At 46.5% G+C, this 230,686-nt stretch carries 201 protein-coding genes, 1 tRNA gene and 1 other RNA gene (2 of these 203 running past the window's edge); 91 read left to right on the top strand and 112 right to left on the bottom strand.

From position 1 onward, the window contains the following. Positions 1-576, bottom strand: partial view of an extracellular solute-binding protein gene (locus M2387_RS09015; protein WP_259048823.1) — the 5' portion only. 759 nt of this gene lie to the left of the window's left edge; the window shows 576 of its 1,335 coding nt (coding positions 1-576); its start codon is at positions 574-576; its stop codon lies beyond the left edge, outside the window. Between the two features lie 316 nt (positions 577-892). Between M2387_RS09015 and M2387_RS09010 the strand changes: the two genes are divergently transcribed. Continuing rightward, positions 893-1,765, top strand: coding sequence for an aldose epimerase family protein (locus M2387_RS09010; RefSeq protein ID WP_259048822.1), 873 nt, complete (start codon positions 893-895; stop codon positions 1,763-1,765). Positions 1,766-1,827: 62 nt separating this feature from the next. Here M2387_RS09010 and M2387_RS09005 read toward each other — a convergent pair whose 3' ends face one another. After that, the gene (locus M2387_RS09005; protein WP_259048821.1) at positions 1,828-3,318 is read right to left on the bottom strand and encodes a UxaA family hydrolase; all 1,491 of its coding nucleotides are present in this window, start codon (positions 3,316-3,318) and stop codon (positions 1,828-1,830) included. Positions 3,319-3,541: 223 nt separating this feature from the next. Here M2387_RS09005 and exuR point away from each other — a divergent pair, with 223 nt between their 5' ends. Together exuR and M2387_RS25895 are read left to right on the top strand one after the other, a co-directional pair. Beyond that, positions 3,542-4,315: a transcriptional regulator ExuR gene (gene exuR / locus M2387_RS09000; protein WP_259048820.1), complete on the top strand. Its 774-nt coding sequence runs from the start codon at positions 3,542-3,544 to the stop codon at positions 4,313-4,315. A 289-nt stretch (positions 4,316-4,604) separates the two neighbouring features. Then, complete coding sequence (locus M2387_RS25895; RefSeq protein ID WP_409039659.1) at positions 4,605-4,865, top strand: 2Fe-2S iron-sulfur cluster-binding protein; 261 nt, start codon at positions 4,605-4,607, stop codon at positions 4,863-4,865. Between the two features lie 51 nt (positions 4,866-4,916). Here M2387_RS25895 and M2387_RS08990 read toward each other — a convergent pair whose 3' ends face one another. The 8 genes from M2387_RS08990 to M2387_RS08955 form a co-directional block, all read right to left on the bottom strand. Then, positions 4,917-5,714, bottom strand: coding sequence for a transporter substrate-binding domain-containing protein (locus M2387_RS08990; protein ID WP_259048819.1), 798 nt, complete (start codon positions 5,712-5,714; stop codon positions 4,917-4,919). Between the two features lie 43 nt (positions 5,715-5,757). Further along, positions 5,758-6,483 carry an amino acid ABC transporter ATP-binding protein gene (locus M2387_RS08985; protein ID WP_259048818.1) on the bottom strand — a complete coding sequence of 242 codons (726 nt, stop codon included), beginning with the start codon at positions 6,481-6,483 and terminating at the stop codon, positions 5,758-5,760. Positions 6,484-6,501: 18 nt separating this feature from the next. Then, complete coding sequence (locus M2387_RS08980) at positions 6,502-7,191, bottom strand: amino acid ABC transporter permease (RefSeq protein ID WP_259048817.1); 690 nt, start codon at positions 7,189-7,191, stop codon at positions 6,502-6,504. A gap of 13 nt (positions 7,192-7,204) precedes the next feature. Continuing rightward, entirely contained in the window at positions 7,205-7,882 is a 678-nt protein-coding gene (locus tag M2387_RS08975; RefSeq protein WP_259048816.1) for an amino acid ABC transporter permease, read from the bottom strand. A gap of 19 nt (positions 7,883-7,901) precedes the next feature. Next, positions 7,902-8,804 carry an NAD(P)-dependent oxidoreductase gene (locus tag M2387_RS08970; protein WP_259048815.1) on the bottom strand — a complete coding sequence of 301 codons (903 nt, stop codon included), beginning with the start codon at positions 8,802-8,804 and terminating at the stop codon, positions 7,902-7,904. A 27-nt stretch (positions 8,805-8,831) separates the two neighbouring features. Next, positions 8,832-9,278 (bottom strand): ribose 5-phosphate isomerase B, encoded by a 447-nt coding sequence (gene rpiB / locus M2387_RS08965; protein ID WP_259048814.1) that lies wholly within the window; start codon positions 9,276-9,278, stop codon positions 8,832-8,834. Positions 9,279-9,313: 35 nt separating this feature from the next. Beyond that, on the bottom strand, positions 9,314-10,042 hold the full coding sequence (locus M2387_RS08960) for a FadR/GntR family transcriptional regulator (protein WP_259048813.1): 729 nt from the start codon (positions 10,040-10,042) through the stop codon (positions 9,314-9,316). A gap of 290 nt (positions 10,043-10,332) precedes the next feature. After that, on the bottom strand, positions 10,333-10,854 hold the full coding sequence (locus tag M2387_RS08955) for a phosphoribosyltransferase (protein ID WP_259048812.1): 522 nt from the start codon (positions 10,852-10,854) through the stop codon (positions 10,333-10,335). A gap of 429 nt (positions 10,855-11,283) precedes the next feature. On the opposite strand from M2387_RS08955, the gene M2387_RS08950 reads away from it, so the two are divergent. Next, positions 11,284-11,589, top strand: coding sequence for a hypothetical protein (locus tag M2387_RS08950; RefSeq protein ID WP_259048811.1), 306 nt, complete (start codon positions 11,284-11,286; stop codon positions 11,587-11,589). Between the two features lie 52 nt (positions 11,590-11,641). Here the strand turns inward: M2387_RS08950 and bcsC are convergent, their stop codons facing one another. From bcsC to bcsR, 5 genes are all read right to left on the bottom strand, one after another. Then, complete coding sequence (gene bcsC, locus M2387_RS08945) at positions 11,642-15,106, bottom strand: cellulose synthase complex outer membrane protein BcsC (RefSeq protein ID WP_259048810.1); 3,465 nt, start codon at positions 15,104-15,106, stop codon at positions 11,642-11,644. Positions 15,107-15,272: 166 nt separating this feature from the next. Then, positions 15,273-17,579 carry a cellulose biosynthesis cyclic di-GMP-binding regulatory protein BcsB gene (gene bcsB, locus M2387_RS08940; RefSeq protein ID WP_259048809.1) on the bottom strand — a complete coding sequence of 769 codons (2,307 nt, stop codon included), beginning with the start codon at positions 17,577-17,579 and terminating at the stop codon, positions 15,273-15,275. Positions 17,580-17,589: 10 nt separating this feature from the next. Continuing rightward, positions 17,590-20,211 (bottom strand): UDP-forming cellulose synthase catalytic subunit, encoded by a 2,622-nt coding sequence (bcsA, locus tag M2387_RS08935; RefSeq protein ID WP_259048808.1) that lies wholly within the window; start codon positions 20,209-20,211, stop codon positions 17,590-17,592. Further along, the gene (gene bcsQ / locus M2387_RS08930) at positions 20,208-20,942 is read right to left on the bottom strand and encodes a cellulose biosynthesis protein BcsQ (RefSeq protein WP_259048807.1); all 735 of its coding nucleotides are present in this window, start codon (positions 20,940-20,942) and stop codon (positions 20,208-20,210) included. The genes bcsA and bcsQ overlap by 4 nt, the downstream gene beginning before the upstream one ends. Before the next feature lie 3 nt (positions 20,943-20,945). After that, complete coding sequence (gene bcsR, locus M2387_RS08925) at positions 20,946-21,140, bottom strand: cellulose biosynthesis protein BcsR (RefSeq protein ID WP_259048806.1); 195 nt, start codon at positions 21,138-21,140, stop codon at positions 20,946-20,948. A gap of 342 nt (positions 21,141-21,482) precedes the next feature. Here bcsR and bcsE point away from each other — a divergent pair, with 342 nt between their 5' ends. The 3 genes from bcsE to bcsG are packed head-to-tail and all read left to right on the top strand — an operon-like array spanning position 21,483 to position 24,914. Continuing rightward, positions 21,483-23,093: a cellulose biosynthesis protein BcsE gene (gene bcsE / locus M2387_RS08920; RefSeq protein WP_259048805.1), complete on the top strand. Its 1,611-nt coding sequence runs from the start codon at positions 21,483-21,485 to the stop codon at positions 23,091-23,093. Then, complete coding sequence (bcsF, locus tag M2387_RS08915) at positions 23,090-23,287, top strand: cellulose biosynthesis protein BcsF (RefSeq protein ID WP_259048804.1); 198 nt, start codon at positions 23,090-23,092, stop codon at positions 23,285-23,287. The genes bcsE and bcsF overlap by 4 nt, the downstream gene beginning before the upstream one ends. Beyond that, positions 23,277-24,914: a cellulose biosynthesis protein BcsG gene (gene bcsG, locus M2387_RS08910; protein ID WP_259048803.1), complete on the top strand. Its 1,638-nt coding sequence runs from the start codon at positions 23,277-23,279 to the stop codon at positions 24,912-24,914. The genes bcsF and bcsG overlap by 11 nt, the downstream gene beginning before the upstream one ends. Before the next feature lie 57 nt (positions 24,915-24,971). Here the strand turns inward: bcsG and M2387_RS08905 are convergent, their stop codons facing one another. The 6 genes from M2387_RS08905 to M2387_RS08880 form a co-directional block, all read right to left on the bottom strand. Continuing rightward, entirely contained in the window at positions 24,972-25,691 is a 720-nt protein-coding gene (locus M2387_RS08905; protein ID WP_259048802.1) for a fimbrial biogenesis chaperone, read from the bottom strand. Next, complete coding sequence (locus M2387_RS08900; RefSeq protein ID WP_259048801.1) at positions 25,684-26,760, bottom strand: fimbrial protein; 1,077 nt, start codon at positions 26,758-26,760, stop codon at positions 25,684-25,686. Before M2387_RS08900 ends, M2387_RS08905 begins: the two co-directional genes overlap by 8 nt. Next, a complete protein-coding gene (locus M2387_RS08895; RefSeq protein ID WP_259048800.1) occupies positions 26,760-29,261 on the bottom strand; it encodes a fimbria/pilus outer membrane usher protein in 2,502 nt (833 codons plus the stop codon). Before M2387_RS08895 ends, M2387_RS08900 begins: the two co-directional genes overlap by 1 nt. A gap of 2 nt (positions 29,262-29,263) precedes the next feature. Continuing rightward, entirely contained in the window at positions 29,264-29,965 is a 702-nt protein-coding gene (locus M2387_RS08890; RefSeq protein WP_259048799.1) for a fimbrial biogenesis chaperone, read from the bottom strand. A gap of 56 nt (positions 29,966-30,021) precedes the next feature. Then, positions 30,022-30,600 (bottom strand): fimbrial protein, encoded by a 579-nt coding sequence (locus M2387_RS08885; protein ID WP_259048798.1) that lies wholly within the window; start codon positions 30,598-30,600, stop codon positions 30,022-30,024. 904 nt (positions 30,601-31,504) lie between these two features. After that, a complete protein-coding gene (locus M2387_RS08880) occupies positions 31,505-33,151 on the bottom strand; it encodes an alkaline phosphatase (protein WP_259048797.1) in 1,647 nt (548 codons plus the stop codon). A 493-nt stretch (positions 33,152-33,644) separates the two neighbouring features. Between M2387_RS08880 and M2387_RS08875 the strand changes: the two genes are divergently transcribed. Further along, on the top strand, positions 33,645-35,204 hold the full coding sequence (locus tag M2387_RS08875; protein ID WP_259048796.1) for a rhamnogalacturonan acetylesterase: 1,560 nt from the start codon (positions 33,645-33,647) through the stop codon (positions 35,202-35,204). Positions 35,205-35,251: 47 nt separating this feature from the next. Here M2387_RS08875 and M2387_RS08870 read toward each other — a convergent pair whose 3' ends face one another. Further along, entirely contained in the window at positions 35,252-35,728 is a 477-nt protein-coding gene (locus M2387_RS08870) for a GNAT family N-acetyltransferase (RefSeq protein WP_259048795.1), read from the bottom strand. Between the two features lie 90 nt (positions 35,729-35,818). On the opposite strand from M2387_RS08870, the gene M2387_RS08865 reads away from it, so the two are divergent. Continuing rightward, complete coding sequence (locus M2387_RS08865) at positions 35,819-36,736, top strand: LysR substrate-binding domain-containing protein (protein ID WP_259048794.1); 918 nt, start codon at positions 35,819-35,821, stop codon at positions 36,734-36,736. Between the two features lie 141 nt (positions 36,737-36,877). Here M2387_RS08865 and M2387_RS08860 read toward each other — a convergent pair whose 3' ends face one another. Next, on the bottom strand, positions 36,878-38,113 hold the full coding sequence (locus tag M2387_RS08860) for a M24 family metallopeptidase (RefSeq protein WP_259048793.1): 1,236 nt from the start codon (positions 38,111-38,113) through the stop codon (positions 36,878-36,880). Between the two features lie 410 nt (positions 38,114-38,523). Between M2387_RS08860 and M2387_RS08855 the strand changes: the two genes are divergently transcribed. The 6 genes from M2387_RS08855 to M2387_RS08830 all read left to right on the top strand — a co-directional run bounded on the left by M2387_RS08855 (position 38,524) and on the right by M2387_RS08830 (position 44,845). Continuing rightward, complete coding sequence (locus M2387_RS08855) at positions 38,524-40,092, top strand: ABC transporter substrate-binding protein (RefSeq protein ID WP_259048792.1); 1,569 nt, start codon at positions 38,524-38,526, stop codon at positions 40,090-40,092. A 100-nt stretch (positions 40,093-40,192) separates the two neighbouring features. Next, positions 40,193-41,236 carry an ABC transporter permease gene (locus M2387_RS08850; RefSeq protein ID WP_259048791.1) on the top strand — a complete coding sequence of 348 codons (1,044 nt, stop codon included), beginning with the start codon at positions 40,193-40,195 and terminating at the stop codon, positions 41,234-41,236. Then, the gene (locus M2387_RS08845; RefSeq protein WP_259048790.1) at positions 41,236-42,069 is read left to right on the top strand and encodes an ABC transporter permease; all 834 of its coding nucleotides are present in this window, start codon (positions 41,236-41,238) and stop codon (positions 42,067-42,069) included. Before M2387_RS08850 ends, M2387_RS08845 begins: the two co-directional genes overlap by 1 nt. Next, positions 42,062-42,898 (top strand): ABC transporter ATP-binding protein, encoded by an 837-nt coding sequence (locus M2387_RS08840; RefSeq protein ID WP_259048789.1) that lies wholly within the window; start codon positions 42,062-42,064, stop codon positions 42,896-42,898. Before M2387_RS08845 ends, M2387_RS08840 begins: the two co-directional genes overlap by 8 nt. Next, positions 42,885-43,607 carry an ABC transporter ATP-binding protein gene (locus M2387_RS08835; protein WP_259048788.1) on the top strand — a complete coding sequence of 241 codons (723 nt, stop codon included), beginning with the start codon at positions 42,885-42,887 and terminating at the stop codon, positions 43,605-43,607. The genes M2387_RS08840 and M2387_RS08835 overlap by 14 nt, the downstream gene beginning before the upstream one ends. 134 nt (positions 43,608-43,741) lie before the next feature. After that, entirely contained in the window at positions 43,742-44,845 is a 1,104-nt protein-coding gene (locus M2387_RS08830; RefSeq protein ID WP_259048787.1) for an NADH:flavin oxidoreductase/NADH oxidase, read from the top strand. Between the two features lie 83 nt (positions 44,846-44,928). On the opposite strand, the gene M2387_RS08825 is transcribed toward M2387_RS08830, so the two are convergent. Beyond that, positions 44,929-45,678 carry an ankyrin repeat domain-containing protein gene (locus tag M2387_RS08825; protein WP_259048786.1) on the bottom strand — a complete coding sequence of 250 codons (750 nt, stop codon included), beginning with the start codon at positions 45,676-45,678 and terminating at the stop codon, positions 44,929-44,931. A gap of 382 nt (positions 45,679-46,060) precedes the next feature. Here M2387_RS08825 and M2387_RS08820 point away from each other — a divergent pair, with 382 nt between their 5' ends. After that, positions 46,061-49,093 carry an autotransporter domain-containing protein gene (locus M2387_RS08820; RefSeq protein ID WP_259048785.1) on the top strand — a complete coding sequence of 1,011 codons (3,033 nt, stop codon included), beginning with the start codon at positions 46,061-46,063 and terminating at the stop codon, positions 49,091-49,093. 72 nt (positions 49,094-49,165) lie between these two features. Here M2387_RS08820 and M2387_RS08815 read toward each other — a convergent pair whose 3' ends face one another. Continuing rightward, the gene (locus M2387_RS08815; protein ID WP_259048784.1) at positions 49,166-50,065 is read right to left on the bottom strand and encodes a GntR family transcriptional regulator; all 900 of its coding nucleotides are present in this window, start codon (positions 50,063-50,065) and stop codon (positions 49,166-49,168) included. A gap of 376 nt (positions 50,066-50,441) precedes the next feature. After that, entirely contained in the window at positions 50,442-51,800 is a 1,359-nt protein-coding gene (locus tag M2387_RS08810) for an MFS transporter (RefSeq protein ID WP_409039645.1), read from the bottom strand. Positions 51,801-52,339: 539 nt separating this feature from the next. Between M2387_RS08810 and M2387_RS08805 the strand changes: the two genes are divergently transcribed. Together M2387_RS08805 and M2387_RS08800 are read left to right on the top strand one after the other, a co-directional pair. Further along, the gene (locus M2387_RS08805; RefSeq protein ID WP_259048783.1) at positions 52,340-53,362 is read left to right on the top strand and encodes a zinc-binding alcohol dehydrogenase family protein; all 1,023 of its coding nucleotides are present in this window, start codon (positions 52,340-52,342) and stop codon (positions 53,360-53,362) included. 14 nt (positions 53,363-53,376) lie between these two features. Beyond that, positions 53,377-54,822, top strand: coding sequence for a tagaturonate reductase (locus tag M2387_RS08800; protein WP_259048782.1), 1,446 nt, complete (start codon positions 53,377-53,379; stop codon positions 54,820-54,822). A 93-nt stretch (positions 54,823-54,915) separates the two neighbouring features. Here M2387_RS08800 and M2387_RS08795 read toward each other — a convergent pair whose 3' ends face one another. After that, positions 54,916-56,109 carry an ROK family transcriptional regulator gene (locus M2387_RS08795; protein WP_259048781.1) on the bottom strand — a complete coding sequence of 398 codons (1,194 nt, stop codon included), beginning with the start codon at positions 56,107-56,109 and terminating at the stop codon, positions 54,916-54,918. A 114-nt stretch (positions 56,110-56,223) separates the two neighbouring features. Here M2387_RS08795 and M2387_RS08790 point away from each other — a divergent pair, with 114 nt between their 5' ends. From M2387_RS08790 to M2387_RS08780, 3 genes are all read left to right on the top strand, one after another. After that, on the top strand, positions 56,224-59,499 hold the full coding sequence (locus M2387_RS08790; RefSeq protein WP_259048780.1) for a DUF5107 domain-containing protein: 3,276 nt from the start codon (positions 56,224-56,226) through the stop codon (positions 59,497-59,499). A 92-nt stretch (positions 59,500-59,591) separates the two neighbouring features. After that, complete coding sequence (locus tag M2387_RS08785; protein WP_259048779.1) at positions 59,592-61,028, top strand: sugar porter family MFS transporter; 1,437 nt, start codon at positions 59,592-59,594, stop codon at positions 61,026-61,028. A 2-nt stretch (positions 61,029-61,030) separates the two neighbouring features. Continuing rightward, positions 61,031-61,852, top strand: coding sequence for an aldose 1-epimerase (locus M2387_RS08780; protein ID WP_259048778.1), 822 nt, complete (start codon positions 61,031-61,033; stop codon positions 61,850-61,852). A gap of 435 nt (positions 61,853-62,287) precedes the next feature. Here the strand turns inward: M2387_RS08780 and M2387_RS08775 are convergent, their stop codons facing one another. Both M2387_RS08775 and M2387_RS08770 read right to left on the bottom strand, forming a co-directional pair. Continuing rightward, a complete protein-coding gene (locus M2387_RS08775; protein ID WP_259048777.1) occupies positions 62,288-63,043 on the bottom strand; it encodes an Abi family protein in 756 nt (251 codons plus the stop codon). Between the two features lie 557 nt (positions 63,044-63,600). After that, positions 63,601-63,676: transfer RNA gene (locus M2387_RS08770), tRNA-Phe, on the bottom strand. Positions 63,677-64,237: 561 nt separating this feature from the next. Between M2387_RS08770 and M2387_RS08765 the strand changes: the two genes are divergently transcribed. After that, the gene (locus M2387_RS08765; RefSeq protein ID WP_259048776.1) at positions 64,238-66,373 is read left to right on the top strand and encodes an ornithine decarboxylase; all 2,136 of its coding nucleotides are present in this window, start codon (positions 64,238-64,240) and stop codon (positions 66,371-66,373) included. A gap of 42 nt (positions 66,374-66,415) precedes the next feature. Here the strand turns inward: M2387_RS08765 and mltC are convergent, their stop codons facing one another. From mltC to M2387_RS08735, 6 genes are all read right to left on the bottom strand, one after another. After that, on the bottom strand, positions 66,416-67,495 hold the full coding sequence (gene mltC / locus M2387_RS08760) for a membrane-bound lytic murein transglycosylase MltC (protein WP_259048775.1): 1,080 nt from the start codon (positions 67,493-67,495) through the stop codon (positions 66,416-66,418). A gap of 32 nt (positions 67,496-67,527) precedes the next feature. After that, the gene (locus tag M2387_RS08755) at positions 67,528-67,803 is read right to left on the bottom strand and encodes an oxidative damage protection protein (protein WP_259048774.1); all 276 of its coding nucleotides are present in this window, start codon (positions 67,801-67,803) and stop codon (positions 67,528-67,530) included. Between the two features lie 31 nt (positions 67,804-67,834). After that, entirely contained in the window at positions 67,835-68,893 is a 1,059-nt protein-coding gene (mutY, locus tag M2387_RS08750; RefSeq protein WP_259048773.1) for an A/G-specific adenine glycosylase, read from the bottom strand. A 340-nt stretch (positions 68,894-69,233) separates the two neighbouring features. Next, the gene (locus tag M2387_RS08745; RefSeq protein ID WP_409039640.1) at positions 69,234-70,409 is read right to left on the bottom strand and encodes a carbohydrate porin; all 1,176 of its coding nucleotides are present in this window, start codon (positions 70,407-70,409) and stop codon (positions 69,234-69,236) included. Positions 70,410-70,662: 253 nt separating this feature from the next. After that, entirely contained in the window at positions 70,663-71,988 is a 1,326-nt protein-coding gene (locus M2387_RS08740) for a 6-phospho-alpha-glucosidase (RefSeq protein WP_259048772.1), read from the bottom strand. Then, positions 71,985-73,643, bottom strand: a complete 1,659-nt coding sequence (locus tag M2387_RS08735; RefSeq protein ID WP_259048771.1) for an alpha-glucoside-specific PTS transporter subunit IIBC — start codon at positions 73,641-73,643, stop codon at positions 71,985-71,987. The genes M2387_RS08740 and M2387_RS08735 overlap by 4 nt, the downstream gene beginning before the upstream one ends. A 293-nt stretch (positions 73,644-73,936) precedes the next feature. Here M2387_RS08735 and M2387_RS08730 point away from each other — a divergent pair, with 293 nt between their 5' ends. The 4 genes from M2387_RS08730 to M2387_RS08715 all read left to right on the top strand — a co-directional run bounded on the left by M2387_RS08730 (position 73,937) and on the right by M2387_RS08715 (position 76,912). After that, positions 73,937-74,671 (top strand): GntR family transcriptional regulator, encoded by a 735-nt coding sequence (locus tag M2387_RS08730; protein ID WP_259048770.1) that lies wholly within the window; start codon positions 73,937-73,939, stop codon positions 74,669-74,671. 355 nt (positions 74,672-75,026) lie between these two features. Further along, the gene (trmB, locus tag M2387_RS08725; RefSeq protein WP_259048769.1) at positions 75,027-75,746 is read left to right on the top strand and encodes a tRNA (guanosine(46)-N7)-methyltransferase TrmB; all 720 of its coding nucleotides are present in this window, start codon (positions 75,027-75,029) and stop codon (positions 75,744-75,746) included. Further along, positions 75,746-76,072: a YggL family protein gene (locus M2387_RS08720; protein ID WP_259048768.1), complete on the top strand. Its 327-nt coding sequence runs from the start codon at positions 75,746-75,748 to the stop codon at positions 76,070-76,072. The genes trmB and M2387_RS08720 overlap by 1 nt, the downstream gene beginning before the upstream one ends. A gap of 123 nt (positions 76,073-76,195) precedes the next feature. Continuing rightward, complete coding sequence (locus tag M2387_RS08715; protein ID WP_259048767.1) at positions 76,196-76,912, top strand: YggN family protein; 717 nt, start codon at positions 76,196-76,198, stop codon at positions 76,910-76,912. A 37-nt stretch (positions 76,913-76,949) separates the two neighbouring features. Here the strand turns inward: M2387_RS08715 and hemW are convergent, their stop codons facing one another. Genes hemW through M2387_RS08690 form a run of 5 tightly spaced genes read right to left on the bottom strand, consistent with a single transcriptional unit; the run spans position 76,950 to position 80,252 of the window. Then, complete coding sequence (gene hemW, locus M2387_RS08710; RefSeq protein WP_259048766.1) at positions 76,950-78,086, bottom strand: radical SAM family heme chaperone HemW; 1,137 nt, start codon at positions 78,084-78,086, stop codon at positions 76,950-76,952. After that, positions 78,079-78,672, bottom strand: coding sequence for an XTP/dITP diphosphatase (locus M2387_RS08705; RefSeq protein ID WP_259048765.1), 594 nt, complete (start codon positions 78,670-78,672; stop codon positions 78,079-78,081). Before M2387_RS08705 ends, hemW begins: the two co-directional genes overlap by 8 nt. 6 nt (positions 78,673-78,678) lie before the next feature. Next, complete coding sequence (gene yggU, locus M2387_RS08700) at positions 78,679-78,972, bottom strand: DUF167 family protein YggU (protein ID WP_259048764.1); 294 nt, start codon at positions 78,970-78,972, stop codon at positions 78,679-78,681. Beyond that, entirely contained in the window at positions 78,969-79,523 is a 555-nt protein-coding gene (locus tag M2387_RS08695; protein ID WP_259048763.1) for a YggT family protein, read from the bottom strand. Before M2387_RS08695 ends, yggU begins: the two co-directional genes overlap by 4 nt. A gap of 24 nt (positions 79,524-79,547) precedes the next feature. Then, positions 79,548-80,252 carry a YggS family pyridoxal phosphate-dependent enzyme gene (locus M2387_RS08690; RefSeq protein ID WP_259049027.1) on the bottom strand — a complete coding sequence of 235 codons (705 nt, stop codon included), beginning with the start codon at positions 80,250-80,252 and terminating at the stop codon, positions 79,548-79,550. Positions 80,253-80,267: 15 nt separating this feature from the next. Here M2387_RS08690 and M2387_RS08685 point away from each other — a divergent pair, with 15 nt between their 5' ends. From M2387_RS08685 to M2387_RS08670, 4 genes are all read left to right on the top strand, one after another. Then, on the top strand, positions 80,268-81,272 hold the full coding sequence (locus tag M2387_RS08685; RefSeq protein WP_259048762.1) for a type IV pilus twitching motility protein PilT: 1,005 nt from the start codon (positions 80,268-80,270) through the stop codon (positions 81,270-81,272). A gap of 195 nt (positions 81,273-81,467) precedes the next feature. Further along, the gene (locus M2387_RS08680) at positions 81,468-82,232 is read left to right on the top strand and encodes a type IV toxin-antitoxin system AbiEi family antitoxin (RefSeq protein WP_259048761.1); all 765 of its coding nucleotides are present in this window, start codon (positions 81,468-81,470) and stop codon (positions 82,230-82,232) included. A gap of 1 nt (position 82,233) precedes the next feature. Then, positions 82,234-83,151: a nucleotidyl transferase AbiEii/AbiGii toxin family protein gene (locus M2387_RS08675; protein WP_259048760.1), complete on the top strand. Its 918-nt coding sequence runs from the start codon at positions 82,234-82,236 to the stop codon at positions 83,149-83,151. Between the two features lie 51 nt (positions 83,152-83,202). Then, positions 83,203-83,544 carry a DUF1622 domain-containing protein gene (locus M2387_RS08670; protein WP_259048759.1) on the top strand — a complete coding sequence of 114 codons (342 nt, stop codon included), beginning with the start codon at positions 83,203-83,205 and terminating at the stop codon, positions 83,542-83,544. 52 nt (positions 83,545-83,596) lie between these two features. On the opposite strand, the gene ruvX is transcribed toward M2387_RS08670, so the two are convergent. From ruvX to M2387_RS08610, 12 genes are all read right to left on the bottom strand, one after another. After that, positions 83,597-84,016: a Holliday junction resolvase RuvX gene (gene ruvX, locus M2387_RS08665; RefSeq protein ID WP_259048758.1), complete on the bottom strand. Its 420-nt coding sequence runs from the start codon at positions 84,014-84,016 to the stop codon at positions 83,597-83,599. Beyond that, on the bottom strand, positions 84,016-84,579 hold the full coding sequence (locus M2387_RS08660; RefSeq protein ID WP_259048757.1) for a YqgE/AlgH family protein: 564 nt from the start codon (positions 84,577-84,579) through the stop codon (positions 84,016-84,018). The genes ruvX and M2387_RS08660 overlap by 1 nt, the downstream gene beginning before the upstream one ends. A gap of 160 nt (positions 84,580-84,739) precedes the next feature. Next, the gene (gene gshB, locus M2387_RS08655; RefSeq protein ID WP_259048756.1) at positions 84,740-85,687 is read right to left on the bottom strand and encodes a glutathione synthase; all 948 of its coding nucleotides are present in this window, start codon (positions 85,685-85,687) and stop codon (positions 84,740-84,742) included. Between the two features lie 12 nt (positions 85,688-85,699). Further along, the gene (gene rsmE, locus M2387_RS08650) at positions 85,700-86,431 is read right to left on the bottom strand and encodes a 16S rRNA (uracil(1498)-N(3))-methyltransferase (RefSeq protein ID WP_259048755.1); all 732 of its coding nucleotides are present in this window, start codon (positions 86,429-86,431) and stop codon (positions 85,700-85,702) included. Between the two features lie 97 nt (positions 86,432-86,528). After that, the gene (gene endA / locus M2387_RS08645; RefSeq protein WP_259048754.1) at positions 86,529-87,236 is read right to left on the bottom strand and encodes a deoxyribonuclease I; all 708 of its coding nucleotides are present in this window, start codon (positions 87,234-87,236) and stop codon (positions 86,529-86,531) included. 99 nt (positions 87,237-87,335) lie between these two features. After that, positions 87,336-87,833 carry a SprT family zinc-dependent metalloprotease gene (locus M2387_RS08640; RefSeq protein ID WP_259048753.1) on the bottom strand — a complete coding sequence of 166 codons (498 nt, stop codon included), beginning with the start codon at positions 87,831-87,833 and terminating at the stop codon, positions 87,336-87,338. Between the two features lie 105 nt (positions 87,834-87,938). Then, positions 87,939-88,400 (bottom strand): tellurium resistance protein TerW, encoded by a 462-nt coding sequence (locus tag M2387_RS08635; protein ID WP_259048752.1) that lies wholly within the window; start codon positions 88,398-88,400, stop codon positions 87,939-87,941. 172 nt (positions 88,401-88,572) lie between these two features. Further along, a complete protein-coding gene (locus M2387_RS08630) occupies positions 88,573-89,529 on the bottom strand; it encodes an HpcH/HpaI aldolase/citrate lyase family protein (RefSeq protein WP_259048751.1) in 957 nt (318 codons plus the stop codon). Further along, a complete protein-coding gene (locus M2387_RS08625; protein WP_259048750.1) occupies positions 89,529-90,611 on the bottom strand; it encodes a cysteine protease StiP family protein in 1,083 nt (360 codons plus the stop codon). The genes M2387_RS08630 and M2387_RS08625 overlap by 1 nt, the downstream gene beginning before the upstream one ends. 1 nt (position 90,612) lies before the next feature. Continuing rightward, positions 90,613-91,386, bottom strand: a complete 774-nt coding sequence (locus M2387_RS08620; RefSeq protein WP_259048749.1) for an HAD family hydrolase — start codon at positions 91,384-91,386, stop codon at positions 90,613-90,615. Beyond that, positions 91,379-92,518, bottom strand: coding sequence for a phosphoribosyltransferase domain-containing protein (locus M2387_RS08615; RefSeq protein ID WP_259049026.1), 1,140 nt, complete (start codon positions 92,516-92,518; stop codon positions 91,379-91,381). Before M2387_RS08615 ends, M2387_RS08620 begins: the two co-directional genes overlap by 8 nt. Beyond that, positions 92,518-93,588 carry an ATP-grasp domain-containing protein gene (locus M2387_RS08610; RefSeq protein WP_259048748.1) on the bottom strand — a complete coding sequence of 357 codons (1,071 nt, stop codon included), beginning with the start codon at positions 93,586-93,588 and terminating at the stop codon, positions 92,518-92,520. The genes M2387_RS08615 and M2387_RS08610 overlap by 1 nt, the downstream gene beginning before the upstream one ends. A gap of 317 nt (positions 93,589-93,905) precedes the next feature. Between M2387_RS08610 and M2387_RS08605 the strand changes: the two genes are divergently transcribed. The 7 genes from M2387_RS08605 (at position 93,906) to M2387_RS08575 (ending at position 99,513) form a co-directional block, all read left to right on the top strand. Further along, positions 93,906-94,493, top strand: a complete 588-nt coding sequence (locus M2387_RS08605; protein ID WP_259048747.1) for a TerD family protein — start codon at positions 93,906-93,908, stop codon at positions 94,491-94,493. Beyond that, on the top strand, positions 94,493-95,662 hold the full coding sequence (locus tag M2387_RS08600) for a TerD family protein (RefSeq protein WP_259048746.1): 1,170 nt from the start codon (positions 94,493-94,495) through the stop codon (positions 95,660-95,662). The genes M2387_RS08605 and M2387_RS08600 overlap by 1 nt, the downstream gene beginning before the upstream one ends. A gap of 24 nt (positions 95,663-95,686) precedes the next feature. Beyond that, complete coding sequence (locus M2387_RS08595) at positions 95,687-96,142, top strand: tellurite resistance TerB family protein (protein WP_259048745.1); 456 nt, start codon at positions 95,687-95,689, stop codon at positions 96,140-96,142. A 28-nt stretch (positions 96,143-96,170) separates the two neighbouring features. Next, positions 96,171-97,214 (top strand): TerC/Alx family metal homeostasis membrane protein, encoded by a 1,044-nt coding sequence (locus M2387_RS08590; protein WP_259048744.1) that lies wholly within the window; start codon positions 96,171-96,173, stop codon positions 97,212-97,214. A 52-nt stretch (positions 97,215-97,266) separates the two neighbouring features. Then, positions 97,267-97,845: a TerD family protein gene (locus M2387_RS08585; protein WP_259048743.1), complete on the top strand. Its 579-nt coding sequence runs from the start codon at positions 97,267-97,269 to the stop codon at positions 97,843-97,845. 109 nt (positions 97,846-97,954) lie between these two features. After that, the gene (locus M2387_RS08580) at positions 97,955-98,530 is read left to right on the top strand and encodes a TerD family protein (RefSeq protein WP_259048742.1); all 576 of its coding nucleotides are present in this window, start codon (positions 97,955-97,957) and stop codon (positions 98,528-98,530) included. A gap of 383 nt (positions 98,531-98,913) precedes the next feature. Further along, positions 98,914-99,513 carry a lytic polysaccharide monooxygenase gene (locus M2387_RS08575; RefSeq protein ID WP_259048741.1) on the top strand — a complete coding sequence of 200 codons (600 nt, stop codon included), beginning with the start codon at positions 98,914-98,916 and terminating at the stop codon, positions 99,511-99,513. A 75-nt stretch (positions 99,514-99,588) separates the two neighbouring features. Here M2387_RS08575 and M2387_RS08570 read toward each other — a convergent pair whose 3' ends face one another. Both M2387_RS08570 and metK read right to left on the bottom strand, forming a co-directional pair. Then, on the bottom strand, positions 99,589-100,245 hold the full coding sequence (locus M2387_RS08570) for an HAD family hydrolase (protein WP_259048740.1): 657 nt from the start codon (positions 100,243-100,245) through the stop codon (positions 99,589-99,591). A 117-nt stretch (positions 100,246-100,362) separates the two neighbouring features. After that, a complete protein-coding gene (gene metK, locus M2387_RS08565; RefSeq protein ID WP_259048739.1) occupies positions 100,363-101,517 on the bottom strand; it encodes a methionine adenosyltransferase in 1,155 nt (384 codons plus the stop codon). A 362-nt stretch (positions 101,518-101,879) separates the two neighbouring features. Here metK and M2387_RS08560 point away from each other — a divergent pair, with 362 nt between their 5' ends. The 5 genes from M2387_RS08560 (at position 101,880) to speB (ending at position 108,111) form a co-directional block, all read left to right on the top strand. Further along, positions 101,880-102,422 carry a LemA family protein gene (locus M2387_RS08560; protein WP_259048738.1) on the top strand — a complete coding sequence of 181 codons (543 nt, stop codon included), beginning with the start codon at positions 101,880-101,882 and terminating at the stop codon, positions 102,420-102,422. 7 nt (positions 102,423-102,429) lie between these two features. Then, on the top strand, positions 102,430-104,508 hold the full coding sequence (locus M2387_RS08555) for a DUF2207 domain-containing protein (RefSeq protein WP_259048737.1): 2,079 nt from the start codon (positions 102,430-102,432) through the stop codon (positions 104,506-104,508). A gap of 229 nt (positions 104,509-104,737) precedes the next feature. Next, complete coding sequence (locus M2387_RS26015) at positions 104,738-104,854, top strand: hypothetical protein (protein WP_462442474.1); 117 nt, start codon at positions 104,738-104,740, stop codon at positions 104,852-104,854. A gap of 241 nt (positions 104,855-105,095) precedes the next feature. Further along, on the top strand, positions 105,096-107,072 hold the full coding sequence (gene speA / locus M2387_RS08550) for a biosynthetic arginine decarboxylase (protein ID WP_259048736.1): 1,977 nt from the start codon (positions 105,096-105,098) through the stop codon (positions 107,070-107,072). Between the two features lie 118 nt (positions 107,073-107,190). Next, positions 107,191-108,111: an agmatinase gene (gene speB / locus M2387_RS08545; RefSeq protein ID WP_259048735.1), complete on the top strand. Its 921-nt coding sequence runs from the start codon at positions 107,191-107,193 to the stop codon at positions 108,109-108,111. A gap of 62 nt (positions 108,112-108,173) precedes the next feature. Here speB and M2387_RS08540 read toward each other — a convergent pair whose 3' ends face one another. The 5 genes from M2387_RS08540 to loiP form a co-directional block, all read right to left on the bottom strand. After that, entirely contained in the window at positions 108,174-108,785 is a 612-nt protein-coding gene (locus M2387_RS08540) for an alpha/beta hydrolase (protein ID WP_259048734.1), read from the bottom strand. Further along, on the bottom strand, positions 108,785-109,753 hold the full coding sequence (locus tag M2387_RS08535; protein WP_259048733.1) for a glutathione S-transferase family protein: 969 nt from the start codon (positions 109,751-109,753) through the stop codon (positions 108,785-108,787). Before M2387_RS08535 ends, M2387_RS08540 begins: the two co-directional genes overlap by 1 nt. Positions 109,754-109,763: 10 nt before the next feature. Beyond that, positions 109,764-110,171 carry a DoxX family protein gene (locus M2387_RS08530; RefSeq protein ID WP_259048732.1) on the bottom strand — a complete coding sequence of 136 codons (408 nt, stop codon included), beginning with the start codon at positions 110,169-110,171 and terminating at the stop codon, positions 109,764-109,766. A 100-nt stretch (positions 110,172-110,271) separates the two neighbouring features. Continuing rightward, the gene (locus M2387_RS08525) at positions 110,272-111,183 is read right to left on the bottom strand and encodes a LysR family transcriptional regulator (RefSeq protein ID WP_259048731.1); all 912 of its coding nucleotides are present in this window, start codon (positions 111,181-111,183) and stop codon (positions 110,272-110,274) included. A gap of 69 nt (positions 111,184-111,252) precedes the next feature. After that, positions 111,253-112,011, bottom strand: a complete 759-nt coding sequence (gene loiP / locus M2387_RS08520; RefSeq protein WP_259048730.1) for a metalloprotease LoiP — start codon at positions 112,009-112,011, stop codon at positions 111,253-111,255. Positions 112,012-112,277: 266 nt separating this feature from the next. Between loiP and tkt the strand changes: the two genes are divergently transcribed. Next, the gene (gene tkt, locus M2387_RS08515; RefSeq protein WP_259048729.1) at positions 112,278-114,269 is read left to right on the top strand and encodes a transketolase; all 1,992 of its coding nucleotides are present in this window, start codon (positions 112,278-112,280) and stop codon (positions 114,267-114,269) included. Between the two features lie 312 nt (positions 114,270-114,581). Continuing rightward, a complete protein-coding gene (locus tag M2387_RS08510; RefSeq protein WP_259048728.1) occupies positions 114,582-114,812 on the top strand; it encodes a hypothetical protein in 231 nt (76 codons plus the stop codon). Positions 114,813-114,954: 142 nt separating this feature from the next. On the opposite strand, the gene evgA is transcribed toward M2387_RS08510, so the two are convergent. Next, positions 114,955-115,569 (bottom strand): acid-sensing system DNA-binding response regulator EvgA, encoded by a 615-nt coding sequence (gene evgA / locus M2387_RS08505; RefSeq protein WP_259048727.1) that lies wholly within the window; start codon positions 115,567-115,569, stop codon positions 114,955-114,957. A 996-nt stretch (positions 115,570-116,565) separates the two neighbouring features. On the opposite strand from evgA, the gene epd reads away from it, so the two are divergent. From epd to M2387_RS08475, 6 genes are all read left to right on the top strand, one after another. After that, complete coding sequence (gene epd, locus M2387_RS08500) at positions 116,566-117,612, top strand: erythrose-4-phosphate dehydrogenase (RefSeq protein WP_259048726.1); 1,047 nt, start codon at positions 116,566-116,568, stop codon at positions 117,610-117,612. A 20-nt stretch (positions 117,613-117,632) separates the two neighbouring features. Beyond that, complete coding sequence (gene pgk / locus M2387_RS08495) at positions 117,633-118,796, top strand: phosphoglycerate kinase (RefSeq protein WP_259048725.1); 1,164 nt, start codon at positions 117,633-117,635, stop codon at positions 118,794-118,796. Between the two features lie 97 nt (positions 118,797-118,893). Then, positions 118,894-119,973: a class II fructose-bisphosphate aldolase gene (gene fbaA, locus M2387_RS08490; RefSeq protein ID WP_259048724.1), complete on the top strand. Its 1,080-nt coding sequence runs from the start codon at positions 118,894-118,896 to the stop codon at positions 119,971-119,973. A 145-nt stretch (positions 119,974-120,118) separates the two neighbouring features. Next, the gene (gene mscS, locus M2387_RS08485) at positions 120,119-120,979 is read left to right on the top strand and encodes a small-conductance mechanosensitive channel MscS (protein WP_259048723.1); all 861 of its coding nucleotides are present in this window, start codon (positions 120,119-120,121) and stop codon (positions 120,977-120,979) included. Between the two features lie 188 nt (positions 120,980-121,167). Continuing rightward, positions 121,168-121,803 carry an arginine exporter ArgO gene (gene argO, locus M2387_RS08480; protein WP_259048722.1) on the top strand — a complete coding sequence of 212 codons (636 nt, stop codon included), beginning with the start codon at positions 121,168-121,170 and terminating at the stop codon, positions 121,801-121,803. Positions 121,804-121,910: 107 nt separating this feature from the next. Beyond that, on the top strand, positions 121,911-122,645 hold the full coding sequence (locus M2387_RS08475; protein WP_259048721.1) for an oxidative stress defense protein: 735 nt from the start codon (positions 121,911-121,913) through the stop codon (positions 122,643-122,645). A 41-nt stretch (positions 122,646-122,686) separates the two neighbouring features. Here the strand turns inward: M2387_RS08475 and argP are convergent, their stop codons facing one another. Then, positions 122,687-123,586 (bottom strand): DNA-binding transcriptional regulator ArgP, encoded by a 900-nt coding sequence (gene argP / locus M2387_RS08470; RefSeq protein WP_259048720.1) that lies wholly within the window; start codon positions 123,584-123,586, stop codon positions 122,687-122,689. 220 nt (positions 123,587-123,806) lie between these two features. Here argP and rpiA point away from each other — a divergent pair, with 220 nt between their 5' ends. Together rpiA and serA are read left to right on the top strand one after the other, a co-directional pair. After that, positions 123,807-124,466, top strand: coding sequence for a ribose-5-phosphate isomerase RpiA (rpiA, locus tag M2387_RS08465; RefSeq protein WP_259048719.1), 660 nt, complete (start codon positions 123,807-123,809; stop codon positions 124,464-124,466). 412 nt (positions 124,467-124,878) lie between these two features. Beyond that, the gene (gene serA / locus M2387_RS08460; RefSeq protein WP_259048718.1) at positions 124,879-126,117 is read left to right on the top strand and encodes a phosphoglycerate dehydrogenase; all 1,239 of its coding nucleotides are present in this window, start codon (positions 124,879-124,881) and stop codon (positions 126,115-126,117) included. Positions 126,118-126,157: 40 nt separating this feature from the next. On the opposite strand, the gene M2387_RS08455 is transcribed toward serA, so the two are convergent. The 3 genes from M2387_RS08455 to zapA all read right to left on the bottom strand — a co-directional run bounded on the left by M2387_RS08455 (position 126,158) and on the right by zapA (position 127,316). Continuing rightward, positions 126,158-126,754, bottom strand: coding sequence for a 5-formyltetrahydrofolate cyclo-ligase (locus M2387_RS08455; protein ID WP_259048717.1), 597 nt, complete (start codon positions 126,752-126,754; stop codon positions 126,158-126,160). A gap of 22 nt (positions 126,755-126,776) precedes the next feature. Continuing rightward, positions 126,777-126,960, bottom strand: a non-coding RNA gene (gene ssrS / locus M2387_RS08450) — 6S RNA. Positions 126,961-126,998: 38 nt separating this feature from the next. Next, the gene (gene zapA / locus M2387_RS08445; protein WP_259048716.1) at positions 126,999-127,316 is read right to left on the bottom strand and encodes a cell division protein ZapA; all 318 of its coding nucleotides are present in this window, start codon (positions 127,314-127,316) and stop codon (positions 126,999-127,001) included. 168 nt (positions 127,317-127,484) lie between these two features. On the opposite strand from zapA, the gene M2387_RS08440 reads away from it, so the two are divergent. The 9 genes from M2387_RS08440 to M2387_RS08400 all read left to right on the top strand — a co-directional run bounded on the left by M2387_RS08440 (position 127,485) and on the right by M2387_RS08400 (position 137,491). Beyond that, positions 127,485-128,063, top strand: a complete 579-nt coding sequence (locus tag M2387_RS08440; RefSeq protein ID WP_259048715.1) for a YecA/YgfB family protein — start codon at positions 127,485-127,487, stop codon at positions 128,061-128,063. A gap of 23 nt (positions 128,064-128,086) precedes the next feature. Next, positions 128,087-129,403: a Xaa-Pro aminopeptidase gene (gene pepP / locus M2387_RS08435; protein WP_259048714.1), complete on the top strand. Its 1,317-nt coding sequence runs from the start codon at positions 128,087-128,089 to the stop codon at positions 129,401-129,403. A 10-nt stretch (positions 129,404-129,413) separates the two neighbouring features. Continuing rightward, positions 129,414-130,592, top strand: coding sequence for a 2-octaprenyl-6-methoxyphenyl hydroxylase (ubiH, locus tag M2387_RS08430; RefSeq protein WP_259048713.1), 1,179 nt, complete (start codon positions 129,414-129,416; stop codon positions 130,590-130,592). Between the two features lie 12 nt (positions 130,593-130,604). Further along, a complete protein-coding gene (ubiI, locus tag M2387_RS08425; RefSeq protein WP_259048712.1) occupies positions 130,605-131,804 on the top strand; it encodes an FAD-dependent 2-octaprenylphenol hydroxylase in 1,200 nt (399 codons plus the stop codon). 402 nt (positions 131,805-132,206) lie between these two features. Continuing rightward, the gene (gcvT, locus tag M2387_RS08420; RefSeq protein WP_259048711.1) at positions 132,207-133,304 is read left to right on the top strand and encodes a glycine cleavage system aminomethyltransferase GcvT; all 1,098 of its coding nucleotides are present in this window, start codon (positions 132,207-132,209) and stop codon (positions 133,302-133,304) included. 26 nt (positions 133,305-133,330) lie between these two features. Continuing rightward, positions 133,331-133,720 (top strand): glycine cleavage system protein GcvH, encoded by a 390-nt coding sequence (gene gcvH / locus M2387_RS08415; RefSeq protein WP_259048710.1) that lies wholly within the window; start codon positions 133,331-133,333, stop codon positions 133,718-133,720. An 83-nt stretch (positions 133,721-133,803) separates the two neighbouring features. Further along, positions 133,804-136,677: an aminomethyl-transferring glycine dehydrogenase gene (gcvP, locus tag M2387_RS08410; RefSeq protein WP_259048709.1), complete on the top strand. Its 2,874-nt coding sequence runs from the start codon at positions 133,804-133,806 to the stop codon at positions 136,675-136,677. A gap of 109 nt (positions 136,678-136,786) precedes the next feature. Further along, positions 136,787-137,014 carry a type II toxin-antitoxin system HicA family toxin gene (locus M2387_RS08405; protein ID WP_310572765.1) on the top strand — a complete coding sequence of 76 codons (228 nt, stop codon included), beginning with the start codon at positions 136,787-136,789 and terminating at the stop codon, positions 137,012-137,014. A 69-nt stretch (positions 137,015-137,083) separates the two neighbouring features. Beyond that, positions 137,084-137,491 (top strand): type II toxin-antitoxin system HicB family antitoxin, encoded by a 408-nt coding sequence (locus M2387_RS08400; protein ID WP_259048708.1) that lies wholly within the window; start codon positions 137,084-137,086, stop codon positions 137,489-137,491. A 68-nt stretch (positions 137,492-137,559) separates the two neighbouring features. On the opposite strand, the gene M2387_RS08395 is transcribed toward M2387_RS08400, so the two are convergent. Next, positions 137,560-138,606 carry a GGDEF domain-containing protein gene (locus M2387_RS08395; RefSeq protein WP_259048707.1) on the bottom strand — a complete coding sequence of 349 codons (1,047 nt, stop codon included), beginning with the start codon at positions 138,604-138,606 and terminating at the stop codon, positions 137,560-137,562. A gap of 144 nt (positions 138,607-138,750) precedes the next feature. Next, positions 138,751-139,089, bottom strand: coding sequence for a cupin domain-containing protein (locus M2387_RS08390; protein ID WP_259049024.1), 339 nt, complete (start codon positions 139,087-139,089; stop codon positions 138,751-138,753). Positions 139,090-139,218: 129 nt separating this feature from the next. Between M2387_RS08390 and M2387_RS08385 the strand changes: the two genes are divergently transcribed. From M2387_RS08385 to M2387_RS08370, 4 genes are all read left to right on the top strand, one after another. Next, the gene (locus M2387_RS08385) at positions 139,219-139,962 is read left to right on the top strand and encodes an SDR family oxidoreductase (RefSeq protein WP_259048706.1); all 744 of its coding nucleotides are present in this window, start codon (positions 139,219-139,221) and stop codon (positions 139,960-139,962) included. Positions 139,963-140,054: 92 nt separating this feature from the next. Beyond that, entirely contained in the window at positions 140,055-140,768 is a 714-nt protein-coding gene (locus M2387_RS08380; protein ID WP_259048705.1) for a response regulator transcription factor, read from the top strand. A 3-nt stretch (positions 140,769-140,771) separates the two neighbouring features. Next, positions 140,772-142,238 (top strand): sensor histidine kinase, encoded by a 1,467-nt coding sequence (locus M2387_RS08375; protein WP_259048704.1) that lies wholly within the window; start codon positions 140,772-140,774, stop codon positions 142,236-142,238. A gap of 352 nt (positions 142,239-142,590) precedes the next feature. After that, entirely contained in the window at positions 142,591-144,942 is a 2,352-nt protein-coding gene (locus M2387_RS08370) for a M66 family metalloprotease (protein WP_259048703.1), read from the top strand. 106 nt (positions 144,943-145,048) lie between these two features. On the opposite strand, the gene M2387_RS08365 is transcribed toward M2387_RS08370, so the two are convergent. Together M2387_RS08365 and M2387_RS08360 are read right to left on the bottom strand one after the other, a co-directional pair. Further along, a complete protein-coding gene (locus M2387_RS08365) occupies positions 145,049-146,482 on the bottom strand; it encodes a 6-phospho-beta-glucosidase (protein WP_259048702.1) in 1,434 nt (477 codons plus the stop codon). Positions 146,483-146,660: 178 nt separating this feature from the next. Beyond that, entirely contained in the window at positions 146,661-147,389 is a 729-nt protein-coding gene (locus M2387_RS08360) for a MurR/RpiR family transcriptional regulator (protein WP_259048701.1), read from the bottom strand. A gap of 420 nt (positions 147,390-147,809) precedes the next feature. On the opposite strand from M2387_RS08360, the gene trhA reads away from it, so the two are divergent. After that, on the top strand, positions 147,810-148,463 hold the full coding sequence (trhA, locus tag M2387_RS08355) for a PAQR family membrane homeostasis protein TrhA (RefSeq protein WP_259048700.1): 654 nt from the start codon (positions 147,810-147,812) through the stop codon (positions 148,461-148,463). 37 nt (positions 148,464-148,500) lie between these two features. Here the strand turns inward: trhA and ygfZ are convergent, their stop codons facing one another. Then, positions 148,501-149,487 (bottom strand): tRNA-modifying protein YgfZ, encoded by a 987-nt coding sequence (gene ygfZ / locus M2387_RS08350; RefSeq protein WP_259048699.1) that lies wholly within the window; start codon positions 149,485-149,487, stop codon positions 148,501-148,503. A 253-nt stretch (positions 149,488-149,740) separates the two neighbouring features. Here ygfZ and sdhE point away from each other — a divergent pair, with 253 nt between their 5' ends. Then, complete coding sequence (sdhE, locus tag M2387_RS08345) at positions 149,741-150,007, top strand: FAD assembly factor SdhE (RefSeq protein ID WP_259048698.1); 267 nt, start codon at positions 149,741-149,743, stop codon at positions 150,005-150,007. Next, positions 149,988-150,401 carry a protein YgfX gene (locus M2387_RS08340; protein ID WP_259048697.1) on the top strand — a complete coding sequence of 138 codons (414 nt, stop codon included), beginning with the start codon at positions 149,988-149,990 and terminating at the stop codon, positions 150,399-150,401. Before sdhE ends, M2387_RS08340 begins: the two co-directional genes overlap by 20 nt. Before the next feature lie 5 nt (positions 150,402-150,406). Here the strand turns inward: M2387_RS08340 and fldB are convergent, their stop codons facing one another. Beyond that, the gene (gene fldB, locus M2387_RS08335; RefSeq protein ID WP_259048696.1) at positions 150,407-150,928 is read right to left on the bottom strand and encodes a flavodoxin FldB; all 522 of its coding nucleotides are present in this window, start codon (positions 150,926-150,928) and stop codon (positions 150,407-150,409) included. 101 nt (positions 150,929-151,029) lie between these two features. Between fldB and xerD the strand changes: the two genes are divergently transcribed. The 8 genes from xerD to M2387_RS08295 all read left to right on the top strand — a co-directional run bounded on the left by xerD (position 151,030) and on the right by M2387_RS08295 (position 158,896). Then, positions 151,030-151,926, top strand: coding sequence for a site-specific tyrosine recombinase XerD (xerD, locus tag M2387_RS08330; protein ID WP_259048695.1), 897 nt, complete (start codon positions 151,030-151,032; stop codon positions 151,924-151,926). A gap of 22 nt (positions 151,927-151,948) precedes the next feature. Next, positions 151,949-152,665: a bifunctional protein-disulfide isomerase/oxidoreductase DsbC gene (dsbC, locus tag M2387_RS08325; RefSeq protein WP_259048694.1), complete on the top strand. Its 717-nt coding sequence runs from the start codon at positions 151,949-151,951 to the stop codon at positions 152,663-152,665. 6 nt (positions 152,666-152,671) lie between these two features. Further along, positions 152,672-154,405, top strand: coding sequence for a single-stranded-DNA-specific exonuclease RecJ (gene recJ / locus M2387_RS08320; RefSeq protein ID WP_259048693.1), 1,734 nt, complete (start codon positions 152,672-152,674; stop codon positions 154,403-154,405). A gap of 216 nt (positions 154,406-154,621) precedes the next feature. Further along, a protein-coding gene (gene prfB / locus M2387_RS08315; protein WP_259048692.1) for a peptide chain release factor 2 occupies positions 154,622-155,720 on the top strand; the annotation gives its coding sequence in 2 pieces (ribosomal slippage) (positions 154,622-154,696 and positions 154,698-155,720; 1,098 coding nt in all). 8 nt (positions 155,721-155,728) lie between these two features. Continuing rightward, positions 155,729-157,249 carry a lysine--tRNA ligase gene (gene lysS / locus M2387_RS08310; RefSeq protein WP_259048691.1) on the top strand — a complete coding sequence of 507 codons (1,521 nt, stop codon included), beginning with the start codon at positions 155,729-155,731 and terminating at the stop codon, positions 157,247-157,249. A gap of 86 nt (positions 157,250-157,335) precedes the next feature. Next, on the top strand, positions 157,336-158,052 hold the full coding sequence (gene actS, locus M2387_RS08305; protein ID WP_259048690.1) for an amidase activator ActS: 717 nt from the start codon (positions 157,336-157,338) through the stop codon (positions 158,050-158,052). Between the two features lie 146 nt (positions 158,053-158,198). After that, positions 158,199-158,339, top strand: coding sequence for a hypothetical protein (locus M2387_RS08300; RefSeq protein WP_259048689.1), 141 nt, complete (start codon positions 158,199-158,201; stop codon positions 158,337-158,339). 35 nt (positions 158,340-158,374) lie between these two features. Then, complete coding sequence (locus tag M2387_RS08295; protein WP_259048688.1) at positions 158,375-158,896, top strand: type II toxin-antitoxin system YafO family toxin; 522 nt, start codon at positions 158,375-158,377, stop codon at positions 158,894-158,896. Positions 158,897-159,093: 197 nt separating this feature from the next. Here the strand turns inward: M2387_RS08295 and M2387_RS08290 are convergent, their stop codons facing one another. The 12 genes from M2387_RS08290 to M2387_RS08235 form a co-directional block, all read right to left on the bottom strand. Continuing rightward, complete coding sequence (locus M2387_RS08290; RefSeq protein ID WP_259048687.1) at positions 159,094-159,765, bottom strand: ABC transporter ATP-binding protein; 672 nt, start codon at positions 159,763-159,765, stop codon at positions 159,094-159,096. Between the two features lie 8 nt (positions 159,766-159,773). After that, on the bottom strand, positions 159,774-161,462 hold the full coding sequence (locus tag M2387_RS08285; RefSeq protein ID WP_259048686.1) for an ABC transporter permease: 1,689 nt from the start codon (positions 161,460-161,462) through the stop codon (positions 159,774-159,776). Further along, complete coding sequence (locus M2387_RS08280) at positions 161,446-162,459, bottom strand: extracellular solute-binding protein (RefSeq protein WP_259049023.1); 1,014 nt, start codon at positions 162,457-162,459, stop codon at positions 161,446-161,448. The genes M2387_RS08285 and M2387_RS08280 overlap by 17 nt, the downstream gene beginning before the upstream one ends. A 269-nt stretch (positions 162,460-162,728) precedes the next feature. Beyond that, positions 162,729-163,538 carry an ABC transporter ATP-binding protein gene (locus tag M2387_RS08275; protein WP_259048685.1) on the bottom strand — a complete coding sequence of 270 codons (810 nt, stop codon included), beginning with the start codon at positions 163,536-163,538 and terminating at the stop codon, positions 162,729-162,731. Further along, entirely contained in the window at positions 163,535-164,590 is a 1,056-nt protein-coding gene (locus tag M2387_RS08270) for a FecCD family ABC transporter permease (protein WP_259048684.1), read from the bottom strand. Before M2387_RS08270 ends, M2387_RS08275 begins: the two co-directional genes overlap by 4 nt. A gap of 60 nt (positions 164,591-164,650) precedes the next feature. Beyond that, positions 164,651-165,763, bottom strand: a complete 1,113-nt coding sequence (locus tag M2387_RS08265; RefSeq protein ID WP_409039611.1) for an ABC transporter substrate-binding protein — start codon at positions 165,761-165,763, stop codon at positions 164,651-164,653. Between the two features lie 153 nt (positions 165,764-165,916). Next, on the bottom strand, positions 165,917-167,188 hold the full coding sequence (locus tag M2387_RS08260; RefSeq protein ID WP_259048682.1) for an alanine racemase: 1,272 nt from the start codon (positions 167,186-167,188) through the stop codon (positions 165,917-165,919). A 73-nt stretch (positions 167,189-167,261) separates the two neighbouring features. Then, positions 167,262-167,657, bottom strand: a complete 396-nt coding sequence (locus M2387_RS08255; RefSeq protein WP_259048681.1) for a RidA family protein — start codon at positions 167,655-167,657, stop codon at positions 167,262-167,264. Between the two features lie 149 nt (positions 167,658-167,806). Beyond that, a complete protein-coding gene (gene celB, locus M2387_RS08250; RefSeq protein WP_259048680.1) occupies positions 167,807-169,162 on the bottom strand; it encodes a PTS cellobiose transporter subunit IIC in 1,356 nt (451 codons plus the stop codon). Between the two features lie 31 nt (positions 169,163-169,193). Continuing rightward, positions 169,194-170,507: a 6-phospho-beta-glucosidase gene (locus M2387_RS08245; protein ID WP_259048679.1), complete on the bottom strand. Its 1,314-nt coding sequence runs from the start codon at positions 170,505-170,507 to the stop codon at positions 169,194-169,196. Continuing rightward, a complete protein-coding gene (locus M2387_RS08240) occupies positions 170,500-170,841 on the bottom strand; it encodes a PTS lactose/cellobiose transporter subunit IIA (protein ID WP_259048678.1) in 342 nt (113 codons plus the stop codon). The genes M2387_RS08245 and M2387_RS08240 overlap by 8 nt, the downstream gene beginning before the upstream one ends. Positions 170,842-170,906: 65 nt before the next feature. After that, on the bottom strand, positions 170,907-171,212 hold the full coding sequence (locus M2387_RS08235) for a PTS sugar transporter subunit IIB (protein ID WP_259048677.1): 306 nt from the start codon (positions 171,210-171,212) through the stop codon (positions 170,907-170,909). Positions 171,213-171,461: 249 nt separating this feature from the next. Between M2387_RS08235 and M2387_RS08230 the strand changes: the two genes are divergently transcribed. Then, a complete protein-coding gene (locus M2387_RS08230; RefSeq protein ID WP_259048676.1) occupies positions 171,462-172,463 on the top strand; it encodes a MurR/RpiR family transcriptional regulator in 1,002 nt (333 codons plus the stop codon). Between the two features lie 173 nt (positions 172,464-172,636). After that, entirely contained in the window at positions 172,637-174,079 is a 1,443-nt protein-coding gene (locus M2387_RS08225) for an N-acyl-D-amino-acid deacylase family protein (RefSeq protein WP_259048675.1), read from the top strand. Positions 174,080-174,103: 24 nt separating this feature from the next. Here the strand turns inward: M2387_RS08225 and M2387_RS08220 are convergent, their stop codons facing one another. Continuing rightward, positions 174,104-174,967, bottom strand: a complete 864-nt coding sequence (locus tag M2387_RS08220; RefSeq protein WP_259048674.1) for a MurR/RpiR family transcriptional regulator — start codon at positions 174,965-174,967, stop codon at positions 174,104-174,106. 282 nt (positions 174,968-175,249) lie between these two features. On the opposite strand from M2387_RS08220, the gene M2387_RS08215 reads away from it, so the two are divergent. Together M2387_RS08215 and M2387_RS08210 are read left to right on the top strand one after the other, a co-directional pair. After that, a complete protein-coding gene (locus M2387_RS08215) occupies positions 175,250-175,810 on the top strand; it encodes an Ail/Lom family outer membrane beta-barrel protein (protein ID WP_259048673.1) in 561 nt (186 codons plus the stop codon). Positions 175,811-176,061: 251 nt separating this feature from the next. Then, complete coding sequence (locus M2387_RS08210; RefSeq protein WP_259048672.1) at positions 176,062-176,235, top strand: hypothetical protein; 174 nt, start codon at positions 176,062-176,064, stop codon at positions 176,233-176,235. Between the two features lie 549 nt (positions 176,236-176,784). Here the strand turns inward: M2387_RS08210 and iolB are convergent. The 10 genes from iolB to M2387_RS08160 all read right to left on the bottom strand — a co-directional run bounded on the left by iolB (position 176,785) and on the right by M2387_RS08160 (position 190,056). Further along, positions 176,785-177,603, bottom strand: a complete 819-nt coding sequence (gene iolB, locus M2387_RS08205) for a 5-deoxy-glucuronate isomerase (protein ID WP_259048671.1) — start codon at positions 177,601-177,603, stop codon at positions 176,785-176,787. A 9-nt stretch (positions 177,604-177,612) separates the two neighbouring features. Next, positions 177,613-178,503 (bottom strand): myo-inosose-2 dehydratase, encoded by an 891-nt coding sequence (iolE, locus tag M2387_RS08200; RefSeq protein ID WP_259048670.1) that lies wholly within the window; start codon positions 178,501-178,503, stop codon positions 177,613-177,615. A 10-nt stretch (positions 178,504-178,513) separates the two neighbouring features. Beyond that, positions 178,514-180,427 (bottom strand): bifunctional 5-dehydro-2-deoxygluconokinase/5-dehydro-2-deoxyphosphogluconate aldolase, encoded by a 1,914-nt coding sequence (locus M2387_RS08195; RefSeq protein ID WP_259048669.1) that lies wholly within the window; start codon positions 180,425-180,427, stop codon positions 178,514-178,516. A 9-nt stretch (positions 180,428-180,436) separates the two neighbouring features. Continuing rightward, positions 180,437-181,570 (bottom strand): Gfo/Idh/MocA family protein, encoded by a 1,134-nt coding sequence (locus tag M2387_RS08190; RefSeq protein WP_259048668.1) that lies wholly within the window; start codon positions 181,568-181,570, stop codon positions 180,437-180,439. A gap of 14 nt (positions 181,571-181,584) precedes the next feature. Continuing rightward, on the bottom strand, positions 181,585-182,613 hold the full coding sequence (locus tag M2387_RS08185; protein ID WP_259048667.1) for an ABC transporter permease: 1,029 nt from the start codon (positions 182,611-182,613) through the stop codon (positions 181,585-181,587). Between the two features lie 11 nt (positions 182,614-182,624). After that, positions 182,625-184,172: a sugar ABC transporter ATP-binding protein gene (locus M2387_RS08180; protein WP_259048666.1), complete on the bottom strand. Its 1,548-nt coding sequence runs from the start codon at positions 184,170-184,172 to the stop codon at positions 182,625-182,627. A gap of 47 nt (positions 184,173-184,219) precedes the next feature. Continuing rightward, complete coding sequence (locus M2387_RS08175) at positions 184,220-185,149, bottom strand: substrate-binding domain-containing protein (protein ID WP_259048665.1); 930 nt, start codon at positions 185,147-185,149, stop codon at positions 184,220-184,222. Between the two features lie 133 nt (positions 185,150-185,282). Continuing rightward, entirely contained in the window at positions 185,283-186,296 is a 1,014-nt protein-coding gene (gene iolG / locus M2387_RS08170) for an inositol 2-dehydrogenase (protein ID WP_259048664.1), read from the bottom strand. 314 nt (positions 186,297-186,610) lie between these two features. Next, positions 186,611-188,539, bottom strand: coding sequence for a 3D-(3,5/4)-trihydroxycyclohexane-1,2-dione acylhydrolase (decyclizing) (gene iolD, locus M2387_RS08165; RefSeq protein WP_259048663.1), 1,929 nt, complete (start codon positions 188,537-188,539; stop codon positions 186,611-186,613). Positions 188,540-188,550: 11 nt separating this feature from the next. Continuing rightward, entirely contained in the window at positions 188,551-190,056 is a 1,506-nt protein-coding gene (locus M2387_RS08160) for a CoA-acylating methylmalonate-semialdehyde dehydrogenase (RefSeq protein WP_259048662.1), read from the bottom strand. 112 nt (positions 190,057-190,168) lie between these two features. Here M2387_RS08160 and M2387_RS08155 point away from each other — a divergent pair, with 112 nt between their 5' ends. Both M2387_RS08155 and M2387_RS08150 read left to right on the top strand, forming a co-directional pair. Beyond that, on the top strand, positions 190,169-190,318 hold the full coding sequence (locus M2387_RS08155; protein ID WP_259048661.1) for a hypothetical protein: 150 nt from the start codon (positions 190,169-190,171) through the stop codon (positions 190,316-190,318). A gap of 23 nt (positions 190,319-190,341) precedes the next feature. Beyond that, positions 190,342-191,175 carry a MurR/RpiR family transcriptional regulator gene (locus M2387_RS08150; RefSeq protein WP_259048660.1) on the top strand — a complete coding sequence of 278 codons (834 nt, stop codon included), beginning with the start codon at positions 190,342-190,344 and terminating at the stop codon, positions 191,173-191,175. Between the two features lie 127 nt (positions 191,176-191,302). Here the strand turns inward: M2387_RS08150 and M2387_RS08145 are convergent, their stop codons facing one another. Next, positions 191,303-192,454, bottom strand: coding sequence for a lytic polysaccharide monooxygenase (locus M2387_RS08145; RefSeq protein ID WP_259048659.1), 1,152 nt, complete (start codon positions 192,452-192,454; stop codon positions 191,303-191,305). Positions 192,455-192,886: 432 nt separating this feature from the next. Here M2387_RS08145 and M2387_RS08140 point away from each other — a divergent pair, with 432 nt between their 5' ends. The 3 genes from M2387_RS08140 (at position 192,887) to M2387_RS08130 (ending at position 196,733) form a co-directional block, all read left to right on the top strand. After that, positions 192,887-193,627 (top strand): MurR/RpiR family transcriptional regulator, encoded by a 741-nt coding sequence (locus tag M2387_RS08140; RefSeq protein WP_259048658.1) that lies wholly within the window; start codon positions 192,887-192,889, stop codon positions 193,625-193,627. Positions 193,628-193,792: 165 nt separating this feature from the next. After that, a complete protein-coding gene (locus tag M2387_RS08135) occupies positions 193,793-195,349 on the top strand; it encodes a PTS transporter subunit EIIC (protein WP_259048657.1) in 1,557 nt (518 codons plus the stop codon). 13 nt (positions 195,350-195,362) lie between these two features. After that, positions 195,363-196,733 carry a class-II fumarase/aspartase family protein gene (locus M2387_RS08130; protein WP_259048656.1) on the top strand — a complete coding sequence of 457 codons (1,371 nt, stop codon included), beginning with the start codon at positions 195,363-195,365 and terminating at the stop codon, positions 196,731-196,733. A gap of 63 nt (positions 196,734-196,796) precedes the next feature. On the opposite strand, the gene M2387_RS08125 is transcribed toward M2387_RS08130, so the two are convergent. Both M2387_RS08125 and M2387_RS08120 read right to left on the bottom strand, forming a co-directional pair. Further along, a complete protein-coding gene (locus tag M2387_RS08125) occupies positions 196,797-197,792 on the bottom strand; it encodes a dipeptidase (RefSeq protein ID WP_259048655.1) in 996 nt (331 codons plus the stop codon). Positions 197,793-197,826: 34 nt separating this feature from the next. Next, positions 197,827-199,140, bottom strand: coding sequence for an NAD(P)/FAD-dependent oxidoreductase (locus tag M2387_RS08120; protein ID WP_259048654.1), 1,314 nt, complete (start codon positions 199,138-199,140; stop codon positions 197,827-197,829). Positions 199,141-199,365: 225 nt separating this feature from the next. Between M2387_RS08120 and tehA the strand changes: the two genes are divergently transcribed. Next, on the top strand, positions 199,366-200,325 hold the full coding sequence (gene tehA / locus M2387_RS08115; RefSeq protein WP_259048653.1) for a dicarboxylate transporter/tellurite-resistance protein TehA: 960 nt from the start codon (positions 199,366-199,368) through the stop codon (positions 200,323-200,325). A gap of 80 nt (positions 200,326-200,405) precedes the next feature. Here the strand turns inward: tehA and M2387_RS08110 are convergent, their stop codons facing one another. The 8 genes from M2387_RS08110 to M2387_RS08075 all read right to left on the bottom strand — a co-directional run bounded on the left by M2387_RS08110 (position 200,406) and on the right by M2387_RS08075 (position 213,604). After that, positions 200,406-201,056, bottom strand: coding sequence for a response regulator (locus tag M2387_RS08110; protein WP_259048652.1), 651 nt, complete (start codon positions 201,054-201,056; stop codon positions 200,406-200,408). Between the two features lie 27 nt (positions 201,057-201,083). Beyond that, entirely contained in the window at positions 201,084-204,245 is a 3,162-nt protein-coding gene (locus M2387_RS08105) for a response regulator (RefSeq protein WP_259048651.1), read from the bottom strand. 322 nt (positions 204,246-204,567) lie between these two features. Beyond that, on the bottom strand, positions 204,568-206,967 hold the full coding sequence (locus M2387_RS08100) for a sensor histidine kinase (protein ID WP_259048650.1): 2,400 nt from the start codon (positions 206,965-206,967) through the stop codon (positions 204,568-204,570). 204 nt (positions 206,968-207,171) lie between these two features. After that, positions 207,172-208,095: a fimbrial protein gene (locus tag M2387_RS08095; protein WP_259048649.1), complete on the bottom strand. Its 924-nt coding sequence runs from the start codon at positions 208,093-208,095 to the stop codon at positions 207,172-207,174. Between the two features lie 57 nt (positions 208,096-208,152). Beyond that, on the bottom strand, positions 208,153-208,887 hold the full coding sequence (locus tag M2387_RS08090; protein WP_259048648.1) for a fimbrial biogenesis chaperone: 735 nt from the start codon (positions 208,885-208,887) through the stop codon (positions 208,153-208,155). A gap of 2 nt (positions 208,888-208,889) precedes the next feature. Continuing rightward, on the bottom strand, positions 208,890-211,361 hold the full coding sequence (locus tag M2387_RS08085; RefSeq protein ID WP_259048647.1) for a fimbria/pilus outer membrane usher protein: 2,472 nt from the start codon (positions 211,359-211,361) through the stop codon (positions 208,890-208,892). 186 nt (positions 211,362-211,547) lie between these two features. After that, positions 211,548-212,084, bottom strand: coding sequence for a fimbrial protein (locus tag M2387_RS08080; RefSeq protein ID WP_259048646.1), 537 nt, complete (start codon positions 212,082-212,084; stop codon positions 211,548-211,550). A gap of 485 nt (positions 212,085-212,569) precedes the next feature. Next, on the bottom strand, positions 212,570-213,604 hold the full coding sequence (locus M2387_RS08075) for a LacI family DNA-binding transcriptional regulator (protein WP_259048645.1): 1,035 nt from the start codon (positions 213,602-213,604) through the stop codon (positions 212,570-212,572). Between the two features lie 304 nt (positions 213,605-213,908). On the opposite strand from M2387_RS08075, the gene M2387_RS08070 reads away from it, so the two are divergent. The 3 genes from M2387_RS08070 to M2387_RS08060 are packed head-to-tail and all read left to right on the top strand — an operon-like array spanning position 213,909 to position 215,924. Continuing rightward, on the top strand, positions 213,909-214,352 hold the full coding sequence (locus tag M2387_RS08070; protein WP_259048644.1) for a PTS sugar transporter subunit IIA: 444 nt from the start codon (positions 213,909-213,911) through the stop codon (positions 214,350-214,352). 15 nt (positions 214,353-214,367) lie between these two features. Continuing rightward, on the top strand, positions 214,368-214,655 hold the full coding sequence (locus tag M2387_RS08065; RefSeq protein ID WP_259048643.1) for a PTS sugar transporter subunit IIB: 288 nt from the start codon (positions 214,368-214,370) through the stop codon (positions 214,653-214,655). A 12-nt stretch (positions 214,656-214,667) separates the two neighbouring features. Then, entirely contained in the window at positions 214,668-215,924 is a 1,257-nt protein-coding gene (locus M2387_RS08060; protein WP_259048642.1) for a PTS ascorbate transporter subunit IIC, read from the top strand. A gap of 56 nt (positions 215,925-215,980) precedes the next feature. Here the strand turns inward: M2387_RS08060 and M2387_RS08055 are convergent, their stop codons facing one another. Next, positions 215,981-216,994, bottom strand: coding sequence for a LacI family DNA-binding transcriptional regulator (locus M2387_RS08055; RefSeq protein WP_259048641.1), 1,014 nt, complete (start codon positions 216,992-216,994; stop codon positions 215,981-215,983). Between the two features lie 359 nt (positions 216,995-217,353). On the opposite strand from M2387_RS08055, the gene ascF reads away from it, so the two are divergent. Together ascF and M2387_RS08045 are read left to right on the top strand one after the other, a co-directional pair. Continuing rightward, on the top strand, positions 217,354-218,808 hold the full coding sequence (gene ascF, locus M2387_RS08050; RefSeq protein WP_259048640.1) for a PTS cellobiose/arbutin/salicin transporter subunit IIBC: 1,455 nt from the start codon (positions 217,354-217,356) through the stop codon (positions 218,806-218,808). Positions 218,809-218,836: 28 nt separating this feature from the next. Further along, positions 218,837-220,267 (top strand): 6-phospho-beta-glucosidase, encoded by a 1,431-nt coding sequence (locus M2387_RS08045; protein WP_259048639.1) that lies wholly within the window; start codon positions 218,837-218,839, stop codon positions 220,265-220,267. 102 nt (positions 220,268-220,369) lie between these two features. Here M2387_RS08045 and M2387_RS08040 read toward each other — a convergent pair whose 3' ends face one another. The 7 genes in view from M2387_RS08040 to M2387_RS08010 are tightly spaced (at most 48 nt apart) and all read right to left on the bottom strand, a layout consistent with a single transcriptional unit that may run on beyond the window. After that, complete coding sequence (locus tag M2387_RS08040; RefSeq protein ID WP_259048638.1) at positions 220,370-221,938, bottom strand: formylglycine-generating enzyme family protein; 1,569 nt, start codon at positions 221,936-221,938, stop codon at positions 220,370-220,372. Between the two features lie 48 nt (positions 221,939-221,986). Then, the gene (locus M2387_RS08035; protein WP_259048637.1) at positions 221,987-223,204 is read right to left on the bottom strand and encodes an ABC transporter permease; all 1,218 of its coding nucleotides are present in this window, start codon (positions 223,202-223,204) and stop codon (positions 221,987-221,989) included. Next, positions 223,194-223,919 (bottom strand): ABC transporter ATP-binding protein, encoded by a 726-nt coding sequence (locus M2387_RS08030; RefSeq protein WP_259048636.1) that lies wholly within the window; start codon positions 223,917-223,919, stop codon positions 223,194-223,196. Before M2387_RS08030 ends, M2387_RS08035 begins: the two co-directional genes overlap by 11 nt. After that, on the bottom strand, positions 223,919-225,880 hold the full coding sequence (locus tag M2387_RS08025; RefSeq protein WP_259048635.1) for a vWA domain-containing protein: 1,962 nt from the start codon (positions 225,878-225,880) through the stop codon (positions 223,919-223,921). Before M2387_RS08025 ends, M2387_RS08030 begins: the two co-directional genes overlap by 1 nt. Next, a complete protein-coding gene (locus M2387_RS08020) occupies positions 225,877-226,941 on the bottom strand; it encodes a hypothetical protein (protein ID WP_259048633.1) in 1,065 nt (354 codons plus the stop codon). The genes M2387_RS08025 and M2387_RS08020 overlap by 4 nt, the downstream gene beginning before the upstream one ends. After that, positions 226,941-229,649: a putative virulence factor gene (locus tag M2387_RS08015; RefSeq protein ID WP_259048632.1), complete on the bottom strand. Its 2,709-nt coding sequence runs from the start codon at positions 229,647-229,649 to the stop codon at positions 226,941-226,943. Before M2387_RS08015 ends, M2387_RS08020 begins: the two co-directional genes overlap by 1 nt. After that, positions 229,649-230,686, bottom strand: the 3' portion of a protein-coding gene (locus M2387_RS08010) for a virulence factor SrfB (protein WP_259048630.1). 2,019 nt of this gene lie beyond the right edge of the window; only the last 1,038 of its 3,057 coding nucleotides appear in the window; its start codon lies beyond the right edge, outside the window; the stop codon is at positions 229,649-229,651. The genes M2387_RS08015 and M2387_RS08010 overlap by 1 nt, the downstream gene beginning before the upstream one ends.

Raw genomic sequence — 230,686 nt, 5'->3', positions numbered from 1 at the left:
CAGGAAACCATTTTGTTTCGGAGGCTGATTTAATTTTTTAGTATTCTCATTTAACTCATCCCAGGTTTTCGGTACTGTCAGGCCTGCTTTATCATAGATATCTTTTCTATAATAGAATAATTGTGGGTTTGCGGTGACAGGGAAAGTATATAACTCTCCTGATTGCTTATTAAAGACTTTCCTGGTGTTATCCCAGTATATGGCATCGTCAAAAGTCAGTACCGGTTCGGGTAGTTTATATTGGGAATCAATTTTATTTACGGGTGTTAAGAAACCACCGTTATAGAATTCACCCAGCCAGTTTATATCTATCATCAAGGCATCATAGACACCGTCTTTTGCTCTGACTGAACTACGAATTTTATCGAGCAGACCGCCATAGGGAACGGCATCAATTGTCACATTGTTCCCCGTTTCCTGATTATATTTAGCGACGGTTTTTTTAAATCCATCCAGCCAGGGTGACTGATTAATAACGATTTTAACATCTTCCGCATAGGCTGGAGAGAGTCCGGGTAACGCAAGTAGAGTTAATAGCGTAATACTGGATAGACGCATGAAGTTTTTGTTAGCCACTGAGGTTACTCCCATAAAAAATAAGTAAAGTTATTTAAATATCACTTGTGATTGAAACTAACTTTATGAGAGATAATCTGTCTATTACATATATGGCATAACTTATTCGCTATCCTCATATTATCGAGTGGAATAGCGCAACTAATTGATTTTAATTTAAATTGATGTGAATTCGTAAAACTTAATTGATATACATATTTGTGTTAAGCTATTGCGATAAAATAGTATGCATCAAGAAACCCTTGAAAGAACTTGATTGTTCGGTTAATTACGCTATCTGATTTATTCTATACTTTCTGTTGCTGAGAACTGCCTAATGACACACAGTATATTATCAGTAGAAAATAATCGTTTTCAGTTAAAAGTAGCTACCCTGGGTGGAGAGATAAGAAGTCTTTGGGATAAAGAATTTCAGTGTGAATGGATTTGGCAACCTGAAGATGGCATCTGGGATCGCTCGGCAATTCAACTTTTCCCCGTTGTCGGGCGTTTAATTCATGGTGGTGTGTGGCAAGGAGAGACTTTTTATCCCCTCCCGAACCATGGATTCCTGCAAGATCAGCCCTTCATGTGTACTGCAACAGAGCCCTCCGGGCTGGTGCTGGAAGCTTGTGCCCGAGATAGCACGCTTGCTATCTGGCCTTCAAAATGGCGGGTTATCGTCAGTTTTGAGCTGACTCATGACGGGCTCATTTTCCGCCAGCAAGTGATCAATGAGGACAGCGAACCTTTTTGGTTTTCTATCGGCTGGCATCCAGGGTTTGCATTACCGCTGGCAGAACAATCTGGCTGGGAAACCCGGTTCGTTAACGCCGAGGTAAATGGGCCATTTACAACCTATGAGCGTACGCTGGCTCTTCCTGATATTTTACCTCAGATCTCAATATATACCCTGACGAAAACGAGTTTCAGTCATGGCGCGGTTTATTTTGGCAATTGTCAGAATCAACTTATTCAAGTCCGTTCCCCCGTGGGGAAAACTGTTATCGAAATAGATACGGGTGAGCATGACTGGCTGGCACTGTGGGGTGTTCCTGGTGCCAATTTGCTGTGTATTGAGCCTTTATCAGGAACAACCGATGCGCCGGATTTTGATGGTTTTATCAATCACAGGAGAGGGATACAGCAACTTGAACCCGGTAACAGCAGAACCTATAGCGTCAGACTAGGGTTTCCGTCAGGCATATAAGAAACCAGAAAAACTGCAAGCCACAACCAGGCTGTGACTTGCATTATTTGGGGCAACAGTAATTATAGCGTGACACCGCTTTTAAATATCGCCAGTTCACGGAAGTCATTCACTTCGTTTTTAGTCTGCTCGCCATTTACCAGACGAACAACTTGCTCGATAAAATCATCCAGCAAAGTATCCATTGATTTACCTGTCAGCAGGGCGCCAGCATTAAAATCAATCCAGTGTGGTTTTTTGGCGGCTAATTCATTATTGGTGGCGATTTTCATGGTTGGGACAAAGCCACCGTAAGGGGTACCACGGCCGGTAGTGAATAACACCATATGACAACCCGCGGCTCCGAGTGCGCTGGTGGCAATGGCATCATTACCGGGTGCACTTAATAAATTGAAGCCGGGTACGCGCAGGCGCTCACCGTATTTTAAGACATCCATTACCTGACTGGTGCCCGCTTTTTGCGTACAGCCTAATGATTTTTCTTCCAAGGTTGAAATACCCCCGGCTTTATTCCCTGGTGAAGGGTTTTCATAGATAGGCTGTTCATGAGCAATAAAATAGCGTTTGAAATCGTTGACCATCTCGACGGTTTTTTCAAAGGTCGCTTCATCATGGCAGTGATTCATCAGAATTTGTTCTGCACCAAACATTTCCGGCACTTCGGTTAATACCGTGGTGCCCTGGTGGCTGACGAGGAAATCAGAAAAACGTCCCAGTAATGGGTTAGCCGTGATACCGGATAAACCATCTGAGCCGCCGCACTCGAGACCAAATTTAACCTCGCTTAATTTACCCGGCACACGCTGATTATGTTTGACGATGTCATAAAGCTGATTGAGGTTTTCAATACCCGCTTCTATCTCGTCATCTAATTGCTGGCACACCATGAATTTAACCCGTTGCTCGTCATATTCACCGAGTGTCTCTCTGAATGCCGCAACCTGGTTATTTTCACATCCAAGACCGATGACTAATACGCCAGCAGCATTAGGATGACGCACTAAATCCTGCAATATTGTGCGGGTAGTGAGGTGATCATCTCCCAGCTGAGAGCAACCGAAGGTGTGGTTATAAAGGTATACACCATCAATACCTTCAGGTTCAGGATGCTGTTTATTAAAACGCTCGATCATTTTACGTGCCAGGGCGTTTACACAACCGACGGTAGGGATCACCCAAATTTCATTTCTGATTGCGATATCGCCATTGTTACGGCGATAAAGCGTAACTTCAGGATCGGCCAGGCTGGCATCAAGTATTTTATGCTCAGGCTGGTACTGATAGTCATTAACGTCACTGAGATTAGTGGCGATATTGTGGTTATGAATGTGCTCGCCGATAGCGATAGCCTGTTTAGCATGGCCTATTGGTAAACCATATTTGATAATATTTTCCCCAGCCTGAATAGGGGAAAGGGCGATTTTATGCCCGCGGCCTACTGCCTCAGTCAGCGTGATAGTCTGGCCGTCTACGTTGACCTCTTCTCCAGCTGCCCTATCTATTAAGGTCACTACGACATTGTCTGTTGAATGTATCTTTATAATTTCTTTCATGTTTCTCGTATCCTGGTATCGAAACGATAGAGTGAAGTCAACGCGATGGCCTTAATAGTATCCGGGTTATTAAGCCAATGAGGAGGATTATAGATCGTGGTCTATATCTTTTAAAGTTATTATACCAATTTTCGGGCGGTTTATTTTCGTTTTTGCAGCACTACAGATATAATCAGGCAATCAACATGCCCGCTGACCCCTGCTGGCGATAAGAGGAATATCGATGAATTTACCGGTAAGTGAACAACGTCTCTATCAGCACGTTGCCTCAGTCATCAAGGAAAGAATTGAAAATAATGAATATTCTGTAGGATCAAAACTTCCTGCAGAACGCTTGCTGGCTGATGAAATGAACGTGAGTCGTACGGTGATTCGTGAGGCGATCATCATGCTGGAGGTTGAAGGCCTTGTGGATGTCCGCAAAGGTTCGGGTATTCACGTTATCAGCCAGGTGTCTGCTCAGACTGCGGTGACAGCTGCCTCACCGGTACTGGAATTTAGTCAGTGCGGTCCTTTTGAGTTATTACAGGCCCGACAACTGATTGAAAGCCATGTGGCTGAATTTGCTGCAACTCAGGCAACCAAGGAAGATATTCTGAAGTTGATGGAGATCCAGAGAAATGCTCGTCAGGAAGACAGATTTCGTGATTCGCAGTGGGATTTGAAGTTCCATATGCAAGTCGCAGCATCAACGCATAATAGTGCGATGGTGATTATTGTCGAACAGATGTGGAGCCAGCGGCTGCGCAACCCTTACTGGCTAAAACTGCACGAACATATTGATAATCGTTCGATTGATAGCTGGTGTGATGAACACGATAAAATCTTACAGGCGTTAGCCCATCGTGATCCTAAAGCCGCACGTCAGGCAATGTGGCAGCATTTAGAAAATACTAAAAAAATGCTCTTTAATGCTGCCAGTGATGATTTTGATTTTAATATGGATCGATCGATGTTTGCTGACAGCCCGCTTCCAGGGATGGGGTCGGCTGAGTAACATATCTTGTGATGTTTGTCCGGGCGGTACCTGGCCCGGACAATAATATATTTATTCTATTAGCATATACCTGAAAACGATTTATCTTTTTTTTGCACTGCATATGTCCTGATTTTTTAAGGCGTTATTTTATTTTCACGATTGACTTTATATCATGTTATTTAATATTGTAATTACCTTACTCGCGTATTTAAAACCATTTATTTTTTTAAATGATAATTGTTAATCATTTAAACGCTGCTTTAAAAAATTAGATAATAAATATCAGAGGGATACAGAGAGGAAAGGGATGAGCGAAAAATGTTTTAATCTAAAAGTTGGTGGTATGCTTTTTGAAATAAAATCAAATGAAACTATTTTAGAATGTGCCTATAGAAACGGTATGAGTATAAATTATAAGTGTGCATCAGGATACTGTGGGAAGTGCCGAACGCGGTTGCTCAACGGTAGGGTCAGACTTGAACATTCCGGCGGAATATCCCGAAGAAATATCGCCAGAGGATTCGTACTGGTTTGCTGTACTTTCCCCAAGAGCGATATTGAGATTTAATAAATAGTCTTAGTAATAACCCACCTCTGAAAAGATGGGTTATTATTGCTATTATTTACGATTGATAATCTCTTCCGGAATAGGTTCGCCGTGATATTTTTCATAAATAGCATTAAGCTTGCCGTTTTTCAGATTAGTTTCAATCCATTCATCGAGTTTTTCTTTTAGTTCAGGCTGATCTTTTTTCAATCCGATAGCCAGGTCAAATACTGTTAATGTCATTTTTGGCTCAAATGCCAGCTTTGGATTCTGTTTATGGATCTGTTTTACCAGAGTGGCCGATGTGGCAACTGCATAGGCCTGGCCGCTGACGGCAGCCGTGACAAGGGTAGCATCATCATCATAGCGTTGAACCGAGAAACCATTTTTCGCGGCATCTTTACTCAGCATTGAGTCCTGAGTGGTACCGCGGGTGACAGTTACTGCACGCCCTTTAAGGTCATCCCACCCTTCTATTTTTGTCGCCGTTGGCGCGGCAATCACTGAGCGTAATCCCGCATAAGGACGCGTAAAATCAATAACCTCGGCACGCTGTGGTGTGACCGACAGCGTCGAGATAACGATATCGGCTTTGCCTGTTTGTAGGTTTGGAATTCGGGTTGGGCCGGTCGTTTCAATAAACTTAAGCTTTAATCCCCAGTCTTTAGCCAGCAGTTCCGCTGTTTCAACATCAGAGCCTATCGGTTGCATTGAAGCATCTAACATACCTGAAGGCGGAATAGATAAATCGGTAGCCACCCGGAGTTCGCCGCGCTTTTGAATATCTTCGAAAGTATTGGCTGAAACAGATAATGAAAATACAGCAGAGAGTAATGTCGTTGCTAAGATGATTTTTTTTGTAGGGTTCATTTTTATGCTCCTGAATACATATCTGGTCAATAAGGTGACGGTATTAGAGATCGTTTGAAATAAATTCCTGAAGCTCCTCAGTGGCGGGATTTTTTAAGATATCGACAGTGCCGCTTTCATGGACTTTGCCGTGGTGCATAAAAATAACTTTATCGGCGATTCGACGGGCGAAGTTCATTTCATGAGTGACCATCACCATCGTCATACCGCTGCCAGCAAGGCGTTCAATAACACGTAGCACTTCACCGGTTAGCTTGGGGTCAAGAGCAGAGGTGACTTCATCGAATAGCATGACTTTGGGTTTCATCGCCAGAGAACGGGCGATAGCAACACGCTGCTGCTGGCCACCCGAAAGTTGTTCGGGGTAGCTATCCGCTTTATCCGCCAGACCGACTTGTTCGAGCACAGAAAGAGCCAGATGACGGGCATCTTTCCTGGCCATTTTTTTAACCGATATCGGTCCCAGAGTGATGTTCTGTTCAATGGTTAAGTGGGGAAACAGGTTATAGCTTTGAAATACAATACCGACATCCTGGCGCAGTTTGCGCAGATCGATATGCGGGTCTTCTACATGATGACCGCAGACCTCAATACTGCCGCCATTGATAGTCTCCAGCCTGTCGATACAGCGCAGGGCAGTACTTTTACCTGAACCACTTGCGCCAATCAGGGCAACAACCTGGCCTTTATTAACAGAGAAAGAAACATCCTTCAGTACCTGATTCTGGCCAAAGCTCTTTTGTACATTGCTCAATGTAATAATGGACATAGTGATGACCTTCAGCGGTTAATTAATTTGTGGAACGGCAGATGCCGACTGGCTGGCTTTCTTTTCTGATGCACCACGCTCAAGCCGACGGCTCAGTGCCGAAACCGGGAAGCAGAGACAGAAATAGATAGCTGCAACAATGAGATAAATAATAAATGGCTCAAATATAGAGTTATTAATTAACTGACCGGCACGCGTTAACTCGACAAAACCCACAACAGAAGCAAGCGAAGTATTTTTAATAATTTGTACTGAAAAACCGACCGTTGGCGGGGTGGCAAGTTTAACCGCCTGAGGCAGTATGACTTTAAACATCCGCTGGGTACGGGATAACGCCAGACATTCAGCGGCTTCCCACTGAGAACGTGGTACTGACTGAATACAGCCGCGCCAGATCTCACCCAGATAAGCACTGGCATAAATGGTGAGAGAGACACCTGCAGCCAGTAATGGCGAGATTGAAAAACCGAGCCCGGGCAGACCGAAATAGACCATAAACATAATGATCAGGAGCGGCGTCCCCTGAACTAACTGAACCCAGCCCGTGACCAGAAAGCGTATCGGGCGTATTGGTGTGATACGTCCCAGTGCTATCAGGAAACCCACGAATCCACCGCCGCCAAATGCCATCAGGGATAACACGATGGTCCAGACGGTTCCTTCCAGTAAAAACTGGAGATGAGCGAAATTAAGGGGAAAATGCATCATCTTATCTCCCTGGTTAGATGGCCGTGCCGAGGCGGCGGCGGCGTGGAAAAATCGCTAACCCAAACAGCCAGAAAACGAGTCGCATCATCAGTGAGAGCGCGATATAGATACCGGCGACGATGAAAAAGGTTTCAAAGGGTCGGTAGGTTTCTGATTGAATAAAGTTCGCGGTCGCCGTCAGTTCCTCAGTAGATATTTGTGATGTGACAGAAGAAGCCAGCATTAGCAAAATAAACTGACTGGTCAGTGACGGATAAACACGTTCAATTGCCGGACGCAGTGCCACATGCCAGTATTGCTGCCACTTTGTTAATCCCAGAGTTTCAGCTGCTTCCCACTGCCCTTTATGAATCGAGTCAAAACCGGCACGCATAATTTCCGCAGTATAGGCACCAACATTAATCGTCAGAGCGATAACCGAGACGGTAAACGCGCTAAACGAAAAGCCCAGACTTGAAAGGCCAAAATAGACCAGGAAAATCTGTACCAGAAATGGAGTATTACGAATCGACTCAACATAAATCGCGGCGATTCTTACACAGATTACCGATTGAGATCGCCGGGCGACGGCACACAAGGTGCCGATAAGAAAGCCCGTCACGGTCGTGACGATTGCCAGTTCAGCGGTCAGCTCCGCCCCATCCAGCAATAGCCGCCATTGTGAAAGAATTGCTGAAAAATCGAGATTCATGGCTGGTTACCCCGGCTAATTAGTTGCGGTTGTTTTGCCCGGTAAGACGGTCATACACTTTAAATAGCGCCTGATTACCATTCGCCCCTTCACCGTATGCCTGCGCATTCTGATACTGAGTGGCGACTAACGCGGTTGCCGGAAGCGGCACCGGGTGTTTTTGTGCAGCTTCCAGCACCAGACGAAGATCTTTCATCATCAAGTCGATGCGAAATCCTGCTGAAACATCACCTTCAATCATTAAAGGCGCCAGTTTATCGAGCATCCAGGAGGCAGCCGATCCGCCCAGGAGAACCTCACGCATTTGTACCAGGTCGATATCCCAGGCGCGGGCCAGAGCCAGCGCTTCACAAATAGCCTGAATATTGATCCCACAGATCAGTTGATTACAGAGCTTCACGGTTTGGCCTGCACCAGAGGCTCCGACGTGATTAAGCGTGGTGCCCATTGCCTGTAAGAAAGGGGTGGCTTGAGCGAAGCCACTGGCTTCGCCGCCAACCATAATGGTGAGGGTGCCATTTTTAGCGCCAACCGGGCCGCCGGATACCGGAGCATCCAGCATCGTGATGCCAGCAGCCGCTAATGCCTGGCTAAATTTGCGGGTGGCATCCGGAGCTATAGTGCTCATATCAACGAATAATTTTCCGCGTGGCGGGTGAGTCAACAATCCGCTTGCACCCAGGACAATCTCTTCAACCTGCGGGGTATCCGGCAGCATCGAGATGACGATATCGGCATCTGTCACAGCGGAAGGAATATCCGGCATGATTTCGACCCCGAATTCACGCAGGGCATCACCTGCGCTGGGGACAATATCAAATGCGCGGACGGTAAAACCGGCCTGGGCAAGGTTGCGGGCCATTTCACGTCCCATCACGCCTAAACCCAGAAAGCCGACGATTCCGGAAGCTTTATTATTCATCGTTATTCTCCTTCGCTTTATTCGCTATTAGTTTTGCTGTTCGAGTTGCGTGAGTTTCTCGACGCGACGGATAAAATCGATATCCTGAACAAACTCAGCTTTCAGGAAAGATTCAATCAAGTCCCGGGCCAGCCACGGGCCGACAATCTGGGCGCCAATACACATCACATTGACATCATCATGTTCGACAGACTGATGGGCGGAATGCACGTCATGACAGACAGCAGCGCGGATCCCTTTCACTTTGTTGGATGCAATAACAGCCCCGACCCCAGTGCCGCAGACCAGGATGCCGCGCTGATGTGTTCCCTCGCGAACTTTGCTGCAAAGCGTGGCGGCGATATCGGGAAAATCCACCGGGTCAGGGTTATGGCTACCAATATCAGTCACCTGATAACCCGATTGTTTTAACCAGTTAACGAGCTCTTGCTTCAGGTGGAATCCTGCATGATCACTACCAATCACTATTTGCATCTCTTGTTCCTCAAGGGTTTTTAGTTATTTAAGGGTTAACCGCTCACCATACGAATGGTGGCACGACGGCGAAAATCGGCGCCAATCTCAAAGTGGCGCCCAAGTAATTCATCAGCAAGGTCTTCATTACGTTCGACAATGGCGGCAAAAATGGCGCGGTGATGGTCAATCAGGAATTCTTCAATACCTTCGACTTGCATGATCTGTTCACGTCTGTCGAGGTGTGACCTGTGCACTAAGACACTGATTGACTGGTAAATATTGATAAGCGTTGGTGAACCAGAGGCATTGACAATGGCTTCATGGAAACGGAAATCAGCGAGGTAACCTGACTGTGGGTCATGAATGGTATCGATAATTTCTTTCAGGCAGCTAGCAAGGCGGTCGTAGTCACTCTGGGTTCCACGATGGCAGGCAAGGCGTACCGCCTGACGTTCTATGGCAATTCGCGCCTGCATCACGTCGTCCACCACATTCGGCTGGTGTGCGAGAACAAACGTAAAAAACTCGCCCAGAACAGAGACATCCGGTTTTGTTACTACGGTACCAATGCCATGACGTATCTCGACGGCACCAATCATGGCGAGTGCTCTTAATGCTTCACGTAAAACAGGACGACTTACACCTAATTTTGCAGACAGTTCGCGCTCAGGTAGCAAACTATCTCCTGCTTTCAGCTCTCCTGTTAACAGTTGCTCCCGCAAAAAATTAACAACTCGGTCGTAACCATTGCTGTTTTCTGTCTTTTCGCGCCTGATTTCCATAATCTTTTCCATTGGTCTCTAGTGGTAATACCAATGGTAGATATGTTAATAAGATATTAATGTGATGTTGATCTGTTTTTAACCAGAGCAATTTGTGAGCACTATCGCATTTATCGGTGAAGGATCTTTTTTTGTGAAACGGATCGCGGGAGTTCACTAAGCGAGTGATGTCTTTCAGGGGGAGATAAGCTGGAGACGGAGCTTCTGGAATAATGACAGCGAGTCTTCAAGTTGCCCGGATCGTATTTTTGCTGTTTAGCAGCACAAGCAACTTGAAGGAGAGAAGAGAGTTATTTAATCAGTTTGCAGACTTCGGGTAGATTTCTGAATTTATTCTGCCACGGCATACCATAACCTATTAATAAATCATCATTAGTCATCTCCCAGGCATAGAACTGAGGGACTGGGATGTCAATGCGTCCGGGCTTAACAAACAGCGTGGCAATAGCGAGTGATTTGATTGAGTAGTGCTGGGTTAAGTGTTCCACCAGCCGTTTCATGGTGCCACCGGACTCGATAGCATCATCAATCAAAATGACATCCATACCGTTAATATTCACGTTATTATGAAAAATAATATCAGACTTGTTTTCTCTCTGGCCTGGAGTATGCGGGCAGGAGATGTAGTCCATATGGACATCAAAATTAAGTTCCCGCACTAAATCTGCGGTATAGAGTATACCGCCAGGAACCACAGTAATAATTGCAGCTTCCTGATAGAGACTATTTAGCTGTTCAGCAACAAGTTTTACGCCGGTCTGGATATCTTTTTTGGAAATAATAACTTCACCTGCATGTGATGTTTTCATCATGATTTTTGCTCACTGAAGATTGTGCTCGTATGTGTTCATGTAAGATACGAATATATGCTCGATTGTGCAATATTAATCGCATTTTGTTTGTTGTGTATCCTTAAAACGCATTCATCGAGCTTGATCGAGCATGGCCTGTAGGTATAACAATGATACAAAGCACCATGACTCTGCTTCACTGGGCTGAGCCGTCAGACTATTTTTCCCCTCTGTTGATACAGCAGAGGAAAATGATCGCAGAATCTATTAATATAAGGCAGACATTACCGACAGAAGAGCCGTAGAATGTTTCGATATATATTATTAATATTGTCTTTTGCTTTTCATACTGGCTTTGTAAAGGCTGATGAGTATATAGAATATAATAAATGGTATTCAAAAGACGGTGTTCTCTATGATATTACCCAAACCCAGGATAGCGAGCCGGTCATGTTAAGCATCTTTGCGGCAGGTAAAAAAAATGCCAACATGGTGGTATCTTATTATAGTCCGGGGGCATGTGAAAAAAATATAAACACCCTGAGAATGGACGGGACTGATTTCCCGGCACAGTATTCGTGCGTGCCAGAAAAAACGGGTAAAATCAATCACTACACTGTTACCGATGCAGGTTCTGTTAATTATCTGGTTGAGCGCTTAAAGTCGGGTTTTACCGTATTACTTCAGGATAATATTAAAGTCTGGGTCGAAAATTTTAATGATCCTAAATACGGTGTTGCGCCTAATTTCTGGTGAAACCGATAGCCAGCATAAATATTTTATACTGACTATCGGTAATTATAGAACATTAAAAATTAGCGTAAGGGATAAGCGGTTGAGGAGGAAGATCTAAATCACCCATCCAGCCAGCCTGAGAATAACGAAGATAAATTAGCGCATGACTCGGGGTATAATCTTTCGCATGCTGTAGATCAATGCCTGCGCCAACAGACCAGTTTTCATTGAGTCTTCTTTCTACCAAAGCCTGGGCTGTATAACCAAAACCATTACTGGAAGTACCTGCATTGGTGTCAAACCCAACAGGATAGTTAATATTGCCATTACTCAATAAAGAAGCGATTGGATATAATTTATGGGTCGATGTCTGAGAATGCGACCAGGAAGCTGATGAACTCAATTCCCATGACCAGTTTTCAGTACGCTTACGCCAGGTGACTGGCACACTGAATGAAACATACTTCTGCGGACTGAAGTAGCCGCCCTGGCCAAGATAATAATCACCCAGATCCTTGTTGTAGTGCCAGAGCATATTGTTAGCGCCGACAGTCAGCCGCTGATTATTCTCATTGAGCAGTTTGTAGTAATAACCCCCCATCCAGCTCACTTTCCAGTTATCTTCGACATTCTTACCTTTTAGCGAGTCAGCATCAACGCTGCCCCAGAAACCGTGCTCCTCGCCCTGGTCATAACTGGCGCTGACGCCAGCTCCCGTTGCTCTCACGCCTCCCCAGGTCGTATTGGTATTAGGGTCGTGCTGACCCGCAAAAGCCAGTAACGAGTTAGAAAGCGGGCGGCGATGGAGATTCAGGGTGTATCCGACATCACCTATATCATCGCTGTAGCTAATTCCACCGACGACATCGACCACATCAAAACCGAGTGGGGTGGTACCGATATCCATCTGCCAGGTTTGGTTTTTCCAGCCGGTTGCCAGGCTTACACCGTTAGCTGTTTGTTTTGGTACACCGAAACAGGCTTGTTCCTGGCAAGTCCCCCATGCCGCATTACTTTCAGATAAAGTACCCGCGTTCATACTGACTTTATCGGTTCTGAACCAGACCCGCCCGTCACTTAATGGCGCATCGATTTGCAACATGGTGGTATGGGTTTTCAGATCGGAATAACCGGGCGTTCCGCTGGAACCGCCGTATTCATGACTCAGTGTGACATTCACATCTTGCTGGCGGTGAAGGTCAGCGGCCTCACGACGAATGCTGCTCTTGAGCCAGTCATCCTGCTCATTATTTCTGGTAAGTCGGGTATAGGTTGCATCATCTGCTGGCGAAGTCTTGCTGATCCGGGCGGCAGGCATCGCATCTTTATAGGCTTGTTTTGCGAGTAGAGGCTTCCCACTGGCGATATAAAAGCGTGCCGCATCCCGCAGGATAAGCGCATTGTCCATTGAAGGAGGCTGATGTCTGGCCCACTGAGTTAATTGGATAAACAGCTTATCGGCTTTATCTTGTTCGCCGATGGTTGACCAAAGGCTGGCGAGTACTCTTTGTACCCCAACAGAGGACTCTTCTGGAGCCGCTGAGAGAACAATTTTTTGTAACTGATGGCGAGCCCCGGGCAGATTATTTTGCGCAATGGATAGTTTTGCCAGGCCCATTAAGGCATCGGTATTATTGGCAGAATAACCGAGTACCTTTTTATAATAGCTTTCAGCTACCGCAAACTGTCCCGCCTCTGTTGCCCACTCGCCTAGCAGCAAATCTCTATTTTCGGATGCAGGCTGATTTGCTAATAAATTAAAGGCTGCTGTTAACTCGCCTTTTTCGCGCATCAATTGAGCCTGTGTGATAACAATCTGTGTATTTAAGCGAGCAGCCAGGTCAGTAATGTCTTTATCCCACTTTTCATGCGGGAAAGTGTTCAGGTGTTTCAGGGCTTCAACATCTCGTGAATGCCTCGACAGATACAAAGCATAAGTATAAATCCGCTCTGCATCCGGATTACTTTTGGCAGCCATGTCACGCATAACTTTATCCGCATCCTGATGCTGGCCGGCAGAATCAAGATTACCGGCCAGTCGATAGGCGAGCCAGGCATTATCGGGGTCATTTTCAAGACGCTGGCGCTGAATAATCGCGGCTTGTGCCCACTGACCTTGATTTTCGAGGACCTGTGCTTTCTTCTCTCTTTCCTGGTCTTCTAAACGGCGCAGTAAACCTTCAATACTCTTTTTCTGGCCCGGCGAAAGACTGGCAATGAACGCTTTTGCCCGCTCTTCAGACTGTTGTGAGTAAACGCTTACTAGCGAACTCAATATATTACTATTATTACGGTCGATGCGCAGTGCCTGCTGATAATAACGCTCAGCACCGGCATAATATTTTTGCGCTAATGCGACATCTCCAAGCCCCTTTACCGCATAGCTATCACGTGAGCCCATTTGCAGGGCTCTTTGATATGACTGCTGTGCCGCGGCGAATTGCTTCGCTTCCAGCTGCTTATCACCTTGCGCTATCAGTAGCCAGTAGCGGTTGATTTCCAGCAGGTTATTCCACTTACTGCGGTTGCTACTCTGCGGATCCATCTCAATCGCTTTTTGCAACTGCTTAACCGCCAGTTCACGCTGATTTTGCTGGGAATAAGCCTGACCCAGAGCGCCGACTAATTCACTGTCATCGCTATTGTTACGCAAGGCGATCTGAAGCTGGGAAATAGCTGCCCCGCCATGACCTCGAGAGAGATAAGCCAGGCCGTTGGTTCTGGCTCGGAAGGCGGGATCAAGAAGCTGTTTTTGTTGGGTATCCAGCGTGCTCTTAGCCTGGTTGACCATAGCTTCATTATCAAAAATAACTAAAAAGCGTTGTAATGCGTCAGTACTGGCCTGGCTGACCGGCATATCCTTGATTTGGGCGAACCATGCTTTTGCCGCATCATCGCGTCCGGTAGGCGTCTGAGCCATCTCTTCCAGTAACTTAAAACCTTCCTGAAGTTTGCCCTGACTGAACTGCAGTCGTGCGATATTAACTTGTACCGGTATATTGCCAGGGTCTTTGCTCTTGATTGCCTTGAGTTTATTCAACGCCAGCGCTACCTGAGACGGTTGCTTCGCTACCGTCATCCAGTATTCAATCGCTAAATCACCAGCGGGTTCATTGCCTGAAAATATTTTCTTATAGGCGTTAAGAGCAGCGGTAGTATTGCCAGAAGAGGCAAATAATCGCGCCTGCTGTAACTGTAAACGCAATTCTGGATTAGCCAGAAGGTAAGACTGAAATGATTCACGATAAGCCTGAGAATCGGGGGCCATGCCAAATAATATATCCAGCTGCTGCTTTGCGCCTTCGTTATCCCCCTGACGGAGCAATAAACGTAATCGGGCGGCAATAACGTCGGGATTATTGGTATCCGTCAGGACTAAGCGAGAGAGGGTCTGATCAATTAAATCCTGGCGATTCAGAGATTCGCCCAGGTGCAAATTTTCCAGTAACTGCTGCGTGGGCGTTGGCGCAGCCTGAGCCTCAACGGCAAATATGATTGGCCAGGAAAATGTAATGATATTTAATGAAATTTTGCCCATTCTTCTTTTACCCTGATTGGGGATCATTCTGCTCTTCGAGGCCATTTTTTATATTGATAGTGGCTGGTTTGTATCATAGCCGAAAAGCGCCAGCTTACTGAAAATAGATACTTAATTTTTGAAGTCACCCCCGGCAATCAGCTTACCGAGGGTGATTTGTTTTTCTCTATTTCAGGCGGCGACGGCTAAGAATATGCAGAACACGCCATAATATCCAACCCAGCAGGATCATCGTCACGACGGCTAAGATACTCAAAATAATCGGGTGTGCTGATAGAGCAAACCAGATACGTTCATACCAGGGTAAATGGCCGACATAGTAGATATCCCCGACACGCAGCGCATTGACACCAGAGTCACGAATAATGGTCACTGAACCGCCAATAAAGGCACGTTTACCGCTATCACCAATGGCCTCATTCAGTAACTCATTACCACGCGGGCTATCGGCCAGTAACGCCAGAACACTTCTTTGGCTGTTATAAGGTGACTGGAAGCCCAGTATCGCAGCCATAGGTCCGCTGGAGGAAATCGTCGTCTGGGTTTCTGCTTCGCTATCTTTAGGATCTGGCACCCCATTTAATAATGGGGTCTGGCGCAGCGGTGTTTTTACCCAACTTTCTGTTGCATTCACCAGTAACGCTATCTGTTTATCATCTTTAAGCTCAGGTGGAATCGAACCGATAATCATAATATCGGCATCTTTATCCTTAATTGATTGCCCGTCGTCGGTGATGGAAAAATTCAATGCCGGGAAACCGGTTTGTGCGCCTACCATTCCCAGTGTATCCAGCATTGTCGTCACCTGGCCTGGCTGTGGGTTTTGACTGACAACAATCAGTGTTTGTGACAGATCTGCCATGCGACTGAACGGGAATCCTGAGTTAGCAAATACGCGCAGGTCTGGCATGGCGATAAAATGGTAATAGCTTGAGAAATTAAGGGTCGAGCTGTCTTCAATCACCACATGATTAGGCACTGGCTGATAGGTAATACAGTTTTCCAGCGTTCCCCCTGGCATTGGGTTCATATAGGAGAAGTCAAAACCGAGCTGATTACGAGAGCCCAACTGTAAAGCCGGGATAGCGATATCGGTTTTGTCATCCAGTAAGCCCTGTATTACCGGCAGACGTAATAACTGATTACCCGTCTCTTTCGGCGTCAGATTAATAGACTGAACAAATTGATCGTTCAGGCTAATAGCCAGACGAGAACTGTCTTTTTCAACGGGTGCGGTATAGCGGTATTTGAGATCTAAATCGATACCGTCACTGCGGGCAATAAACAGGTCCGGAGGCAGATTCACGTTAATACTGAGAGGTCTGGGGACGATTCCCGTTGACTGAAGCTGCTGAGTATAGGTTTTTAGCTCCCCTAAACTGACAGGCCTGTCTGTTGGTACCCAGTTCGGTGCGTCATAAGGTTGACGCGGAACGATCGGTTTGACCTCATCAACCGTGACGCTGCTACCACGGAATAACAGGTTACCTTGAGCAATCCCTTTTGCCGCAACGATCAGGTCGTTATCGTCACGTCCGAATACGACCAGTAACTTAATATACGGGTCCTGTGGATGGCTTATCATTTCGATAGTAGGGCGCGTCACCGTTGGATAGTTTCTGAGAAAATCCGGGCGAGTTTCATTGGTGGCAAACACAATCGCGTTATTTTTGGGTAACTGGTTATACAGAACAGGGAATTGCTGGCCACGCCATTGCGTTTTGGTGCCAAACCAGGAGGCGATGATGCCTGCGGCTTCCTGTTGTTTCAGACTTGGCGTGCGGGAAAAAATCATCGGCAGGTTCAGGACTCTGCTGTCATGTGCGTCAAAGAACGGTTCCGGGAAATAGGACAGATCGTTTTTGAGCAGCAGACTTTGATAGTTCAAATCCAGCGAGCTGTTACGTCCGATATCCAGCCACAGAGTATTATTGGTTGGGTTTTCACAAATATCCCGATAATGCCCGAGAAACTCAAGACGTATCGTATTGAAATCAGCGACATAACGAGGGTCGATAGGCATCTGTGCGACAGTTTTCTGGCCTAACTGTTCTTTTGTTACCGGCAAGACGCCCATCAACTCATCATTAAGATACACTTTTAGCTGGGACTGTACTGGCAGCAGCGCAGGCGAAGGCGTGTACTCAAGATTAAGTACCGCTTTGGAGACAACCTCATCACGGCGGGTATCAAAGGTAACCCTTGCGTCAGGAATAATGCCCTTCAGGGCGATATTGCCAGGTGCTGGCGCTATCTGTGCAAAGCTTAATGTCACATTCCGGGAGGGCGCTTGCTCCATGATAACTGGTTGACTCATCTGAGCTGCTTGAGTTCCAGCCTGTGAAGATAACGTGGAAGGCTCGGGAGAAAGCGTTGCTTCACCACTAGCGTTATCGATCGAATGAGCCGACACAAGTGGAGAGGCATAAATGCTGGCGGCGACTGCGCAAAGCCAAAGTATTTTTCTTTTCATCACATTATCATCAAGGTTGAGCCAGTGCAGATTCAGCTGGTGGTTGTTGAACAGCCGCCGGCGATATGCGTGGAACGAATGAATAGAGCCAGCTCATTAACTGACCGCTGAGCCGTAACAGGTATTTTACTGAATCAGGAGCAAAATCAGTTAACTGACGGTAACCTCTGAAACCAAGTTTAAATATAAAAAACAAGTTTTTCAGTGGCTTGTCTTCCGGGTAATCTTTTTGCCATAGCGCCCAGGTATCTGCGCGGGCAAAGGTACATTGCATAAAATCGATATTCTGGCGCGGGGTCATCTCTTCTAACTGGAGCCCAACTTGAGTGCCCTTGACCCTCATCACGCGAGCCGGGAAGGAATACTCTTTTGTACCCCTTTTAAGCAGTAACATAATTTGCTGATTACTCGTTAATCCATGTTCTGCGTTTAATCGGATACCCACCCCGCTATTGGCATAGTCAACCAGGGTGCAGGAGAACAGATGCCCGCTGGCAAGCTTAATCGCAGCGGGCATGGCAATTTCAACACGATGGGCGCGTCTGAGCTGTTTACTTTCTATCGAAACCGCGATTGCGCCACCCAGAATAATCAGGTTATACATTACCCAGATCATACTGATTATCACCGTTGACGTTTCATCCTCCGGACCATAGGCAAAGCGCCAGATACCAGCCAGCAAACCGGACAAATTAAGCAGCACTAAAATCATATACGGACGGGTAATCAGCCAGTCCACATACTCATTTTCAACCAGACCGCCTTTTGCGGTAACGTTGAATTTACCTTTATGCGGGTTAAACAGTGCAACCAGTGTCGGTTTAGCAATATACCAGGCGAGAACGGTTTCATAGATTTCACTCCAGAACGAGTGGCGATATTTCCCTTGAACTCTGGAGTTGGTCAGGCTGGCATGAATCATATGGGGCAAGACAAACAGGACTATCATCACCGCCGGGGCATAGATGATATAGGCATGCATCAACAGGAATGCGAGTGGAGCGACCAGGAAGATCATCCGTGGTAGACCGGACATAAAGTGGAGCATCGCATTGGTATAGCAAAGGCGCTGCATCAGCTTTAGCCCTTTGCCAAACATCGGGTTATCCAGCCTGAATATTTGTACCATGCCACGCGCCCAGCGAATACGCTGACCGATATGTGCAGACAGACTTTCGGTTGCCAGCCCCGCCGCCTGAGGAATACGCAAGTAAGCAGAGGTATAACCCTGGCGATGAAGACGCAGTGAGGTGTGGGCATCTTCAGTCACTGTTTCTACGGCGATACCGCCGACTTCATCCAGCGGTCCACGGCGAATTACCGCGCAGGAACCACAGAAGAAAGTGGCATCCCACATATCGTTGCCATTCTGTACCAGCCCGTAAAACAGTGTCCCTTCGTTGGGGGTTTTACGGAACTGACCAAGGTTTCTTTCAAAAGGATCGGGTGAGAAGAAGTGATGCGGGGTTTGCATCATTGCCAGCTGTTTTTCTTTGAGGAACCAGCCCATGGTTAATTGCAAAAATGAACGGGTTGGGATGTGGTCGCAGTCAAAAATAGCGACAAACTCGCCCTTAGCATATTTCAAAGCGTTGTTGATATTGCCCGCTTTCGCATGTTCATGGGTGGTACGGGCTATATAGTGGATGCCGAGTGACTCCGCAAATTCACGGAATTCAGCTCTTCCGCCATCATCCAGTATCCAGATATTAATCTTGTCTTGTGGCCAGTCGATACCCATAGAGGCATAGATAGTGCCTTTAACAACATGCAGGTCTTCGTTATAAGTCGGTACGAAAATATCAACAGTCGGCCATTGGCTGAGATCCGCAGGCATAGCTACGGGCTGGCGATTAAGCGGCCAGATGACTTGAAGGTAACCGAGAACCAGCACTATCCATGCATAGGTTTCTGCAAACAGCAGCGTCAGACCACATACCAGACTCAGAGGGTCGTTCCAGTTCAGCGTTTCGGTATAACGCCACCACATATAACGGCAGGAAACCAGCAAGGAGAGAACAATCAGCATCATAGAGGGGAATCGCCCCGGCAGACGCTGAACCAGTAACGCAACCCCCCAGAGTATCAGCCAAAAAACGAATTGGGCTGCGGGGTTAAACGGCTGAGTAATACAGAGAATAGCAATCACCATGGCAATACTGGATAGCGTTCCAATAATTACCCAGCGCAGGGTGGGATGCACATTTTTTTGCTGTGGGTCGGCCTCATCCTTTAGCGTGACGGCCTGTGCGCTTAAACGTATAAAGATCTTGTCATAGGCTGCAATAATACGGTTATGCAATCGTACCGCGTGATTAATGAGTTCAAAATTATACGCCATTTTCGAGGGCGTTTTGGTTATCAGTAACCATAAGCTTTGAATGGCATAGCGCAAAATATCCAGTGGCCGTGGACGGCTGGGATCAATATGCGGATAAAGGTAATGGCGATTACGACGAATATTCTGCCACTGCTGGTTTTCCAGCGGCAGGAAGATCCATGCTGTCAATAGCCAGAAACAGCCTAAGATAGCACTCAGTACTGAAGCCTGATGATAACGATAGATTTTATAATGAGTCCCAAGCTGAGGACCGACAGAAGAGGGTGAGAGAACGGGACGAAAGGCTCTCATACGCGCTGGCCTGCCAGGTTAATCAGACACCAGTTTGCCAGGGTTATCATTTCCTCTGCTATCAAAGAATGGGGACTATATTCGCCAACCGGTTTTTTCATCGCTAAGGATTCAGCCATCGCTTCATCAGCATGAAAGGCAACAGGGATTATTGCCTGTTGTATATAGCACCAGACCTGATAGATATCATTTTGTAATTTGCTTGCCACTTGCAGGCCATTCACGAGCAGGAAACTCTGTGAGTCTATAGGCTGCTGACAGAGACGGGTATGGCAGTTGGCATCAGGCTGGGCAATATTAATTTTATAATCAAGCTGCGCGAACCAGTCGGTTGTTATGCCTGCAGGAAGAAACGGCAGATCGACCAGAATCCATTTATAGCGCTGGCTGTCTTTGAGTATCTTCAGGTACTGATTAAATTTATTGCGCAGAATTGAGTCAGTATAGAGAGACGTTTTTTCGCTCTCATTCAGCGTTCCAAAAGGCAATATATCGAGAGAAGAAGTGTATCGCCAGGCGCTTTCCTGCCAATTCTGGTTATCCAGCGTTGCGCGAGCCCATCCTTCAGGACGATTAACCGCAATATCAAAAAAAAGACGTAGCATATTGTCGGAAGAGGCATCCACGACCAAGACTGACTCACCTAACTGGCGTAAAGCCCAGGCAAGAGCCGCAGTAATAGAAGTTGTTCCAGTGCCACCGCGTATTCCCTGTAATCCAATGATCGCCACTCGCTAATCTCCCTGATCCTGCATGAGCTCTGACAAGAGAGGCCAGCGTTGTATTGCGGCTATCAATTGCTCCTGCTGGGTTATATCAATATAATCAATGTTTTGCAGGGAAAATGCCAGGCTCAAGGTTTCCAGGTCATTTGCATTAGTGAATGAACTGTCAGTTTCCTGAGTACTGTTATGCTTGATGTCGTTCATTCCAGAGCGGTCCGTTAGCAGGCATATTTATACCCGTCATAATTCAAGTTATCTCAAAATTGCGCGTTGAATCACATAATTTGTCTATACTCATCAATTCGCTCTGCTCAGTACTTACATACAACTCGAATTATTAAGGAGATAAATAATATATTTTATGAAGCAGAATATAAATTAACGAGATCTTTGGGGGGACTCGCAGGTATACCGCTCTGCTATGTTATTATACGTAAATTATCAGTAGTATGATGACAAAATTTTTAATAAAATGAAATATATTATCGAGGGTAGAGCTGAAAAGGCTTTTTTTCAATAGAATATCTTATTAAGACTGAAAACCTTATGCGCCTTAATTTTAAGTCTGGCATATCGGTTGGTAAGACTACTAACCCACTGTTTACATTAGGTATTGATACTCTACAGGAAGAGCTAAGCCATATGCCTGCTGGAGGGGTATGGTGGCTGAATGTGGATATTAAAAGTGATGCAGTAAATCTTATTAATCAAATGGTTATATCACAAATCTCTTCAGCCAAAGTCGCTGTTATTGCTCCCCCGGCAATCCTGCGTGACGAAATAAAATTTCATAAGAAAGCGGGCCCTGAGTTTATTCATCTCTTTTCTATGCCTGATTCCGGTGAAAGATTAGGGATATTATCCAGAGATCTGATGTGTAGTATTAATCCATCAGAAACTCTGTTTATTGTGCTATTCCCGGAAAATGCATTTGATAAAACAGACGAGCAAGCTCTTAAGTCAGATTTACTGAGTCTGTCGGCTTGGGCTACCGAGCAGCAGTGTTCATTGGTATTGATCAACACTGGGAATTTTATTAGTAAACAATATTCTTTGCTACTTAATGCCCATCAATCTATTTCCGGTTTAGCGCGGTTGATGAGTAACCATCATTATGATGTGGCTTTCTGGTGTAATGAACGCGGGGTGAGCGCCGGACAGCGCCTGGCACTCCAGTACCATGAAAATGGCTGGCAGGTTATTTATGATACCCACAGCACACCACAACATTATGGTGATGAAAATATTATTATCAGTCATATAGATGTTATGGAAGGTACGCCTGAATTATCAGAAAACTGGCAGATTCACGAAAACAATGAAAAGGTTTTTGAATCGGCTAGTTTAGCGAATGCTGCAACCATTATTTTCTATTTTTCTAAACAAAATCAAATAATTGAACTTAGTCGCCAAATACATACTTTACGAATACACCGGGGCAATGCGCTGAAAATCATTGTTCGTGAAAAACACGGGCAACTCAGAGCTGCAGACGTACAATTACTGCTGAACTGTGGGGCGACACTGGTTATTCCACAAGAAGTTTCGCTGCCTCGCAGTCTGAATATGGTCAGCAGCGTGCAGGGAACGCTCTTTAGTCAGACGATTTCAAGCGATCTGGATAGCATCATTCGACAGATGAAGCCTCAGGAATTAAAGGGTTATCAGTCGAAAGAGGTGTTTAGCAGTACGATTAATGAATTGATTCAGGACTCTCCCCTGGCAACCGACCATAAAGGTCTTTTAGTCGCTCTGCGACCACTCGCGGGGCTACGTCCGAACCAGGCGCTGACCGTATGCCGGATAAAACGTATGGGGGATATTATTACGCTCGGGGAAGATTGTCTGATGCTCTTCCTGGCAAATTGTCACCTCAATGATATGCACTCTGTGCTCCAGCGGCTCTTCCCACTGAAACTGGGTGATATTTTCAGCCATTGCCTGGTGTGGTATACCGACGAGCAGATTACCTCTCAGCTGTATCGCTTCAAGATAAAGCAGCCGATAGTGTGGCAGAATGGTGTGAGTCTGATGCCTGAGCTTACCGCAGATACGGCATCATTAGCAGATACGCTCCCAATCACTGAAACTGCTACAGTGCATTCTCCGGTACCTTTTACGCTGCTGGATGATATTCAGGTTAAGAAACCATCATGATTAATTCTGTCGATATTATTCAGTTGATTATTTTATGTGCCATTATATTTATTCCGACAGGTTATATATTGAAGTCAAAACTGCCTGCATTACGAGCAGTGATACGTTTACGTTTTTTAAAACCTCACGCTATTAAACCGTACGGAATCCTGCACCAGTCCTCAGCGAAGACAGACCAAAAAAATGACGCATAACTCTAACGAAAAATCATTACCCTCAGGCTTGCGCTGGCGTGGTCTGGGTGGCTGGAACTATTATTTTATAGCTAAATTTGCGCTGTTATGGACAGGCTATCTCAATTTTAATCCGCTGGAAAATCTGGTCTTTCTGGCTTTTCTGCTGATGCCGCTACCCGCTGGCTGGGTAGATAAACTGCGTAACTGGATAGCCTTCCCGGTGGGTTTCGCTCTGTTCTGGCATGATACCTGGCTACCCGGCTTAGACAGTATTATGAGTCAGGGGAGTCAGGTTACCGAGTTTAGCTTTAGCTATCTGTTAGAGCTGTCGGAACGCTTTATTAACTGGACGATGGTTGGCTATGCTTTCATTTTGCTGGTTATTTATCGACTGATAAGTCCCTGGGTAAGAGTCAGCACTTTTGTCATTGCCATTATGCTCTGGCTAAATATTTCTCCCATTATTGGTCCGATGTTTTTCTCGGACTCGTCAGTTCCACAAGTGCAGCAAGCTACGGCTAATCCTGTTGTTGCAGGAAGTGATTCTTTGCAAGCAGCACCGCCGACGAATGAAAACCTGACGGCGTATTTAGATAAGTTTTATGCCACTGAAGCCCAGCGTAAGACACAGTTCCCTGCTGCGTTGCCGGCAGATGCGCAACCTTTCGATTTATTGATTATCAATATCTGTTCGTTGTCATGGTCCGATATTGAGCATGTTGGCTTGAGCTCGCATCCGTTATGGAAGCATTTTGATATTCTGTTTAAAGAGTTTAATTCAGCGACCTCCTACAGTGGACCGGCAGCGATCCGTTTGCTGAGAGCCAGCTGCGGGCAGACTTCGCATAAAAATCTCTATGAGCCAGTAAATGGTCAGTGTTATTTATTTGATGAACTGGCGCGTTTAGGTTTCAGTCAGCAACTGATGCTGGATCATGATGGGCAGTTTGGTGGTTTCCTCGATGAAGTTCGCCAGAATGGCAATATGAAAACGCCGTTGATGGATCAGAGTAATTTACCGGTGAACCTGAAAGCCTTTGATGGGTCAGCTATCTATAGCGACGGCGCGGTGTTAAATCGCTGGTTTGATACCCTGAAAAGCAGCAAAGAACCTGCCAGAAGTGCAACCTTCTTTAACCTGGTTCCTCTGCACGATGGTAATCAATTCCCGAATGACAGCAAACCGGCAGATTACAAAGTCCGTGCTCAGAAGCTATTTGATGAGCTCGATGCCTTCCTGACTAAGCTTGAGCAATCAAATCGTAAGGTCATGGTGGTCATTGTTCCTGAGCATGGTGCCGCCCTGGAAGGGGATAAAATGCAGGTCTCTGGCTTGCGTGATATTCCGAGTCCACGTGTTACCCATGTTCCGGCGGGTATTAAATTTATTGGTATGAAGGACCCCGGCCAGGGAGCACCGATAGAGATTAATCAGCCGAGCAGTTATCTGGCTATTTCAGAGCTGGTAACGCGTGCGCTGGACGGGAAAATTTTTGTCTCCGACCCGGTAGACTGGAAAGCTCTGGTACAGGGGTTACCTGAAACCGAGAGCGTGGCTGAGAATGCCTCTTCCGTGACGATTAAATATCAGGGTAAATCCTATATTCGGATAGGAAACCGTGACTGGGTTGCTTACCCGGATTAAAAATCTGTCGCTGCCAGTAAGATATCGGTTAACCGATGATGACTGGCAGCGGCGAAGCTAGAGCACTTTTTTGCTGACTCGGGTGTAATCACCCGAATCCCCGATAAAATCAACATCTATCATCCAGCCTGCTGATGGCTCTCGATTAATACTTACGTCTTGTTTAGAGAAGGGTTCAAGCATCACGCTCTGAGCCAGCAGTTCATCGTTCTTGAGCGAAATATCAGCAATAGTCATAAAATAGGGCGTGGGGTTATTGATAATAACGGACCTGGTGGATGCTGAAAACGTGATCTCATTTAACGATTTTTCTACTCCGCTTAATAATTTTACCGGGCGATAAAATAATTTAATCCGCGTTTGCACCGTCAGTTTTAATTGATTAACCCCCTGGTCGTTATCCGACTTTGCTGGAATATCCAGGATATTAAAATAATAGACCGACTCACGATCCTGAGGTAAGGCTCTCTCAAGAAAATGTACTTTTAACTGGGTACCATCATAGGCAGATATCTTTGTTATTGGCGGGGTGACAATAAAGGGGGCGGTGGTGGTTTCCGGAGTTGAGTCAATATCACCGCCATCTATCCAGCTTTGCACTAATGAAGGCGTACCGTTGTTATTGACCAGCTGTACACTGACGTATTGCTTATTTGCCGGATAGATAACGCGGGTGCTCTGAACAACGATGCTGGCATAGGATGGCTGACCGATAGTTAGCAGAATCAGAATAATTAATAGCGAAAATTTGCCCGTGGGCGTCAATGAGTTAGTCATAACTGAATACCAAGCGTGCTGAACTGGATACTGCCCCACCAGTAACGCTATTTACTACATAGGGATAATAATAAACGCCCATATTGACGGTGAAGGAAGAGGGCAGCGTTGCTGCCTTAAGCACTTTGAAAATATCGGTAGCACTCCCTTTAAGATTGACGCTATCAGACAGGATAACCGGAGTAGTTGGACTCGCGGCTTTCACTATTCTGAAACCCACATTTTTAGCTCCCTGAGCCTGGGTGTTGAGCAGTACCGTTTTATCTGTCGAGAGTAAATTAGTGCTGGCTAAAAATACTGAGATATCTCGTGAAGTGTTAGTGCCGCCGATAAGATTGTTACATTGGAAATTTAATGAAAACGGCGTATATCCGGGTCTGGTCGCTGTTTTCAGGGTGTTAATTGTCACCATCGGTAGCTTGACAGTAAGATCTCTGTTTGAAAAATCACAAGTCGTGATTAATGGACTATAGATGAGCGTCACGGGCTGAATAAATATATCATTTACATCTATAGGCCATTTGAGGGTTAATAAAAACGTCACGAGTTTAGTAACCAGTCTAAGTAAGGTTATCACAAGACCAAGCCCGGATGCATCGGTGGCGACAATTACGGCATCGATAGGAAAACTGTTTCCGGCGACCTCAATATAGTTACTCGATGGCTTAGTGGGCACTAAAGTAAAATTCATGGTGAACTGCGTGTTGAGGTTAGCGGCCGGATGAGCACCCGCAGGAATATTTTCAAGGCTGGTATTTGTTAGCCCAGTGACATTCACTTGAACAAACTGTTTACCACCATTAAAGCCGATGGTGGTACTACCTTGTGAAAAGGTATTAACAATAGCGATAGCATTTGAACCTAATCCCGGTGATGTACAAATATAATTCCCTGTAAACAGAGTGGTTTTGATATCCGAAACTGATGTGGTAACAGCATTTAATCTCGTGGAGAGATCTATCGAGATAAGAGGTGCTATAGTTGTTGTACTAGGTTGACAATGAGCCCACAGCGGCAAACTCATTGTTGAAAGAACTATCACTAATAATGATTTTTTTATTTTTTTCATTATTTCCCCCTGCAAATATTCTTGTTTTTATCCATCGTATCAATGGGGTTTCTGATAATGCATTCTTCATCTCTGGCAGCGTTAGTTTTAATATATAAAATATCAGGATAGGTTTTGCTTTTTATATACAGTACGCCTGACTGGCCCACGTAGCCGACATTTTCCTTTTGTGAGTCTAATACTTCAGCGCCAAACGGCAGATTTTCATTATTAGGTAAGTTCGCTCTGAAAATAAACGTCTGTCGGGTATCTGTCGCCAGTTCAATATAATTGACGCTCCCTTGATAGGGGGTGATATGTGCCATATTACCCATCAGGTCGGCGCCTGAGCTTTCATCCGTATTGCCAAGCGTATAACTATTCGTTCTGTAAGGTATGGAACTGCTGATCAGAACCAGACCTTTTTTATTGGTTACCGCAGCCCTGTCTGAGTTAACCATATAATTATCAGCCATGGGTGCATTAATGATGGTATAGGTTTGCCCGGTATCGCCGGAGAAAAGAATATTATTAGCGGTAACAACAGCGGTACCCCTGGCTCCAAGTCCAGCCTGTCGATAAGACCTGGCCTCAGTGGCAGAGGCTGATAATGTACTATAAGGATATCGATAACTCAGGTTACCACCGATAAGGTTATTATTTCCTGGCTGATTGGATGCTGACAGGCTGTAATTGAGTTGATTACCTTTTCCTGCAACACCACTTACACTGAGCAGCGTTTGCTGATACTTATCATCGGTAAAATAACTTCCCACATTGATATTACCGCGTTTTTCAAAAATAGTGATGGGAATACTGATATTGGCAAAATAACGCGTTTCATCACGGCTCTGATAATTTTTAACATGTGATACCGAGATGCCGAATGATATATCGTTGATGGTATTGGAGTAGCCTAACTGATACTCTTTGTTTTTTGCACTAGAGTTCCAATAGTCTCTCTGTGTTCCTGAAATATAAATATATCCGTAGTTCTCCGGTAATCTTTGATTAAGATTAAGCGTGAAGGTATTTTTAGCTCTTGCTCCCCGTAAAGCATCATAGGATATTAAAGATATGTCACTAGATGGAGCCCCTGGAGTATCATTATTCGAGTTATCACGATACTGTTGCCAGGCCCGATAGTTATCATGTGTATAGATAGCATCAGTGAAACTATAGAAATTACGGGTGGAATAACGATAGGTTGCCAGAGAGAAATTGGTTGATGTTGCATTGATATATTTACTGTAGGTTAAACGATAGCTCTGGCCACTCTTTTTTCCGGTGTCAAGTTCGGTCACCGCATGTGTCACATCCGCAGATATAGCACCAAAACCAAAATTCCAGCCGCTACCCAGTACCGCTGAGTGATAATCTTTGCTAACAATGCCTCCGGTATATAGGGTGACTAAATTATTTACGCCAATATGATATTCACCCTGTATAAAATCAGGCTGATAAAAGGTATTAGCGAGCTTAGCCTGCCCGACGATGGCATTATAGTTAAACACCCCCTGTTTTAACATATTAGGGACTGAAGAATAGGGTACGGAAAAGGATTGTTTTTGACCATCCGCTTCCTGGATGACCACCGACAGGTCACCGCTGCCTGAACTGGGCTGTATATCATCAAAGACAAATTCCCCTGCAGGAACGTTCTCCTGATAAATCAAATTACCATTTTGATACACTCCTACCAGGGCGTTTGTCTGCGCAATACCTCTTATCACCGGAACAAAAGACTGACTGGAGTTAGGTAGCATACTTTTTTCAGTACCTAAGGCAATACCACGCATTTTTATCGAGCTAAAGACATCTGCTGGAGTATAAAAATCACCGATAGTTAACCCGGACATTATTTTACTGATCGGTCTGTAGATATATCTGGAATTATTTTTCCAGCCACTATCACCGTTAGAATAGTAACTATAGTTAGATTCATCGCGGAATTGCCATGATTCAAAATTAAACCCGGTGTTTAATGTGGTAAAGAAGCTTTCATTACTACTTCCCCCGTGTTCACTATAACTATAATAATTACTATTATAGGACAATATTAATGCATTAATACCATGACTCCAGAATTCCGGATCGACTGAGCCTTGCTCTGATTTCTTAATGTAAATCTGCGGCATGGAAATATCTAGTTTCATTTCACTGAAATTCAGCTGGTAGTTGATTTTATCAAATAATTCATCAATTGGAATATACTGATCCTGATGTGAATTCTTCAATATTGATTCAGGAATATTTAAACCGAGTTTTTTGATCTCATCTAACTTCATGCTGATTTTCTGCTGGTCGCTTAATTCAACCAGAAACTGACCTTTCCATATAGTATTAATATAGACATCAACTAATTGCTGGCCGACCGGATATTTATCATCAGTATAAAAACGTGACATATCAGCCTGCGCTGAATTACCTACGAGCAATGAAGTATCAAACTCACTGGCAGTAGAATTTTTTGTGAGGATCAGCAGTCCTGTCACTATAATGACTCGTTTGAAATTGTCCATAATTACAGTCTGATTGATTTAGTTTTAAAAACCCCATAATCATCGACATAATTCATTATCAGATCATTACCGTTTAACTTACTGTTTAATGGCAGTGCTTTTGTTGATAGTGGTGGAATCATTTCTGATTCAACTACTGATTTATTTTTATTTTCTTTAGTTGTGATAGAGGCAATGGTTAAATAATAGGGAGAATCATTTTTTACTACGATATTACCATCAGCTAATTTATAGCTTACTTTGTCAGTAATATTCTCTGGTGATGAGGTTAATCCTTGCGGACGATAGAATATTTTTATTCTGGATCGGGTGGCTAATTGAATAATATTTTTCCCTTTAGCCTCATCTGGCGTTTTGGGAATATCAAGAATATTTAAATAAAAAACGCTTTCAATATTTTCAGGGAGTTTTGTATCCAGTTTATCCAGTTTCTTTAAGTTGAGTTGCTGGCCCTGTAAACCATCAACTTTGATAATTGGTGGGGAAATATAAAAAGGTGCGTTAGAATTCTCGGGCGTGGAATTAAAATCACCGCTGTCTGTCCATGACTGGACCAGCGCTGAGTCTTTACCATTATTTGTTAACTGAATTGCCATGCTATTTACCCCTTCAGGATAAATAACACGAGTTCCAGTTACGACAATATTCGCAAGGGCATTCTGTGAGAGAAAAAAGAAGAAGAGTGGCAGTAATGTTTTCTTCATTATGATTCTCCACTAAGTAAGCCAGACGGTCATTCGTCTGGCTTTTATCATCATTATTATAAATAAGAGATGGTATAAACTACGCTAGACTGTATCGCACCCGCTTTGGCCGCAGCGGCAGCTGTCTTGTAATAACTGGCGACTAAAGAAAAGGTTTGAGCTGTTGGCGAAGCACCACTGATTCCAGTATCTAAGCCATTATTCAACTGGAGAGGGGTAGTACGCGCCTGAGTTGTTGACAGACTGAATCCGACATTTTTTGCAACTGCAGCATCGGCTTCATTTACTGAGGTGTTGACTAAATATAATCCGCTACTGGAAATATTGGCAGAGCTGAAATAAATCTTTAAGTTGCTCGCAGGAACTGATGCCGGGGCACAGTCCGAGAAAGTTAAGTCGAAGGTTTTTTGATTTTTCGCAATCACGGTATTAGCTGTGGTGCCAGCGTCAGTCACTGTGATTGGGTTCAATGGAATAGTTAACGAGCTGCTACCCCCGCCGTTTATCGTACAGGTAGTATCACTGATTGAACCGGTAAAACTTAATGTTCCGCCTTCACTATTAGTTGCAGCAAATGATGGGAATGACACGACCGCCAGAGACAAAAGCGTAAGTACGTACTTATTCTTTAACATAAAGCCTCCAAGAGATTTAAACGCCGTTTTTTAAATATAATCTTTCCGTTAAAACCCGCAAATGAGGGTATTATTCAATGCCTGGTTGAATAAAATAACCGTATCTTTTGGTTGATTCAGGTTAAGTCGGATATATCACTTTGTTTTATTTGTTATTTATTTGTTGAAAATTATTTAACAATAACATTTGTATCATTTTTCATTGTTTTTGATGTTTTATTCTGCATTTGTAGCTATTTAATGGTCATTAAAACTGGTTTTTTTAAATTAACCCAGTTCATTGTTCTGCTTTGGTTGTTTTTCTGTTTCTGTTTTTGGTTTTTATTGTTAAGTTAAAAACAAGATTAATATTCTGTTTTTTGTGCCATGCTTGTTATTTTTCCTGATTTAAGTGATATAAAAAGCATAAAATACTTGATGATTTGTTGTTATTATCATTCTTTACTTATGAAGCATGCATTATGCAAATAGAAAACTTATCTTTCTGGTATTGATAATCGATATAGCAAATGTTCAGTAAGGGTACTTAAAGAACAGAAGGTTTAAATTAATACCATTGCATATGAAATCATTTTTTTTGTTGTAAATGAAATGGCGTAAAAAGAATTTCATTGGCATATTTGCAGGTAAAGTTGAAGAAATTGATATCTGATGGGCTGTTACTAATATTGCTATAATTATATTTATGCATAAATTATGATTTATTATTCTCTCAGATAAGTTCTAATACAGAGGGTGTTTTAAGTGCTTATCGTTATTTCGAGTAATGTTTGACGGTCAAGCTTTGAGGGGATTAACTATGTTATGGATGCATAATGGGGCGAGTCAGGAGGGGGAGTGTGGTATTGAAGAAAAAAGATGAGTAAAGCTCCGACAGTGCGAGCTTTACTCAAGAGGAGATTAATTATTTAATTTGGTCGATGATTGACTGGGAAACAAACCAGCGAGAACCGTTATAAACATTGACCCCTTCTGAAATGACTTCTTTATCATTCAGCCATGCAACGCTTTTATTACGTGGGATCTTCAGGGTTTGGTTGCCCTTTTTAACCACCAGAACCGGATTCTCTGCATCCGAGACGTCTTCACTGACGGTTGCGCCTTTAGCCTTAAACTCAGCATTGGCATCAAGGAACAGACGGTTAGTTGCTTGCTCTAAGTTTACATCGAGTGCCGATGCCATAAATTGAGCCACTTCGGTGTTCTCCATTAAGCCACCCAGCAGGCGGCCGCGTGGGTCATAGCTGTAGAGAACCACATCTTCACCGGTATGTCCGTTGGTGGTGAAGCCGATTTTTGCACGCTCAGCAAGGATAGGGCCGACGACATAGTTTAATGAGTCCGCTTTGGCACCCATAATATTCTTAACTTCAGCATCCGTTAAATCATCAACACCCAGCCACTCTTGCGCTAAAGCACGAATTTTTACCGGGTCTTGCTTGGCTGACTGAGTTTCCAGTATGGCTTCAAATCCTTCGCCAGTGACTTTCGCTTTTTTCAGCGGGTTGATAAAACTTGTCCAGTGCGTTTTATCATAATTTGTAGAGGTAGAGCGGTCGCCGATAGAGATACCTGAGTTACCGTGGTCGGTCATGGCAATGATTAAGGTATTACCGTCTTTTTTCGCGAACTCAACGGCTTTAGCGACGGCGTTATCAAATGCCAGAACATCGCTGACAATACCCACCGGGTCGTTGGCATGGGCTGCCCAGTCAACTTTTGAACCTTCAACCATTAAGAAGAAGCCATCCGGGTTTTGTGACAACACATCAATCGCTTTTTGTGTCATATCACCCAGTGAAGGTTCCAGCGCCGGGTCACGGTCCAGGTCATAAGACAGTGCCGTGTGTTTATCTGTTTTACCAAACACACCGACCAGTTTTTTACCATCAAATGAATTGAGCTGATCGGGGGTGTTAACAATGGTATAGCCACGTGAAGTGAGGACTTTAGCCATGTCTTCTTTATCGGCACGGTTCTCAGCTTTCAGATATTTAGCACCACCACCTAAAATCACGTCCAGGTTATTATAGACAATTTGTTCTGTCAGGTTATCGTAGCTTTTACGTGAAGGATCATGCGCACTGAAGTCAGCAGGCGTTGCGTGCATAAATTCACTGGTACTGATAATACCCGCAGACCGGCCACTCAGTTTTGCGGCTTCAAGCAGGGTTGCTACGGGGCGGAGTTCTTCTCCAGCCGGAGGCGTTTTGACTCCCGGTAAATCATATTTTTTCCCGGTACTGGCGATGTTACCGCTCTGGGATTTCCAGCCAGAAGAGATAGCCGAGCCAGCAGGCGCTGAATCGGCAATAGTACCGTCACCATTCCAGGTGCTCATTAAGCCACTTGCCAACGGGTCAAGAGCAAGAGATTCCCCTTTATAAAGCCGAGCAAGCGTGGTGCCTGTCACACTCATTCCATCTGGGATCATAACAATCACATTTTTAACGGTTTGTGGTTTTTCGCTCGTATTGGCAGCTACAGATAATTGCGGGAAAGCCAGTGAAATTGACACAGCGGTATAAACAAGTGACTTTAGAAAGCGCATAAATAATTTATTCCCAATAGAAATAATAAAATTTGTGAGCCTGGATAGTAAGAAAACAATATTTCAGTTTTATTAAAAGTGTAAAAATTTATGAATCTTTACACTTTTTTAACTAAAAATGTTTCGGGATTTCATATTTTAGACTAAGTGTGTCACGTGATATCGGTTGCTTATTTTTGCTTGTTATATGGTCATTATACTGATTTTATTGATAATTACTCATCATCGAGTCATTTCTCACGCCCTTCACCTCTGTAACCAAAATCTTTATTGAATTTGTGATCTGCGTTATTAAAACAATGTTTCATTTTTGATAGATTTTGCGGGTTGATTTTGATTATAAATAATCCAGCAGTTGGATTTATTGATATCCCAATATGCATGGATGATTCTGGGTTATTTCTATTGCCCTCTTTAATTTACTATTAGCTAGCACAGCTACAATTTGATGAATTACGAGTATATATCTTCTGATTGTAGCGCAGGGGTTCTTATGCAATTAACACCATACGCCATAACATTAAGCTTGTTGCTCTCTTCACCCGTCATGGCGCAGACCACCGTCGATAATAATGACCAAAATAATAAAAATAAGGCAGAGCTTCAGACAACCTCTATCCGGGGTGTTGCAGCTGTGGGGGGGCCTCTTTCCAACGCCAGTATTACTGTTTGTGATGCGACAGGTGTGCGCAGTGTATTACAGACACAGGCTGACGGAAGTTTTGTATTACCCGCCAGTGAAATGACGGCACCTATTCTGTTGAGTGTACAAAAAGATGACATTCAACTGGCATCCGTACTTACTACTTTGCAGGCAAATACCGTCAATATCGCGAATATTAATCCACTGACTGACAAAATAGCTTCAGCAGTAGCCACAACCGATCTCGGACTAAAAGGTTCACTGCAGCTGATTGCGGCCTGTGCTCCTGCGGGAGCGAAAGCAGCTACGATTGAAGCTGCCAGTAATAAACTACGTATCGATCTGTTGGATGCGCTTAAGGCTGCCGGTGTCAGTGATGCGGAACATTTTGAACCTGTTACCAGCGCAATGAAGGCTGACCATACGGGAGTCGATGCTGTTCTGGCGCAGCTCTATTTTAATCGTGATGGTTTCAGCAATGGGACAATAACGGAAAGAGGCAGTAGCGCGCTTTACGATCGTAACCTGATGGAGATCCGTAGCAGCAATCCACTGGATCCGCGCTTAAAACCCTGGAGTGATTATAAAACCCGAGTATTTATTGCCGGCGATTCCACCGCCAGTAATTATCCGGCAGAAGTTCTGCCGCGTATGGGCTGGGGACAAGCATTTAACCGTCAGTTTAAAACCGATGCAGATGTCAAAGTCATCAATGTCGCGCAATCGGGCCGTAGTTCGCGTAGCTTTATTACTGAAGGCTGGTTTGACCTGATTGCTGATAATATTCAGGCAGGCGATTATCTGTTGATACAATTCGGTCATAATGACGAAAAATGTAATGTGACGGGCGGGACGGATTGGATTTTCCGTTGTACCTATGCTAATGCCGCAGACGGTACCCCTCGTTTTCCTGCCGATCAACCTGATTACTCATTCCAGAAATCGCTAGAAAAATACCTACAGCTGGCTAACGACAAAGGGGCTATTCCGGTACTGATAACGCCAGTGACGCGTATCAATCAGGACAAAACAGTAACGAGTCAGGTTGCTGGATTGTTTCCTATTACCTCCAGTACTCATATCACGACCAAAGGCGATTACCCGGGTAGCTACTCACAAACCGTTATCGATACTGCGACAGAGAACCATGTTGCAGTGATTGATTTGGATACCAGAAGCCGGGAGTTTGCTAATAGTCTGGGAGAGCCCGAGTGGAAAAACTACTGGCTGGGTGTCTCTGATGTTATCCGCTACCCTTACTACGCTGATGTGGCAACCACAGGCAATATTATGAATCCTGATCGGACGCATTTTCAGGAAAAAGGGGCAGAGGCGATAGCCGCAATTGTGGTCGAGGGGATTAAGAGTGACCCGCAACGTCTGAAAGGTCTGATACCTTTGCTGAAGTAATCTGATTAAGCGGGCTACCGACAGGGTAGTCCGCTAACCGCCGCAGGTTATTTGGCGAAATCGATCAGCGCATCGCCAGACAGACGGTAGCGAACCCACTCACCCTGTTCAATAGCACCAATGCTAAGATAAAAATCGATAGCCGGTTGATTCCAGTCCAGTACGCTCCACTCCAGACGACCACATTTCCTTTCCACCGCATACTGAGCGATGGTTTTCAGTAATGCCTTTCCGGCACCCTGCCCACGGGCATCAGGCGAAACGTACAGGTCTTCCATATAAATACCATTGCGGCCAAGCCAGGTGGAGTAACTGGTAAAGAATACGGCGTAACCGACGGTTTTACCTGCTACTTCGCAGATTAGTGCCTCTGTTTTGCTATCTGCACCAAACAAAGAGTCTCTGATTTCATCGGCTGTAGTGACGACTTCTTCTGGCGCTTTCTCATACACAGCCAGTTCATAAATCATGTCGTAAATAGCCTGCGCATCTTCTGGCGTGGCCTGGCGGATAATAGTGCTCATGGTATTCCTGTTTTCAACGGTCGGGTTTACATTGCAGGCGCTAAGCTTAATCGGTATTGTTAAAAGAATTAAGTGCAATGAAATCACATATTGATGAATATTATGCATCCAGCGCTACGCCGTATCGACCTTAATCTGCTACTGATGTTCGATGCTATCTATCGTCATCGGTCAGTACGTCTGGCGGCAGAAGAGTTGATCATCAGTACCTCTGCGCTTAGTCACGCATTAACCCGCTTGCGTACTGCATTGAACGATCCGCTCTTCTATCGTGAGGGGCATCGTATGTGTCCGAGCGTTTATGCGACTCAGCTTGCCCCTTCTATCAGTTCAGCCCTGATGTTTTTAAATCAACAGCTGAGTCCCCAGCCTGATTTTTCTCCTTCAGTCAGCACCGATTGTTTACAGATAGCGATTACAGACTTCACGGCTTTTTGTATTTTCCCGACGCTGATGAAGCGATTACAGTTTGTCGCGCCTAATCTTAGTTTTGAATTCCGCTATCTGGCACATAGCCCGGCGCTGACTGAGCTATTAGCCGGGGAAGTTGATTTAGCGCTGGGATTCAGTGCCCTTAATGAACATGAACATCCGGATTTAGACGTCATTAACTGGCTGACAGATGAATATGTCATTATCAGTAATATCAACCGAATACAGTTGACGTTTGATGACTATCTTGCTGCCAGACATGTCGTTGTCACTCCCTGGAATGAAACGCAGGGCGTTCTGGATATTGAGCTTGAACGCCTGGGCCATACCAGGAACATAGCCATTAAAACGCCTTCGATGCTAAGTGCGCCTTTTATTATCGAGGATACCGATCTCCTGATGGCGATTCCCCGAAGTGCGGCTGAGAGATTTATCCAAACTGCCCGACTCAAAATATTTGCACTACCTTTTACCGTTGCCCCTTTTGAGGTGAAGATCTATTCACATATCCGTAGCGGCAAACGCGGGGCTACGCATTGGCTTAAAAAGGAGCTACAAAAAATGGCTCATGAGTAGCTTTTGTCGCGTACCGACGCGAGGCGAGAAAAAGCGAGGATGATGAGGTGATGCTGCATTTTGCTCACAGCATCATTGCCCGGAATAAAAACCCATCAGGACAGATTTTACATATTACCCTGGGTGCAATTACTATTTCACTTACCCATAAGAAACTAAGTTTCGCGGTAGATTACTCAACATTTCCACACCATTTTCAGTGATAAGCAGCATATCTTCAATCATAATGCTACCCACGCCAATTCCGTAATAGGGGGTTTCTAAGCTCATCACCATTCCGGGACGAAATGTCTCTGTTGCTGCTGCACTCACAAATGGCGCTTCTTCTAAGCCCACAAATACGCCGTCACCATGGCCTAAATGCCCACGGTTATAATGTGGTAAACCAGAATTTCGGATCAAGGCCATCGTTTCATTGAATACATCACTGAGCCGTACGCCCGGTCCCACGCGGCTAAGCATATATTCGTGTCCCTTATGGACAGTTTCATAAAGCTCTTTAACTTTTTCGCCGGGCTCTCCTACGATAAAGGTACGAGCAATATCAGCGCCATAACCCGCGACATCAACGCCACAGTCAAATTTAATTAAGTCACCCGTTTTAGCAGGAACATCTCCGGGTAACATTTTCGGTGAAAAATCACTCCCTACTGAAATTAAGTTGAAACGACTGTAGTTGGTTTCCGGATACTCCATGACCTTTGCTTTAAACGCAGCAGTTAACTCGGCAGAGGTACAGCCGACTTTAATTAATTGACTTGCAGCCTCGATACCCGCTTCAGTTATTTGAGCACTTTTTCTTAAATGAATTATTTCCCACTCGCTTTTAATAACACGTAATTCATTAAATAGCGGGGATGAGTCGACTAAATTTAATCCCGGAATGATTTTGTCCAGACATGTTCTCCCCGAGTAACTCATTTGATTAATTTCAATGGCAATGGGGGAACCATCAACGCCTGCTTCTGAAAACTTTTCTTTTAATAATGTGAAAATGGTTTCAATAGGGCTGTTAATCGGTCTGGGTTTAATTTCTTTACCGTTATTCGGATTATAAGGGTCATCCACATCAACCCAAATTGGAAATGTCATAATTTTAGCGTTTGGCATTTCAAGCTGTAAGTTTGCGGCTTCAAATTCGTTCATGATCACAACAGATTCAATCGCAGGATCGCGAAAAATAACCGCGATTGCCGTGCCGGTTTGCCTGAAGGTATACATGAAGAAACTCGCAAAACCCGTCAAATGATAGAAATTATCACCCACTGTTGCGACAAGCGCTTCAATACCTTCGCGCGCCATAATTTCACGTGCTTTCGCGGTAACACTTGTTAAGTGTTGTTGTTTCAATGAAGCTAAATTCTTATTTGTTGTCATTAATTATTATCTCGAATACCAAGAAATTATTTATATTAAGGTATCATTTTGACACTAAAAACCCATCCTATTAGGTAATGGATTTTGATTCAACCAGCACTCCGGGCTGAACTTTTCGCCTGCAGTCAACGCGAACCATTCTTGCTATATAACATAAAGGTATAAGTAAATTATTTTTTGACATTTGCAGAATAAATCTTTATCACATAGCGTAAAGCTATCTCAAGAAAAGTTAGAAACATGTTCGAACTAATATATTTTGTAACAAATAAAATATTTCTCCGTATGATGTTTGCTCACTGAAATATCCTGAGAGACGGTCATTTTATTGCCTGTCGACCTATTGAGCCAGGTTCTTAATAATGATAAAGCATACAATCTAAAATAATATTTTTTTACAGGGTATAAAAATGCAAAAAAAAGCTCTTCCATTATTTTTGCTGACGGCGCTATCTCTGGGTAGCTTTGCTGCAACACCACCGAATACCTTAGTTGTCGCTCAGGGATTAGATGATATCGTTAGCCTCGATCCTGCTGAAGCCAACGAACTGTCCAGCATTCAGACGTTACCGAGCCTTTACCAGCGCCTGGTACAGGCCGATCGTGAACATCCAGAAAAAGTTACCCCTGTTCTGGCAGAAAGCTGGCAGGGCGATGCTGCGAATAAAAAACTGATTATTAAACTGCGCCCGGATGCCAAATTCTCTTCCGGTAATCCAGTACGCCCGGAAGATGTGATTTTCTCTTATAACCGTGCCGTGACGCTCAACAAATCGCCTGCTTTTATTCTGAACGTACTGGGCTGGCAGCCAGAAAACATTGCAAACCAGCTGAAAAAGGTCGATGACCATACCCTGGAATTACACTGGACGGCTGACGTCAGCCCGGATGTGGCATTGAATATCCTTTCTACGCCGATTGCTTCTATCGTCGATGAAAAAGCCGTCGCGCCGAATGTGAAAGCAGGTGATTTTGGTAATGAATGGCTGAAAATGCATTCTGCGGGCAGTGGCCCGTTCAAAATGCGTGTTTATCAGCCACATCAGGCTATCGTGCTTGATGCTAACCCGACAACATTGGGTGATAAGCCAAAAATAAATAATATTATTATTAAAAATGTCCCCGATCCGGCGACACGCCGTCTGCTTATCCAGCAAGGCGATGCGGATATTGCCCGTGATTTGGGGGCCGATCAGACCAGCGCTCTGGAAGGCAAGCCTGGCATTGAAGTGCTCAGCATTCCTTCTGCTGAACAGAATTACTTAGTGTTTAACACCGGTAATAACGCTAATCCGCTGCTGAAAAATCCTGCACTGTGGGAAGCGGCTCGCTACCTGGTGGATTACGAAGGGATCACCAAAGATTTGCTGAAAGGCCAGTATTTTATCCATCAAAGCTTCCTGCCGATTGGTTTCGCGGGTGCTCTGGATAACAATCCATTCAAATTCGACCCGGAAAAAGCGAAAGAGATCCTCGCTAAAGCAGGGATTAAAGATGCGCACTTCACGCTGGATGTAGAAAACAAACAGCCGTTTATCACTCTCGCTCAGTCTATGCAGGCGAGCTTTGCTCAAGGTGGCGTGAAAATCGACTTGCTACCGGCGGCTGGCAGCCAGGTCTATGCGCGCGTTCGGGCTAAACAGCATCAGGCTGCCATTCGTATGTGGATCCCGGACTATTTCGATGCCCACTCAAATGCCAGTACTTTTGCATTTAACGATGGAAAATCCAGTACTGTCGCAGGTCTGAATAGCTGGCAAATTCCTGAGCTGAGTAAACAAACACTGGCCGCAGTAGCCGAAGCTGACCCTGCCAAACGTCTGGATCTCTACAAGGCAATTCAGCTGGAATTACAGCGTAACTCCCCGTATGTATTTATTGATCAGGGTAAAACGCAGATTGTGGTACGGGACAATGTGAAGGGTTACCAGCAGGGACTGAATGCGGATATGGTTTATTATGATAAAGTAAGCAAGTAACTTATCTTGTTTACAGTAAGGCGGGTTCACCCGCCTTTACTCTGTGGTGGATGGCATGATTGCTTATCCACCTTGCTCGTTTTTTAATACAGAGTCATACATGTCTTTCATTACCTCCACTCTGCATCATCTGCGGCGTCCGCTACTCACTCTGGTCACGGGTTTATTTACCCTCGCGCTTACGCTTATCGGTCTGCTGATTATCACCTTTTCTCTTTCCGCTTTTTCGCCCGTTGATCCTGTATTGCAAATCGTCGGCGATCATGCAAGCCAGGCAACCTATGACCAGGTTCACCAGCAACTGGGCTTAGATAAGCCGCTACCAATGCAGTTCTGGCATTACCTGACTCAGCTTGCACAAGGTGATTTAGGTACTGCCAGCGCAACCGGTCAGCCAGTTTTACATGATTTATTCGCGGTCTTCCCGGCGACACTTGAGCTTGCCACGCTGGCACTGATTATTGGTAGTGTACTGGGTATTACTTTTGGCGTGCTGTGCGCGCGTTTTGTCGGATCCCCCTGGGATCTCGCGGTGCGTACATTCACCCTGCTGGGTAATTCAGTGCCTATTTTTTGGCTCGGCTTGCTGATGCTGGCCTTGTTTTACGCACATCTGCAGTGGAGCGCGGGCCCCGGGCGACTGGATGATATTTACCAGTATACGGTGGAATCTAAAACCGGTTTTGTACTGATTGATACTTGGTTGTCCGGCGATCGCGGCGCTTTTTTAAATGCGATTAATCATCTGATGCTGCCCATGCTGTTGCTGGCCTACTACTCGCTGGCCAGCATCACCCGACTGACGCGTACCGCCTGCCTTAGCGAAATGAACAAAGAGTACATTACTCTGGCACGTGCTAAAGGTGCGGGAGATATGGCGATTCTGGTTCGCCATGTACTGCCTAATATTCGTGGCACATTATTCACAGTGATCGCCCTGTCATATACTTCGATGCTCGAAGGTGCCGTGCTCACTGAAACCGTATTCTCCTGGCCGGGTATCGGGCGCTATTTAACAACCGCGCTGTTTGCAGCGGACACGACGGCGATTATGGGGGGGACGCTGCTGATTGGCGTGTCATTTGTCATTATCAATAATTTAACTGACATACTGGTGCGAATCACCGATCCGAGGGTGCGCTAATGCCGTCTTATCTCTTTTTCCGCCGCCTGCTGCGTTCACCTGCCGCAGTATGTGGTCTGGTGATTATTGCCCTGCTAATACTGGTTGCCCTCTTTGCGCCACTACTCGCGCCATTTGATCCCAACTGGCAGGATGCCGCTGCACGCCTGCAAGCACCGAATTCACAGCACTGGCTTGGCACCGACAGTTACGGACGTGACTTGCTCTCACGCTTAATCTATGGCTCACGTCCGGCTCTTGGCCTGGTACTACTGGTGACGGTGATAACGCTCCCGACGGGGCTGCTTATCGGCATACTTTCCGGTTATTACGGTGGCTGGATAGAGCGGGTATTAATGCGTTTTACCGATATCGTGATGTCTATGCCTCGATTGATTCTGGCATTCGCTTTTGTGGCCATGCTGGGGCCTGGATTGGTGAATGGCGCACTGGCACTGGCGTTAACAACCTGGCCTGCCTATGCACGTCAGGCCCGCAGTGAAATTCAGCGTCTGCGGCATAGTGACTATCTTGCCGCCGCAGAGATGTCGGGTATTCGCGGCCGACGTTTATTAGTGGGCCATATTCTTCCGCTCTGCCTGCCTTCATCGATTGTGCGACTGGCTCTCGATCTTGCGGGGATTATTCTGGCTGCCGCCGGGCTTGGTTTCCTCGGTCTTGGTGCCAGACCGCCGATGGCGGAATGGGGGGCGATGATTGCTGACGGTATGCAGGTCATCTTTGATCAGTGGTGGATTGCGGCCATTCCAGGTGCGGCTATTTTGATCAGTAGTCTGGCATTTAATTTACTGGGTGATGGACTACGTGACGTGCTGGAGCCGAGTAATGACTGAGTCTCGCATTATTGTTTCCGATTTGAATATTGATTATCCCGGCGCGCGCGTCGTGGATAATCTCTCTTTTACGCTGGGCAATGAACGTCTGGCGCTGGTGGGCGAGTCGGGATCGGGTAAATCGATGACGGCCCGGTCGCTGATGGGGCTGGTGCGTAAACCGGGCAAGGTCAGTGCCGGTCAGCTTAATGTTTTGGGCCACGATCTCCTGGCGATGAAAACGCGCAACTGGCAGCAGATCCGCGGCAATGAAATCGCTATGGTGTTGCAGGATCCTCGTTACGCGCTCAACCCGGTAAAAAACGTCGCTCAACAGGTTGACGAGGCCTTATCTTTGCATCAAAAACTCTCCTCGAGCCAGCGGCGCGAGCGGATCCGGGAAGTGATCAATGCGGTCGGGTTACAGGACAATGTTCTGCCACGCTACCCGGCAGAACTCTCTGGCGGTATGGGACAACGGGTGATGATTGCCATCGCACTGGCAAATAATCCCAAAGTGTTGATTGCCGATGAACCCACTTCTGCGCTGGATGCGCGTCTGCGTAACCAAATTCTTGAGCTGCTGGTGGAACAATGCGAGCAACGTCAGATGGCCATGCTTTTGATAAGCCATGATCTCCCCCTGGTAGCAGAACACTGCCACCGCGTGCTGGTCATGTATCAGGGGCAAAAAGTTGATGAAATGCCCGCAGCATCATTGCCTGAGGCTACCCATCCGTATACCCGCACGCTCTGGACTTGCCGCCCGAATGCCGAAACCTACGGTACGATGTTACCCACGCTTGATCGTACCCAGAACCTGAAAGGAGAGTCGAATGGCAATCGTTGAGGTCAGTAATCTCTGCGTACAATTTTCAGCCAAGGGCCAGGTCAAAACGGCGGTGAGTGCGGCGAGTTTTACCATTAATGAAGGTGAAACATTCAGTTTAATCGGTGCCTCAGGCTGCGGAAAATCAACCATTATGCGCGTACTCGCGGGGTTGCAGCGGGAATGGCGTGGCGAAGTAAAACTGTTTGATGACGCGATTAAACCAGGCATGCGTTTTCAGGGAGAACTCAGGCGTAACGTACAGATGGTGTTTCAGGATCCCTATGCTTCGCTACACCCTAATCACACGCTTTACCGTACGCTTTCAGAGCCATTGGTGATTCACAAGGAAAGGGATATTCCCGCGCGCGTAGAAGAGGCACTGATTCAGGTTGGTTTACCTGCTGATGCCGCAGAGCGCTATCCTCATCAGCTTTCCGGTGGACAGCGACAGCGTGTGGCTATTGCCCGGGCCCTGCTGCTGCGGCCAAAAATTCTGCTGCTGGATGAGCCCACCTCTGCGCTGGATATGTCGGTCCAGGCTGAAATTCTTAACCTGCTGAATCGGCTAAAACAGCAGTCGGGTATGACCTACCTGCTGGTCAGTCATGATGCCGATGTGATAGCGCATATGTCCGACCGTGCGGCCTATATGGCGGGTGGAATTATCCAGCATGAATACGATCGCGCAGCTTTGCTAAGGGGCGAGCATCGGGTGGATGCGGCTTAATTTATTAAAAGAGAATTCTCTCTTCATTTAATGTACGTATCAGCTTATCTGCTACGATTAACTTGAAGTACTTCCGCCATCATTTTGATGAGCAAAGAAAAAATAGCGGCAGCAAGCCATTTAAAGAGGTGACTATGAGTCAATTATTTAGCACAGCACGTATTGGTGAACTGACGCTGGAAAACCGCATAGTGATTGCCCCGATGTGCCAGTACTCGGCAGAGCAGGGGAAAGCCACGAGCTGGCACCGTATTCATCTGGGGGCTCTGGCTCTTTCGGGCGCGGGGTTATTGATTCTGGAAGCGACGGCAGTTGAACCCATTGGTCGTATCTCACCGGATGACTTAGGTTTATGGGATGACGAGACTGAAGCGGCGTTACAGCAAGTCGTCAATGATATCCGTACCTGGTCACCGATACGCCTCGGCATTCAGTTAGGGCATGCGGGGCGTAAAGCCTCCAGCCGTGCACCCTGGAAAGGAGGCCGTCAGTTGCCTGAAGCTCAGGGAGGCTGGCAAACGGTCGCGCCATCCGCCATTGCTTTTGCTGAACATGATGTATTACCTGTGGCATTAGAAGATGCTGATTTAGCGCGAATTAAGCAGGCGTTTGTTGACAGTGCACTACGCGCCGTTCGCTTGGGTATTGAACTGATCGAGATACATGCTGCGCATGGTTATCTGTTGCATCAATTCTTATCGCCACTCAGTAATCAGCGACAAGATCAGTACGGCGGGTCGCTGGAAAATCGCATGCGTTTTCCGCTGGAAGTATTTGCCGCTGTGCGCAAAGCTGTACCCTCTAATATTCCGGTAGGCGTACGTTTGTCTGCGATCGACTGGGTAGACGGCGGCTGGGATGTTTTACAGTCAGTGGCATTCAGCCAGCAGTTGGAGCTACTGGGATGCGACTATTTGCACGTTTCCAGCGGAGGGCTCTCAGCCGCGCAGACTATCACAGTGGAGCCGGGCTATCAGTTACCTTTTGCTCGTGAAATCCGTGAGAAGGTGAGGATCCCGGTCATTGGAGTCGGTCTGATTACTGAACCTGAACAGGCTGAAGCCGTTATTGCCCAGAAAGACGCTGACTTTGTTGCCTTGGGTCGTGTGATGCTCTACAACCCGCACTGGCCGTGGCAGGCCGCAGCGGCACTTAATGCCCAGGTTCAGGCCCCGCCACAGTATTTACGTTCCGAACCCCATGGTTTAAAAGGAACGCTGGTCTATCAGGCCAAATAATCGCTGTAATAGGGAATTAAATAAAAAAGGGGAGCCATGTATAACATGCTCCCCTTATCTTTTAGCTCATTTCAGGATAATGGCTATTCACACTGCGCTTTATGGTTACGGTGATTAACGGCACCATATTCTTGTAAAATTTTGACAGTCTCAGTATTCCCTTTACTACAAGCAAAAGAGAAGGCACTTTGGTTGTAAGCAGGATGATTTTTATCTTTTTCCGTGGTGACTAAATCTGTTTTTGCCCCATGATCCAGTAAATATTTAACGATATCGACGCGGTTATTACTTGCTGCGACAATCAATATTGTCTCACCCTGGGTATCATTACTCTGGTTATTTAAATCAACTTTATCTTTAAGTTTGTTATACAAAGTATCAAAAACAACCACATTTTTACCCAACCCTGCGGATTTAAGCGCATTGCTGACATCGGCTTTATCTGTAGCCATTAAGTCAGCATTATTCGCTATCAGGTAGTCGACTACCTCGGGATATCCGATAAATGCAGCCCAGCCTAACGCAGTTTGTCCGAGGCTGGCGTTGTCTTTAGCTTCAATATTTTGCCCACTTTCTACCATGTTTTTTATTGTCGCCAGGTCACCTTGTTTGACAGCATCAAACCATTTTGCATCCGGCCCTTCTGAAGGCTTGGTATAAAAAATTCGATGGCTTAGTTTGTCAGGGTTGGCAATATCAACCATTTCAGAGTAATCCATTTTAAACTGCTTATAACCATCAGGATTATTTGCATTTAATTCTGCCGCCTGTACTGAAAAGGCGAAAGAGGTGAAAATAAAAGGTAATATCATAATCTTAGCTAATTTTTTCATGATATAAATTATCCTGTAGGGATTAAAATTATGTATCTAATATATAGCTAAAAGTTATAAAAAGATAATCAAATAAACTGAATGATATCGTTAATCTATTTCAGCTACATCTGTATTTATTGATAATAAATCATAGAATTATAAATACTGTCTGTTTATGTAATTTATATTAAATAATATCTATTAATGATCTTATCTTTTTTTACTCATACTTTAATAGGCGACGAAAAATTATTCATACAGTCAGATAAACGGATATAACTCTGTATTTTCATAGGTATAGCCAAATACTGAAATAATAATGTCACCGTTTCGTCATTTAAAATCGCTACAGTGCCGCACAAAATTTCCTTATCCATAAGAAAATAAAGGCATAACACACATGGCATTCCCCACTAAAGCACTGTTAGCGACAACAATTGCTTCATTGATACCCCTGAGTGTCTCTGCGGCCGAGCCCCAACCCACCTCAGCGATTGATGTTTTGTCTGGTTATAATAAATTCTGGACTGCGGGTTCCTCATGGGATAACGGTGTCCCGACAACACTTGGCGAAACTGTCCTTCGTCAGAATGTCCAGACGGTGATTGATATCGCTCGCGTGCGCACTCAGGCACAAGAAATTTCGGCTTTTGAGTTTGATGCTCAGGATGCTAATTATGCTGTTATTGCAGGCCTTGGACCCTTAGCCAGTATTTTGAAAGCAGAAACCGGTGCTTTCACCACGGTTGAGGGGATCCCGGACCGTGCATACAGCAGTCGAGTGAGTGATGAAGGAAACGGTCTGGGATCAGCGGCCAGCGGATTAGGCAAAGTCGTCGACCTGGTGGGGGCTGTGCGTTACCCGGCATCCACCACTCCGGCTAAAAATAAATACAACTACCCGCGTCCTTTCCGCCAGACTCTGGATGGTGAAGATCTTAGCTGGGTACTGCAAAAATCTCTGGTCGCCCGAGTGCCCGCCACCGGAAACGGTGATGGTGGTTTTCCTAGCGGACATACTAACGCGGCTTATCTCTCCGCTTTCGGTCTTGCCTATGCAATCCCACAGCAATATTCAGATCTTATCCTGCGTGCGGGTGAAATTGGCTACAGCCGTGTCGTCACCGGTATTCACTCGCCGCTGGATGTGATTGGCGGCAGAATGCATGCCACTTATTACGCGATTCAGGATCTTCTTGCGAATCCTGCGTTGCGTGCGGAAGCTTATAATCAGGCGCAGAGCTTCTTCGCAGAGCAATGCGGAGGCACTGTCTCTGGATGCTATACCAGCGGTATCAACGCAGAGGCAGCCTACGGGCAGTATCAGATTGATAAAGCGCTCTACGCCAAATACACCTTCGAAGATACCTTTACCCCGATTGGTGATACCACGGCAGCCGTGGTTGTCCCGGAAAATGCCGAAGTCCTGATCGAAACACGTTATTCCTACCTTACCGCAGAACAGTTGCGCGACGTTCTGGCGACAACCTCGAATGCCTCAGGTGGCGTAATGGATAACGGCATGGGATACGATCGTTTGAATCTGTTCAAGGCAGCCAATGGCTACGGCGCATTCAATAGCGATATTACTGTCGTGATGAACGCTGCGGAGGGTGGTCTTTCTGCTGCTGATTTATGGCTCAACGACATCAGCGGGGCGGGTTCATTCACCAAGTCAGGCAGCGGGTCGTTAACACTCGCAGGACGTAATAGCTGGAGTGGCGGTACCCTTGTGTCGGGCGGAACTCTGGTGGGCACTAATGGCCGGGCTTTCGGTACCGGCGCTATCGTCAATAACGCGACGCTGGCTCTTGATATCAATGCTGACGATACGCTTGAAAATACGCTTTCAGGTCACGGAACGTTACGTAAAGACGGATTCGCTAAACTGATCTATACCGGGAATGGATCTTCGTTTACCGGTACCACGCAGGTGGCAAGTGGCGTTTTGTCGGTTAATGGTTCTCTGGGTGGTTCAATGTTTGTCGCCGATGGCGCTACCGTTTCAGGCAGCGGTACCGTCGGTAATCTGACCGTCGCCAATGGCAGTACGCTGGCGCCGGGTAACTCGATTGGCACCCTGACGGTGAACGGAGATCTGACGCTAACCAATGGCGCCATTTATGAAGTTGAAGTTGACCCTGAGACGAATAAGAGTGATTTGGTTGCCGTGACCGGAACCGCCACATTGGGTGATGCTTCAGTGTTACATGTCGGCCAGAATGGTGACTATCGCATAGCTTCAACCTATACCATTTTAACCGCAGACCAGGGGATCTCTGGCACCTTCGGAGCCGTAACCAGTCGTTATGCTTTCCTCGATGCTAATCTGGGTTACACCGCAAATGCCGTCACAATGCAACTTGCACGCAATGACATCACATTTGCTCAAGTCGCGACCACCGCTAACCAGGCTGCTACCGCAACAGCCGTTGAGTCTTTAGGGTCGGGAAATGCGGTGTATAACGCAGTAGCCATGCTGGATAGAGGCGCACCACAATATGCGTTTGATGCGTTATCGGGTGAAGGTTATGCCTCTCTGGCAGGAGCCATGACTCGCGGTGCTTTGACCGTCAGCGATACGGTTACAGAGCAGGTACGCACCACGCAGGATAACAACGTCTGGCTCAGTGCCTACGGTGGTCGCCATGATGCCGATGGTGCTAAGGGTTCTGCCGATAGTGAATATCGCAGTCATGGTTTCTTGCTTGGTTTTAACGGTACGGTATCTGACAGCATGATGCTGGGTATCTTCGCCGGTGCAGATAAGGGCGATTTTGACGTTAATGATCGTCGTTTCTCCGCAGATGTCGACAATTATCAGTTGGGCGCTTACGCAAATTACACCTATAACCAGTTAGGACTGACCCTGGGGACAGTAGGCAGCTGGGGGGATATCAGCGCGAAGCGTGATGTCACAGTCGGTTCTCTGAATGAGAAATTAACAGCAGATATGGATACCCGGACTCTCCAGGTCTTTGGTGAAGGACGCATGACGTTTGCAACTGACGTGGTGAATATTGAGCCTTTTGCCGGACTTGCGCATATCGCCAGTAAGATCGACGGCTTCAGTGAAACGGGCGGAGCTGCTGCACTGGGCGGTGATGCGATTAAAATGAATACCACTTTCTCTACCCTGGGTGTACGTCTGGAACGTAGCTTCGGTACCGAGGGTAGCGCATGGACTGTCAATAGTAGCGTCGGCTGGCGTCATGCTTTTGGTGATGTCGACCCAGAGGCACGTTTGCACTTTATTAGCGCGGACAGCTTTAATGTGGCAGGAACGCCGCTGGCAGAAAACAGCGCACGCGTTGAAGCGGGAATTGGCAAAAAGCTAACCGATAATGCGAACCTGTCATTATCCTATGGCGGTCAGTTCGGTGGCGGTGTTACCGACAACGGCGCTCATCTGAGACTCAATATTGGTTTCTAAGCGACTCTGTAAAGTATGACGCGCAGGCGGTAGAAATAATTCTATCGCCTGTACTTAAGAAATGAATATCTGTTAATTTTTTTTCAAAGAACGAATCATCGATAATTTTGCTGTATTAAGATGATTACGCAGCTCTTGCATGGCTAACGGTTCATTATGATTAATAATGGCATTTAAAATTATCATATGTTCTTCGATAGCAAGAATGTTTCTCTCGCGCAAATCTTTGTTATCCCATTGATAATGGAAATGAAAAATTATTGTGACAAGATCAAGTGCCTGCTCAACAAATCGGTTATCTGCTGCTGAAAGCAACAGATGATGAAATTTACGATCAAGTTCAGAAAATGCACGATAATTATTGATAACGCTGTCTCTTAATTGTTTATGCTGAAACAGTAATTCTTTTGCCTGTACCCATCGGTTATCTTCTGGGGGAAGCTTCATAAAATAAGAAAGCGAAAACGTCTCTAATAATTCACGGAGTTCAAAAAGTTCTTCAGCATATTTTTGCTCGAAAATTTTTAAATGCCACACGCCGCGATGTTGATTTTCAATTAGATTATAGCGTGAAAATTTCAACAAAAACTCTCTGACAACCGTAGGATGTACATGAGCATATTTTGCCAGTTGCAGTTCGGTGAAGTTGCTTCCAGGCTTCAGAATATGTTGTTGAATCATTCTATAGAAAATAGATTCAAATTCGTCACTGTTTTTTTCTGTAGGGCCGACAAGAATATCTAAAAAGTCATCCTCACTGGGTTCTCTGATTATTTTAGGGTTATTATCAGAATCTTCCAGTATCCCTTTCTCTACCAGATACTCTAAAACGTGGCGAACAGTAGTACGGCTAATATTATACATATCTGCCAGTGCAGATTGCGAGGGTAATGGCGACCGTAAATACTGCTGCTGAATCGCGTCCAGAAACTGATTGATCACCTTCGCGCGTAAATTTTTTGATCTTGCCATTGTTGTATCCTATTGCTCACAGCATATTAATATCATTTATTATAATAATGTTATAGCCTGAATGCTGACGTTAGCACGATGTCAGCTTATCTGCCATCTAAAACAGGACTGCTTTATAAGAAAAAATTAAATCTTAGTTTGAAGTGATATAATCATTTCTTGAGGTGAGTAGGGTGCTGTTAGTTTAATTATTGTTTTCAGGGATTGGCTTTAAATAGTCGGAATATTGATGAGGCATCTATTACTAATGCTGAGTATTAAAAATATAATGCTCAGCAAATAGTATTGCAGCTAAGGTTAAATGTCATATCGTAGGTACATACATATTATGTACGTACCGATTATTGATGAAATTATTTATAGAGAAACTGTGTTATTATTGTGTATCAATGATCGGTTTTTTAACCAGGAAAATATAAGAAACAGCGCCTAATAAAGTGACGCAGCCACATATAATCAAGGCTAAATTGAATGAGTTCGTTTTATCTAAAATAAAACCGGTGACGATAGGTGCAAAAGAGGCGCAGATGAAACTGGCGAAGTTCTGGATACTACCGACAGAAGCCGTCATCCTGGATGCAACAGCAACGTGAATAATTCCCCAGGCAGAGGTCCCTGCAAAGTGAATAAAGAACAGAGCCATACCAATTAATAATACCGCAGAGAGCGAGGTTTCCGCCTGTGGAACAATAAAGGTAAACATTGCGGAACAGACCATACCAATAACGATACTGACTTTACGGCTTCTTAACGGTGAAACACCCTTTCTGACTATCCAGTCAGTGACATAGCCGTTTAATAACATGCCGACAGCACCGAACATGAAAGGGATTGCCGCCATCATACCCGTGCTTTTCAGATCAAGATTATAAGCAGATTGCAGATACCCGGGCAGCCATGCCAGATAAAGCCACGCGGTGTAGTTGATACCGCTAAAACCGAGCATCATGCCCCACATGGTACGGTTCTTAAATAAACCCCGCCATTCGGCAAAACTTAATGGATTACGCTTCGCGCTGACAGTGCCAGCATTAAGATAAGATTGCTCATCTTCCGTAAGCATAATGTCTTCACGGTTGCGATACAGCATATACCAACCGATTGCGAGGAAAATGCCCATTACCCCGATGGTAATAAACATGCCACGCCAGCCAATAACCAGCATCATTGCAGCAAGAATAGGGGGGCTTATTGCAACTCCAACCGTTGATGCGGCATTAAAAAAGCCCATCGGACGACCACGTTCTTTAATATTGAACCAGTCATTGATGACTTTGACACCGCAAGGGTTCATAGGAGCTTCACCAACCCCCATCCCGATACGCACTAAAACAAACTGCGTAAAGGTATGAACCATGCCGGACATCGCCTGGAAGAGTGACCAGAAGAACATGCCGATACCCAACATCAAACGCGGTCCTTTCCTGTCAAGCAAAGGGCCACAGGGTAATTGAGCGATACCATAAGCAAGGGAAAATACAGATAATAGAATACCTATTTCGGTTGCACTTAAGCCAAGCTCTTCACGTATGGTTAAGTTCGCAACGGAAAGGGAACTTCTGTCAAGATAGTTAATAACTGCGGCAAGGAATAATAAAACCATCGCCGTTATTTGTATTTTTTTTAAGCGCTGACTTTTCGCTGGTAACGCTTGTTTAGCCTCGTTAGTTTCATTGGTCTTAGTTTTATTTTTAACATTGCCGTCTTGGGTAAGGGTACTGTCAATACTATCCACATCAAACTCCTTCTCATCCAGTATCATTGAGAGAAAATATCAACTTAATGTATTTAAGTCATGATGAAACGGTAAATGAATCCATATTTAAAGAATTGAATGAAATCATTTGATAGCGAGGATAATGAGAAAAAAAAATTATCTTCCATCGATTTGATTGAATCGTGCGTCGGTTAATGATTTCTTGTTTTTTATCGGTACATTAATAAAAAATCATTGTATATTAGTAAGATATTTTTAAAATCACATTTTGTACGGATTTATGAGCGCTGAGTCACAGATGTCGGGATTGTTTACCTGTTTTTTTTATTTTTGGCTGAAATTACTCCTCAAGAAATAAGCGAGTTTGCTAAGTGTTAATCCACTTATGTATCGCTGAAATTAGGAATTGTATGAGATGGTTTTTATATGATCGGATTTTGAGTCAATTCTCTATTGAGAGGTACTGCTGATATTTAATTTTCTGACTTTTAATTATGTGAAGACCATTTCTGCTATCAGTCAGTTATTTAATTTCCCTTCCTCAAAAGGAAAGTATTATGTCGATGAACAATACGCTAGTTTGCCCTGAACCTAAAAAACTTGTCTGGGAAAAAAGAATTTCACATCCACCGGTAAAAAATGAAGCAAAGATAAAAATTAAAGTTGTGGGTATTTGTGGAACGGATATTCATGCCTGGGGAGGGAATCAACCTTTCTTTAGTTATCCAAGAGTTCTTGGCCATGAAATCTGTGGTGAAATAGTTGAGTTAGGCAGTGAGTCTGGGACATTTAAAGTGGGTCAGCAAGTATCGGTTATCCCTTATGTTGCCTGCCAGACATGCCCTTCATGCCTGAGTGGTAAAACAAACTGCTGCGAAAATATCTCCGTTATTGGCGTTCACCAGGATGGGGGATTCGCAGAGTTTTTAAATGTCCCTTTTAGTAATCTACTGCCTGTTGAAGGTATTGCCCCGGAGGCCGCTGCGCTGATTGAACCCTTTGCAATTAGTGCCCATGCGGTAAGGCGCGCAGCTCTGCAACCTGGAGAAGCTGTGCTGGTTGTTGGAGCCGGTCCGATTGGTCTCGGTGTTGCCGCGATTGCACATGCCGATGGCGCTCATGTTGTAGTAGCCGATACCAGTTCTGTAAGACGACAGCATGTTGAAAACAATATTTCGCTGGCAACCGTCGATCCTTCTGCTGAGAATTTTGAAGCCAGTCTGAGAGCGCAGTTTGATGGCGCGCTTCCGCTTAAAGTGATTGATGCGACAGGAAATCAGCACGCAATGAATAATGCGGTGAACCTGATCCGTCACGGCGGAACCATTGTCTTTGTGGGCTTATTTAAAGGTAATCTGAGTATCTCTGACCCTGATTTCCATAAGAAAGAAACCACCATGATGGGGAGCCGAAATGCGACTCCGGAAGACTTCCAAAAAGTGGGCCGGCTGATGGCGGAAAACAAGCTGAATGCTGAAATGATGCTGACTCATCATTATGAATTCACAACCCTTGCTGAGCAGTATGAAGATTCCGTCATTAATAATCGCGATCTTATCAAAGGCGTCATTCACTTCTAAGGGAAGATTCTATAATGAAAATATTAAATCGTGAAAACTTCCCAGGAAATGCCTGGCCAACACGCATCATCCAGTTTGGTGAAGGCAATTTTTTAAGAGCTTTTGTCGACTGGTCTGTTGATATTCTCAATGAGAATACACAGTTTAATGCCGGAATAACTGTCGTTCGTCCGATTAATACTGATTTTCCGCCATCATTAAATACTCAGAATGGCCTATACACCACTATCATTCGTGGACTGGATGATAATGGCGAAAAAGTGAGTGATTTTCGCGTTATTCGCAGCGTAAATAATGAAATTAATCCCTATCAGTCATTTGAATCATTTCTGGCATTAGCCCGTGCGCCACATATCCGCTTTGTTTTTTCTAATACAACAGAAGCGGGTATCAATTATCACGAAGGGGATCGCGTGGATGATGCGCCTCCGGTGAGTTATCCAGCGAAGCTGACCCGCCTACTGTTAGAACGATTCAATACCTTTAATGGTGAGACTGATAAAGGCTGGGTGATTATCCCTTGCGAGCTTATTGACTATAACGGCGAGGCATTAAAAAAATTAGTGTTACGTTATGCCAAAGAATGGGCGCTATCCTCTGAATTTATTTCATGGATAGAGAGTGATAATACATTCTGCTCGACTCTGGTTGATCGCATTGTACCTGGATACCCTAAAGAAGAAGTTAAAGCATTACAGGAAACACTCGGCTATCAAGATAGTTTCCTGGATACGGCGGAATATTTTTATTTATTTGTTATTCAGGGACCGGACTGGCTGGCAAAAGAGCTATATCTCGATAAACATCCAATGAATATCCATATTGTCCCGGATATTAAACCCTATAAAGAGCGTAAGGTCGCTATCCTAAACGGCGCCCATACGGCAATGGTTCCGGTAGCATGGCTATCCGGACTCGATACCGTAGGCGAGGCAATGTGTGATGAGGATGTCCGACAGTTTATTGAGAAATTGATCGGCGATGACATTATTCCCGTTTTAGACTTACCGGAATCAGAGCTTCGTGAATTTGCCAGCGCAGTGACAGGAAGATTTCAGAATCCTTATATCAAACACCAGCTACTCTCTATCGCTTTGAATGGCATGACGAAATTTAAAACGCGGCTGTTGCCTCAATTGCTGGCGGGTTTAGAGAAAGGACACCTTTCTGAGCGACTCAGTTTTGCCTTAGCCGCATTACTGGTATTTTATCGTGGCAAAAGAGAGGAACAATCGTATCCATTACAGGATGATGACATTTGGCTGGCCTATTTCTCTCAAACCTGGCCTTTGGTTGGGAAAGATATTTCTACCCATCAATTTGTTAACCAGGTTCTCGCCAATGAGAAGCACTGGGATATAAATCTCAGTCAATATTCTAATCTGGTCGATAAGGTATCAACTCAGGTTGATGAGATTCTGGCGCAAGGCATGAGAAAAGCGATTCAACCTTTACTCTAAATCATTAATACGGGCTTTCAGATAATCAAAAATGTGCATCGTTTATTAAAATGATGCACATATTATTCACCAGGTTATTTTCGAGCGACTCGTTTAATCTTTCAGCGCTTCTTCAACATATAAATAACCGATCCCCATCACCTGCTGTGTTCGTGTTAACCGCCCGAAGCCTATTTGTGTGGCGTTGGTTTCAAGCGCATCGCCGTGATCGAAAGGGTTAAAACCAATCTGTCGGTTGATGGTTGCCAGCCAGCTATCGCCAAAGCCACAGCTTCGACCATAGAAAAATATCTGATTAATATTCAGTATATTAAGAAAATTATACAGACTCAGGCCGATAGTGTTTGCTGCATTATTCACCCAGTGGCGAACATTTTCATCTCCTTCGTGCCAGGCGTTAATCAGCTGTGTTGCGGTCAGTGAATCAAGATTTAATTTTGGTGAATCAGGCTGAGATTTTAGCCAGATGCGAGCCTGTTTTTTTAGTGCGGTCAGTGAGGCTACGGTTTCCAGGCAACCGTAGCGCCCGCAAGCACAGGCTATACCGTCCGGATCCACAATCGTGTGGCCGATCTGTCCGCTTCCGTACAGGCTGCCACGGTAAATTTGTCCGCCGATAACAAACGATGAACCAATTCCATAATCCACATTGATAACGCAAAAATCCTGGCGGCTGGCAGGATTCTGCCACTTTTCAGCCAGAGCCAGCATCACGCAGTCGTTATCGATTCGCACCGTCACGCCCAGCTTTTCTTCCAGCAGATATTTGATTTCTATCGGTTCACGCCAGGGAGCCTGCGGCATGGTTTGCGAGACGCCTGCTATCGGGTCTACCTGCCCGTGAATGGCGAGCGCCAGATGAATGATTTTTTTAGGCCACTTCTTTCGCAGTTTTTGCCATATGGACTCAATCGCTGCCAGCAGTTCTTTAGGCGTAGTGGCGTTAACCTGTATCCGTTCAAACTCTCCGAGTGCCGAAAGCTGCGCGTCACAAAGCTGGCTCTCTATGCTGGTCGGCGTGACGCTCATGCAGAGAATGAAATCTCCGTTTGGGGGGATTTGATAGCTGCCGCTGTTCATCCCCCGGAGGCTCAGATTTTCGGTTGAATGAAGCAACTTTTCATCTTCCACCAGCTCATCAAGAATTTTGCTTACCGCAGGAATAGATAAACCGGTGTGCTGAGCAAACTGAGATTTGCTTAGCCGCTTGTGTCTCCATATCAGCGTCATCATCAGCTGTCGATTGAGATAACGCACTCGCTGATTATTTAATCCTGATGCTTTCATTCACTAAACTCCGTTAACTGTATTGCGTGAGCCTTAAACGATTTAAGCCTGAATAAGTTCTCTACACTGCAAACATAGCGTATTTCACTGTGTTTTGTTTACTGGAGAAGCGAAATGTACGGAACCGTCAATGTCTGGCAAGAAACCCTGACCTTGCCCACCTGGACCACCGGCGCAGAAGATCCCAATCCGATGTTTCTGGAAAATCGCGTTTATCAGGGATCGTCCGGATCGGTTTATCCCTATGGCGTGATTGATACCCTGACCGGCAAACGTGAGATGCGCGACTATCAGGGAATCTGGATAGAGAATGATTTTATTCGTGTATTACTTTTGCCTGAGCTGGGGGGAAGAATTCATCGCGCCTACGATAAAGTGATGGAGCGTGACTTTGTTTACTACAACGAAGTTGTGAAGCCTGCGCTGGTGGGACTTGTCGGGCCGTGGATCTCCGGGGGCATTGAATTTAACTGGCCTCAGCACCACCGTCCAACCACTTTTATGCCCGTTGACGTTACGTTTCAGAAAAGCGAAAACGGCGCACAAACGGTTTGGCTTGGCGAAGTAGAGCCGATGCGTGGCCTGCAAGTGATGACGGGTTTTACGTTGTACCCGGATAAAGCACTAATTGAAATTACGGGCAAAGTCTTTAACGGTAACGCCACGCCTCGTCACTTTTTGTGGTGGGCTAACCCAGCAGTGAAAGGGGGCGACGACCACCAGAGCGTCTTCCCGCCCGATGTCACCGCCGTCTTCGATCACGGTAAACGCGATGTTTCGGCGTTCCCTATAGCCCAGGGGACCTATTACAAGGTGGACTATTCCGCGGGAGTCGACATTTCCCGTTATAAAAATATTCCGGTACCGACATCCTATATGGCGGATAAATCGGAATATGACTTTGTTGGCGCTTATCATCATGGCGAGCAGGGCGGTCTTCTGCATATTGCCGATCATCATGTTTCCCCGGGTAAGAAACAATGGACATGGGGAAACTGCGACTTTGGCCAGGCCTGGGATCGCAACCTGACGGATAATAACGGCCCGTACATTGAACTGATGACGGGCGTATTTACCGATAACCAGCCCGATTTCACCTGGCTTGCACCTTACGAAGAAAAAGTCTTTGTTCAGAATTTCCTTCCTTATAGCCAGCTTGGTACGTTGCAGAATGCGAATACTCAGGCGGCTATCAAGCTTGAGCGTCATAACGATGAGCTGAATCTTGGTGTGTATGCGATAGCGCCGTTGCCTGGGGTCACTCTTAATATTGAGGCTGAAGGCCAAACGCTCTGGCAAACAGCATTGAACTTACAGCCAGCGACAGCGTGGATGGAAGCCGTGCAGGACTGCTGGCCGCAAAGACTGACGCTTAATCTTTGCGATGCTCAGGGGAATATTATTCTGAGCTATCGCGAACATGTTACCGAAGAATTACCTTTGCCACAGGCTGCCAGCGTTCCGGCCAAACCGCAGGATCTCGATAACTGCGATGAACTTTATTTCATCGGGCAGCATCTTGAACAATATCTGCATGCAAGCCGCTCCGCTTTTGACTACTACCAGCGCGCACTGGAACTGGATCCGCTGGATTACCGCTGCAACGTGGCATTGGGGACGCTGGAATTTAACCGCGGAAACTGGCTCGCAGCTGAACAGCATGCGAACGGAGCACTTAAGCGTGCACATCGCCTGAATAAAAACCCGCAGAATGGGGATGCCAGCATGCTACGTGCGGCAGCCAAAGAGCGGCAGGGCGATGTTCAAGGGGCATTTGATGATTACTTTAAAGCGAGCTGGAGCGGCAACTGTCGCGACGCGGCCTTTTATTCCCTCGCTCGGCTGGCATTTCGTAAAGGCGATTTCACTCAGGCGCTAACCTTTGTCTCGCAAAGCCTGAAGTTTAACGCCAGCAATAACCTGGCGATGGGTTTAAAAGCACTGGCACTGCATCAAACAGGCGCTTCTGAAGCCGCGTTAACCTGGATCAAAGAGCAGCTTGAGATTTACCCTCTAAGCTATGCGCTCCACTATGCGCGCTGGGCTATCACCCAAAGTACTGCGGATAAAACAGAACTTCGCCGGATAACCGGACAGCGTGGCGTGAACAGCAGCATGTTAGCCGGGTGGTTAATCAGCCTGGGTGCTGAGCCGGCGGCAAAAGATCTCCTGTCGCTGCTGCAATCCCGGGAAGCGATCCCCTTGCTCTGGCAGGCTGCGCTTGAAAGCGATAGCCAGGAGAAACAGCGCTATTTGGACCTGGCCCAAAAGCACTTTGCAGATAAAGTCCGCTTCCCCAATACGCTGGATGAAATACAGATGTTACAGCGTTTGCCTGAGGAGGGTTATGCCCAGTACCTGTTGGGTTGCTTCTGGTACAGCAAGCGTCGTTATAGCGAAGCGCTGGCCTGCTGGCAGTTTACCGCACGGCAATTACCAGAGTTTGCTCCAGTGCAGAGGGTATTAGGCATTCACGCCTGGAATAAGCAACGAGATGCGAAACTTGCTGAGCAATATCTGCAACGGGCAGTAGAGTTAGAGCCTGATAATGCCCGCTTCCTGTTTGAACTCGATTATCTGAAAAAGCTTACCGGCTGTTCGACAAAACAACGTCTGGCAGATCTTACAGGCCGACGTGAAGTCGCGCTTAAACGAGACGATCTTACCGCTGAGTTACTGAGCCTGTGGAATATCCACGGGGAAACTCAGGCAGCAGCGCAAGTGCTGGCAGAACGTAAATTCCATCCGTGGGAAGGTGGGGAAGGCAAAGTCACCGGTCAGTATCTGATTAATCTACAAAGGCGTGCGCTGGATTATATCAGTGAGCAGCAGTTCGGGCTTGCGGAGGAGTTATTACAGCAGGCGCTGAGTTACCCGGAAAACCTCGGTGAGGGACGTCTTGTGGGTCAAAGCGATAACGACCTCTGGTATCTGCTTGGCTGGTGTGCTGACCAGCAAAATCAAAGCGAACGAGCGGATCGGCTCTTTACTCAGGCACTTAAGGGCGGATCTTCTCTTGCGACCGGGCGCTACTACAACGATCAGCCCGTCGATTATCTGTTCTATCAGACCATGGCGCTGGTGCGATTAGGCCGGAAGGAAGAGGCATTGCAGCAGTTCCGTAGCTTTATTGCCTGGGCTGATGAACATGCCACCGACAGTGTCGAACCCGATTTCTTTGCCGTCTCGCTGCCTGACTTAGTCGCACTTGATGCGAAATTACAGGCGGCGCATCAACAGCATTGTCTGTTCGTCAAAGCCCTCGGACACCTGGGTCTTGGTGAAGAAGATAAGTTTGAAACTGTACTCAGTACCCTGCTTGAACAAAACCCGGCCCATGACAAAGCCCACCTGCTGCAACTGGCAAGGCTGCGAGGTGTATTTGCCTGAGCGCTGAAATAATAATAAAACGGCGGGCAGTCATCAGCTTTGTGCTCCCGCCCCCTATGTATCTCTACAAGAGCAATAATAGAGGATAGACAATGAATACTGTGCAAACTCAGTTACGCATGGGCTACGTCTGGATGATTTGCCTGGTGGCTGCCTGCGGTGGATTACTGTTCGGTTATGACTGGGTCGTAATTGGCGGGGCCAAACCCTTTTACGAAGCTTACTTTTCTATTACCGACCCCGCTCAGTCCGGCTGGGCGATGAGCTCAGCCCTGGTCGGTTGTATCTTTGGTGCGTTACTTTCAGGCTGGTGTGCCGATAAATTTGGTCGAAAAATTCCGCTGATAATCGCCGCATTGTTATTTGCCCTTTCGGCCTGGGGAACAGCCGTTGCCGATAATTTTGATGTGTTTGTGGCATATCGCATTGTGGGTGGCGTAGCTATTGGCCTCGCATCGGCATTAAGCCCTTTATATATCGCCGAGATTAGCCCCGCAGCCCAGCGTGGACGCTTTGTGGCAGTAAACCAACTGACTATTGTTATTGGCGTTCTGGCGGCGCAGCTGATTAACCTGATGATTGCCGAGCCGGTTGCCAGTAATGCGACGCTACAGGAAATCAGTGCCAGCTGGAATGGACAGGAGGGCTGGCGCTGGATGTTCGGATCCGGCATTGTCCCTGCACTAGCGTTTCTAATTCTGATGTTTTTTGTCCCTGAATCACCACGCTGGTTAGCGCGCGTAGGCAAAAATGAACGTGCTCACCAGATGCTCAAACGTATTGGTAACCAGCAGTACGCTGACCAGACTTTGCATGAGATCCAGCAAACACTCAGCAAAGACACGCAAAAGGTTTCCTGGAACGCACTATTCCAGCCAAAAGTCAGACCCATTATTGTGATTGGTGTGGTACTGGCGGTATTCCAGCAGTGGTGCGGGATTAACGTTATCTTTAACTATGCCCAAGAAATTTTTGCCTCCGCTGGCTTTGATATCAACAGTACGCTGAAATCGATTGTCGCGACCGGGCTCATTAATCTGGTGTTCACCATTGCAGCACTGCCGCTGGTGGATAAAATCGGACGCCGTAAGCTGATGCTGTTTGGCGCTGCGGGATTAACCATCATTTATGCTCTGATCGGTCTGGCATATGGTCTGGGTGTTATGGGGCTGCCAGTACTCCTCCTGGTACTGACGGCGATTGCCATTTATGCGCTCACGCTTGCACCTGTCACCTGGGTACTGTTATCTGAAATCTTCCCGAATCGTGTTCGTGGTCTGGCAATATCTTTATGTACCCTGGCTCTGTGGGTCGCTTGCTTCCTCCTGACCTATACCTTCCCACTGCTGAATGCGAGTCTGGGGGCGGCGGGTAGCTTCCTGCTTTATGGCGTAATTTGTGCTGCCGGTTTCATCTATGTTCGTCGTTATGTACCTGAAACGAAAGGCGTGAGTCTGGAAGCATTAGAGGCTCGCCTGGCCGGATTACAGGATACCCCTGTAAAAGCACCTGTCGAAAGAACCCTGTAATAATGGAAAGTATCGTTCTTGAAAATGACTTTCTACGCGTCAACGTCGCCCCGCAGGGGGCGGCAATCCTCAGCCTCGACTCGCTGGAATATCAGCAGCCGATTTTACTCGCGGGTGATAAAGCCCTTTTTCCCATGCTACCGCTGGCTAATCGGGTGGCAGGTAATTGTTTTTCATTAAATGGAGAAGAAATCACTTTGCCGCAAAGCGCAGCAGATGCTGATTTCTTTTTACATGGCGATGGCTGGCTGAAAACCTGGCAGGTAGCAGAACACAGCGCAGAGAGAGTGGTGCTGAGTCTTTGCAGCCAGTATGAGTGCGGATTTGATTACCAGGCAAAACTCACTTACCGGTTAGTAGAAAAGCGTTTTATCGCTGAGCTGGCGTTGGTTCATTGCGGCAGTAAATCGATGGTTTATGGACTGGGGTTTCATCCTTACTTTCGGCTACAGCCAGATACCCAGGTACAGTTTTTGTCCACTGGATTCTGGCCTGAAGGTGAACAACACTTACCTCTGGCATGGCAGAGTGGTACCACCCCGCAGACCGATTTCACGACTGGTAGAATTCCGGAGAATGCGTGGCTAAACGTTGGCTATTCCGGGTGGAGCGGCAGGGCGCTTATTAACAGTGGGGCCATGCGGGTCGTGCTTGACTGTGCCACGCCGTATCTGATGGTATTCCGTATGCCGGATAAACCTTTCATCTGCCTGGAGCCGCAAAGCCACCCGGTGAATGCCCATAACCTCAAGGGCCAGCCGGGGCTGATTTTACTGGCGCAGGGGGAGAGAACAAAACTGGAAATGGGTATTACGGTTTGGTGATTCTTTGAGGACAGGAATGACTATTTCAACTAAAAATGTACGGTTTGACGATGCCACTGTATGGGTTGAGTTTAGTGAAGGCAGGGTTATTGCATGCCTCAGAACAAGCACCATCAGCGCGGTTGCAGGTATTATAGTAACTGATTAACTATGGAACATATTAATATCTCCGGTGTGCTTTTTCTACTACGCCCATGATTTTTTCGTTGTCCAGAACGACGAGAAAACTGACTCTGCTTTTGAAATATTTTTCAATATTGTTATAGGGTTCGCTGGCACTACAGAAATGCATATTATTAACGTTTAATTGTTCAATTAGATCATTTATCTTATGAGACTTAAGCTCTATAATCAGTTCATCGTTTTCCGATTGGGACATCAAATATTTAGCCAAGTATTCATTATTTAGAACAGCCTTTATTTCACCTTTAGCATTTATACAAACGGTAAATTTTGTATTGTACTGATGCTATCACTGAGGGCTACTACTGTGAAATCATTATCACATCGCTCGCTTACTAAAATATTTCCATCTCCTTTAGGGGATGGCTTCATACGTAAACACTCGTTGACTGTGGAGTGATGCTTTACCCAAAGGCTGGTTTCAATAGATAACCATGTTAATGTATTCAGTATGTTAACATGCATCTGACTCAAATTCATTCTGTGTATTGGTTCATAATGCGCGATACGATTACGAAAATCGTTAATGTTTTTGACCGTTTTTTCGAAATCTTTTCGAGTCATAGATATATTGGGCAATAAATTCTTCATATTTGTTTGCCATACAAACCGGTCGTACTCTGGCCTAAACAGGTTTGACCAAAAATCAAAAGTTAATGTTGAAATAATATCTTCTTTGTTGGTCTTTTTAGCTCTTCTCATTCCACGATCCAACGCATCCATACTTTCAGCTGACAAACCCGATCTGAAAGAATTATGGGTATACCATTTATCATCGAAATAAATGCTGAATATATCGCTCATCCTGTTGCGAAGGGTGACCTCAAGAATATGTAAAGGATAAAGGAACGATTTTGACAAACGTGCATTATAAAGATACAAACTAAATGCATATTGTTTATTAAACCCAGCATTTTTTAAGTAGGGCGCAAAGCGCGCTTCAGACAGATTTTCAATGATACTGGCATCGTTGCCAGCGTAATCGTAAGGAACTTGACTTTCAGCCATGGGGGGTTAGAATCCTTATCAGAGCAGTTGGCTCGGCCCCTCTGGTGGTAACACTAAGCGCCTCCAACAATCTACTTAGATCCCCGAGACAGACTTAGGTCCCTCTCGGGGTTTCGCTTTTCTGAGATGAGACTTTCTCCGGTCCCACCTTACTGCATAACATTGTAGCAACCTTTCATTATTCCACTCAAGCTAACACCATGAAAATGCTTGAAGTTAGTACTTCATCATGTACTTTTAAATTTTCCTTTAAAGCCGATGAGTAAGCTGTCGAAGACCAGAACATCCATCATCTGAGTAAATCGAAGTCGTCTTATCAATTCCCTTAAAAAAGACTGAATTGACTATCAATAGCAAATCGGCATATCCCAAAATGAGATAATCAGGCCTGTCATGTAAAGGAAGTTTGGGTGCCTGGGCGAGTCTTATCTGAATTTAAAAAGCGGGAGATACTCAAATTCACTTAATGAGTCTTTTACTGATGACTGGAATCGGCAAAATTTTACCCAAACCCCAGAAAGCAAAAAACCAGCCCGTAGGCTGGTTTTTCTGAATAGTGGTGCCCGGACTCGGAATCGAACCAAGGACACGGGGATTTTCAATCCCCTGCTCTACCGACTGAGCTATCCGGGCAACGGGGCGCATTAAACCGTAATCCGTACCTTTCGTCAACGAGATTTAGTGAAAAATGGTGCGTTTGCCTAACTTTACATCAAATTAGCGGTTATTCACCAGTGTGTTGCAAAAATATTGAGCAGGGTGATGATAAAAGCATCAGGCTTCGGATTTATCGCATACTGAAGGCGGTTCATTTATTTTTTTGTTCATAATGGCAGAATAAACTGTCAGTCAGGATGTTGAACAGCAGGGCAGAAGGTGCGATTATTGCGCGAATTTTTCTATCTACCGACTATGAGGGGGCACCTTGATGTTGATTCACTTTTCTTCCCCATCTTTTACTCAGGTGCTCGCCCGAAGTTCAACACTCCGAAGTCGTTGTCAGTCCACCGTGCGGTAAGCGCAGCGCTTGCTCACTGTAGGACATCAGTAAACTCAGGGCGCTCCTGATTTTACTGATGTCTGGCGGTCGGAGTGGACTCACCTCTCAAGACTTTCAAGACGCTTTCGCCGGGGAATACTCCCTTTGCTGTGCCATTGGCACCCACTCATCCTTGACTACGGGGATTTGTGCTTATGAAGTCACTTAAAATTGCTGCCAGCCACAGTATTGCAGGCTCACTCTTAACGCATCGTGAAGTGGTGACCCTTGCTGATACCGACTTTACCGATGTGGCGGTCGTTGTCATCTCTGTTGCTGATAGCCAGAGCGGTATTCTGACGTTACTTAAACGTACTGGCTTTAATGTGCCCGTGTTTATCATGACCGAAACGGTCACTGATGATTTACCTGCTGTCACCGGCATTATCACCGGCCAGTCAGAAGACTACCTGACGCTGGAAAACGCGGCCTGTGAATATGAAGAGCAGCTGTTACCGCCATTTTTCAGTACCCTGACGCAGTACGTGGCAATGGAAAATACCTCTTTTGCCTGTCCCGGACATCAGCATGGAGAGTTTTTCAAAAAACACCCTGCCGGACGACAGTTTTATGATTTCTTCGGCGAGAATGTGTTTCGCGCTGATATGTGTAATGCCGATGTCTTGCTCGGAGATTTACTGATCCACGAAGGATCGGCCAAAGATGCGCAGAAATTTGCCGCCAAAGTGTTTAATGCGGATAAAACCTATTTTGTCTTAAACGGGACTTCTGGCGCCAACAAAGTGGTCACTAATGCCTTACTGACGCGCGGCGATCTGGTGTTATTTGACAGGAATAACCATAAGTCGAATCACCATGGGGCGCTCGTTCAGGCCGGGGCGACGCCTGTTTATCTGGAAGCCACCCGTAACCCGTTTGGTTTTATCGGTGGTATCGACGCGCACTGTTTTGATGAGCAGTATCTGCGCGATCGGATAGCCGAAGTCGCGCCTGAACGTGCGCAGGAAAAGCGTCCATTCAGGCTGGCGATTATCCAGCTCGGTACCTATGACGGTACGGTATATAACGCACGTCAGGTCGTCGATAGCATTGGCCATCTCTGTGACTATATTCTGTTTGACTCCGCCTGGGTGGGCTACGAGCAGTTTATTCCGATGATGGCTGACTGCTCACCGCTATTACTGGAACTGGGGCCGGAGGATCCGGGTATTTTTGTCACCCAGTCAGTGCATAAACAGCAGGCGGGGTTCTCACAAACCTCACAGATCCATAAAAAGGATAACCACCTGCGCGGTCAGACGCGTTTCTGTCCTCATAAACGGCTGAATAATGCCTTTATGCTGCACGCCTCTACCAGCCCGTTTTACCCGTTATTTGCCGCACTGGATGTGAATGCCAAAATCCATCAGGGGGAAAGTGGCCGTCGTCTGTGGGCTGAGTGCGTGGCGTTCGGAATAGAAGCCCGCAAAGCGATTCTTGCCCAGTGCAAAATGATTAAACCCTTTATTCCACCTGTGGTAGCCGGGCGTCCATGGCAGGATTACCCGACTGAAGTCATCGCTCAGGATCGCGGTTTCTTTAGCTTTGAGCCCGGCGCGTCGTGGCACGGTTTTGAAGGCTATGCGGAAAATGAGTACTTTGTTGATCCTTGCAAGTTACTACTGACCACCCCGGGTATTTCGTCAGAAAACGGGGCTTATACTGACTTTGGCATCCCGGCAGCCATTCTGGCGCATTATCTGCGTGAGAATCGTATCGTTCCTGAAAAGGCGGATCTGAACTCGATTTTATTCCTGCTGACTCCGGCGGAAAGTGAAGAAAAAATGGCGCGTCTGGTGGCCATGCTGATGCAGTTTGAACACCATGTGGAAAACGATACGCCGCTGGTTGATGTACTGCCGATGATTTATCACAAATATCCTACACGTTATAAGGGTTACACCTTGCGTCAGCTTTGCCAGGAGATGCACGACCTCTATGTCAGCCTTGACATCAAAGCGCTGCAGAAAGCGATGTTCCGTAGAGAGAGCTTGCCTGAAGTGGTGATGAATCCTCAGGATGCCAATATCGAATTTATTCGCGGCAACGTTGAGTTAGTCAGGCTGAAAGAGGCGGAAGGACGTATTGCTGCTGAAGGCGCATTGCCTTATCCGCCAGGCGTGCTCTGTGTGGTGCCTGGTGAGAAGTGGGGCGGGGCGGCTCAGCGTTACTTCCTGGCCCTGGAAGAGAGCGTTAACCGCCTGCCAGGCTTTGCGCCTGAATTACAGGGGGTTTACAGTGAAACCGATGCCGACGGGATCAAACGCCTGTATGGCAATATGGTGAAATGAGTCTATGCCCTCATCTGGTAACTCAGGTGAGGGCATAGAGGATCAGTTACGACGATAGCTCTTCTGTGCGGTATTCACTTTGTACAGATAGCGGCGTGATTCAGCGGCAGGGTGACGAGTCGTCAGGGTCTGATAGACATCACCCGGTTTCATGTCGTTTATCATGCTAAAGGCGCGGTCTTTGTCACTTGAAAAAACCCGTAACACGCTACCGGCTCCGCCATTATAGGCCGTAATCACCGCATAGCGGCGTGAAGTCGGGTTAGTGATTTGCCCCAGATAGCTATTATGCAAAATGGCCAGATAAGCCGTTCCTGCATCAATATTACTTTCCGGATCAAACAAATAGCTACGGCTTGGCTTGCCTGATTTCCCCTGAGATCTAAAGACATCGACCCCGGCACTGTGCTGGACAACCTGCATCAGGCCCAGAGCATCAGCATGGCTGACGGCATAAGGGTTAAAGCTGGATTCAGTTTGCATAATCGCCAGTATCAGTGATTCATCAATACCATATTTTTGTGATGCTTTACGCACCATGCCAATATACTTATGCGCACGTTTATCCAGGTGATTAGGAACCAGATTAATCGTCACGCTATAGACGATTTTTAGCCCGGTACTGCGTTTCTTCAGGCGATGTTGTAACAGATAATCAGCAAATTTCTCTGCGCGGCCTTGCCAGCGGATAGACTGCCCGGTGTTATCGACAACCTGGCCATATAAGAAGGGCTCTCTTGAGATAACCACGTCATTAGCATCAGAATAGAGGTCGATAGAACCCGGATCGTCACCCATTAATAACGTCGTGATAATAGCCTGGCGCAGATGCCCGGTGGGGTTAGTGCCCGCTATTGTCTCAATAGTAATGGTACCGGCATCAAAGTTAATATGACTACGCGTCAGATAACTGTCGGTATATTTGACGTAGTCTTTCGGGCCTGCAATCAGAACTTCTTTCATCCCCCAGATATTCTCGATATTGTTGGCAAACTGCCCCATTAAAATATCGAATCCGTTGGTATCCTTCTGATAAGTGACGATGTCCGCGCTATCCTCTTTTTTACTGGAACAAGAGATAAGCAAGGGGACAATAAGAGCCAGCGCGAGAAATTTTTTCATTCTTCCATTGATGCCGTTGTGTTGGCCAAAAGTTACTGTTTTTCTTGCGGTGTGTATCCTTCGATATGCACCTCTTTGCCTTCAAACAGGAAATTCACCATTTCAGTTTCCAGCAGCTTACGATGCTCCGGATTCATCATATTCATCTTTTTTTCATTGATGAGCATGGTTTGTTTTGTTTGCCATTGTTTCCACGCATCTTTAGATATCTCATTAAAAATACGTTTGCCCAGTTCCCCCGGATAAAGCTGGAAATCCTGACCTTCCGCATCTTGCTGTAAATAAGTACAAAAAATAGTTCTGCTCATTGTTGTTTCCTTATCTTTTTCGCACGATGTTTTATAACACCGGATCGGCATGTAACTGTTGAAGCAAGCGCTCTACTGGTGCTGCCAGTCCAACAGAAGGAGGCTGGGATAAGTTATACCAGAGACCGCCGCCTTCATCCATGCAGCCGCCCGATAAGGATACCGAAATCCACATTGGAACGATATCCAAATGGAAATGGCTAAACGTATGACGAAATGCGGTGAGCTGCTTTACCTGGTCAACGGATAAGCCACGCTGTTCTAACCAGCTATGCAATTCCGGTAAAGTTGAGAACTGGGGAAAGCAAAATAATCCACCCCATAGCCCGACGGGAGGACGCTTCGCCAGAAAGACTTCACTGCCTTCCTGCATCATCAGCATATAACCGGTACGTTGCGGCAGTGTGACTTTGGGTTTTTTACCCGGATAACTGGCCCAGCTTTCAGTGGCATAGGCAGCACAGCCATTATGCAATGGGCAGAGGGTACATTTTGGCTTTGAGCGGGTGCAAACCAGCGCGCCTAAGTCCATCATTGCCTGATTAAACTGGCTGACGCCTTGAGCAGGGGTAACCTGTTCGCTGATATCCCAGAGGCGTTTTTCTACGTCCTTTTTCCCGGGCCAGCCGCTGACGGCATAACAGCGAGCCAGAACACGCTTAACATTACCATCCAGTATCGGAAAATGTTTTCCTAACGCCAGTGACAGAACGGCTCCGGCCGTTGAACGCCCGACACCGGGCAGGGCTGCCACTTCGTCAAAGGTATCCGGAAAGACGCCACCATGCTCATCGGCAATTTTTTGTGCCGCTTTATGGAGATTACGGGCACGGGCGTAATAGCCCAGGCCAGTCCACAGGTGTAAAACTTCATCCTGCGGAGCGCGAGCGAGGCTGGTAACCGTGGGAAAACGTGCCATAAAGCGTTCGAAATAAGGAATAACCGTCGCAACCTGTGTTTGTTGCAACATCACTTCCGATAGCCAGACTTTATAAGCTGTTTTTTCTTGTTGCCATGGCAGGGTTTTACGCCCGTATTTATCATACCAGTCGAGTACTTGTCGGGAAAATTGAGCAGCTTGTAAAGTCAACGCGAGGTATCCGCAAAGGGTGAGTCAGGATGCAGATTCCAGCACAGAGTGTTACGGCTGTAAACCGGATCTTTCCTTATGCACTTGCGCGTGAGGACTTGTTGCATAAGCTGGGAGTGAATTCTTTCACTTGTAAGATTATAAACGTCACGATGTTCCAGTTTACCAGCAGCGATAACAATGGGTTCACTTTATATAAATGAAAATTTTTAGACTTGTGTTGGATATAAAAAGGAGTCTGCTTATAATACCCTAAAATGATTGTTCAATATATTCCGACTGCTCGCAAAAATGTTTGTGAGCATAATCGGTATAAGCAGGCTCAATACCATGGGTAATATTAGAAATTGTATTTGAATCTTACGCGCATACCATAACGATCTTGATCATCATGTGTTTCATTTGCATTCATACGCGACCAGTAAGCACCTAAATAGACATCGAAATTATTCATATCCATAACATCACGAATACGATAAGACGTATGAACAGTATTAATTTCATACTTACCTAACAGAAAATTACTGACGTTACTGGCATCAACATTATTAACGTTGAACTCTTTAACATCATTTTTAGCATAAATATAACCCAGTTCAAAATCATGCCAGAGTGCATTAATTCCGGTACTGAAGTCTTTCTCTCCTGTCGCATCCATATAGGCGGTACTTAAATTAATAATCATACCGTCATCGGGATTGGTTTTTTGTCCATTCCAGGTGAAGGTGGCACCGTAACCGTTACGTTTTGACTGGTTAACAAAATTACCGTTGCTGTCGATATATCCGTAGGCATTGCTAACAACGTTACTTTCCATGGCGATAGCTGCGGTAACATTATCCACCATCAGGGCGATAACCGGGCGCATATAAATGACATTTTTCTTATTTTCTAGCTGGTTACCGTGATAATTGTCATCCCGGAATAGCGTTGTACCATCACGTGACGAGGCATTTAGCTCAAGATAGAGTGGCCCGGTGGTTTGACTTAATAATAATGCACCACCAGAACTACGGCCCCGACCTTCTTTCATCATGTAGATGTAGCCGTAGCCATCTTCATATAAATCATTGGCGGTATTACCGGAATACTCTATATAGGTATCCTGATTTAGCGGGAACATATCAAAGGCTTCATAGCGTCCGAGTTTGACTTTCCAGTCTTGTTCCTGGCCAAAGAAGAATGCCGCATCATCAAGTTTCATGGTGCCAGATAAGTCGGCTAGTGGTTGAACGGTAAAACCAGCAAACTGGTTATTCGTCGATTTACGGTAGCCATCCAGGCCCATTAAGATACGGCCATTTATATCCCAGCGTTCAGCATTTCCTGGTTTCCAGTCTTTCCCTGAACTGGTTTTTAGAGAGGTTAATTGTCCGGTTCTGCTTGCGGCATCAACATTAAATTCAACATCACCATATAATTTAAGGCTTCCTTGTGGAGTATCAAATGTCATTCCAGATATTGCGGGTGCGGATATAATCAGTAGACTACAGAGAATGTTATTATACTTCATCATTAATTACCTTATTATTTTATAGGGGTTGCAAACGAGATGTAACTAAAATATATCAGTGGTATTTAAGATGTTTGTAATGATTGGAATCCTTAAGTTGAGTAAGTGAAATAACTCAGTGGTTATAAATTTTCAAAATGTTGAGATGATGAAATTAATCCTTCTAAGTTTAAATCATAAAATGATGAAAATATTTTGTGAATAGTATGGATAAAAGGCACGATCTAACAGTACCTTTTTATCCATTGATTAAAAATTATTTTAGTTCTGGCCAATATCCTTTGTTTGCTTCAATTAAGTCATCTAAAATATTTTTAGCTACAGATGCACTCGGAACTGTTTTTGATAAGGTAATAGCCTGCCATAACTTAAGATAAGATTTTTCAATCCATGCTTCTACTACTAATTTTTCTACAGCAACCTGCTGGCTCATCAACCCATGCTGGAATAACGGAATTTTACCCATAACAAGAGGTTCTGGCCCTTTACTACCGACTAAGCAAGGAACTTCTACCATAGCTTCTGGATCGAAGTTACTAATTGCACCATCATTCGGAACAATCATTAACATTCTTTCCTTGGTGTTAAATGCGATAGCCGTTGCTAAATCGACAATATATGAAGCATGCTCATCAACTTCAATTTCACCTGCTGAAGACTTACCCGCTTGTGTAATAGCGTTACAAGCACTGAATACATTCTTCTCTCGGTGCTCCATGACTTGGTTAGCACGTGTATGCTGAGGATTTGAGTGTTCTACAACGTAATCAGAGAATAAATAGTATTTCAAATATGTATTAGGGAAAGTTGTCGGATCCAATGCCCAGACATCTTTTGCTTTGGTATGAGTATCAGTCCAGCTTGCCTCCGCAACTTTGTCATCATGCAAAGGAACATATCCGTGCTTTGAAACATGTTCACGAAGTTTAGGCATCAGGTCATTACCTTCAAAATCTTCAATCGACGTATACCAACCAAAATGATTAAGACCATAGTAGCGGATCTTCATTTCTTTACGTGACTTAAGACCGAGGATCTTCGCCATTCTACCTTCAATACCAATCGGCATATCGCAGATATTAAGAATCTTAGAATTAGGGCGTAAGCGTCGAGTTGCTTCTGCAACAATTGCCGCAGGGTTAGAATAATTCAGCATCCAGGCATTAGGAGAATATTTATCCATATAATCGACGATTTCTATAACGCCTGGAATAGAACGCATTCCATAAGATATACCACCAGGGCCACAAGTTTCTTGACCTACAACACCGTATTTTAATGGTATCTTCTCATCTTTTTCGCGCATAGCATATTTACCTACACGAATATGCGCCATTACAAAATCGATATCTGTAAATGCAGATTCTGGATCGGTACCATAACTAAATTCTATTTCTGGTGCGTGTTCTTTAAGAATTACCTTGCATGCTTCAGCAATAACTTCTTGGCGAGAGCCATCATTATCATAAAACTTAATTGTGCGAAGAGGGAATCTTTCCTTATTTTGCAGTAACATTAATATGATGCCTGGAGTAAAAGTACTGCCACCACCCGCTATAACTACTGAAAATTTCTTCTTCATATTGCCTCCGTAATAGATTTTTCTGTTGGGGTATTCACCCCTGATGTAGATGACTGTATCAATTGATCCTCTTTCATTAGAGTTTCAATTTGGTCCCTTATTTGAGAAACATTTAGGCCAACGATGATTTGAATACCATTCCCGTGTCGTACTACGCCATGTGCGCCAATTTCTTTAAAAAATTCATCTGAATGTGTATTAGAAATGTCGGCAAGTGTAATCCGTAATCTTGTCGCACAGTTATTTAGGTTAATGATATTATCTTTACCGCCTAACCCTTCCAGGTAAATCTCTGCTTTTGAACGTTCTTGATTAACTGCTTCTGTACTATCTTTGTTTCCGGATGATTTTTTTTGTGCTTGATAATCTGCTTTGGTATAAAGCTTTATTTCGGCATTTTCACGGCCAGGTGTTTTTAGATTAAGGCGTAGAATTAGCGTTCGGAATATAATGAACCAAACGGCAGTGAAAATTAAGCCAATCCCAATCTGGATAAACATCATTGAGGAATGATTGTGATACATCGGGATCCAATTCTGTGGAAGAAACTGATCTACTAGTCCTCCTCCCATATTGCCAACAACTCCAGCCATAAACATAAGTGTGGCTACCGTGGCAGCAAGTATTGAATGTATGGCAAAAAGAAGAGGTGATATAAACAGGAATGTGAATTCCAATGGTTCAGTAACACCAACTAACATTGCCGTTAATGTTGCCGGGATGAGTAAACCAGCCACCTTAATGCGATTTTTTGGGGCTGATGTATAATAAATGGCTAATGCAATCCCAACTGAACCGAAAACTTTTGAGTTGCCCTGTAAAGCAAAACCGCCTTGAGGGAAAAGTGTTTTAAGCGGCTCAGTGCTCTGACTGAACTCCAGTAAATGTTGTGCCCAATAAGCTTGAATTCCACCTTCAACTGCGGCTGGACCAAATGAAAAAGGACCGTATATAAAGTGATGTAATCCTGTAGGAATAAGTATGCGTTCAAGGAACGTAAATACCCATACACCCAAAGAACCAGAAACCAGTATGAAATGTTGTAATGATAATATACCTTCCTGTATTTTTGGCCATACTAATAGAGTCAGCCAGGCACAAGGTATCATTAGGAAAAATCCAACGATAACAACAAAAGAACTACCCTGGAAAATACCTAAAAAAACAGGCAGTTGTTTATCAAAATAACGATTATGTATTGCTGTCACAAGACCTGAGATAATTATCGCACCAATGATACTGGTATCAATAGTCTTAACTCCAGCAATCATGGCAAGCCCACTTTGCCCTCCATGCTCTACATTAAAATCAACTCCAAAATAATCACCCCAAGTTAATCCCATTGCATTAATAAAATAGTTCCATGTCATAAAGCAAACAAGAGCCGCTAAACATGCACGCCCCTGTGCACTCTTAGCTAATCCTATGGGTAAACCGACAGCAAATATTAGTGGCATATTACGAAAAACGGTCCATCCACCTTCTTGTATAATATTGACTATTTGTGCAAAAAGATTATCTGGTTCGGTGAGTGTTTCACCGATGATCATTGGATTTTGGAGCATAATGGTTAGACCGACAATCATTCCAGCAAATGGGAATAAAAGTACGGGTGTAAACATCGCACCACCAAAACGTTGGATTTGACTAAGCATTAACAAACCTCATTTTTAGGGTGATTATTTTTAATAATTGTTATATTTCTTTACAAGAGAACTGAATCCTAAGTGAATAGAATTTAAATTACAGAGAATCATTTATCGTTTCGTGATCTTGTTCATGTTTAACTGAAGCTCAAAGAGGTCTACTTATTGTGTCATTTTTATACCTTTTTAAAATCATAATGTATTAGTGAGTTTTTTCTGGTGAAAGTTTATGTTTAACAATGGGTTGCTGTTTTTCTTCATCTGACTTACAGCCTGTAATCGTCTAAAAAAGAGGTCTGCTGGTGATCTATAAAACTTTGGCTAATCGTTTAAGAATTCGTATTAACTCAGATAATTTTTCTATAGGTGATGCTTTGCCTAGCGAAAAAAAACTTGCTACTGAGTTTTCAGTATCCAGAATGACAATACGTAAAGCTGTTGAGTTATTAATAGAGTGGGGGCTGGTTAAGAGAGTCCATGGCAGCGGAACTTATATAGTACAAAGAGACATTCAACATGGAACTTATGGGTTAAAAGGATTTTCTGAGTTGATGAAAGAGCTTGGTCGCAGTATGACAAGTAAAGTCATAGAGTTTCAACTAATGGTCGTTCCTCCTGCAATAGCCAGTCTTTTACATATGAGGACGGGAGAAAGAATTTATTATTCTCGTCGTGTAAGATTTGTTGATGGAAAACCTCTATTGCTAGAAGATAGTTATATGCCCAGTAGACTCTTCGGTAATTTATCAGTTTTACATCTTGAAGGTTCAAAGTTTTCGTATATTGAAGATGATTGCAAGATTAATATAGAAGGTCATTATGAAAGCTTTACTCCAGTTATAGCTGATAGCTCTATAGCTAATTTATTACAAGTTGCTGAGGGATGTGCTTTATTACGTCTTACATCACTTTCTTATAGCGATACCGGTGAGTATATTGATTATTCAGTTATGATAAGAAATGCTAATGAATACCGTGAAGAGTATCATTTCAAGAGAAGCAGAAACAATAATCATAAAAATTTTAAGGAATTATAAACTAATTAATAGATTCTAATTGATTGATTAGCATCTATTCCTGTCGAACTAGCGCTTGTCCCCCTAAAACGAGCAGTAGTTCTGCCGTTGCCTGAGAGATAATACTCGGCCACAGCGAATATTTGGCTTTGGCCATAACAATGCACCTTAACCCGTTAGATATCCCTCTTTTGGGATACAACACATTTAGTGCAGGGAGTAGTCAAGCGAGGTATGCCGGGATAGGCTAGTATTTAGGTTATCGAAGGCGGTACACTTAACGGCGCCAGGTTTTGTCAGAGGAGTCGCTTGCTTCTCGCCTTTAACTTTGGATAATGCCTGTTTTCTCCAATCTCAACCGAAGTACTAATAAATCATGAAGAATGACGTCATTTCACCGGAATTTAATGAAGAAGGTCGCGCCTTACGTCGCATACGTAGCTTTGTCCGCCGTCAAGGCCGCCTGACTAAAGGCCAGCAGCTTGCGCTGGATAACTACTGGCCGGTGATGGGCGTCGAATATCAGGCACAACCACTTGATTTCTCTTCTCTGTTTAATAACGAAGAGCCGGTTACCCTGGAGATAGGCTTTGGTATGGGGGCCTCGTTAGTGACGATGGCGAATACCAACCCTCGTCATAACTATCTCGGGATTGAAGTGCATTTACCGGGTGTCGGTGCTTGCCTGAGTCTGGCAAAAGAGATGGAAGTCGAGAACCTGAAGGTAATGTGTCACGATGCGGTTGAAGTGCTGGAACAGATGATTCCTGATAACTCCCTGACAATGGTGCAGTTATTCTTCCCCGATCCGTGGCATAAAGCGCGTCATAATAAGCGTCGTATCGTACAGGCACCTTTTGCTGAACTGGTAAAAAGTAAGCTGAAGCTTGGCGGCGTATTCCATATGGCAACTGACTGGGAACCTTACGCAGAACATATGCTCGAAGTAATGTCAGGGCTGGACGGTTACCAGAACCAGTCACAGAGCAAAGATTACGTACCGCGTCCGGACTCACGTCCAGTCACTAAATTTGAGCAGCGTGGCCATCGTTTGGGCCACGGTGTATGGGACTTAATGTTTGAGAGGGTAAAGTAATGGCAAAGAATCGCAGCCGTCGTTTGCGTAAAAAAATGCGTATCGATGAGTTCCAGGAAATTGGCTTTTCAGTTGCCTGGAGTTTCCCTGAAGGCACGTCCGAAGAAAAAATTGATGAGACAGTTGATGCCCTGATTACAGAAGTCATTGCGCCTAATAAGCTGGCTTTTGATGGCAGTGGCTATCTGGCGTGGGAAGGGTTAGTTTGTACGGAAGAGATCGGTAAATGTACCCCTGAACATCAGGCGCAGATCCGCGAGTGGCTGGAAGCACGTAAACTGAGTAATGTACGTACCAGTGACTTGTTCGACGTCTGGTGGGATTAAGTTATCCCTCAAGGGTAGCGACAGAGTAAAAGAGAAGAGGGAAAAACAGTGTTTTTCCCTCTTTGCATTAGTTTGCCTGGTAGTTTCAGGCTTAGGTTAACACCTGCATATTCAGGAGATGCTATGTTTCGTCAGGCTCTTTTAGGCGCATTGCTGGTGACAGCCGCCTCGGCTCAGGCCAATTATCAGTGTCGTGTGAATCCACAGGATGACGTTGTTATCACTCCACAATCAGTCCAGGTGGTGGGGCAGAACGGTAATCTGCTGATTGCCCCGGATGGTAATGTGCAATTTAACGGTGTGGCTAAATCGCTGAATGCGACCCAGCGCCAGCAGGCGGTTAATTATCAGCAAGCGCTGCGTAATGATTTGCCGTGGATTGATAACGGCGCACGCCAGCGTGTCGATCAGGGGCGTATTGCACTGGATCGTATTATTGCCAAAGAAGTGGGTGAGAGCAGCAATATGCGTGGGCGTTTGACTAAGCTTGATACACAGCTTAAAGAGCAGATGAACCGTATTATTGAACATCGCCCGGATGGTCTGACTTTTCATTATCAGGCCATTAATCAGGTTCGCAGCCAAGGGCAGCAGCTGGTGAATCAGGCGATGGGCGCTATTGTGCAAGACAGCATTAATGAGATGGGCGCTAAAGCAGTCATGGGCGGCGGCGGTAATCCACTGCAAAACGTACTGGGCAACCTGGGCGGTTTACAAACTGCGGTTCAATCCGAATGGAAAAAGCAGGAAGCAGACTTCCAGCAGTTCGGCCGTGATGTCTGTAATAAAGTGGTGTCTCTTGAAGAGCAGCGTAAGGCTCTGGTCAGTACTTTGAAATAAAAAACGGTGGATTGGCCTGGCCAGTCCACCGTTGTTCTTATTCGACTAAAAACAGCTCAAGAAGCGAATTCAAAAACAGTTTACCTTTTTCGGTAATCTGCCAGTGTGTTTCGGTTTCTGTCAGGTAACCCCGCTCTAAGGCTTCGGCTAATTGCGGTCGAATAACCTGCTCGTCCAGCCCGGTATAGCGGCTAAATTCTTCACGCGGCGCGGCTTCGAGTAAGCGAAAACGGTTCATAAAGAATTCGAATGGCTTCTCTTTTTGCTCCACATCATGCTGACGATGCAGATATTCACCGGTCATATATCCGCGGGGATGACGTGTTTTTTCGGTACGCAGAATACGGCCGTCCGGGAAAGTAATTTTGCCGTGTGCGCCGCAGCCAATACCTAAGTAATCCCCGAAGCGCCAGTAGTTCAGGTTATGCTGACACTTATAGCCCGGTTTTGCATAAGCCGAGGTTTCATACTGCTGATAACCTGCGACTGTCAGTAACTGATCCCCTTGTTCAAAAATATCCCATAAGGCGTCATCGTCCGGCAGCACTGGCGGGCGAGAGCCAAACATTGTGTTAGGTTCAATGGTTAGCTGATACCAGGATAAATGCGGCGGATTCAGGGCAATGGCCTGGCGTAAATCGTCCAGTGCTTCTTCCAGCGTCTGGTCCGGCAGGCCATGCATTAAATCGAGATTGAAGCTTCGTAACCCAAGGCCGGCAGCCAGATGCGCTGCGCGCTTTGCTTCGCCGGAGTCGTGGATACGTCCCAGGCGCTTAAGCTTAGGCTCGCTGAAGCTTTGTACCCCAATGGAAATACGGTTAACCCCTGCTTTCTGATAACCCACAAAGCGGTCTGCCTCAACGGTACCGGGGTTCGCTTCCATGGTGATTTCCGCATCCGCCGCCAGCACCAGACGTTCGCGAACGCCATCGAGCAGGTTCTGCATCGCTTCGCTGGACAACAGACTTGGCGTACCGCCGCCGATAAAGATAGTTTTAACCTCACGTTCTTGGGCTAAAGGGACATCGAGAGTCAGGTCACTTAATAAGTGACTGACGTAGTCATCGTGCGGTACCTCGCCTTTCAGGGCGTGGGAGTTAAAATCACAGTAGGGGCACTTTTGTACGCACCACGGAATGTGAATATAAAGACTCAGAGGTGGCAAATTAGCCATTACGCATGGCTTCCAGTAGTAATTTCAGCGCTTGTCCGCGGTGGGAAATGGCACTTTTTTCTTCGCGCGTGAGCTGTGAAGCAGTTTTACCTTCTCCGGGAACATAGAAAATGGGGTCATAACCAAAACCACCAACACCTGCTGGTGTATGGGTGATGATACCGTCCCAGCTACCGTGGAAGACTAGTGGCGTTGGGTCTTCAGCATGGCGCATATAGACCAGAACACAGTGAAACTGCGCCTGGCGTTCGGCATCGGGTACATCTTTCAGCGCGACCAGTAATTTTTCCAGGTTTTGCTGATCTGAGGCTTCTTCCCCTGCATAGCGTGCAGAATAAATGCCTGGTGCGCCGCCAAGAGCATTAACTGCCAGGCCAGAGTCATCAGCAATAGCCGGTAAGCCAGTAATTTGTGCCGCATGGCGGGCTTTAAGAATGGCATTTTCAATAAATGTCAGGCCAGTTTCTTCAGCTGAAATGACACCTAGCTCGGTTTGAGCGACGATATCGAGGCCAAAATCGGCCAGCAAACCTGCCAGCTCACGCACTTTGCCGGCGTTGCCGGTCGCTAAAACAACTTTTTTCATAGTGAACTACTCTGTGATTATTGCCGCGACGTCTGTCGGGATCTGCTGCGGGTCGATAATTTTAATCTGTTTATGGCGGCTGGTTTCACCTTTCACCAGTACCACCTGATTTTTGGTAACCCGAAACTGTTTGGCTAAATACTTGATAAGGTGGCTGTTGGCTTTACCATCAACCGGTGGGGCGGTGATGGCGACCTTTAACTCGTCGCCATGCAACCCTACCAGACTGTCCCGATGGGCTTTCGGCTGAATATACAGCCGTAATAACAGCCCGTCAGGAGTCTTGCTTACCGGACTCACAGCAAATACCAGAGCCCCGGGAAGAGATCCATACCAAGATAATTCAGCGCATAGAGGATAAGAATAACAATCATCGCTGAAAAATCGATGCCGCCCATAGCGGGTAAAATACGGCGAATCGGAGCCATCATCGGTTCAGTCATCTGAATTAAGACATACTCGATAGGGCTGCGACCCTGGCTTATCCAGCTCATCAGAGAGCGAGCGATAATGACCCAGAACACCATGGTTCCTGCCGACTTCAGCAATGACAGCAGGCCGACCAGCAGATTCATTGGGTCGAGTGATAACACCCCAACCTGAATCAGCAACAGAACCGGATACTTCAGCGTGGTCAGTATAAAGGCGACCAGTAGCGAGGAAGTATCAATCGGACCCAGTGAAGGGATAACTTTACGCAGCGGACCAATAACAGGCTGCGTAATTTTGACTACAAATTGCGCGAATGGGTTGTAAAAATCACAGCGTGACCACTGCATCCAGATACGGATTAGCAGCACCATCACGTACAACTCAATTAGGGTCTTGACCAGAAAAGTCAACGTCAGCATGGTGTTCCTTAATAATGATAAAAATTAACGGGCAGAATAATCTCGCGCGCCAAAGATGGCGGTTCCAATACGCACCATTGTTGATCCTGCGGCGATAGCCGCTTCCATGTCATCACTCATGCCTAAGGATAAGGTATCAACTGTCGGGTAACGATGTTTAAGCGTTTCATAAGCACTGGCCATTTGGCGACAAACGGCAAGCTGGCGTTCATAGTCAGGCTCTGGCGCAGGTATCGCCATCAGCCCTCTGAGTTTTAATCCTGGCAGCTGTGCTATCTCCGCTGCAAGCGTATCCAGTTGCTCTAGCATAATACCTGATTTACTTTGTTCATCACTGATATTGACCTGAATCAGGACGTTCAGTGGGGGCAAATTAGCCGGGCGTTGTTCATTTAAACGCGTGGCAATACGCAGGCGGTCTACGGTATGACACCAGTCAAAATTTTCGGCAACCAGACGGCTTTTATTGGACTGCAAGGGTCCGATAAAGTGCCATTCCAGCCCGGAGAGACCTTGTTCGGCAAAGTGATGAATTTTATCCACCCCTTCCTGAACATAGTTTTCACCAAAACATTTCTGCCCGGCATCAATGGCTTCTGAGATAGCCTGCACAGGTTTTGTTTTGCTGACTGCAAGCAGGGTAACGTCTTCGGACGATCGCTCGCAACGCGCTGAAGCCGCTGCGATTTTCTGATGAATCTGTGCCAGGTTGTTCGCTATTTCAGTCATGATGTTGAGAGTGATATGGATATCGAAGAAATTGTGTCCCATAGTGTAAAGCATAATGCCTCTGATCTACACCTGTGTCCGCGACAACCGATGCGCTGGCGCAGGCAGGGAAAGCTAGAAATTTTCCCGGAAACCGCGCCATCTCCTGCAGAGCTGATTGATAAGTGGTTCACTGAAGCGCAGAAAGAGCAACTTGTGCAGGAAGGTCAGGTCGATTTTTCCCAAACGATGAATAGCGGCATCAGATTACGCGGGCAGGCGTTTTGCCAGCAACAAGGCTATGCCCTTGCTCTGCGTTTATTACCAAAGCAATGTCCAACCCTCGATTCACTGGCAATGCCCGCGGCAGTGCTACCGCTCTTACAACATTCCGACGGTTTAATTCTCATCAGTGGTGCTACCGGAAGCGGTAAATCCACGTCGCTGGCAGCGATGGTGAATCAGTTAAATCAGCAACGAGAAGGGCATATTTTGCTGCTGGAAGAACCGATTGAATATCTGCATCAATCGGGCCGGTGTCTTATCCAGCAGCGTGAGGCCGGGCGAGACTGCGGCAGTTTTGCCAGCGGGTTAAAAGCAGCCCTTCGCCAGGATCCTGATGTGATTGTCCTGGGTGAGTTAAGAGACTGCGATACCCTCCGCCAGGCGCTGATTGCGGCAGAAACAGGTCATCTGGTACTGGCTACACTCCATGCTCGCGATGCGGTACAAACCATCGACAGAATAGTAAATATTTTCCCAGCCGCTGAGAAAGAGTGGATTCGTTACCAGTTAGCGGGCAGCTTGCGGGCGATTCTGGCGCAACAGCTACTGGCGACTCAATCCGGTGGGCGAGTCGCCTTATATGAGCTGCTGCTGAATACTTCCGCAGTCAGCCATATTATCCGTGAAGGTAAAACCTGCCAGCTACCGGGTATCCTGCAAACCGGGCAGCGAGTGGGAATGCAGAGTTTTGAGCAGAGCCGGGCTTTGTTGCTGGAGGCAGGGATTTTTACGTTATCTGATGGAGAGACAAATTAGCAGGATTATGGGTCTATAGAGCCCAGCCAGATGTAGGAGTAAATCCTTTCAAGTTATTGTTGTTACTGATTTTGTACGGAAATAACCTTTTCAGTGACCAAATGGATAAGCGCTGTAAGCTAAAGATAGCATTGTTGACATATTACCCACTTGGCAGTTTACTATTTGGTATATAGTTAAACCTAGGGTTAATCTATGCCATCAAAATTAAACTGGCTTCTTAAGAATACTGCCCCGGGTTCCCTGGTATTACAGTCCTGGTTGACAAAAAACGGTATCAGTCCTTCTCTAGCCAATAAGTATATGCATAGCGACTGGTTGTATAAGCTGCGTGCCGGCGTGTACGTGCGAAGTGGGCGTGAAGCTCAATGGAGTGATGCGGTACTCTGCTTGCAAAATCAGCTTGGGATCTCTGTTCATCTGGCTGGGCTGACTAGCCTGACCTGGCAGGGACGCTCTCATTATCTTCATTTAACACGCCAAGTGATTTGGCTCTACGTAGAAAATAAAGCCTCATTACCAAAATGGTTCAAAGAATTTCCCAATACTGAGTGGTTTTTACTTTCTAATCACAAGCTCAATATGAGTGACGAAAAATATCTGATGGAAGTCGAAATTCAGGGAATGCGACTGAAAGCGAGTGTACCGGAATTAGCTGCTTATGAAATTGTTAATGCAGTGCCTGATTCGCTTTCATTTGAGCATGCAGCAGAACTATTTCAGGGACTGGTAAATCTCAGCCCACGCAAAGTTGAAATATTGTTGCAATTCAGTCGAGCGGTGCAAACGAACCGCCTTTACCTGTTTTTGGCCGAATACTATGCACATGAATGGGTTAAGCGAATAGATAAAACCAACATTGATTTAGGAGCAGGAAAACGACAGATAGTATCTGGTGGCAAGTTGGATCAAAAATATCAGATCACTGTTCCAGGGAGTTTTGTTAACAAAGGGAGCTAGCATGGATAGTCAATCACCTTATTATCAGCAAGTTGCATTGCTGATAAAAGCATTACCTGTTGTGGCATCAGAACGATGTTTTGCACTAAAAGGTGGTACAGCGATAAATTTGTTTGTTCGTGATTTCCCACGTTTATCTGTTGATATTGATTTGGCTTATATTCTGCTAGAAAAAAGAGATGTGGCATTGCCAAATGTTCGGGCTGCTTTAACGCGTATCTGTGAAATGCTGCAACAACATGCGGGTATTTCAGCGGTGCTACAAACAAATCAGCCTGATGAAATGAGGATTATTGTTTCTTCTCAGGAGGCACAGATAAAGATAGAGGTTTCGCCTGTTGCGCGGGGAACACTATATCCTCCTGAAGAGCGTGATGTTGTTGAAGTGGTTGAAGACAAATTTGGCTTTGCAGCGATTCAGGTTGTATCACTTGCCGATCTCTATGGCGGAAAACTGTGTGCAGCGCTGGACAGGCAACACCCGCGAGATTTTTATGACGTCAAAATACTACTTGATCAGCAAGGTATCGAACGTCATATATTTAATGGTTTTATCACTTATCTATTGGGACACCCACGCCCATTATCAGAAGTACTAAATCCTCACTGGAAAGATATTTCTGATTTATATGCACATGAGTTTAACGGAATGACATTCGATGACGTCTCTTTGGATGAACTCAATGCGATACCCAAATTAATGATTACTGCTCTTAAAGCACAATTCACACAGCAGGATTATGATTTTTTAATATCTTTTAAAAGTGGTCAACCTGACTGGAGCCTGGCTCCTGAAGATCAGATTCAACATCTACCAGCCGTAAAGTGGAAACTGCAAAATATTGCTCGGATGCCAGAAGATAAACATATTCAGGCGCTGACGAAGCTTGAGGTAGTGCTTGCTGAGTGGATTAAGTAGTTTAGAATTTATACCCGACACCTATTCTAATTAGCTTATTAAGGTTATTTGATGCCTGATTTACACTTTTTCCGCGAGTTATTAGTTTCATGCGTGGGCTATCTTCAGCTGTTGCTGGAGGTGATTTCTGTTATCTGTGTCGTTATCGGGCTAGTGAAAACGCTGGTTGTGATAGTGAAGGTAAAAGACGGGCGTGCGGCGCGTTACTGTTTGGGGGGCTGGCTGGCAACCGCGCTCGAATTTCAGTTAGCCGCTGATATTCTCGTTACCACGGTAGACCCGGATTTAGACAGCCTGATTAAACTTGGCATTATTGCCGTGATCCGAACCTTCTTAAACTACTTCTTAAGCAAGGAACTGGAGCACAATCCGGAAGAGAAGAAAGCCGCCTGATATATTGAAATCGCCTCTGGCTATTCAGGCAGAGGCGATTTTGCTGAGCATATCAGGGATGGTTTTCAAACCAGCTCTCAAGAATAACGACCGCCGAGGCAGAGTCGATACTCCCCTTATTAAGCGCCCTAAATCCACCTTGTTCAAATAAACCGGCTCTGGCTTCAACGGTACTCAGACGCTCATCCTGTAGCGACACTTTTACCCCAAAACGCCCGTGCAGACGATTAGCAAATTTACGTGCGCGAGCGGTAAGCGGTTGCTCTGTACCATCCATATTCAGCGGTAGCCCAACCACTATTTCTTCGGGCTGCCACTCTTTAAGCAATTTTTCAATCAGGTTCCAGTCAGGTGTTCCGTCCTGGGCCTTAAATGCTGTGAGCGGGCGGGCGGTACCGGTGATACGCTGGCCGATGGCAACACCAATACTTTTTGTACCAAAATCAAAGGCCATCAAGGTTCCGCTGCTCATTAAGCATGCCCCGCTTCAACAGATATACTATGGATATTCACTCCGACGAGGCGAGCTGCTTCGCGCCAGCGTTCAGAGATAGGGGTACGGAACAGAATATCTGCACTGGCGGGAACCGTCAGCCATGAATTTTCCAGGATTTCCTGTTCAAGCTGACCTTTTTCCCAGGAAGCATAACCCAGTGCAAGCAGCACATTTTCTGGTTGTTTAGCGGTACCCAGCGTTTCCAGAACATCACGAGAAGTGGTGATTACCACATCCTCTGAGATACGAATACTGGAACCAAATTCGTCGGGTGGGGAGTGCAGAATAAATCCACGATCTTCTGCAAGTGGACCACCAATAAATACCGGTTTATCAAGGCGAATACTCGGTTCTACGGGGTCAGGCTCAATTTTTAACTTTTCAAGAACACCGCTAATCTGAAGGTTTTCCAGCGGTTTATTAATAATTATCCCCATTGCACCATCTTCGTTATATTCACAAATATAGACGACAGAGCGCTTAAATAAGGGATCCTGAAGCGCCGGCATGGCAATAAGGAAATGATGCTGTAAATTCATTGGCAGTGAGTATTATTCCGGTTAAAAAAACGGCACTAAGTGGATGGATGCTGAACAGTTTATCACTATTAAACAGAATCGGGCTACCCAAGAGCTGGTCTGGAAAGCCCGATTCAGGGAGAGAGGAAAAGAAGGCAGGAAAAGAGACCTGCCTGTTATGCTATTTCGCCAGTCTCTTTTCGATGGCATCAAACAGCATACCGGTAATGGATACCGGGAACTCAGCTTCAATCTCACGGATACAGGTTGGGCTGGTGACGTTTATTTCGGTTAAGCGGTCACCGATAATATCCAGACCGACAAAAATCAGGCCTCTGGCTTTGAGCTCCGGACCGACGCGGCGGGCTATTTCCCAGTCACTTTCGGTTAACGGACGGGGTTCACCACGACCGCCAGCCGCCAGGTTGCCACGCGTTTCGCCGCCCTGCGGAATACGTGCCAGGCAGTAAGGTACCGGTTCGCCGTCAATTACTAATACGCGCTTATCTCCGTCTTTAATTGCCGGGATATAGTTCTGAGCCATGCAGTAGCGAGTGCCCAGTTCAGTCAGAGTTTCGGCAATCACGCCTAAGTTAGGATCGCTTTCTTTAACACGGAAGATTGAAGCACCACCCATCCCATCCAGCGGCTTGAGGATGATATCGCCATGTTTCTGCCAGAAGGCTTTCAGCTGAGCTTTATTACGTGTTACCAGGGTTTCTGGCGTTAAGTCAGAGAACCAGGCGGTGAATAATTTCTCATTACAGTCACGCAGGCTGCGCGGCTTATTGACGATAAGGGTACCTTTCTCTTCCGCACGTTCAAGAATATAGGTGGCGTAGATAAACTCGGTGTCAAAAGGCGGATCTTTACGCATCAGGATGACATCAAGGTCGGCAAGTTCAATATCCTGCTCGTTCCCGAAGGTATACCAGTTATCGTAATTCTGCTCGACGCTCAGTAAGCGCGTACGTGCGCGTGCTTCGCCATTGTTCAGATAGAGATCGGCCATTTCCATATAGTGCAGTTCATAGCCGCGCTGCTGTGCTTGCAGCAGCATAGCGAAGCTTGAATCTTTCTTAATATTAATCTGTGCGATGGGATCCATCACGATGCCGAGCTTAATCATGGTTATTCTCCTTTAGCCCAGATCGCCAAAGCGCACCTGGAGTGCGGTAATAGCGGTGAGCGCAGTAGTCTCAGTACGCAGAACACGAGGTCCTAACAGAATATCAGTAAATTGGTGTTCGGCGGTCATGGCGATTTCGTCAGCAGAGAGTCCGCCTTCCGGGCCGATGAGCAAACGAACACGTTCCACGGGCTGTGGCAGCGTATTAATACTCGCACTGGCTCGTGGGTGTAAATTCAGTTTGAGCCCATGCTCCTGTTCAGCACACCAGGCTTCAAGACTCATTACCGGGCGTATTTCAGGAATTTGGTTACGTCCGCATTGTTCACAGGCCGCAATGGCGATTTTTTGCCACTGTCCGAGTTTTTTACTCAGACGTTCAGCATCAAGCTTGACACCACAACGTTCTGAATAGAGCGGAGTAATGACATTAACGCCCAGTTCTACGGCTTTTTGGATGGTAAATTCCATCTTTTCACCGCGTGACATCACTTGGCCAAGATGCAGCCAGAGAGGTGATTCCCGGTTATCTTCACATCCGCTCAGGATTTCTACCTGAACACTTTTTTTATCAGCCTGTTTAATAACAGCTTCAAACACCTGGTTGCTACCGTCAAACAGTTGCAGCGCCTGGCCCGCCTGCATGCGAAGTACGCGACCTACGTGGTTAGCGGCATCGTCGTCAAGAAGAGTGACCTGACCAACGGCTAATAAGGCAGGGTGGTGAATGCGGGGTATACGCATGAAATTTTTTCCGGTTAATAAGAGCCTATCCCATTAGGCTCTAAGACGGCGAGAAACAAATCACCGCGGTAACATAAGTAGTTACCGCTAGTGTAGGTTAGCTGTTTCGCGCCTGGCAAGCCCGTAGCACATAAGGGTTATTATTCCCCTGGATTTTAGCAATACGTTTATCACGTTCGCACTCCCAATCGCTTACCGGATAGAGCTTATCCCATGCCTGAAAAAGCTGGGTTTGCTGACGTGAAAGAGGGAGTTTATATTGGTCACGCATATAAAAATAAGTGCGTGCAATAGCGCCTCGAGCGCGAACTGGCGGTTCAGCAAGTTTGTTTTTAAAATCAATTTTCATCGCGCACTGACCATACTGGCCTTCACCGCCATTCCACTGACCAAACATAAAATTACTGCGATCCGCATTCACTTCTCCGACAGCCGGTTGCAGGTTATGCATATCACTTTCGACTGTACGATACTCTGGATCTTTAGCGCAGTTCTTACGTCCACCGTCCTGCCAGCATTGTAACTGATGGCCAAACTGCCAGGCGGGCATCACATGCTCCCATTCAATACGTGTGGCACGTACTTCGTTTTTACGTATTTTATAGCCACATGATTCCAGGTCTGGGATCCCTTTTTTACCCTGCCAGTCTATCTTACAGCCGCAATAAAAGTCTCCTGGAGCATCGGCATTCACTTTTACGCCAGCGGTCTTAGCCTGAGAGAAATTATTGATAGTATTCGCGAAGGTGCTCATTGAGCTGAATAAGGCAATACAGACAACGGCGAAAGCTAATTTATTGGACATTTATAGAGCCTTTGCAGAAAGATGCAGAAACCCTACCTGATGATTTATCCAGTTTCAATCGGTGATTTGGTTAGAGTGCCAGGAAATAATCGGTGTGATTTAGACTGGTTTAAGTTGCTGGCCACAGCGGGTACAGCGGTACTGCGTTTCACCGCGTAATACGCGATTATGGCGACGAATAGTCAGCTGGTGCTGCTGACAGGGGCAAGAGTAGGAAAAAGTGTTTGAACGAACTGATTCCACGGTAAATTGATGAGTACGGCGGGCGCTCACGCCGAGTACCACTTCCATCATCCATTTCCACTCTTTACCATGCGGAGGGACGCGGCCAAAGTGTTTCCAGACCAGAATATGCGCCAGTTCATGAGGCACGACTTCATCAATAAAGGGCTGCTGATTTTCCAGTAATAAAACCGGATTCAGGCGTATTTCATTTTTCTCAAGCCATGCGGTACCCGCCGCCGTGCCGCGCTGCTGATAGAGCACGTTGGGTAGCGTATATTCACGTTGCAAAAAGGTATTTGCTTGCATGAGTTTTTCACGCAGACAGTGCATAACGGCTTGCTGGATGGCAATAGGGATACGGGGGGCTTTCATAGGGAATGAGAATAATAGCAGATTGCGCCAGGAGCAAGTGGCTCTGCAATAAAGTGTGTATTTCAGGCCGCTATCAGAGTGGTTTTTGGATAGCGGGTATTTTGATTAACGCCGATGTAATGTTGCTGCCAGCTGAGCAATCGCGCTGTCGACCAGCAGCTCGACAATATCGCTACGCGTGGTTTCAGTTTGCATGGCGAGTTGATCAATTTTACGTAATACCGACATGCGCAGTGATAGCGATACCGCTTTCTTTTTTTCTTTGTCCAGTGACACTTTACTGACGACTTCATCAGTTTTAGTCTCGACGTTTGAACTCAGAGTATTGTGTATCTGACGGAGCGTTTTTTTATCCAGCAGCCCTGGCTCAACGAGTTGATAGGAATGCGTAGCTTTACTATAGCGGATCTCGGCCGAGTAGGTTTCCCTTAACTCTTTTAGTGCACGCGTTAAGGTTGGCTCAGAACAGTTAAGCTGGCTGATAATTTTTTGGCTTTCTACGGGAGTGCCCGGGCCTAACAGCATTGCCAGTCGAAAAACACGTGCTTGTCGCGTGCTGAGTTGCATAGTGAGTGATTGCCTGCCATCAGTTAAAGAAATCGTTCAAGTAGCGCTATTTTATTAGAGTTATCGTCGTTCAGACCTTGCTGAAATGCTTAAAGAATGCCGGATTATTCTATCATTTAAAACCTCAATCTTAGTTAAACCAGTATCAATAATCAGAGTCTGCTGAGCCAGCTTAGTAGGGATTTGTGTGCGTCACGCGCCGTATATTTTCCGGTATATTCTCCTGGGCAATCCCATAAACCTGGGCTTGTTCAAGCACTCTGGCCGCCCAGCGTCGATGGGTTGCCGGTTCACACATTGCGCCTTGCGATTTAAAGACCGCCTGACTGGAATTCAGGATCCGTAGCGCATCTTCATGATCGGCTGAGGTAACCATCAGGGCACGCTCGATTTTTGCTATCTGATTTGGATGAATAGCCGTTTTCCCTACCAGCCCGTGTGCCATATCGAGTGCAAGTTCACGCTCCATCACATGATGGTCATCAATATGCTCACACACCGGAGAAGTCAGCGCAAAATCTCTGGAGCCAAAGACTGCGACGAGCATTTTGATGACATAGCCCATCGGACTGTCATAGAGCGTGAGATTACGCGGGCGGCGCAGGGAAATGACATTCATGAGATCGTTTCCTCCGATACGCAGGGCGATGATCCGCTGGTGGCAGGAATGTTCTACCAGAGCTGTGGCGAGTTCACGCATCCGGATTACGTCAAAGACGTCTTCAGTTTCCAGGGTCGGCATCATACATAAGTGTGAATCCTTCATGATTTCCCACCACACAGGCAGGGAAGCGAGGGTGAACTTGGGTAAGACCAGCCCATCAATCGGGGATAAATCCAGAGCGCTCACTAAATATTGACCCATGCCTGTATGGCGAGGACGAATAAATATCAGTGGCCATTCATCACCCAGACCTTCTGCTTTTGCTTCGCATAACACACCCAGAACCTGTTTTAAATTAGCCATCGCCGCGGGGACATCTGCTTCACTGACAGCATCCTCAAGGCAAATCACAATCGAACGGAGCCCGACAATGTCATTATTCAGGATACAACTGGCAATATCAGAGCGCGTTGCAGGCATATAGAGTGTGGCACCCAGCCGATAAGGCGATAGTCTCTTAGTCATCAGTGCACCTTTTTAATAATGGTGATTGCACGGTATTGTCCGAGGTTGTCACCGACCTCAGTGATGGTGATATTTTTTTCACGTGCCTGGCAGACCAGGAGCTCAACGTCAGGATCGTCCACCGAACGGACTAAAACATGTTCGGGAAGCCTGCGTAAAACGGCACGTGTGGCTTCTGCAATACCGGGTTTAATCCGGTTAATATTGGAAATATTGTATTGTGTGGCCAGATTACCAATAACCTGCTCGCTAAGAGATTTCAACTTTGTATTGTGACTTTCAGAAGTCCGCTGGCTGGCCGGAATAGTCTGTTTTTCCAGTGAGTCCCGACACCCGGCAACGCTATCCACGAACGAGCGGCTACAGTCAAATTGACGAAGATGCTCACACTGAACACAGCCATGCAGTCCTTCAGATGACCAGACAGAGCGTGAGATAAGCCCGGACACGGGCGAACCCATAATGCCAAAGGGGATCAACCAGTCATCATGACTGGCGGTGAGCCAGGATACACCACAAGGATCGGCGAGAACAACCAGGCGTGGGTTGACTGGATACCCTGATCGTGATGCCAGTGAGCGTCGTAGTTCGCCACTAATGGCCCCTTTACCGGTCCAGCCATCGACAAATACGACACCTTCTGTACCATGTCGGTTCTCAATCCAATCCATTGCGGTGCTATCAATTCCCCTGTCGCGAATAATGCTCACGCCATAATGGTATGACTGCTTACCCATCTCCCGCAAAGTTTGATGTAGCATCACGCCAAGAGGGACGCCAGCACGAACCAGACTGACTAATATAATCGGTGTATTATCGAAGCGGTCTGACAGCGCTTTTGCCAGCATTACCACTTCTCTTGCCAGGCGAATGGCGCCTTTATCCAGAGCTCGGGAAAATAAATCAAGATGCCAGCGGGTGGGCTCAGGTTCCTGACTTAACATCTCGGAATAATGTTTGGTACCTGACTGAATAAGCAGTTCTTTTTGTTCCACCGATGTCATTTCTATTGCCACCGGCTTGAGCAAAAAATGAATATCCTCAGGCAGATAGGAACCAGAAAAGGGGATAAAGGATTGCATATTATTGCTCTCCAAAAACATGGCGATTGATATGTTCAGCAAACTGACTCTGACGAGGCAGACCAAACCAATGGCACAGTTTCATAAAGCTATGATCGCTAAGACTGTCACCCAGACCCATCACTGGGAAAACGCCGCGCTCTGCGCGTAACTTGTCGAGTAAGTATTGTGTTGCCAGGCCTTTTTCTACTGGAACTGGCAGCCAGGCAATATTGTTACTATTGCGATGAATATAAAAACCGCTAGTCGGATACAGGGTTTCAAGTTCCTTACCAAAGGCGTAGAGCTCAGCAAGCTGTGTGTTGTCGGTATGCTTCATCACCAGGTAGACGGGAGTATCGCCATATTCATAATTGATTCTTGCCCAACCCTGAATGCCTTTTTCAGCCATCAGTGAAGTAATATAACGCTGCAGAGTTAGCAAAGGCTCCCGGTAGGCAGACAGCGTTGCCTGCATATGTTTTTTCCACTTTTCATCGGGTGTACCTTCTGGCGTCAGGATCACCGCACCATGCGTGGTAATAGCCCATGAACGATAAGGGATAGTGACTCGCGCTATCTCGTCCGTACCGCGTGCGGTGACGGGAATAAAGTCTGCATGTTCAATCAGCCAGTCCACCAGCATAGACTGTTCTTCCGTCATAAAACTGCGTGGATTCATGGACGGATCCAGGGCTCCTGTCCGGAAGGGCTCCTGCGCAAGTTTATCCACCATTTTCCGGCGAGTCTGAAACAGCGTGTCATCCAGGTCGGAGAAAACCACGGGCTTATTCATAAACGATAACCTCAACGTCGGGAGCCACACTGTTTAAGGCATCCAGCAAGGCAGGGTCGATACTCTCAATCGGGGTTTCGATACAAAGCAGAATTCGGTCGAATTGCTGGTGGGCGACGTTATAGACAAAATTGGGAATACCGAGCCCATAATTATCGGCAAAGGCAATTCCTGACTCAATAGCAAAGCCAGTAGAGATGGGGGAGCGGGTGGTGCTACTGAACCTGACTTCAGCCCCTTGAGCTTCGAGACGTTCCGCCAGTAAGAAGGGTTCCCAGACAAATTCCCCGGTTCCCAGCACTAATATTTTTTCCCCTGCCGTAACAGCTACCCCGGTACCCAGATCGCCAGCAGGCTTTGCCATCCCCAGACGCCCCCAGCTTTGTTTTCCGATAATAGCCACGCTTCCTTTTGCCGTGACATTGACGTCAGGCATGACGGGAACCGGTGCATTCACTTTTTTCTCCCAGTGCCAGTCCCCTTCAACGAGAGATACTGATATGACTGGGAGTGGACACTGTTCGGCGATGGCGTTTCCACTCCAGTTGGTGAGTGTCACGGTAACAACCTGTTCTATTGCCGACAGATTTGCCTCGGTGCGCAATGCCTCTAGCAGGTTGATAAAGGTTTTACCCGTAGTCGCTTCATCATCAATCAGCACCAGTGTACGTGCGTTACGCACATGGTCCCGAAGAACGGGGCTGGCAGGGTGATAGAGCAGATGATCTGTTGCATGTGAATGATCTTCTTTAAATTCACACATTAATTCTCCCTCAACCGGATAGCGGGTTGAGGTCAGATAGACGGCTTCATTGAACTGTTTTGACGCTTCATGATAGACGCCAGCTCCCAGCCCGACGGCGGTTTCCGCCATACCGATAAACAGTACTGGCTGAGGGAGATTTGCCGGGATCTGTTGTGCCAGTTGCTGATAGACGGAACGCATTATCAGAGGTGAGACCGGAATATGTTTTCCCAGCACCTTGCTGACAAAAAGAAAGCCGCGTTTAGGGTTACGACGTTCGGCAATATCGAACAGGGACTCTAACGGCAGAATACCACCTGTCGGAGTCACCGTCAGGGTTCCGCCTGACAGCTCTTTGCGATAGAGAGTGGGTTGATTTTGCATAATCAGTCGCTCCCGTTGCTGGCGACAAGGTTATCCAGAACGGTCGGATAGAGGATGACATCAGTCATCGAGCGAACAACGATGGGCGCGAAGCTTTCTGTTGCCAGCAATTTAGCCTCGGATTCACTACAGAGTCCGAGCTGACGCAGGGCAAACAGGGCAGGCAGGTTTACGCCACTATGGAGGGTATAGCCGATACCACCCGAAGGCCGCATATTAATCTCCAGCAGAACGGGTTCACCATTTTCGTTATTGCGCGTCTGTACATTGACGAGACCGTTCGCTTCCATCAACTGAGCGCAGCGTTTACCCAGCTCAAAGGCGGGACCTGACTGCTCGAGATATTGCAGAGCGCCCTCTTTGCGACGGGCAACAGCGGCAATGACTTCACCTTTTTCAACGAGCATATCGACAGAATATTCGGGACCCGGTAACCAAGGCATCAGAACCAGCGGTTTAAAATCATCTTGCTGCTCAAGTGCATGCAAATACATCTCAGGATGCACTTTACGGTTATCGGGATGAGTAAACGCTGACATTGGGGTCGCGTTCTCATCAAAGCGCCAGAATCCCATACCGTAAATACCCGTAACCGGTTTTACGCAAAGCGCGTTTTTATTGTCTGCCGATGTGAGTTTCTCACGCAATTCTCCGGCGCTTTCAATTCGCACAGAAGGTACAACGGGCAGGCCATGAGCCTCCATTTTCCGGGCAAATTCAACTTTGTCATCTGCAAGTGTAAGCGTTGCAAGGCTGCTTGCGCCTGTCGTCAGGGAAACACCCAGCATTTCAATCTGCTGGCGATGTTCTTCAAACCACTGGCAGTTACGACCGCTATGGATAGCCTTTACTCCATATTTTTTTACGGTGTTAACAATGAAATCCAGTCTCTGCTCATCCTCAGCAGGTTCAATCAAGGCGATATCCGCCTGAGAGAGTATTTCATTGCGATGATGGCGATGAGAGGCAAGCACGGTAACGGCCTGATCAGTCTCTTTAAAAAATGCCTGAACACCTGAAATGATATCGCGCTGCGACGATAAGCCTTCCATAAACCAGATTGTGTAACTCATCGCTTATTTGTCCCGGAATGAGAGGAGGAAACCATTGAGAGTTGAGTCTAAGGAGGGTACTTCTTTATGTCAATCATAATATGATTTCAATTATTGTTAATAAATCAGCGCGTGAATTTTGATTTTTTTTCGTTTTTTTCGTCATTATAAGTAAATAATTAATATTTAAATCGTTTTAAATCATGATTTTATTTTTATTCTATTGAATGCAGTAAAAAATGGGGTTGTAGTGTAACTTCATCATGATATGATTTTTTAAAATATGATTTTGTGATTCTAAAGAAGAACGATTTAACCTACTACTGAAGGAATAAATAATGGTTTCATTAAGTAAAAACCAAACAGTTTCACTCAGCAAAGAGACCTCATCGTTAAATCGGCTGCAATTCGGTTTAGGCTGGGATCCTTTGAAAAAGAAAAAAGGATTCTTCGGCGGCCTTCTCGGCGGGGGCAGTGACTCCATAGATTTAGATGCCGGATGCGTTCTGTTGGATGCTTCAGGCAAAACTATCGATACCATCTGGTTTCGCAAGCTGAAATCAGGTTGTGGCTCAGTGGTTCACCTGGGTGACAACCTGACCGGCGAAGGAGATGGCGATGATGAAGTTATCACAGTTGATCTGACGCGTTTACCTGCTCAGGTTGAATACCTTGCTTTCACCGTGAATAGTTTCCGCGGCCAGACCTTTAATGAAGTGGATAACGCTTTTTGTCGTGTGGTCGATCAATCCGGTAAAGAGCTGGCGCGCTATAAGCTGACCGAACAGGGCTCTCATACCGGAATCATTATTGCCTCTTTAGCACGTAAGGGCGGTAACTGGGACTTTACGGCTCATGGCAAGGCCTCCAGCGGTCGAACCATTGATGATATGCATACTGATATTGTTGCTACGGTGGTGCGGTAATGACTATGACGCCTGGGGGCAATGCTCCCGTTCCTTCACAGATACTGACGGTACGTGTTCTCTCTGGCGTCCCGGTTGATGCCTCTTCGTTCCGTCTTTACGCTTCAGGTAAAGTGCAGGGTGACCCGGATATGGTGTTCTACGGGCAACCTGCTAACGATGATGGCTCAGTAAAACTCTCAGGCGCGGGCACTGACACAGCCTTTTTGGTTGATATCAACCGTCTGCGGCCTGAAGTACAAAAACTGGCTTTCACCGCCACCTGTGAGGGGAATACCACTCTCTCAGGTTTGAAGCACCTTGCTATTCAGGTTGAGCTTAACGGCAATATTTTGCTGTCCGGTAATGTCGATGTATCTGGCCGTCAGGAAGCGGCCCTGATCCTCGGGGAGCTTTACCGCCGCAATACTGAGTGGAAGTTTCGCTTTATCGCCCAGGGCTTTAATGGTGGCTTGCAGCCATTAGCAGAACACTTTGGTGTCGATATTTCTGAACCTGCTAGTGCACCGACTCCGCCTCCTGTGAGGGCGCCAGAGCCGACGCCTCCACCGGCAAAAATCAGTTTGAGTAAAGTCTCACTGACCAAAGAGAAACCGACTATCAGCCTGGCTAAGCGGGATAATTTTGGTGAGATAAAAATTAACCTCAACTGGAATCAAGCTCGCACAGAGTCAGGCGGTATGTTCGGGGGAATGTTCGGTAAGTCTAAAGGCATTGATTTGGATTTAGGGGCATTTGTTGAACTTCAGGATGGCTCGAAAGGGGTGATTCAGGCGCTTGGAAATACCTTTGGTCGACTGAATTCAGAACCTTTTGTTGAATTACAGGGTGACGACCGCACTGGTCAGGCGACTGAGGGCGAATGGCTGCATATCAACGGTCGCGAATGGAAGAATATCCGCCAGGTCCTGATCTTTGCCTTTATTTATGAAGGGGTAGCAAGCTGGGATAAAACAGATGGCGTTGTCACGCTACATATTCCAGAGCAACCGCCGATAGAAACGCGTTTAACGGAAGGGTCTAACCGCCACAACATGTGTGCGATAGCGCGTCTGGTAAATGAGAATGGCACCATCAAAGTTGAACGTATCAACCAGTTTTTCAGTGGCCATAAAGACATGGACAACGCGCTAGGCTGGGGTTTCCGTTGGTCAGCGGGTTCAAAATAAATTGAATTTTTCGAGGATAAGATAATGAGTTTCTTAAATAAAGTAAAAGGCGCCTTTAGCGCAGGTCGTGATGAGCTGACCAAACAGGTTGGACGCTTTAAACACAAAAAATTCATGCAGGGAACAGTAGCCGTTTGTGCCCGCATTGCCGTCACCAGCGATGGTGTTAGCGCTGAAGAAAAGCAAAAGATGATTGGTTTCCTCAAAGCCTCTCCTGAGCTGAAAGTTTTCGATACCAAAGAAGTTATCGACTTCTTCAATGAGCTGGTTGAAAGCTTCAGCTTCGATTACGAAATCGGTAAAGGGGAAACGATGAAATATATTCTGGCATTGAAAGATCAGCCAGAAGCCGCACAACTGGCGGTTCGTGTAGGTATCGCGGTTGCAAAAAGTGATGGTGATTTCGACCAGTCTGAACAGGCTGCAGTCATTGAGATTGCACAGGCTCTGGGCTTTACTCCGGCTGAATTCGGCCTTTAATTTTTACACTTTGGTTTAAGGTCTCATTATGGTTTCTACACATATTGGTTTCCCGGCAGAAACGGTCATTGTTTTTGTTGTCCTGGCTATTGGAGCCATCTGTATCGATTTGTTTATGCACCGCCATGACAAGCCGATTTCTTTAAAAAGCGCATCGCTTTGGACCGTGTTCTGGATAGCTATCGCGATGGCTTTTGCGGGGTTCCTCTATGTTCACCACGGCGCTGAAGTTGCCAGCCTGTTTATTACCGGTTATGCGCTAGAGAAAGTTCTCTCGGTCGATAACCTGTTTGTGATTATGGCTATCTTCTCCTGGTTCGCTGTGCCGAATAACTTACGTCACCGCGTACTTTACTGGGGAGTCATTGGCGCAATCGTCTTCCGTGGTGTCTTTGTTGCCATTGGTACCAGCCTGCTGGCATTAGGGCCTTGGGTCGAAATTGTCTTTGCTTTAATCGTCTTGTGGACCGCAGTGATGATGCTGAAAAGCGGTGATGATAACGATGAGATTGAAGATTACTCTCAGCATATCGCCTACCGTATGGTGAAACGTTTCTTCCCTATCTGGCCGAAATTGAAAGGACACGCTTTCCTTATCAGTCAGAAAGAAGTGGATGCCGAGCTGGCAAAACCTGAGAACAAAGACGTCAAAATCGGCCGTACCGGTAAAGGCGCAATGTATGCAACGCCACTGATGCTCTGTCTGGCCGTGGTTGAACTGTCTGATGTGATGTTCGCTTTTGACTCTGTTCCGGCGGTTATCGCGGTGAGTCGTGAGCCACTGATTGTCTACAGTGCCATGATGTTCGCTATCCTCGGCCTGCGTACCATGTACTTTGTTCTGGAAGCGCTTAAGCAATACCTGGTACACCTTGAAAAAGCCGTTATTGCGCTGCTGTTCTTTATCGGTCTGAAACTGGGCTTGAATGCAACCGACCACCTGTGGCATCACGGTTACAGCATTTCAGCCAATATGAGTCTTTTTGTTGTCCTGGGTGTACTGGCTATAGGTATTATTGTCAGCGTGTTGTTCCCTGGAAAGCCTGAGTCCAAAGAAGGCGAAGAAGGTTAATTTCCCTTGAGCTTCACTTCGATAATTAACCTTAGCAACGGAGGATAGAAGGATGGGCGTTTCTCTCTCTAAAGGCGGGAATGTTTCTTTAAGCAAAGAAGCCCCAACCATGAAAAATATGATGGTCGGTCTGGGGTGGGATGCCTGCTCCACCGACGGTCAGGACTTTGACCTCGATGCTTCAGCATTTTTGCTAGCGAGCTCCGGAAAAGTACGTGGTGATGCAGATTTCATTTTCTACAACAATTTGAAATCTTCTGATGGCTCTGTACTGCATACCGGCGACAACCGTACGGGTGAAGGCGAAGGTGATGATGAGGCATTAAAAATTAAGCTCGACCAGCTTTCGACGGAGGTGGAAAAGATTATTTTTGTGGTGACCATCCATGATGCAGCCACCCGTCGTCAGAACTTTGGTCAGGTATCAGGCGCATTTATTCGTCTGGTTAATGCTGATAACCAGCGGGAAGTGGCTCGTTATGACCTGACTGAAGATGCATCAACAGAAACCGCCATGCTATTTGGCGAGCTGTATCGCTACAAGGGTGAGTGGAAATTCCGTGCTGTTGGTCAGGGTTATGCGGGTGGCCTGGCATCGGTTTGTGCCCAGTACGGTATCAATGCATCTTAATTGATAAAAAGTGAATTCTATCAGTACGATACCCGGGGTTCTTGAAATCTGACGGGTACAAACAGGCGGTATTCGCCGCCTGATTTATGAATACTTAGGAGAGTAAAAAATGGCTGTATCTTTGACTAAAGGCGGAAACGTATCCTTAACGAAAGAAGCACCAACCATGAATATCGCCATGGCTGGTCTGGGCTGGGATGCGCGTGTAACTGATGGTGCGGGTTTTGATCTGGATGCATCAGTCTTTATGGTTGGTGATGACGGTAAAGTTATCTCCGATGCATCCTTTATTTTCTTTAACAACAAAACCAGCACCTGTGGTTCCGTTAACCATATGGGTGACAACCGCACTGGCGAAGGCGACGGCGATGATGAGCAGGTTAAAGTTGAGCTGTCTAAAATCCCAGCCGAAGTGAAAAAGCTGGTCTTTGCGGTCACTATTTATGATGCCGAAGTACGTAATCAGAACTTTGGTATGGTGAGCAACAGCTATATGCGTGTTGTTAACCACGACAACGGCACCGAAATTGCCCGTTTCGATTTGTCAGAAGACGCTTCTACCGAAACAGCAATGATCTTCGGCGAACTGTATCGTCACAACGCTGAGTGGAAATTTAAAGCAGTAGGTCAGGGCTTTGCCGGTGGCTTATCTGCGCTGGCTTCCCAGCACGGTGTTAATATCTAATCTCTGCCCCAGCCAGGCAGCCTGCCGATGGGCTGCCTGATAAAACAAACTCCTGTATTTTACTTTCCTGCCGCTTTCCTTCATTCTTTTGTGATTGACATCGTTTTTCTTTATAAGAAAATTGCTTTCCAATAAATCATATGTTAGTAAGTTAATCTGTGAGCTATTTTTTATTCCCTCTGATTACTTTATCTCTAAAGTTATTATTAAATATACCCATTTAATTTATTCTGGTTATTATGAATAAAAGACTGCTCTATGTTTTTAATTATACACAATATTAATTAAATAATTTTAATGTATAATTAAATTTATCGATCCCTTATGTGCTGACTGAATATTAATAACGATATTTATTCTGAATTATAACGGGGAAACAATCTATGAATATTAAATATATACTGCCTTCATTATTGCTGGCAACATCTGTTCATGTCTTTGCCGAGAGCACACCCAGGCATGGTTATATCGACTCTCCGCCAAGCAGAGCATTTCTGTGCTCAAGTTCAGGTGGAAATTTAAATAAAGAATGTGGTTTAGTACAGTATGAACCGCAGTCTGTTGAGGGGCCGAAAGGGTTTCCTGAAAAAGGGCCGGCAGATGGACAAATACCCGGTGCAGGTAGAGCTAAATTCGCTCAGTTAAATGAACAGACTCCCGTTCGCTGGCATAAAATCGCATTAAATAGTGGAGAAAATACCTTTAACTGGACATTAACCGCGGCTCACAGTACCACATCATGGCGATTTTTTATTACGAACCAAAATTGGGATCCAAATAAACCGCTGACAAGAGCCGATTTTGATTTAACTCCTTTCTGTGAGCAATTTGATAATGGGAAGGTCCCTGCCAGTAAAGTATCAATTAACTGTGATGTTCCAAAACGTACTGGATATCAGGTTATTCTTGGCGTATGGGATATAGCCGATACCGGGAATGCATTTTATCAAGTTATTGATGCTGATATGGCTAATAGTGATTAAATTTATTATAGTTACCCCACTCAATTAATCGAGTGGGGTGATAAACAGGCTATTTTTTATATAAAAAATATGAACCTATTTCAGCGTATTTTTTATCTTTGTCATCGGTGGATTACGTTTTTCCCAGGCACTGTGAAAGTGTCGCCAGTGTGGCTCCTGAGCAACCGCCAGCATCTCATAATCGCCCCGTGTATCACCCCAGGCCCTTAAGTACCAGTCAGAGAGTGGGCCATATTCCGCATTAAGCCTGACGACCTTTTGAGCACATCGGCAGTTCTGGCCATCGATATTTCCTGTCAGCACACCCTCTTTGACTTCCAAGTCTGTGCTTATCAAACGAATTCCTAACCTGTCGGCAAAAGGCTTAAGCACTATGGAAGGGGAAGCAGAGCAAATCGTGACGATAGCGCCGGAATTAATCTGAGTAGCCACGGCAATCAGACCGGAAGGGCGCATCATTCGGCTAAAGTACTTTTCACAGAATTCATGGGCTTTCTGTTCAACCCACTTGGCTTCGACACCGGTAAGAAAAGTTTTGATGAGGATACCCTTCAGCTCATCACGGGTGACTCTGCGACCGAAACATTTAAGCGTCGGGATCACCAGGCGTATCAGGCGCCGGGCAAAGACGCGTTTCCCAAAGGCAAAGCGCAAGAAGGGAACAAAACTATCACGTTTCGTGAGCGTTCCATCGAAATCAAAGACGGAAAGAACCTTCGTCTTATTTGTCATCCTATACCTCAATGTTTAACGTGCTTCATCATAATGATAAAAGATGGCTATAGCGATCGCCAGAAAATATAAAGGCCAGCATAAGCTGGCCTTTAACGTATGGTGAGCAACAACGGATTAAATCAGTCCGGCAGCTTCACGCAGCTGTTCTGCTTTGTCGGTTTTTTCCCATGGGAAATGTTCGCGACCAAAGTGACCATAAGCGGCGGTTTCTTTGTAGATAGGGTGCAGCAGATCCAGCATCTGAATCAGACCGTATGGACGCAAGTCGAAGAACTCACGTACCAGCAGAGTCAGCTGCTCAACGGCAATTTTTTCGGTGCCGAAGGTTTCAACCATAATTGAAGTCGGTTCAGCCACGCCAATGGCGTAAGAAACCTGAATTTCACAACGGTCAGCCAGGCCTGCAGCAACGATGTTTTTTGCTACATAGCGAGCGGCATAGGCAGCAGAGCGGTCTACTTTCGACGGATCTTTACCTGAGAATGCGCCACCACCATGACGTGCCATACCGCCGTAGGTATCGACGATAATTTTGCGCCCGGTCAGACCACAGTCACCCATTGGGCCACCGATAACAAAACGGCCAGTCGGGTTAATATGGTATTTGGTCTGCGAATTCAGCCATTCAGCGGGCAGTACCGGCTGAATGATTTCTTCCATTACCGCTTCCTGAAGCGTTTTCAGGGAGACAGACTCAGAATGCTGAGTGGACAGCACAACCGCATCAATACCGACAATTTTACCGTCGTCATACTGGAAGGTAATCTGGCTTTTTGCATCCGGACGTAACCATGGCAGGGTGCCATTTTTACGCACTTCAGCCTGGCGCTGCACCAGACGGTGAGCATAAGTAATCGGCGCTGGCATTAACACGTCGGTTTCGTTAGTTGCGTAACCAAACATCAGCCCCTGATCACCGGCACCTTGCTCCAGCGGATCGGTACGATCGACGCCCTGATTAATGTCCGGGGATTGCTTACCAATGGCGCTCAGGATTGCACAGGAGTTAGCGTCGAAGCCCATATCTGAATGGACATAACCAATTTCGCGTATTGTCTGGCGAGTGATTTCTTCGATATCAACCCAGGCGCTGGTGGTGATTTCACCGCCGACTAAGACCATACCGGTTTTAACATAGGTTTCGCATGCGACACGAGCTTTCGGGTCTTGCTCAAGAATCGCATCAAGAACCGCATCAGAGATTTGGTCGGCGATTTTATCAGGATGCCCTTCAGATACTGACTCGGACGTAAAAAGGTGCTTAGCCATATTTTTTTCACCCTAAGAGAATTCGTTTAGTTCAGGCTGTTGCCAATAGTAAGTGTAGCGAAATAAACCAGCCTGAAAACGGTGTTGCCACAGATTGAAAAACAGGCAGTCTAATACTGGATATCTACTCTGAATAGTTCATGTGGCACTTAAGTAACTTGAACGATTTAGAGTATAGATGGATTAACATCTGGACGGCTATTTTAATTACTCACACAGCAGATGGCTAGAGTTATTTCTTCCAGGAGACGGTATTACGCTCGTTCCGTTAAGGTAAGTGGCCAGGGACTTGAAAAATCACGGGAAGAGGTTAGGGTAAACCCGGACGAACAACATAGCGTCAGTAGATATGGAATAGAAAAATGGAAATTTATCTCGGCCTGGCCGTTATCGCCATCGTGATACTCTGGATAGTGATGACCTACAACCGCTTTATCTCGCTGCGTCGTTTCAAAGACGAGGCCTGGAGCGGTATCGCAGTACAGCTTAAACGCAGGCACGATCTGGTTCCCAACCTGTTAAGTCTGGTAAAACGTTACGCCCTGCATGAGAAAGAACTGTTTGAAAATCTCTCTCTTCAGCGCAGTAATCTGACGGGGAATACTCGGGAAGTGGCTGAGAGTGAACGGGCATTATCCGGAGCCCTGGGCCGTATCTTTGCTCTGGCAGAAGCCTACCCGGAACTGAAGGCCAGTGAAAATTTCCTCTCCCTGCAACAGTCTCTTGCGGAGATAGAAGAACAACTCCAGATGGCGCGTCGTTATTTCAATGGCACGGTGCGTGATTTCAATATTCTGGTGGAGTCTTTCCCGAGCCTGCTACTGGCCCGGCTGTTTGGTTTCAAAACCTATGCGTTCTTCGAGCTTGAAGATCCTGATGATGCCAAATTACCTTCGATGGACTGAGAATTCTATGGTTACATTATCTCGCCGGATAACAGGCATTTTATGGGGACTATTGCTGCTTGTAACAGGAACGATGCAGGTCATAGCGGATGCAGATACTGTCGAAATCGTGCCCACTACTAGCGTAGAAAATTCACGACAGACACCACCAAGTCATTCCGGATTCATACGTGCCTATGAACATATTCTTTCGTTCGATGCCCGCGCTCATTTCAATACTGATGGCAGTATGGAGATGCGTGAAAACATCAAGGTCTTGTCTTTAGGCGAGGAGATAAAGCGTGGAATTTTCCGTACCTTACCACTCAGCTGGAACCGTCAGGATGGCAAGGTTTTCAGAGTAGATTATCAAGTCAAAACGGTGTTGCGTGATGGCGTACCAGAGCCATTCAGCCTTGATAAAACGGCTGATACGCTAACCGTGCGTATTGGCCGTCCCGAACATATCCTGAAACCTGCTATTTATAACTACGAAATCCGCTATCAGGTGAGCAATCATTTCAGTCGTTTCTCAGACTGGGATGAACTCTACTGGAATGTGACGGGTAACGATTGGAGCTACCCGATAACCAAGGCTAGTTTCCAATTGGAATTGCCCGATGGAAGCCAGTATCGGGATAGTGAAGGTAAAGATACTCGACTACGTAGCATCGATATTTATACAGGCACTAGTGGTGCTAAAGACCAAAATGCGCGGATCCTGCCTGATGGTGCGGTGCAGACCACACAGCCGCTCGATCCCGGTGAAGGTCTGACCGTCGTCTATACCTGGCCGCGAGATATTCTGGCTGGTGCCGACGATCCGCAAGCCGCTTTGCCGCTGGTACACCTGCTATTACCTTCACTGACAACCATAGCGTTGTGGATACCGGTGTTATTGCTGATTATTTATTGCCTGTGGTGGTGGCGTAAAAATGTCACTGCTGTCGGGTTAAAGATGCCTCCTGTAGTACCGCTGTATGCCATGCCCGCTAATCTTTCCCCCGGGTACCTGCGTTTTATTACTCAGCGTAAATACGACGACATGGCCTTTAGCAGCGATCTGCTGACTCTGGTTGCCAAGCGTTGCATGGCGATTACCATCAAGGAGAATAAACTTAACAACCCGTGGTTACCCAAATTTCGCTCACTGGATAAACAGTGGCTTTCTTACCATCCAGAGAATAAAAATCAGCAGTTAACGGCTGACGATAAACATCTTCTGGGGCTGTTGTTTGCGGGAAATCGTAAAAATATTAACCTCAGTTTGCCCCATCAGAGGCCAATGCAAAATGCGCGCAAGTGGTTAGAAAGCCAGAGTGAAAAGCAGCGGGATAAATTATTTATAAAACCAGGTAAACCGGTCCGTCGCGCAGTTTATATCATGCTGCTGATCCCTATTATTTGCGCGACCTTATTCAGCCCGGTATCAGGGATTATCATGCTGCCCGCGCTGGCATTCCTGTTGTTGGGTATGACGATGCTCTCTTTACCGCTGAGATTTATATTTAATCCCAAAAAAATATGGAACACCTGGGGATTTATCCCTTTAGTTATGTCGCTGATGTTTGGCTCCTTTAGCACTTTTGCTGGCGGTACGCTCCTGTTTACCCTGGTACCCTTGAGTGAATTTCCCGCCGGGTATATTGGCGCATTGCTGGCCTCCATTTTGTTATGCATTAGCTTTGGCTGGATGATTCCGCGTTATACCCAGCAGGGGCTGAACGATTTAGCCGTTGCACAAGGACTTAAACTTTATCTCGGCACAGCTGAAAGACATCGTTATCAGGCTCTTTATCCACCAGACCAACGGATATCCCATTTTGAAAGCTTGCTACCGGTAGCGCTTGCACTCGGCGTGGGTAAAACTTGGGCCAATAGCTTTGCCGAGTATTTGAGTCAGTCAGGTGCTATGTCGGACGTTTTTGCCGATGGTGACTGGAGTCGCGTCACTCGTTTCAGCCGGTCTTGTTCTTCATCGTCCATGGCAACCCCCAGCCGTAGCTCAAGCTCAGGGTCTTCGGGTTCCAGCTCCAGCGGATCGGGCTCCTCTGGCAGAGGCTCATCCGGTGGTGGTTCTGGCGGTGGCGGTGGCGGAGGCTGGTAGATTTGAGTCGCTAAGCAGGGCGCGCTTTACTGCCGAAGATTTGCCTATTTTTATTTTGCATTTTTCGCAAGTTATCGGTATAAAGCGCCCACGCGGCTTAATCAAAGCGCACGATATTTGTGTTGCCACTTCCAGCCGGGTTGAGCATTTTTCCAGGGCCTGTTTGCACAGGTTCGACGCTTTGGCTTGTTGCATATCTTTCAACGTATGCATGGAGGTGAGTTAATTAATGAATAGCCTGTATTCTGGCATCTGTTTGCTCCTCGCAACCTGCATCTCATGTTTTAAATCCTGCCGATGTTCCAGGCATCTCGGTGCTTCTCAGGACTCACGAGCCGGTATCTAAGCCCTTCGTGATAACTGAACAAGGGCGCTCTTGTCTGACAAGAGTTTTCTCGTGGTTTCGCCAATCTGTCATACAGATCCCGGTTATGTGTTTTACAATTAAATGAAAAAGAAACCCAAAGTACAGCCTGACTGTCAGATTTTTCTGCTACCCGAAGACCAGGGTAATAGGTTGTTATTGCAAGATTACCCTGCGATAGTAGTTAACTGTATCGCATATTTGAAACAACTTGAGGTTCGCCATGACTGACAAAATCTCTTCTGTTACAGGTTCGTCATCAGGCGAGCAAGATCAACATCGCTCCATGCAGGAGGTCGCTATGAGTTCTGAGGATGCAAGCAAAATGCTGCGTACCTATAATATTGCCTGGTGGGGTAATAATTATTATGACGTCAATGAGCTTGGCCATATTACCGTATGCCCGAACCCCGATGTTCCGCAGGCCAGAGTCGATCTCGCCGAGTTAGTGAAAGCGCGTGAAGTACAAGGACAGCGGCTACCGGCCCTGTTTTGTTTCCCGCAGATCCTGCAACATCGCCTGCGCTCAATTAACGCCGCTTTTAAGCGTGCTCGTGAATCTTACGGTTACAACGGCGACTATTTCCTGGTTTACCCGATTAAGGTTAACCAGCATAAGCGTGTAATCGAGTCGCTTATCCATTCCGGTGAGCCTTTAGGCCTGGAAGCAGGTTCAAAAGCTGAATTGATGGCAGTTCTGGCTCATGCCGGTATGACCCGTTCGGTGATTGTCTGTAACGGCTATAAAGACCGCGAGTATATTCGCCTGGCGCTGATCGGCGAGAAGATGGGCCATAAGGTCTATCTGGTTATCGAAAAAATGTCGGAAATTAGTATCGTTCTGGAAGAAGCAGAGCGTTTAAACGTGGTTCCGCGTCTGGGTGTTCGTGCCCGTCTGGCTTCTCAGGGGTCGGGTAAATGGCAGGCATCCGGTGGTGAGAAATCTAAATTTGGTCTGGCAGCAGTACAGGTATTACAGCTGGTCGAAATGCTCCGTGAAGCGGGCCATATCGACAGCTTACAACTGCTGCACTTCCACCTCGGTTCACAAATGGCGAATATCCGTGATATTGCCACCGGCGTGCGTGAGTCGGCGCGTTTCTATGTTGAGCTGCATAAACTTGGCGTCAATATTGAGTGCTTTGACGTCGGCGGCGGTTTAGGTGTCGACTACGAAGGCACGCGTTCCCAGTCAGACTGTTCTGTGAACTACGGTTTGAATGAGTATGCCAACAACATCATCTGGGCTATCGGTGATGCTTGTGAAGAGTTTAACCTGCCACACCCGACAGTCATTACCGAATCCGGACGTGCGGTTACCGCTCACCATACCGTTCTGGTCTCTAATATCATTGGTGTTGAACGTAACGAATACACCACGCCAGTAGCCCCGGCTGAAGATGCACCTCGTGCACTGCAGAGCATGTGGGAAACCTGGGGTGAAATGCATCAGCCTAATAACCGTCGTTCATTACGCGAATGGCTGCATGACAGCCAGATGGACTTGCATGATATTCACACCGGTTACGCTTCTGGCAGCTACTCTCTGCAGGAACGTGCCTGGGCGGAACAGCTTTACCTCAGTATGTGCCATGATATTCAGCGCCTGTTAGATCCAAGTAATCGCGCCCATCGGCCGATTATTGACGAACTACAAGAACGTATGGCGGATAAAATTTACGTCAACTTTTCGCTGTTCCAGTCAATGCCAGATGCCTGGGGTATCGATCAGCTATTCCCGGTTATGCCGCTGGAAGGGTTAAACCTGACGCCGAAACGCCGTGCTGTACTGCTGGATATCACCTGTGACTCGGACGGCGCGATCGATCACTATATCGATGGCGATGGTATCGCGACCACCATGCCAATGCCGGAATACGATCCTGAAAACCCACCGCTTTTAGGTTTCTTTATGGTGGGAGCGTACCAGGAAATTCTGGGCAATATGCATAACCTGTTTGGTGATACCGAAGCGGTGGACGTGTTTGTTACACCAGAAGGCGTTGTGAATGTTGAACTTTCTGATGAAGGGGATACGGTTGCCGACATGCTGCAATACGTTCAGTTGGATCCGAATACCCTGCTGAAGCACTTCCGGGATCAGGTTAAACAGACCGATCTGGACAGCGAGTTGCAACAGCAGTTCCTGGAAGAATTTGAAGCGGGGCTCTACGGCTATACTTATCTCGAAGACGAGTGACAGAGCCAGATAATTCGCGTCAATAGTACCCATTAATTATGCTAATCCCTTTCTCGTCGGGCTAACGACGCGGAAGGGATTTTTGTATTACGATGTCAATCAACCAAGAGGTCAGACAATGAGCACCTTAGGCCATCAATACGATAACTCCCTGGTATCCAATGCCTTTGGCTTTTTACGCTTGCCATTAAACTTCCAGCCTTATGACAGTGACGCTGACTGGGTTATCACTGGGGTGCCATTTGATATGGCAACCTCTGGTCGTGCCGGTGGGCGTCATGGGCCGGCTGCAATCCGTCAGGTATCAACTAACCTGGCCTGGGAAGGTAACCGCTTCCCGTGGAACTTTGATATGCGTGACCGCCTGAAAGTCGTGGACTGTGGCGATTTAGTGTATTCATTCGGCGATGCGCGTGAAATGAGTGAGAACCTGCAAGCCCATGCCGAGCGCTTACTGGCAAACGGGAAACGTATGCTCTCTTTTGGTGGTGACCACTTTGTCACTCTGCCACTGCTCCGCGCTCACGCTAAGCATTTCGGTAAAATGGCGTTGGTGCATTTTGATGCCCACACCGACACCTACTCGAATGGCTGTGAATTTGACCACGGGACTATGTTCTATACCGCACCGCAGGAAGGCCTGATCGATCCTAATCACTCAGTACAGATTGGTATTCGTACTGAGTTCGATAAAGACAATGGATTTACCGTTCTGGATGCGCCTCAGGTTAATGACAGAAGTGTTGATTCTCTGATTACTGAGATCAAACAAATCGTCGGTGATATGCCGGTCTATCTGACCTTTGATATCGATTGCCTGGATCCGGCTTTTGCACCAGGTACCGGCACGCCGGTGATCGGCGGTCTGACTTCAGATCGTGCCCTGAAACTGGTTCGTGGTCTGAAAGATCTGAATATTGTTGGGATGGATGTGGTTGAAGTGGCTCCGGCTTACGATCAGTCAGAAATCACCGCGCTTGCAGCTGCGACCCTGGCGCTGGAACTGCTGTATATCCAGGCGGCGAAAAAGGGCGAATAAGCCCAGTTTCTTGCTGTAATGCTAGCGACAAGAAGGGGTATCTGATACCCCTTCTGGCTCATTCAGCCAGTCAGAGTTAAGCGCTGCTTAATAAATTCGGCCGCCGTTCTGATACCTGCAAGGGTAATTGTATGGGGCACATGCTCTTCAATGCTGAGTTCAACCTGAACGCCTGCCGCACTTAAGGTCTCTGCCGCTTTCTGGCTCTCTTGCCACGGAATGACCGGGTCAGCTTTACCGTGAATCAGCAATGCGGCAGAATCAGCCCGCGGCTGTAACGGGAGCGGAGAAGCAAGCCGTCCTGAGAACGCTACCACGCCTGCCAGCGGATAGTCCCCGCGAATCAGCGTATCCATCGCCATAATTGATCCCTGGGAAAAGCCCACCAGTATCACGCGGTCAGTCTCCGGATTAATATCCTGTAGTTTGAACGCCTCCGCGAGCCTGGCATCAAATGCCTGACGGGCGGCCAGGATGCGTGCCGGACGGTTTTCTTCAGTCACTCCGCTGACGCTGAACCACTGAAAGCCTGGCCCCATATCGAAAGCTGACGTGCCGTCCGGTAGTGCGACAGATATTTGTGGTATCGCCTGCTTTAAGCGTTCTGCTACGCCCTGTAAATCACTGCCCCGACTACCGACACCGTGTAACAGCACAATCAGATTTTTACTCATTATTTTGCCTCTAGCCCGTAGGCACGCATATCCGGACCAATGGGAACAATACCATTAGGATTCAGCGCTTTAATTGAATAATATCCCTGCTTAATATGGTCAATACTGACGGTATCACGGATACCCGGTATAGCCAGAACGCGTCGGGTATAGCTGTCCAGATATTGGTACTCTCTGAGCTGGCGAATATTACATTTAAACAGGCCAAAGTAAGCGGCATCAAAACGGATCAGGGTGACAAACAGGCGAATATCCGCTTCGGTAAAATCACTTCCGGTTAAAAAATCGCGGCCGTCAGACAGCCTGGTTTCTAATTTATCCAGCATACCGAAGACATCGCTGACGGCTTCAGCGTAACTTATCTGGGTCGTGGCAAAGCCTGCACGGTAAACGCCATTATTTAATGCCGGATAAATTTCGGCATTTAAGCTTTCTATCTCGCTCTGAAGTAATGCGGGATAGAGGTCAATATCATTTCGGGCCAGCTCACCAAAACCGCTATTAAAGATACGGACGATATCGGCTGACTCATTGTTAACGATGGTGCGCGTTTTCTTGTCCCATAATACCGGAACCGTGGCGCGTCCTGTAAAGGCGCTGTCGGCCAAGGTATATAGCTGGTGAACCCACTCGGCATTATTCAGGGTATCGCGGTTAGCACCGGGATAGTCGCCAAAATGCCAGCCTTCATCCAGTAGCCAGGGTTCAACAACGGATACGCTAACGACCTCTTCCAGACCTTTAAGTTTACGCGCAATCAGCGTACGGGAAGCCCAGGGACAAATCAGTGCCACGTAAAGATGATATCTGTCTGGTTCGGCAATAAAGCCGGCATCACCGGTGATACCCGCCGAACCATCAGGTGTTACCCAGTGGCGGAAGCTTGAGGTCTGGCGCACAAAGCCGCCTTTTTCATCTGTCGCCTGCACGGGGTGCCATTCGGCGGTCCATTTTCCGTTAACCAGCATAATCTTATCCTCAGCGTTTGAATGAAGTCGGTTTCAGGGCATATTTACCATCACCAATCAGTGCCAGTGTAACCAGACCTACTATCCATAATGCAAGGAATTCCCAGCCACCGTTCGGATTAGTGAAGAAGAAACCTGCCGGTCCGTGTACGGTGGCGATAGCGCCGAGTAATACTGGGATCAGAACGATAGCAACGATCCGCGCATAAACACCGAGGATCAGGGCAACGCCTCCGACAAGTTCAACCGCCATCGTTACATAGGCAAGACCGCCCGGCAGTCCGAGTGAAGCAAAAAATTGCGCGGTGCCAGCGGGTGTGAAAACAAAAAATTTCAGACCAAAGTGAGCCAGAAACAAAATGCCTAATGCCAGGCGCATAATCAGGGCTGCGTAGGGGGCGGTGCGTTGATCTAACATAATGAATTCCTCTCGTAAGTTGATAAGAGGAATGTACTCCATTTCCACGAAGGTGATTATCCCCTCAGAAAGGGGAAGTTTATTTCCAAAATGGAAATAATCACCAGTTTTCTTCCCACTTTGGTTTTCCAGCAAAAGATTCGGCAAGAAAATCAATTAATACGCGAGAACGCCGGGTCAGGTATTTGGCGGGAGGATAAATGACGTACAGGCCTAGCGGTGGGGCTTCGTAGTGGGAGAGTACCGAGATAACGGTTCCCTCCTGAAGTGCCTTGCCTGCGACAAAAGTGGGGAGTCGCGTGATCCCCAGTCCTTCTATCGCTGCCCGCAGGCACACTTCTGCGTTGGAGAATTTTATTTGTCCGCGTACGGGCTGTACCTGTAGCTGACTATTCTCATCCTGGAATGACCAGGCAAGGGGATCGCGAAAATTCGTGTCCACAATACAGTGGTGCTCTGACAGCTGATTCCAGTGTGAAGGCGTACCTTTCTGCTGTAAGTAAGCAGGGGATGCCACTGTCACAATGCGGATATCACAAAGCTTACGGGCGATAAGGTTGCTGTCAGTAAGCTTCCCAATACGCAACGCAAGGTCAAAACCCTCATTAACGACATTGATCAGCCGATCAGCAAAGCTGACATCTAATTCAATATCAGGATAGCGGCGGGCAAAAGTAATAAGATGTTCAGTGAGTTGGGTTGAGCCAAAGGTGACCGGGGCCGAGACCCTTAACAGGCCTGAAGGCGTTTTCGAGGCATTAAGGACATCATCATTCAGCGCATCATACTCTGCCAGCAGCGGGCGGATACGCTCGTAGTAGGCCAGGCCCACTTCGGTGGGTTTAAGGGCTCGAGTGCTACGACTAAAAAGGCTGACGGCCAGTTCCCGCTCCAGCCGGGTAATCAGTTTCGATGCCTGCCCGTGGCTGGTGGACAGCCTCTGCGCGGCGGCGGTAAAACTTCCGGTTTCCATCACCGCAATAAACATGCGATCGCAATCGAGCCTTTCCATACTGCTTTCCTTTCACTCTGATAGCAGGAGGCAAAATGACGTTTTGCCTCCTGAACATTCGTATACCCTTTATTTAAGACCGTCGGCGGTCATGCGATCGCGGATATGCTGAGCACGACCTTCAGAGGAAGGGTGATCGTCAAGCATGCTGCTCTGGCGTCCGCCATCCAGACTCGCCAGTTTTTCAAAGCTGGTAGCTAGCCCGTTGGGGTTGATCTTACGCTGGCGTAGCAGGTCATAAGAGTAGTCATCAGCCTCTGATTCCTGGCGTTGTGAAAACTGCGCATTGACCAGTTTTTCACTTAAATCACCCAGCTGAGATTGCGATAGCTCGCCCACTACACCTCCGGCAGAAGCCGCAGCAATACGAACGGCGTTGGTACCCATCGCGACTTGCATACCTTTTTTCACATGACCTAAAGCTACGTGGCCCATTTCATGGCCCAGCACGCCTTCAACTTCATTATCGTTCATCAAGTCCATCAGGCCGCTGTAGACCCGGATGCAGCCATTTGCCATCGCAAAGGCGTTCACATCTTTAGTCATATAGACTTTATAATTCACCGGCATACCGTTGATATTATCTCCCAAAGCTTGTGAGATTTTCTTCAAACGCTGGGTATAAACGCTATTTGCCGGAGCCAGAGTGGCTTTGCTGTCTTGTTGCTTACAGGCTTCATCACTGAGTTGTTTTACCTGGGCATCGCTGAGGGTATAGGCCTGGAATGCGCCGACGCCGGAAGTTAATAAACCATCAGAGTTCATACCCTGACAGCCGCTCAAAAAGAGGGTTACGCCCAGTGCTGCGATAATGGGGTGTAACTTCATGTTCAAATCCTTCTATCAGTGATAATTGTGGAATAAAGAGGAACTCAATAGTTCATAACCAGGAGGTTTATCCTTTCATCAGGAAAACTTCATACGCTGCAGGTCGCTTCCGATGCAAGCGTTATCTGGAGATTTCTTAGTAGATACGCTGACACTACATGTACATGGCCTTCCCCCTGGTGTACATTGTCGGGAGGTTTTTTGGCTGTAGTTACCAATGTATATTAGTAGTAGCGTCAATTTCCACTATCCGATCTGGAGTTAAAATGTCCTCTCGTAAAGAGCTTGCAAACGCAATTCGTGCGCTCAGCATGGACGCAGTACAAAAAGCGAAATCCGGACACCCTGGTGCACCTATGGGTATGGCTGATATCGCTGAAGTTCTGTGGCGTGATTTTCTGAATCATAACCCGCAAAATCCATCATGGGCTGACCGCGACCGTTTTATTCTGTCTAACGGCCATGGTTCAATGCTGATTTATAGCCTGTTGCACCTCACGGGTTATGACCTGCCAATCACTGAGCTGGAAAATTTCCGTCAGCTGCACTCTAAAACACCAGGTCACCCGGAAGTGGGTTACACCGCAGGTGTTGAAACGACTACCGGTCCTCTGGGACAGGGTGTTGCCAATGCTGTAGGTATGGCTATTGCCGAACGTACTCTGGCTGCACAATTTAACCGTCCTGGCCATGATATTGTTGACCACTTCACCTACACCTTTATGGGTGACGGTTGCATGATGGAAGGCATCTCCCATGAAGTGTGCTCCCTGGCGGGTACCCTGAAACTGGGCAAACTGGTTGCTTTCTATGACGACAACGGCATCTCTATCGATGGCCATGTTGAAGGCTGGTTTACTGACGATACCGCTAAACGTTTTGAAGCCTATGGCTGGCACGTTGTTCGCGGTATTGATGGTCATGATGCTGACTCAATTAAACGTGCAGTTGAAGAAGCGCGTGCGGTCACTGATAAACCATCATTGCTGATGTGCAAAACCATCATCGGTTTCGGTTCTCCGAACAAGCAAGGTACGCATGATTCTCATGGTGCTCCACTGGGCGATGCTGAAATCGCACTGACCCGTAAAGCGCTGGGCTGGGAATATGAGCCGTTTGTTATTCCTCAGGACATTTATGACCAGTGGGATGCCAAAGCTGCAGGCGAGAAGAAAGAAGCCGCCTGGAACGAGAAATTTGCTGCCTATGAGAAAGCATTCCCACAGGAAGCTGCTGAATTTAGCCGCCGTGTAAATGGTGACCTGCCAGCAGATTTCGAAGCTAAAGCGAGCGAGTTCATTTCTAAGCTGCAGGCTAACCCTGCGAAAATCGCTAGCCGTAAAGCGTCTCAGAACTCTATCGAAGCCTTTGGCCCGTGGTTGCCTGAGTTCCTGGGCGGTTCTGCTGACCTGGCGCCTTCTAACCTGACGCTGTGGTCTGGTTCTAAAGCGATTAACGAAGACCTGGCCGGTAACTACATCCATTATGGTGTACGTGAATTCGGTATGACCGCTATCGCTAACGGTATTGGTCTGCATGGTGGTTTCCTGCCATACACCTCAACCTTCCTGATGTTTGTTGAATACGCGCGTAATGCCGTGCGTATGGCTGCACTGATGAAGCAGCGTCAGGTTCTGGTTTATACCCATGACTCTATCGGTCTGGGTGAAGATGGCCCGACTCACCAGCCGGTAGAACAGCTTGCTGCTCTGCGCGTAACGCCAAATATGAGCACATGGCGTCCATGTGACCAGGTTGAGTCTGCGGTTGCCTGGAAATATGCGGTACAGCGTAACGACGGCCCGACTGCTCTGATCCTGTCTCGTCAGAACCTGGCACAGCAAGAGCGTACTGCTCAGCAACTGGCTGATATTGCCCGTGGTGCTTACGTTCTGAAAGACAGCGAAGGCCAGCCTGAGCTGATTTTCATCGCGACCGGTTCTGAAGTTGAACTGGCTGTAGCCGCGTGGGAAAAACTGACTGCTGAAGGCGTTAAAGCGCGCGTAGTTTCTATGCCATCTACCGATGCCTTTGACAAGCAGGATGCTGCTTACCGTGAAGCCGTACTGCCAAAAGCAGTCGCTGCACGTGTAGCTATCGAAGCAAGCATTGCTGACTACTGGTTCAAGTATGTTGGTCTGAACGGCGCTATCGTCGGTATGACCACCTTTGGTGAGTCTGCTCCGGCAGAGCAACTGTTCGAAGAGTTCGGTTTCACCGTTGATAACGTAGTGGCACAGGCTAAAGCGATTCTGTAATCGCGTCAGCTAGTGGGTTACGAAAGGGGTCGCTCAGGCGGCCCTTTTTTTATTTGTCTCTACAGCTCAAACTGGCTAAATGCTTACTGTTGTAGTCATTTTCTTTCAGTAAGGAGCCGTTAGTCCTATTTATTAATATTATATATATGTTTATTATGATGAATTGTTATCTGCTGTAGTCTCTACTGTGCGGTTTTTTCTAAAATAGTGTTAGAAATTTTGATTGCGGTATTAAAAAATATTTTTTCTTCCGATTTAAGACTGATATTTACAGCCTTGACTACAAACTAAATCCCATGAAGGAAAATAACAATGCTTCATTTAACCACAATTTCTAACGAAGATGTAATGCTACAAATTAGCGATATACTATTAATAAAATCATGTGGCAGTGCAAAAACTATTATTCAATTACGGGGCGTGTCAGAACAGCTCACTATTGATGCAAGTTTTGATCAAATAAAGGACGCCATCAATAGTAATCAAACAAAAACAGCCCAAATATTGACGCCCTTAAAACTAGCGACAATAAATGAAAATTAATGCTCTGGTCTTATAGTGGTGTCTGAGTCTGATAACCGGGCTTATGCCGAGTTAGACGAACTCCTTTTGGCTTACATACTCATAGATATGTTTTCACAAATTAAGTAAAACGACGAGTTATATATAAATACTACTCATGATTTTAACCTATTCTATTTCTATTCGACAAGCCATAAAGCTCAAGAAGATTGGAACAGCCTAGTTTTTCCATTAATCGGCGTTTATAAGTACTGACAGTTTTATAACTAATATTCATTTTCATACTAATCGATGAGATATCCATTCCTTTTAATAAATAGCCCATGACTCTAACTTCCTGGGAGGATAATGAGTCAATTTTCCCTTCCTCAGACGTCAGTGTTATATTTAGTGCATTCAATGTTAATGGAAAATATATATAACCATTAACAGCAGCATCAATCGCTGATATTATATCCTGTATTCCTTTTTTTTTACTGATGTATGCATTTGCTCCAGCTTCAAAGCATTTTTTTCCATAAAAAAAATCACTTTTAGCCGAAATAATGATGAATATACAAGTAGACTTATTTTTTCGAAGCGCCTCTACTATCTCAATACCATTTTTTACAGGTAAGTCTACATCGATTATCGCTATGTCTGGTTTTAATTCATTAATTAGCTTTAAACCTGCTCGGCCATCTGAGGCTTCAGCTAATACGTCAATGTTATTGCGTTCAAGAATTGACCTGATAGCAATAAGCGCTAATGGATGATTGTCAACGATTATGGCATTCATTTTATTTCTTCATCGATTTTTTTTACATGTTTTTATTTTATTATATTAAAATTAATTGGTATTTAAGGTTTACCTTAGTTATCGACAAAATTTCCTTTTCAGTAGAAAGTCTTGGGGTAAATGCGTGAGTTGGCGATACTGCATCCAATAACACTGCAATTAATCTGATTATTTCTGTGTGGTGTAATTTATCATATATGATAAATAATATAGACCCAATGAATTGAATGATATTTTCATCATAAGCATAATCAGGTTTTCATTTTTAATGAATATTACCCTTATGCATAAAACGTTGTTAAGCAGGATTGCCATTAATAATATATTTATCAAAACTTCACTTTGAATGTCGCTGTCAAACCCAAAAACGCATACATTATCTACAGTACCGACACTGGCAGGGATCAAGAAAAGTAGTGATAGATCTTTCAGCTGGGGTTTTTGGTTTAATCCAGGTATCCGTCATGGAAGTTTGAGCGCCGTATACTGCGTTTCGATAGTGCAATCGCCCTGGCAGTTATTTGCACATTATCCGCTGGCATATCGTTATACGCTGATTTCAGATGATACATATATCTTAGGAGAATGGAGACTTCAGGAGCGTCTTTGGATACATCTAAGCCAAGCGATGAGTTTATTACTGCCTCTCCAGCTCGCTCATCTGCAATCTGCCCCAGCTCCCGATCTTCCAGCATTTCCATCAACTGGGCATAGAGTGCCTGGGGGGAGGACGTGCTGATTTTTATTCCACCCAGTCATTTATTCGTTGCATTTATTCCATCAAAAATGTGATGTCCGTCAGAACTTGGTGCGATAACGGGTGATGTGACGTTCCTTTTATTCGTAGAATACCTTACTATAGCTGAACCGTTTCAGTTCTGGTTTCGTTAGATAATTAAGCGAATAATTGCTGTTTCATGGGAGTGAGGATTCCACTCAGGCGGTTGCTGGATTACTCTGTCAGCCACTTAATCCCAGGTTACTGGCAGGAGAGATATGACTGTACGCATCGCTATCAATGGATTCGGCCGCATAGGGCGCAATGTCGTCCGTGCTTTGTACGAGTCTGGCCGTCGCGCAGAAATCAGCGTCGTAGCAATTAATGAGCTAGCTGATTCGGCGGGTATGGCACATCTGCTAAAGTATGATACCAGTCATGGTCGTTTCGCCTGGGATGTTCGCCAGGAACGTGAACAGCTTTTTATCGGTAACGACAGTATTCGCCTGTTACACGAAGCAAAAATTGATGCGCTCCCCTGGCATGAACTGGACGTCGATATTGTGCTCGACTGTACCGGTGTCTACGGCTCCCGGGCGGATGGCGAAGCCCATCTTGCTGCCGGTGCCAAAAAAGTGCTCTTTTCACACCCGGGTGGGGCCGATATTGATGCCACCGTGGTGTTTGGTGTAAATCATCTACTATTAGAAGAACACCATCATATTGTTTCCAATGCGTCCTGTACCACCAACTGTATCATTCCTATAATTAAGTTACTCGATGATGCATTTGGTATCGAATCAGGGACTGTAACGACTATTCACTCGGCAATGCATGACCAGCAGGTTATCGATGCTTATCATCCCGATCTGCGCCGCACACGCGCCGCCAGCCAGTCGATTATTCCGGTTGATACCCGTCTTGCGGCGGGAATTGCGCGTATCTTGCCAAAGTTTGCTGACTGCTTTGAGGCGATAGCGGTACGAGTGCCGACCATCAATGTGACGGCAATTGATTTAAGCGTCACGGTAAAGCACGCTGTAAAACCAATTGAAGTCAACGACTTACTTCAAAAAGCAGCAAGAGAATCATTTCGTGGTATAGTTGATTATACGGAATTGCCACTGGTCTCAATTGATTTTAATCACGATCCGCATAGCGCAATCGTCGATGGCACTCAAACTCGGGTCAGTGGTCAGCATCTGATCAAAACGCTTGTCTGGTGTGATAATGAATGGGGCTTTGCCAACCGAATGCTGGATACGACGTTGGCTATGGCTCAATGGATTTCAGGTAAGACGCAAATGGCGTCTATAAAATTTTAGAATCAATGAGAGGATTCACCATGTCTGTAATTAAGATGTCCGATCTGGATCTTGCAGGAAAACGCGTTTTCATTCGTGCGGATCTGAACGTGCCTGTTAAAGACGGAAAAGTAACCAGCGATGCACGTATTCGTGCTTCTCTTCCGACTATTGAACAAGCCCTTAAGCAAGGTGCTAAAGTCATGGTCACCTCTCATTTGGGACGCCCAACTGAAGGTGAGTACAACGAAGAGTTCTCTCTGCTGCCAGTAGTTAATTACCTGAAAGAAAAACTCTCTTCTCCGGTACGTCTGGTAAAAGATTACCTGAATGGTGTTGAAGTTGCAGAAGGCGAGCTGGTTGTTCTGGAAAACGTTCGCTTTAACAAAGGCGAGAAAAAAGACGACGAGACTCTGTCTAAGCAATACGCAGCACTGTGCGACGTATTTGTAATGGATGCCTTCGGTACCGCTCACCGCGCACAGGCTTCTACCCATGGTGTCGGTAAATTTGCTGATGTTGCTTGTGCTGGCCCATTACTGGCTGGTGAACTCGAAGCGCTGGGTAAAGCGCTGAAAGAACCTGCTCGTCCGATGGTTGCTATTGTTGGTGGCTCTAAAGTTTCCACTAAACTGACCGTACTGGATTCACTGTCTAAAATTGCTGACCAACTGATTGTTGGCGGTGGTATTGCTAACACCTTCGTTGCTGCTCAAGGGCACAATGTCGGTAAATCACTGTACGAAGCAGACCTGGTTGATGAAGCTAAACGCCTGCTGACTATCTGTGATATTCCGGTTCCTACAGATGTTCGTGTTGCTACCGAATTCTCTGAAACTGCGACTGCCACTCTGAAATCAACCAGCGACATCAAAGATGAAGAGCAGATCCTGGATATGGGCGATGTTTCTGCACATAAACTGGCTGAGATTCTGAAAAATGCTAAAACCATTCTGTGGAATGGTCCGGTTGGTGTATTTGAGTTCCCTAACTTCCGTAAAGGAACTGAAATCGTAGCCAATGCTATCGCTGATAGCGAAGCTTTCTCTATCGCTGGCGGCGGTGACACCCTGGCAGCGATTGACCTGTTTGGTATTACAGACAAAATTTCCTACATTTCTACCGGTGGTGGCGCATTCCTCGAATTCGTGGAAGGCAAAGTATTGCCAGCCGTTGCGATGCTCGAAGAGCGCGCTAAGCAGTAATAGTAACGGGCAGAGATTTCTGCCCGTTGGTTTTATGTCCCCCGAAATAATTCGTGGGATAAGTTGAATTTTTCACAGACTTACAGGAAGCATCGATATGTCTAAGATTTTTGATTTCGTAAAACCAGGTGTACTGACAGGTGATGACGTACAGAAAGTTTTCCAGATTGCAAAAGAGAATAACTTTGCACTGCCTGCAGTAAACTGCGTCGGAACTGACTCCATCAATGCTGTATTAGAAACTGCTGCCAAAGTTAAAGCGCCAGTTATTATTCAGTTCTCTAACGGCGGTGCTGCTTTTATCGCAGGTAAAGGCATCAAAACTGATATTCCTCAGGGCGCTGCTATCCTGGGTGCAATCTCTGGTGCGCATCATGTGCATCAGATGGCTGAACATTACGGTGTTCCGGTTATCCTGCATACCGACCACTGTGCTAAGAAATTGCTGCCATGGATCGACGGTCTGCTGGACGCAGGTGAAAAACACTTTGCTGCTACAGGCAAACCGCTGTTCTCTTCCCACATGATTGACTTGTCTGAAGAGTCACTGGAAGAAAACATCGAAATCAGCTCTAAATACCTGGCCCGTATGGCTAAAATGGGTATGACCCTGGAAATCGAACTGGGTTGCACCGGCGGTGAAGAAGATGGCGTTGATAACAGCCATATGGACGCATCTGCGCTTTACACCCAGCCAGAAGACGTTGATTACGCGTACTCTGAACTGATTAAAATCAGCCCGCGTTTCACTATCGCTGCTTCTTTCGGTAACGTTCACGGTGTTTATAAGCCAGGTAACGTAGTACTGACTCCAACCATCCTGCGTGATTCTCAGGATTATGTTTCTAAGAAACACAATCTGCCGCACAACAGCCTGAACTTCGTATTCCACGGTGGTTCTGGTTCTTCTGCTCAGGAAATCAAAGACTCTGTAGGCTATGGCGTTATCAAAATGAACATTGATACCGACACCCAGTGGGCTACATGGGATGGCATCCTGCAGTACTACAAAACCAACGAAGACTATCTGCAAGGCCAGTTGGGCAACCCGAAAGGCGCTGACCAGCCGAACAAAAAATACTATGACCCACGTGTCTGGTTACGTGCTTCGCAGACTTCTATGATTACACGTCTTGAGCAAGCTTTTGCAGAACTGAACGCAGTAAACGTTCTGTAATCTATACTTGCTGATTGCCATAAGGCCCGCGAATGCGGGCCTTATGTTTTTCAGGGGGCGGGTAATTTTCTGATGTACAGATAGCGTTTTGCCGCTAACCTGTAGGTAAATATTTATCGGTAATCGTTAAGAGAAGGGATATTTAATGGAAGAACTTAATGTAGCGGATCAGATTGGTAATGCGGGTGGCTGGTTAGTCGATAACCAGGAGCTGCTGCTCAGTTATGCTGTCAATGTGGTCGCAGCAATAGCCATTCTGATGATAGGTTTGATGATTGCCCGTATCGTTTCCGGGACGCTTAACCGTGTGATGAAGGCCAGGCATATTGATGCCACCGTCGCTGATTTTCTTTCAGCGTTAGTACGCTACGGTATTATTGCCTTTACCCTGATTGCGACTTTAGGGCGCGTCGGTGTCCAGACCGCCTCTGTTATCGCCGTATTAGGTGCCGCGGGTCTGGCCGTTGGTCTGGCATTGCAGGGTTCGCTGTCTAACCTTGCAGCGGGCGTAATACTCGTCACCTTCCGTCCATTCCGTTCTGGCGAATATGTCGATCTGGGTGGTGTGGCGGGTACCGTGCTTAGCGTACAAATTTTCTCTACAACTCTGCGGACTTCAGACGGCAAAATAGTTGTTGTTCCGAATGGGAAAGTTATTGGCGGTAACATCATCAACTTCTCCCGCGAGCCAGCTCGTCGCAATGAGTTTATCATTAGCGTCTCTTATGATGCCGATATCGATAAAGTGAAGCAGATCCTCACCGATATTCTGAAGGCTGAAACGCGTATTCTGCAAGACCGTGAGATTCTGGTGCGTGTTAACGAGCTGGGAGCCTCTTCAGTCAACTTTATTATGCGTGCCTGGAGTAACAGCGGTGATTTGCAAATGGTTTACTGGGATGTTCTGGAGCGCGTTAAAAAAGAGCTCGATGCCAATGGTATAGGCCTGCCGTATCCGCAGATGGATATCCATGTAAACCCGGCAAAAGAAGCTGATATCCTTTAATTAAGACAGATCGGGAAAGGGGCTGTATTTGGTCCCTTTCCTGATTATTCGTTATCTCCGCTATACCTCTCACTGAATCCCTTCCTCCAGTATCAGTTCTGTTAATGTCAGATTAAAATTATCCATTTCATCTAATGATAATAAGTCATTACACTCCACTGCAATCAGTCGTATTAAAGAGGTGTGTCGTGTTATTTTATTATTTTCAAGGTGTTGCACTCGGTGCAGCATTAATTCTGCCATTAGGGCCGCAAAATGCGCTGGTATTAAACCAGGGCATTCGTCGGCAGTACCACATTATGATTGCCTCACTCTGTGCTATCAGTGATTTGGTACTGATCTGGGGCGGTATTTTTGGTGGCAGCGCGTTACTGATGCAATCTCCCTGGCTATTAGCCTTGGTGACTTGGGGCGGGGTGTTATTTTTACTCTGGTATGGTCTGGGTGCATTACGTACCGCTTTTAGCCGCAATATTGAGCTGATGGATGTCGAAGCTTTAAAGCGTAGCCGCTGGAAGGTGCTGGCGATGGTACTGGCGGTGACCTGGCTTAATCCACATGTTTATATCGATACCGTGGTGGTATTAGGGAGCCTGGGTGGACAGATGGCTGATGAACCTAAGCGCTGGTTTGCCCTTGGCACGGCAAGTGCTTCGATTATTTGGTTCTATAGCCTGGCGCTGATGGCAGCCTGGTTAGCTCCGCGTTTACGTACCGCTTCAGCGCAGCGGACGATCAATGGTGTTGTCGGCATTGTCATGTGGTTTATTGCGCTACAATTAGCATGGGACGGCGTTAAGCTTTTCAAACAGTTAATCGCATAATTAGCTTTTGTCTGATAGACAAGCTGGCGCAAGAGTTTATGCTGGCAGAGGATAACCAGAGTGAATTCAAGAGTGACACTTTTGACACAGCGTGCGGAGGATATACAGTGAAGTTTAAAATATTAGCATTATCTGCGTTGATCGGACTATCAACGGCTTCGGTTCAGGCGAGTGAATTGCCTGATGGCCCGCATATTGTCACCTCCGGAACTGCCAGCGTGAGTGCAGTACCGGATATGGCAACACTGGCTATTGAAGTCAGTGTCTCTGCAAAGGATGCTGCAGCGGCCAAGAAACAGGTTGATGAGCGTGTTGCTGAATATATGACATTCTTGCAGAAGAGTGGCGTAGAGAAGAAAGACATCAATGCTGCCAATCTGAGTACTCAGCCTGAATATGAATATCTCAAAGACGGTAAAACACAGCTTAAAGGCTATCGTGCCGTGCGTCAGGTTGAAGTCACCCTGCGCCAGCTTGATAAAATGAGCCCATTGCTTGATGGTGCATTGAAAGCAGGGCTGAATGAAATTCGTTCGGTCTCTTTAGGTGTAGCTGAACCTGAAGAGTTTAAAAACAAAGCCCGTACAGCCGCAATCAATGACGCTATCAGTCAGGCTCAACAGCTTGCCGAAGGTTTCCATAGCAAGTTAGGCCCGGTTTACAGCGTTCGCTATCACGTTTCTAACTATCAGCCAGCTCCAGTGATGCGAATGATGAAAGCAGCCGATGAGGCCGCTTCAGTTTCTGCCGCAGATACCTACGACAGAGAATCTATTCAGTTTAACGATCAGGTGGATGTGGTGTTTGAACTCGAACGCCCACAAGCTCCGGCCGCTCAGTAAATCGTTATCAGCAGTTTCCCCCTGAAACCAGGGGGAGGCTGTTATTCCGTATCCTGCCTTAAAACTTTATGAGCGTAGTCCAGCAGCGCATCCGTAACATTGCGCATCATGCGGCTTTCCGGTGCGAAGCGATGCCAGTAGAGCATGCGGCGTTGCAACAGGCCTGGCGTTAAATCAATCAACTCTCCGCTATTTAATTCCCGTTCGATTTGCAGATGCGGGATCATACAGCATGTGGTTCCCTGACGAGCCAGTTGCACAAAGGCTTCCGACGAATTCACAATATGGCAAGGCACGCTGCCTGGCGATAAATCAAAGTTCTGCTGTAAGAATGCCTGGTGCATATCATCGAGATGGTCAAAGGCTACGGCAGGGGCTTTTAACAGCGCCTGGCGAGTAACACCATTCGGGAAGTAGCGTTCAGCGAAGGCTTTTGAGCCGACAAACAGATAATCCAGGGCTCCCAGTCTGTCTACCAGACAGCTTGGTAGTGGCTGCGGCTGAATAGAAACGGCCCCGACCACTTCCCCACGACGTAAACGTTCCTGAGTACGGGTTTCGTCTTCGACCTGGAGGTTCAGGCGGATAGGGGAGTCAACCAGCACTGGTGCCAGAGCGGGTAACAGCCAGGTAGCCAGACTGTCGGCATTGACTGCCAGTGAAAGTAATAATGGTGTAGAGCCCGTTTGCTCATCACCTAACCATTCTTCTTCCAGCAGCTCAACCTGGCGCAGTAATGCCAGTAGCTTCTGGCCTTGTTCGGTCGGGCGCGGTGGAACGGTACGGACCAAAAGCGGCTGACCGAACATATTCTCCAGTTGTTTAATTCGCTGGGATACCGCCGATTGGGTAATACACAGCTTTTGGGCTGCGCGCTCAAATCCGCGTTCACGAATAACGGCATCCAGTGCCTGTAGTGTTCTATAGTCAGGGCGTTTCATGGTTCTTTCACTCTTATCTGTTCTATGACTGCTTTATAGCTGCACTATGACATATACACGTCATACTTCAAGTTGCTTGGGTGTTGCCGGCATTCATACCGTCTACAAGCAACTCGAATTATACGCATGTGATCCTCACCCTATTGCAGTAAACCCAAACACATTTTTTATTCTCATGCTTTATAATAGCCAGCAGTCTTCATATCACAGGCAGAACATTATGACGCAGGATGAACTGAAAAAAGCGGTTGGCTGGGCGGCGTTAGAGTATGTGCAACCCGGAACCATTGTGGGTGTCGGTACCGGAAGTACAGCTGCACACTTTATTGATGCACTCGGCACGATTAAAGACCAAATAGAAGGTGCGGTTTCAAGCTCAGAAGCTTCTACTGCCAAACTCATTAGTTTAGGTATTCCTGTTTTTGATCTTAACCAGGTTGATTCTCTGGGCGTTTATGTCGATGGCGCCGATGAAATCAATGAGCAGCTGCAGATGATCAAAGGCGGTGGTGCTGCCTTAACGCGTGAAAAAATTATCGCCTCTGTGGCAGAAAAATTTGTCTGCATTGCTGATGCCTCCAAATTGGTTGGCATCCTCGGTGAATTCCCTCTGCCGGTTGAAGTGATTCCTATGGCTCGCAGTGCTGTTGCACGTAAACTGGTGAAACTAGGCGGACGTCCTGAATATCGCCAGGGCGTGGTGACTGATAATGGAAACGTGATCCTCGATGTTTACGGATTGAGCATCATGGAGCCGATTAAACTGGAAGATGAGATCAATGCCATACCCGGAGTGGTGACTGTCGGTCTGTTCGCCCGGCGCGGAGCTGATATTGCTCTGATCGGTAGTGAGGGTGGCGTAAAAGTTCTCAAAATATAGTGCTGTGAGGGAGCGTCTTGCGCTCCCTTTATCGATTAATATCCTGCGTTAATATCCCGTCTTTTTTTGTTTTAAAATATCAATAATAGATCTAAGCATTTGATTTTAAATTGATTTAAATTCTTTTCTCACCGTTATAAGATTTTTTGATGTCTTTAGTACATACATAAAAAAAAGAAAAATTTTTTTTAGGGATATTTTGGTGACATGTATCACATTTGTGTTGCAGTACTGTTATTCATCTCTGCTTCTTTCCGTTACTCAGTATATTGTGCTGACAGCTCGTTTTTCTTGTCATTTGTCAGTGGGGCTGCGCAATCGTTTATATTGCCCCGCGCGTAGATTTTGATATTTTGACAGGAGGAAAATATCTGGTAGTACACAACAAATCTGAGAATGATAGGGTCGGGAAATGGCAAAAGTATCACTAGAAAAAGAGAAAATTAAGTTTCTGCTGGTTGAAGGTGTCCATCAGAAAGCTGTCGATAATCTTCGTGCAGCAGGTTATACCAATATTGAGTATCACAAAGGCGCTCTGGACACAGAAGAGCTAAAAGAGGCCATTCGTGATGCACATTTCATTGGTTTACGTTCCCGAACTCATTTAAGCGCAGAAGTTTTAGCCTCCGCTGAGCGACTAGTTGCTGTCGGGTGCTTCTGTATCGGTACTAACCAGGTTGATTTAGTCGCTGCGGCTAACCGTGGTGTACCGGTATTTAACGCGCCATTCTCTAACACCCGTTCTGTAGCGGAACTGGTGATTGGTGAATTACTGCTGCTGTTACGTGGTATTCCTGAAGCGAATGCGAAAGCACACCGTGGTCAGTGGAATAAACTGGCGGTCGGTTCTTATGAAGCGCGCGGTAAAAAACTGGGTATCATCGGTTATGGCCACATTGGTACTCAACTGGGGATCCTGGCTGAATCTCTGGGCATGCATGTTTTCTTCTACGATATTGAAAGCAAACTGCCGCTGGGTAACGCAACCCAAGTACAGCACCTCTCTGACTTACTGAATATGAGTGATGTTGTCAGTCTGCATGTACCTGAAAATATTTCTACCAAAAATATGATGGGTGCTGCGGAGATCGCCTTGATGAAGCCAGGATCACTGCTGATCAACGCTTCCCGCGGCACGGTGGTTGATATTCCTGCGCTGTGTAATGCGTTATCAAGTAAACATCTGGCAGGTGCGGCGATTGACGTGTTCCCGACTGAACCCGCAACCAACAGCGATCCGTTCATCTCTCCACTGTGTGAATTTGATAACGTGATCCTGACCCCGCATATTGGTGGTTCGACTCAGGAAGCACAGGAAAACATCGGTCTGGAAGTGGCAGGTAAACTGGCTAAGTACTCTGACAATGGTTCTACGCTGTCAGCGGTTAACTTCCCGGAAGTTTCTTTGCCGTTGCACGGTGGCACCTCAAGCCGTCTGTTACACATCCATGAAAATCGTCCAGGAGTTATGACGGCTCTGAACCAGGTCTTTACCGATCAAGGGATCAACATTGCCGCTCAGTATCTGCAAACCACCCCACAAATGGGTTACGTGGTTATCGATGTTGATGCTTCAGAAGAACGTGCTGAAAGTGCACTGAAACTGATGAAAGCAATCCCGGGAACCATTCGCGCTCGTCTGCTCTACTAATTAGCGATACCAGCGCCTTTGGTGTGAACCTGAGGCGCTATTACCACTGCCAGAGATGCGATGGCGTCACAACAGCCGGTAGCGGTATATCCCAGGCTTCGGTCGGAAGCTCCGGTACCCACTGGCAATCATGTGCCAGCCCTACAGGGTAAAAATGATGTTGTTGCCAGTTCTGTAACGTCCTGTCGTAGAATCCTCCTCCCATGCCAAGCCTTTGTCCGTCTGAGTCAAAAGCGACCAGGGGTGTCACTAGAACATCCAACTGTGCAATCGGCAGTACCTGTCTGACATCCAACTGAGGTTCCAGAATTTTCAGCCGGTTTCTGATTAATGGTGTCGTTTCGCTGTAGCGCAGAAATAATAAATTTCCGGCACTGAAGGGATGTAATACCGGGAGATAGACGGCTTTATTCGTCTGCCAGAGCGCGTTAATTAAAGGAGCGGTATCCAGTTCTCCATCGAAAGAGAGAAACAGAGCGATATTTTTCGCACCGATAATTTCTGGCAAAGCTAGCATCCGTTGTGCGGCTTTCAGGGCAAAATGGTTTTGCTCATCCGCTGTGAGAGCACGTCGATGCTGGCGTATAGACTGGCGAATGGCTTGACGAAGTTCCGATCGTGAAGAAGAGAGAGTCATAGGCGAAAGCCTGTAAAAGGGGGGATTCTCCGAGATGCCGCTGCAGGCTGTAACCCTTGAACCCATGGTTCAAGGTGAACATATCGTCATAATCTTCAGGCTTCTCGGACGAACCGAGCATGCGCACCGATCATGGATCGACACATTCTGTTGGTATTAAATATCGGCTCAGGGGACGGGCCCGCTTGCAAACATCTCAGAGAAATTCTGTCTGTTACTGAACAGTATAATCGACTTTTACGCGTTATTCAAATGCCGGACCTTGTCGTCCTTGTTCAAGCAATGCGCGTTCAATCGTCTGTTGCAGCATACGAATACGTTCTTCCATATTCGCGGCATAATCACGAGTTTTGGCTTTTTCTTGCGCCAGTTCATAACAAATATTCAGTGCAGCAATGAACACTAACTGCTCTGTATTTGTGACTCGGGTTCTAACTTTTAAATCTTGCAAACGCTGGCTCAGTTCTTCTGCAGCCTGATTCAGCGCATCCTGCTGTTCCGGTGGGCAATTAACACGTAATGAGCGACCGAAAATTTGAATATCGACTGGTTGTGCAGACATGCGACCTTCCTGCTGTTAACTCGCCTGCCTTAGCGTTATAAGAATTTCAATAACCTAAGGCGCGCCACTATAGCTACCCTGATATTAAGATACAAGCCCTTTTCTGGTATCTACAGGGGTCCAAGTGGTAGCATAACACACTCCTCCTGCTAACGACGATGAATGCGCATGTCTATACAAAATGCAATGCCTGGCTACGATGCAGTAGGCCAGCTATTAAATGAACAAGGTGTGGGCCTTACGCCCGCGGAAATGCATGGTTTAATCAGCGGCATGCTTTGCGGCGGAAGTAATGAAAGCAACTGGCAAACCCTGCTCCATGATTTCACGAATGAAGGGCTAGCGTTTAGCAAAAACCTGGCTGATATTTTACGCCAGATGCATGCGGCTATTGCCGATGCCCTGGAAGATGACGGTTTTCTGTTTCAGCTTTATATTCCAGAAGGCGACGAAACAACAGTTTTTGACCGGGCTGACGCGCTGTCCGGCTGGGTGAACCATTTCCTGTTAGGACTAGGCATTACGCAGTCTAAACTGGATAAAGTACCAGGCGAGACCGGCGAAGCGATTGACGATTTACGTAATATCGCCCAACTGGGTTATGACGAAGATGACGACCAGGAAGAGCTGGAAATGTCTCTGGAAGAAATTATCGAGTATGTCCGTGTCGCCGCTTTACTCTGCCATGACACCTTTACGCGTACTCAACCGCTGGCACCAGAAGCGAGTAAACCAACACTTCATTAATCAGAACAATCTCGGGAGGAGTGATGAAACAGCAGTCTGAATTTCACCGTCGCCGTCAGGCATTACTGGCGAAAATGGAATCGGCAAGTGCCGCTATTATCTTTTCGGCGCCTGAAGCAACCCGTAGTGCTGATACTGAATATTCCTATCGTCAGAATAGCGATTTTTGGTATTTAACCGGGTTTAATGAACCAGAAGCCGTTCTGGTGCTGATTAAAAGTGATGTGACCCATAGTCACAGCGTGCTGTTTAATCGCGTCCGCGATAAGACCAAAGAGATCTGGTTTGGCCGTCGCCTGGGACAAGAAAATGCCCCGCAAAAACTGGGTATTGACCGGGCGCTGGCATTTAATGAAATTGATGAGCAGCTGTATCAGTTACTCAATGGGCTGACGGTGGTCTATCACGCTCAGGGCGAATATGACTATGCCGACCGCATTGTGTTTACTGCGCTGGATAAGCTACGTCGTGGCAGCCGTCAGAATCTGAGTGCTCCTGCTACCATGACTGACTGGCGCCCGGTGCTTCACGATATGCGCCTGTTCAAATCAGAAGCTGAGTGTGCAATCTTACGCCGTGCTGGCGAAATCAGCGCTCTGGCACATACCCGAGCGATGGAAAAATGTCGTCCGGGAATGTTTGAATATCAGCTTGAAGGTGAAATTCATCACGAATTTACTCGCCATGGAGCTCGCTTCCCGTCTTATAATACCATTGTTGGTAGTGGGGATAACGGCTGCATTCTGCATTACACTGAAAACGAAAGTAAGATGCAGGACGGTGATTTAGTTCTGATTGATGCCGGCTGTGAATACCTGGGATATGCGGGCGATATCACCCGTACTTTCCCGGTTAATGGGAAATTTAGCGCTCCTCAGCGGGCTATTTACGATATCGTTCTGGAATCTCTTGATACTGCACTTGTGTTGTATCGGCCGGGCACCACTATTCAGGAAGTCACTGTGCAAGTGGTGCGTATCATGGTGACGGGGCTGGTGAAACTCGGTCTGCTGAAAGGCGATGTGGATACGCTGATTAGCGAGAATGCGTATCAGGAATTCTTCATGCACAGTCTCAGCCACTGGCTTGGCCTGGATGTTCATGATGTCGGTGTCTATGGTGCAGATCGTTCACGTGTTCTGGAGCCTGGAATGGTCATTACCATTGAGCCTGGACTCTATATCGCCCCTGATGCCGACGTTCCGCCAGAATACCGTGGTATTGGTATCCGTATTGAAGACGATATTCTGATAACTGAAAACGGTAATGAAAATTTAACCGCTAGTGTCGTGAAATCTGCTGATGATATTGAAGCGTTGATGGCTGCGGCTCGGCAGTAACGAGTATGATATGAGCATCATTATTGTGGGTGGAGGAATGGCGGGGGCAACGCTTGCGCTGGCTATTTCTCAGTTAACACAGGGCAAATTACCGGTTCATTTGATTGAAGCGGTGAGCCCTGACAGTGCTTCTCATCCGGGCTTTGATGCCAGAGCTATCGCTCTGGCACAGGGAACCTGTCAGCAGCTGACGAATATTGGTGTCTGGCCTGCAATTTCTGACTGTGCCACGGCGATTCGTACCGTGCATGTCAGCGATCGCGGGCACGCAAGTTTTGTCACCCTGAAGGCTGAGGATTATCATATTCCGGCGCTCGGGCAAGTGGTTGAGCTGCATGATATCGGCAGGCGGCTGTTCAATCTGCTGCAAAAGGCACCAGGCGTCACCGTACACTGCCCACAACGCGTCACGACTTTCCAGCGAGAGCAGGACTCCGTTCATGTCACTCTCAGTGACGGAACTGCCCTGAAAGGCAGCTTGCTGGTTGCCGCAGATGGTTCTCGCTCGACTCTCGCGGCACAATGTGGTGTGGTCTGGAAATCCGATAACTATCAGCAAATTGCGGTTATCGCCAATGTCACCACCTCACAACCCCATGACGGGCGTGCCTTCGAGCGTTTTACCGAACACGGGCCACTGGCGATGCTGCCCATGTCTGATGGTCGCTGTTCCCTGGTCTGGTGCCATGCGCGGGAAGCAGGTGAGCAGGTTGCAGCCTGGAGCGATGATGAGTTCCGCCAGCAGCTACAGCGGGCATTTGGCTGGCGTCTTGGACGTATTACCCAGGTAGGGGCTCGTCACCACTATCCGCTGGCGTTAACGACGGCGGCTCAGTCTGTTTCCCATCGCCTGGTGCTGGTTGGTAATGCGGCGCAAACGTTGCATCCGATAGCCGGGCAAGGTTTTAACCTGGCTCTGCGTGATGTGATGTCGCTGGCTGAGAATCTTTCTCAGGCCTGGCAGTCGCAACAAGATCCCGGCAGTTTCCCCGTGCTGGCGGCTTATCAGCAGCAACGCACGACAGACAAAACCATGACAATTGGTATGACAGACAGTCTGGTTCATCTGTTTGCTAACCGCTGGGCACCTTTAGTGGTGGGGCGTAATCTTGGTCTTATGGCCATGGAACATTTTACTCCGGCACGTGATGTGCTGGCTCAGCGCACGCTAGGTTGGGTTGCGCGTTAAAGGAGAGTCAATTTGCAAAGCGTTGATGTGGCGATTGTTGGTGGCGGAATGGTGGGGCTGGCTGTGGCTTGTGGCCTTCAGGGCAGCGGGCTGCGTGTCGCGGTACTGGAAAACCATGTTCCTGAGCCACTGAGTCCTGACGCAGCTCCTGAGCTGCGTGTATCAGCCATCAATGCGGCCAGCGAGAAGTTCCTGACCCACCTTGGCGTCTGGCCGAATATTACAAAGCGAGCCAGCCGCTACCACGGCATGGAAGTCTGGGATAAAGACAGCTTCGGGCGAATTGATTTCGACGATAAAAGTTTTGGCTTTAGTCATCTTGGTCATATTGTTGAAAATGCGGTGGTTCATTCTGCGCTCTGGCAGAGAGCTGAACAATGCTCCGATATCACACTGCTTGCTCCGGCTGAAATTCAGCAAATCGCCTGGGGTGAAAATGAGGCTTTTCTGACCCTGAAAGACGGGGCTATGTTAACCGCACGCCTGGTGGTTGGCGCGGATGGCGCGAACTCATGGGTGCGGAATAAAGCCGATATTCCACTGACATTCTGGGACTATAATCACCACGCCTTGGTTGCCACGATACGTACCGCTGAGCCGCATCAGGCTGTCGCCCGTCAGGTATTTCATGGTAATGGGATCCTCGCTTTCTTACCGCTGAGCGACCCGTATCTTTGTTCCATTGTCTGGTCCCTGTCACCCACAGAGGCCGAGGCGATGAAAATAGCAACGGCTGAAGAGTTTAACCGGGCGCTTTCCTCGACTTTTGATTTGCAGCTAGGGTTATGCCAGCTCGACAGCGAACGACAAGTTTTTCCGTTGACCGGTCGCTATGCCCGTAGTTTTGCCAGCCATCGTCTGGCGCTGGTGGGTGATGCGGCGCACACCATTCATCCTCTGGCAGGTCAGGGGGTGAATCTTGGCTTTATGGATGCCGCTGAACTGGTCTCTGAAATTCGCCGCTTGCATCGGGAAGGGAAAGACTTTGGTCAGCATCTCTATTTACGCCGCTATGAACGTAGCCGTAAACACAGTGCGGCGCTGATGCTTGCCAGTATGCAGGGCTTCCGTGAACTGTTTGCGGGTAATAACCCGGCGAAGAAACTGCTGCGTGATGTCGGCCTGAAACTGGCCAATACCTTGCCGGGTGTGAAGCCCAAATTGGTCAGGCAGGCAATGGGGCTGGACGACTTACCTTCCTGGTTACGCTGATCCCTCACAGCCATAGGCTGTACCTGATTTCTCTTCCGCGATAGCGGAAGAGAAGCATTCCTCTTGTTTGAAAAATTCTAATCCCAGGCTAAATTTCGCATTATTTTTTCTAATTCCACTTATCGTGAATTATGCTTAATTCCCTATAAAAAACCTCATAACTGTTATCTGCTCCGCATTAATTAATCAAAGTCATACTATTTATGCGGTGTTTGTCTCATTTTTATCCCGGCAGGCCGCAGGCATCGTTTTTTCCGATATATCGATAAGCTAATCCAGCAAGGATTTTGGTTTATAGTTTAGTGAGTGATTCGGTGATAACTTCAGCAAAGAATCTTGTTCGTCGCTCTGACTGATTCAGGTCGGGCTACGAGTCGCATCGATGGGTTAAAAGAGGAAAACATGACTCAACAAACCCCCTTATTTGAACAGCACCAACAGTGCGGTGCTCGTATGGTCGACTTTCACGGCTGGATGATGCCATTACACTATGGCTCGCAGATTGATGAGCATCACGCGGTACGAACTGACGCCGGCATGTTTGATGTCTCTCATATGACTATCGTTGATCTCCACGGCAGTCGTACTCAGGAGTTCTTACGTTATCTGGTCGCCAATGATGTGGCGAAGCTGACGCTACCGGGCAAGGCTCTCTATACCGCGATGCTTAATGCCTCTGGTGGCGTGATTGACGATCTGATTATCTACTTCCTGGATACGGACTATTATCGTCTGGTGGTTAACTCTGCAACGCGTCATAAAGATCTGGACTGGATAACTCAGCAGGCAGAGCCTTTTGCGGTATCGGTTAACGTACGGGATGACCTCTCTCTGATTGCGGTCCAGGGGCCTCATGCCAAAGCGAAGGTCGCGACATTGCTGAACGATGAACAGCGTCAGGCTATTGCCGGTATGAAACCCTTTTTTGGTGTTCAGGCAGGTGAGCTGTTTATTGCCACCACCGGCTATACCGGCGAAGACGGCTATGAAATTGCCCTTCCCAATGAACAGGCGGTCGATTTCTGGCAGCAACTGCTGGCGGCGGGAGTAAAACCTTGTGGATTAGGGGCGCGTGATACCCTGCGCCTTGAAGCCGGGCTGAATTTATACAGCCAGGAGATGGATGAAGAAACATCCCCTCTGGCTGCGAATATGGGCTGGACCATCGCCTGGGAACCCGAAAGCCGTGATTTTATTGGTCGTGAAGCATTAGAGGCTAAACGGGCTGCGGGTGGTGAAAAACTCGTGGGCCTGGTACTGGAAGATAAAGGCGTCTTACGTGCAGGCCAGCCGGTGCGCTTCACCGATGCCGCTGGCAACATTCACGAAGGTAAGATTACCAGCGGAACTTTTTCACCCACGCTTGGCTACAGTATTGCTCTGGCGCGTGTCCCGGAAGATATTGGCGACAGCGCAATTGTTGAAATACGTAAGCGTGAGATGACCGTCAGAGTCACCAGGCCGGTGTTTGTCCGTGCGGGCAAAGCGCTATTTAATTAATTGGAATAAGTTGTCGGGAGAAAACAATGAGCAATGTGCCGAACGAATTAAAATATACCAAAGAGCATGAATGGCTACGTGAGGAAGCTGATGGCACCTTCACTGTCGGTATTACTGAACATGCTCAGGAATTACTTGGCGATATGGTCTTTATTGACTTGCCCGAAGTGGGAAGCCAGGTGAGTCAGGGGGACGACTGTTCAGTGGCCGAGTCGGTAAAAGCGGCCTCTGATATCTATGCCCCGATTAGCGGTGAAATCGTTGAAGTTAACGCAGAACTGGGAGACTCCCCGGAACAGGTTAACAGCGAACCCTATGGCAGTGGCTGGATTTTTAGAATTAAAGCCAGCGATGCGAGTGAACTGGAAGCATTACTGGATGCCGCAGCCTACGAGGCGTTGCTGGAAGACGAGTAACTGTGAGCCTGGCGATAACGCAAGATTGAACCGTCCGGACGTTATCGCCTGGCAAAGAACTGTCCGATTCAGGAAGTGCTCTCATGACCGAGTCCTTACATCAGCTTGAAAATAAAGAAGCCTTTATTGACCGCCATATCGGCCCCGATCAACAGCAACAGCAGGAAATGCTGGCGGTTGTTGGTGCATCCTCCCTTGACGCTTTAATCTCATCTCTCGTCCCTGAGGATATCCAGCTAGCCAGCCCACCAGAGGTGGGTGAGGCAGCAACTGAATTTGCCGCGCTGGCTGAGCTAAAAGTGATAGCCGGGCGTAATAAACGTTTTAAAAGCTATATTGGCATGGGCTATACCCCGGTTCATACGCCGCCGGTTATTCTGCGCAATATGCTGGAAAACCCCGGCTGGTATACCGCTTATACCCCTTATCAGCCTGAAGTCTCCCAGGGGCGGCTCGAAGCCTTGCTAAACTTCCAGCAACTGACCCTCGATTTAACCGGGATGGACATCGCCTCTGCCTCGTTGCTGGACGAAGCGACCGCCGCCGCAGAAGCGATGGCGATGGCCAAACGCATCAGTAAACTGAAAGGTGCGAATCGTTTTTTTGTTGCCGCTGATGTTCACCCGCAAACGCTTGATGTTGTGCGTACTCGCGCGGACACTTTTGGCTTTGATATCATCGTTGATGATGCCGAAAAGGTGCTGGATCACCAGGATATCTTCGGCGTTCTGTTACAGCAAGTCGGCACGACCGGCGCGCTGCATGATTATCAGGCGCTAATTGAGCAACTGGCACAGCGCAACGTGATAGTTGCGATGGCAGCAGACTTCATGACGCTGGTGATGCTTGATTCGCCGGGGAAACAAGGGGCAGATATTGTCTTTGGTTCTGCCCAGCGTTTTGGTGTCCCGATGGGATACGGTGGTCCTCATGCTGCCTTCTTTGCGTCCCGCGATCAGTTTAAACGATCCATGCCAGGGCGTATTATTGGTGTCTCACGTGATGCCTCCGGTCGTACCGCACTACGCATGGCGATGCAAACCCGCGAGCAGCATATTCGCCGCGAGAAAGCGAATTCCAATATTTGTACTTCCCAGGTATTACTGGCCAATATTGCCAGTCTGTATGCGGTTTATCATGGGCCTGTCGGCCTGAAACGTATCGCCACCCGCATCCATCGCCTGACGGATATTCTGGCGGCGGGCTTACAGCATAAAGGCCAGTCGCTACGTCACGCTCACTGGTTTGATACTCTCTGTCTTGAGGTGGTGGATAAGGCGGCGGTGCTGGCTCGTGCCGAAGAGCACGAAATTAACCTGCGCAGCGATATTCTCAATGCGGTAGGGATTACGCTTGATGAAACCACCACCCGGGAAGATATCCTGACCCTGTTTGATGTCCTGTTAGGGGAAGATCATCAACTGGATATCGATGCACTGGATCAGCAGGTGAGCGCCGCAGAGCACTCTATTCCGCCAGCAATACTCCGTCGTGATGCTATCCTGACTCATCCGGTGTTTAATCGCTACCACAGCGAAACGGAAATGATGCGCTATATGCACAGCCTTGAGCGCAAAGATCTAGCGCTGAATCAGGCGATGATACCGCTGGGATCGTGCACCATGAAGCTCAATGCCGCTGCTGAAATGATCCCTATCACTTGGCCTGAATTTGCTGAGCTGCATCCCTTCTGCCCGGCTAATCAGGCAGAAGGTTACCATCAGATGATCTCTCAGCTTTCTGACTGGCTGGTCAAACTGACAGGGTACGATGCTTTGTGTATGCAGCCTAACTCAGGTGCACAAGGGGAATATGCCGGTCTGCTGGCGATTCGCCGCTATCATGAAAGTCGCAATGAAGCGGGTCGCCATATTTGTCTGATCCCGAGTTCTGCTCATGGCACTAATCCTGCATCGGCCCAGATGGCGGGCATGGAAGTGATTGTTGTTGCCTGTGACTCATGCGGAAATATTGACCTGCATGATTTACGTCTGAAAGCCGAGCAGGCGGGTGAAGCCCTGTCCTGCATTATGGTGACTTACCCTTCAACGCATGGTGTCTATGAAGAGACTATCCGGGAAGTGTGCCAGATAGTACACCAGTTCGGGGGCCAGGTTTATCTGGACGGTGCCAATATGAATGCCCAAGTGGGTATAACCTCTCCGGGTTATATTGGCGCGGATGTTTCTCACCTTAATCTGCATAAAACCTTCTGTATTCCTCATGGCGGCGGTGGTCCGGGCATGGGGCCTATTGGCGTGAAAGCGCACCTGGCACCTTTTGTACCCGGTCATAGCGTGGTGCAAATTGAAGGTATGCTTACCCATCAGGGGGCGGTTTCTGCCGCTCCGTTTGGCAGCGCATCGATTCTGCCTATTAGCTGGATGTATATCCGGATGATGGGGGCTGAAGGCCTGAAAAAGGCAAGCCAGGTCGCAATACTGAATGCTAACTATATTGCCACCCGCCTGAAATCGGCCTTCCCGGTGCTGTATACCGGGGCTGATGACCGGGTAGCGCATGAGTGTATTCTCGACATTCGTCCACTCAAAGAAACCAGCGGCATCAGCGAGATGGATATTGCTAAACGCCTGATTGATTTTGGTTTCCACGCCCCAACGATGTCATTCCCGGTTGCGGGTACCCTAATGGTTGAGCCAACTGAGTCGGAAAGCAAAGTCGAATTAGACAGGTTTATTGATGCGATGCTCGCTATCCGTGGTGAGGCAGAGCGGGTGATAAGCGGTGAGTGGCCGCTGGCTGATAATCCCCTGGTCAATGCCCCACACACTCAGGATGAAATAGTGGCTGACTGGGTACATCCTTATAGTCGCGAACTTGCAGTATTCCCGGCAGGCTATGCCAATAAATACTGGCCGACTGTGAAGCGGCTGGATGATGTTTATGGCGACCGTAACCTGTTCTGTTCCTGCGTACCGATAAGCGACTACCAGTAAAACGGCTTAAGGTTAAAAAGGGCACCTCGGTGTCCTTTTTTACGTTCAGGGAAATCATCTCAGATTGCGCTATTTAATCATACCCACCAATACCCACAATCCGCTTGCCATGGTGGTTATTGGTGGGTACTATTGGTGTGCATTAATAAAACAGGAGGTTTTATTGAGCAGTGCAGAACTCATGAAGTATTTGAAGAAAAACGGTTGGGTTCTGGAACGTATTAGAGGGAGTCACCACATTTTTGTGAAAGAAGGTGTTGACCATCATATTACGCTTCCCCATCCGAGGAAGGACTTAGCTAAAGGGACGCTACAGGAGATCCTAAAAAGTATGTAATCTGAGGGCGCGTCTGTGGCGCGGCCTTTTTAAGTGACGGGTTAGAATAATGATAATAAAGGTGACGATATGAAATTTCCGGTTTATCTCCATAGGGCAGAAAGCGGTAGTTTCTCTGGTTTTGTGCCTGATATTGAAGGCTGTTTTTTTGCTGGCGATAATATTGATGACGCTATCGCTGATGCGTTTTACGCCATTGATGCCCATTTGGAATTTCAGGCAGAGAAAGGAAAAATATTACCCGTAGCCATGCCAGTAGAGGCTCATTTCGATAATGAAAACTGCCAGGGCGGCTATTGGGCATTTGTTGACGTTGACTTGTCTAAGTACGATGGCAGGGCCGTAAAACTGAATATTACGTTGCCGCAGAATCTGCTAAACAAGATAGATAGCTACGTCGAGTTACATCAGCATTTTGGTTCACGCAGCGGGTTTATTGCAGAAATAGCGCGTCGTGAGCTGAAAAAAAATGCCTGATATCTATGAGTTACAAAACTATCTGGCACTAGATTGAGCGTTACGGGTTTACGCTGACAGGTAAACATTCAGGTTGCCAGGACAACCTGGTTACGCCCCTGTTGTTTACCTGCATATAACGCATTATCAGTACGATTGAAGGCATTTTCAAAGTTTTCTCCCGGGCGAATTTCGCTAACGGACAAGGTTGCCGTAACGGTCAGTGGTTCATTGCCTGTTTGCCCGACCCAATCTCTGATATGTACCAGGATCCTGTCAGCGACATATTGCGCATCATGTACGGATGTATGGGGCATCAGTACCAGAAACTCTTCTCCACCCCAACGCGAAGCTACATCGGTGATCCGTACATTACTGTTTATAGCGATAGCCACGCGTTTAAGGATCACGTCGCCAAATTTATGACCCAGTCTGTCATTAATTCGTTTGAAGTGATCGATATCCAGCAAAATGATTGCTGATGAACCCGATTCAGGCAATTGCTTCACTTCTTGCATGACCCGACGGCGGGTATAGAGATTAGTCAGGCTGTCGTGATGGGCGGTGTGAAACAGTTGTGACTGGAGTGAGTGCGTGAAACCGACGGATAATGCGGTGCAATGTAAAAGTATACCCAGCGCAGCCAGCACATTAATAATGCCCAGCACCTCAATTAATTGTGGTTCAACGCCTGTACCTGTTCCCATTTCTCCCCGTAACGCGAACCCACCGACTGACACGATAATGATGGCAAAATTGAGAATAAATCGAGGAACTGCGGCCTTTTGAAAGCTAAATGCGATAATAGGTATTAAGCAATAAAGATAAAAATAGAAATTACTATTCCAACCCAGCGTCCAGGTGGTTAACAAGGCATGAAGAATAATTTCAATACTAATCAGTATGCCAGCGATGTTGTAGCGACCTATGCGAATAGCTTTCAGACAGAAAGCATAAACCATCACACTGAATATATTACTGACAATCAGCGAGGGTATTTGCAGCACTAAAAACAGGAGGAAAAAGACGATATGAATACATAAACTGAGCCAGACAATGGGGATGATATGCTGCCAAAACTGCCCGATAGTTTCGCGAAGCAAGTGTGCGTTATCACTTTCCGATAGAACATTCATCGATCAATCTCTGCCTGGTGTGAAGTCGGACTTTCCATTATATAAATGCCGCTTGTTTTCTGTCTTATAGACTAAATATATGACTGAATGTCGATCTTATAATCTGAAGATACAATTAAATCGGCATTTTGGGGAGCCATACCATTAAGACAGATCGATACGATCCCCCCGAGTAGTAGGATGTGATATCACCATAAACTCAACATCGCTATCAGATCTATTACTCGCCTGGTGCGGTTCACCGGGTGGGATCTCAAGACCGGTTTGTGCGGACAGGGTGTGAATTACCCCGTTGAGTTCCATAGTCAGTGTCCCTGTCAGCACAAAGAAAAATTGCCGGGACTGATGGTGGTAGTGTCTTTTTTCTGCCGTTCCTGAGGGCATTCTTTCATGAATAATGCTCATGTCCTGACGCTTAACCAGATACCAGCCATCGCAGTTATCTCCCCAGTTATAATGCTCGGCGTTGTCTTTTGATACCATCATTTCCCCCTGTTTTTTCAGTTATTTTCTCTTGTTATAACGCAAGAAAGCGATGCTTTACAAGGCGACACTTATCGTGAATATACTGATAAACACACCCGTACTTTTTCTATGTTCAAAGGAGAGATAATGAGTATTGCTTTAATTACAGGAGGCAGCCGGGGAATAGGCAAGGCAACCTCCGTGTTGCTTGCACAGCTTGGTTATAAAGTGGTGATTAATTATCGCCAGGATAAATCAGCAGCAGAGCAAACTGCCTCTCAGATAACGCAGGCTGGCGGAACCGCGTTAATTATTCAGGCTGATATTGCCGATGAACAACAGGTAGTGGCGATGTTTGCTGAAATTGACCGGCATTTTGGCCCAATCACCGCGCTGGTGAATAACGCCGGGATTTTGTTTCAACAGTCCTCGATTGAAAATCTCACGGCTGAACGTATCAATAAAGTCTTTGCTACCAACGTCACGGGCTATTTTCTCTGCTGTCGGGAAGCGGTAAAACGTATGGCTTATCGCCATGGCGGAAAGGGCGGGGCGATTGTGAATATCTCGTCGGCCGCTGCGCGTTTAGGCTCTCCGGGTGAATATGTCGATTACGCCGCGTCAAAAGGAGCCATTGACACTCTTACTACCGGATTATCTGTGGAAGTTGCAGCCCAGGGTATTCGGGTAAATGCGGTTCGACCTGGCTTTATTTATACCGAGATGCATGCCTCTGGGGGCGAAGCCGGGCGGGTTGATCGCGTGAAAACACTGCTCCCAATGCGGCGTGGCGGTGAGCCCGAAGAGGTGGCTGAAGCCATCGCCTGGCTGTTAAGTGATAAGGCTTCCTATATTACCGGAACCTTTATCGAGGCTGCCGGGGGTAAGTAGTCATCTTCGGCTCAGGTAAAGTTAAACTAAATGTGAAAACTTTCCTGCGACAAGTTGTGTAGACTTTATTGATTACAGCCAGAGGTGCAGGCATGAGCGAATCAAAAAGAATATTAATCGTTGAGGACGACGAAAATATTGCTGAGTTATTACAGCTCCATTTGCGTGAGGAAGGCTTCGAAATCACGCATTGTGCTGACGGCAACCAGGGGCTTGAGTATGTGAAGCAAGGAGGCTTTGATGCCCTGATCCTCGACTTGATGCTACCCGGAGTCGATGGCCTGGAAATCTGCCGTTTTGCCAGAACGCTGACGCGCTATACGCCGATTATTATTATTAGTGCCCGTTCCAGCGAAACACATCGTGTACTGGGGCTGGAGCTGGGAGCGGATGATTACCTTGCCAAACCATTTTCGATGCTGGAGCTGGTGGCAAGAGTGAAAGCGCTTTTTCGTCGCCAGACGGCGATGAGTCAGGACTTACGTCTAGAAGCAGGCATGCTTAACTTCGGGCGCTTGTCGATAGATCCGCTGGCGAGAACGGTACAACTTGCACGAGAGGTAATCGATCTGACTCCGCGTGAATTTGACTTGCTCTATTTTTTTGCCAGACATCCTGAAGCGGTTTTTTCCCGGCTGGAATTACTCAATAAAGTCTGGGGATACCAGCATGAAGGCTATGAACATACCGTCAATACCCATATTAATCGTCTGCGGATAAAGATTGAACATAACCCTGCGGAGCCGGATTTTATTCGAACCGTATGGGGTAAAGGTTATAAATTTTCCCCTGAGCCTCGTGAGTAATCTATGCGCTATCTGACTCTTTCCCGTCGTCTGACACTGACTTTTGCCACGCTACTGTTAACTGCCTGCGTGTTACTCGGCTGGTTACAGGTGAAAACCAGCACTCAGTATAGCCAGTCAGTGATTCAGCAGTTATCAAGTGGTCTGGCACAGCATATCAATCAGACCTACCCGCTGCTGGAGCAGGATGGGCTGAATAAAGAATCAGTGCGTGAGCTGTTCGATAATCTGATGGCGGTGAATCCCAGCGTGGAAGTGTACTTGCTGGATAAGCAAGGGCGAATTATCGGCGACGGTGCGCCAGAGGGGCATATAAAGCGCCAGCAGATAAGCCTTGATCCGATTTATCAGGCCCTTGATGGCGGAAAATTACCGCTGTATGGAGACGATCCTCGTAGCCTGAGCGGTGAAAAGGTTTTTAGCGTTGCGCCGATGCTACGAGACGGAAAAATTGAAGGGTACTTATACGTTATTCTCCTCGGTGAGGCCTATAACCATTTAGCCAGTGACGCACAGTTCAATGCTATTCTAAAAATCAGCTTGCTGTTGATAGCCGTCATTTGCCTGTCTGGTCTGGTGATGGGCTGGCTGGCATTCCGCTGGGTTACTCGTCCCCTGAGACAGCTTTCTCAACAGGTGAAAGCGCTGGAAACAGGAGGAATGGACGAAATGCAGGCTCTGGCTGCTCTGCCGCTGGGGCCGGAGAATGATGCCGATGAACTCATCCAGCTACGCCAGGGGGTTATTCTGATGGCGAGACGTATTTCTGAACAGTGGCATAGTCTGACTGAGCAGGATCAGTTGCGGCGTGAGTTTGTGGCCAATATTTCTCATGATTTACGTACCCCGTTAACTTCGCTCCATGGTTATCTGGAGAGTTTATCCGTGATGTCTGCTTCACTGAGTGACGCCGAGAAAAAACGTTATCTGGAAATCGCCCTGGCACAGAGTCAAAAAGTCGGTGCGCTAGCACAATCACTGTTTGAGCTGGCACGACTGGAGTACGGTGTCGTAAAGCCGCAAAAAGAGCCCTTTTCAGTCAGCGAGCTACTTCAGGATGTGTACCAGAAATTTGAACTCACAGCATCGACTCATCAGCTCCAGTTACGGGCTGATATTCAACCCGGACTGCCCTTTGTCTCAGCCGATGTCAGTATGATTGAACGCGTACTGACTAATTTGCTGGGCAATGCGATTCGCCATACGCCGGACCACGGCATTATTTCTGTTCGTCTGTGGCGAGAGTCTGAAACGCTGATGGTGGAAGTAAGTGATAGCGGACCAGGAATACCTCAAACATTACGAGAGGGACTGTTTATCCGACCTTCAATCCTTAATGCATCCCGACGCAATGAAGGGGGGCTGGGGCTGATGATTGTTCGCCAGATGCTACAACTGCACGGCAGTGAGATTAAGCTGGTGGATATTCCGGGGCGTGGTGCCAGCTTTCGCTTTGGTTTGTTGATATAAAAATGTGATTTTCATCTCATAAATGATTTATTGCTAAACTGTACTCATCAAATCAACTTGTGATTTGATTTGATGAGTGATATAGCTGACGGGTACAAGACTAAATATATTTCATACATCTGTTATACGATAAATACATTCTGATAGTTTTATTAAATTGTATTTTTATATATCCCTGAGAGTCAGAGATAATTCTGTGTTTTATTACTATTTTTTATTGCTGAGTGAGTATTTCTTGAATGCTCTATTTAATTAGAGTGCATTGCCTCAGTCAAAAATAAATAACATATAACTTCATTGTGTATTTAAAATAACGGTCTTAGTTACTCTTGACTATTTAGAGGTGATTACTATGCATGTTATAAATGAATCGAATATATCAGGTGAAGTTAATTTTAATGACACCCGGACAGGAGGTCTTCTTTACTTCAATAAAAATAACTTTGCGAGTGATACCAAGGGGGCCCTCAAAGGGGCAGTTTATTATGTTCAAAATAGTATTATTCCATCGCATAAACATATTTCTGATGATATTCAACCTAGAATTATAGAGAATAGAGATTTAATGATTTTATTTAGTCCTGATATAGATGGTTTGGATATTATTTATCTTAATGTCAGAGATGAAAATGATCGAATAGTACTTACTAGAACACTGGTTAATGACGAATCCAGAATTCCTTTATGCCAGCAACTGAGTTTAATCGGTAATCCGGATTTTTTAAATCCAGGAAATTTTGATATTACAATTGATCAAAATGATATGATTCAAAAAATATCAAATGATATTGATTATTTTGAGCAGGTTATATCAGATAACCCCAGAATAAAAATTAGAACCTCAGATGGTAACTACGCAAGAACATTTACTCTAAGAAAGAATCGAAATCTATCCGGAAGGGTGATGTTGTTTGTTTGTGACTCAGGCTATACTTTTGAAGTTATTCGTCCGGGGATTGGGACGATAACAATGTCCAGAGGGGATAGCTATTTTTTTGTAAACCATAATGGAGACTGGTTTACTGAAAAAGAGATGCAGTATTCTTCTATCAGATATATGAAAAACTGCTGGCATACTTTAGTTCTTGCAGCAGCAGTAAAACCAGGTATTAAGTTTGAATTCTTCACACATGATAAAAAAGGAATCATTGATGATGTTGATGTAGGCTCACCTAACAAATTACTATTGCACACTATATCTATTGGCATGCTGGTACCCTACCTTAAAAATTTTGAGTTTCAATCTAATCCTGAATACCATCGGCAATATTTTCAACAAATCCCGATTAGCCAATTGATTGTATCAACCTATGACCCTATCTACCTTGAAGAAATTATGTTACCTGATGGTGAATTTATTATCGATTCTGCCCGTGATGAGGGGGGTGGGCATGTAGGAAGTCTGCGAGAGTTTATTGCCAAGGATTTAATTAGCCAGGGTATCAATTATGCTAACTATGGTTATACCTCTTCAAAATTGCAGGATGCCAATAGAACAATGGCTGTAGGACAAATATGCGTTCATATCTCTGTTGGTAAATATATTAATGGTGTCCAGACTCATGGGCAATCAGGTGGCGCAGGGCTGGCGACGCTGGGGAATACCATTGGTAATGAATTTAGTCATGAACTTGGTCATAATTATGGGTTAGGCCACTATCCTGGCGGTTTTTATGGATCTGTTGCTCAAATTCCCAGTGTCAGAAACTCAACATGGGGTTGGGATAAAGATAATCATTTCTTTATTCCTAATTTCGAACCGATTATCACCAATAAACCTACTTATCTGGGAGAAACAACGGGTGAAACACAGTTTGCTGCTCCTTTTGAAGGTCACTCATTAGGTAAAGATGCCATGGCTGGCGGCGGGCCTCTCTATCCTGAAGTGAATGCATTTACACTACATACACCTTATGTTTTGTCCGACATACAAAAATTCTTCGAATCAAAAGCTATGTTTAACCCGGCATCTCCTACTGGCTTTAGTATCTGGAATATGCAAACGAAAAAAATTGAACCCTATAGGCTAGTCAATACGGAGATTGTTTTTACACAGCTAACTGTACGCAATGGCGTGAATATAACAGCCGATGAACTTAATGGATATCTAAAAAATAAAACTAATGTTCTTATTATAACAGGGGACGGGGCTCATGCCAGATACGTTTATTTACCTGATGCTGATCAGAGTAATAATGGTACGATCGTCAAGTTTGAAATTAATTCATCATTTTATGTTAATGTTGAGGTTAATGGTGAAATAGATGAGCTACATAAAGGAACAATACGGAGTTATATTTCTAATGGAAGTGTCTGGGAAGTCACTGATTATGAAATCACCAGCATGGCACCTTATAAACAAGGCGTTAAAGTTATCACGGTAGTTGGATATTATGATCCGGAAGAAAAATTGACGAGTTATATTTATCCGGCATTAAATGGTTCATATGGTAATGTTTATCATTATCCAGAGCGTTCTCAATGCTATCTGGAGGTAAAGTGCTCTTCAGGTCAGAATTTTTACTATCCTCTTGCTACTTCCAGGTTTATATCAGATAGAATGAATAAGTTTCATGTTAATATTGAGCGGGATTTAATTCCTGATGAGGCCAGGCTTTATATTAATGACAGGGTTATATTTAAGAGAGTAATAACATTGGGCAGTGATAATTTATCATATACTGTTAACGGCGCACCTTTATAATGAAATGATTAAAGGTTGAAATATCAAGAGAGAGAAGGTTAAGACTCTCTCTCGATTATTTATTTACTTACCCGGGCCTAAAACATGAGTTTTATTACCGTAAGTATTAAAGCGTTTCGCCGTTACTGCTAATTACTTCTTTATACCAGTTAAAACTTTTCTTACGTGAGCGGGACATGTCGCCGGTGCCGTCATCATGCTTGTTCACATAAATAAAGCCGTAGCGTTTACTATATTCGCCGGTAGTGAAAGAGACGCAGTCGATACAGCCCCAAGGCGTATAGCCCATCAGTTCAACGCCATCATAAGTGACGGCCAGTTTCATCTGTTCAATGTGGGAGCGCAGGTAAGCGATACGGTAATCATCGTTGATAGAACCGTCAGCTTCGACTTTATCATAAGCACCGAAACCATTTTCAACGATAAACAGCGGTTTTTGATAACGCTCATACAGTTCGCACAGGCCATAACGCAGACCGATTGGATCTATCTGCCATCCCCAGTCAGACGCTTTTACATGAGGGTTCGGCACACTTCCCTGGAAACCACTCAGCGCATCACCGACACCACCTTCCGCTTGTACGGCGTTGGTCATATAGTAGCTCAGGCCTAAATAGTCGCAGATACCTTCACGCAGGATTTGCTCATCACCCGCTTCCATTTTGATGTTGAATTCACGGCGTTCCCATTCATTCAACACATAAGCCGGGTAATAACCACGCATCTGAACGTCGGTGAAAACATAACGCTCACGCATCGACTCCTGGGCATACATCTGATCTTCAGGCTTACAGGAGAAGGCATAAAGTGGAACCATTGCCAGCATACAGCCGATTTGCATATCAGGATTAATTTTATGACCAATTTTCACAGCCATTGCACTAGCAACAAACTGGTGGTGCAGTACCTGATACATCACTTCTTCAGGATTTTCGTGTTCGGTATAGACCACGCCTGAGCAACAGTAACCAAATAACGGTGCACGCCAGTTACGCTGGTTGTTGATCTCGTTAAAGGTCATCCAGTATTTCACTTTGCTTTTGTAGCGCTCAAACACCACTTCGGCGAAGCGAACAAAGAAATCAACCACTTTACGGTTAGTCCAGCCACCGTATTCAGTCACTAAGTAATGTGGCATCTCGAAGTGTGACAGAGTAATGACGGGCTCAATGTTATATTTGAGCAGTTCATCAAACATATCATCATAAAATTTCAGGCCTTCTTCATTCGGCTGTAGCTCATCACCTTTCGGGAAAATACGGGTCCAGGCAATACTCGTCCGGAAGCATTTGAAGCCCATCTCGGCGAACAGTTTGATGTCTTCTTTGTAATGACCATAAAAATCAACGGCTTCATGATTCGGGTAATACTTACCAGGCTCAACCTGGTTAGTGATAACACGAGGTACACCGTGAGCGCCACCGGTCAGAACATCACAAATACTTGGGCCTTTGCCACCCTTATCCCAGCCGCCTTCAACCTGGTGAGCAGCGACTGCGCCGCCCCACAAAAAATCTTTTGGTAACTTAAGCTCTTTCATAATATTAAGACCTCACAGAAGCATCTGAAATAATGAGTCATACTTGGGCTATATATGGCTCATCATGACGCAGAGTTAATAGAATCTGGCTGGGAGTCTAACAAATGAAGAGCGTTTGTCACGATATAACAAAATAGGTGAGTTGTGATTTGTCACATTAAAAAAACAATATGTTTTTTTATGCTATTTTTTTCGCCAGGCGTCTTCCAAGCGTTTCCAAAATATAAATAACCGGAATTTGGGTAGTGATATCGTAAATATCGCCAATGCGTATAGGAGGGATATGCCATGACAGATTAAAGTCAGCAAGCTTTGCCAGGGATGAGTTTTCGTGACTGGTTATCGACATCACTTTGCATTGATGCAGGCTGAACTGGCTGGCAAAACGCAAGATTTCCTCAGTTTCTCCGGATACTGAAAGAACAATGGCCAGAGCATTTTTTGCCATGTCGCGAGTAACGGGGAAATAAGGATCATCAATATGATTACTGAATTTTCCGACATTAGAAAAGAAACGAGCGCCATATTTTGCTAATGAACCAGATGTTCCCGCGCCTACGAAAATAATACGTTCAGAAGCACAGATAATATCAACGGCATTATCAATCAAATGTTCAAACTCACTATTATTGGTGCTTTTAAAAAAGCTAATAATTTCACTATTACCAAAATTAGTCGGCTGAACATCATTTTGTTCTAAGTGTAATTTGAATCGTACTCGAAATTCAGAATAACCAGAGCAATTAAACTTACGACAGAAGCGTAATACTGTGGTGGTAGAGACCTCGGCGGCATCAGCGAGTTCACGGATAGTCATATACATCACTTTATCTTTATTTTTAATAATATAGTGATAAACCATCATTTCCAGGCCATTCAAACTGGCAATTGCCGTGTGCGTAAACATGCTTTTTTCCTGCTGCTAAAATCTTACGAGTCACCGACTGACCAACCTGGCCAGTCTTTTTGACACCATATATCTACCCTGAATAATTCGAAATATGAGGGAGATAACTGACTATCAACATATTGCCACACTCTTAGAGTAATCTGGCAATTATTGTGTCGTTATACCCTTCATACTTCAAGTTGCTTGGGTGTTGCTGGCGTTAAGGCCGCTGAATCACATAGTGTCTCTGTGTTCATCGACGTCCTGAACTTGGTGCCAACAAGCAACTCGAATTATTTTGGGTATACAGGGCAAAAAATAATTTTAGCTTACACGTGTTCACTGAAATCATTCTCAGTTAGGATAGAGACGTTGTATCACTCTACAACCCAAGTCACTTGATCTATGAAGGGTAGATTTCTTTACAGGAGGAACCTGATGGCCCGCAAACCGCTTGTCGCCCAAGGATATTCACTGGCAGAGGAGATCGCCAACAGTATCAGTCATGGTATTGGACTGGTATTTGGCATCGTTGGGCTAGTGCTGTTACTGGTTCAGGCGATAGAAACCAATGCCAGCATAACCGCTATTACCAGTTATAGCCTGTATGGCGGAAGCATGATCTTACTGTTTCTGGCATCCACGCTCTACCATGCTATTCCCCATGCGCGCGCTAAGCGCTGGCTCAAACTCTTTGACCACTGCGCTATCTACCTGTTGATTGCCGGAACCTATACGCCATTTTTGTTGGTAGGGCTTGATTCTCCCTTGGCCCGAGGTTTGATGGTGGTCATTTGGGGGCTGGCGTTAGCAGGTATTTTGTTCAAATTGACGATAGCACATCGCTTTAAGATGTTATCTCTGGTTACCTATCTGCTGATGGGCTGGTTATCTTTAGTTGTGATTTATCAGATGGTGATGAAGCTGGCACCTGGTAGTGTCACTTTACTGGCCGTGGGGGGAATTGTTTACTCGCTGGGCGTAATTTTTTATGTCTGTAAACGCATTCCTTATAATCACGCCATCTGGCATGGTTTTGTGCTTGGAGGCAGTGTCTGCCACTTCTTTGCAATCTATCTTTATATTCTTTAACCGACTTCGCCCCGACGATGGGGCGAAGTTCAGACGTTTACGCCTCGACCAGACTGTAAGGCAGTGGCATTATCGCCAGTGTACCCGTCGTATCGTCACGTACTCGTAAAACGGTATCTGCGGCCAAATCGTTATTCATCACGGCCTGAACCCAGACTTGTCCATCCGCCAGCCCAATAGCGGCCAGTACTGTTCCGGTACGACGCCAGTTTTCACCCAGTTGTAGCTCCAGGTCTTCACCCGCAACAGGTACTCGAGCCGCGGTTCCCGCTAATGACCATAGCGCACGCTTATTTGCGCCACGGAATTTCGCGCGAGCGACCATTTCTTGTCCGGTATAACAGCCTTTTTTAAAGCTAATTCCGTTCAGTGCCTGAATATTCGTCGCTTGAGGAAGGAACTGGGCGCTATTAGCGCTGTCAATTATTGGCAGGCCTGCTTCAATATCTAATGCCAGCCATTGCTGACTATCATTTAGCTGCGCCTGTTGACTGAGTTTTTCAGTCAGGTTTTGAGCCGTGGTGGTATCGGTGACGATTAAGAACCGTTCCGCCGGGGTGTTAAGCCATAAAATAGAGGTGTTACCGGTAGTTACGACCGGATTGTGCTCGTCAGGTAATTGCTCGAACAGAGGTTCGAGCGCTGCCCGTGCTTGCTGACCTGCGAGACCAAGCAGAATGCTTTCATCATCAGGAGTGATAGCAACTTTTGAGAATACTGCATATTTTTTCAGCTCAGTCAGTTGGGTATCACGTAAACTGCGACGAAGAATAAATGCAAAGCCGTCATTGCGATGAAATAACCGTAGATTGCTCCACATTTTGCCTTTTGCATCGCAGTGCGCGCACAGAACATGTTGTGAGTCGGTTAGCTGAGAGACATCAGCAGTGACCTGACCTTGCAGGTATTTTTCTGCATCCAAACCTACGACGCTGGACAGCGCCCAGTCATTTAATGTCATGAGTGTCAGCGGCAGAGCATGGGAAGCCAAAGGAGTATGTGCAGAAAACGATATAAGAGACATAGAAGGGATCCCAAATTGTTCAACAGGTTATTTAACTAATGGTAAAATAGCGCCTGGACAATGCAAGCAGTTTAATAGTGCGATTTGTGCTTTTGCGTGATGTCCCGTACAGGCAAAGTAACATGCTGACGGCTAGCAGACCAATATCGATAATGTGCAGATTAGCCAAGATTCTCATCATCAGCTGGATGAAAACACGTTACACTGATACCAGAGATTGTCTCTTATTAGAGAGTTAAATAGGGTAGAAAACATGGATATCTTTAATAAATCCCGCATTCATTGGGCATGTCGGCGGGGAATGCGCGAACTCGATATTTCGATTATGCCTTTTTTTGAACATGAGTATGAAACGTTAAGCGACCTGGATAAACAGGTATTTGTGCGCCTTCTGGAATGTGATGATCCGGATCTATTTAACTGGTTAATGAATCATGGAAAGCCGAATGACGCTGAACTGCAGCGCATGGTGGCGTTGATTCAAACACGGAATAAAGAACGTGGCCCTGTGGCAATCTGACCTAAGCGTTTCCTGGCGAGCACAATGGCTCTCGTTGCTCGTCCATGGCTTACTGGCATTATTGGTTTTACTGATGCCATGGCCGATAAACTATACTCTAGTCTGGATGCTGCTCCTGTTAATTGTAGTTTTCAGTTGTGTGCGTAGCCAGCGCCGTATACATGCTTGTCAGGGAACCTTCAAGCTTCTCGAAGACGGTCGTGTTTGCTGGAAAGGCTATGAATGGCAAATGGCAAGAAAACCCTGGATTATTGATAGCGGCATTATGTTAAAACTAACGCGTCCGGGTAAGCGTGGTTGTTTACATCTGTGGTTAGCCGCGGACAGTATCGACAGTGAAGAGTGGCGTGATCTTCGCCGGCTGCTGTTGCAACAGCAGGCAAAGAGTCATTAATTCCATTAACTGAAATGGTCAGCCATTTCGCCAAGGATTTGCTCACACCAGTTTTCAAGGCGTTCATCGCTTAAGTCGTATTGGTTGGTTTCATCTAACGCCAGTCCGACAAACAGTGTGCCATCAGCTGTTACGGGTATTTTACTGGTAAATTCATAGCCTTCGGTAGGCCAGTAACCAATGAAGTGGACACCGGCTGGCGCTAGTTTATCGTGTAACATGCCTAAGGCATCTAAAAACCATTCGCCATAGCCTAGCTGGTCACCCATACCAAATAAGGCGACAGGTTTACCTGTCAGATGGAGATTATCGAGTTGCTCCCAGACCGCTTCCCAGTCTTCCTGTAATTCACCAAAATCCCAGGTCGGTATGCCGAGGATCAGTGCGTCATATTGCTCCATCAGAGCAGGAGAGTCGTCTTTCAGGTTATGGAGGGTAATGATTTCCGATCCAATAATGTCACGGATTTTTTCAGCGGCCATCTCGGTGTAGCAGGTACTGGATCCGTAAAAAAGACCAATGTTCATAGTAATAAAAGCTCAATTGTCACGTGCAGATCTGCCAATTATACCAGATCCTTTTCAGCACTAGTTATAATGGACACAATTTGATAACTGAGGAGCTGGATGTGGAACAAGACCAGGCCCAAATAGAACAATTTCTGGATGCGCTTTGGCTTGAGCGAAACCTTGCTGATAACACGCTTGAGGCTTACCGGCGTGATTTAACCGGGCTGATGCAGTGGCTTGAATATCAGCAGCTCAGTCTGATAACGGTTCAGGCGTCAGACTTGCAGGCTTTGCTTGCAGAGAAGCTGGAAGGCGGATTTAAAGCGACCAGTTCGGCTCGATTACTCAGTACTATTCGGCGCTTATTTCAGTATCTGTATCGGGAAAAAAAACGGCCTGATGATCCCAGCGCATTACTGTCATCACCCAAGCTTCCCTTACGTCTTCCGAAAGACTTGAGTGAAGCCCAGGTAGAACGTTTGTTACAAGCTCCCAGTACCGATAACGCGATTGAACTGCGCGATAAAGCGATGATTGAGGTACTCTATGCTACAGGTTTGCGCGTTTCGGAGCTGACAGGATTAACTATGAGCGATGTTAGCCTGCGCCAGGGGGTGGTCAGGGTTCTGGGTAAGGGAAACAAAGAGCGGCTGGTTCCGCTTGGTGAAGAAGCAGTCTATTGGGTAGAATACTTCCTGAAATATGGTCGTCCTGAACTGCTTAACGGGCAGTCATTAGATATCTTATTTCCCAGTAACCGAGCCCAACAGATGACCCGGCAGACTTTCTGGCATCGTATCAAGCACTATGCAGTCCTGGCTGATATAGATAGTGAAAAGCTGTCTCCGCATGTTTTGCGTCATGCTTTTGCCACGCACTTACTCAACCACGGCGCGGATCTGCGAGTGGTACAAATGCTGCTCGGCCATAGCGATTTATCGACTACACAGATTTATACTCATGTCGCCACGGAGCGTTTACGTCGGCTACATCAACAGCACCACCCTCGGGCGTGAGTGTCTAAGAAAAGGAATTATCATGAAAAAAACATTTCTACTGCTGTCCCTGTTAGTGACAGCCATGTCAGGCACCGCGCACGCAGATAGCGCGGTAATTAAACAGTCACTGGAAAAACTGGGCATTGCCGATGCTGATGTTCAGGATGCGCCGATTGCCGGCTTAAAAACCGTGCTGACAGACAGCGGTGTGCTTTATGTGAGCGAAGACGGCAAGTACGTGTTACAGGGAACACTTTATGACATCAGCAAAGAGCAGCCAGTCAACGTGACTAATCAGTTGTTGATGGGAAAACTGAACTCGCTAGAAAAAGACATGATCATCTATAAAGCACCGAAAGAGCAACATGTCATTACCGTCTTCACTGATATCACTTGTGGCTACTGCCATAAGCTGCACGAAGAGATGAAGGATTATAACGATCTCGGTATTACCGTTCGCTATCTGGCATTTCCTCGCCAGGGAATGAAAAGTAAAGCTGCGGGTGATATGCAGGCTATCTGGTGTGCTAAAGACCCTGCTAAAGAGTTTGATAGCGCAATGACCGGTGGCAAAGTTGCGCCAGCTACCTGTGATATCAATATTGCAGACCAGTACAATCTTGGCCTGCAATTCGGCGTGAAAGGTACTCCAGCAGTCATCCTTGAAGACGGCACTATTATTCCGGGTTATCAGGGACCGAAAGACATGAAAGAGATGCTGGATAGCCACCAAAAAATGACGAAAGCGGGCGGTTAATCGCAGGTGAAACAACGAACACTGCTTCGCCGCCGTGAAGTCGATAGCACGGCGGTGCTTCCGGAGACGCTGTCTCCTTTGTTAAAACGCCTGTATGCCAGTCGCGGTATTCGTACTGAGCAAGACCTGGAGCGTGGCGTCAAAGGCATGCTGTCCTGGCAGAACTTGCATGGGATACAACCTGCTGTTGCTCTGCTGTATCGCGCATTTCGTGAAAATCATCGCATTATTGTGGTAGGCGATTTTGATGCGGATGGCGCGACCAGCACGGCTTTAAGTATTCTGGCACTACGGGGTATGGGATGTTTAAATCTCGATTATCTGGTACCGAATCGCTTTGACGATGGCTATGGTTTGAGTCCGGAAGTGGTCAATCAGGCACAGAGCAAAGGTGCCCAGATAATCATGACCGTGGATAACGGCATTTCTTCTCATAGCGGCGTAGAGCGTGCTCATGAACTTGGTATTCCGGTTCTGATTACTGACCACCATTTGCCTGGTGATGTGTTACCTGCAGCAGAGGCGATTATTAATCCCAATCTGGCTGACTGCTGCTTCCCTTCAAAATCACTTGCTGGTGTGGGTGTTGCTTTCTATCTGATGCTGGCATTACGCAGTCATTTGCGTGACGAAGGATGGTTTGAACAACGCGGATTACCTGTTCCTAACCTTGCAGAATTACTCGATTTAGTTGCTCTGGGCACGGTTGCCGATGTGGTGCCTCTGGATGCTAATAATCGTATTCTGACCTGGCAGGGGCTCAGCCGAATTCGGGCAGGAAAATGTCGTCCAGGTATTCGTGCTTTACTGGAAGTCTCAAACCGCGAGCCGCATAAAATTGCTGCCAGCGATCTGGGTTTCGCGCTTGGTCCCCGTTTAAATGCAGCGGGCAGACTGGATGATATGTCAGTCGGAGTTGCTCTGCTATTGAGTGAAAATATCGCTCAAGCGCGAGTGCTGGCAAATGAACTGGATGCGCTTAACCAAACGCGTAAAGAGATTGAGCAGGGAATGCAGGTCGAGGCGATGACGCTGTGTGACGAGTTGTTGCGTAGTCAGAGTGAGTTACCTTACGGACTGGCCATCTATCATCCGCAGTGGCATCAGGGAGTGGTCGGTATTCTGGCCTCGAGAATTAAAGAACGTTTCCATCGCCCGGTAATTGCTTTTGCTCCCGCTGGTGACGGTACGCTGAAAGGTTCAGGTCGTTCTGTTCAGGGGCTTCATCTGCGTGATGTGCTGGAGCGGCTGGATACACTTTATCCGGGGCTAATGCTGAAATTTGGTGGTCATGCGATGGCTGCAGGGTTATCACTGGATGAGTCGCGCTTTGACGAGTTCCGAACCCGTTTTGCAGCTTTGGTCAATGAGCTCATGGATGCTTCAATGCTGGAAGGTGAGATCTGGTCTGATGGTGCCTTAAGCGGGCAAGAGATGACCCTGGATGTCGCGGATATGCTCAGAGATGCCGGCCCTTGGGGACAGATGTTCCCGGAACCATTATTTGATGGCAAATTCAAGATATTACAACAGCGGCTGGTCGGTGAACGCCATCTTAAATTGATGGTTGAACCTTTAGGGGGCGGGCCACTGCTTGATGGCATTGCTTTTAATATTGACCCTACGTTCTGGCCTGATAATAGTGTGCGTGAAGTTGAACTGGTTTATAAGCTTGACGTGAATGTCTTCAGGGGCAATCGAACCGTACAGTTATTGATTGACAATATCTGGCCGATTTAACACCAACAGACTACAAAATATGAGGTAATTCCGGTAAACTTTCCGGTTTATACCCGTCATACTTCAAGTTGCTTGGGTGTTGCTTTCGCAAATGTTGCCGAATCACATAGTTCATCTATGCTCATCGCCAAAATTTACTCAGCGCCTACAAGCAACTCGAATTATTTTGGGTAATGAGCGCATTTTGTCTTTTGACACCAACATAAGAATTTAAGCATGTTTGAAATTAACCCGGTAAAAAACCGCATCCAGGATCTCACTGAGCGTAGTAACGTTCTCAGGGGGTATCTTTGACTATGATGCCAAGAAAGAACGTCTGGAAGAAGTAAACGCTGAACTCGAACAGCCTGATGTCTGGAACGAACCCGAACGTGCACAAGCGCTGGGTAAAGAACGTTCTGCACTCGAGGCTATCGTTGAGACCTTGGATCAGATGACACAAGGTCTGGACGATGTTTCCGGCTTGTTGGAGCTCGCGATTGAAGCCGACGACGAAGAGACCTTCAATGAAGCCGTCGTTGAGCTGGATCAGCTTGATGCAAAACTGGCTCAGCTGGAGTTCCGCCGCATGTTCTCAGGCGAGTACGATAGTGCTGATTGCTATATTGATATCCAGGCAGGTTCTGGCGGGACAGAAGCACAGGACTGGGCCAGCATGCTGGAACGTATGTACCTGCGCTGGGCTGAGTCTCGCGGTTTTAAAACGGAAATTATTGAAGAGTCTGAAGGGGATGTCGCCGGTATTAAGTCGGTCACTATTCGTATTCAGGGCGATTATGCTTTCGGCTGGCTGCGTACTGAAACTGGCGTACATCGTTTGGTTCGTAAGAGCCCGTTTGATTCCGGCGGCAGGCGTCATACTTCATTCGGCTCGGCATTTGTCTATCCGGAAGTGGATGATGACATTGATATCGAGATCAATCCTGCCGATCTGCGTATTGACGTTTATCGTGCGTCAGGTGCCGGTGGTCAGCACGTTAACCGTACCGAATCGGCTGTACGTATTACCCATATTCCAACCGGAACCGTGACCCAGTGCCAGAACGATCGCTCGCAACATAAGAATAAAGATCAGGCAATGAAGCAGATGAAAGCTAAGCTGTATGAGCTGGAAATGCAGAAGAAAAATGCTGAGAAACAGGCGATGGAAGAGAACAAGTCTGATATTGGCTGGGGTAGTCAGATTCGCTCTTATGTATTAGATGACTCTCGTATCAAAGACTTACGTACCGGGGTTGAAACCCGTAATACGCAAGCGGTACTGGATGGCGATCTGGACAAATTTATCGAAGCAAGTTTGAAAGCTGGGCTATAGGAACCAACATGTCTGAACAACAAGAACATAATAATGTAGATGCGTCAGTTGAATTAAATAATGAACTGAAAACTCGCCGTGAAAAGCTGGTCGCGCTACGTGAGAACGGTATTGCGTTTCCAAATGATTTCCGTCGCGACAGTATCTCAGACCAGCTTCATGCTGACTTCGATGCGAAAGAAAACGAAGAACTGGAAGACCTGAATATCGAAGTCGCGGTAGCCGGGCGTATGATGACCCGCCGTATTATGGGTAAGGCGTCATTTGTGACCTTGCAGGATGTGGGTGGCCGTATCCAGCTGTATGTCTCTCGTGATGACTTAGCGGAAGGCATCTACAACGAACAATTTAAAAAATGGGATCTGGGCGACATTCTTGGTGCGCGCGGCAAACTGTTTAAAACTAAAACCGGTGAGTTATCTATTCACTGTAGTGAGTTGCGCCTGCTGACCAAAGCGCTGCGTCCATTGCCGGATAAATTCCACGGCCTTGCGGACCAGGAAACACGCTATCGCCAGCGTTATCTGGATCTTATCTCTAACGATGAGTCCCGCCACACCTTTAAAATTCGTTCAAAGATCATGGCGTCTATCCGCCAGTTCATGGTTGACCGTGATTTTATGGAAGTTGAAACCCCAATGATGCAAGCCATCCCGGGTGGGGCAGCTGCGCGTCCATTTATCACTCATCACAATGCGCTGGATCTCGATATGTACCTGCGTATTGCGCCGGAACTGTATCTGAAGCGTCTGGTTGTCGGTGGTTTTGACCGAGTATTCGAAATCAACCGTAACTTCCGTAACGAAGGGATCTCTCCGCGTCATAATCCAGAATTCACCATGATGGAACTCTACATGGCGTATGCGGATTATCGTGACCTGATCGAACTGACCGAATCCTTGTTCCGCACTATTGCAGAAAAAGTGCTGGGTACCACCGAAGTGCAATACGGTGATGAGGTCTTCGATTTCGGTAAGCCGTTTGAAAAACTGACCATGCGTGAAGCGATTAAAAAACATCGCCCTGAAACCGATATCGCAAGCCTTGACGATATGGATAAAGCGGTTGCTATCGCAGAGTCTATTGGTATCAAGATTGAAAAGAGCTGGGGTCTGGGACGCGTTGTTACTGAAATCTTCGAAGAAGTGGCTGAGAGCCATCTGATCCAGCCAACCTTTATCACTGAATACCCGGCAGAAGTTTCACCGCTGGCTCGTCGCAACGATGTGAACCCTGAAATTACCGATCGTTTTGAGTTCTTTATCGGTGGTCGTGAAATCGGTAACGGCTTCTCTGAGCTGAACGATGCTGAAGACCAGGCGCAGCGCTTTGCAGACCAGGTTAACGCCAAAGATGCCGGTGATGATGAAGCAATGTTCTTCGATGAAGACTATGTGACCGCCCTGGAACATGGCCTGCCACCGACTGCCGGTTTAGGCATCGGTATTGACCGTATGACGATGTTATTTACCAATAGCCATACTATTCGCGACGTTATCTTATTCCCAGCTCTGCGTCCGGTTAAGTAAGCTCAATTTCCCTCCCTGCTATCAGGGAGGGAAATGTCCTGCACCACAACACCCCGAGAATTGTTTTGTTCAAGGAAAGCCCTCTTATGCGCTGGAAAATCATCGTCTGTTTACTGATGAGTCTTCTGTTGACGGCATGTTCTTCCAAAAAGACGAGTAATGAAGGAACCTTCAATGGTTCTGTCTATACCGTTAAGCGTGGCGATACCTTATCCAAAATATCGCGTATGACGGGTACCAGCGTCGGCGAACTGGCGAAAATGAACAGCCTGCCGCCGCCCTACAAACTCTTGGTTGGTCAGCGTCTGCAAACCAAAGGGACGTCGAACCGTGGTAACAGCAAAAATACCGCGACCGCCAAAAAGAGCACCCCAGTTCGCCAGGCTGCCCCTGCGGCATTGCCTAAAGTCACCCTGCCTCCGGTAGGTTCCCGCTGCTGGTTATGGCCGGCTAAAGGAAAGGTGGTCGAAGGTTATTCTTACAGTGATGGCGGCAATAAAGGGATTGATATTGCGGGTTCACGCGGACAGCCTGTTTACGCCTCAGGCGCAGGTTCAGTGGTCTATGCCGGTAATCAATTACGCGGATATGGCAATCTGGTGATGATTAAACACAATGAAGACTATATAACCGCTTACGCCCACAACGATACTATTCTGGTCAGCACCGGACAAAAGATTAAAGCCGGGCAGAAAATAGCGACCATGGGTAGCAGCGGAGCCAGCTCTGTTCTGTTGCACTTCCAGTTACGTTACCGGGCGACAGCGATTGACCCGCAGCGTTATCTGAAAAATTCGTGTTAGATAAAAGTATCTTAAAACAGCATTATCCTGGTGTCATCCTGCTCACTTTTAAAACAATTATTGACGGGGTGCAGTAGATTGCGTAGCCTGAACGCATGAATAAAAAAGTTTCAATGAAGCTATTCACCAACAAACAGGAGCGATGTATGACGCAGCCCGTTAAGCAAAATAATAAACGTGTCAACACGAGTCATACAGATATGCTCCGCATGGCCGCAACGGCTCGCGCGATACGCGTCAAAGTATCAGAGATTCCTCCAGCCAAAGAGGAATCTGCACAGGCATAGGGAAACTATGAGCTACAGACAGGCATAGGGAAACTATGAGCTACAGAAGGGAATCGCAGTCAGAAGAAGAGCAGGTTACATTAATTTTCGACGTTGACCCGATATTAGAAATACCCAAGAGTCAACTTGCAGGCTTCTCGCTTATTTATGAAAATTTTATTGAGTACAAAACTCAAAGTGCAGATTTAGGCAATATACCTTGTCCAAGTGAAGATACACAGAAAGATTTTGCATCTTTAGTTGATCTTTTTGGCAAAGATAAACCCAATGAGTTCCCCAAACCTGAAGCAAAGGATTACGGATTACATCATATTCATATATTCGATGGAAGTAATGATCGCGAATTAGCAAAGTGGATTGGAAAATATCAGATTCAACGTGTTTGTGATACCTTATTGTTTTATAGCTATTTTATTTATGAGGGAAAACACTATTTTTATGTGTTACAGTTTGTCGCAGACCCTGACGGGCACTCATTTCACCAAGATATAAAAGAGATGGATTCTCTTATTGACAGGATAAAACAATATTCAGAGTCTATTAAATATTCAAAGTAAAATATAATATAAAATCCTTCTTTTTAAGTGACTAGTTATTTATTTTGTATTTATGAATTATTTCGGAGATAACAAAATTAACTAATCCGTTAAGTTAATTCTGTTATCTTTCGAGACTACAACCAACTCTATCAATATATCCTCTATTTTAGGCCAAAACACTTTTTTATTTTTCTAATTTATCTGACAGCACCATTTTATTGTGCCATAGCCACATATCGACCGTTTTCGACATAACCAATCCGGCTGGCTATCGCCTCTGCTTCCCACTCGCTATGGGTGACCAGCAGCGCGGTCTGGCCTGCCTGATGCAAAATCTCGCGCACTTCTCCACTTAAACGTTCCCTGGTCGGACGGTCAAGGCTTGAGAAAGGCTCATCCAGTAACAGAATATCCGGTTCGGGTGCCATCGCGCGGGCTAGCGCAATTCTCTGTTGCTGGCCGCCAGAAAGTTCATGGGGATAGCGTCCGGCATGTTGCTGTAATTCTACCAGGGTGAGTAGCGTATCAACCCGAGCCTGTCGTTCTTCACGCGGTAACTTACGCAGCCCGAAAGCAATATTCTGCGCGGCCGTCAGATGGGGGAAAAGCGCATAGTCCTGAAATACCATGCCCACATTGCGCTTTTCAGGCGGCAGATGTAACTGAGGTCCTGCAACGCAGCGCCGGGTGAGATGAATCTCTCCGCCACTGATATATTCAAACCCGGCAATTGCCCTCAGCGCCGTCGTTTTCCCGCAGCCCGAAGCGCCGAGCAGGCAGGCGATTTCACCACGTCTGACCGTCATCGAAAAGCCGTTCAGTATCGGGCGGGTACTGCCGCTATAAGTGACGCTGATATTATCCAGCGACAGAGCAATCTCAGACATGAACGGTTTTACTCCCCGCGAGTGATTTGGTTGCGCATCAGCAACAGTACCGGCAGTGTGCCAGCCACGACAATTAATAGCGCAGCAATCGCCCCTTCTTCGTAGGTGCCTCGTGCGGCTTCGGCATACAGCAAGGTTGCCAGGGTTTCAAAGTTTACCGGGCGCAATAGCAGGGTAGTGGGCAACTCTTTCATCGCATCGGTAAATACCAGCAATGCACTACTTACCAGAACCGGACGTAACAGAGGAAAATGAACGCGACGGAAGGTTCCCGAGGCGCTTTCTCCCAGTGAACGAGAGGCCTGCTCAAGGCTTTTGGGTAATCTGGCCAGGCCTGAATCAATCGCCCCAATAGCGATGGCCTGAAAACGAATCGCACAGCAGATAACCAGCACAATCCCCAGTGACATCAACGGCAGTCCGCGTATATCGAGTAATCCCGCCAGCCATTTATCAACCGATAGGGCGGGGGATAAAAAACCGATCGCCAGGATAGTACCGGGTACCGCATAGCCCAGAGAGGAGAGCCGTAAAATTGAACGGCGGTAACCGGGTAAGGGGCTGCCAACCGCCATTTGTCGGGCATTCCAGGCGACTATCAAACTGACTATCATCACCACCAGCGTGACGCCGCCGGCCAGCATCAGCGTGTGCTGTAAGGCACTTAATAGTGCAGGAGAAAAAGGATTACCTTCCCCGAGACGCTTAAAGGTTTCCACCAGCAGATAGCTGACTGGGGCGACAAATCCTAACAGTACGGGGAGTGCAACCAGGAAGGTGGCTAATGTGGCTCTTCCGGCAGTCAGTTTCACCGGTTTGACTTCGCGAAAGTTACGGCTGCTATAGCCCTGTTTCTTTCGGCCATAAAATTCCATCGTCAGAATGCAGAAGATAAACAGGAGCATCAGGCTGGCTATCTGCGCTGCCGCCGCGAGATCGGAACGCGTTACCCAGGTGGTATACACGGTGACGGTCAGGGTTTGTATTCCGAGAAACTCAGAGGCACCAATATCATTCAGCGTTTCTAATAGTGCAAGACTGACACCTACCGCCAGTGCCGGACGCGCCATCGGTAAGACTACACGGAAAAATGCCCCGGTTGGCGTACAGCCTAAGGTTCTGGCAGCCTCAATTAAGTGAGCTGGCTGGCTGATAAACATCGCTCTGGCGGTAAGGTAGACATAAGGGTAGAGCACTAATCCGAGCAGGATTATCGCACCTCCAAGAGAGCGTACGTCCGGTAAACGGAATTGCCGCGGACTATCGTAACCGAGCAAATAACGAATAGCACCTTGTAGTGGCCCTATCGGATGCAGAATATCCAGCCAGGCAAAGGCAACAATATAGGTCGGCATTGCCAGGGGTAGCAGCAAAGCCCAGGAGAGTATTTTCCTGCCCGGAAACTGCCAGGCGGTAACCGCCCAGGCACAACCGACGCCAATCACCGCGACCATAGCCGCGACGCCAAGAAGTAAGATTGCGGTGTTTTTTATTGCTGTCGGCAGGACATACTGGACCAGATTATCCCAGTGAGAAAAATCAGACTGAGTCGCGAGCCAGGCGAGAGTAGCCAGAGGCGTGAGAACGCCAATGGCCACTAAAGTGGCCATCAGTTGCAGGGGGGAAATACCCGAACGTAGCTGGGTTAACCAGCCACGCTGCGAGGTCAACTGCGGTACTTTATTGATCGAATCCAACTTTATCTACCAGCAAACTAGCCTGTTTACGGTGCTTCACGATCTCTGTCAGCGGGATCGTATCAACCTGAATTTCACCGATAGTGTCTTTAATGATCGGATCCAGCTCGATACCCTGAACCACCGGATATTCATAGTTTGCCTTAGCGTAGATCTGCTGTGCCGGGGCAGAAACCAGATACTCCATCAGCTCCACGGCTTTTTCTTTATTCGGAGCATGGCGTGCAACGGCTGCACCGCTAATGTTGACGTGCGTGCCGCCACCTTCGAAGGTTGGCTTAATCACTTGAATCGCATCGCCCCATTGGCGCGCATCGCTGCCTTCTTTGGCATTTTTCATATGGCCGACATAATAAGAGTTAGCAAGGCCAATATCACAGATACCACCCAGAATATCACGGGCGACGTCACGGTCACCGCCGGTCGCTTTACGGGCCAGGTTTGCTTTAACGCCGCGCAGCCACTCTTCTGTTTTCGCTTCGCCGTGGTGAGCGATCATCGCCGCAATCATGGCTGTGTTATAAGGGTGTTGTCCGGAACGCAGGCAGACTTTACCTTTGTACTCAGGATTGCTGAGCTGCTCATAATGCCAGTCAGCGGTTGGGAATGACTTGTCCGCATATAACACGCGGGCGCGCATCGACAGGGCATACCACTGATTATCGTCGCCGCGCAGGTTTTTAGGTACCGCAGCATTCAGTTTTTCAGAAACCACAGGCTGCGTTACGCCAGCTTCTACCAGGTCAATCAGATTGCCGGCATCAACCGCCATCAGCAGGTCGGCAGGAGAATTCGCGCCTTCGGCTTTTACGCGTTCCAGCATACCGTCTTTGATATAGACCGTATTCACCTTCACCTTGCTTTCATTGGTCCAGGCATCTAACAGTGGCTGAATAAGTCCTGGTTCACGAGTGGTATACAGAGTGAGAGCGTCATCGGCGAAAGCCGGGAAGCTTGCGGGTAATACCAGTGCTGTAGCAAGAAAAATGCGTTTCATACGCAGAGAAGGCTTGAAAGATACAGTCATTCATTTACTCCAGAGAAGTTATAAAACGTACCAAAAGAGTAGCTATTTTCTACAAAACGGTAATGTAAATGATAATGACTCCCGTTTGTATGTTAAATATCGTTTCGTTTGTTAAATATAACGCTACGAAATCAAATATGTGATGGTTGTCACATTTATGGGGCGATAGTGAGTGGATAAAAGATAGGGAGAGTGAATTCCCCCTTTTCAATACAGGGTCAATAAGCGAGCGATTTCTCTTAAACTTGTCGAACGGTGTTTAGCGGATGATGTCGGCTGAGTGGTTGCACCAGCGGTAAACCCGCTTTGTCATAAACAATATCCAGAGAAATGCCGTAAGTTTCAGATAAGAGTTCAGCGGTAATAATCGCTTGAGGAGCACCACTGGCTTGCAGTGTACCCTGCGAAAAAACCAGCAGATTATCCGCATACTGACAGGCAAGATTGAGATCATGCAGAACAATAAGGGTGACCAGATCCTGCGCACGGGTTTGTTCCCGCACGAGATCCAGCATGGCAATCTGGTAGTGAAGATCCAGAGCACTGACGGGTTCATCAAGCAGCATGACTCGGGCATTACGCATCAGTATTTGCGCAAACAGCACCATCTGACGCTGTCCGCCACTCAAACGGGCCACGTCGTTATGTGCCAGTTCGGCAATACCTGCCGATTGCAGACATTGCATCGCCCGTTCCAGTAGCTGCTGATCAACATGCATGGTCAAGTTTTCAAGCCCACCCAGTACCACCACTTCCAGGACACTCAGTGAGATATCGAGACCTGTATCCTGCGGCATATAGGCGATATCTTGCCGCCATGCATTGAGCTTGCGGGACGGATGATTTCCACAATCAAGTACTCGAGTATCGCGGGTGATACGGCCAGACTGCAGGGGCAAATCAGCAAACAGTGTTCGCAGCAGGGTTGATTTTCCTGTGCCATTCGGGCCGATGATGACATGAATATGCCCGCTGGTGAGAGTGGTGCTTATTCCGCGCATCACGCTTTTTTTGCCGTGAGCAATACTGACATCCTCAAGCATAATCATGCTGCACGCCTCCGCGGGGAAAAGATAAGCCAGAGCAGGAAAGGCACGCCAATAATGGCCGTCACGATGCCGACAGGAAATAAAGCTCCGGGGATAATTGATTTTGATAATACGGATGCAGCGGAGAGCATCAGTGCCCCACTAAGCATGGACATCGGCAGATAAAAGCGCTGGTCTTCGCCAACACAGGTTCGTGCCAGATGCGGTGCGACCAGACCAATAAAACCAATTACACCGACAAAACTGGTCGCGGTGGCGGTCATCACTGCGACAATGACTAACACTTTAATACGCAGCATACGGACATTAACGCCGAGACTCGCGGCTCGCATTTCTCCCATACGCAGTGCCGCTAATTTCCAGGAATCAAGCCACAGCAGCAGGCAACAGACAATAGTCACTACGGTAGTAATACTCAGTGTTGGCCAAGTTGTTTTGGTCAGACTGCCAAATAACCAGAAGAGAATCTGCTGTGAAAGCTCGGGTGAGGCGATAAATTGGATCAGGGAGATAAGCGACTGAAACAGAAACAGCAGGGCGATACCCCCCAGGATTATCGACTCAACGCTGGTGCGCCTCATCGAAGCCAGAAAGAATAAAAATATCGCGGCAATCATTGAAAACACAAAGGCACCGAGTGGAACGGCAATCATATCAGGCAAACCAAATCCGCCTGATGCCAGCATAGCCGCCGCGCCAAAACCTGCGGCCGCAGCCATACCCAGAGTATAGGGGCTGGCCATCGGGTTATTTAACAGGGTTTGCATCTGAGCACCACCGGCCCCCAAAGAGGCGCCAACCGCCAGTGCCATTAAGGCAATAGGAAGGCGTAACCCGCGCACGATAGAATCAGTCATCAGATCTCTTTCGCCATAATTCAGCAGCGACCGAATAACTTCTTCAGGGGGTAGCAACGAAGGGCCGGTTGCCACATCAAGTACCAGCGTACAGACCGTCAGAATAAAAAACAGCAACAGCCATTTTGCCCGGCGCTTTTCACGCTGACGAAAAGACTTAATATCATCAGTGTGATGACTCGTTGGGATATTCATATTTACATTACATCCAAAAACAGGAGCACAAGGCTCCTGTTAACAGAAAAGATGATGAATTTATTTTACTGAAATGGCAAAAGTCCCCTGAGGTGTAACCGGCAGGTATTTTTTATAATAATTCAGATAGTTAGATACAGGATCTACGTCTGGGAACTGCTGAGGATAAAGGGCTTTTGCAATATATTGCACCATCGCGAAATCAGAGAGGGTACGGGATGCGCCTTGATAAACACCAAAAAGCTGGTTGTTGCTGATGGCGGGTAATGCGTTCCAGCCCTGGCGAGTTTCAAAAGCAGCCAGTTTTTTACGCGCTTCTTCAGGCGCGACACCTTGTCCCATTGGCAGTGCACTGGCAATTTTATTGTTCTCACGACCGGAAATAAAAATGGCATCGGGACGTGAGGCCAGGACTTGTTCCGGGTTTAACGGACCCCACCATTCAACAAAAGGCGTTGCAATATTATCGCCTCCCGCTGCGGCTATCATGGCTCCCCACATATTCTTTCCGTAGGTGAATGAATATTCTGCCGGGCCTTTATTACCAAATTCAACATAGACTTTCGGTTTCGCGATATTCGCTTTTACTACGCGATCGTTGACGTCTTTCATCGCGTTAGCGTAAAAGTTTGCCAGCTCATTTGCCCGTTCTTCCTGGCCTGTCAGATCGCCTAATATGCGCGTTGATGCGGTATGGGCGGCAACCGTTTGTGCATTGTAATCAACCACGACTACGGGTATACCTTCATCTTCAAGGCGTTTAACTTCAGACCCAAGAGCTTTGTACTGCCACTCGGCAAGAATCACTAAATCAGGCTTCAGGCTGAGCACTTTCTCGAGGGAAAATGTCTGCTCTTCCACTTCTCCCACATCAGGGATAGTTTTTAGCGACGGGCGATGGGCAACGTGCATATCCCAGTTTGCCGGAACCCAGCTCTCCCAGGCATCTCGAGAAATCCCCACGACAGAGTCGAAGGCCTTTTCGGTGCCAACTGCCATATAGTCTTCAAAGTAAAAACCCAGAACCACACGTTTGGCGGGGAGATCGACTTTTACCTCGCGTCCCATCACGTCAGTAATATTTTTTACCGCGGCAACAGAGTTGAATGTTACAGCGCTTGCGAGCATGAATAGACACGTTTTTAATAAAATCAATGAATTACTGACTTTCATTTTATGACCCATGGCGTGAATGAAAATGTGAATTATTCTTATATCGATTAAGATCGCGATATTAAATGGATTCATAGTCTTCATTCAACCCCACAGAAATTATTTTCTTCTTTGGGGTTGTCGCAGAGCGGAGTATGCAGATAAGAAAAAGATTTAAAAGGCAGTTTCCACACTATCTGTAACGCGATAATGGTTATCCACTAAGGGCAGATAACGCCATTTATCGAATGCGGTACAAGGGTGGGAAATCCCGCAACCAACCCAGTCACCCACCGCTAATTTATCCCCGGCCGGGAGTTGCAGATAAGCATGCTGATCGTTTACCTGGCTGATACGGCAATGTGTGGCGTCTCTCGGCTGGCTACCATCCGCATGACGTATCCATAGTGGGTTCGGTAAGTCTTGATCAAAAGGAACATCGCGACGACCAAAGTCGAGAAAAGCCAGATTTTCCTCCGGCCTTGATAAGACCCGCCCCCAGATTTCCAGTGCCGGCTCAAAGTGATGCTCTGCTCCTGCCTGACTGAACGGCGCGGTACGGGCATAAAGACCACAGTCATGTGCCATATAGGCACCCGCGCGGATCAAGGGGATGACGGGAAGTGATAATTGGGCGTGGCGAAAACAGGTACTCACAATATCAAACCATGCTCCGCCGCCTGCGCTGAGGATTATCTGCTCGCTGGCAAACAGGTCTTGTGCGGCCAGGTGTGCTGCGGTGTCGACCATCATCTGACAATAATCTTTAACCTGCTGTATTCCCTTTTCATCACGTTGTGCCCCCAATGCCCCTTCATAGCCAGCGATACCGACTAATTCCAGTGAAGGGCTTGCTTTGATGGCTTCGGCAATTTTGATAGCTTCCGGGAGAGAGCGACAGCCGGTTCGACCGCCAGTGACAGACATCTCCAGTAATACTGAAATTTTGGTTGTCGCCACCTGCTGTGTTAGCAGTGTCACTCCAGCCTGGGAATCAACATAGCAGAGAAAACCGTGATCCGGGTGCTGTTGCTGCCATTGTGCTATCCAGCGAATCGCCGCGGGATCAACCAGCTGGTTTGCCAGTAAGATATTGCGGATCCCAAACTGGCGCATGGCGCGGACTTGTGCAGGCGTTGCGGCTGATATTCCCCAGGCATTTCCCTGACTCACCGCACGGCGTAGAATAGTTGAGGACATCGATGTTTTACCGTGTGCAGCTAACATTACTCCCTGTTCCTGACAATATATTGCCAGTTGCTGTAAGTTATTCTCTAACGCAGACTGCTTCATAACCATCACGGGTGAGAAAACGTCAGCATTGTTAAATAGCTCACTTCCAATGGCGAGCGGCGCATTACCTTCACCGGCGACAGATTTAAAGCGCGGAGTTATCTGTAGTGGATCAAGGCGCTGGTCAGCCTGCAGGGGAAATTGGATCGACATTATTTATCCTTAATGTTCAGGCGCGCGAAGTCATAACGATTTATTCGGGTAAAAATAAGTATCAGTAAAGTTATTATTTTTTGCGATCGGCACGAAAACATTTCATATCGACTTCGACCTTACAATCGACGACCAGGTCTTGCACGCTGCAAATACGCGCGGGGGGATGATCCTTAAATATCTCACTGAACACTTTATTAAAAGAACTAAAATAACGTGCGTCAGTGAGTACCACGGTAACATGTACGACGTCTTCTATCTGATATCCTGCCTCGCGCATAATAGTCAGGCAATTTTCGAATGCCAGTGTTGTCTGCTCGACAATTCCGCCTTCTACGACTTCACCCTCACGCATAGGGGTTTGGCCTGAGATATATAGCCAACCATCAGCTTCCACCGCACGTGCGAAAGGGAGTTTTTGGCCGCCAGTTCCTATTCCACCTTCGACGCCATAACGTTTGATTGTCATATTTTGTACTCCTCTATAAATAAGCATGAATTAACGGTCACATACTACAATAAGTCAGGTTATTCCTCGCCACCCTGGTAAAAAAGCCGGAACATCATGAGTTCCGGCAACACAACCAGAGCAAAGCGGAGTATTACGTATCCTGAATATTATTGATTAGCGGCTATCACATTCGCTTCAGCTTCAAGCTGCTGGGCACGCTGTTGTTCTTCCTGGGCTTTTAACCTGTCCCATGTTCGGAAGAAGGGATAATAGATAACCATGGAAATTGCCAGGTTGACGAACTGCAATACGGCACCTGAAATATGCCCCCCGGTTGCCAGATATCCACTGACAAAAATCGGTGTCGTGAAGGGAAGCGCAATACCTGCTGGCATTGCCACTAAACCTGACGTCATAGCAGCCCAGGAGACGATAACCAGGACAATAGGGGTAACGATAAAAGGTAAGAATAAATAGGGGTTCATGACCAGTGGAATACCAAACACCAAAGGTTCACTGATATTAAACAGAGCGGCGGGTGCGGCGATCCTTCCCAGCTGTTTCATTTGACGGCTTCGGGACCGGAACAGCATAAAAATCACTAAGCCTAATAGGGCCCCGGTTCCCCCAGGTACAATCCACAGGTCGTAAAATTGCAATGTAAAGACATGGGGAATAGGCAGATTATTTTGGAACGCGTACAGGTTTTCACTCATATTGGAAAGCCAGACAGGCTGGATAAAGACCATTACAATGGCATCGCCGTGTAATCCCAGCGTCCACAGCAAACCAATCAGTAACACTGAGAATATCATCCCGGGTAATGTGCCGCCGACATGGTGCATCGGTAAACCAATAACGGTCTCGATAAGACTATTAATATTACCAAAGGAGGATGCCTCAACCGCAAGGCGAACAATCAGCATAAAGGCCAGAACACAAAATCCTGGAACCAGTGCGAGGAATGATTTTGCCACCGCAGGCGGAACGCCGTCAGGCATTCTGATAACCAGATTCCGGCTATGTATAAAGCGATAAATTTCGGTTGAAACAATGGCGACAACAATAGCAACGAACAGGCCCTGACTCCCGACTTGCGACATGGGGATCACACCGGTAACCAGCTGGGGTGAGGCACCCGTTGCCGCAGTAAACAATGTTTGTTGGGGAATGGTCATGACAAAGGCAACCAATGCCATCGCACCGCTGGTCAGAGGATCAATCGTGCGGTACTTCTCTGCCAGTCGATAAGCAATGCCAAAACTGGATACCAGAGCCATGATGTTATAGGTAGCACTTACAGGATAAAGCAGCTTATCGCGCCAGCTTTCTCCGAATAAGTCTGTCATCAGGTGGCCCCATGCAGGGATTGGCAGATAAGCAAAAATAAGAAAGAAACTGCCAATCAGCATAAAAGGCATGTTAAGAATAATACCGTCCCGCACGGAAAGTACGTGTTTCTGGCCAGCAATCTTTAACACGGCAGGTAAGACATATCTTTCGATAATAGTACGATGAGACATTGGAGCCCCCTCAGAATCAAGATGTAATCAATTAAGCCGTGGCAAACTGTGGCAGCCATTGGCGGTTGAGTTCGATAACTTCATCCAGGACTGCTGTTGCAGTCTCAACATCACCCACCAGTGGATTGCTAACCAGAGCAAGCAGCGCCAGGTGACGGTCACCCTTAACGGCCGCTTCTACTGTCAGTTGTTCAAATGCTTTTATTTGCTGGGTAATGCCTTTCATAACCAATGGCAGTTCCCCAAATACCAGCGGTGTAGCACCCTGGGCATCAATGATGCAGTTTGTTTCTACTACAGCATCATCAGGCAGACCGTGAATTGCACCATTATTGCGGCAATTCACCACCATATTTTTCCCACTGTTGTTATAAATCGAACTGATTAGCTCAACGGCGACTTCCGAATAATAAGCGCCGCCGCGGAAGCTTAATTGTTCCGGTTTATGGTCAAGGTTTGGGTCGGCATACAGTTCAAAAAGCTCCGCCTCAACTTTCATAACCTGCTCTGCCCGGGTTCCTTCATGGCCATTTTTGGCTTTTTCCAGCTCTTCAGCCAGCATCAATGGCGTCTGCCAGTAGTAACGATGGTAGGGGCAAGGAATCGCATTTAACGCGCGAAGGAATGCCGGGGACCAGGGCATTTCCTTGATGTTATTCATGGTCAGTGTTTCACCATCGCAAAGCAGGTCAATAACGTCGGATGTTACATCGAGATGGCCATGGCGGACCTTGTGGACCCATACCAGATGGTTCAATCCGGCAAAGCGGAGTTGAAGCTCATTGGCAGGCACCTTAAGCATATTGGCAATCATATAGTGCATATTGATAGGCACATTACAGACACCAATGATTTTTGCTGTGCTATAGCGGCTGATAGCTTCAGTCACAATACCCGCCGGGTTGGTAAAGTTAATAATGAAAGCGTCCGGAGCCAGTTCTTCTACCTTACGGGCAACGTTAAGAATGACCGGAATGGTACGTAGTGCCTTGGCGAAGCCGCCGACACCGGTGGTTTCCTGACCCAGCTTGCCATATTTAAGGCCCAGACGTTCATCAGCGGCTCGAGCAGCAAGCTGGCCTACCCGTAATTGGGTTAAAACAAAATTCGCATCACGGATAGCATCATCAAGCTCAAAGTGTACTGAAACAGTAACCTGCTCAAGGCCGCTTTTATTCAGCATCCGTCGGGCCAGGCTGGCAATAATCTCTACCTTCTCTTTCCCTTGCTCGACATCAACCAGCGCCAGTTCTGTCACCGGTAACTGGTCATAACGGTTGATAATGCCTTCAATAAGTTCCGGGGAGTAGCTGCTTCCTCCGCCAATAATTGCAATCTTAAGCATGTTTGCCTCCTGTGACTGAACGACGATAGAGCTCTATTATTTCACCCGCTAAATCAAGTAGTAACATGGCATTCATCAGGTGGTCCTGGGCATGAACCAGAATCAACGTCACCTGAATTTTTCCACAACCCTCATCGCGGCCAATCAATGCTGTCTGCTGTTTATGTGCGGCGTTGACACTCTCTTTTGAGGCTGCTAATTGCATTTCTGCCTCCTGAAAATGACCTTCTCGTGCCAGACGCAGGGCATTTAAGGCCGCGCTACGTGCACTGCCTGCTTGTACCAGCAGCATCATAATTTCCTCTTCAAAGACCACATCCACTTCTTCAGACATGAAAAATCTCCCACAGCATGACGCCGTGTCCGGTTTGTTATTGTTTTAATTGAAAAAGTTGGGGTTTATGCGTTATGCAGTGCTAACGCTTTATCGAGGACTTCCTCACCGCGCATCATGCCGTAGTCCATCATATCAATGACACTGACCGATTTTCCCAGCGGGCTGGCAATCGCGCTCAGACGGGAATGCTGGAATTGTACCTGTGGCCCAAGAAGAATGACGTCTGCATCGGGAAGAATTCGTTCAAACTCGGACACGGGTACAGCATTGATATCAACGTCTAACCCACGGTTTTTGGCAGATTTTTTCATTCTTTCTACCAGCATGCTGGTGGACATTCCGGCAGCACAACAAAGTACAATACGCATGTTCTTCTCCTGTTATTTACCGGATGATTTAAAACTTTTTTTCAGTCGCTTGTAAATAGCGCCTGGTACTATGAAATCTATACGATAATTTAATTACTTATTTAAAATCAGTGTATTGAAACCTATCTTTTGATGAAATTTTTTTTCATGAATGTGATGTGGCGCTAATTTATTTAGCCTGAAAGCAGATTTAAAGGATGTATTTGATCATTTTTCAAGATGTAAAAAATCGCAATGAAAATAATTTTCATGGTAAAGTATCTCCTCACCCACAAGGATAATTTGTTGATGGATATTGTCTGGCAGTTGAGAACACAGTCTGAACGGTTTGATTCTCAGGAATCGAAACTGGCGCGTTTTATTCTGGATAACCTTCATACCAGTGAACAGGCAACGATGGAGTCTCTTTCTGCGAAGGCAGGAGTAAGCCCTGATGCGTTAAAGAATTTTTCTAAATCAGCAGGTTATCCGAATCTCGATGATTTTTTACATCAGATACGTAAAGCCAGTCGCCAGGAAACTTCTTTCACGAACGTGATTCGGGCGCAGCAGCCATCGCTCAGCCAGCAGGAAAATCGTGTTGCTGAAGCTATTCTCAGAGATCCTCTTTTTGCCTCGAGTGCGACCATTGAACAACTCGCCGGGCGAGCAGAAGTGAGCGCTGCAACAATTACCCGTTTTGTTCGATCTGTGGGTTGTGAAGATATTCGTGATTTACGCATGAAGCTGGCCCGTGGCATACCGTCGAAATCGACAGCGCAGGTTGAGTCTATTCCTGAGGTAAGAGCTATCACTCAGGCATTAAATCAGCAGTCAGCCCTCGTGAGTGAGGCGATATGGGAGCAGGCTGTTTTCGTATTGCGTAAAGCGCGTACGGTATTGCTTATCGGAGGCGCGGGGGAATCGACCCCGTTAATCCAGGAAGTGCAGCTGCGGCTAACTCGCTCAGGACTTCCGATTGCCTGGATTCAGGATGAAAACTTATTACACCTGACACTGGGGCGCCTTAAGCCCGATGACTTGTTATTAATCCTGGCGCCGGACAAGATTAACAGCAACCTGTTAAGCGCTGTACACCATGCCATTATTCAGCAAACCTCAGTTATCGCATTATGCCCCGGCAATATTAAACTGGCCGAGCAAGCCAAATTTTGGCTACCTCTGCCAGAGGCAGAAGATGGGCGCCGTTACGGTATATTGTTTGCCCTCGATAAGCTGGAAAAGATATTGGGTCGATCAAACACTGACTAGATTACGCCTCCAGTAACATGGTGTAATTTATTGAATTTAAGGTTATTTTTTTAGTTTTATGTCATTTTCATAAGAAAAGTATCAGAAATGAAAATAGTTTCTGACATGGCATTCAAATTTTCAGTTTTGCTAACCCTTTATTCTGTTATGACCTGCTTAACTGAGTAATGACGATGTGTTACGACTGGATTTTTCGACAAGTTACAGTAATTGATGGTACCGGCAAGGGTGCATACCGGGCTGATGTCGCCATAAAAAATGATCGTATTGCCGATATTGCACCGCTTATCAATCGGCCAGCTGAACAAGAAATTGCCGGTAATGGACGGGTACTTTCTCCGGGGTTCATTGATGTCCATACGCATGATGATCTTAATGTCATTTCAACGCCGGAATATTTACCCAAACTCAGTCAAGGCGTCACTTCGGTCATTGTCGGGAACTGTGGTATCAGCGCGGCATCAGCCTACCCGCAGCCTGCATTCCCTGAGCCGATAAACCTGTTAGGTAAACCACAAGAGTTTATTTATCCCTCGCTCGAGAGCTATGCCAGAGGCGTTATAGTGGCGAAACCCGCGGTTAATGTGGCAACCCTGATAGGGCATACCACTCTGCGTAATAACCATATGGATTCACTCGATCGTACGGCAACGGCAGAAGAAATTACCGTGATGCGCCAGCAATTGCAGCAGGCATTGCAACAGGGAGCGTTGGGATTAAGTACCGGGCTTGCCTATGGCAGTGCCTTTAGCGCCTCGACAGAAGAAGTTATGGCGTTAGCTGAAGTACTTACCGATGAGCAGGGGATTTACACCACGCATTTACGTTCTGAATTTGAACCTATTCTTGATGCAATGGATGAAGCTTTTCGTATTGGCAAGCGCGCTATGGTTCCGGTTGTTATTTCACATCATAAGTGTGCGGGTCCCAAAAACTGGGGGCGAACAGGTGAAACGCTGGCATTGATGGATAAAGTCAGTAAAAAACAGCAGGTTTCCTGCGACTGTTATCCGTACTCCGCCAGCTCATCGAATCTGGATCTTAAACAAGTCACTGATGAGTTTGAAATCACTATCACCTGGTCTCAGGGGGCGCCTGAACAGGCAGGTAAAACGCTGATGCAGATTGCCACTGAATGGCAGGTAGATTTAGCTGAAGCCGCAGTTCGCTTAATGCCCGCTGGTGCCATCTATCATAATATGGATGAGCAGGATGTCAGAAGGGTATTAAAACATGCCAGAACGATGATTGGCTCTGATGGTCTGCCAAACGATCCTATGCCTCACCCCAGATTATGGGGCGCTTTTCCACGCGTGTTAGGGTATTACAGCCGTGAGCAGCAACTTTTTCCGCTCACCGAGGCGATTTATAAAATGACCGGGCTGTCTGCTGAGCGTTTCCAGCTTGCCGGGCGGGGATTCGTTAAAGTGGGTTATTTTGCCGATCTGGTGTTATTTGATCCGTTAACTATCATCGATAAAGCCAGTTATACCTCGCCAAAACAAATGGCTGATGGTATTGATTTGGTCATGGTCAACGGCGTGGTCAGCTATACGGGGCAGAATAGATACGTGACAGGCCGGGCAGGGCGTTTTTTACGTCGTGGTGAACTGTAGCAATCCTCACCCGAGGATATTAAGTCAATCGCCAATCGGCTGACGGTCACCTCCTCCACGATGGCTATCAAGGGCGAGTTTAATTCGGCGCAGGCTATCTTTTGCCTGTGCTTTATTTGCCATTGCGGCTTCCGTCGCCAGGACATCAACCAGTGCAAGCATCGCAAAACGTGAAGCGCTGGGTTTGAAGATTGAGTCGTTCTCTTCAATATAAAGCGGGAGCACCAGGTTTACCTCGGTGGCAAGTAATGTCTGCTTTGGGGTAATGGCGATAACCCTGGCACCATAGTGACGGGCAATCGCAGAGCTCTCTACTATTTCCGGAGTTTGCCCGCTCAATGATAATGCGATAACGACATCTCTGGGACTGACAGCCGCACAGATCATACGAACCAGTAAGCCGTCATTATGGCTGACAACGGGCAACCCTAAGCGAAAGAGTCGATTTTGAAGCTCGCTGGCACAGATTGTCGATCCCCCCCCCATACCGATAACGACAATCTGGCGAGCGTCATTTATCCAGGATATCGCCTGTTTTATTAGCGAGATATCCAGGGAGCGTTTATTGATGTCTAATACCCGAATGATTGCATCATAAACCCCAGACACCCCCTCAAAATCCGGGCTATCCAGAATAAAACGCTGTCCGACAGCCAGCGCCTGACCCATTTTTAGCTTTAGCTCCCTGACATCTTTGCAGCCCACGCTGCGAGCAAAACGCGTAACAGTGGCCTGGCTACTTTGTGTCAGACGCGCTAGTTCTGCGATCGGCAGTGTGATAGTCATTTTCACATCATCTAAAATAAACTGTGCAATCCGTTTTTCAGCTGGGGTGAGGGTGGGGAAACGCTCATTAATGCAGGAGATAATATCTATCGGGCTGGACATATCATACTCTGTAACCTGAGGGAGACTAACGCAAAGTATACGCATATCGTTATGCCAGAGTATAGATGTTTTAGTCTTCTGTAGTTTCTGAATTTATTACTCTGCTAATAGACCCAATGAAGTTGTTAATATCTGATTTGGTTTTTCGGATAAATTAATTTTCAGAAAACGATTATTTTATGTTTTATATTGTTCTTTCATCTAAAACCCCTCTTATCAAAACCACTTTTTTCATATCTAATTTAGTTGCTTAATTAACAGGTTTATTTAAAAGGATATTTTATGTCAAGGAAAGTGGTTATTGGGTGTTTGTTATCTTCATTTATCATGATTAGCGCTAATGCCAGTGTCAGTGAAGACAACAATCATACTGTTTCGCTCGGCTATGCGCAGAGTAAGGTTCAGGATTTTAAAAATATTCGTGGAGTCAATGCCCAGTACCGTTACGAATGGGATTCTCAAGTCAGTTTTATCAGTTCATTTACATCGATGAAAGGAGATGACAGCTATTCACTCCGGGAGAATTCTAGTGGTTATGATTCAAAAATAAATATGAAATATTACTCTCTGTTGGCCGGTCCCGCATATCGTATTCATGATGACATCAGTCTATATGTGCTGGTCGGACTGGCTCATACAAAAATAGAGAGGAAAACAACTTACTTAACTCAGTATTCAGAACAATACAAAGGAAACGCCACTTCCATTGCTTATGGTGCAGGTATTGCTATTAATCCGATTGAGAATATATCGGTTAATATCGGCTATGAAGGAACCCATACTAAATATAATGAAAATATATCAATCAATGGATTGAATCTTGGTGTTGGTTATCGTTTTTAATTCCATGATACTCGAAATAATTTGAGTTACTTATAGACGCTGAGAAAATTCTGTCGATACATATAGATAAACTCTGTGATTCGACAGGATTTTTGACAGCAGCATCCAGGCTGTGTTTAAAGTTAAATGGGTGTTTTTTGGTATATTTTTAATCAGAGACGTTATAAAACGCATCTTCAGATATTTTAAAGGATTTTTCTTTGAATTGATTATACTTTATACTACTAAAATAGATTAACTGGAGGTTATCTATGAAGCAGACTCCAACACAAAAAGAGATTGTTGAAATTCTGAGTATTTCTCGTAAAAGTGGCAGCGTTCATTTGACGGGTTCAAGAGAAGAGCGTAAAGCACAGTTACAGGAACTTCGTCGTAGGGATTTAACCACGGAAGGTTATCACGTTGTCCAGCAATACGTCGGATAAAGAGAAGCATATTTATATTTCGAGAGTGGAAGTATCTGCAAAGTTTGCTTCCACCAGCATCAAGTTCGGATATGACGTTGAAATACAAGAAGACTATGATGATGACCTACTACAGCTCCAGGAAATCTGGGAAGAACAAGGCTATATAGAGATCTATGATAGTACAGTTCATGGCGACCGAGCTGTATACCCCCTTAGCTAAAGATTCAAACAAAACCCCGGGTTCTTCTCCTCATTATACTGGTCTGTATCATGCTCGGTTATTGAGTAATAGTGCCCCAGACCCTCTGGTAATCGTTACTTTCCAGGATGCGACTATAGCTCCGCGAAAATACGTCAAGGCGGTTATAGAAGCTATGATTTATCATGATCTTATGTTTTTACCTAAAGATAAGAAAGTGTCTGATGATATGAAGATACAAAGTCATTGGGTTCGTTCAGTGCTATAAAATACATTTTCAAATGATGAGGCGTAGCTATCGCTGTATTAACGACCGTTATCTGAACTCACTATTAACACCGCCGCCTCATAAGGCGGCAGTATTACAACTAGTCTTTAGCGTAGCTTTCGCCATTTACCCAGAGGTGGTCCTTTTCCCAGGTAAACAGCCATTTACGTACCGGGCCGGCCATCACATTGAGGTAATAGCTATCATAGCCTGCGATGGTCGCAACCGGGTGGTAGCCTTTCGGAACTTTAACCACGTCTTTATCATAGACTGCCATACACTCGTCCAGTGAGCGATCGTCGGTGTAAACCCGCTGCATACAAAAACCCTGGGGTGGATTTAGCCGATGATAATAGGTCTCTTCGAGATAGGTTTCCTCTGGCGGATTATCGGTATCATGCTTATGGCTGGGGTAAGAGCTGGTACAGCCTTCATTGGTATAGACTTCCACCACCAGCAGACTATCAGCCGGTTTATCTTCCGGCAGAATATTATGGACATAACGCTGGTTATGTCCTTTACCTCGAGCCTCGGCATCAATATCCTGCGGAGCAATCAATCGGGTCGGGTAGGTACCTTGGCCTGGAGCGGCACAGACCGCCAGCTCTAGCGGGGTCAGCGCCTCGACCTCGATTGTCTCACCTGAAGTGACATATACCGCCCAGGGCTTAAGCCGTTCAAAGGGGTTCATCCGTTCACCGATATTCGGGAAGCTTGATGAAGGGGTATCAATCGTTGCACGTCCGGCAACCAGCACCAGACAACGCTCCTCAGACACTGCCGGTAATGATAGCTTCTGACCGGCATTTAACTGATAAACTTCAAAGCCCACATAACCCCATCCCGCATTTTCAGGCGTGACGGACTGGGTACGTCCCTGGTGATTCGGTGACTGCCAGCGTGAAAGTAACTCGGACATCGCTCCCCCTTAAATCAGCCCGGCATTACGCGCCAGATTACTCAGATTATTGTAGCCGAGACGGGCATAAGTCAGCGGATGGGCAATCGCCGGGTCCTGCTCTGCTTCTACCACTAACCAGCCTTGATAGCCGTGCTGTTTAAGCAATGCCATGATAGGCGGATAGTCTACACAGCCATCTCCCGGAACGGTGAATACGCCACTTAACACCGCATCAAGGAAGCTGGTTTTACGGTTTTTCACTTCGGCCAGCACGTCTGCACGCACGTCCTTACAGTGAACGTGGTTGATACGGGAAATCCAGCGTTGTGCCACAGCGAGTGGATCTGCCCCGGCAAAGGTCAGGTGACCAGTATCCAGCAGCAGCCCGACTTCCGGGCCGGTATGCGTCATCAGGTTATCGACATCCTGAGCACTTTCAATCACCGTGCCCATATGGTGGTGATAAGCAATTTGCACGCCCTGTTGCTGAGTATAGCGGGCAAAAGCGGTGAGTTTTTCACCATATTCCTGCCAGCGTTCGGCCGGAAAGCGTGCCCGCAGATGAACGGGTGTCTGCTGCTCACCGTGAATACAGTCAGAGACTTCGGCAAAGACCAGTACCTTCGAGCCAAGTTCACGCAATAAAGTCAGGTGCGACTGTACCGCCTCAATTTCTTCTTCTACGCTTCGCTCCAGCAAGCGGCCGGAATACCAGCCGGAAACCAGTTTTAAGTCATGCTGAGCGAGAATCGGGCCCAGTACGGCTGCCGTTCTTGGAAATTTATTACCCAGCTCAAACCCTTCAAACCCTGCTTCTTTTCCTTCGCTAAGACAAGTCTCAAGCGATGTATCGGAGCCCAGTGAAGGCAAGTCGTCATTGGTCCAGGTCAGTGGATTAATACCTAAATGTACGGTCATGATGTTCTCCTCAAGATATAGTCTGGCCGCGCTCACGCCACAGGGCAATCAGCTGCAAATAGTTATTCCGAATACGGTTCACCAGCTCGGCATCGTCAATTTCACGCTTCAGCCAGGCCTGCGATGGCTCACCAAAGATGGTGCGACCGACGGCAAATCCTTTAACAATCGGGTAATTTGCTGCGGTATTAAATCCGTCACGCAGCACAGAGACCGGCGCATCGAGACCGAGGATCACCACGCCACGACAATGAGGATCGCGTTTTTCGATCAAGGCACTCAGCGCGGTCCAGCCTTCATCGCCCAGTGGCGGTAATTTCCACCAGTCCGGATAAATGCCAAGATTGTAGAAGCGGGAAATCGCGCGCAGATATAAGTCGTCATTGCGCGGCATATCGGCAGGTAAAATGACCTCTAGCAGCAATTCATGCCCTGACTGGCAGCAGGCCTGATAGATCTCAGCAACTTTTTGTTCCTGCTCAAGACGTAAACCATGGGCATCTTCCGGGTGGAAAAAAACCAGGCATTTAACGATGTGTTCCTGTGGCCAGCTGATCAGCTGCGAGCCAATATTGCCGTGTTCCATTTCCAGCGGCCGTGAACCCGGCAGTTCTATCGGGCGACCAATCCACCAGCCTTCGCCGGTAATCGCATTCAGTGCATCCTGACCAAAGGTCCCGTCACACAATAAGCCTGCTTTTCCTTCCAGGTCGGCACTTTTCGCCGCTTCCCGGCTGGCTTGTAGGATCAGTTGTTTTAGCGCCGGGATGCGGCGTAAGTCGGCGCCACTTTGCAGGGCCATTTCGGCTAACTGGCTGCGATGGTCAAATGCCATCACACAGAGTTCCGGCCACTGACGGCGACGGGAAATGACCCGGTGAAGATGGTTTAAGTGAGCGTCGAGATCGGGACGTGGAACGGACTCTTCACGCGCCAGGTAGTCATCCAGTTCGATTTTACCCGGCATAGCAGGAGCGCAGCCGTGGCGGGATACCACCAGGGCACCACAGGCATTGGCATAACGACAAGACTGAACCCAGCCTTCATCATTAATATAGCCGCGCAGTAAACCGGACATAAAGGCATCCCCAGCACCCAGTACATTGAGCACTTCAACGCGTACGCCGGAAACATTAATGCCGCCATCCAGTGAGTCGGGAATGGGCCCGGTAAAGACAGAGCACCCTTGCGCCCCGCGCTTACAAACCAGAGTTGCTCCAGTGACTTCACGTACTTGCTTGAGCGCTTGCAGGGTATCGGTCGTTCCTCCGGCGATATGAAACTCTTCTTCGGTACCTACTACGACATCAAATAAATGCAGGACTGACTGCAACTGTTGTGTCACTTGTTCTGCGGCGATAAAACGCGTTTCACCATCACCCAGTGCCGTCAGACCCCACAATACCGGACGATAGTCGATATCCAGTGCGGTACGTACTTCGTTACGGCGCGCATATTTCAGCGCTGTCAGCACGGCATCCCGAGTGCGTGGGTTGGAAAGATGGGTGCCGGTAATCGCCAGACAGCGGGCAGAGGCGATGTACTCTTCGCTGAAATCGTCCGAGGTAATCGCCATATCAGCGCAGTTCTCACGGAAGAAAATTAGCGGAAAGGTATCCCTGTCTTTAATGCCGAGTAATACCAGGGCGGTGAGTCGCTCGGTATCAGTTATCAGATGGCTGGTATCACAGCCCACCTGAGTCAGCTCTTCACGCAGAAAACGCCCCATATGCTCATCGCCTACCCGTGCCAGCATTGACGATTTTAGTCCCTGGCGCGCGGTGCCATAAGCTACGTTACCCGATGAACCGCCAAGATAGCGGGAAAAACTGGTGGCATCTTCAAGTCGGGCACCAATCTGCTGACTGTAAAGATCGACGGCCACGCGTCCCATGCAAATAAGATCCAATTGTTTTTGTTTCATTCTTGGTCCTTAGACAATGTCAGATACTTTCACCCAGCGGCCGTCCTGATGAGACAGGGCGATAGCATCGAGAATACGTGAAACTTTCCAGCCTTCTTCAAAGTCAGGCCATAGCGGTTTATCGCCCGCAATACCATCAATAAGATCACGTATTTCGACGGTTTTTTGATCGTTAAAACCAATCCCGTGGCCTGCACCCATACAGAAGGATCCATAATCCGGATGAGCGGGGCCTACCAGTAAGGTACGGAATCCCTGACGTCCTTCAGGATCGTCTTGCAGATACAGTTTCAGCTCTGCCATGCGTTCCTGAGTAAAGGTCATCGCGCCTTTGGTACCGGTAATTGTCCATGTCAGCCCCATCTTGCGGCCACTGGCAACCCGCGAGGTTTCGATAATGCCTTGTGCACCCCCGGAAAAACGCACCATTGCATGAGCCTGATCTTCGTTTTCAACCCTGACCATTTCGCTACTACCGGCATAGGCTGGACGCTCCGGGACGACAATTTTTAAATCGCCGCACACTTGCTCAATATCGCCCACCAGGTATTGCGCCATATTGACGATATGCGCGGATAAATCCCCTAATGCACCCAGTCCGGCTGTTTCTTTAAAGCAGTGCCAGTGAATGGGCACCAGCGGGTCGGCCATATAGTCTTCGTTATGTGTGCCGTAGAAATGGATAATTTCCCCGATTTCACCGCGCTGGATTATCTGTTTTGCCAGCTTGGCGGTAGGGTTTTTCATATAGTTGAAACCCACCAGTGTTTTCACGCCTGCCTCGCGCGCCGCATCAACCATCTGTTTTGCATCACGGGCATTAAGCGCCAGTGGTTTTTCAGAGTAGACGTGTTTCCCGTGACGAATCGCCTCCAGTGCCATCTCTTTATGAAGGTGGTTAGGGGAACAAATATCCACCACATCAATATTGGGATCGGCCACCAGCTCACGCCAGTCGCCCGTCGAACGGTTGAAGCCAAACGACGCTGCGCGTTTTTCAGCGAGCTCAGGTGTAACTTCCGCCACCATTTCACGTACTAGCTGGCCTTGAAGTTCAAACACTGTCGGTGCCTGGGCATAAGCAATCGCGTGGGCTTTGCCAATATATCCGGTGCCAATCAGACCAATTCTTACTTGTTTCATAAAATGCTCCTGAACTAAATTGCGCCGCGACGACTCTTGGCATAGGTATCAAAGGCAACCGCCAGCACGATAATCAGACCGGTAATAATTTGCTGGTAGTAAGCGGAAACGTTCATCAGTACCAGGCCATTAATTAAAATGCCCATAATGATTGCGCCGATAATTGTCCCACTGATGCGGCCATAGCCACCCATCAGGGAAGTTCCGCCAATAACGACTGAGGCAATAACGCGTAATTCAAAGGAGATCCCGGCGACCGCTTCAGCGCTTCCCAGGCGAGCACTCAGTACAAAGCCTGCCAGTCCTGCCAGGCAACCAATCACCACATAAACGCTGACCAGCACACGTTTGACATTGACCCCTGCCAGTCTTGCAGCTTCAGGGTTACCGCCTATGGCATAGACGAAGCGTCCCCAGCGGGTTTTATGCAGTGCCAGATAACCGATGATGGAAACAAAAGCGAAGATCCAAATGGGAATGGAGATGCCGAGCATTTCCCCGCGTCCCCACCAGCGATAACCGGCATCAAACCCTGCTATCGGTGCACCATCGTTAATTACCAGCGTCAGTCCGCGCCAGATAGTCATACCGCCTAAGGTGACAATGAAAGGAGGCAGGCGCAGACGGGTAACACCCAGCCCTTGTACCAGTCCTATCAGCGTACCCATTGCCAGACAAATACCCATGGCTAACAGCCAGCTCAGACCGCCCCAGGCGTCGGGATCAACGGTGGTAAAGTTATCGCCTTTAATGACGTAGGCTGCGGTCATGGCACAGAGCGCAAGAATCGATCCAACCGAGAGGTCGATACCCGCAGTCAGAATGACGAAGGTCATACCGATAGCAATGATCCCGTAGATCGAAACTTCAGTAAGAATGTTTAATATATTTCGTTCGCTCAGGAAATTACTGTTCTGCGTCTGGAAAAAAATCAGCAGCAGGATCATAAAAATCAGGACCCCGAAGCGCTCAAAAAAGCCGATAAAGTCGATACGCGATGCGCGCTTTTCCTCAGGCTGGGTTTTAGAAATCATCTGCGTCATGGGGGCTCCCGTTATGCGGCGTTTAACGCACTGTGATTAATCGCCATCATTGTCATCAGGCGTTCTTCGTTGGCTTCATCACCGTGTATTTCGCCGGTAATGTGCCCTTCGCTCAGGGTGATTATTCTGTCGGATACCGCCAGTATTTCCGGTAGATCGGACGAGATGACGATAACTGCCACCCCCCGGCTTGCCATGTCAAAGAGCACCTGATGAACTTCAGATTTTGTTCCGACGTCGATACCGCGCGTTGGCTCATCGACAATCAAGACCCTTGGATTCAGCGCCATGCAGCGCGCCAGAATCACTTTTTGCTGATTTCCGCCGGACAGCTTGCGCACTTCCTGCTCGGGGTTAACCATTTTGATTTGCAGCGCCTGACGGTAAGCGGCAATCAGGGCATCTTCTTTGCGGGGGCTGACGAAATAACGCCAGGTCAGCAAGGATGAAAGGCTGGAAAGAGACATATTGTCGCGGATCGATAACCCCAGCACGGCACCTTCTTTTTTGCGATCTTCAGGTACCAGAGCAATGCCCTGATCCAAAGCATGCATCGGATCGCGAGGCTGGTAAGGCTTACCGTCGAGTTCAAAGCTGCCGGTGGTAAATTTGTCAGCGCCAAACAGGCAGCGTGCTATTTCGGTTCGACCTGCACCGACCAGGCCTGCTATCCCCAGCACTTCTCCGGCATGAACATGAAAACTGACATCTTTCAGTGCAATACCGTGTGGATCGAGCGGCGGTTTTTCGCGGCTTAATCCTTTTACCGATAAACGTATCGGCTTATCCTGGTGGTGCGTCAGACTGGCGTCGCGGCGGTTAAACACCACATTACGGCCTACCATCAGACGGATAATTTGCTCAACATTGGTGCCTGCTACGTCGCCAGAACCGGTATAGCGCCCATCCTGAAAGACGGTAAAACGATCGCAAAGTTGGAAAACTTCATGCAGACGGTGTGTGACGTAGATAATGCTCACGCCGCGTCCCTTAAGCTCACGGACCACGCGGTGCAAACTTTCGACTTCACTATCACTGAGTGCCGCAGAAGGCTCATCCATAATGATAAGTTTGGCGTTAAGGGTCAGGGCGCGGGCTATTTCAACCATCTGCTGCTGGGCTACGCTTAAACGAGCAACCGCAGTCGTTGGGGCGATATTCAGCTGTAAATAACTCAGAATGACCTGAGCTTCGTTATTAACCGCTTTGGCGTCGACCACCAGGTTGTGACGTCGCGGCTCGCGGCCCAGAAACATATTTTCCGCCACCGTCATATTCGGCAGCAGGTTAAATTCCTGATAAATAGTAATGATGCCTTTGTTCTGGCGTTCCACTGGCGAATCATCTATGCCCAGCATTTCACCATTGAACCAAATTTCACCGCGCGTTTGCGGTTGTGCGCCTGCCAGCGCTTTTAATAGCGTCGATTTACCGGCACCATTTTCACCCAGCAGGGCGTGGATCTCTCCTGCTCCGACGCTCAGGTTGGCGTCACTGAGTGCCCAGACACCGGAGAAACTCTTGGCAAGATGGGTAACTTTTAATAGGGGCTGTGACATCAGTTGGCTCCTTTGTAACGCCCGTCGTGAGACGGGCGTATACAGGCTTATTTACCGGTTTCGCTGATACGCTCTGCTTTATCGAGATTATCTTTGGTTATCAGAGTTGGCGCGTAGTCCGCTCCGGTGATAGCCTTTTTATCGCGAATATTTTCGACCAACTGAGTCATTGCGGTGGTGACGGCATAGCCCGGACGCTGGTCAGCGGTAACTGCCAGCCAGCCGTCTTTTACTCTCTCCAGGGCTTCTGGTACTGCATCAAAGCCGGTGACCAGAACCTCGCCCGGTTTCATGCCTTGTGATTGAAGTGCTTCAATGGCACCGAGAGCCATATCATCGTTTGCTGCCAGAATAATTTGTGGTTTCTTCGCCAGGGATGGCAGCACGCTTTCAACAATGCGCATACCTTCAGAACGCATCCAGTTTCCGGTCTGATCGACGACGATATTGTATTTTTTACCGCCTTCAGTCAGACGATCGCGGATCCCTTTGGTCCGCTCGATGTTGGAAGAGGATCCAGGCTGACCGGTCAGCAGAACGATATCTGCTCCGTCAGGGAATTTCTCAATTACGAAACTCGCTACGGCCTGCCCACCTTTGTAGTTATTCGCACCAAAATGCGGTACTTTTTTATCACTAATAACCGAACGATCCAGAGTCACTACCGGTAAATTTGCGTCCTGGATTTCACCGACAGCGCTTGAAACAGCATTAATATCATTAGGAGAGACGATAAAGCCCTGAGCGCCTCGGGTGATGGCATTTTCCAGATCGGCGGCTTGTTTCGGTGAGCTACCCTGGCTATCAAGAACCTGAAGTTTCACGCCCATTTCTTTGGCAGCGTTAACGGCAGTACGCTGCATATGAACCTCAAATGGCATGGCGAGGTTTGGGGTACTAAAAACAATTTGTTCATTTGCGGCTAATGCAGGAGTTGTGGTTAATGCGATAAGGGCGGCAAGAATGAGTTTTTTCATTATTATATCTCTTCTATTTGTAGGGCTACCGAAGGTTATACCCGTCATACTTCAAGTTGCTTGGGTGTTGCCTGCATTCAGACAGCCGAATCACATAGTCTATCTATGCTCATCGCCTGTCTGAACTTGGCGCCTACAAGCCACTCGAATTATTTAGGGTATCTAACGTTATTTCACACCGGTTATGCAGGGACTCCAGTGCTTTGTCGGCCAGATACAGCGCACGCTCACCATCTTCGCCGCTACATTCTGGTTTAGTTTCACCGCGCAGAACGCCAACAAAATGCTGCCATTCTGCGGCATAGGCATCTTTGTAACGTTGCAGGAAAAAGTGCTCTGGTAAGGCGCTCCGGCAACCCGCAGAGCTGAGATGCTGTACCTGGTTTTCCAGAATATTTCCGGCAGACAGCAGGCCATTAGCGCCGTGTAATTCAATGCGCTGGTCATAGCCGTAGGCTGAACGACGGCTGTTAACAATGGTCGCCATTGCCCCGGAACGATATTTCAGGACAATAAACGCGGTATCGATATCACCCGCTTCACCGATAGCAGGGTCGACCAGATTGCTTCCCTGAGCGTAGATAGAGACCGGCTCTTCACCCATGATGAAACGCGCCATATCGAAATCGTGGATAGTCATATCGCGGAACATGCCGCCAGAAACACGCACATATTCAACCGGCGGCGGGGAAGGGTCGCGTGAGATAATCAGCAGGGATTCTGGTTTGCCTATCCGGCCTTCAAGAACCTCAGTTTTGACGCGACGAAATTGCGGGTCAAAACGGCGATTAAAACCAATAAACAGTGGGACGCTATTTGCCTTTACCACTTCAAGACATTCGCGAACGCGGGCAAGGTCAAGGTGTACCGGCTTTTCACAGAAAATCGCTTTGCCATGACGGGCGGCAAGTTCGATTAAGTTTGCATGGGTATCGGTTGCTGAGGCAATCAGCACAGCATGTACGTTAGTATCAGCCATGACCTCGTCTACGCTCTGTACCTTGGTTTGATACTGGGCAGCAATACGGGCGGCATTCTCTTCATTCGGATCAACAACTGACCACAGAGTCGTCTCTTTGTGGGCGGCAATATTTGCAGCGTGGATCTGGCCAATGCGGCCGGCACCCAATAAAGCAATGTTAAACATAGCGGCTCCCGAAATGGGTATTGCGTTAATCTCTGATACCGGAGAACACCGGCACCCTAGGCAACTAATAATCGACACCTAAAATAAAACATTTATTTCATTTTAATGCAGACTGAAAGTTTCATTTTTGTGTGGGGGTTAACATTTTGTTCCTCTGATGGATCCTTTTTGTTATCGGAATCACAATATTGGCTAAGCAGAAAAATTTACAGAAGGTGAAATTGAGAGATTTAGCGAGAATGGGCTACTGACAGGGGATTATCCACAACGAGATGAAATAAATGTTCCGCCTGGTTTACAGGCGGAACAGGGGGTTAATACTGACGGGCGCGCTTGAGCATTGACTGAGTCTCTTCGAAAGCCTGAGTTACCGCAGGGGACAGCGCTACCTCGGCATCACCGGTTCGCCACCAGGCCTCATAATCATGCGTCATGGTCTTAGGCAGCACTTTGATATCAAGTAAAACCGGACCATCAGCGAGCTTAGCGGCTTCAAGAGCTGCCAGCAGACTTTGCTCATCATGAACGCGAAAAGCACGGCAGCCATAGCTCTCAGCATTTTTAGCAAAATCCACCTTCACCAGCGGTCCGTCAAGCTTGCCGGTTGTCGGGTTTCGCTGGCGATTTTCGGTTGCCAGACTACTGATACCGTGCCCCATCTGTAGGTTATTAATACAACCAAACCCAGCGTTATCAAACAGTAAGACGGTTATTTTCACCCCCTCCTGCACGGCGGTTTGCAGCTCAGAATGGAGCATCATATAAGAACCATCCCCCACCATGGCGTAGGCTGGCTGAGCGGGTTTCGCCAGTTTAGCCCCGACCGTCGCAGCTATTTCATAGCCCATGCAGGAGTAGCCATATTCCAGGTGGTAGCTATCGGGCGTTTTTACCTGCCATAACCGCTGTAAATCCCCCGGGAGTGAACCTGCGGCACCCACCACAATTGCATCATCTTCGATATGCTGATTGATAAGCCCCAGCACGCGGGTTTGCGTCAGTGAGGTGCCGAGAGCCTCACTGTACTCTCGCAAGGTTTCATCAAGATGCCCGGCAACTTCAGGCGTGTCACCCGCCTGCCAGTGACGCTCCCATAGCCGCTGACACTCCTGATTCCAGGCCGTTCTGGCATGCAGGATATCGTCATCCCATTGCGCGCGATACTTGATATCACTGAGTTCTGACGTTAATCGCTCCAGTCCGATACGGGCATCGGCTATCAGCGGCGTGGCATCGAGTTTCATGGCATCAAACTCTGCCACGTTCAGCATCAGAAACTCAGCATCGGGCGCAAACAGCGCTTTTGAGCCGGTGGTAAAGTCAGTTAAACGTGTTCCGACACCAATAATCAAGTCTGCTTTGGGAGCCAGCAGATTAGCGGCAAGCCCCCCGGTAACCCCCAGGCCGCCAAGATTGAGTGGGTGATTACTCACTAGCGCACCTTTACCCGCCTGTGTTTCGGCGAACGGTAGCTGCGCCGTTTCAACAAATGCCTGAAAAGCGTCATGGGCACCTGAATAACGTACCCCGCCACCACAAATCACCAGAGGTCGGCGTTTACTTTTAATCAGTGCCAGTGCTGCCTGTAATCGACTTTCATCCGGTGGACGGCGTTCAATATGATGTACCCGGCGAGCAAAGAAGCTGGCCGGATAGTCCCAGACTTCACCCTGCACATCCTGGGGTAAGCAGATAGTCACTGCTCCGGTATCGGCTGGGTTGGTGAGCACTCGCATGGCGCTTAGCATGGCGCTCATCAGCTGTTCCGGACGGTTAATACGATCCCAGTAGCGCGATACCGGACGGAAGCAATCGTTGGTACTGATACTTAAGTCATGGTATTGCTCAATCTGCTGTAGCACCGGGTCGGGCTGGCGACTGGCATAAATATCCCCCGGTAATAACAGTAATGGAATACGGTTAGCGGTTGCTGTCGCAGCCGCAGTAATCATATTGGCAGCCCCAGGACCTACCGAAGAAGTCACCGCATAGATACGACGCCGCAGATGCTGTTTTGCAAACCCGGTGGCAATGTGGGCCATTCCTTGCTCGCTGCATCCCTGGTAAACTTTCAGATGGCCAGGGGCTTCTTCCAGCGCCTGGCCGATACCTAAAACATTTCCGTGACCAAAGATGGTCAGTATGCCTTCGACAAACGGCTGCTCCTCACCCTCGGCATCAATGTATTGTTGATTAAGAAATTTGACCAGCGCCTGCGCCATGGTTAAACGTAGTGTTGTCATTTTTTCCCCTGTCAGCCCAGTGTCGGCATCGAAAATGCGGCACCTTGTTGGTGATGGCTTTCCGGCCAGCGCGCAGTAATGGTTTTCATGCGAGTATAGAAACGTACACCATCATTACCATGGACATTCAGGGGGCCAAAGATAGATCGTTTCCAGCCACCAAAACTGTGGAACGCCATGGGTACCGGAATCGGCACGTTCACGCCAACCATACCCACCTGAACCTCTTCACAAAAACGTCTTGCTGTTCCGCCATCGCGGGTGAAAATGGCGGTACCATTACCGTATTCGTGCTGATTAATCAGATTCAGGGCACTTTGATAATCAGCCACGCGCACTACGCTCAGTACCGGGCCGAAGATCTCCTCTTTATAAATTGTCATCTCTGGCGTGACGTGGTCAAACAGTGTCGGGCCGACAAAATAACCTTCCTCATTACCCGCGACTTTAAGTCCACGTCCATCAACACGCAGCGTGGCACCCTGCGACTCACCGCTATCAATATAACCCAGGACTTTGGCACGATGTGCGCTGCTTATCAGTGGTCCCATTTCGTTTTCTGGCTGGTGGCCGAGGCCCGGGCCGACGCGCAGGGTAGCTATCTGTTGTTCCAGCTGGGAGCAGAGGGTATCGGCGGCGTTATCACCGACGGCAACGACCACTGACAGCGCCATACAGCGTTCCCCGGCAGCACCAAAGGCAGCACCCATAATGGCATTTGTGGCCATCGCCATATCCGCATCCGGCATCAGGATACAGTGGTTTTTTGCTCCACCGAGTGCCTGGCAGCGTTTACCGTGGGCGGATGCGGTGTTGTAGATATATTCAGCAATCGGCGTTGAACCGACAAAACTGACGGCCTGTACACGCGGGTCGGTTAGCAGCACATCAACGGCTTCTTTATCTCCTTGCACCACGTTAAAGACGCCATCAGGAAGTCCTGACTCTTTCAGTAACTCCGCCAGTCTTACTGCCAGGGAGGGATCTTTTTCTGATGGCTTAAGTACGAAAGTATTTCCCGTTGCCAGCGCAATAGGGAACATCCACATCGGCACCATGGCCGGGAAGTTAAACGGCGTGATTCCGGCACAGACCCCTAGCGGTTGCATCAGTGAGTGGCTGTCAACGCCGGTACCGACATTGGCAGAATGCTCACCTTTTTGTAGATGTGGAATACCGCAGGCGAACTCAACCACTTCCAGGCCGCGTGTCAGTTCACCGACGGCATCAGAATAGACTTTGCCGTGTTCTTCGCTAATGAGTTTTGCCAGGCTATCCATATGCTGTTCAAGCAAACTTTTAAAGCGGAATAAGACACGGGCACGTTTGAGCGGAGACTGGCGGGACCAGTCGGGGAAAGCTTGCTGCGCGGCAGCAATAGCTTGTTCTGTCTGTTGTACCGTACTCATAGCAACCTGACGGATCTGTGCTCCGGTGGCCGGATTAAAGATTGCCTGAACGCGCTGGCTGTCACCCGTGATACATTTGCCGTGAATAAAATTCGCTACCGTCTCCATATCTACCCTCTCGCTGTTAAATAGATGTCCTGAACACTGTATATGAAACAAACATTTCATTTCAGCTTGAAATAAAATAAATATTGATTATTGTGATCAAGAATCAATTTTGATGTTTACACCATACATAACCGACATTGGACGATCGCTGGCACAGTCCGCCAGGCGACAGGCACAGACAGGGAATTGGGGCGTTTATGCGAAAGATGATAACGGTACATCTGTTTCATTTTCTGCTTTACTGCGTTTAAATACCCGTTAGTACACTTTTTAAGGGGAATAACATTGAGCACTGCGACGAGTTTAAGTGAACTGCAAGAGCAGATCCGTGAGCGCTATGATGACCTGAGCAAACGGCTGCAGCAGGTATCACGCTATGTACTGGATAACACCAATAGCGTGGCCTTTGACACCGTCGCGATAATAGCTGAACGAGCGGGGGTTCCACCTTCCACCTTGATCCGCTTTGCCAATGCTTTTAATTTCAGTGGATTCAATGAAATGAAACAATTATTTCGTATGAATCTGGTGGAGGAAACGGCGAGCTATACTGACCGGGCACGATTATTTCGTGAGATGGAAAGTGAAGAAATACCAGAAACGCCCTTTGATATTTTGCAGGAATTCTCCCGTTCTAATGCCCAGGCTTTACAGCAATTAGCAGCGCGTACCAAGCCGGAAATGCTGGAGCAGGCGGTAGAACTGCTGGCGAATGCAGAAACGATTTATGTGGTAGGTCTGCGACGTTCTTTTAGCGTTGCGGCTTATCTGTCTTATGCCCTCAGCCATCTTGAATGTCGTCCGGTATTACTCGACGGGATGGGCGGGATGTTTCGTGAGCAGGTTAGCCGTATTACAGGAAAGGATCTGTTAGTCTCGATCAGCTTTTCGCCTTATGCCGAAGAAACGGTGATGATCAGTGAAATAGCGGCCAATGCTGGTGCCAGACAAATAGTGATAACAGATAGCCAGATTAGTCCGCTCGCGACCTTCAGCGATCTGTGTTTTGTGGTTAAAGAGGCTCAGGTTGATGCGTTTCGCTCTCAGTCAGCCACCCTGTGCCTGGTTCAGTCACTGATGATTGCGCTGGCATATTTTCAGGGGGAGTCGAAAAACTGATTATTACTGTGCCATGCTTCAAGTCGCCTGGATATTGCCACAGAGAAGGCAGTCGAATTTGTGGTAATCGACTGCCTCTATTTACTTCTATAAGTAACTCGGTTCATTTTGGTATAAAACAATTATTTTAATCCAGCAAAGTCCAGGCTGATTGCCAGGCGAAACCAACACCGGGTTCATATTGATTTGCGCCAGGAGACCATTGGATACAAAAACCGCTGTTAGGGAAAGGTTTACACTCATACGTATTTTTATCTTTTGGCTGATAAACTATTGTACCCGCTGTATAAAATGCGAGATTATCTGGAAATATATAATCATATTCGTGCTCCTGAACTAATCCTGGAACATTAATATCTTGTATTAATACTTTAGAGATTTTTCCCGCTATAACTTTCACTCTAACTTTATCTTCTTGTATATTATCTTTTTTATTAATAATAAAACGGCTGTAATTATCTGCAGTCACAACCTGCTCTGCATTTTTTGGTAACGACCATTTATAGTCTGGTGTTGAAGCGGGGTAGGCATCCGATTTAACCTCAAGATTATATGATACATAGCTGCCATTATCTTTTTGATCTTTAACTAAGTTAGCTTCGGTTAGATATTCTTTATCTTTCTTATCATCATCCTCACTGCCATTGCCATTGCCATTGCCATTGCCATTGCCACTGCCGTTATCATGGCCAGTCATATTAGCATCAATGACTTGATAAAAAGCATTCGCGGTGTCGTCTATATCCCATACTCCAAGAATTACCTGATATCCTTGACGTTCCGGCACATTACAGTTTATTTTTACTTTGCTAGCAGGCATTTTACCATTATCAAATTGCTCACAGAATGGTGTTAAATCAAAATCAGAACGCTCCAGGGGGGTTGTTGGATCCCAATTTTGTTTAGTGATAAAAAATCGCCATGATGTCGTACGATGAGCAGCCGTTAATGTCCAGGAGAAGGTGTTCTTTCCGCTGTTTACTTTGGTTTTACTCCATCGGGTAGGAGACTGTTCATTTAATGCATCAAAATTAGCATTACCACCGCTGGCGATCTTCCCATCCATGGGGCCTGTTTCAGGAAACCCCTTAAGCCCTTCAACTGATTGAGGTTCGTATTGAACAGGACCACACATCTTATTCACGTTATTCCCTGAACCAGAACAAAGAAATGCTCTGCTTGGAGGGGAGTTTATATAACCATGCCTGGGTAAAATATCTGAAAACACACAGGATGACGTTACCAAAAATAATGAAGGGAGTATATATTTAATGTCCATATAGTATTTTCCTTTTATATTGAATATATAGCTTGGTATATGTTAAATATATGATGATTAAATATAAAATAACCTGATTGATGTCATCATAAGAAATAAATGACAACGTGAATTTTTTATCATGTCAGTTAGTGAAAAACAATGATTGGTATAAATAAAAATATTTTTTTATTAAATAGTAAGTAATAATCACAGAAATACAAAAATAGGATAATCGCTAATGTGATGAATGGATCACGACTAAATATTACTTATTTTCATCATCTCTATAAAAAATGTCGGGCAACACTCTGGAATATTGAGTTCCAGAAAGTGCTTGTATCCTGGCGCGTATATGAGCCATTCTTAAGCTACAATAAAACTTGTGTCTTGCGTCGATTTAAGGTCATCTTAGGGTCTGTGGCGTATGATACTCAATGAACAAGGCAGGGTATGTTGGATTTTTTGAAAAATTACGCTGATTTAACAACCAGTGAAAAAAAAGCACTAAAATACATTATCGATCATATCGCTGACATTCCCTTGCTGAATATCAATGAGTTAGTGGCTAAAGCCTTTGTCTCAAAGACCGTGATCGTCAATCTGTCTCAAAAGCTCGGCTTCAATGGCTATAAAGAGCTTAAGTTCAAGATCAATGAGCATATTTTAGCTGAAAACAAAAATAAAAACCAAAATCTGCCTTCGTTTAAAAAACAGCTGGAAAGAAACATCAATAAAAGCTTTACTCTGATCAATGAAGAACAGATCCATGACTGCGCTAAATCTTTACGTCATGCAAAAAATATTTTCATTGTCACCCGAGGAACCAGTAAAGCCGTTGGTTACTATCTTGAACACTTGTTGTTTTCATTAGGATTGCATTGCTTTTTTATCAATGATTATAACTTGTCCGATTCTTTTACGCGGTTAGTCAGCAGTGACGATACCGTGGTGTTTATTTCTTTATCCGGTGGGACCAAGAAAATCATTGAAACCGCAAAAGCGGTTCAATTAAAAGAGGCGGATATTATTAGTATGACGGCATTTCATTCTAATGAACTCACAACCTATGCTAACCATAATCTTTTTTGTTTCGCTGATAATCACGACACAAAAAAAGATGATACTAAATCCAGGGTGGGGTTTTTTATTTTAGTTGATTTACTGGTATATGAATTAGAGCAACTAATGTAATCAAATTTATATGGTTATTTGAGTTTAAGTTACCTCTCTTCCTGAAATGTCCCAGGTCATATTTTGTGACCTTAGTTAATATTTAAAACCGCAGAATCATTTGCTAAAAAAATATCAATGCTAGTATGGCAATAATTTAAACATTCATTGTCATCAGGATAGTATATGGCTAAGAGAAAGTTTAGTGATTCAATTCAGCGGTTTGGGAGAACGTTGCTTCTTCCTATCGGTGTTCTGGCTCCCATTGGTATGGTTCTGGGTATCAGCGGAGCTTTAGTTCAATCTTATATGATTGCTCGATTCCCTTTCCTTGGAAACGAAACGGTCAATGAGCTACTAGTCAGTATTCGTTCTATTGCGGGTGTTATTTTTGACAATATTCCACTGCTGTTTGCGATGGGGGTTGCTTATGGCATGAGTCAGCGGGATAAAGGAATAGCGGTTTTTGCCTCGGTGGTCGGATACTTAACATTGATAATCACTATCAATGTCTGGCTGATACTGAATGGCAAACTGGCGGATGCGGCGGTGATGACCCAGGTCGGACAAATCAAAGTTCTGGGCATTCAAACCATGAATATCAGCGCCGCCGGGGGGATTATCACCGGTCTGATTGCTGCCTGGGCGACTGATAAATTTTATAACCTTGAACTACCTACCGCATTTGCTTTCTTCGCCGGGAAAAAGTCTGTCTCCATTATCATGATTGGCCTGATGATGGTCGTTGGAGCCTTTCTACCCTTTATCTGGGAAGTTTTAGTTCTTGGTTTAATGAAATTATCTGCGGTTATCCTCAGCCCTGTCGGGCCATTCTTTACGGCCGGGGGAGAACGACTGTTTATCCCATTCGGATTACACCACGTCTGGAACGTGCTGTTCAGATTTACTGAAGCCGGTGGTTCTTATGTTATTGATGGAGAAACCTTTGTTGGTGTTGTCCCGGCGATGACAGAAGTCTTGTTTAAGCAAGGGCCAAACAGTGAATACTGGTCAATGATGCCAAGCCTGACACGTTTTATGGCTCAGCAACAAATGCTGGTGACGCTATTCTTATTCCCGGCGATAGCCCTGGCGATTTATAGAACCTCAAGAAAAGAAAATCGCGCAGAAGTGAAATCGATGCTCGTGACCATGGTATTAACCGCGATGCTCGGTAATGTCACTGAACCGCTAGAGTTTACCTTTGTCTTTATTGCACCGCTGTTATATCTCATCTATGCCATGATCGTCGGTATTGGCGCGGTATTACTCTCACTGGCGGGTGTAGCGATAGGGTATATCCGGGGTACTGTTTTTGACTTCACCATATTTGGTCTGCTCTACGAACATACTAACTGGATTTTCCTGGTCCTCATCGGTAGCTGTTTAGCCGTCGTCACTTACTTCATCTTCTACTTCTCCATTGTGAGATTTGATATCAAAACACCGGGCAGAGAAGAGTCTGCTAGTATTAAAAGCACCTTAATCAAAGAGAAACGCTACGGAGAAGCGGCAGCTATTCTGCTTGAGGCCTTAGGTGGCAAACAAAATATCCGTAACGTCGATAACTGTATTACCCGGCTTCGCATTGATATCGCAGAGGCGGATAAAATCGATAAAGATTTAATATTGAAGTCAGGTTGTTCAGCATTTTTATTCCCAACGGAAAATCATATTCATGTCGTTTATGGACCGAAGGTTGAATTCGTTCGCAATGCTGTTGATGACGCAATGAAGAAATAAACAAGGATATATTATGAGAGCTTTATATGATTCAAAGAGTAAAACAATCGACGACCGTGGTATCAAAGACTTGCTATCTAATGAAGCAAAGTATTCAACCTGGTTAATGTTCGAGTCTATGTTAGCTCAAGCCCAAGCTGAACTTGGTTTTATTCCACAATCAGCGGCTGATGAAATAAAAGAAAAAGCTATCATAGAGAATATCGATTTTGAAGAAATGAGCCGTATTTATCAAAAAATTGGCCATGGCTTTGTTCCTTTTTTAAAAGTATTAGTGAATGCTTGCTCAGAAGAAAGTGGTAAATATATTCATTACGGTATTACCACGCAAAATATTCAGCAAAGTTCACAGCTGTATATGATGAAAACAGTGCATCATAAATTTATGTTACTGCTCAGCGAAATTATTGAAAATCTGGCTAATTTAGCTGAGAAAACCAAAAAAATGGTGATGCCGGGCAGAACGCATGGTCGGCATGCGATTCCTATCACCTATGGCTACAAAGTCTCGGTATGGATAAGCGATTTTATCGACTGTTATCAGCGTATGAAAGAGTGCGAGAAACGCGTATTCACCATCATGATGGGCGGGGCCGTGGGCGCTTTTAACTCAATGCCTGGCGTTGGCATGGCGGTTCAAAAAAGAGTGGCTGAACTGACCGGCATGGAAGCTATGGAGGTTCCCTCCAGAAACCTGAGTACCCATAAATTAGAATATATTTCTAATCTGGCCCTGATGGCGAATATTTGTCATAAAATCGGTGAAGAGGTTTACAGCACGACACTCGAAGAGATAGCCGAGGTTTCCGAAGGGTTTACCAAGGGCACTGTAGGTAGTAGCACCATGCCGCATAAAATTAACCCGAAATTAGCCAAAGGTATTATCGCTAATTCGCAGAAACTTTATTCTTTACCGAGTGTAGGTATGTACTCAGCTGTCAGACCTTATGAAGGTGACAGCAGTTCATACATGTTATTTGATGGGTTACTTGAAGAAGCATTAGAGTTAACGACCGAGATCCTGTTAAGAACTGAAGAGCTTTCCAGAACTCTGGTTCCTCATGAAGAAAGAATGCTACATAACGTATTAAGAAATAAAGGCTTAGATAATACTGAATACGTGATGATGAAGATGGCTGAAAAGCTGGGTAAAGATAAAGCACACTCACTACTCTATGATGAAGCGATTAAGACCGCAGCCGACGGCGAAGATTTTTACACCAACCTGATTAACAACGAGGTTATTTCAGCTGCGTTTAATGAGGATGAAATTAAACATATGCTGGATCCCAGAGCTTATATTGGACTATCGGTTGAAATAGCAGAGAAAGAGTCACGGCGTGGTTTTGCTATCGCCCAAGAGATTAAGCAGCATTATAAGTAAGTGGCTATAAAGAGAGTTATCTTATCCAGGATAACTCTCTTTAAACGATAATACCTTAATACTTCACCAAATTTCGCAGGCTAACCGATAGAAATTATCTCCCAGTACATTGCGAATCGTTTTCTCGCTATGTCCCAGTTGTAATAGCTCGGCTACCACCTGCTCCAGGGCATCGGGTGCGACATAACCGCTGGTATCGTTGTACTCTTCTTGCGGCCAGTACTCAGGATGCGCAGCTAAAATCTCTTCGGTACTGGTATTTCCGACAGCAAAGGCGTAATCCAGAGCGATTCCAACGTGACGCGGGCCCGCTACTTTTAGCAGATAGTCGATATGGTGGGTTAATAGCGCAGCATCAGGTTGTGTGTGACCCAGAAATGTACCGATACCATTGACCCCAATCAGACCACCGGTTTTAACACAGGCACGGATCTGCTCATCGCTGATATTACGGCCGTGACGAGTGACTGCCAGCGGATTAGAGTGAGAGAATATCACCGGTTTTTTTGAGTACTCCATCGCTTCAATACTGGTGCGATAGCTACAGTGTGAAACATCAACAAACATGCCCAGTCTGTTCATTTCATCAATCACTTCACTCCCGAAGCTAGTCAGCCCGATATCCTTGTCGTGACAACCGCCACCCGCCAGATTATTACGGTTATAGGCGAAGAGTATCTGCCGCACACCCAGATGATGATAAAACTCCACCATCTCCACACGCCCGTCCAGCGCATTCATCCCTTCAAGATCAAATGTCACTGCCAGCTTTCCTGCTGCACGGGCAGTCAGAATATCCTGTGCATGGCTGACCAACTGATAGTCATCCGGGTTGTCGAGTATCCAGTGACGAAAGGCGGCCAGATTACGTACGCTTTGTTCCCAGGGCAGCACGTCAAAACCGACATTAATCGAAAGATAGTGAATACCTGCCTCACGCCACAATTGCAGATTATTCAGGTCGGCTGCAGGGTCGGGCATAAAACCGGAATGCCCGTCCCATACCAGCGCATTAGCGTATAGCGTTTTAGCTTGTTGCTGCAGTGTGGGTATTGTCATCTCTATTCTCGTTTTTTAGCCATCAGGTTACGTATTAAATTTCATGTCGTGAGCGCCAGCGTTCCCGGGCCATAAAACCTTTTACACCCATATCAAGAAATGGGCGAGGGGGCAGGTAATTGGCACGACCCAATGAAATCAGATCGGACAACAACGGGTTGTCCTCCCCTAATGCTTGTTCCGCTAACAGACGGCCAAAGGCACTTTGCTTAGAGATACCCGCGCCGTTGCAGCCCGCGGCGGAATAAATATTAGGCGCAAGCTCACCCCAGACAGGTGCGCCATTACGCGTAATGCTTATCAAACCAGACCAGCTGTAAGCCATGGCAACATCCTCCAGCTGTGGGTAAAGCCGTAAGAACAGTTGTTGATGGCGGCGCGCATGACGCCCTGTTTCGACGGCATTGGTTTGCAGGTCAGGGGCGAAATTAACGTGCTCGCGGATCAGAAATCGATGGTCGGATGTATAACGGAGTGTGGCACCGGCAAGGGCATTGACGGGAGTGAGACCCCAGGATGTGATATCTCCCAGCCGTGCACGCTGTGAAGACGTCAGGGGTTCAGTCAGCGTGGCAAAGGTCGACATCGCAAACACGCTGCCTTTAAAGTGTGGTAAACCACGCGCGGCACCATTAATGGCAAACATCAGTTTATTTGCCTGCACTTCCCCATGCGGGGTAATCGCCCTAATTCCCCCTTGGGTCGTTATCTCCAGTGCGGGCGACTGTGCGTAAATAGAAACATTTTCAGGCAAACTCTCCGCCAGACCGGCAATCAGCGCGGCGGGGTTAACCAGAATGCAATTGGGGGTATAGACAGCACGTCGATAAAAGTCGGTTCCCAGCCGCTGACGGAGTTCCTGGCTTTCCAGTAACTGAAAATCTTCGCCAAGCGTGCGCAATGTCTGCTGATAGTGCTCAATTTCATTATCGAAATCGGGACTGACTGAACAGTGATACTTGCCGTCATTTCTCCAGTCACACTGAATATTCTGACCCTCGACAGTGTCTTTGAGGTGACTGACACCGTACTGCAGTAAACGCCGATAGCTATTCGCATGGTCTAATTCAGCCGAAGAACTTCCGACAGTGTGCGGCAGGTCAATGACGAATCCGGAGTTGCGCCCGGAAGCACCGTCCGCAATATCAACGGCATCCAGCACCACCACATGCTGTTGCGGGCGTAGTTCAGCAATCCGTCGTGCAAATGCCAGCCCGGCGTAACCCGCGCCTATGACTAACCAGTCAGCCGTAATTTTTCGATTCAGCGCAGGATAACAGGCCGTGGAATCTGTAATGGCAGACCAGCCATTAATATTTTGGTCAAAAGGGAGTTTTTTAAAATTCATTATTATTCTGATGTGTTTTCGCTTCTTCCCAGCAAAACAGGCTGATATTGAAAAGAAATTTTACATGCAGTGATAAATGAATGCCTAAGACTTAAATCTCTTATTCTTATGCATAAATAAGCTAATCGATGCTTAAGCCGGACGCAAACCGACGACAGGTGCTTATTGCTGATGATTTTCTTTGCCTATAATCTCGTTACTTATTTTTCTTTTCGGCTAATCGTCATGTCATTGAAGCAGTTTGTTCATCGGGTTCCCGTTAGCTTTTTTGGGATAGTTCTGGGTGTGTTTGGGCTGGGCAGCAGCTGGCGCTATGCCGCGACTCTGGGGATTGGCCCGGCCTGGCTCGGTGAAACGCTGATTTTTGCTGGCAGTTTTATCTGGCTAACGTTGGCGCTGATTTATGCTGCCCGCTGCCTGACAGAACCGAAAGCGGTACATGATGAGTTTCTGAATAATAATCAGTTTAGTTTTATCAGCCTGCTTCCTGCGGGCGGCGTGCTGGTTTCGATAGGGCTGCATCCTTATCATCTGATTCTCGCTAATACTCTCATGATAGTCGGCGCTATCGGCCAGCTTGTTTTCTCCGCATGGCGTTGCGCCCCGTTGTGGCGCGGTGAGTTTACTCACGAAGCCACCACTCCGGGTTTTTATCTGCCAACCGTTGCGGCCAATTTTATCTGCGCCATGGCTTTTGGTACCGCCGGACATCAGGATATCGGTGCGCTCTTTCTGGGGGCTGGGCTGATTTCATGGCTGACGCTGGAACCCGCCATTATTCATCGCCTGCGTACGCAAACGGCGCTGGCCAGCCCGGCCCGAGGCGTGATTGGTATCCAGCTCGCTCCGGCTTTTGTCGCCTGTTACGCATGGTTATGTGTCAACGGTAACCATTTTGATATCTTTGCCCTGTTACTGCTGGGGTATGGCTTACTGCAACTGTTCTTTATGCTGCGACTGGTGAGATGGTTTTTTGCCGGCGGTTTTAGCCCGGCGATGTGGGCATTTTCGTTCGGACTCTCTGCAATGGCAAATGCAGCCCTGCGGCTGGCACACAGCCGGCCGGGGGACGATATGCACGTGTTAGCCTGGATATTATTTTCGCTGGCTAATTTGCTGCTGGGTGGGCTTATCGTAAAAACACTTTTGCTGCTGGTTAGAGGTCGGTTATTACCTAAAAAATAGCCGATTTGGCCTCGCTGACACTGATTCGGCTGAAGATGGGCTCGAAACATCTGTTTGTCAGCGATTACCCTGAATAATATTTAATCAAAAATATTATTCAGGGTACAGAACTGTATAAGCTCCTGATTATTATCAATATCCAGTTTTCTCATTGCTGAGTTTTTTTGTAAGCTGATTGTTTTAGCGCTGCGATTAAGCCTGGTGGAGATGCTCACGATGGATTCGCCAGAGACAAAGTAACGCAGAACTTCAAATTCTCTCGGCGAAAGACTATTTATTTTATCGTTAAGCAGGGGCTTCTTTTTTACTTTATGTGACTCCGCGTTAAAGGAAGGAGGATAATAAGTATTATTCATTTTAATGGCATGCAGTGCTTTACGCATTTCATCAAGCGGATCTTGTTTGTAAACGACACCGGCTATCCCAAAATCATATAAAGATGAGACGATCATCGAGTTGGTAATCATGGTCAGTACCAGCAACTTAATCTGCGGATAGCTTCTCTTCAAATAGCTGACAAACCGAATACCATCTACATAAAGCTCATCTTTAGGCATATTGTAGTCGGTAATAATGATATCAGGTATGTCAGTCTCTAAGCTTTTGATTAGGGCTGAAGATGTCGAATAGGTGCCAATAACCTCAACGTTAGGTAACTGATTAATATAATCTTTCATTCCAGCCAAAACGACTTGATGATCGTCTACCAATACCACTCGCATCTTTTTCATCTTTTTTCTCTTGGTTCAGGAATCTATTTACTGCTCAATCAGCAGTTGTATCTCACTAACTAAGGCATTTACCTGCGGAGTACCTTTTTCATCCATGCCGTATGACTCTAAATATTCTCCCATAACTTCCAGTCGTAGAGAAAGATCATGATAGTTAGCAAGTACTAAAGCACCTCTCATTCGATGTAAAGTCATGATTATCATCTTTACATCCAGGCTGATTATCGATTTCTGAAGGATTTCCAGATCATCACTCATTGATTGAATAAAGATATCCCGATGCTTAGTAAGAATATCTATCCCAGGCAGCGCGAGTAACGACTCATCAATATGTTTTAAGTGCTCAGTTCCTACATAATTTCTTAAAATTTCAGCAAGTTTTTTCAATTCTATCGGTTTGACCAACCAGGCATCCATCCCTGATTCGATACAACGTTTTTCTTCATCAAGCATGGCATTAGCGGTAAGTCCAATAATCGGGACGGTGACACCTTCAGAACGTAATTTTGTCGCGAGTCCATACCCATTGAGATAGGGCATATTAACATCAGTAAAAATGATATCACTTGGCGATATATCCCACAGGGCTAATGCCTCCTCGCCATCACTCGCCAGAGTCACCGCGCAACCCAGTAGTTCAAGCTGTTCCTTGAGCGTGATTTGATTGAGCGGATTATCTTCAGCGATTAAAACACTGATTGAGAAATGAGGAAAAACAGGCTGCTGAGATTGTTGTGTGATACTTCCATGGAAAAACTGCTCCAAACCAAAGCCGATGCTAAATATATTGTGTACGTCTATATTATAAGCGTAATCAAACTGTTCTGACAGTGAAATAGCGACCGTCTGACCTTCCCAGTTCAGGGGCGATGCTTCTTTTTTTAATTGAATATCAACTAAGGTGGCTTGTTTGTCGTCATAGGACATCTGTTCGGCTAATGCTTTGGCATTTGCCCCCCAGCTATTGAGCCATAGTACAATATTTTTTGTTAAATCAGGGTGAGGACTACGTACCACAATATTCACCTGATCGAGTTTTGGCGTGATAGCAGGTGGCAGACTGACATCCGGTAAAGTAAAATCGATTTCAACTGAAAACTTACTGCCAATACGCGGTTCGCTAACGACCGCCATCTCACTACCCATTAACCCGGCCAGGCGCGAACAAATAAATAGCCCGAGGCCTGCACCGCTGGAAATGTTATTCTCCGAGTTAATAAGGAAGAAGGGTTTAAACAGGTTTTTGAGATGTTCTTCTGCTATTCCCATACCACTATCTAATACTTCTATGAGCAAACGGGACTGAGTTGTCGTTTTTTTTGCCTGGCTAAGACGAACAATCACATAGCCATAATCGGTGAATTTTATTGCATTACTGATTAAATTATTAATAATCTGACGAAGTCGATTAGGATCGCCATAAACCTGAGAGGGAAGATCGGTCGGGACAATGGAAAATAGCAGCAACCCTTTATTATAAGCTACCGAAGAGTAGGAGCCGGTACAACCCTGAATGAGCTCAATAGGGTTAAATGGAATATTTTCCAGCTGCAACTGATTAGCTTCAATTTTACTGATATCAAGAATATCACTGATCAGCTGCATCAGCGACTGAGAAGCTATTTCAATTCGGTTCAGATATTGACGTTGTTTAGTATTCAGTTCAGTTAAAGAAAGCAGCTCTATGGTACCAAGAGTACCGTACAGTGGTGTGCGTATTTCATGACTCATCGTCGCTAAAAACAAGGTTTTAGCTTCATTAGCTTCATTGGCTGCAAGCCTGGCCTGTTTTAAGTGGCGTTCAGTTTCGACATGAATACTGACGTCTGTAAAGGCGCAGAGTATGACATCACTCTGTTTATAACGTGTCGGTACGTAACTCACGTTTACCGTTAATGCTTCGGAAATGACCAGCTGTTCAATCATACCGGCCTTATTGTCACGCATCACCTGGCACAGCATATTATCTGACCAGCTACTGATACCTATTTTGCCGTTGTCATCCGGATTTAACCATTCTAATGCCAGCTCATTGGCAAAAATAACGTTACAGTTTTCACGGGAGAGCAGACAAACGGCAACGGGAGCCGTTTGAATGAGTGTTTTACTAAACTCATCACTTTCCAATAGTTTATCATGGGCAACTTGCGCAGGTTTAATAACTCGCTGTGTATACCAGCGGTTATATGCCAGGCTGCCAAACAGACTGAAAAGAATAATGGTGATTAATCCACCCGATAACCAGGTATTGTCCTGGAAGAAATTCAGGTAGCTGACAAGGTAATAACCGGTCCAGTTTTCACTGTCGTCATTTACTTTAAAAACGATACCATCGGTCGTAAAGTACATACCTTGCTCATCAAATGACGGTGCGTCACCGTCACCCAATAAAGTACCGTAGTGCTGGTGTGCAAACCAGAAATTATCACGGCGCTGTAACCAAAATGAACTATCAAGCATCGGATAAACCGCACGCTCAAGGATATTAATTCTCTGTGGGTCGAGAACAGCGACGGCATATAAACAGTCATTGGTTTTACTGGTCGAAACTGGCTCGGTGGTCTCGATTTCGGTCATAATGATACCGAGCAACTTGCCTGAAAGGTTTTCATCTTTAAACCAGACTACTTTATTATTATCATCAGCAATCTGACAGCCTTTAATCCCTTTCTGAGAAATGTACTGTTCTGTTGCTTTTGTTACGCTCTGATATTCAGTAAGTTCCTCTTTGAAATCTGTATCATCGTCATCCAGAGCAGGTACGCCAATATTAACAATATCATTTGCTGAAATTAACCAGACGGATGATGAAGGAAAGTAAGACGATGACCAAAAATTCAAAAATTTATAAGAAAGATAAATGCCATAGGGGGTAATATCATGTTCTGTTTTAGTGCAGTCAGCATTTTTTGAACATTCCCATGAATAGGTCATATTAGCTTGTGACTCAGGGATGCTATAATAGTCGTCATGAGTACCAGGATACTTCTCAATAACGCCTCTATTTAATACGCTTTCATTTTTAGCGATGAAAGAGAAATCCTGCGGGTCGTTGATATCCTGTAAAAATTTCTCCTGTTCGCGGGCATAGGAGACGAGCGTTGAAAAGTCCAGCACCAGACGTTTCTTCTCTTGTTCAATAATGCGTAAACTTCCCCACAGGAGCAGAAGTGCAAGTGCAAAGGTCAAGGGTACTATTCCGAATAGTAACCAGTTGTGTCGCCGCGACCATTGAAGGATTTTGACTAAAGGAGTTTCCCGCATATGGCCTCGATTTCTTTAATGTTTTTTGTAAAAAGACACTTTGTATTAATATACAAAAAGTGAACTATCAGAGTGTGATGACAGCCACTTTTTTTATACATTACATCTCTCAGTAAAACAGATTTCAGCTATAAAAAGCTAATGTCAGATAAAATTTTTATTAACTTAACCTGCCTGCTTCTGGCAAAGGGGAGAAGAGAGCCTTGGAGATAACTCATTCTGTCAAAGTTATTGAGAGAGGATGTTTTTAAGACCCTATTTTTTTCATCAGTGCATAGTGGCGAGCCAGTTCTCTTCCAATATCCAGTACGCTGTATGCATTAACCACAGTGGTATGTGCGTTCTCATATAACCGGCTATCCGCTGAAGGTGGAAGGGCGATAATCCGTGGACCAATCCAGTTAATGCTTCTATAGGACTGAGGCCAGGTGGAGATTAATAGCCCCGATGTTTCTGACTCTAAAGGACGGGCATCAGCTCCCCACAGGCAAAGCCAGTCGCAAATATTATTCACCACCTCCGGCAGAGCACCTTCTACAAAAACGACTTCATTGGGCAAATAGATAGTGTCCAGTTCAAATTTATCTGCTGGTAAAGGAAATGTAATGTTCACTGCTATCCTGGTGCCCAGTTCGGGGATGCTTGCGGCTTCAATGGTGCCATCCATCATTTTTACCAGTCTGAGACAAATGGATAACCCTAAGCCCGATCCTACTCCACGGCGATTGGTATGGAAGAAAGGATCAAATAATTTAGGCAAATCAGCCTGGTTGACCCCAATACCGGAATCCGTGACTTCAAACATCAGTTGCACTGAGCCAAGAGAGAATTTTTTCGCCTTGATGCGTAAGATGATTTGTCCTATATCGGTAAACTTAATCGCATTATTAACTAAATTATCCAGTATTTGCCGTACTCTCATACCATCACCGATTAAGGTTGATGGAATTCCCGGGTCGCACAGAGCATAGATAGTCAGATTTTTACTTTCAGCTTTAGCAGAGAAAAAAGTAATCACCTGTTCTGCGAGTTCCATCGGGTTAAACAAAGTATTAATAAGCTGCAATTTACCCGCTTCAATAACCGACAGATCAAGGCTGTCATTGACGATTCTCTGCAAACTAGTAAAAGCATACTTTAAGGTATTTAAATGATTTCTTTGTTGCTCTGAATGTGGCGTCAGATACATCAGTTCAAGCGTCGCTAACATCCCATATAAAGGAGTACGTATTTCGTGGCTCATGGTCGTGATAAACATCGATTTTGCCAGGTTAGCAGCTTCAGCATTATTTTTGGCGTTGTTCAGATAGCGCTCTTTCTTTTTCACCCAGCTGATATCATTTAATAAGCAGAACACGATAGTTTCATCGTTTTCATCCAATAACAGGGTACTCAACTGGTAAACCTTACCATTGCCAAGATAAATTTCCTGTGATGTTAATGATGTCGTATGTGATGAGATTCTGCTCAGCCAGTCAGGATCGCAGGCCATCCATTCTCTGATAAGTGAATTGGCTAATAGAATCTCTACATTGTTATAGCTAATCAATCCCAGTCCGATAGGCGCAGTATCTATTAAATTGTTTAATCTGTTATTTCTTTTTTCAAGGTATCGATAGCGCGCTATATTCGGTTTCATCAGATAGCGGAACAGGTAGTAGTTTGCTGAGAAATTTAGCAAGGAAACTATTACGATCAATGCCAGCATACCCGCGAAACTGCTAACGCTCTGTTTTATAACCGTATGCCATTCAACGCAATAGAGTAGCGCCCACCCAGGCTGCCCTAAGGAAATGTTGAGGCTTAAATACTTCGGAATGATATTATTCTGAATATTAGACAATAAACTCTGATGAGAGGAGTTAATCAGGCACTGAGAAACATTGCCCATTTTTTCTTTAGATGACACGACTTTTCCTGCCGGGCTGAGCAAGAATTTATTCTCTTTAAAAGAGGAGTTATCATTAATTAAATTATTAGCCGGCATAAATGAAATACCCAGCCATTCAGTACCATTTGACCTGTCCTGTAACAGAGTGAACATATATATTCTGTCGTCATGAATATCAGAGGTATTAATCCATATAATCTGGTCTTGGTTTTCAGATACATTGTTTTGGCTATGCTGAGCCAGGTTTCGCCATAGCCAGAAACGGTCTTGTTTTATTTTTTGACGACTTGCCGTTGAAGGGGAAACAATAAAATCAATACCACCTGTCAATGTGGATATATGAATGAGGTCAATATTTTTTTCAATAAGCATTGAAATATGATTTTTAGTTGGAATAATCCCTGAATATCCAGCCTCAGTGGGCTCTGGCTGGTAATTAAAGTGATTGTAACTATTGTCATTTTTTTCTTTGAAAAAAACAAGTACGTCATCTGTGTTATTGATCTCAGATGAAGAGTGGAGTAATGATAATAAAAGCGTTTCATAGCTTTTATAATAATTTCGCGTGTTTACAGCATCATTTTCAATTGTATTATAGATATCAGAAAAAGAATTATGTATTTTATGATTTATGTAAACGATGATCGTCAAACCAAACAAAAATATAAATAAAAATGAGATAGCCGTTAGTGAGAATTTAATGAAAAAAACTCGCCAGTATCTTTGCTTGCTATTGATATCTTTATAATATTTCATGCACACATCATAAAGGCGAGCGGCCTTTTATCAATAAGGTTTACCTTAATTAAAGAACTTATTACCGAAAAGTTCAGGCGCTGAATAAGTTCTGTTTTTCGCAAGATGTATAACATCATGCTCTTTCATGTGGCTTGTCGGGCTGGCTTTTTAATCAACCTGATGATGCTGGTAGTAAAATATTTGTACCACCAGCATCGAATATCAATAAGAAACCACTACCCGGATGGTTTTCGAAAAGGGTCCGGAAACAATATTGCTGCCAGGTATATGCGAAAGTGTCGCGGTATAGAACTGGTCTACTGGCGTGAAAGGCATAATGTCACCGACAAAGTACGATTCGTTATAGTCAATATCGCCGCTACTATTGCTTAGCTGAACTTGTAACCCGTTGCCCATATCCAGGTTTTTATTGTCCAGTACGGTATTATTATTTGGTTCGAAGCGTACCGAGATATTTAAACCCGTTTCGCACTCCGGATTCACCTTCATATTAAGGTTAAAAGTCTTACTGACTACACTTCCACTCTTCATACTTTGTGGCGATATAGTGCCGAAGTTCACGCTACCACCGTTTGAGGCAGTGATATCGACCTTAGGTGTCGGACAGAGTAGCGTTAGGTTACCCATAAAACGGGCATAGATAGGAGCGCCAATATTTTGCCTTTCTTCATTAATATGATAACCCAGTAGAAAAACGCCTGTATCAAAGGGTTTTAAATTAGCAGCCCCTTTTTTGACGGTAAACATATAGCGTATACCAAACCCTTTCCCATTAGTAGATTCGCCCCAGGCACCTAGTAAAATATCGGAATGCCCTGGCTGAGTAATATTATAATCAATATCCCCGCCAATGCTATATTGCTGAAATATCTCAACACCATTGTCAGTTAACATGATTCTTATATTTTCAGGCATGGTACTTCTAAAGTAAACATTATTTCTTTGACCAGTAAAGTGACATAATAAACCAATAAAAGCACTTTGTTGACTGGCGAGAATTGTTCCAGGTGCTATTGTCGTTGTATTTTTTGTTATCTCAAAATTGATAGATAGATCAATATGATCACCCATGTCACTAGGCTGACAATTGGAGACAGCAGCAAAAATTTGACTGATACCCAGCATACTAAGCACCAGGGTGAAAATTATTTTTTTTATGATACTGTTTAATCTGAGCATATCTTACCCTTTACTCGAAGGCTTTTCTTTTAATAAAGAGCAACTGCTGCCAGAACATGTGTATTTTAATGTTTTTGGTGCACCGTAATCATCAATATAAGTCACCATAAAATCATTACCACTTCTTTGCTTGTCATTTAACGGGTAAACAAAATTACCGTTTGGTTTAATGATAACCTCTGAGAAATCCTTCACCTTTTGTGGTTTGTTATTAATGTTAATAATCACAACGTGATAAGGTGTTGGGTTGCTAAAGTAAAGCTGGTTATTTTTCTTCTCAACTTTTAGCTCTTGCTGCCAGTTATTGTCAGGGTATTTTTGTAATCCCTTTGGACGATAAAATAGCTTAAAGCGAGACTGAATAACCACTTCCACCACGTTCTCTATGTTACTTTTAGGAGGAACGCCAAGAATGTTAAAATACATCAGGCTTTCTTTATCCTTAGACAGAGGCGTTATCTCGTTAACCGAATTAATGCGGATCTGTTTTTTCTGATTCGGCTCAATTCGCTGTAACAACGGCAGTGCCACTAAGGGCTCGGTTATTTTCTTGCCATCACTTGATTCAAGCCAGGTCTGTACTAAATACGGATCTTTCGCATCAATATTTTCGACCACAACGCTCACGCCCGGTTTTGCCGCATCATAGATAACACGCGTGCGGTCCATGGTGAGTGACGCCTGAGCATAGCTGCTTAATAATAAAAGGGTGCTGAGAATAACGTTTGTATTTTTCACTATCATAAATCCTTCGTACAGGTTAATTGCTTCAGTTTCTGGACATCGGCATTTTTAATCATAATCTGGCAAGATTGGTTGTCGCCCCATTTAACAAATATCTTCTGTGTACTTTTGATACCTGTCAGATAGGTTTGTCCTTTTTCTGAAACAATCCCGAGCTGTTTATTACTTTCTTTATCATAGACGGTGGCACCAAACGGCGGCACTGTCCCATTGGTTAACATAATGGTGAGTAATGCTTTGTCACCGATAACGGCATTCACTTTGGCATAACCAATAGCGCCCGTGGTTAAGGCCGATTCAATAACGTTATCTTCAATACTGACGTTATCGGGCATATTGTTGAGATCAAGATACTGCGCACTTCGGTAATAGGTTGGGACATTACTTATCCCTGCCAGACCAAAACGGTTAGTAACAGACTCATTATCATTAACTGAGACGTTACTTGCCGTATCAGCATCAATAATCATACGCGCCTGGTTCGGATACACCCTTCTGTGAAGCACCGGCCCCTGTTGGGTTAAGGTCAATGATCCGTCTACTGACGCACTCAGAGACTGGTGATCTTTGCCATAGGCTCCACTGAACTGCGTCGTGGCATAAGGCGTATCACGATAAACCGATCCGTTCATCGCCGTATTTTCAAAAAAGTTCGTGTTTGAAACGCCAATATTAATATTGTTGTTATCCTTCACGGTCGAATAACTCATATTATTGCTATAATTCTTACTGCGTTCGTCATAAGAGCCGAAGTATTGCAGTCGTGATTTTGATTCACCGCCAAACGGAACGCTTAATGAAATATAAGCCTGTTTAGCGCGACTCTCTCTTGAAGAGATGCTCTGGCTAACTGAAACGCTTAATAATGTATCCTTCAGCCAGCTATCTTTAAGCATCGTGCTGTAAGACAGGCTCAGGCTATCGTTGCTTTTTGCTTTATTCCAGTATGTTGTCCTTGAGTAATTCAGGCTAACATCCGCATTCAAATCAGGTAATCGCTGAGTGAATGAGGTCGAAAATAAATTCTTTTGCCGATATAACGCATCCGCTCTTCTGGCCTTGCTTTCGACATAGTTATTCACGGACATATAGCCTTCATTAGAAAACTGATATCCCGTCAGGTTAAGTCTGCTGGAGTCAGAGAACCTTTTTGCATAGCTCACCCGGTAGCTTTCTCCCCGGCGTCTTGGCATATCTTCTATCTGGCTACGAGACTGGGTCACATCAAAAGATAGCGCCCCCAGGTTACCCATATTGGTACCCAGCCCAATACTTAAGGCTTTATACTTACTGCCGATGGTGGCGAACATTCCGCTGTAAGCGGAAAGGTTATTCAACAACCCCCATGATAGCTCGCCAGAAACAAAACCGGTGTTAACCTCACCATAGCTAAGCGGATCAAATTGCCCGGTATTTATTTTATAACGCACCATTCCCTTACGCGTCAGGAAAGGAATAGACGTAGTGGCGACCTGGAACTGACGAACAGCACCGTCTTCTTCTTCTACTTTGACATCCAGCGTACCGGAGAGCGATGAGCTCAAGTTATCAATCGAGAATGGGCCTGGCGGCACCTTCACCTGATTCAGTATTCTGCCATTCTGAGAGATAGTTACCGTTGCATTACTGGTTGCGGTTCCCGTCACTTGAGGGGCGTAGCCTCTTAAAATCGCCGGTAACATATTCTCGTCGCTAAAGGCACTGGCGCCTTTAAAGCGAACTGAATCAAAAATACTGCTGGATGTATAATGCTGACCGATAAATAATTTAGATGCTAGTGCAGGGATATCGGTAAATGCATAGGTCTGTATCCACTCAAATTTATTCTGCCGATTTTGACTGCTGTTATTATTCTGATATTGATAATTACTACGCAGACGCCAGGAACCGATATTGGCTCCAGCCGTCCCGTAAGAGCTCAGGCTATTATAGCCAGCTATATTTCTGCTTTTTATATAGTTATCAATGACACTGTAATCCAGTATCAGGGCGTTCACACCACTGTCACGCTGTTGCGGAGGGATCCAGTTATCATCATTATATTGAAAATAGATCTGTGGTATAGAAAGATTCAGTTCCTGTTTTTCATCATCAAAATTAATTTTGATGTTTTGATCCTGAGAACCGAGATCGAAACATTCCCCTTGATTCCATTGAGGGATTTTTTTAATAAATTCGTCTTTTAAGCCAATTGCCTTGATCAAACTGTCCGTCAGACAGGGTTGAATAATGCCGTCTTTTTTAGCAAAGCTGATTTTATCGAAAAAGTTAATTTTTCGACCATTGACGGTAACACCGACAAAATAAACCCCTTCAGACTGGGCACTTTTTTCAAAAGAACTTAAGTCTATATTAGAAATTCCGGAAATAACGAGGGCTTGCTCGTTAAACTGTACATCCTGAGCGTGAGCTAAATAGGAATAGAAGAACGTACTGGCGAGTAATTTAATAATTATATTTTTTTTCATATGCAATTTTGATTATCAAAAATAATCGCACTCAGCAGGACTCGTCATAGGAAAATAGAGGTGTAGTTATTTATATACAGTGCAGGATGTGGCCTGCACTGTATATCCATCATGCTTCAAGTTGCATGCGCGTTGGCTGCAACTTGAAGTATTCAGGGATATAACAATAAAGCTGGCTCGTATCTATTACTGGTAATCCAGTACGTAAGCAACGGTTGATTTTACTGAACCGGCTGTTGCTGCACCCAGAGCTTGCATACGTGCAGTCAGGTTAATGGTGTTGCTACCTGCTCTCAGACTCTGTTCAACAGTACCGTTATTGGTCAGGTCAGCACCGTTAGCATCCTGGAACAGTACGCCCATATTTGCTGCGGTACCGTTGTTTGCCCACAGGCTGCCAGCAGTGTCCATCTGACCGGTAAAGGTTACGATAACTTTAGAGAAATCAGTACCGCTGTTGCTTGGGTCTAACATGCAGTTAGTCAGTTCCAGAGTAAAATCAGAAACCGGACCCTGGTTTCCTGCAACCTGAAGTGAAGCTACAGGTACAGAACCGAGGCCAACTTCTTTGTTTACAGATGAAGGAACAATAGTACATGCGCCGGTGTTAACAGTGCCATCAAATTTAATAGTGCCGCTACCAACGTCAGCTGCAAATACAGATGAAGATGCGCTAGAAATAACTAAAGCCAGTACGGAAGATGCTAATACGTTAAGTTTCATTTTAATTGCCTTGTTTAATTTATTGGGTGTATATTTTATTTAAAAAATAGTGTTTCGTTACATATGGAATAAGCCATATGCTATTAAATTCATTTTGCTATCACTAATTTCTCTGCTGAGGTTACATCGTTAAATCATCTATTTAAATAATTTAAAAATCGTTCTCATCAAGGAAGAAGTACATAGTACTCGAGGGTTATCATTAGGGGTATAAGGGAAACCTTATAAAGAATAAATAATTCATAAAAGTTTGACGTCGCTCTAGAGAATAAATAAAAGAGGAATAATTTCTCGCGATTTAATTAAAAATATAAAGTAAGAAAGTTCCTACATGTTATTGATTTTAAATGAAAGGTTACAAACTTTTTTGATAAGTAGCAGAGCGGCTTCAAGTATCGGTACGGAAGAGATGAGCGGGAAGAATGTCATAACCTGATGGCCATTTTTCCCAGCATTGCTGGGAAAGAGCGTATTTTTTCTTGTTTTTATGTACTTTGTCTTAATTCAATCTGGTAGCTGAATGATTCAACGCGTGGCTCGTCCAGTTCATCATCCTGGCCATCGCTGAGTAACTCAATCAGCAGGTTACCCGTCACTTTGCCCATATTCTGATAATCGATGTGGATAGCGGTTATCGTCGGGAAGGTTTGGTCGCAGCTACCTGAGTCGTCCAGACAAGCGACGGCAATATTACCGGGGATCTTCAGTAAGCGGCGCTGACACTCAAACATGACGCCCAGGGCAATGTCTTCATGGCTACAAATCACGGCATCTAATTCTGGCCGCTGCAGTAACATCTCACTTAACGCATAACGGCCAAACTGGAGGCTGGCGGTATCCCGCGTCGTGACCACAAAATCTGAGTTCTGATAATGACTCAACATGGCTTTATGCCAGCCATTCAGTTCCTGACGCTGCAGACGGTTATCCATATTTGCACCAATAAAACCAATATTCTTGTATCCACGATCGAGTAACTGTTCAGTCAGTTTGCGTGTCGCTTCTGAAAAAGAGGTCTCTATAGAAATATGGGCCTGGCTATAGGGTGCACCCACTACGTTAATAGTAGGAACATTTGTCTTATCGATAATCTGATAAGTTTCATCGGCTAGCTGGGAGCCAAAAATCACTAATGCAGCCGGATTACTTTGCAGCAGGGTGGTGAGTATTTTGGCTTCTTTATGGTGATTATGTTCATGGAAGCCCAGTAACAGCTGAAATTCATTTTTATTGAGTACCTGTTGCAGTGACTGAATAAAACGTGAGCTGGCTTTATCAGACAGAGAAGGAAGCAATACGGCAACAATATTACTGGTACCTGAAGCCAGAGCGCCTGCCGCTCCATTAGGGATATAGCCTAAGGCTTCAACCGCCTGTTCTATCTTTTCCCGCAGTTTATCCGAGACTTGTTCCGGGGTTCTTAAGGCCCGGGAAACGGTCATGGTTCCGACACCTGCAAAATTAGCCACTTCTTGTAATGTAACCCGCCCGGTATTGCGGCGCTTACGCGTTGTTTTCATTCAGGCTCCCGGAGCACTCACAATCAATTGCTTCCATTATATTCATCACGCCATTTATCTGTCTAATCAGGTCGGTACATTGTAGACCAATAAGTCACTCAAATTATGCTGGAAAAAGGGGCAAATCCATCCTGACCAGAATCATAAATCTGAAATGATGATAGCGCTATCATCGTTTTTTGGTAGCGCTATCACGTTTTCATGATAGCGCTACCAAATGGCGTCACAAAATGAGAGATCAATCACATTTATCTGTTTGTGAAAAATCTACTCTGCTTGCCATCACCACCTGGAGTCGTTAAGCATGCTAAAAAATTTATTAACCACAGAGGTTGTTCAGATAGTCGAACAGGCTAAAGACTGGCGCGATGCCATAGCGATATCCTGTCAGCCATTGATTGAAAATGGTTCGATAGAACCACGTTATGTTGAGGCTATCTACCGCTCTCATGAAGCGATTGGCCCTTATTATGTGGTTGGCCCGGGTATTGCCATGCCCCATGCTCGCCCTGAAGAAGGCGCAAACAAACTGTCTCTGGCGCTGACAGTGATTCCTTCTGGCGTAAATTTTGATGCCGATGAAAACGACCCGGTGAAACTGTTGATTGTGTTAGCGGCGACAGATAGCACAAGTCACATTGAAATCATTTCTCAGCTTGCTCAGTTATTCGATAACGAGCAAGACACTCAGGCCCTTTTACAGGCCACAACCGTGCCAGAAATCTTATCTGTCATTGCACGCTATTAATCCAGGAGTTCAGTTATGAAAATTACAGTGGTTTGTGGAAATGGTTTAGGTACCAGCCTGATGATGGAAATGAGCATCAAAAACATCCTGAAAGAGCTGTCCGTCAGCGCTGAAGTTGACCATGTCGATCTCGGTTCTGCCAAAGGAACGCCGAGTGATATTTTTGTCGGAACTAAAGACATTGCCGAGCAACTCGTTGCCCAGTCCGTCGCCGGGAAAATTGTTTCACTGGAAAATATGATCGATAAGAAAGCCATGAAAGAGCGCTTGTCGGTGGCATTAACCGAGTTAGGCGCACTTTAAGCTGAGGTCAGTATGGATTTCTTTCGTTTTTTGATGAGTGATGTGCTGTCAGAACCTGCCGTACTGGTCGGTTTTATCGCCTTAATTGGCCTGATTGCACAGAAAAAACCGGTGACAGAATGTATTAAAGGTACCGTCAAAACCATTATGGGTTTTGTGATTTTAGGTGCCGGTGCGGGTTTAGTGGTCTCATCATTGGGAGACTTCGCTAATATTTTCCAGCACGCCTTTGGTATACAAGGTGTCGTACCGAACAACGAAGCTATCGTTTCAGTTGCACAGAAAAGTTTTGGTAAAGAAATGGCGATGATTATGTTCTTCGCGATGGTTATCAATATTTTGATTGCGCGTTTTACGCCCTGGAAATTTATCTTCCTGACCGGCCATCATACCTTATTTATGTCAATGATGGTGGCGGTGATTCTGGCAACGGCAGGAATGACAGGTACGACCCTGATTGCAGTAGGCTCTCTGGTTGTCGGTGTGGCGATGGTCTTCTTCCCGGCGATTGCTCATCCATATATGAAGAAAGTCACCGGTTCTGATGATGTTGCTATCGGTCACTTTTCAACACTGTCTTATGTCCTGGCCGGCTTTATCGGTAGTAAATTTGGTAATAAAGCGCATTCAACGGAAGATATGAATGTGCCAAAAAGCCTGCTGTTTTTACGTGATACTCCGGTTGCCATCTCGTTCACAATGAGCATTATTTTCCTGGTCACCTGCTTTTTTGCCGGTGCGGATGTGGTGAAAGAGCTAAGTGGCGGTAAGAACTGGTTTATGTTCTCCATCATGCAGTCAATCACTTTTGCCGGTGGTGTCTACATCATCCTGCAAGGTGTACGTATGGTTATCGCGGAAATCGTCCCGGCATTTAAAGGTATTTCCGATAAGTTAGTGCCTAACGCGAAACCTGCGCTGGATTGCCCGGTCGTCTTCCCTTATGCACCGAATGCGGTACTGGTTGGCTTCCTGAGCAGTTTTTCAGCAGGCTTAATTGGTATGTTTGCTCTGTATCTGTTGGATATGACGGTTATTATTCCGGGTGTAGTACCACACTTCTTCGTGGGGGCAGCTGCCGGGGTCTTTGGGAACGCAACCGGCGGACGCCGTGGTGCAATTCTGGGTGCCTTTGCCCAAGGCTTGCTGATTACCTTCCTGCCAGTATTCCTGCTGCCAGTACTTGGCAATATCGGCTTCGCCAACACCACCTTCAGTGATGCTGACTTTGGTGCCCTGGGTATTCTGTTAGGGATTATTGTTCGTTAATTTTCACTGCGACGAATATCAAAAATAACGCCAGCTTCTTGCTGGCGTTATTACATTTATACGCCGGGGACATCCCCCACAGAATCCCTGATTTTTAATTCAGACGTAAAGATATTATCTTTTAAGAAATGCCCGCCATCGAGCATCGAAATAACCCGATGAATCACTTCATTAATCATTTCATTAACCGGATCTTTCACACTGGATAAAGCTGGCTTCAGGAAGGGAGCGGTTGGAATATCATCGAAACCGATAACGGATACCTGCTGAGGAACTGCAATACCTGTATCGTCCAGCGCTTTGATTGCCCCGATGGCCATATCATCATTGCTGGCCAGAATTGCGGTAAAAGGCGTAGCCTGGTGGTGTAACTTCATGACGGCCTGAACACCGCAAGTAGGCGTCCAGCGGCCTGGAATAATCAGTGATTCGGTAATATTTATTCCGTTTGCAGTCAACGCCTCTTTATAGCCAGCCAGGCGTTCAATGGCTGTCGGTGAGTCCATCGAACCGGTAATAAAGGCAATCTCTTTATGTCCGCGGGAAATTAAATATTGGGTGGCATTAAAACTGGAACCTTTATGATCGCAGACGATGCAGTGGCTCTGATTTTTTCTCAGTTTACGGTTCACGACCATAATAGGCTGGGGATGTTGCTCAATTATCTCATCCATCTGGCTAATGCTGAGAAAGCGGGGATAAACAATAATCGCATCACAGCGTAAGTCGAGCAGAAATTGAATCGCAGCCTGTTCTTCCTCGGCGCTGTGTTTGCCGTCAACCAGGATCAGTTGCCGGCCATTATCCTCAACCTTTTTGGCCGCCTGAGACAGGATTTCATTGAAGTAACTGCCCTGATAAAGATTGTTGGTCACCACCAGGCCAATACAGGCGGACTTGCTGGTCGAAAGGTTGCGCGCCAGCAAATTCGGGCGATAGCCCGTTTCCTCAATCGCCTGATACACCCGCGCTTTGGTTTCGTCACTGGTATAGCCTTTCCCTGACAACACACGCGAAACTGTCGCTTTTGATACGTTTGCCCGTTTCGCTACTTCCTGCATTGTAGACATGTCTTTATCCCGACCAATTGATACCGGAATCATTTTACACATTTTTTAACGTCAGAGATGCAGAGAACTGTGCCGCTATCAGAGCGAAGTCCATTTAAAACATGAATGAATTTGGTGAACCCGATCACATAAAATGACAATCGAATTAAAAATAAATTGAATTAATAACAAATAAAATAAATATTGTGTGGAACCGGTTACCTCTTTTGTTGCTCAGTAACATAAATACTCAATTAACGATAGAAATATCAGTTAATACATAAACTTAAATAAATCGCCATGAAACGGGATGTCTGGCCGTTACATTTAGTGCCCTATACCGCTGGATGTAGAGTGCGATTACAAGAGCTCATTTACCTATGTCCAAGAACTATGTGGCTGTTTCCCGTTCGATTGTTGATGCTATCGGCGGGGTCGAAAATATTACTGCTGTCACTCACTGTATGACTCGCCTCAGATTTGTGCTGAAAAATGACGAGCCCGTTGATATTCAAAAATTAAAAAGTATCAGTGGTGTGATGGGGGTGGTAAAAACCGATTCACAATGCCAGGTGATTATTGGCAATACCGTTTCTCAGGCTTATGCCGAAGTGATTAAATTGCTGCCGGAAGGTGCCGCTCAGGATACCCGACCGGCTGCCAAAACCGGCTGGTCTTTTCGTCGTGTCGGAGCCGGTATTCTTGATGCCTTGATTGGTACTATGTCACCACTGATCCCGGCTATCATCGGGGCATCAATGGTGAAGCTACTGGCCATGATCCTTCTCATGTCGGGTATCCTGACCAAAGACTCCTCAACCCTGATCGTGCTTAATGTGATTGGCGACGGTGCATTCTTCTTCCTGCCAATTATGGTGGCAGCCTCTGCTGCGGTTAAGTTCAAAACCAATATGTCACTGGCTATTGCCATCTCAGGGGTTATGGTACATCCGGCATTTATCGATTTAATGGCTAAAGCGGCTCAAGGTCAGCCCGTAGAGTTTATTGGTATTCCGATTACCGCCGTGAAGTACACTTATACCGTCATCCCAGCATTGTGTATGACTTGGATCCTTTCCTACATCGAGAAATGGGTCGATAAGATAACTCCGGCTGTTACCAAGAACTTCCTCAAACCGATGCTTATTTTTCTGATTGCCTCGCCGATTGCCATTATTTTTATTGGACCTGTCGGTATCTGGATTGGCAGCGGTATTTCATCCGTGGTCTATACCATTCACCATTATCTTGGCTGGTTATCGGTAGCGATTATGGGCGCTCTTTGGCCACTCCTGGTAATGACGGGTATGCATCGTGTCTTTACCCCAACCATCATTCAGACCATTGCCGAGACCGGTAAAGAGGGCATGGTCATGCCATCAGAAATCGGCGCAAACCTGGCACTGGGTGGTTCATCGCTGGCCGTTGCCTGGAAGACCAAAAATCCTGAGTTACGTCAGACTGCACTTGCCGCCGCTGCCTCTGCCATTGTGGCCGGGATCTCTGAGCCTGCACTCTACGGTGTCGCTCTGCGTCTCAAAAGACCCTTGGTAGCAAGTTTAATTACCGGATTTTTCTGCGGTGCCGTCGCCGGAATTGGCGGGTTAGCGAGTCACTCTATGGCGTCACCCGGGCTCTTTACCAGCGTGCAGTTTTTTGATCCACAAAACCCGATGAGCATCGTCTGGGTATTTGGCGTCATGATTATGGCGGTGGTGATGTCATTTATTGTGACCTTGTTACTTGGCTTTGAAGATATTCCTGTAGAAAAACAAAATGATAATAAAGAGCCTGTTGAGCAGAAAGTTTCTCAGCCTCAGCAGGCTAACGCCTGAATTAATTAACGGATAAGGAAAAATACGCATGTCCACATCAAGATTTCCCGACAACTTCCTTTGGGGGGGAGCCATCTCTGCGAATCAGGCCGAGGGGGCATACCGTGAAGGAGGAAAAGGGCTGACTACGGTGGACATGATCCCCCACGGCAGTAATCGAATGCCGGTTAAACTGGGCCAGGAACAGCGCTTTAGCCTGCGTGAGGATGAATATTACCCCAGCCACCAGGCTATCGATTTTTATCATCATTATAAAGAAGATATTGCGCTGCTTGCTGAGATGGGATTCAGCGTGTTCAGAACCTCTATTGCCTGGAGCCGCCTTTACCCTAATGGCGATGAATTAACGCCGAATGCGGAAGGGATCGCTTTTTATCGGGATCTGTTTACCGAATGCAGAAAATACGATATCGAACCCCTGGTGACCTTGTGTCACTTCGATGTGCCGATGCATCTGGTGATTGAATATGGCTCATGGCGTAACCGGAAAATGGTCGATTTCTTTAGCCGTTATGCCCGTACCTGCTTTGAAGAGTTTGATGGTCTGGTGAAATACTGGCTGACCTTCAATGAAATTAACATCATGCTACATAGCCCATTCTCTGGCGCGGGTCTGGTATTCAGTGCTGATGAAAACCCTGATCAGGTTAAGTATCAGGCGGCTCACCATGAGTTAGTCGCCAGCGCTTTAGCCACCCGTATTGCCCATGAAGTTAACCCGAAAAACCAGGTTGGCTGCATGCTGGCGGGGGGCATTTTTTACCCCTGGTCATGCAAGCCTGATGATGTCTGGGCGGCACTGAATAAAGACCGTGAAAATCTCTTTTTTATTGATGTCCAGGCGCGTGGTCATTACCCGGCTTACGCAGCTCGGTTATTCAAAGAAAAAGGTATTTCACTGGTGATAGAGCCGGAAGATGAAGAGATCCTTACCAATACCGTCGATTTTGTCTCTTTCAGTTACTACGCTTCCCGCTGTACGTCTGCTGAAATGAATGAGCAAAATAGTAGTGAAGCTAACGTAGTTAAATCACTGAAAAACCCGCATATCAAAGTGAGTGACTGGGGGTGGGGCATCGATCCATTGGGCTTACGCATCACAATGAATATGATGTATGACCGCTATCAGAAGCCACTCTTCCTGGTTGAGAATGGCCTTGGTGCACGGGATGAAGTCACTGCCGAGGGTGAAATCAACGATGATTATCGCATTGACTACTTGCGCAACCATATTAATGCCATGGGCGAGGCAATAGAAGACGGCATTCCGGTTATCGGCTATACCACCTGGTCCTGCATCGACCTGGTTGCCGCTTCTACCGGGGAGTTAAGTAAGCGCTACGGCTTTATTTATGTCGATCTTGATGACCAGGGCCTGGGAACGCGTGAACGTAAGAAGAAAAAATCCTTCTACTGGTATCAGAAAGTGATTGCGAGTAATGGGGCAGATCTGGAGTAAGGGATAATTGAAAAGAGGTGACTGAAAATAGTCACCTCTTTGAACCCGCTAATGATCGATTGTTATCTTTAACGTTTGATAATGAGGATGCGTCATTTCTCGCTATTTACTTGGGCCAACCAGCTTGCAGGTTTCCAGCCAGCCAGCGGTATCAATTTTTCCGTTTGCCAGATATTGCTGCTGATTTTTCCAGTGGGCTGCCAGGAATGGTTTCAGACCGGAGAGACGCTTGTTAATAGTCAGCATTTGATCAAACACTGAAAATTCGTGTTTGAGTCCTTCCTGTCCGTATAACGTTGCGGAGTCAACCAGACTACTTGCGTAATAACTGGTTAGTTGCTGGAGCCTATCTTTTTGTTCGCCCAATTTAGTTTTACGAGTCGCACAATGGGCATCATTTTCATCTTTATCTTTGCATAGCGCTTCATAATTCTGATTCAGAAAATCAAGAAAACGACCATCATCCTGTAGTTTAGTGCATAGGAATGAGCCTAAGTTATGGCTGGCACGAATCGATTGGGCGCGATCTTCTTGCTGTTTCTGATTACTGGCACGTAATTGATTTTCGAGACCTTTGAGTTTTTGTTTTAGCTCCGCATCATCAACAGCAGAGGCAAGGCTGCCTAACTCTCTGGCTGTGTCTTTTGTTTCGTCTTTTTGTTTTTCAGCATGCTGATTATCGGCACCTAGCGTTTTCCAGCTTTTTTCTAGCTGTTTAACTCTATCCTGCGAGGTGATGGTCGGGGCCACTAAGACCAAACGAAGACCAATACTTTTGCTAATCGATGGTGTTGCATTGTCGTAGTAATTAACTTCTCTACGAGCCGCACTACGAACTTCTGACTGATTTGACTGGAAGCTACCACCCCGTACGACAAAGCCCCCGGCCTGACCATGTAGTCGGTTCAGCTTATTAAGATAAAAAGGGGTAAACATCATCTCGGATACATTACCGAGCATATCATGTAAACCGAGGGGGTTTGGTTCAAGCAACCCTACCAGCTGTATTTTACCGTTGGAAGACTGAGCTCCTGAAAACCATTCATATTTTTTAATATCATCCATCGGATAGCGTACATCACGAAACTCAGCGCTATTAACTTTCAGACCACCACGGGCGGCAAACTCCCATTCGACTTCAGTCGGGAGTCTTAAAAATCCAGGTTTACCGTCTTCTTCAGGTAACTTATCGATGGCGTTTGTTCGTAGCCATTGGTTATATTTATCGGCGACGCTGACTGCATCAAACCAGCTCATGCCTGTTGCGGGTATGTTCAACTTACGTGAAACTGTGGGACAGGTTCCTTCCGTTAAGGCTTGATACTGTAAAGCGGTGAGAGGGTACTTGGCCATCAAGTAATAACGACCTTTACCCTGTTTGCCATTATTAAAGCTTCCGGCAATAAAAGCAGGGTAACTGTGTTCGATAACGCCCCATTCTCCACTGTCCTCTCCTAAGGTTACAGGCAGGTCATCAAGCGGGCTATCCATCGGGATTTCAATCCGACGAAATACCATTGATCCCTCACAAGGCATAGGCAAAATGATATCTTCGTCAGCCGGTTTCGGATTATAAGCCTTATCAGGCCATGAATCGGCCAAAACGGGCGATATATTGGCGAGCACGCCAACCACTACCCAGCAGCGCATTGAGGAAAGAGTTGAGGTCACAGATTGTCTCCACGAAGAATAAATTGAGTAGAAAATAAGATGTTCAGATCACACCTCTCGCAAGCTCTGGGCGGGGTCAATCTTAATTGCACGATAGGCGCTAATACTGGCAACGATGAGTGCAATCACTACGGTTAGCGCCATGGCTAACAGGCTGTGCTCAAGTGTGATTTTGCAAAGCATTTCTTCGGTAGCGAGCGTTCCGGATAACACCTGATTAAAGACTTGGCTGGCGATAAGGTAGATGCCATAACCTCCAGCATAAGCCAGAATACTGAGCAAACAGCCCTGGAATACCACATAGAGTCCTACCTGTAAGCCAGTAAAACCGAGCAAGCGTAGGACGGCAATATGCTTACGTTTACGATCGATATTCGCGATAAATGAACCGGTAAGAGAAGCGATACAACCGATCAGCGCGGTGGCTGCAATAATGTTGAAAATAATCCCCAGCACTCGGTTGATGCTTTTTACATTTTCAATATCTGCGAGTCTGCTGGTGGTTTCGATGCGTTGTACCCTCAAATCTTGCTCAAGGCTGGCAACGCTATCAATATCTTTGGCATAAAGGCGGGCACGAGCATAGCGTGCGGGTTTGTTGCTGATAAGTTCCTGACCGTTACTGACGCCAAGCGCCGGAGCCGCGTAACCATCTCTGAAATTCTCCAGCATCATTAACAGCGCTGGCTGGGTAAAAATCGCTGCGCGGTTAAAATAGGTCGCAGGTAATATCCCCGCCACGGTCAGGTTTTTTCGCCCCCATTCCAGACGACCTTCAAGCTGGCGACTCACACGCAGGGTAATAGTATCGCCGATATTAACGCTCAGCTTGCGGACCGCTTCTGCGGTCAGAATGACCTCATCTTCGTGATTAATCTTAAGATCTGCTAACAGCGGATCACCGTCAGAAGTAGGGATAACCTCAACATTTTCAATGAAATGACGACTATCACTTTGCAAGTCAGCGAGAGTATTGAGTGAACGTGTCTGCCCGATAGCAAAGCCGACATCCGGGCGTTGACGTAATTGCTCTATCCAGGCCTGGTCGTAGCTTCCACTGCTCAGCATACGGATCTCAAGGTTACGCGGGTCTGTCGCCAGGTCATCCTGCAATTGGCTGACAATACCAAATCGCAAACCGAAGAGCAGGAGCAGGGGGGCAATAACGGCAATTAACGAAGAAACAATACAAAAAGAGATAATCCGATCATGCCATAGATCTTTTAGCGCTAAACGACTTAGCAGTAAGGTTCTGTCAGGGAGCAAAATAGGTCCCCTTTTGCGTTTCAGATGAATTTTCTGATATTTCAGAGAAGCGAGCGACAAGGGCAGGTAAATTGAAACTCTGCACTAGCGGCCAGTCATGACAAACGACCAGAGCCATCATTCCCTCCTGAGAAACCAAATCAATAAATAGACTAAACAGCTGCCGGGCATTATGTGGATCAAGTGCTGCGGTAGGTTCATCGGCCAGTACCAGACTTGGGCGATGGGCTATCGCGCGTGCAAATGCCGTTCTCTGTCTTTCACCAAATGATAATTGTGCCGGATACTTCGCTAAAAGCGGCGCCAGTTTTAGGGCTTCAATTATTCTATTTAGCATTGCCTTATCGGGATGTGTTCCGAGTAACTGACTGGGCAAGTGAATGTTATCTTGCACGGTCAGATAAGGAAGGAGTCCGCCATTTTGCAGAACAAACCCCAGCTGACGGGAACGAATATTTGCCAGTTCAGTTTGCTTATGCGCATTGAGTAAGGCAGCAACATTGAGAGTCTGGCTATTATCTCTTAGCTCGAAGCGCCCAATTTTACTGGGATGCAGTAGCAGTCCAAGGGCTTCAAGCAGCGTGCTTTTACCACAACCACTTTCACCGGTAATCGCCATCACCTCACCCGGCCGCAACCTAAGCTGCGGCAGGTAAACATGGTGGGCCTGACGACCCAGGCCACGGACTACACAAAGATCTTCAATGTGTAGCATCAGGGCATCATTTCCAGCGGTACAGGGTAGACGCGATCGCGTGGATCGCTCTCTTTGGCAAGCTCTACCCAACGATCCACATCCGCATTATATTTTTGGTAGTGGCGCAGTTTAGATGAGAGAGTACGGATAAATTTTTCCTGGGACAGGCCATCCCAGCTTTTCCATGTTTCTTCATCTAAATTGAGAACATCACTGCGATAAGGTAAATCAGCAAGGTATTCCCCAAGGACACCTAACTGATTAATGTTGGTGTTATCCTGTTGTTTTAACTGGTTAGGATCCGCTCCCATGGTTGCGGCGACGGTACGTAACTGTTCAAACATTTTTTCCGGGGAGATCATACCTTCATTGGCGGCTTGCAGAATTTGGTTCACCACATCACTCAAATCGCTCAATTGTCCTTTCGTCAGCAGTACCCGAACATCCGTGGTGGGAATATTCTGCTTAATAAGGTCACGGTCACTGATCCAGGCTTTAAACACCAGTGGTGCCTGGGTATCGTTCTTTTTACCCAGATAAGCGAGCTGCATGGCATGACCGATTAATGCGGTATCTTCGAGTAATTTCTGCTCTTTTGTCAGAGTTTTACCATCACCTTTAGAATAGAGTGCGCTACCTATGGCAGCATCACCCATATAGGCGGATTTAACCTGCTCGGTAATTGCGGCTGCCAGGGCATCAACCTGTTGACCAAACATTTTCAGGTCACCGGCATCGACTGCCTGGTAGAGGTTGGACTGGGTACTGTCGAAGTTAGAGAGATCCCGGTACTGGTTCTCTGCTTTAGTATGATTATCTTTACCACCTGGTGTTTTCAGGTGCAGGGTATAGATAGCAATGCCCCGATTACCGGCTTCCAGCCTTAATTGATTCGAGTCGAGGCCTGTACCGGACAATTTATTGTCACCGTCAATGGCACCGGCATCGGTGATTAACACCATATAACGGGCCCCGTATGGGCTCCAGTCAATCTCATCAATAGCCGATAACACACCGGCATAGGCATCTTCGTCATATAACGAACTGGAGACTTTAGCCTCTTTCAGATCGGCTACCTGTTTAAGGAAATCCTCACCATCTTTAACCTTGTTCGGATCTGCGTAAATTTTAGTTCTGTATTCCAGACCCGGTACGACTTTGTTGTTTGAGCGGAATGAAACCAGGCCAAATTTTACCTGATCCTGCAAATGCTCTTGTTTTATCTTATCAAAGACTTTATTCACCGCCTCCTTGGTACGCTCAATATAAGGGCCCATTGAAATGGTGGAATCAATCACGAAGACGACGGAGGCCTTAAATCCTTTAAGCTGGTTAACGTCATCTTCTTGTTTTTGAATGACGTTTGCTTTGCTCACGGAAGCCACGTTAAGTAAACGAGTATAGAACCCGTCTTCTGTCATGATTTCTTCGCCGCTTAAAATAGGTAACAGATAAAACTGTTTTTGCAGATCAACAAAATATTCTGGCTCCTGCGCCAGCACTTCATCTGAATGACCCTCGCGTTTCAGTTTTGCCCGTAATGGTGCGAGAACAGAGACCGGGTCAGGAGTAGAAAGAATATCATCCAGACTTTTTCTCTCTTTGAAAAACAGCAGCGAGTCGCGGTTAGCGGGGTTAGTAAAAGCCAGGGTTAACTGCATTTTCCAGTCAACGGTGCAGGCCTGAGGCAGCCAGCCAATGGTTTTGCCATAGCTATCAGGCCCTACTTTGACCCAGCTTGCGCCATTAATGTCTTCTTTTTGATAAACATAAAAACTGCTGAAGGCGGGCTGTACTGTGCCTTTATCATCACCCGCATTGCTTCCCAGGGTACAACCTGGCGTTGTCAGTACTCGTTGGAATAAGGTTTTTTTTCCTTCTTGCAGCAGGGGCTTATCTCCATCTACTGCCGCTACTTGGGTACCGAAGAACAGGCCGAATAAGGGTAAAGTGAATCTAAGACAATGTCGGATACTCATTTACCTAGCTCCTCAAGGCGCTGTTTAGCCGTCTGATTATCAGGATCTGATTGGAGGGCAGTTTCATACCAATAGACAGCGGTATCAGCGTCAGGGTCTTTGAAGCATTCACTGGCTTGATGATATTTAGGATCGTATTCACCCGCGTAGGCAAGGGCTATTTGACTATCACCCCCTTGAGCCCGGTTAGCGTAAAGACGCTGAGCGACACCACATTTATGCGCATCTTTAGCGGCCTGAATGATAGCCAGTAGCTGCTGATTGTCGAGTTTTTGCTGTACACAGCTTTGTACAAAATCGAGTTCGCTCTGGCTATTCAGATTAGCAGTCGTGCATGCACTAGCTGATACAGCAGGTGCTGCAAGTGCAACTGGTTCTGCTGGTGTTGCCGGTTCTGCTGGCGCTGCAGGTTCTGCTGGTGGAGTAATAGCTGCGGGTGTTTCAGGCTGTTTTTCTGCTGTCACGGAAATATCATCGACACTTTTTTGCCCTAAAAACCACCATAATGCTGCGATAGCAATCAACAGTACCAATAGCGTGGCAATTATCATTGGGACGCGAGATGAACGTGATTTAGGTTTACGTTCATCAGCAGCGGCTATGGGTGGCAACGGAGCGGCTTCTGGCTGTACGGCAGGTTCTGTTGTAACGACAGGTTCAGGGGAGGGCGTGCTTAATACACTACTGCCAATATAATCCCCGGTCTGGCCGCGAGCATTGGATGAGAACAACTCATCGCGGACGAGTTGCAGCGTGGTACGACGTATCTCGCCGGAGCTGAGCTTAGCTTGAATAAGTACCTGACTGGTATGTTCCAGGAGCGGATCAAGCAGAGTGGGGCCAATAGGGAAGCCACTACCCGTATTTAATGGATAGCCGCCCTCGATAGTAAACCAATGGGGGGCTGGGCTCCAACTACCATCGGGCTGCAAATAATTCTGCTCATTATTGCAAAGAGTAAAGGTCAGGCTAGAGAGTATGGCCTGTTCATTTCGCAGGCGAACCATCAATTGTGCTGTACCTGGCTGTGCAGGTTGGCTGGCGAAGATTTTAGCTTGCATTAGAGAGTCTCTTGTTTCAATTGGTCGATAATTTGACCAAGCTGGCGATTATGTTCGAAGGAGATATCGCGCGTGGCGCTATGGCCTGCGTTGTCCAAAATCAGAGTCATCAAGGCTGACAGCCAGTCACCCATATAAGAGAGGCCAGGCTGTGGGGCGATAGCGGCTAATTGAGGAAGTTCATCGCTAGCCAGTGTCGTCTGACGAACAAAAATTTTATTTTTCTCGCCAATATAACTATTAGGAAGTTTTTCTGATGGTAATGACAGGTAACCGAACCAGGCAATAAAATCACGCAGAGCCAGCTGAGCACGCAACACCTGGCGAGCGACCAATTGCGCTCGGAGAGTACCTGCTTGTTCCTGACCCGCCAGCGCCTGTTTTAATGTCCCTTCAAGATCCAGACGAGTCGCTGTGGTGACCAGTTCTTCGCTAAGCAGATTAATCAGCTCGTGATTTATACCCAACTGATGCCAGTAAGTTGTCTGTAATGGCAAATCTCTTAGATGAGCGACCCATGCTTTGAAGACTTGATGAGCAAACTCGTCATCCTGACCTATTCTTTCCGAGGTCGATGTTGATTCAGTCGTTGCAGGTTGTTCTGCGGCTTGAGTACCGGCAAAAGGACTATCACCAAAAGGGTTATTACCAAAAGGATTATTACCAAATGGGCTGGTGGCAAATACTTGATGGGGACGACGATCGGCCGTTATTTCTGTGGTTTGATCCTCGGAGCGAATACTCAGATAGATATTATATAATTCGCTACCAGGCAGCTCCAGACGACTGATTATTTCCCCTATACACTGCGGGCTGGCTGATAAACCTTGCCATAGCTCCTGGGCAATCGCTTGTTTTTTAACTCTCTGGCCATCACCATCTTGTTCATACCAACGGCCAAGCCTTTGTTCGCCTAAGTCCTTACGGCACTGCACTAACTGATCGCGCAGGCGCTGTAATTTGAAATCGAGATGGGCAACACCGCGTAGCGCCTGACTAAGACGTAACATACCGCCATCGTTTAGTGCGAGCATCGCTTGCCATGCCGCTTGTGGTTCCTCAATATGTTGAGTCACATTTTTACTGCTGATAAAGGTGCTACCCATTTTGTCGAGGACATCATGGTAGCGTTTCGCCAGGGATACCTCTTTAAGCTTTTCCTGCCCGGGCTCGTTTTCAAGATCCAGGAAGGGATTATCGATCCCCGGTTTACGTACCAGAAAACAGTTTTTAAACGTTTTACCCGGAGCCCACTGTTGTAGCCAGTCATAATGAGCAAAACGTTCAAGCAGCGTAATATGCAGCATGCCTTCCCAGCCATCTTTCAACTGGCTTTCAGTATGTGTCAGGCTGTTAGTAATACGCATATCGCACATGGTAATGGCCCAGAATAGCCCAGGTTTACTATGACCACGCTCTTCGGCATTTTTACCCTGGGTCTTTTCCACCCAACGGTTTAATACCGGGCCGACATCGGCGACATCACTTTGTTTGGCCGCACTGGCACACACCACCAGGGCATTCATCTCCTGGTTATCGGTATAGCGTTCGAAAAGATAGGCCACCTTACCGCGGAGCAGTAATTGCGAAATTGGGTTAAGACCATCGCGTCCGGCTTCTTCTAGCTTGGTTATTTTGAGACGTCCACGATAGCCGGGGAAGTCGAGTAAATCGACCTGCTCCACCACGCTACCGCTGACCACCTCTGCCAGCGGGAAAATCAGTTCTGCCGTTAAGGCGGTTAACTCGGCTTGTGATAAGGAGGCACTACCTAACTGTTTATCCTCTTTCCAGAAGCGTATATCGACGTTACGGTCTTGATGTGAGCCCAGACGATTAAGGCTATCGACGTTCATAATGCTGCCATTACTATGATCGATAAGTGTTTCCAGAGGGGCAAATACCATGCTGGCATGGTTGAATTTTGCCAGCACATTCGCCAGCGAACGATAGGTTTCCGTCAGGACTGGCTGTTCACCCCATAGTAGAGAGAACAGTTCAGCACGCTCATTGGGGCTGAGTCTGGGGGCAATCTTAAGGACTTGAGGCCAATAGGCATGCTCAAGTTTTTCCACTGATTTTTTAAATGATGCATTGAGGTAGTCCCATAACGCGACCACATCTTCACTACTGACACCATTATAGGCGACATTTTTGTCGGCTCGTTGCAAGAAAGGTCTCAGGCGTTCTTCAATATGACTTTGATCGAGTTGATGACTCAATTGCTCATGGTTGAAGTCATTAAACCAGGTATTCGCGAGGATCTTTGCCAGGTCAATTTCACTGAATAAGCGTAGTGGCACCGGATAGCCTGCTGGAGCATCAGGGGCTTGTCGGGTAAAGCGAGTCACCAGACCGGTTGCTTCTTTACCGCCACCAACGGGGTTAACTTCTTTAATAAAGTCTACCCGTTGGCTGCCATAAATGGCCTCTAGCTCTCCATGACTTCCCGCCGCGAGTGCCGAGATAAGATAGGACTTACCGGCCTGAGATATCCCAAAGAAACCGACAGTCATGGGCGTGCTGGACACTTGAGTCAGACTGTTGGCGAGATTACCGGTACGTAGCAAGCTTAAGTTAAGCTTGTCCGCTTCATTGTCCAGGCGACGGGAGCCCACCCGTACATCATCTACCCAGCTCAATGCATCTCGGCAACCCTGAGCGATAGCTGTCCAACCTTGAGTGAGGGATTTTTGTTCACTATTCATTATTTTTTAACACTCCCGCTATCGAGCCAGTGCCGACTATCAATGAGCCCGGTATCAGGCATCGTATTGAGTTCCAGTTCTAAATCTCGTTTGCTAAATGATTTATCCGTATTGCTGCTCACATCATCAATAACCAGACGATCGCTGATCAGACCTAATTTGCGGGCTTGCTTCCCTTTCGTAATGGCAAGTCTGACTTTGAGGTAAGGTGAACCTGAGTCCATCGAGGTCGCGGAAGAGAATTTTTTACGGCCATCTTCGCTAAATCGCAAAGTATACAGAGGGGATGCGGACCAGCGTTCAGCATCTAACTGGCGATAACCTAAGCGTAAATCACCCCGCATAACGATGCTCTGCGTCGTCGTTTCTCCCGCTGAATTTGTGATGACGGGGAGTTTTATTTGACCCTCTTCTGACTCGATATGGCGATAGACAACATTAGAGTCATGGATCAGATTATCCATATCGATGATGCCAATATGGCGGATAGTCGAATAGGGTTTCAGTTCCGAGGTGCGGAAATGGAAGTTAGGAATACTGTGGTTAGCGCAGAGTTGCGATAACATCGCACCCACTGATGCGGTACTTTTAGGATCGTCAATACGCCCATTTTTATGGAACGGATACCAGGTCCCTGTTTGATAGTCATGTAGTGCTAAAATCCGCCCTGGAGGAAGAGGCAGATTACGGCGAATAATAACTTGGATACCGGGTAGTTGTGACGGTCGGCCGGTCAGTAACAACAGATCGCAATGGTAGTGGGATAAAACTTCACATAATGCGGTGAGGACTTTATCGATGTTGAGCTTACCTGAACAGATATCGCTGTGCATCTTTGTCAGTGACAAATTGAGCTGGATATCAGCCAGCTTGAAATCATTAGGGCCACCCGCTTTTTGCACTTCACGACGGACAAAGTTTTCGACTGCTTCACGAATACTGCCATCAGGGAGTAATTCACGAACCGGTTGATTAATCACTAAGTGGGTCTGTTCATCCTGTGGATCAAACTGTTCGTAGCTGCTCAGGATATACAG

This window comes from Klebsiella sp. BIGb0407, from assembly GCF_024807845.1.
Lineage (GTDB): Bacteria > Pseudomonadota > Gammaproteobacteria > Enterobacterales > Enterobacteriaceae > JGM124.
This window is presented reverse-complemented; position numbering and strand designations above follow the sequence as displayed.

What these genes read in the sequence shown, in the direction of transcription:
- M2387_RS08785 (WP_259048779.1), top strand. Translation starts at nt 59,592, where the DNA reads ATGAATACTGTGCAAACTCAGTTACGCATGGGCTACGTCTGGATGATT.
- M2387_RS08130 (WP_259048656.1), top strand. Translation starts at nt 195,363, where the DNA reads ATGAGAGCTTTATATGATTCAAAGAGTAAAACAATCGACGACCGTGGT.
- M2387_RS08720 (WP_259048768.1), top strand. Translation starts at nt 75,746, where the DNA reads ATGGCAAAGAATCGCAGCCGTCGTTTGCGTAAAAAAATGCGTATCGAT.
- M2387_RS08070 (WP_259048644.1), top strand. Translation starts at nt 213,909, where the DNA reads ATGCTAAAAAATTTATTAACCACAGAGGTTGTTCAGATAGTCGAACAG.
- M2387_RS08800 (WP_259048782.1), top strand. Translation starts at nt 53,377, where the DNA reads ATGAAAATATTAAATCGTGAAAACTTCCCAGGAAATGCCTGGCCAACA.
- M2387_RS08180 (WP_259048666.1), bottom strand. Translation starts at nt 184,172, where the DNA reads ATGTCACAGCCCCTATTAAAAGTTACCCATCTTGCCAAGAGTTTCTCC.
- M2387_RS08795 (WP_259048781.1), bottom strand. Translation starts at nt 56,109, where the DNA reads ATGAAAGCATCAGGATTAAATAATCAGCGAGTGCGTTATCTCAATCGA.
- serA (WP_259048718.1), top strand. Translation starts at nt 124,879, where the DNA reads ATGGCAAAAGTATCACTAGAAAAAGAGAAAATTAAGTTTCTGCTGGTT.
- M2387_RS08440 (WP_259048715.1), top strand. Translation starts at nt 127,485, where the DNA reads ATGTCTATACAAAATGCAATGCCTGGCTACGATGCAGTAGGCCAGCTA.
- M2387_RS08405 (WP_310572765.1), top strand. Translation starts at nt 136,787, where the DNA reads ATGGTGGTTATTGGTGGGTACTATTGGTGTGCATTAATAAAACAGGAG.
- M2387_RS08685 (WP_259048762.1), top strand. Translation starts at nt 80,268, where the DNA reads ATGGATATCGAAGAAATTGTGTCCCATAGTGTAAAGCATAATGCCTCT.
- M2387_RS08555 (WP_259048737.1), top strand. Translation starts at nt 102,430, where the DNA reads ATGGTTACATTATCTCGCCGGATAACAGGCATTTTATGGGGACTATTG.
- M2387_RS08530 (WP_259048732.1), bottom strand. Translation starts at nt 110,171, where the DNA reads ATGTTAGATCAACGCACCGCCCCCTACGCAGCCCTGATTATGCGCCTG.
- M2387_RS08195 (WP_259048669.1), bottom strand. Translation starts at nt 180,427, where the DNA reads ATGAAACAAAAACAATTGGATCTTATTTGCATGGGACGCGTGGCCGTC.
- M2387_RS08600 (WP_259048746.1), top strand. Translation starts at nt 94,493, where the DNA reads ATGACTATGACGCCTGGGGGCAATGCTCCCGTTCCTTCACAGATACTG.
- M2387_RS08075 (WP_259048645.1), bottom strand. Translation starts at nt 213,604, where the DNA reads ATGAAAACAACGCGTAAGCGCCGCAATACCGGGCGGGTTACATTACAA.
- M2387_RS08830 (WP_259048787.1), top strand. Translation starts at nt 43,742, where the DNA reads ATGAGTCAATTATTTAGCACAGCACGTATTGGTGAACTGACGCTGGAA.
- M2387_RS08605 (WP_259048747.1), top strand. Translation starts at nt 93,906, where the DNA reads ATGGTTTCATTAAGTAAAAACCAAACAGTTTCACTCAGCAAAGAGACC.
- M2387_RS08080 (WP_259048646.1), bottom strand. Translation starts at nt 212,084, where the DNA reads ATGAAACTTAACGTATTAGCATCTTCCGTACTGGCTTTAGTTATTTCT.
- M2387_RS08275 (WP_259048685.1), bottom strand. Translation starts at nt 163,538, where the DNA reads ATGATTATGCTTGAGGATGTCAGTATTGCTCACGGCAAAAAAAGCGTG.
- M2387_RS08110 (WP_259048652.1), bottom strand. Translation starts at nt 201,056, where the DNA reads ATGAAAAAGATGCGAGTGGTATTGGTAGACGATCATCAAGTCGTTTTG.
- gcvT (WP_259048711.1), top strand. Translation starts at nt 132,207, where the DNA reads ATGACTCAACAAACCCCCTTATTTGAACAGCACCAACAGTGCGGTGCT.
- M2387_RS08525 (WP_259048731.1), bottom strand. Translation starts at nt 111,183, where the DNA reads ATGGAAAGGCTCGATTGCGATCGCATGTTTATTGCGGTGATGGAAACC.
- mltC (WP_259048775.1), bottom strand. Translation starts at nt 67,495, where the DNA reads ATGAAAAAATTTCTCGCGCTGGCTCTTATTGTCCCCTTGCTTATCTCT.
- M2387_RS08805 (WP_259048783.1), top strand. Translation starts at nt 52,340, where the DNA reads ATGTCGATGAACAATACGCTAGTTTGCCCTGAACCTAAAAAACTTGTC.
- M2387_RS08370 (WP_259048703.1), top strand. Translation starts at nt 142,591, where the DNA reads ATGCATGTTATAAATGAATCGAATATATCAGGTGAAGTTAATTTTAAT.
- M2387_RS08625 (WP_259048750.1), bottom strand. Translation starts at nt 90,611, where the DNA reads ATGCAATCCTTTATCCCCTTTTCTGGTTCCTATCTGCCTGAGGATATT.
- speB (WP_259048735.1), top strand. Translation starts at nt 107,191, where the DNA reads ATGAGCACCTTAGGCCATCAATACGATAACTCCCTGGTATCCAATGCC.
- M2387_RS08825 (WP_259048786.1), bottom strand. Translation starts at nt 45,678, where the DNA reads ATGAAAAAATTAGCTAAGATTATGATATTACCTTTTATTTTCACCTCT.
- bcsC (WP_259048810.1), bottom strand. Translation starts at nt 15,106, where the DNA reads ATGGGCAAAATTTCATTAAATATCATTACATTTTCCTGGCCAATCATA.
- tehA (WP_259048653.1), top strand. Translation starts at nt 199,366, where the DNA reads ATGTCATTGAAGCAGTTTGTTCATCGGGTTCCCGTTAGCTTTTTTGGG.
- M2387_RS08385 (WP_259048706.1), top strand. Translation starts at nt 139,219, where the DNA reads ATGAGTATTGCTTTAATTACAGGAGGCAGCCGGGGAATAGGCAAGGCA.
- M2387_RS08745 (WP_409039640.1), bottom strand. Translation starts at nt 70,409, where the DNA reads ATGATGAAGTATAATAACATTCTCTGTAGTCTACTGATTATATCCGCA.
- trmB (WP_259048769.1), top strand. Translation starts at nt 75,027, where the DNA reads ATGAAGAATGACGTCATTTCACCGGAATTTAATGAAGAAGGTCGCGCC.
- M2387_RS08095 (WP_259048649.1), bottom strand. Translation starts at nt 208,095, where the DNA reads ATGCTGGGTATCAGTCAAATTTTTGCTGCTGTCTCCAATTGTCAGCCT.
- tkt (WP_259048729.1), top strand. Translation starts at nt 112,278, where the DNA reads ATGTCCTCTCGTAAAGAGCTTGCAAACGCAATTCGTGCGCTCAGCATG.
- endA (WP_259048754.1), bottom strand. Translation starts at nt 87,236, where the DNA reads ATGTCCAATAAATTAGCTTTCGCCGTTGTCTGTATTGCCTTATTCAGC.
- M2387_RS08815 (WP_259048784.1), bottom strand. Translation starts at nt 50,065, where the DNA reads ATGGCAAGATCAAAAAATTTACGCGCGAAGGTGATCAATCAGTTTCTG.
- M2387_RS08635 (WP_259048752.1), bottom strand. Translation starts at nt 88,400, where the DNA reads ATGCAACTCAGCACGCGACAAGCACGTGTTTTTCGACTGGCAATGCTG.
- M2387_RS08120 (WP_259048654.1), bottom strand. Translation starts at nt 199,140, where the DNA reads ATGAATTTTAAAAAACTCCCTTTTGACCAAAATATTAATGGCTGGTCT.
- M2387_RS08225 (WP_259048675.1), top strand. Translation starts at nt 172,637, where the DNA reads ATGTGTTACGACTGGATTTTTCGACAAGTTACAGTAATTGATGGTACC.
- M2387_RS08265 (WP_409039611.1), bottom strand. Translation starts at nt 165,763, where the DNA reads ATGAAAGTCAGTAATTCATTGATTTTATTAAAAACGTGTCTATTCATG.
- M2387_RS09005 (WP_259048821.1), bottom strand. Translation starts at nt 3,318, where the DNA reads ATGAAAGAAATTATAAAGATACATTCAACAGACAATGTCGTAGTGACC.
- loiP (WP_259048730.1), bottom strand. Translation starts at nt 112,011, where the DNA reads ATGAAGTTACACCCCATTATCGCAGCACTGGGCGTAACCCTCTTTTTG.
- M2387_RS08900 (WP_259048801.1), bottom strand. Translation starts at nt 26,760, where the DNA reads ATGAAAAAAATAAAAAAATCATTATTAGTGATAGTTCTTTCAACAATG.
- iolB (WP_259048671.1), bottom strand. Translation starts at nt 177,603, where the DNA reads ATGTCCGAGTTACTTTCACGCTGGCAGTCACCGAATCACCAGGGACGT.
- M2387_RS08045 (WP_259048639.1), top strand. Translation starts at nt 218,837, where the DNA reads ATGTCCACATCAAGATTTCCCGACAACTTCCTTTGGGGGGGAGCCATC.
- zapA (WP_259048716.1), bottom strand. Translation starts at nt 127,316, where the DNA reads ATGTCTGCACAACCAGTCGATATTCAAATTTTCGGTCGCTCATTACGT.
- M2387_RS08990 (WP_259048819.1), bottom strand. Translation starts at nt 5,714, where the DNA reads ATGAACCCTACAAAAAAAATCATCTTAGCAACGACATTACTCTCTGCT.
- bcsF (WP_259048804.1), top strand. Translation starts at nt 23,090, where the DNA reads ATGATTAATTCTGTCGATATTATTCAGTTGATTATTTTATGTGCCATT.
- M2387_RS08765 (WP_259048776.1), top strand. Translation starts at nt 64,238, where the DNA reads ATGAAGTCACTTAAAATTGCTGCCAGCCACAGTATTGCAGGCTCACTC.
- M2387_RS08640 (WP_259048753.1), bottom strand. Translation starts at nt 87,833, where the DNA reads ATGAAAGCCCCCCGTATCCCTATTGCCATCCAGCAAGCCGTTATGCAC.
- M2387_RS08030 (WP_259048636.1), bottom strand. Translation starts at nt 223,919, where the DNA reads ATGCTACACATTGAAGATCTTTGTGTAGTCCGTGGCCTGGGTCGTCAG.
- M2387_RS08135 (WP_259048657.1), top strand. Translation starts at nt 193,793, where the DNA reads ATGGCTAAGAGAAAGTTTAGTGATTCAATTCAGCGGTTTGGGAGAACG.
- pgk (WP_259048725.1), top strand. Translation starts at nt 117,633, where the DNA reads ATGTCTGTAATTAAGATGTCCGATCTGGATCTTGCAGGAAAACGCGTT.
- M2387_RS08245 (WP_259048679.1), bottom strand. Translation starts at nt 170,507, where the DNA reads ATGCTTAAGATTGCAATTATTGGCGGAGGAAGCAGCTACTCCCCGGAA.
- M2387_RS08680 (WP_259048761.1), top strand. Translation starts at nt 81,468, where the DNA reads ATGCCATCAAAATTAAACTGGCTTCTTAAGAATACTGCCCCGGGTTCC.
- fldB (WP_259048696.1), bottom strand. Translation starts at nt 150,928, where the DNA reads ATGAACATTGGTCTTTTTTACGGATCCAGTACCTGCTACACCGAGATG.
- iolD (WP_259048663.1), bottom strand. Translation starts at nt 188,539, where the DNA reads ATGACAACACTACGTTTAACCATGGCGCAGGCGCTGGTCAAATTTCTT.
- M2387_RS08960 (WP_259048813.1), bottom strand. Translation starts at nt 10,042, where the DNA reads ATGGAAATCAGGCGCGAAAAGACAGAAAACAGCAATGGTTACGACCGA.
- M2387_RS08065 (WP_259048643.1), top strand. Translation starts at nt 214,368, where the DNA reads ATGAAAATTACAGTGGTTTGTGGAAATGGTTTAGGTACCAGCCTGATG.
- bcsG (WP_259048803.1), top strand. Translation starts at nt 23,277, where the DNA reads ATGACGCATAACTCTAACGAAAAATCATTACCCTCAGGCTTGCGCTGG.
- sdhE (WP_259048698.1), top strand. Translation starts at nt 149,741, where the DNA reads ATGGATATCTTTAATAAATCCCGCATTCATTGGGCATGTCGGCGGGGA.
- pepP (WP_259048714.1), top strand. Translation starts at nt 128,087, where the DNA reads ATGAAACAGCAGTCTGAATTTCACCGTCGCCGTCAGGCATTACTGGCG.
- M2387_RS08300 (WP_259048689.1), top strand. Translation starts at nt 158,199, where the DNA reads ATGACGCAGCCCGTTAAGCAAAATAATAAACGTGTCAACACGAGTCAT.
- M2387_RS08025 (WP_259048635.1), bottom strand. Translation starts at nt 225,880, where the DNA reads ATGAGTATCCGACATTGTCTTAGATTCACTTTACCCTTATTCGGCCTG.
- bcsA (WP_259048808.1), bottom strand. Translation starts at nt 20,211, where the DNA reads ATGAGAGCCTTTCGTCCCGTTCTCTCACCCTCTTCTGTCGGTCCTCAG.
- M2387_RS08595 (WP_259048745.1), top strand. Translation starts at nt 95,687, where the DNA reads ATGAGTTTCTTAAATAAAGTAAAAGGCGCCTTTAGCGCAGGTCGTGAT.
- M2387_RS08835 (WP_259048788.1), top strand. Translation starts at nt 42,885, where the DNA reads ATGGCAATCGTTGAGGTCAGTAATCTCTGCGTACAATTTTCAGCCAAG.
- M2387_RS08560 (WP_259048738.1), top strand. Translation starts at nt 101,880, where the DNA reads ATGGAAATTTATCTCGGCCTGGCCGTTATCGCCATCGTGATACTCTGG.
- M2387_RS08230 (WP_259048676.1), top strand. Translation starts at nt 171,462, where the DNA reads ATGGTAAAGTATCTCCTCACCCACAAGGATAATTTGTTGATGGATATT.
- M2387_RS08870 (WP_259048795.1), bottom strand. Translation starts at nt 35,728, where the DNA reads ATGAGCACTATTATCCGCCAGGCCACGCCAGAAGATGCGCAGGCTATT.
- M2387_RS08855 (WP_259048792.1), top strand. Translation starts at nt 38,524, where the DNA reads ATGCAAAAAAAAGCTCTTCCATTATTTTTGCTGACGGCGCTATCTCTG.
- bcsE (WP_259048805.1), top strand. Translation starts at nt 21,483, where the DNA reads ATGCGCCTTAATTTTAAGTCTGGCATATCGGTTGGTAAGACTACTAAC.
- iolG (WP_259048664.1), bottom strand. Translation starts at nt 186,296, where the DNA reads ATGTTTAACATTGCTTTATTGGGTGCCGGCCGCATTGGCCAGATCCAC.
- exuR (WP_259048820.1), top strand. Translation starts at nt 3,542, where the DNA reads ATGAATTTACCGGTAAGTGAACAACGTCTCTATCAGCACGTTGCCTCA.
- M2387_RS26015 (WP_462442474.1), top strand. Translation starts at nt 104,738, where the DNA reads ATGAATAGCCTGTATTCTGGCATCTGTTTGCTCCTCGCAACCTGCATC.
- M2387_RS08210 (WP_259048672.1), top strand. Translation starts at nt 176,062, where the DNA reads ATGAAGCAGACTCCAACACAAAAAGAGATTGTTGAAATTCTGAGTATT.
- M2387_RS25895 (WP_409039659.1), top strand. Translation starts at nt 4,605, where the DNA reads ATGAGCGAAAAATGTTTTAATCTAAAAGTTGGTGGTATGCTTTTTGAA.
- M2387_RS08705 (WP_259048765.1), bottom strand. Translation starts at nt 78,672, where the DNA reads ATGAAAAAAGTTGTTTTAGCGACCGGCAACGCCGGCAAAGTGCGTGAG.
- M2387_RS08375 (WP_259048704.1), top strand. Translation starts at nt 140,772, where the DNA reads ATGCGCTATCTGACTCTTTCCCGTCGTCTGACACTGACTTTTGCCACG.
- M2387_RS08885 (WP_259048798.1), bottom strand. Translation starts at nt 30,600, where the DNA reads ATGTTAAAGAATAAGTACGTACTTACGCTTTTGTCTCTGGCGGTCGTG.
- M2387_RS08270 (WP_259048684.1), bottom strand. Translation starts at nt 164,590, where the DNA reads ATGAATATCCCAACGAGTCATCACACTGATGATATTAAGTCTTTTCGT.
- mscS (WP_259048723.1), top strand. Translation starts at nt 120,119, where the DNA reads ATGGAAGAACTTAATGTAGCGGATCAGATTGGTAATGCGGGTGGCTGG.
- M2387_RS08620 (WP_259048749.1), bottom strand. Translation starts at nt 91,386, where the DNA reads ATGAATAAGCCCGTGGTTTTCTCCGACCTGGATGACACGCTGTTTCAG.
- M2387_RS08840 (WP_259048789.1), top strand. Translation starts at nt 42,062, where the DNA reads ATGACTGAGTCTCGCATTATTGTTTCCGATTTGAATATTGATTATCCC.
- fbaA (WP_259048724.1), top strand. Translation starts at nt 118,894, where the DNA reads ATGTCTAAGATTTTTGATTTCGTAAAACCAGGTGTACTGACAGGTGAT.
- gcvP (WP_259048709.1), top strand. Translation starts at nt 133,804, where the DNA reads ATGACCGAGTCCTTACATCAGCTTGAAAATAAAGAAGCCTTTATTGAC.
- rsmE (WP_259048755.1), bottom strand. Translation starts at nt 86,431, where the DNA reads ATGCGTATACCCCGCATTCACCACCCTGCCTTATTAGCCGTTGGTCAG.
- M2387_RS08280 (WP_259049023.1), bottom strand. Translation starts at nt 162,459, where the DNA reads ATGAAACGCATTTTTCTTGCTACAGCACTGGTATTACCCGCAAGCTTC.
- M2387_RS08755 (WP_259048774.1), bottom strand. Translation starts at nt 67,803, where the DNA reads ATGAGCAGAACTATTTTTTGTACTTATTTACAGCAAGATGCGGAAGGT.
- metK (WP_259048739.1), bottom strand. Translation starts at nt 101,517, where the DNA reads ATGGCTAAGCACCTTTTTACGTCCGAGTCAGTATCTGAAGGGCATCCT.
- M2387_RS08260 (WP_259048682.1), bottom strand. Translation starts at nt 167,188, where the DNA reads ATGTCGATCCAATTTCCCCTGCAGGCTGACCAGCGCCTTGATCCACTA.
- M2387_RS08970 (WP_259048815.1), bottom strand. Translation starts at nt 8,804, where the DNA reads ATGAATAATAAAGCTTCCGGAATCGTCGGCTTTCTGGGTTTAGGCGTG.
- M2387_RS08145 (WP_259048659.1), bottom strand. Translation starts at nt 192,454, where the DNA reads ATGGACATTAAATATATACTCCCTTCATTATTTTTGGTAACGTCATCC.
- rpiA (WP_259048719.1), top strand. Translation starts at nt 123,807, where the DNA reads ATGACGCAGGATGAACTGAAAAAAGCGGTTGGCTGGGCGGCGTTAGAG.
- bcsB (WP_259048809.1), bottom strand. Translation starts at nt 17,579, where the DNA reads ATGAAAAGAAAAATACTTTGGCTTTGCGCAGTCGCCGCCAGCATTTAT.
- M2387_RS08380 (WP_259048705.1), top strand. Translation starts at nt 140,055, where the DNA reads ATGAGCGAATCAAAAAGAATATTAATCGTTGAGGACGACGAAAATATT.
- argP (WP_259048720.1), bottom strand. Translation starts at nt 123,586, where the DNA reads ATGAAACGCCCTGACTATAGAACACTACAGGCACTGGATGCCGTTATT.
- celB (WP_259048680.1), bottom strand. Translation starts at nt 169,162, where the DNA reads ATGTCTCATCGTACTATTATCGAAAGATATGTCTTACCTGCCGTGTTA.
- trhA (WP_259048700.1), top strand. Translation starts at nt 147,810, where the DNA reads ATGGCCCGCAAACCGCTTGTCGCCCAAGGATATTCACTGGCAGAGGAG.
- M2387_RS08950 (WP_259048811.1), top strand. Translation starts at nt 11,284, where the DNA reads ATGTTAAGCATCTTTGCGGCAGGTAAAAAAAATGCCAACATGGTGGTA.
- evgA (WP_259048727.1), bottom strand. Translation starts at nt 115,569, where the DNA reads ATGAATGCCATAATCGTTGACAATCATCCATTAGCGCTTATTGCTATC.
- M2387_RS09010 (WP_259048822.1), top strand. Translation starts at nt 893, where the DNA reads ATGACACACAGTATATTATCAGTAGAAAATAATCGTTTTCAGTTAAAA.
- M2387_RS08085 (WP_259048647.1), bottom strand. Translation starts at nt 211,361, where the DNA reads ATGAAAAAAAATATAATTATTAAATTACTCGCCAGTACGTTCTTCTAT.
- M2387_RS08980 (WP_259048817.1), bottom strand. Translation starts at nt 7,191, where the DNA reads ATGATGCATTTTCCCCTTAATTTCGCTCATCTCCAGTTTTTACTGGAA.
- M2387_RS08100 (WP_259048650.1), bottom strand. Translation starts at nt 206,967, where the DNA reads ATGAAATATTATAAAGATATCAATAGCAAGCAAAGATACTGGCGAGTT.
- M2387_RS08295 (WP_259048688.1), top strand. Translation starts at nt 158,375, where the DNA reads ATGAGCTACAGAAGGGAATCGCAGTCAGAAGAAGAGCAGGTTACATTA.
- M2387_RS08675 (WP_259048760.1), top strand. Translation starts at nt 82,234, where the DNA reads ATGGATAGTCAATCACCTTATTATCAGCAAGTTGCATTGCTGATAAAA.
- M2387_RS08365 (WP_259048702.1), bottom strand. Translation starts at nt 146,482, where the DNA reads ATGAAAGAGCTTAAGTTACCAAAAGATTTTTTGTGGGGCGGCGCAGTC.
- M2387_RS08735 (WP_259048771.1), bottom strand. Translation starts at nt 73,643, where the DNA reads ATGCTTAGTCAAATCCAACGTTTTGGTGGTGCGATGTTTACACCCGTA.
- M2387_RS08780 (WP_259048778.1), top strand. Translation starts at nt 61,031, where the DNA reads ATGGAAAGTATCGTTCTTGAAAATGACTTTCTACGCGTCAACGTCGCC.
- M2387_RS08390 (WP_259049024.1), bottom strand. Translation starts at nt 139,089, where the DNA reads ATGGTATCAAAAGACAACGCCGAGCATTATAACTGGGGAGATAACTGC.
- M2387_RS08875 (WP_259048796.1), top strand. Translation starts at nt 33,645, where the DNA reads ATGCAATTAACACCATACGCCATAACATTAAGCTTGTTGCTCTCTTCA.
- M2387_RS08630 (WP_259048751.1), bottom strand. Translation starts at nt 89,529, where the DNA reads ATGACTAAGAGACTATCGCCTTATCGGCTGGGTGCCACACTCTATATG.
- M2387_RS08670 (WP_259048759.1), top strand. Translation starts at nt 83,203, where the DNA reads ATGCCTGATTTACACTTTTTCCGCGAGTTATTAGTTTCATGCGTGGGC.
- M2387_RS08190 (WP_259048668.1), bottom strand. Translation starts at nt 181,570, where the DNA reads ATGAAACAAGTAAGAATTGGTCTGATTGGCACCGGATATATTGGCAAA.
- M2387_RS08290 (WP_259048687.1), bottom strand. Translation starts at nt 159,765, where the DNA reads ATGTCTGAGATTGCTCTGTCGCTGGATAATATCAGCGTCACTTATAGC.
- M2387_RS08055 (WP_259048641.1), bottom strand. Translation starts at nt 216,994, where the DNA reads ATGTCTACAATGCAGGAAGTAGCGAAACGGGCAAACGTATCAAAAGCG.
- hemW (WP_259048766.1), bottom strand. Translation starts at nt 78,086, where the DNA reads ATGGCTAATTTGCCACCTCTGAGTCTTTATATTCACATTCCGTGGTGC.
- M2387_RS08690 (WP_259049027.1), bottom strand. Translation starts at nt 80,252, where the DNA reads ATGACTGAAATAGCGAACAACCTGGCACAGATTCATCAGAAAATCGCA.
- M2387_RS08160 (WP_259048662.1), bottom strand. Translation starts at nt 190,056, where the DNA reads ATGGAGACGGTAGCGAATTTTATTCACGGCAAATGTATCACGGGTGAC.
- lysS (WP_259048691.1), top strand. Translation starts at nt 155,729, where the DNA reads ATGTCTGAACAACAAGAACATAATAATGTAGATGCGTCAGTTGAATTA.
- M2387_RS08895 (WP_259048800.1), bottom strand. Translation starts at nt 29,261, where the DNA reads ATGGACAATTTCAAACGAGTCATTATAGTGACAGGACTGCTGATCCTC.
- M2387_RS08540 (WP_259048734.1), bottom strand. Translation starts at nt 108,785, where the DNA reads ATGAGTAAAAATCTGATTGTGCTGTTACACGGTGTCGGTAGTCGGGGC.
- M2387_RS08125 (WP_259048655.1), bottom strand. Translation starts at nt 197,792, where the DNA reads ATGACAATACCCACACTGCAGCAACAAGCTAAAACGCTATACGCTAAT.
- M2387_RS08235 (WP_259048677.1), bottom strand. Translation starts at nt 171,212, where the DNA reads ATGCGTATTGTACTTTGTTGTGCTGCCGGAATGTCCACCAGCATGCTG.
- M2387_RS08395 (WP_259048707.1), bottom strand. Translation starts at nt 138,606, where the DNA reads ATGAATGTTCTATCGGAAAGTGATAACGCACACTTGCTTCGCGAAACT.
- M2387_RS08955 (WP_259048812.1), bottom strand. Translation starts at nt 10,854, where the DNA reads ATGATGAAAACATCACATGCAGGTGAAGTTATTATTTCCAAAAAAGAT.
- M2387_RS08585 (WP_259048743.1), top strand. Translation starts at nt 97,267, where the DNA reads ATGGGCGTTTCTCTCTCTAAAGGCGGGAATGTTTCTTTAAGCAAAGAA.
- M2387_RS08985 (WP_259048818.1), bottom strand. Translation starts at nt 6,483, where the DNA reads ATGTCCATTATTACATTGAGCAATGTACAAAAGAGCTTTGGCCAGAAT.
- epd (WP_259048726.1), top strand. Translation starts at nt 116,566, where the DNA reads ATGACTGTACGCATCGCTATCAATGGATTCGGCCGCATAGGGCGCAAT.
- M2387_RS08695 (WP_259048763.1), bottom strand. Translation starts at nt 79,523, where the DNA reads ATGCTGACGTTGACTTTTCTGGTCAAGACCCTAATTGAGTTGTACGTG.
- M2387_RS08575 (WP_259048741.1), top strand. Translation starts at nt 98,914, where the DNA reads ATGAATATTAAATATATACTGCCTTCATTATTGCTGGCAACATCTGTT.
- M2387_RS08360 (WP_259048701.1), bottom strand. Translation starts at nt 147,389, where the DNA reads ATGTTTACGCACACGGCAATTGCCAGTTTGAATGGCCTGGAAATGATG.
- M2387_RS08890 (WP_259048799.1), bottom strand. Translation starts at nt 29,965, where the DNA reads ATGAAGAAAACATTACTGCCACTCTTCTTCTTTTTTCTCTCACAGAAT.
- M2387_RS08510 (WP_259048728.1), top strand. Translation starts at nt 114,582, where the DNA reads ATGCTTCATTTAACCACAATTTCTAACGAAGATGTAATGCTACAAATT.
- M2387_RS08590 (WP_259048744.1), top strand. Translation starts at nt 96,171, where the DNA reads ATGGTTTCTACACATATTGGTTTCCCGGCAGAAACGGTCATTGTTTTT.
- ubiH (WP_259048713.1), top strand. Translation starts at nt 129,414, where the DNA reads ATGAGCATCATTATTGTGGGTGGAGGAATGGCGGGGGCAACGCTTGCG.
- M2387_RS08860 (WP_259048793.1), bottom strand. Translation starts at nt 38,113, where the DNA reads ATGACAACAAATAAGAATTTAGCTTCATTGAAACAACAACACTTAACA.
- bcsR (WP_259048806.1), bottom strand. Translation starts at nt 21,140, where the DNA reads ATGAACGACATCAAGCATAACAGTACTCAGGAAACTGACAGTTCATTC.
- M2387_RS08400 (WP_259048708.1), top strand. Translation starts at nt 137,084, where the DNA reads ATGAAATTTCCGGTTTATCTCCATAGGGCAGAAAGCGGTAGTTTCTCT.
- M2387_RS08220 (WP_259048674.1), bottom strand. Translation starts at nt 174,967, where the DNA reads ATGTCCAGCCCGATAGATATTATCTCCTGCATTAATGAGCGTTTCCCC.
- M2387_RS08020 (WP_259048633.1), bottom strand. Translation starts at nt 226,941, where the DNA reads ATGCAAGCTAAAATCTTCGCCAGCCAACCTGCACAGCCAGGTACAGCA.
- M2387_RS08660 (WP_259048757.1), bottom strand. Translation starts at nt 84,579, where the DNA reads ATGAATTTACAGCATCATTTCCTTATTGCCATGCCGGCGCTTCAGGAT.
- M2387_RS08535 (WP_259048733.1), bottom strand. Translation starts at nt 109,753, where the DNA reads ATGCTGGTTAACGGAAAATGGACCGCCGAATGGCACCCCGTGCAGGCG.
- actS (WP_259048690.1), top strand. Translation starts at nt 157,336, where the DNA reads ATGCGCTGGAAAATCATCGTCTGTTTACTGATGAGTCTTCTGTTGACG.
- M2387_RS08060 (WP_259048642.1), top strand. Translation starts at nt 214,668, where the DNA reads ATGGATTTCTTTCGTTTTTTGATGAGTGATGTGCTGTCAGAACCTGCC.
- ascF (WP_259048640.1), top strand. Translation starts at nt 217,354, where the DNA reads ATGTCCAAGAACTATGTGGCTGTTTCCCGTTCGATTGTTGATGCTATC.
- M2387_RS08240 (WP_259048678.1), bottom strand. Translation starts at nt 170,841, where the DNA reads ATGTCTGAAGAAGTGGATGTGGTCTTTGAAGAGGAAATTATGATGCTG.
- ruvX (WP_259048758.1), bottom strand. Translation starts at nt 84,016, where the DNA reads ATGAGCAGCGGAACCTTGATGGCCTTTGATTTTGGTACAAAAAGTATT.
- M2387_RS08175 (WP_259048665.1), bottom strand. Translation starts at nt 185,149, where the DNA reads ATGAAAAAACTCATTCTTGCCGCCCTTATCGCATTAACCACAACTCCT.
- M2387_RS08820 (WP_259048785.1), top strand. Translation starts at nt 46,061, where the DNA reads ATGGCATTCCCCACTAAAGCACTGTTAGCGACAACAATTGCTTCATTG.
- M2387_RS08215 (WP_259048673.1), top strand. Translation starts at nt 175,250, where the DNA reads ATGTCAAGGAAAGTGGTTATTGGGTGTTTGTTATCTTCATTTATCATG.
- M2387_RS08850 (WP_259048791.1), top strand. Translation starts at nt 40,193, where the DNA reads ATGTCTTTCATTACCTCCACTCTGCATCATCTGCGGCGTCCGCTACTC.
- M2387_RS08185 (WP_259048667.1), bottom strand. Translation starts at nt 182,613, where the DNA reads ATGACGCAGATGATTTCTAAAACCCAGCCTGAGGAAAAGCGCGCATCG.
- M2387_RS08845 (WP_259048790.1), top strand. Translation starts at nt 41,236, where the DNA reads ATGCCGTCTTATCTCTTTTTCCGCCGCCTGCTGCGTTCACCTGCCGCA.
- M2387_RS08790 (WP_259048780.1), top strand. Translation starts at nt 56,224, where the DNA reads ATGTACGGAACCGTCAATGTCTGGCAAGAAACCCTGACCTTGCCCACC.
- M2387_RS08155 (WP_259048661.1), top strand. Translation starts at nt 190,169, where the DNA reads ATGTTTACACCATACATAACCGACATTGGACGATCGCTGGCACAGTCC.
- M2387_RS08905 (WP_259048802.1), bottom strand. Translation starts at nt 25,691, where the DNA reads ATGACTAACTCATTGACGCCCACGGGCAAATTTTCGCTATTAATTATT.
- M2387_RS08455 (WP_259048717.1), bottom strand. Translation starts at nt 126,754, where the DNA reads ATGACTCTCTCTTCTTCACGATCGGAACTTCGTCAAGCCATTCGCCAG.
- M2387_RS08975 (WP_259048816.1), bottom strand. Translation starts at nt 7,882, where the DNA reads ATGAATCTCGATTTTTCAGCAATTCTTTCACAATGGCGGCTATTGCTG.
- M2387_RS08570 (WP_259048740.1), bottom strand. Translation starts at nt 100,245, where the DNA reads ATGACAAATAAGACGAAGGTTCTTTCCGTCTTTGATTTCGATGGAACG.
- iolE (WP_259048670.1), bottom strand. Translation starts at nt 178,503, where the DNA reads ATGACCGTACATTTAGGTATTAATCCACTGACCTGGACCAATGACGAC.
- M2387_RS08775 (WP_259048777.1), bottom strand. Translation starts at nt 63,043, where the DNA reads ATGGCTGAAAGTCAAGTTCCTTACGATTACGCTGGCAACGATGCCAGT.
- M2387_RS08255 (WP_259048681.1), bottom strand. Translation starts at nt 167,657, where the DNA reads ATGACAATCAAACGTTATGGCGTCGAAGGTGGAATAGGAACTGGCGGC.
- M2387_RS08610 (WP_259048748.1), bottom strand. Translation starts at nt 93,588, where the DNA reads ATGAGTTACACAATCTGGTTTATGGAAGGCTTATCGTCGCAGCGCGAT.
- M2387_RS08740 (WP_259048772.1), bottom strand. Translation starts at nt 71,988, where the DNA reads ATGAAGAAGAAATTTTCAGTAGTTATAGCGGGTGGTGGCAGTACTTTT.
- M2387_RS08715 (WP_259048767.1), top strand. Translation starts at nt 76,196, where the DNA reads ATGTTTCGTCAGGCTCTTTTAGGCGCATTGCTGGTGACAGCCGCCTCG.
- ygfZ (WP_259048699.1), bottom strand. Translation starts at nt 149,487, where the DNA reads ATGTCTCTTATATCGTTTTCTGCACATACTCCTTTGGCTTCCCATGCT.
- dsbC (WP_259048694.1), top strand. Translation starts at nt 151,949, where the DNA reads ATGAAAAAAACATTTCTACTGCTGTCCCTGTTAGTGACAGCCATGTCA.
- M2387_RS08140 (WP_259048658.1), top strand. Translation starts at nt 192,887, where the DNA reads ATGTTGGATTTTTTGAAAAATTACGCTGATTTAACAACCAGTGAAAAA.
- gcvH (WP_259048710.1), top strand. Translation starts at nt 133,331, where the DNA reads ATGAGCAATGTGCCGAACGAATTAAAATATACCAAAGAGCATGAATGG.
- M2387_RS08580 (WP_259048742.1), top strand. Translation starts at nt 97,955, where the DNA reads ATGGCTGTATCTTTGACTAAAGGCGGAAACGTATCCTTAACGAAAGAA.
- M2387_RS08880 (WP_259048797.1), bottom strand. Translation starts at nt 33,151, where the DNA reads ATGCGCTTTCTAAAGTCACTTGTTTATACCGCTGTGTCAATTTCACTG.
- rpiB (WP_259048814.1), bottom strand. Translation starts at nt 9,278, where the DNA reads ATGCAAATAGTGATTGGTAGTGATCATGCAGGATTCCACCTGAAGCAA.
- M2387_RS08015 (WP_259048632.1), bottom strand. Translation starts at nt 229,649, where the DNA reads ATGAATAGTGAACAAAAATCCCTCACTCAAGGTTGGACAGCTATCGCT.
- gshB (WP_259048756.1), bottom strand. Translation starts at nt 85,687, where the DNA reads ATGATTAAGCTCGGCATCGTGATGGATCCCATCGCACAGATTAATATT.
- speA (WP_259048736.1), top strand. Translation starts at nt 105,096, where the DNA reads ATGACTGACAAAATCTCTTCTGTTACAGGTTCGTCATCAGGCGAGCAA.